We start from the raw sequence: 223,397 nt of genomic DNA, 5'->3' as shown, positions 1-223,397 counted from the left end.
CCTCCATCATGTCGCGGCGGTCGAAGCAGCTCTCGTCGGCGAGCACGGGCGTCTCCAGTGCCGCGGTGAGCTGCGCCATCACGTCGAGAAATTTGCGCGGCACCGGCTGCTCGATGAAGGTCGGCGCGAACTCCTCGACATCGCGCAGGGTCTTGATGGCGCCGAACGGCGCCAACGCCTGATTGTAGTCGACGCGCAGATCGACCTTGTCGCCGAACTCCTTCCGGATCGCTTCGAGATGCGCGAGATCCTCGCGATGCGGCTTCACGCCGGTCTTGACCTTGTAGATGACATTGCCGTCCGGAACCATCTTGCGCATGCGCTCGAGGTCGGCGACGAAATCCGGATCAGCGATCGAGAAGGAGAGGGGAATGGTGTCACGCACGCGGCCGCCGAGGAGATCGGCAACGGAGAGTCCCGACGACTTGCCGACGATGTCGAGCAGCGCCATCTCGATGCCGACTTTTGCTTCGGCATGTCCGACCAGTGCGCGGTCGAGCTCCGCCATCAGCGCGCGGATCCGGCGCACCGGCTTGCCGAGCACGATGGGGCGTAGATAGATATCGAGCGCGGAGAACGCAGCTTCCGGCGTTCCCGTGAACACCTCCCACGGCGCCGCCTCGCCCCAGCCAACCACGCCGTCGCTCGACGTCAGCTCGATCAAGACGCGCTTCACCGTGCCCTTGACGTTGCCGACGCCCTGCAGGCGCGCCATCTTGATCGGGCTCTCGATCAGGAACAGCCTGAGACGTTCGATGCTCGCTTCGGTCATGTCAGGCCTCCATTGACGTGCCAGACCTGGCCGGTGACGTAGGATGCTTTCGGGGATGCCAGGAAGGCGATGATCTCGGCGACCTCCTCCGGCCGCCCGCGCCGGCGCATCGGGATCAGCGCCTCGGTCGCCGCGATCTGCTCGGGCGACAGCCTGCTCTCGCTCGGCTTGTCCTTCATGATGAGGCCCGGCGCCACCGCATTGACGGTGATGCCGTCGCTAGCGAGCTCGACCGCGGTCAGCCGCACCAGCGCTTCCAGCGCGGAGCGGCTCGCGGCGGTCGCGGCAAAGGGCGCGAATTCGGGGCGGATCGCGTGCGCAACGAAGGAAGACACGGCGACGATCCGCGCATCGCGCCCAGCACGGAGTTGCGGAATCGCAAGCTTCACGAAACGCGTGAAGGCGAGAGCGGATTCGTCCATCGCCTGCATGAATTGATCGGCCGGCGTGCCGATCGCGCTGCCGCGGCGGGCGTGGCCTCCAATCAGGATCAATCCGTCGAGCCGGCCGAAATCGAGATGTGCAGTCGCGCATGCCCGCGTCAGGGCGACTTCATTGGCGAGATCACCGAGGCATGTTGCAACGGCCGCACCGCAGGCTTGCGCCTCCGCCGCGGTAGCCTTGAGTCCGTCCTCGTTCGATCGCGTGTGCAGCACGAGCCCGATGCCGGGCGCTGCGAGCAGCTTTGCGGTGGCGCGGCCGATGCCGCTGGCAGCGCCGGTGACGAGATAGACGCGTTCAATATCGGACATCACGATGCTGCATTTGCCGGCGACAAGGCGCCGGTGCGGTGGAAATGGCCGAGGAAGGCGCGTGTCGCGGCCTCCTGCGGATGGTCGATCACCTGCCGCGCCGGGCCTTCCTCGATCACGATTCCGTCGCGCATGAAGATCAGGCGGTCAGCGACCTCGCGGGCAAACGCGATCTCGTGGGTCACGATGACCATCGTCATGCCCTCGGACGCCAGTCGCTGCATCACGCTCAAGACCTCGCCGACCAATTCAGGGTCGAGCGCCGAGGTGGCCTCGTCGAACAGCATCACGTCAGGCTCCATCGCGAGCGCGCGCGCGATCGCAACGCGCTGCTTCTGGCCGCCGGAGAGTGTCGCCGGATATTGGTCGGCCTTCTCGGCGAGGCCCACCTTTGCAAGCTGTGCACGCGCGAGCGTCTCCGCGTCCGCCCTGGCCATGCGTCGCACAGTGACCGGTCCCTCCATCACGTTCTGCAGCGTCGTCATGTGCGGGAACAGGTTGAAGTGCTGGAACACCATGCCGGTGGTCGCGCGGAACTTTGCGAGTGTCTTCACATCGGGGAGTTTTGTGCCATCACCGAATGAAAATCGGGTGTCGCCGACGCGGACGCTGCCGCCGTCGGGCACGACCAGGAGATTGATGCAGCGGAGCAGTGTCGACTTGCCGGAGCCCGACGGCCCGATCAGCGCGACGACACCGCCCTTGGCGACATCGAGATTGATGTTCTTGAGAACCTCGTTGCTGCCGAAGCTCTTGCGCAAGGACCGGATCTCGATTTTCGGCGTCTCGCTCATTCGCTCACCGCCAGTCGCTTCTCGCCGCGCCGGACGATGATGGTCAGCGGAATCAGGATCGCCGCATAGGCGACCGCAACCGCAGTGTAGGTTTCCAGCGGCCGGTAGCTGTCATGCGCCGCAACCTGGCTCTGATAGACGAGGTCGGGCACCGCCAGCACCGACACCAGCGAAGTGTTCTTGAACTGGATGATCGACTGGTTCATCAGCGCGGGGATCATGCGCTTGATCGCCTGCGGCAGCACGATGCGCCGCATGGTCTGGCTCGGCGTCATGCCGAGCGCGGCGCCTGCCTCCGACTGGCCGCGGTCGATCGAGACGATGCCGCCGCGAATGATCTCGGAATAGAACGAGCCGCCATACAGCGACAGCGCCAGCGCCGAGGCCGTGATCGGCGTCATCTCGACGCCGGCGAGGATCGGCAGCGCGTAATAGAACCATATCAGCTGTACCAGGATCGGCGTGCAGCGGAACGCCTCGATGAAGGCGAGCGCGGCAAGGCGCAGCACCCGAAGGCGCGACAGGCTGCCGAATGCGCCGAGCAGGCCGAATAGCAGCCCGCAAACGACGATGACCACGGTAAAGCCGACGGTGACGCCGAGCCCGTTGAGAAAGAGCCAGCGATAGCTCCAGAGGATGCCGAAGTCCCACTGATACATGCGTGCTTTCTTGCTTCACCTCTCCCGCTTGCGGGAGAGGTCGTGCCGCATCGAAGATGCGGCACGGGTGAGGGTTCTTTCCTCTGGGGGAGTCTTGCCAGCTGAGCCACCCTCTCCCCAACCCTCTCCCGCAAGCGGCGTAGGCGGGAGAGGGGGCGCAGCGAGATTACCGATGCAGCGGCGCCCAATCATGCGCTACAGCGACACGCCCGGCGGAATGTCCGCCTCCGTCACACCCACCAGCTCCATGTTGGTGATGATCGCGTTGCGGATGAAGCCGAGGCCCTTGTTGAAGTCGATCCAGGTGTTGACGTAGTCGCGCCAGGTCTTGTCAGTCTCGCGGCGGAAGCCGGCATTCGACGTCGTCGCGAAGATCGGCGTCGGCAGCACGAGCTGGCCGAGCGAGGGGTTCTTCTTCAGCACGGTGAGCGACAGCATGGTGATCAGGCACTGCGCGTCGACGCGGCCGGTCTGCAGCGCGGCGGTGGCATCGTCCGCGGTTTTCAGCCGCGTGATCTGCGCCTTCGGCGTCAGGCGGCTGACGACCTGGTCGTGCGAGGAGCCCTGGTCGACCGCGATCCTGATGTCGGGCGAGTTCAATTCGGCCCAGCTCTTCGGCTTGAAGTCTTTCTTGCAGAGGATGGCGAAGGCGTTGTTGAACACCGGCACCGAGAAGTCGACCACGAGCGCGCGTTTCGGGGTCGGGTTGAGGCCGAAGAAGATGTCGATCTTGTTGGCCTGCAGGTCGAGCACCGAATTGCCCCAGGTGGTCTCGGTGATCTCGAGCTCGGCCTCCACATCGTCGGCGAGGGCCTTGGCGATGTCGATGTAAAAGCCCTTCCACTGGCCGGATGCGAGGTCCTTCATGTAATACGGCGCGCCGCCGCCGACCGCGCCGATCCGCATCTTCTTGGTCCGGCGGATGCGGGCGAAGGTCGATTCGTTCGGATCAGCGGTCTGGGCCACGGCCGGCGCAGCCAGCGCGGCGGCGGTCACCGCACCAAGCCCGACAATCGATGCAACATCACGACGTGTAACCATTGGGATCAATCGCTCTTCTGGTTGGATGGAGTTCCGGCAGCGTTCTTAGCAAGGTGGTCCCGGCGGCGAAAGCACAGCCTATCGGCTGGGCAGGCCGGGAATTGCCCGGAGGCTGGGCAAACTCACGCCGTTCGACCCGATACCCGCTTGCTTTCCGCTCCCTTTGGCCCCAAATAGGGACCGGGAGATTGGCGGTGGACGAGCCACTCGCCAACCGGGTCAGGTCCGGAAGGAAGCAGCCCTAACGAGGTCCGGATCGGGTCGCTCGTCAGTCTCCTACCTTTTTCCGAGCGAATTGCGCCGGCGGGTCCCCTGCCAGCGCGCTCCTTTCCGCAAAAGCCGGCCGAGAGAGATTTCATTGCGGATCGACCGATGACCGACGCTGGCGCCCCTCCCAATCCTGATAGCGCCGGCCCGGCTGGCAACGCGCCCTACCGGGTGCTGGCGCGCAAATACCGCCCTTCTTCATTCGACGACCTGATCGGCCAGGAGGCCGTGGTCCGCACCGTCTCCAATGCGTTCGAGACCGGCCGCATCCCGCAGGCCTGGATTCTCACCGGCGTCCGCGGCGTCGGCAAGACCACCACCGCGCGCATCCTCGCCCGCGCGCTCAACTACGAGATGTCGGATGGTTCGGTGCAGGGGCCGACCATCCACATGCCGACGTTGGGTGTGCATTGCCAGGCGATCATGGAAAGCCGGCACATGGACGTGCTGGAGATGGACGCCGCCTCGCACACCGGCGTCGACGACGTCCGCCAGATCAATGACAGCGTGCGCTATGCCCCCGCCAGCGCCCGCTACAAGGTCTACATCATCGACGAAGTCCACATGCTGTCGACGGCAGCGTTCAACGCCTTCCTGAAGACGCTGGAGGAGCCGCCGGAGCACGCCAAGTTCGTGTTCGCGACCACCGAGATCCGCAAGGTTCCGGTCACGGTGCTGTCGCGCTGCCAGCGCTTCGACCTGCGCCGCGTCGAGGCCGACGTGCTGATGAAGCACCTTGCCAACATTGCGGTCAGGGAGAGCGTCGAGATCGAGCCCGAGGCGCTCGGCATCATCGCGCGCGCCGCCGAAGGCTCGGTGCGCGATTCGCTATCGCTGCTGGATCAGGCGATCGCCCATGCGGCTGGCGCCGTGAAGGCCGATGCGGTCAGGCAGATGCTGGGCCTCGCCGACCGCACCCGTGTCATCGACCTGTTCGATTCGCTGGTGCGCGGCGACATCGCGGCCGCGTTCAGGGAGTTCCGTGACCAGTACGATGTCGGCGCCGACCCGATCGTCGTGCTCTCCGACCTCGCCGAATTCGTCAATTTCGTCACCCGTGTGAAGATCGTGCCGGCGACGGCCGACAATGTCGCCTATGGCGAGACCGAGCGGGTTCGCGCGCGGGACTTCGCATCCAAGGTTTCCATGCGCGTGCTGTCGCGGATGTGGCAGATGCTGCTCAAGGGCATCGCCGAGGTCCAGGCCGCAACGCGCCCCGCTGCGGCGGCGGAAATGGTTCTGGTGCGCATCGCCTATGTGGCCGACCTGCCGACGCCCGACGAAGCGATCAGGATGCTGGAGCAGAACGGCGGCGGCTCTCAGGTCGTGAGCGGCGGCGGTGCGGCGCGCAGCGCGCCTTCCGCGCCGGTTGCGTCCGCAGCCCCCGTGCGCATGCCGACATCCTCGCCGTCCTCGTTCGGCGGCGGCGCTGCCCGGCCGCAGATGGCGGCGCCGGCGCCGGATCCGCAAGGTGCAGCGCCGCAGCTGCGCATCACCAGCTTCACCCAGCTCGTCGCGCTGGCGGGCCAGAAGCGCGACCTCCTCACCAAGGGCGCGCTCGAGGGCGACATGCGCCTCGTCCGTTTCGAGGAGGGGCGGCTGGAAGTCGCGCTCGAGCCCAACGCCTCCAAGACCATGATCTCGGAGCTCGCGAAAAAATTCGAGCTTTGGACCGGCCGGCGCTGGACCGTGATCGTTTCCAACGAGCAGGGCCAGCCGACGCTGCGCTCGGTGAACCAGGCCGCGAAGCAGGAGCATGCCCGTACCGCGGAAGCCGATCCGCGTGTGCAGGAGGTGCTGTCGCGTTTCCCCGGCGCCAAGGTCGTCGAGGTCCGGAGGCTTGCCCCCGAGACGCCGGAATCCAATATTAACGCGGACTATGGCAGTGACGATCCGCTCGACGGTTCCGACGGCGACGATCTCTGAGCCAATCTTTCAAGGACAGGCACCGATGGCTGATTTTCTCGGCATGATGAAGCAGGCGGCGCAGCTGCAATCCAAGATGCAGGAGATGCAGGACCAGCTCGCCAACGTCGAGGTCGAGGGCATCTCCGGCGGTGGCCTCGTCGCCGTGCGCATGACCGCCAAGATGGACGTGAAGGGCATCAAGATCGATCCCTCGCTGATGAAGGCGGAGGAACGCGAGGTGCTGGAAGACCTGCTCGTCACCGCCTTTGGTGATGCGCGCCGCAAGGCGGAGGCCGCCATGCAGGAGAAGATGCAGGCCCTCACCGGCGGGCTCGGCCTGCCGCCGGGGCTGTTCGGCCAGTAAGATGGGCGCCGTTGCAGGTCCTGAGATCGAGCGGCTGGTCCAGCTGCTCGCACGGCTGCCGGGCCTTGGTCCGCGCTCGGCGCGGCGCGCGGCGCTGCACCTGATCAAGAAGCGCGAAGCGCTGATGATGCCGTTGTCCTCGGCCCTTCAGGTCGCGCTCGACAAGGTCGAGGTGTGCAAGACCTGCGGCAACATCGACACGCAAAACCCCTGCATCGTCTGCACCGATCCGAAGCGCGATCCCTCCATCATCGTCGTCGTCGCCGACGTCGCCGACCTCTGGGCCCTGGAGCGGGCCAATGCGACCCAGGGACGCTATCATGTACTCGGCGCGACATTGTCGCCGCTCGACGGCGTCGGCCCGCAGGATCTCAGCATCGACGCGCTGGTGGCGCGCGCGCATGACCCGCAGGTGCACGAGATCATCCTGGCGCTGAATGCGACGGTGGACGGCCAGACCACGGCGCATTACATCACCGACCTGCTTCAGGACGCCAATGTGAAGGTGACGCGGCTTGCCCATGGCGTGCCTGTCGGTGGCGAGCTTGATTATCTCGATGAAGGTACGCTATCGGCTGCGATGCGGCAGCGTACCCTGTTCTAAGGCGTTTTCGAGCGAAGTGGATACCGGTTCGCGTGAAGAAAACGCGTCAAAACGAGAATCTCCATCCAGACTTTACGGAACGGACGACATGACGAAACTTTTCGCCACACGCTTGGCTTTGGTCGCGATGATGACGATGCTGGTGAGCCCGGCCATCTCCGCGCAGCAGGGCGACGAGGCGCCGCCGCCGTCCAAGCCCGGCAAGCCGATCAACACCGGCGACGTGCTCTCCGGCGAGCTCAACGCGATGAAGGTGCGCGACGCCAAGAACGGCAAGCGCGTTGCGACCTACCAGATCACCTCCGAGCCGCGCCGCCTGCCGCCGCCGAACGGGCTCTGCAATCTCGAGACCGGCCCCGAAACCTTCCAGCTCGTCACCTCCAGCGACGCGCAGGCCGCGCAGTTGAAGTCGTTCGTCGGCAAGGAGATCTCGGTCAAGGTCGACGAGATCGCCTGCGCCAGCGATGCCGGCCAGATGAGCGAGGCCGTGATCACGAAGTGGAGCCTGATCAAGAAGCAGTAGGGGGCGGGCGACGCATACCGCTCTCTCCGCCGTCATTGTGAGGAGCCCTTGCGACGAAGCAAATCCAGACTGCTTCCGACCGCGGCAGTCTGGATTGCTTCGCTTCGCTCGCAAGACGGCGGGTAGAGCGTCAAACCCGCACCGGCCCCAGCGCCTCGAAATGCCCGCGCTTCTGCAGGTACGCCAGCAGGATCAGGCTCGGGATCGCCACCAGCACGCAGATCACGAAGAACAGCGCCCAGCCCGTGGTGTCGGCCACGAAGCCGGCGCCGGATGACAGATAGGTCCGTCCCACCGCCGCGAGCGCGGTGAGCAGCGCATATTGCGTCGCCGTGTGCAGCGGGTTCTGGCACAGCGCCGAAAGATAGGCGACGAAGATCACGGTGCCGATCGCGCTGGTGAAGTTCTCGGCGCAGATGGCGAGCGCCAGCGCCCATTGATTGGTGCCGACCACGGCGAGCCAGGAGAAGGACAAATTGGCGAGCGCCTGCACCACGCCGCCGATCCAGAGCGAGGTCGCCAGGGAGTAGCGGCGCGCGACGAAGCCGCCGGCAAAGCCGCCGATCAGCGTCGCAGCGAGCCCGACGCCCTTTACGATCGCCGCATAGTCGTTGCGCGAGAAGCCGAGGTCGATCACGAACGGCGCCGTCATCGTGCCCGAGAAGGCGTCGGTGAACTTGAACAGCACCACGAAGGCGAGCGCAGCGAGCGCATCCTTGCGCGAGAGGAATTCCGAGAAGGCGCCGATCGCCGCGTGCAGCACGCGCGCGAACGCAGTCTCGGCCTTGGTCGCGGCTTCGGCGCGCACCGATTGCTCGGGCTCGGTCGCGATCAGCGCCGTGATCGTCCCGATCAGCACCATTGCCGCCATCACCACATAGCCCCACATCCACGCCGAGGTGCGGGTGATGCCGGTGCCCTCGAAGCCGGAGACGATGAACAGCGCGCCCGCGGTCGACACCAGCATGCCGATGCGGTAGGCCGCGACGTATGATGCCATGCCGGCGGCCTGCTCGCTCTCGGGCAGGCTCTCGACGCGGAAGGCATCGACCACGATGTCCTGCGTCGACGATGTCGTCGCCACCAGCAGCGCGCCGAGCGCGACGTAGAACGGCGACCGTGCCGGATCGGTGATCGCCAGCAGCAGGATCGCGACGATCAGCAGCAACTGCGAGAATACAAGCCAGCCGCGCCGCCGCCCGAAGGCGCGGGTGAACAATGGCACATGCATCGCGTCGACCAGCGGCGCCCACAGGAATTTCAGCGTATAGGGCGTGCCGACCAGCGCGAACAGCCCGATGGTCTTGAGATCGACCCCGGCCTCCCGCATCCACACCAGCAGCGTCGAGCCTGACAATGCCAGCGGCAGCCCCGAGGAGAAGCCGAGGAACAGCACGATCAGCACCCGCGGCTGCAGGTAAACGGCAAGGCTGTCGCGCCAGGAGATGGCGGGTGCGGAAGTCGCGGCAGGGGAAGTCGCGTCGGGTGCGGTCATGGGGTGGTGTTAGCAGATTTTGGGGACGGGTGTCGTTCCTGTCGCCACAAAGGAGCTGTCGTCGCCCTCTCGGTGTCATCGTCCGCGAAGGCGGACGATCCAGTAATCACCAGCGTCTCGGTTCAATCACAGCCGCCGCGGCGTACTGGATGCCCCGCCTTCGCGGGGCATGACACCCTCATGGTGGTCCGGCTATCCCGGGATAAAGATCATCCCAATTGGGGTTCTCTTTCTCGATTAACCGAACCTTCCAGGCCCTGTTCCACTTCTTCAACCGCTTCTCCCGCTTGATCGCATTCTCGGGATCGTCGAACTGCTCGAAGTAGACAAGTCGAGCGACCTCGTACTTCTCCGTGAAGCTTTCGATGAGTTTTGACTTGTGCTCGGCCACTCGGCGGATGAGATCGTTCGTCACGCCGATGTACAGCGTTCCGCCGATCTTGCTGGCGAGAATGTAGACGTAGTAATGGCGTCCGCCCATGCGACCACCCCAACGGTGTCATCGTCCGCCTTGTGCGCAATTGCGCACGGGGGCGGACGATCCAGTATTCATCAGCGTCTCGGCACAATCACAGCCGCTGCGGCGTACTGGATGCCCCGCCTTCGCGGGGCATGACAGTGTGCCTAATCTCACTCCCCCGCCTGGAGCTTCCGCGGAAACAGTTCCGGCGCAGCCGTCGCGACCAGCCGCGGGCCCTCCGCCGCCGCATCGCTCTTGCTGAAATCGAGCTCCTCGATTCTCCCCGCGCGCTTTTCGATCTTGTCGGCGGAGATCAGCACCTGGCGGACGTCCTCGTTCACATCGGCAAAATGTTTTTGCAGCTTCAGCACGCGGTCGCGCAGGCGGCCCAGGTCGTCGCCGAGCTTGATTACCTCGGTGCGGATCTGGTCGGCGGCGTCGCGCATGCGCGCATCCTTCATGATCTGCTGCATCACCTGGATCGCGAGCATCAAGAGCGAGGGCGACACCAGCACGATTCGGGCGCGATAGGCCTTCTGGATCACGTCGTCGAAGCCGTCATGGATCTCGGCATAGACCGATTCCGACGGCACGAACATCAGCGCCATCTCCTGGGTCTCGCCGGTGACGAGATATTTTTCGGCGATATCGCTGACATGCTTCATCACGTCGGCGCGCAGGCGCTGCGTGGCAACGCGCCGCTCCTCGTCGGTGCGGGCATCGTGCAGCGCCGTCATCGCCTCCAGCGGGAACTTCGCATCGATGCAGAGCGGGCGCTGATCGGGCAGGAACACGACGCAGTCGGGGCGCTTGCCGGTCGAGAGCGTGAACTGGAACTCGTAGGAGCCTTTGGGAAGACCGTCCTGGACGATCGCCTCCATCCGGGCCTGGCCGAAGGCGCCTCGCGACTGCTTGTTGGCGAGCACGTCGCGCAGGGTGGTCACCTGGGTGGTGAGGTCGGTGAGGTTCTTATGCGCGCTGTCGATGATGCCGAGCCGCTCATGCAGCGCGCGCAGGCTCTCCATGGTGTTGCGGGTCGAATGTTCCATGGATTGGCCGACGCGGTGGGTGACCGAATCCAGCCGCTCGTTGACCGCGCGCGCCATCTCGGCCTGCCGGCCGGCCAGCGCCTGGGTCATGGCGTCGACCCGGCCCGAGGCTTCGCTCTGGGCGCGCAGCACCTCGCTGAGGCGCTCCTCGAGCTCGTCGGCCCGGATCGCGTGCGCCATCGCGAGTTCCGCGCCGCGCCGCCCCGAGCGCGCGATCACCACCGCAATCACAACCAGCAGGATGAGGACCAGGGCGCCGAAGCCGATCAGCGCATCGACGGTGCGCACCGGCCAGTCGCCGAGCATGACAATGATCTCGTTCATGCCAGCCCTTCTAGCCGATTCGCGGTCAGGCGCGAACGAAGAGGGAACATCGGCGGCTAACAACTCCCTACCTTTTTTGGTTAACGAAACCTGAAGCTTTGTGGTCCGCGGAGGGTTAACGGGGTTCCTGGCCGCATTGACCGCACCCGGCGCGCAGCTTAAATCGCCGCCATGGCCCTACGAGAAATCATCATCCTGCCCGACAAGCAGCTGCGCCTGGTCTCCAAGCCGATCGAGAAGGTCACGGCCGAGATCCGCAAGCTTGCCGACGACATGTTCGAGACCATGTACGACGCGCCCGGCATTGGCCTCGCCGCGATCCAGGTCGCGCAGCCCTTGCGTCTGATCACCATGGACCTCGCCAAGCGCGACGAGAGCGGCGAGACCAAGCACGAGCCGCGCGTCTTCATCAATCCCGAGATCCTCGCTTCCTCCGCGGAACTCTCCACTTACGAGGAGGGCTGCCTGTCGATCCCCGAATATTACGAGGAGGTCGAGCGCCCCGCGAAGGTGCGCGTGCGCTTCACCGATCTCGACGGCAAGGTGCATGAGGAGGACGCCGAAGGCCTCTACGCCACCTGCATCCAGCACGAGATCGACCATCTCAACGGCGTGCTGTTCGTCGATTATCTGTCGAAGCTGAAGCGCGACCGCGTCATGAAGAAGTTCGAGAAAGCCGCCAAACGCGCGGCGGAATAGGCCTCTCTCACGTCGTCATGGCCGGGCTTGACCCGGCCATCCACGCCTTGCTTGCTTTGTCGCCGAGACCGTGGATGCCCGGGACAAGCCCGGGCATGACGGAGAACCAGAGCTCTCACCGAACGCAGCCACATGCCCCTCCGCCTCATCTTCATGGGCACGCCCGATTTCTCCGTGCCGACGCTGCTCGAGCTCGTCGCGCATGGCCATGAGATCGCGGCGGTCTACACCCGCGCGCCGAAGCCGGGCGGGCGGCGCGGCCTGCAATTGCAGCCGACGCCGGTCGAGGAAGCTGCACGAAAGCTCGGCGTTCCCGTGCTGACGCCGAAAACGCTGAAGACGCCGGAGGCGCTGGAAGAGTTCCGCGCCTTCGATGCCGACGCGGCCGTCGTCGTCGCCTACGGCATGATCCTGCCGCAGGCGATCCTCGATGCGCCCAAGCTCGGTTGCTACAATCTGCATGCTTCGCTGCTGCCGCGCTGGCGCGGCGCCGCGCCCATCAACCGTGCGATCATGGCAGGTGATGCCGAGAGCGGCGTGATGGTGATGAAGATGGATGTCGGCCTCGACACCGGCGACGTCGCCATGGCCGAACGGATCGCAATCACCGACGACATGACCGCGCAGGACCTGCACGATCGCCTGTCCCGGTTGGGAGCCGACCTGATGGTGCGCGCGATGGCCGCGCTCGACCGCGGCGGCCTCCAGCTCAAGAAGCAGAGCGAGGACGGCGTCACCTATGCCGCCAAGATCGACAAGGCCGAGGCCCGGATCGATTGGACCAAGCCCGCGCGCGCGGTGCTTCGGCACATCCATGGCCTCTCGCCGTTCCCCGGCGCCTGGGCCGAGCTCGAGAATGCGCGCGTTAAAATCCTGCGTTGCGAATTGGCAAAGGGCTCCGGCGTCCCTGGCGAGGTGCTCGACGATCTCCTCACCGTCGCCTGCGGCGACGGCGCCATCCGCATCATCGAGCTGCAGCGCGAGGGCAAGGCGCGCATGCAGGCCGCGGAGTTCCTGCGCGGCGTGCCGGTCAAGCCGCCGATGCGGTTTTCTTGATGCCCCGCTACAAGCTCACCATCGAATATGACGGCGCGCCGTTCTTCGGCTGGCAGGTGCAGGAGACGCTGCCCTCGGTGCAGGGCGCGCTGCAGGCGGCCGTGAAGGCGATGACCGGCGCGGATTTGCGGGTGCATGGTGCCGGCCGCACCGATGCCGGCGTGCATGCCCGTGGCCAGGTCGCGCATGTCGACGTCGACAAGCAGTTTCCGCCGGGCCGTTTTCGCGACGGCCTCAATGCGCATCTGCGCCCGCATCCGATTGCGGTGCTCGAGGCCGAGATCGTGCCTGATACGTTCGAGGCGCGTTTTTCGGCCGTCAAGCGCCACTATCGCTACCGCATCATCAACACCCGCGCCAATCTCGCGCTCGACGTCGGCCACGCCTGGCGCGTGCCGCGCAAGCTCGATGCCGACGCGATGCATGCGGCGGCACAGCGCCTGCTCGGCAAGCACGATTTCACCACGTTCCGCGACACCGAGTGCCAGGCCAAATCGCCGGAGAAGACGCTCGACCAGCTCGACGTGATCCGCGACGGCCGCGAGATCACGGTCATCACCTCGGCGCGCTCGTTCCTGCACAGCCAGGTGCGCTCGATGGTGGGCTCGCTGGTCTGGGTCGGCGAGGGCCGCTGGACCGCCGACGATCTCTCCGCCGCACTCGCAGCCCGCAACCGCGCCGCCTGCGGCATCGTCGCCCCGCCCGAGGGGCTGTATCTGATGAAGGTGGATTATTAGGCGAGCGGCGCACAGGACACGCTCTTGCCAAACCCTCGGTGTCATGCCCCGGCTTGACCGGGGCATCCAGTACGCCGCGGCCTCTCGGCTCAATCGCTGCCGTCTCTGGAATACTGGATCGCCCGGTCAAGTGTTCAGCCCGGGGACATGACCGACGGGTGTTCGGGGACATAGCCGACACATTCTCCGCTCGCCAAGTCGATGATAGCGACTTGGTGGGCGGCAAAGAAGATCCCGTATTGCGCATCGTTTGCCGAGGGGCGGATGGCGAGGCGCTCGCCACGGAAGGCCTGTGGCACTTTCCAAAGACGTCCCTTGAAGCTGACATAGGCTTTGGTCGTGGAGACGCGGCGCACGATCTCATGGCTGTCGTATTCGACCTGTGGCAATCGATCGGGCATTGGTCGCTGGCTGGGCCGATATCGACTGGCCGGGACCTGTTGTCCGAGCGCCTCGTGTGGCCGTTCGAAGTTGTAGACTTCCCGCCAGGCGTCGAAGGCACGCTGCGTCTCTGCGAGATCGCGGAACTGTCGCAGTGCGAACACCTCAGCCGCGAGGGTGCGGTGGAATCGTTCATTCTTGCCGCGGCTTTGCGGGTGATATGGGCGGCTGTGGATGACGGCGACGCCAAGCTTGAGCAGCCACACCGAGAACCGTGTCCATCGCTCGCCGGAAGGATCACCCCAGGGCGAACCATTGTCGACGAAGAAAGCCTCCGGGAGCCCGTAGTGGCGAAAGGTCTTCTCCAAGCGGCTGCGCACGGTATCTGTGCGTTGATCGGCACAGGCCTGCAGGCACAGATCATAGCGGGAGTGGTCATCCACCACCGTCAGAGGATGGCACTGGGTATCATTGCCGAGCCGAACCCAGCCTTTGAAGTCCATCTGCCACAACAGATTGGGGGCCGGCATCTCGAAACGCTGGCTTGCCGTCGGGCCGCCGATCGGAGGCTTGATGCGGCCAGACCGACGCAAGATCTGATGAACTGTTGAGACTGCTGGCGAACGCAAGCCATTGCGCTCCAGGCAGTGAGCTATCTTGCGAGCTCCCCATGCCGGATGGGCATCGCGTACCGCGAGAATACGTGCCTCAAGCTCGCAATCGGTCTGTCCCGGGCTCGCATGCGGTCGGCGCGAGCGGTCGTCGACATTCTGATCCGCTTGCCATCGTGCAAGCCATTTGTAGCCCGTGTCGGGATGGATATTGAACCGCCGGCAGAGCTCCCGCCGGTCGCTCCCTCCTGCATCGCAAGCCGCACGAACTCCCGCCGCTGATCCATCACCGACACCTCTCGCCAGGGCATGGACTTGGCCTCCTTTACTGCCAAATCCCTGCACTATGATGTGTCGGCTATGTCCCCGAACACCCGTCGGTCATGTCCCCGGGCTGAACACAAGCCGGGCGATGACGGCGGAATGTTTGGCGATATCGTGCCTCAAGCAAAATACCTCGCCAAAATCCCGCGATACACCTTCGTCAGCTTCTCCAAATCGGCCACCGGCACGCGCTCGTCGACCTGATGCATGGTCTGCCCGACCAGGCCGAACTCGATCACCGGGCAATAGCTGGAGATGAAGCGCGCATCCGACGTGCCGCCCGAGGTCGACAGCTCGGGCTTGCGAGCGGTGACCTCCTCGATCGCGGACACCGCAAGATCGGTGAACGGCCCCGGCTTGGTCACGAACACATTGGAGTTCGAGGGCTCCCAGACGATGCGGGCCTTGATGCGGTTGCCGCAGGCTTTGGCGAGACGCGTCTCGACCAATTCGCGCAAGGACGCCTGGGTGTGGTTGTCGTTGTAGCGGATGTTGAATTTCGCGCGGGCCTCGCCCGGGATGACGTTGAAGGCCTTGTTGCCGACATCGACGGAGACGAATTCCAGATTGGAGGCCTGGAATTGCGCGCTGCCGTGGTCGAGCGGCTCGTCGGAGATCGCAACGATCAGCCGTGAGATATCCGGCACCGGATTGGAGGCGCGGTGCGGATAGGCGACATGGCCCTGCACGCCGTCGACGTAAAGCGTGCCCGATTGCGAGCCGCGCCGGCCGACCTTGATGGTGTCGCCGAGCGTCTCGACATTGGAGGGCTCGCCGAGCACGCAATGATCGAATTTTTCGCCGCGCTCGGCGACCCATTTGAGCAGCTTGATGGTGCCGTTGATGGAGACGTCTTCCTCATCGCCCGTGATCAGGAACGAGATCGAACCCTTGCCGTCGCTGCGCGGCTTGCCGCCATTGGCGGCGAGATGCTCCAGCGCTGCAGCGACCGAGCAGGCAATACCGCCCTTCATGTCGACCGCGCCGCGGCCGTGCAGGACGCCGTCCTTCACCTCGCCCGAGAACGCGCCGACGCTCCAGGCGCTCTCGTCGCCCGGCGGCACCACGTCGGTGTGGCCGGCAAAGGTGATGTGCGGTCCTTCCGTGCCGATCCGCGCATAGAGATTGTCGACGTCGGCGGTGCCTTCCTCGCTGAAGGTCACGCGGTGGCAGGTGAAGCCGGCGGCGCCGAGGGCTTTTTCGAGCACCCCCAGCGCACCGGCATCGGCCGGTGTCACCGAGGGGCAGCGGATGAGGTCACGGGCAATGGAGAGAGCATCGGTCATGCGCCCCGCTTAACATGCATGCCGCCGGGTGGGCTAGCGCTGGGCGGGACAATTTCGATCTCGCGGCTCTGGTCCCAGCCCTCCGATCAATCCCGCAGCAGCTCGTTGATGCTCGTCTTCGACCGCGTCCGCTCGTCGACGCGCTTGACGATCACGGCGCAGGCGGTGCTCGGGCCGATCTGGCCGTTCTTCATCGGCTTGCCGGGCAGCGCGCCGGGCACCACCACCGAATATTCGGGCACTTCGCCCATGAAGACCTCGCCGGTCTCGCGATCGACGATCTTGGTCGAGGCGCCCAGGAACACGCCCATCGCCAGCACCGCGCCCTTGCGCACGATCACGCCTTCGGCGACTTCGGAGCGCGCGCCGATGAAGCAGTCGTCCTCGATGATGACAGGTTCGGCCTGCAGCGGCTCGAGCACGCCGCCGATGCCGGCGCCGCCGGAGATGTGGACGCGCTTGCCGATCTGCGCGCAGGAGCCGACGGTGGCCCAGGTGTCGACCATCGTGCTCTCATCGACATAAGCGCCGAGATTGACGAAGGACGGCATCAAGACGACGTTCTTGGCGATGAACGCCGAGCGGCGCACCACTGCCCCCGGCACCGCGCGAAATCCGGCATCGCGAAAACGGTTCTCGCCCCAGCCCTCGAACTTCGAGGGCACCTTGTCCCACCAGGTCGCCTTGCCCGGGCCGCCGTGAATGACGCCCATGTCGTTGAGGCGGAAGGACAGCAGCACGGCCTTCTTCAGCCACTGATTGACCTTCCACTTGCCGTCAGCGCCGCGCTCGGCAACGCGCGCCTCGCCCTTGTCCAGGGTCTCCAGCGCCTGGTCCACGGCCTCGCGCACCTCGCCCTTGGTCGTGGTCGAGATGCCGTCACGCGCCTCGAAGGCGCTGTTGATGGTGGATTCGAGGGCTGCAAGGGACATCGGGAATTTCCTCTGGGGACGCGGGAATTTTGACGAGATTGGAGCGCTTTTTCGGGATTTGGAAGGGTGGAGTCAAGCATACTCTCCCGTCGTCCCGCACAAGCGCGCCATCAGGCGCGCGCAGTAACCACAGGGAGCGCTTTGGCGAAGACTCGGAAGTTGCGACCTCGCGCTACGACCAAATCCCGTAGTTATGGGGCCCGCGTCTGCGCTTACGCTCGCCCGGGACGGCGGCGGCTATTGTGGTGACAGCCTGCCCAAAAACCCCGCCAGATCATCCGTGACGTGATCGACATGGGCCGCGTCCCGACCCTCCAGCTCCCAGTCCTCGCGCACCACTTCTTTCGTCCCGTCCGGCACCACCAGCACCGTGGTCATGCCGAGCTGGTGCGGGACGGTGAGGTTGCGGGCGAGGTCTTCGAACATGGCGGCGCGGGTCGGATCGACCGCATGCTGGCTGAGGAATTTCTGGTAGGTCTGCGGCGCCGGTTTCGGTTCGAACTCGGCGGCGATGATGTCGAACACGCCGTCGAAATGGCTGGCGAAGCCAAGCCGCGCCAGCACCGCGTCGACATGGTCGACCGAGCCATTGGTGAGGATAAGCTTCCGGCCCGGCAGCTTTGCGATGGCTGCGCCGAGAGCCGGGTTCGGCTCGAGCGGCGAGTGGTCGATCTTGTGGACGTAAGCGAGATAGTCGTCGGCGCGGACGCCATGCAGCGTCATCATGCCGCGCATCGTGGTGCCGAAGCGAAGGTAATAATCCTTCTGGATCTTGCGCGCTTGCTCCGGGCCGACGTTCAGCCAGTTGCAGACGAACTCCCCGATCCGCGCATCGACCTGCTGCCACAGATTGACGTGATGCGGATAGAGCGTGTTGTCGAGATCGAACACCCAGGTGTCGACATGCGCGAAGCTGCGGGGAGTTTTCATGACAACCATCTCGATCACGGCACCGCGAACCGCAGCGTCTTGCCGCCGCTCGACATGTCGACGGTGCCAAAGCCCGTCGGCGTAAAACCGCGCGCGCCGCAATCGGTCTGCTCGCTGGTCTCGAACTTGGTCTCGCGCGTGCAGAGCTGCCTGTCGCCGCCCCAGTTCAGCGGCCGGTCCTTGAGCTTGACGACGCGGTTGTCGGCATCGACCGCTTCCGCGAAGCTGAAGATCTGCTTCGGCTGACCGGTCACGTCGGGGTGCAGGCAGGTCTTGGGATCGATGCGATACCAGCCGCGGCTCGTCACGGACTTGCCGTCATCGGTCGCGATCGCCGCCATCACCTTGTGCGGCGTGTCGTTGCACCAGGTCAGCCCGGTCGCGGAGGGCGTCTGCACCGCATCGACCATGGTCTTGAAGAAGGTTTGTGAGCCCACGATGTCCGACGACAGGCCGCGGCTCTTCAGGAAGGCGGCGAGCGCGGCTTGCGTCTTCGGCCCGTCGACTCCGTCGATCGGCGCTGCGTCGTAGCCGGCGATCACCAGCAGTCGCTGGATGCCGGCGAGGCGCGCCTGCTCGTCGTCATATTCGGAATCCTCGGCGAGGTAGGCAACGAGGTTGCCGTCCGCGCCTTGCGTCGGCGTCACTTGCGTGAACGGGACTTGCGTCTGCCCGCTGCGGCACTGTCGTGCCGCGGCGATGACGAAATTGTCCTGCGCCACGCAGAGCATGTCGCTGCCGCTTTGCGGGATCGGGGAGGCGCCGTAGACGCCGAGCGCGCGGGCGTTGAGCAGGATGCGGTCGGCGGTCAGCGTGCCCTGCACCACCACGCGGCAGGCGGCGGGATCGATCCTGAACCAGCCGCGCGTCGCGGTCGCCGCCTTGTCGTCGATGCCGATCGCGGCTTCGACGACATAGGACATGCGGTTGCAGATTTTGAGATCGGCCAAAGCCGGCGCGGAGGAGAAGAGGAACGACACGACCGCGGCCGGCACCGTCATCATGAAGCGGGTGAGGGACGAGCGGCGGTGGTGTTGTCTCTGCTCTCTCCGCTCGTCACGCCCGGGCTTGTCCCGGGCATCCACGTTGTTGGCGCGGGACGAAAGATCGTGGATGGCCGGGACGAGCCCGGCCATGACGGCTTTCCTTTTCCGCTCCCGCATCACTTGTGGATCAGCGTGCCCGTGCCCTGGTTGGTGAAGAGCTCGAGCAGCACCGCGTGCTGCATCTTGCCGTCGATGATGACGACGCCCTGAACGCCCTGTTCGAGCGCGTAGATGCAGGTCTCGACCTTCGGGATCATGCCGCCTGAAATGGTGCCGTCGGCGATCAGCTTTCGCGCGTCCTTGATCGACAGCTCCGGAATGAGCTTCTTGGACTTGTCGAGCACACCAGGCACGTCGGTGAGCAGCAACAGGCGCTTGGCCTTCAGCGCGCCCGCGACCGCGCCGGCAAAGGTGTCGGCGTTGATGTTCAGCGTCTGGCCGTCGTGCGACGTCGCGAGCGGCGCCAGCACCGGGATCAGCTCGTAACCGATCAGCTGGTTGAGCAGCGTGAGGTCGACCTTCTCGGGGTCCCCGACGAAGCCGAGATCGACCGCCTTCTCGATATGCGAGTCCGGATCCATGATGGTGCGCGTCGTCTTCGACGCCTTCACCATGTTGCCGTCCTTGCCGCAGAGGCCGACGGCCTTGCCGCCGGCCTCGTTGATGTAGCCGACGAGCTGCTTGTTGATCGAGCCCGCCAGCACCATCTCGACGATCTCGATGGTCGCGGCATCGGTGATGCGCAGACCCGCGGCGAATTCCGAGACGATGCCGAGGCGCTTGAGCATGGTCGCGATCTGCGGCCCGCCGCCATGCACCACGACAGGATTGATCGCGGTCTGCTCGAGCAGCACGATGTCGCGGGCAAAGTTCTTCGCAGTCTCCTCATCGCCCATGGCATGGCCGCCATATTTGATGACGATGGTTTCCTCGTCATACTGCTGCATGTGCGGCAGCGCTTCGGACAGGATGCGGGCCTGGTCGAGCGGGGAGATGTCGGTCATATCGCGGTCTCGCTGGCGGGTCGGTCGGTGCGCGTTCTATCCGATTGGCGGGGGCAGCGCAAAGCGATGTTCTTCCCCTCTCCCCTCGTGGGTCTCCTTGTGGGAGAGGGTGCCTTGCGAAGCGAGGCGGGTGAGGGGCCTCTCTCCGCGAGCACTCCTGTGGAGAGACACCCCTCATCCGGCGCTTCGCGCCACCTTCTCCCACAAGGGGAGAAGGAAGAAAGCATCACTTGCTAGGCACCAGCGCCGCCAATGTCACCGTCAGCCAGCTCAAGATCATCACCGTTCCCCCGGTCGGCGCCGCGTACGGAAACAGCGAGTGTCCGGCATATTGCCGCAAGGTGAGATCGCCCGCGAACAGCGCGGCACCGATCACGAAGCCGAACGCCGCCACGAGTCCAATTCCGCCGTGCAGAAGGCCGCGCGCGAGCAAGGCGACGGTCGCGAGTATGGCCGTTGCATGAAACAGCAGCATGGCACTTGCCGAGGCAAGCCGGCCGGCATCGGCGCCATGAGCGGAGGCGGCGGCCAGCGCAACGCCGGCGGCGCCCGTCAAACCGGCAAGCCCAAGCAACAGGCGGTGCGCGAGCATCACGGGGCCCGCTCTTCCAACAGCTTCGCCATCGCGGCGCGCAAGCTCTCCATGCCGGTCGAGCTGCGTGACGAGGTCGCGAGCACGGTCGGGAACGCGGCCGGGTGTTTGGCGAGCGCGGCCTCGGTCTCGGCGATGCGCGTTTGAAGCTCGGCGGCTTTCACCTGGTCGGCCTTGGTCAGCACGATCTGGTAGCTGACGGCGGAGCGATCGAGCGTCTTGAGGACTTCGAGATCGACGTCCTTGAGGCCGTGCCGTGCGTCGATCAGCACGTAGACGCGCGCCAGCGACGCGCGTCCCAGCAGGAATTTGTGGATCAGCTCGGTCCAGGACGCGACCTGGCTCTTGGGCGCCTTGGCGTAGCCGTAGCCGGGCATGTCGACGAGCCGGAGGTCGGTCTTGCCGGGGACCTCGAAGAAGATCAGCTCCTGGGTGCGGCCCGGCGTATGCGAGGTGCGCGCGAGGTTGTTGCGGCCGGTGAGCGCGTTGATCAGGCTGGACTTGCCGACATTGGAGCGGCCGGCAAAGGCGATCTCCAGCCCCGCCATCGGCGGCAGCGTTTCGATCGAGGGCGAGGCCCAGATGAACTGCCAGTCGCGGGCGAATAGTTTTCGCCCGGCTTCGATCAGTCGCTCATCGGTCTTGTCGTTCATCCGCTCGGTCTATCCTCTCGTCATGGCCGGGCAAAAGCGCGAAGCGCGTCTTCCCGTTCAGATGTCCCGGCCATCCACATCTGGCTGTCGAGCACCCTCCTAAACGTGGATGCCCGGGACAAGCCCGGGCACGACGACGTGGAGGCATTTGCGCCCGCAATGACGATTACGTCGCCTTCCTCGCGAACGTCGCCTTGAGATTGTCGAGCAGCTCCACCTTCACGCCGTTGCGGCGCATGATGTAGCTCTGCTGGATCACCGAGAGCAGGTTGTTCCAGGCCCAGTAGATCACGAGGCCTGCCGGGAAACCGGCCAGCATGAAGGTGAAGATCAGCGGCATCCAGTTGAAGATGATCTGCTGCGTCGGATCCGGCGGCGTCGGGTTCAGCTTCATCTGGAACCACATCGTGATGCCCATGATGATCGGCCAGATGCCGAGCGCGAGGTAATGGCCGAACACCGGAATCGTGGTCGGATCGAGCGGGATCAGTCCGAACAGGTTGAACAAATTGGTCGGATCCGGCGCGGAGAGGTCCTTGATCCAGCCGATGAACGGCGCGTGCCGCATCTCGATGGTGACGAACAGCACCTTGTACAGTGAGAAGAACACCGGGATCTGGATCACCACGGGAAGACAGCCGGCGACCGGGTTGATCTTCTCCTTGCGGTAGATTTCCATCATCTCCTGCTGCTGCTTCACCTTGTCATCAGGGTAGCGCTCCTTGAGCGCCTGAAGCTGCGGCTGGATCGACTTCATCTTCGCCATCGAGGCGTAGGACTTGTTCGCCAGCGGGAAGAACAGCAGCTTCACGATCACGGTGACGAGCAGGATCGAGATGCCGAAATTGCCGAAGAAGCGGTAGAAGAAGTCGAGGCCGAGGAACATCGGCTTGGTGATGAAGTAGAACCAGCCCCAGTCGATCAACAGATCGAAATGGTTCAGCCCCAGCGCCTTGTTGTAGCCGCCGAGACCCGCAAACGGGAACACGCCGACGACGCCGGCTTCCTTGGCGCCGGCGAACAGCCGCGCATTGGCGGTCCCGGTGCCGCCGATCGCGATGGTGACGGGATCGAGCAGATAGTCGGTCTGGTAGGTGTGGAGATTGCCCGATGGGTTCGACGAGAATCGCGCCTGCAGCTTGGCGTTGGTGTCGGGCAGCAGCGCCGAGGCCCAATACTTGTCGGTGATGCCGAGCCAGCCGTTGATGACGTTGTTGAAGTTCACCTGCTTGGCTTCGTCCACCTTCTTGTAGGCGTATTCCTGCAAGCCCTGGTCGCCGAGATAGCCGATCAGGCCTTCATGCAGGATGTAATAGCCCGAAACTTGCGGCGCGCCGTGGCGCGAGATCAGCGCGAACGGATAGAGTGTGACAGGCGCATTGCCGACATTGCTCACCTCGTCCTTGACCGTGAAGAGATAATGGTCGTCGACCGCAATGGTGCGGCGGAAGGTGAGGCCGTCGCCATTGTCCCATTTCAGCACCACCGGGCTCGTCGGCGTCAGGTTGCCGCTGCCCTCCTGCTGCCAGACGGTCTGGGCATCGGGCATCTTCGCCGTGACGCCCGTCGCCGCCACCCAGCCGAATTCGGCGTAATAAGGCTCGGCGGTGCCCGAGGGCGAATAGAGGACGATCGGCGGCGATTTCGGGTCGACGGTTTCGCGGAATTGCACCAGCGCGATGTCGTCGATGCGGCCGCCCTTCAGCGAGATGCTGCCGGCGATGCGCGGCGTGTCGATCTTCACGCGCGGGCTGGCGGCGATCGCGGCGTCGCGGCTGACGACCGGCTGCGCCTGCTGGTTCGCGGCCGGAGTGGACGGCTGTGCCGTGCTGCCGGGCTGCGGCGCGGCGCCGGGCGTTGCGGAGGCCGTCGGCTGCGGCGTGCTGCCCTTCTGGAGCTCGGACTGCGCCTGCTGCTGGGCGCGCTGCTTCTCCATCTGGGGCACATTGTAGAAATATTGCCAGGCGATCAGGACGAGGCCCGACAGAATGACGGCGAGAATGGTATTGCGATTGTCGGTCATCTCTAATGTCTCGTCATCAATCCGGTTTGCGGCTGGCGGGGGCGGTGGCGCCTGGCCTCTGGCCACGTGCTTTCGCGGGACCTTTGCTCGGGCCCTTGTCTGTCGCCTTGGCCGTATGCCGCGCGGGCTTCGAGAAGGCTATGCGCAGATCGTCGAGCATGGTGGCGAAGTCGCGCGAGAGCGCGTCCCTTCGGCCGACCAGGACATAATCATGATGGGGCTGCATCGACACCGGATCGAGCCGCTTCACCAATTCGCGAAGCCGGCGCCGGATGCGATTGCGCTCGGGGGCGTTGCCGTTCTTTTTGGTGACGGTGAAGCCGATCCGGATCGGACCGAGATCATCGCGGCGGCGGCTCTGCAGGACGAACGCGGGACTATTCACCCGCGCGCCATTGGCAACGGCGAGGAAATCCGCCCGCTGCCTCAGCCGATCCATGATGAAATCCCAAAAGGGGGTCCGGCTCAGGCGCTCAGACGCTTGCGGCCGCGGGCGCGGCGGGCGGCGAGAACCTTGCGGCCGCCGGCAGTGGCGAGGCGGGCGCGGAAGCCGTGACGGCGCTTGCGCACCAGTTTGCTGGGTTGATAAGTCCGCTTCACGGGTTTTTCTCCGCTGACCGGGCAATTTGCCTGTAGAATTGATGGTAGAGTCCGGAAGATGCGGCCCAAAACGGGCCTTTTTCGGCCCCAAGAGAGCCGCTCCCGGTGTCGCACCGGGTCATCGCGGACAATTCGCGCGGCTTATAAGGGAGCGCCTTCTTTTCGTCAACGCCGCACAAGCGCGCGATTCTCGTCAATATCGCTGTTTGCGCGGGGTTTTTAACTCTTGAGGTGGCGACTCGCGATATCAGCGCCTACATCCTACCTCGGTAGATTAGCGATCCGTAATTTGACCGCACTGCGGACGGGTCGCATCCTCGATCAGCCAAGGCCAACAGGGGCGAATTTCGTGGCATCCACAGATCGCCAGCCGATCCAGGATCTGGATCAGCCGGACCAGCCGGCGATGCGGCCCCGCGGCTCGCGCGGGCTCGGGCTATCTGGCAAGCTGCTGCTGCTCACCATTCCCCTGGTGATGATCGCCGCCGTGCTGCTCTACGTGCCCGCCATCGCCAATTTCTGGGTCAACCGGCTGAATGACCGCGTTGCGGCGGCCAACACGGCGGCGCTGGTGCTGGATGCGGCACCGCTTGGCATGGTGCCTGATTCGCTGTCGCGTCAGATCCTGAAAAGCATCAATGCCCGCGCCGTCGCCATCAAGATGGGCCAGCAGCGCCGGTTGCTCGCCAGCGACAACATTCCCTCCGCCATCGAGCATGACATCGACCTGCGCGACATGACCGCCTGGGAGGCGATCACCGGCTCGTTCCGGATGATGCTGGAGACCGGCAACCAGGCCATCCGCGTCGTCGGTCCCGGGGTCGGCAATGCCCAGTTCATCGAGATCGTCACCGACGAGCTGCCGCTGCGGCGGCAGATGTACCGCTTCTCCCGCAACGTCGTGGTGGTCGCGCTGATCATCGCGGTCTTGACCGCGGGCCTCGTCTATCTCGCGCTCCATTATCTCTTCGTGCGGCCGATGCGGCGGCTGACCGCGAGCCTGGTCGGCTTCCACGAGAACCCCGAGAGTTCGGCCGGGATCATCGTGCCGAGCCAGCGCAGCGATGAGATCGGGGTGGCCGAGCGCGAATTGTCGGACATGCAGCGCGATCTGATGTCGATGCTGAACCAGAAGAGCCGGCTCGCGGCGCTCGGCCTTGCCGTCTCCAAGATCAATCACGACCTGCGCAATCTGCTCGCCTCGGCCCAGCTGCTGTCGGACCAGCTCGCCAGCGTGCCGGATCCGCGGGTGCAGCGCTTTGCGCCCAAGCTCGTGCGCTCGCTCGAGCGCGCCATCGCCTTCTGCCAATCGACATTGTCTTATGGCCGCGCCCAGGAGGCCGCGCCCGACCGCCGCATGATCCTGATCGAGCCCGTGGTGATGGAGGTGCGCGAGACCGCAGGCCTCACCAACGACGCCTCAATCGCCTGGGTCGCTGCGATCGAGCGCGGGCTCGCGGTCGATGCCGATCCCGACCAGCTGTTCCGCGTATTGCTCAACCTCGTCCGCAACGCCGCCCAGGCGCTCGAAAGCCATGCCTCGGGTGAGGGCCGGGTGCAGCAGATCCGGATCACCGGAAAGCGCGAAGGCGCCGTCGCCATTATCGAGGTCTCCGACACCGGTCCCGGCGTTCCCCAGAAGACCCGGGAGCACCTGTTCGAGGCCTTCCAGACCTCCGGCCGCCCCGGCGGCAGCGGCCTTGGCCTTGCCATCGCCGCCGAGCTGGTCCGCGCCCATGGCGGCGACATCCACCTGGTCGAAGGCACCATCGGCGCCACCTTCCGCATCGTCATCCCCGACCGTCCCGTGGAACTGCTCTCCATCCGCAACGAGCGGCAGAGGGCCTAAAGCATGATACGGAAAAGTGCGAAGCGGTTTTCCGGAAAGATCATGCGTAAACAACAAGCTAAAGCGCGATGACGATTCATCCCAATCTCATCGCGCTTTAGGTCGGCCAGAGGCCTACAGCCTCGCGTCATTCCGGGGCGTGCGTAGCGAGAACCCGGAATCCGAGGTTTTGCGCGAGATTCCGGGTTCGATTGCGCGCATCTGCCCGGAATGACATTCAAACCGTTATCGCCCTGCAAAATCTCCCCATCCCGGACCTTGCCAACGCCGGCAAGAGCGGTTAGTCAGAGCGCTCTTTCGCACCCCCTCCGGCTCCGCCCGGGGGCTGCTTGCGGGTCATGCCCGCGCTGTTTGCGAAAACGCGCCCGTAGCTCAGCTGGATAGAGCATCAGACTACGAATCTGAGGGTCGGACGTTCGAATCGTTCCGGGCGCGCCATTCTTCGGCGGAAGGTCAGGACAAGGCAGCATCTGGTCGCCAGACCGGCTCGAGACCGGATGGCCGCGCCGTGTGAGGAGCTGGATGAGGATATCGCAGGCGTTCAAGTTCGAAGCGGCGCATCGGCTGCCAAACGTGCCCGAGACTCACCGGTGCAGCCGGCTGCATGGTCATTCCTATCGGGTCGAGGTCCAGTTGGACGGTCCGGTGGACCCGCACACCGGCTTCGTCGCGGACTTCTTCGATATCGAGAAAAGCTTCGCCGACATCATGGCCGCGCTGGACCACCACTGCCTGAACGAGGTCGATGGGCTCGCGAACCCGACCGCCGAGAATATCGCGGTCTGGATCTGGGATCGGTTGCAGCCGAGCCTACGGCAGCTGTGGGCGGTCCGCGTCTACGAGACGGCGGACTGCTGGGCCGAATATCAGGGGCGGTGACGGCGGCCCTGCCCGGGCCTCACTATGGTGTCGTGCCCATCTTCGCCGGTTAAGGCGCGGTTGCACTTCTTGCGCTGCTGCACCCTGGCGATCCGCGGCCCGTTGGCCTTCCCTGCGGAGCGACCACTCTATTCAGGGCTCTCGTCGGTGGCCGATGGGACGTGCCGTCGAAAATCCATTCTGTCATGGAAGCAAGACGGCGCCATCGGGTCGGACGAAGCCCCTCACTCGTGGACGGCGAGAACGGTCAGGCCTCTGGTGCGTTTGTCGGGCGTCTCGAATTCGATCCGCTGTCCGGCCGAGAGGCCAATCAGCGCCGCTCCGACGGGCGTCAGGATCGAGATCCGGTTGAGCTCGATATTCGCCTCGTGCGGATAGACGAGCACGATCTCCCGCCTCGCGCCGGTCTCGTCATCGCGATAGGTCACTTTCGACCCCATCCTGATCACGCCTTGCAAGTCGTTCTCTTCCGTGACCGTCGCACGTTCCAGCTCCCGCGCCAGGAATTGGGCGACACGGGGAAATAGATCCATCGTTGAATTCGCCAGCGCGCTGAGGCGTCGCGATTCGGCTTCTGCGATCTTGATCGGCGGCAACGCCGGCTGTTCTCGCCGAGTCCCGGCGTCGAAGTTGCGCATTGAACTCTCCTATGCTGCAGTTGGTCCAGGATCGTCATCGAACGGCTCGCCTCGCCGAGCCCCCCGGAAGAGAGGCACGACGTTCGGGCCTGATCGGGTCACATTCTGAACCCTGACGACGTTCAGGCAGCCGGCAACGACGTACGGCATTTGATCGCCTGCCTTCAGTCCGATCAAAGCCGCCCCCAGGGGTGTCAGGACTGAAATGCGGGCGGGATCCGACGAGCACTCCTCGGGCCACATCAATTGCACGGTGCCGGGCGGAGCGCCCCGGTTCGTGCAATAGGTGACCCACGATCCCACGGTCACCAGCGAGCGGAGATCGTCCGACTCGTCCGGCACGATCTCGGCCCGGTTGATCTCACCCATGAGGAAGATGCCGTCCAAGTCCCCTTTTTCGGCGGCACGGCGCGCAAGCTGTTCGAGCCGCGGATAGTCAGATGCGATGAGCGCGATTCTTGGAAGAGGCAGCACGGCACACTCCTTCGGCTTCAATACGACCTCTCGGGTGGAGGCCACGAAAGCTGGAAAAGAGCCCGGACGGCGCGAACACCGTCCGGCTAACCGCCTGCTTGGAGGCGGCCGGCGTGAAGACCAAAACGCGCGGTGCGCGCATCTATGTCGACGACATATGCCATGACATGCGCACTATAGTGATTCATTCCGCTGGAAACATTGCGGCGAAACCGCACAGCCGCAAGCGATTGCAGGTTCCAGTCGCGGCATGCGCCCACCGATGCCGATGTACTTCATCCGCTTCGCAGCACCTCCATGCACTTGGCCGCGAACGCGTTGAGGTACGCGCCAAGCTCGCTCGCCAGCGCGTCGGAGCGCTCGACGTTCTGCAGGCTCATGTTGAGTGCGTAGACCGGAAGCCCGTCCAGCACGATGGGCGTTGCGACGGCAAGAACGGCGGGCTGCCACGACACCGCACAATAGCCGTCGCGTTGGACGGAGCTGATCGATCTCCTGATGTCCGCAAGCAGCGCCTTGGTCGCGGCAGCGCTGCGCCGTCTGAACAGTTTCAGCAATCGCTCGCGCGCTCGGGCTCTGGAATGCCGGCGAGATAGGCGCGGCCGAGCGAGGTCAGCTCCATCGGGACCTGCTGGCCGGCGACGACGTTGCGCAGCGCCGCGCGCGGGCTGTAGCGGATCGACTCCAGATAAACCATCATGGTTCTATCAGCCGTCGCGAGCCCGACGTTCAGCCGGCGCTTGGCCGATTCCGCCCGCATCATCGGGCCGATCGCATTGAGCACGGGTGATCCCGTGCGCATGGCATGGCCGATGCTGATGACGGACGCCGCAAGGCGGTAGGTCCGCTGGCTGCGGACCTCGTCGAGCATTCCGGAATTGACCAGCGTTCGTGTCAACCGGCTGACCGTCGATCGCGGCAATCCGGTTCGCTCCGCAATCTCGCCGTTGCCCAGCGTGTCGACGCCGGGCCGGAAAGCCCTGATGATCTCGATGCCCCTTTCGAGCGACCGGTTGCCATCAACCCCGCCCGCATATCTGCGCATCTGTGCCACATCCATCCTCCCCGCCATTTCCACTCAGTGGAATTAAGGGGATGTCCAGGGGGGTGCAAGCCGCTATCGGTGATCGATCCGACGCCAGCCACGGAGCTTGCCATGTCCTATCAGCTCATGTCCTATCAGCTCATCGAATTTTCCGTCGAGGCCGGTGTTGCGACGATCGCCTTCAACCGGCCGGAACGGCGCAATGCCATGAGCGACGACATGCGCGCAGGCGCGGCGCCTGCGATCAGCGATCTCCTGGGCGGGCAGATCGACGTGATGTTCACAACCGTGGCCAGCGCGGCCTCGCTGGTGGTGCGGGGCAGCTCCGGGCGCTGGCCGTCACATCGGCTGAACGTTCAGCCGCGTTCCCGCAATTGCCGACCGTTGCTGAGGCGGGAGTGCCCGGCTACGCCGCCGAGTCCTGGTATGGACTGTACGCGCCGGCCAAGACACCCGCGCCGGTGATTGCGCGCCTGAACCAGGCGGTCGCGAAGGCCGTTCAGTCCGGCGCCTTCAAGCAGCTGGAGGCCAACGAAGGTCTCATCATGGTCGGCAGCGCTCCCGAACAGCTCGATCGCTATGTTGGGCAGGAGGAGGACCGCTGGCGCAAGCTGGTCAAGGACGCGAACATCGAGGTGCAATAGTCCAGGAGATTCCGTCGCCGGGAAGCGGATCGGAAAGGTTCCGAGGCCTTTGGGCGCAAGCCACCGCCCTTCGCCGACGAGCTGATCGTAAGCCTTGTGCAGGGGCGCCGCGTTCGCGCACTGCGGCGGACCGCCAGTTCAAGATGCGCTCGACACGACATCCCGAACGAGGGACCTCGCGACGTCCGGGTCCGCGTGGGCGATTGTGGCCATGACGAAAGCGACCGTCACGTCGACGATCAGCCGATATGACGAGGCTCAATCTATCCTTGCTGGATCGGGGATTCGGACGATCCCTCCGCCGCCAATTTTTCGACATCGAGCGGCTTGCTGACAATCTTCAACGAGCCGTCGGGATTGCGCGGCCACTCCTCCTCAGGTCGATCCCAGTAGAGCTCGACGCCATTGCCGTCCGGGTCGCGGAGATAGATCGCCTCCGAACCACCGTGGTCGCTGGCACCGGTGAGCTGGACGGCCGCTGCTCGGAGGCGGCGGAGTGCGTCGCCGAGCGCGGCTCGCGTCGGATAGACAAAGGCAACGTGGTGGAGGCCCGTCGATCCTTCAGGTGGCGGCGAACCGCCCCGGCTTTCCCAGGTGTTGATCGCGATGTGGTGATGATAGCCGCCGGCGGCGAGGAACGCTGCTTCGTTGCCAATCAGTCCGTGCAGGCCGAAGCCGAGCACCCCGCAATAGAACGCAAGTGATCGCTCGAGGTCCGCCACCTTCAGATGAACATGCCCGACGCGGACGCGCGGGTCGATCGGTTCGCTGTCGGCCACCGGCGTGATCAGTCCCGTCATCCTTCAGCTCCTTAAAGCATGATCCGGAAAAGTGTGCAGCGGTTTTCCGAAAAGATCATGCTCAAACAACAACCTGAAGCGCGATGGTGATTCATCCTGATCCCATCGCGGTTTAGGGCCTTCCCCGATCGAAGCAGATCGCAGAAGCCGTTTCGCCGCAAGTCAGGATAATCTGGAATTACTGTCCATAATTCTGCATAATGACCTGGCGATGCGCATCGATGAGATCAGTGTCTTCGTCCAGGTGCTGGAGGCAGGCAGCTTTGCCGGCGCGGCCCGGAGGCTCCGCATGCCCGCCAGCACGGTGAGCGCAAAGATGGCGGCGCTCGAACAGCGCCTCGGTGTTAGCCTGATCCGGCGTACGACCCGCAAGCTCCGCGTCACGCCGGCGGGCCAGGCTTATTTTGAACGGTGCCGCGCCGGGCTTCGTGAGATCGAGGCAGCCGAAGCTGCAATTACGTCGGAGGCGGGAAGCCTCAGTGGCCTCCTTCGGCTCACAGCGGCAGTCGACATCGCGCAAAGTCTGCTGCCGCCCATCATCAGCACGTTTCGCGAAACGTTCCCGATGGTGAAAATCGAGCTGATTGTAACGGACCGGATCGTCGACATGATCGCCGAAGGCGTCGATCTCGCCATCCGGATCGGCCCGCCGCGCGATTCCAGCCTGGTGACCAGGTCTTTTGTGACGGGCCCGTCGGGACTGTTTGCAAGCCAACACTATCTCGACCGACGCGGCGTCCCCAGTCATGTGGATGATCTCAAACACCACGACCTGATTGGATTCGGCAAGCCTTGGGCCCGTCCTCTGCCCATGCTGATGGGAAAGCGGAAGGTCAGCATCGATCTATCGGGCGACCTGACCTGCGATGACCTGTTGACGGTAAGAACCTTCGTCGCCATCGGGCTGGGGATCGGATTCCTGCCGGCCTTTTTCGCAGACCAACAACGGCTAGTGCGCGTGCTGCCAGCTCTTCGCTCGCCCCTGACCGGACTCTATTTCGCCTACCCTGCGCAGAAATACGTGGCAGCGCGGGTCAAAAGGTTCATCACCTTTGCAGTCACGAGTGTGAGCCGCCTGCGCCTGCATCAGTCTCGGCGGCGCGTTGATCGCTTCGATCGGAATGCCGGTGCTTGCCCAGAGCCTTCGCTGCGGGTGATCGGCCTTCACCGCAGGCCCTGTTCGTCGATCAGAATGCGGTGGATCTCGATGCGTTCGGGCAGCTCGATCAGGAATTCCGCGTCGCGTGCGAGATGATGGACCTTGGTCGGCTCGCCCTTGGTGAAAGCCGTCATGGCTGCGATGTCCGGCCAGTAGGAGATGGTCGTGAACCATGTCTCCTCACCGCGGTCCTCGCGCAATTGCTGCACACCGAGCGCGGTCTTCAGCAGCGGCGGAATGCCCTCCGCTTGCAGATAGGCCTGGTAGGCGTCGGCGGCGTCGCGGCGGGTGCGGCCGCGCCAGATGCGGGCGATGGTCGGTTTGGTCGGCATGATCGACTCCCTTGCGGGCGAACGCCGTGCTGCGCGCTCCCGTTCCAGCGTCTCCATGTCGCGGCCGCCGCCAGCCGCTCGGCATGTGGTGCCCGGTTGCCGCGGCGTATACCGGCGTCTTCACGCTCGGTGGCCGGTTCTTGGCGGCGCCGCCGCGAATATGCCGTGGTGTCGGAGAATTGCGTCACGCCCGTTCCCGCCTCGATCGATCGCACCAGCGCGCCGCTGCTCGGCTGCGCGGTGACGACCGCGCTCGGTGTCGTCAACAACGATGCGCAGATCGCCATTGGCGAAGCCGTCGTCGTTTTCGGGGCCGGCGGCGTCGGATTGAACATCGTGCAATTTGCCGCGATGGCCGGCGCCGGCATGGCCGAGCCGCGTGCCATGATGGCTTCGCGCGGCCGTAACCGGCGGTTAACCATGGATATTTACGGTGTGACAAGCCTCTGAGCTTTGACAGTCAAGTTGATTTCGAGTCCAACCCCATGGCGTTCGGTAGCCGCGCATCTCCGCGAAGCATCGCCCCGACGGAGCAAGCGGCTTCGTGGGAAGCACCGCGGGCTGCGAAGGCGAAGCCTGACGGCACCGGGCCGGCACTGATCAAGGGATCGCTGACGGTCTCCGGCACGCTCGCCTTTCTGCGCGAGAACGGCCGGCGCATCCTGACGCTGGCCCTCGCGCTGTTCGCCCTCGGCGTCGTCGTTCTGATGGTCCTTCCGGTCCGCTACGCCGCGACGGCTCTGGTCGTGCTCGATCCGCGCGAGCTGCGCGTGACCTCGGATCAGGACGTGCTGCCCGGCATCGGCCAGGATGCCGCGGCGCTTCAGAGCCAGATCGAGATCGCCAAATCCGACGGATTTCTCCGCCCCTTGATCGAGCAGCTCAAGATCGCGGACGACGAGGACGTCGCGGGCGGCTATACCGACATGACGCGCCTGCTCGAGAAATTCCGCAACCGCCTCGAGATCACCCGGCGCGGGCTCACCTACGTCATTGCGATTTCCTTCACCTCGAACCGCCCGGACCGGGCCGCCTATTACGCCAATGCCATCGCCGAGGCGTTCGTTGCCAGCCAGGGCCGCGTCCGCACCGAGGCGACGGACGAGGCCGCCGACTGGCTGAAGGACCGGCTGAAGACGCTGAGCGAGCGCCTGCGCGCGTCGGAAGACGCCGTCGCTGCCTTCCGTCTCGAGCACAACATCGTCAATGCCGGCAAGGAATCCACCACGCAGCAATTGCGGGTGACCGACCTCACGCAGCAGGTCTCCGCCGCCCGCGCGCGCGCCGAGGAGGCCAGGGCGCGCTACGAGCAGGCGCAGCGCGACGTCAAGGCCAATGTCGAAGGGCCGGTGAAGCAGGACCTCCTGAGCATGCTGCGCGCGCAGCGCTCGGCCCTGAACGATCAGATCGCGCAGAAGAAGGCGGTGTATGGCGACCGCCATCCCGATCTCGCGATCTCCTACAGCCAGCTGGCGGACATCAACCGGCAGATCGAGATCGAGCGGAAGAAGAACATCGACACGGCCAGATCCGAATACGAGGCGCAGCTGGAGCAGCAGAACGCGCTGGAAAAGCAGCTCAAGGCGGTCGAGACCAAGATGCTGGTCGACGGCCAGGCGCTGGTGAAGCTGCAGGAGCTGCAGCGCGACGCCGATGCCAACAGGAACATCTACGAGCAGTTCCTGTCGCGGTTCAAGACCACCAATGAGCAGCGTCAGTTGCAGGCGTCCCAGACCAAGATCGCTTCGATCGCCATTCCGCCGCTGCGTTCGACGCGTCCGCCGCTCGCCTTGCTGCTCGCGGCACTGGCGATCGGCTCGCTGTTGACCTCCACCGCCGCCGTCGCAGTGACGACGAGCGTGTCGGCCGAAAAGCCCGAATCCGTTCAGGCGCCTGGATCTGTGGAAGCGGAGGAGGCGCTCGTCCGGGAAGTCCAGCGTCCGGCCGCCGCGCACCGGGCCGAGGCGCTGCCAAGCCTTCCTGTCTGGGCCCGCATTCCCGAGCTGGCGCCAGGGGCCGGGACCAACACTGTCTGGCAAAGACCGATCACCACGGCCGCCGAACTCGATCTCAGCCTCCATCTGCGGCCGCTGCTCGAACGCATCGACCGTGTGCCGGTGCGCGGCTGCAAGGTCGCGCTGGTGTTGTCGGTCGGCAAGAGCGCAGGCGGCAACACGGTTGCGTGCTCCCTCAATCGCGCCGCCGTGAATCGGGGCATGATGAGCGTGCTGATCCGGCTCCAGCCGGAATTCGCAGGCCACCAGCCGCCGGTGACCGAATGGCACGACGGCTCGACCACGGCGGGGTTGCAGTCGATCGACGAGCTCCTGAGCGCCGGCCGCAAACCCGATGCGAGGCCCGAGGACGATATTCGTTCGGAGTTCGACCTGATCATCGTCCACGCCAGCAATCTCGCCTTGCAGCCCGACGCCATCGCCCTGGCCGCGCACGCGGACCTGATCGTCCTGGTGGCGCGCGCCGGCGAGCTCGGCTCGTCCGCGATGCGCAGGGTGACCGCAGCGCTGTCGAAATATGCGGCCGTGCCGACCGGCCTCGTCGTCAATCATGTGCCCGCCGGTGCGGTGGCGCCTCACCCCGAGGGGGGCGCATTGGGTCTTGCGGTTTGACGACAGCATCGCGCCGCCGTCTGCTGATCGCGGCCATGCTGCTGTCGATCTCATTCGGCCCGCCGGTCTTCGCCGACAATTGCGTGTCCTTGCCGTCGACGGTCGCGCCGGAGAGGCTTGCTGCGCTGTCGCGTGGCTTCAATGCCGACGGCTGGATCAACGGTGCGCCGCCAAGCCGCGCGTTGCTGCAGCAGCTGCGCAGGGCGGGCATGAGTCATGTTCGCTTACCGGTGCCGGCGGAACGGGTGATGCCGCGCTTTGCCGCGAAGGCCGAGCGCGAGGCGAGCTTGCGCGTGCTCGACAGCGCGTTGAAGCAGCTCGCCTCGCTCGGCTACTCCACGTCCGTCGATCTTCATCCCGGCGAGCGCTTCAACCGTCTGCACAAGGATGATCCGGCTGCGGCGATGGGCGAGATGCAGGAGGCCTGGCGCGCTCTTGCAGAGGTCATTCGATTCCATCCTGCCGATCGCGTCTTCGCCGAGCTGCTCAACGAGCCCGATGTCGAAGCCGAGAGGTGGCAAAGGGAGGTCGAGGCGCTGGCCGCCTTCGTCCGCCGGCTGCTCCCCGCCACCACCCTGATCGTCGGTCCGGTCAACTGGCAGCGCGCGGATTCGCTGGCGGGGTTTCGTCCGCTGGCAGACCCCGACGTCGTCTACGCCATCCACTTCTACGATCCGATGGTGTTCACCCACCAGGGCCATTGGGATGAGCGGGATCCGCTGCACGACATCCGCGACCTGCCGTACCCGATCAGTGCCGCAGATCCCGCCGTGCGGGCGCTTCGCCGGGACTTGCAGGACAGAAGCGCGACCAAGGCGCTCGGCATACTCGACACCGCGATTGTGGCCGCCAAGGACAAGCCGGGCGCCGATCGCTGGCTCGCGCCCGCCTTCGCCTGGCAGCAGCAATTCTCACGGCCGATCATCGTCAACGAATTCGGCGTGCTGAAAGCCGCTGCGCCCAGGGAGAGCCGGTTGCGCTGGCTGGCGGAGGTCACGGCCTATGCCCGCGAGCATTGCTGGGGCTGGGCGCATTGGGAGCTGGCGCAGGGTTTTGGTCTGGTCGACGCCGCTACCGGCAAGGCCGATCCCGACGTGATGCGGGCGCTGCTCGGCGCGTCCCGAGCTCCCGCCGCGCGCCGCGATCGTTAACGAAACTTTACGCATCGCCCGGCTACCGTGCTCCTGCGCGATGATGAGGGACGATTGATGAGCGCCGGGTACTCACCGCAAGGTCGGAGTATGCAGGCCGGACCATCGCCGCCGGCCTGGCGCGAGCTGGTCCCGACCTTCTGCATCGCCACGGCAACGATCGGCTTTGCGCCGGTTCTGCACCTCGCCAATCCGGCGCTGGCCATCACCGTCGAGGTCCTCATCGGCATCGCCATCGTCGTTGCGGTCCCGACCTATGCGCCGGCCGTCGCGATCTTCGTCCTGTTCTTCCAGAATCTGTTCGTCTCGATCCTGTCGCCGCTGGTCCCGCTCCCGTCCGATCTCGACTTCATCAAGGGATACAATTTCCTCGTCTGCTCCGTCATGTGGCTGGCGACGTTCGCTCTGTACGTGCTGGGCCGGAGGAAGCAGTCGAGCGACGTGAACAGGATCATGCGCTGGGGTGTCGCCACGCTCGCCGTGGTGTCGCTGTATTTCGCGATCGGCTTCGGCCAGAACGGACAGGCCGCCGCGGTCTATCTGCGCAACATCGTGCTTCCTTTATTTCTGTTTCAGGTCTCGCTGCTGACGGCGGCGACCTATGAAGTGCGCATCACGCCGTTCCTGGTGACGCTCGCGGTCATCCTCATTCTGTGCGGCTACGTCGAGCTCGCGTTCCGGGACGTCTGGCTGGCCATCACCAACGGTCATGCCTTCTGGGGCTTTGACGAGCTCAAGGCGACCCATTCGGGCGTCTGGGAGGCCCAGATGCGCGCCACCGGAAACGTGCCCGTCGACCTGAAGGACCGTTTCAGCTTCGACTTCCTGAACACGCCTCTGCTCGAAGGATTCGGCCTGTCGAAGATGCTGCGTATCCACGGCCCGAACATGCATCCGATCAGCTTCGCCTACGGGATCGGCTTTCTCGCCCTGTTCCTGTTCTCGGTGGGACGTCCATTCCTCGCCCTCGCGGCCTTGCTGCTCCTGGTCTTTTGCAGCGTGAAGGGAGCGCTCATCGTGGTGATCTTCGTGGCCGCGGCCTGGATGTCGACCCGCCTGCTCGGCGCCGTGGTGACGCTGTTGCTCGGCATCCTGGGCCTCATCGCGTTCGCGATTCTCGCGATTCGCGTCGGCCTGCAGATCGGCGACTATCACATCATCGGTCTCATGGGCGGCTTGAACGGATTTGTGGAGAGACCGCTCGGCCGGGGTCTCGGCGTCGGCGGCAATTTGTCGGAGAGCTATTTTTCGATCGATTGGGGCGCCGCGCAGGCGGCCGGGACGATTGACGGCGCGGTCGAAAGCGCGATCGGCGTCCTCCTGTACCAGATGGGCATCGCGGCCTTCGTGCCACTGGCCTTCTATTCCGCGATGGCCCTCAAGGCCTGGCGCCTCTACGCATCGTCAGGCTATCTCACACAGGGCCTCGCCGGCTTCGGCGTCATGGTCGTGCTGCTCAATGGATTGTTTCAGGAAGAGGCCTTGTTCGCGCCTCTCGCGCTGGGCCTGATGCTCTCGCTCGCTGGCCTCGTCATCGGCAGCCATGTGAGGATGCAGACGGTCGCCGGCGAGGAAGCCGGGCTCGAGCAGATCACGCGCTACCAGCCCGTGACATAGCTCGGCGCTCCCAAAGCATGATCCGGAAAAGTGTGCAGCGGTTTTCCGAACAGATCATGCTCAAACAATAACCTGAAGCGCGATGGTGATTCATCCTGATTCCATCGCGCTTTAGTGAAGCCCGACATTGGCCGAGCCGTCCCGATCATCGCATTGTCATGCTCCGGTCATCCTAGCTGCATCGTCCGTTGCTCTTTTCGCCGCGCGCCAGGGCCTCTTCCATTTCGTTGACATCGAAACGGGGCCCTGGATGATCGTTTGACGCGTTTTCTTGATGCGAGCCGGACGCCACGTCGCTCGAAAACGCTCTGGGGAGAGCTGACATGCAACTGATCAAGACGATTTCGGCTGACCGCCGCTCGATGCTCAAGGGCCTCGCGGCAGCAGCGGTGGCGCCGCTTGCGGCACCGGCTTTTGCCGCCGAGGGCCTTCCGGCGCAGCCGACCGGTCCGGCGGCCGCTGTCGCCACCGACAAGGCCTATTGGGCGGCCGTGAAGGGGCTCTATTCCGTCACGCCCGATGTCGTCAATTTGGAGAACGGCTATTGGGGCATCATGGCCGAGCCGGTGAGGCGCGAGTTCATCCGCCAGTCCGACATGGTCAACTATCAGAACACCTATTATGCGCGGCTGCGTGCGGGTACGGATTTCGAGGCCGTGCGCGCCAAGGTGGCGGAAGCGGTCGATGCCGCGCCCGATGAGATCGCGCTCACCCGCGGCGCGACCGAAGCGCTGCAGCTCCTCATCGGCGGCTACAACAGGCTGAAGCGCGGCGATTCCGTGCTCTACGCCGACCTCGACTATGATTCGATGCAATATGCCATGAACGCGCTGAAGGCGCGCCGCGGCGTCGACGTGGTCAAGTTCGACGTGCCGGAGCCCGCGACGCGCCAGGCGGTGCTCGACGCCTATGCCCGCGCCATCGAGGCGAACCCGAAGACGAGACTTCTGCTGCTGACCCATGTCAGCCATCGCACCGGCTTCGTCATGCCGGTCGCCGAGATCGCACGCATGGCGAAGGCCAAGGGCATCGACGCCATCGTCGACGCCGCCCATTCCTGGGGCCAGATCGACTTCCGGGTGAGTGAGCTCGAGGCCGATTTCGTCGGCTTCAATCTGCACAAATGGATCGGCGCGCCGCTCGGCGTCGGCTTCCTCTACATCAGGAAGGATCGCCTCGCGGCCATCGATCGCGACATGGGCGACGAGGATTTTCCGCAAGAGGACATCCGCTCGCGGGTGCATACCGGCACGGTCAATTTCGCCACGGTGCTGACGGTGCCCACGGCCGTGGCGCTGCATCAGCAGATCGGCGCGGCGGCGAAGCAAGCCCGCCTGCGCCATTTGCGCGACCATTGGGTGAGCCGCGTCCGCGGATTCAAGGACATCGAGATCCTGACGCCGGATGAAGCCGGCTCATATGGCGCGATCACGTCCTTCCGTCTTGCCGGCAAGACTGGCAAGGCCGACAACGAGGCCATCGTTGCGAAGCTCCGGGACAGCCACAAGATCATGACGGTGCGCCGGGCGGGCGTCGCCAGGGGCCAGTGCATCCGTGTGACGCCGGCTCTCTTCACCGACGAGACCGATCTCGACCGCCTCGTCGAGGCGCTGGCCGTCATCACGGGGACGAAGACGGGGTGAGAGCGGGGAAGGGCATCCTTCCCGTTATTTCACCGCCACCCCAGCGCCGGGGCCACATGCGTCAGGATCGCCTCGATCGCATGCGCGCAATAATCGACCCCGAGCTGGTTCGGAATCGTCAGCAGCAGCGTATCTGCTTCCGCGATCGCCTCGTCCTGCCGCAACTGCTCGATCAGCACATCCGGCTCCGCCGCATAGCTTCGGCCGAAGATCGCGCGCGTGCGCGGGTCGATGAAGCCGATCTGGTCTTCGCTTCCGCGCTCGCCGCCGAAATAGCCGCGGTCGCGATCGTCGATCAGCGCGAAGATGCTGCGGCTGACGGACACGCGCGGCTCGCGGGCGTGGCCCGCCTCCTTCCACGCGGCACGATAGGCGCGGATCTGCGCGGCCTGCTGCACGTGAAAAGCTTCGCCGGTTTCGTCGTTCTTCAGCGTCGAGCTCTGCAGGTTCATGCCGAGCTTGGCCGCCCATACGGCGGTCGCGTTCGAGCCGGCGCCCCACCAGATCCGTTCGCGCAAGCCCTGCGCATGCGGCTCCAGGCGCAGCAGCCCCGGCGGATTGGGGAACATCGGCTGCGGATTGGGCTCGGCAAAACCTTCGCCACGCAGGAGGTCGAGGAAGACCTCCGCGTGGCGCCGGCCCATGTCGGCATCGCTCTGGCCCTCTGCCGGGCGATAACCAAAGTAGCGCCAGCCGTCGATCACCTGCTCGGGCGAGCCGCGGCTGATGCCGAGCTGCAGCCGGCCACCGGCGATGAGGTCGGCGCTTCCCGCGTCCTCCACCATGTAGAGCGGGTTCTCATAGCGCATGTCGATCACGGCCGTGCCGATCTCGATCCTGCTGGTCTTGGCGCCGACGGCCGCGAGCAGCGGAAAGGGCGAGGCGAGCTGGCGCGCGAAGTGATGCACGCGGAAATAGGCGCCGTCCGCCCCTAACTGTTCCGCGGCGACGGCCAGCTCGATCGATTGCAGCAGCGTATCGCTGGCCGAGCGCGTCTGGGATTGCGGCGAGGGCGTCCAGTGCCCGAAGGAGAGGAATCCGATCTTTTTCATCGCGCCAAGGTAAGCATGATCACGGGAGTTTGCGATACCTCGCCCGGAGGAAAGTTGGGCAGACTGGAAAGGCGTGGACTCGCGAGGGCGGCTTCTTGGGGGGAAGCGGACCTAAGCAGACAGCGCCATCATTTCGCACCTTTCTGAGACGTGCGTGACGAACGGAACGTCCGCTTCGCGCCGACGGCGGACGCTCCCCGCTCTGACACGCGAACGAACTCGCCGATCCCGTTGCGCTGCTCCGGCAGGTGTGATCGAAGGACCACGCGTCCGTGGCGTGGATGGATTTGAGGTCGTGGGCTCCGGCCTGCGCAGCGCTCGCTCATGAAAAGCGACGTGGATCACCCCTGTTCCGAAGGCAGACTAAACAGAAACGCGGCCCCCCGCGGTTCATTCGCACGCGTCCAAAGTCGTCCTCCGTGCGCCTCGATGATCGATTGGCAGATCGACAAGCCCATGCCGGTGCCATCCGGCTTGGTGGTGTAGAAGGGCTCGAACAGGCGGTCAACCAATGCCCCGTCAAGTCCGGGACCGTTATCCCGCACGGCGACGACGACGCGACCCGAGGCATCTTCAGCCGTGCTGATCCGCAGCTCCCGTCCGCCAACGTCGAGGCAGTTCATTGCCTCGATCGCGTTGAGGATCAAATTCAGAACGACCTGCTGCAGCTGGACGCGATAGCCTTTCACGAGCGGCAAGCCCGGAGCGAGGTCGGTCTGGATCGAGACATCATGCTTGAGCAGCTCGCTCCGGGCTATGGTGATCACGTCCAGGATTGCACCATTGATATCGACGCTCTCCTTCGGTGCCGGAGTTTTCTTGATCAGGGAACGGATCCAGCCGATGATCTCGCCGCCTCGGTTGGCTTCCGCGACGATGGATGCGAGCGCCTGCCGTGCCTTTTCGAAATCCGGAGGTTGCGTTTCCAGCCAGCTGAGTGCGGCTTCTGCGTTGCAGAGCGTCGCGGTGATTGGTTGGCTTAATTCGTGTGTCACCGAAGCCGTGACCTGGCCCATTGCCGCCGCGCGGTTGGCGCGGGTTAGTTCAGCCTGCATCTCGCGTAACGTCTCGGCGGTTCGCTTGCGTTCGGTTATGTCGCGGCTCAGACAAATGATCTGTGACCGGCCGCCTTCGCAGAATTCCCGCATACGGATTTCGACGGGAAACACAGTGCCGTCCTTTCGGCAATAGCGACTCTCGAGCGTAGCGATGCCGCCGGCCTTGAGGCGGTCGCGGTTGATCCGCCAGGCCGCTTGATCCATCTGCAGATCGAAGAAGGAGGCAGTTGCCCCGACCAGTTCGCCCCGGCCGTAGCCGAGGCTTTCGCAGGCATTTCGATTCACGTCGAGAACGCGACCGTCTTCGCTGTGGAGCATGAACATGTCGGTCGCGTGGTCCACGAAGGTACGGAAACGGGCCTCGCTCTCGATCAGCGCCTGTTCGGCGCGCTTGCGCTCCGTGATGTGGCGCCCGACACCGCGGTAGCCCATGAAGTGCCCGGTGTCGTCGAAGATGGGCAGCCCGGAGACGGACACATAACGCTTGCCGCCGTCGGGCGTCGGCCGCGCGAGCTCGAAATCGCGAAACGGAAGGTGGGCATCGAGTATCTCCCGGTGCTTGCGCCAGCCCTCTGCGTCAGGTTCCAGATAAGGGACCTCCCATCGTGTCCTGCCGATTTCGGAGACGGGCGGCTCGGCAAGTGTCTCAGCGAACTCCTGGCGGATGAAGCGATGCTGCGCGTCAGTTTCCCAGTACACATCGAAGGAGAATTGCACCAGCGTGCGAAAGCGCTCCTCGCTCTCGCGCAGCGCCTCCTCGGGGCGCTTGCGCTCATTCGAATCGAGCGCGACCGACGGCACTTGAATCGGATGTTGCATGATCACCTCTTGCTCACGAGCGATGGATCAGTCGAGGCACTTCTTCTACCGGAGTGCGGGCCCGTCTCTTGCCCGGAGTGGCAAACAGCGCTGGCGATCGCTACCGATGCACGGCGGGCCGAACCTGGCCTCGCAGCGCCCAATGATCGGCCAGGAATATGCCTCGTGACGATTATACTGACGTATACGGGCCGTCCCTGGCCGCCGCGACGGCCCACCCCGCGCGCTGAACTCCGGTTCCATCAAATGCCAAATGAGCAGCCGCTCTCCTCAATTCACCAGTTCCACTGCGAGGAACGATCGCAGCAGCCCCGCTTTATTCGTCTGCATCTTCAGAGTTTGATCGGCGGTTCGCGCTACCCCGCTGCCGGTCAAGGACGAGTCAATGCGCATCCTTCTCGTTGGCGGTACAGGACTTGTTGGATCGGCAATCTACGCGCGGCTGTCCTCCGAAGGGCATGAATGCACATTGGTGTCGCGCCATCCGGCGGCTGCGCCCGCCACGCGCCATATCACTCTGGACGTCGCTCGGACCACCGATCCGTCGAGATGGAAGAGACTTCTTGCAGGCATCGATGCCGTCATCAACGCGGCGGGAGCCTTGCAGGGACAGGACATTCAAGGCGTTCACGTCGCCGGCAGCGCGGCGCTTTATGCGGCATGTGAAGGCGCGGGCGTGCGCCGCATCATCCTTTTCTCGGCAATCGGCAGCAATCGCGGTGCCCTGACCGATTTTTCCCGCAGCAAGCAGGAAGGCGAAGCCGCCTTGATGGCAAGGGATCTCGATTGGGTCATACTGCGGCCTTCCGTCGTCGTGGGCCGGCCCGCCTATGGTGGCAGCGCGCTGTTGCGAGGTCTGGCGTCGCTCCCGATCCTGCCCGTCATGCCCGACACCGCAGCTGTTCAACCCGTGCATCTCGACGACGTGGTTGAGACGGTGGTGTTCTTCCTGCGACCGGGCGCTCCCTCCCGCCTCGCACTTGATCTGGCGGGTCCAGCGCGGATGGCCTTCAGTGACGCGGTGGCGCTGTTTCGCGGCTGGCTGCGCTGGAGGCCCGCTTACCGCCTGCACCTGCCGGCTTGGGCGGCCTCGGCCGCCTATCGCGCGGGTGACGTCGCGCAGATGCTGGGTTGGGCAACACCCATCAACTCGACCGCGCAGGCAGAAATGCGACGCGGCGCGACCGGCGATCCCGAGCCCTGGCGTCAGCTTACCGGCATCAGACCGCGCGATCTCGAAGTCGCGCTCGCACGCGAACCCGCCTCGGTGCAGGAACGCTGGTTTGCCCGGCTATATGCGCTCAAGCCGGCAATATTCGGCGTTTTCAGCCTGTTCTGGATCGTCACCGGTATCATTTCGCTCGGCCCGGGCTGGGAAATCGGAATCTCGTTGCTGCGGGAAGGCGGGCTCCCAGAAAAGGGCGCGGCCCTCACCGTCCTCGCAGGCGCGCTCGCCGACATCGTCATTGGCCTTGCTATTCTTTGGCGGCCTCTGTGCCGCTATGGGCTGTGGGCAGCACTGATCATCTCGCTGACCTACGTCGTGATCGGCTCGGCGCTGGTGCCGCGGCTGTGGGCCGAGCCGCTTGGGCCAATGCTGAAGATCTGGCCGGTGCTGATGCTCAATCTGGTCGCCATGGCGATCCGGGAAGATCGCTGATGCTCTATCTCCTTGTTAAGATGGTGCACATCATCGGTGCTGCAGTCTTGCTCGGCACGGGTGCCGGCATCGCCTTCTTCATGCTGGTGGCACATCTGCGCGGAGACCCGCGCGAGATCGCCGGGGTTGCGCGGACCGTCGTGCTGGCCGACTTTCTGTTTACGGCGAGTGCCGTGATCCTGCAGCCCATCACTGGCACATGGCTCGCATGGTCGAGCGGGTATTCGCTTCGGGATGGCTGGATCGCGGCGTCCATCGCGTTGTATCTGGTGACCGGCGCCTTCTGGCTGCCGGTGGTGTGGATGCAGATGCAAATGCGCGATCTTGCCGTCGGTGCGGTCGCGACCAGCACCAAGCTGCCAGCCGGTTATCATCAGCTCTTCCGTTGGTGGTTCGTCTTCGGATTCCCGGCGTTCGCAGCCGTTCTGGTGATCTTCTGGCTGATGATCGCCCGCCCAGCTATTCCGTACTGGGATTAAATCGACTGCCATTCTAGGATTGAAGGCGTTCCACCAGCCGGAGGAACGAAGATGAGGTCCGGCGGCCCGGGCAATGAGTCATGTCCGAGATGGGGCACAAGCGCCGTTCGGAGGTTGGCCGGTCATTTCCGGTCTAACTCCCTGAGCCGACAACGCGGAATGCCGCGCGAACTTTGCATTCGGGCCAACAGGCGACACTGCGGACTTGCTGCTTTTCAATCGTCGGGTCAGGCTTCAGAATAGGCAGGGTAAATCCGGTCAAGCAGTGAGGACACCAATGCAACCGGCTACGCAATACGCCAAAAGCGGTGACGTTCACATCGCCTACCAGTTGTTTGGCAGCGGCCCGGTAAATCTGATTATGGTTCCGGGGTTCGTGTCGAACGTCGAGAATTATTGGGACGAGCCCGATCTCGCTCGCTTTTTGACCCGTTTGGGTAGCTACGCCCGAGTGGTAACTTTCGACAAGCGCGGGACCGGCATGTCGGATCGCGGCGGAGAGCTCCCCGGCTTGGACCAGCGTATGGATGATCTTCGAGCCGTCATGGACGCCGCCGGCATGGAGCAAGCGGCACTCTTTGGGATATCTGAAGGCGCGCCGCTGTCCGTCCTGTTTGCCGCAACCTATCCCGACCGGTGCCGCGCGCTGATACTTTACGGCAGCTTTTCACGATTTTCCTACTGGTTTCCGACCAAAGAGGCACTCGAAGCGTTCTTCGGCTACGTTGAGCAGGCATGGGGTACGGGCGGAAGCGTGCAGAAATTCGCGCCTTCGCGCGCAAACGACGCCGCTTTTCAACGCTGGTGGGGCCGCAACGAGCGTCTTGGTGCCAGCCCCGCCGCCGTGAAGGCTCTCATGAGCATGAACAGTCAAATTGAAATCAGCGGCATTCTTCCGGCCGTTCGAGTACCAACCCTCGTGATTCACCGGACTGGAGACAAAACTGTTAGTGTAGAAGGTGGGCGCGATGTGGCGGCGCACATTCCTGGAGCCCGTCTTTTTGAGCTGCCCGGAAGCGACCACATCTTCTACGTGGGAGAAAACGCAGACGAAATTTTCGATGCGATCGAAGAATTCTTAACTGGCTCAAGATCTCCGGTCTCGGTTGACCGCGTCCTCGCCACGGTTCTCTTCACCGATATTGTAGGCTCAACCGAGAAAGCCGCTGCACTTGGCGATCAACGCTGGCGCGACCTTCTCGACGGCCATCATGCGACGATCCGGCGCAACCTCGCGCGCTTTCGAGGCCATGAAGTGAAAACGACTGGAGACGGTTTTCTCGCCACCTTTGACGGCCCAGCCGGCGGTGTTCGCTGCGCTTGCGCTATTGTCGAGGAAATGAGACCGCTTGGGATCGAGGTCCGTGCTGGGCTTCATACAGGCGAGTGCGAAATGATCGGTAGTGATGTTGGCGGTATTGCTGTTCACATAGGCGCGCGGGTCGCCGCGCTTGCCGCCGGCAGCGAGGTTTTGGTTTCGAGCACAGTCAAAGATCTGGTGGCCGGCTCTGGTTTGCGCTTCAACGATCGGGGCACCCGCTCACTTAAGGGTATCCCCGGTGAGTGGCGCATCTATGCAGTGGAGCGATAGAGACGCCTATCGGCGTTACATGGTCTGCAATGGGTTCAAAAGCACCGCTTCGAGTTGGTAGTCCGTGAGGTCTCGGCACACGCCAGAGTCAGCCGTGCTGCTGATGCTTCCGCGGTGCCATCGCGTCATGGATCAGAACCTTAGCGGCAATGACGACGTTGGCGTGCAAAATTACACTCGGGATCCAGCCGCGTTGGTCCGGGCTGAAAATGTGAACGTAATCCCCGACAGGACAACCCGAGTTCTTCTTTGGGTCGAACAGGAAAGTGACAGCCAATCGGACCCTTTCCGCGGCATCCCCGAGACGTATCAGAGTCGAGATCCTGGTGCTAGACTTCCTGCTCCTACCGATTAGGAGGACGAACATGCCCGATAGCGTCTACAAGGTCATAGAACTGGTCGGTACCAGCACCGACTCATGGGAGAAGGCGGCCGCTAATGCGGTCGACCAAGCTGCCAGATCTCTCCGGGATCTTCGCATTGCAGAGGTCGTCAAGCTCGATATGCAACTGGATGACAAGGGAAAAGTCGAGGCCTATCGCGCCAAGCTCAACGTATCGTTCAAGTTCGAGGGCTCCTGAGCCTCAGTACCTCGCCCCTTCTCGGGCGAGGATGGCTCGTTGGAAAAGGCGCATTGCGATCCGCCCAACCGGACGCTGTGGCCCATCCCGGAAGTTGGCACTAGTCCGACTAAGACCGAAATAGTTTGATGCGAAGGGGCGTATGGCGCGTGGTGACTCCATGTACATGGTCATTCGCAAGTACAGCAAGGTTCGTTCGGTAGCGGACGCCGCTCGTCGCGCTAAGAGCGGCGTTGGTGAGATCCTAAGGCAGTCGCACGGATTCAGATCTTATCATGTGCTGGATGCGGGCGATGGTGTCGGTATCGCCGTGATGATATTTGACGACCGCGAAAGCGCCAACGCAGCGAACGCAAAAATACTGGCATTTGTTCAAGCCAGTCTACCTGACCTCGACCTTGGAGTTCCTGAAATCGCTGCCGGCGAGGTTTTGGTAAACATAGAGCCTAATGGGTCCTGAGGCATCAAGTGGCCGAATACGCTGCCTGCTGCATGGCCTGCCGCCCGCTCATGACGCAGTCAACCTGACCCGCATCGCGTTGGCGACGATCGCGCCTGGCACCGGCGTTTGCCGGCAAAGACTTTGCGACTGCGCATATTTTTCAAGGAGCACACGGACATGAAGCAACACACCTCCGAAGCATTTTCCACCGCAGCGGTCGGCCGGACACTACTCATGCCGACGCGCATCGTGATGCCACCCAGGGACCCCGACGAAGACGAGGAGGAAACGGTCACGACACCAAAGTTGCGGAGGAGATGCTCACGGGCTTTGAGCACAATCCAAAGACACTGCGTGAGCATCGAGAGATAATCGTCAGAACGATTGAGCAGATCGACAACGGGCTGGCTTGATCACTGGACCTTACAAGGTCCGACCGAATCGGCTCCTTCTGCTTTACCCATGCGGAGCCAACACCGACGGCCCATTGATGAGGTTGCCTTGAAGTCCCTCGTCGGCCTCCTCGATGGCCCTAACGATGAGCTCTCGGTGTTCGCGCAATACGTGTAGATTGGCCTCGAATACCCGCAACGTTTCCTCCGCGAGCTTCGTGTCTTGACCGTCGCGTCGTAGGTTCTCGGTCAAGGCCACTTGCTCTACGATCACGCGTTCAGCTTTCGCTACGTGTTTGTTGGCAATTGATAGCTGTTGCCGCTCAAAAGATTGCCGCTCCTGCGCCTTCCTTTTTCTATCGACAGCTGCTTGCATCCGAAAGCCATCAGGCTGCTGAGGTGATGGTTTTTTGATCTCGTGCTGCGGGGTCTTTGGAATGTTGGGTCGAGGATTTTCCGAAAGCACTTTGCGGCCCAGCGCAATAGCCGCGCGTCCCGACGCCAAGTGACGAGCGTCGTGCTCTTTGTCGAGAGACGAGAGACGGAAAAAGCGGAAACCTGGCAACACCATCCCGGCGTTCCCTGTGACAGGCGGAAGCGCGACCAGGTCCCGTTGCCAGGACGCAGAACCGCCGGCGACAAGGGCAGCTGGGGGTGGGGGCCAATAACGGAAATTACTGGACCGGCGGGAGATCGCCCCGGTTTGACCAGATCAAATCGAAATCATATTGGCTTCAACAACCTCCTAGAACGCACATAGTCCATTTCGGCGCGGGCTCTCAAAATGGCTTCCTGCGTTTTCCTTATGGTCTCTCCCGCTTCCAAAATTGCCTTATCGGCTCTTTGCAAGAGGTCTAAGAAACGTGCGTCTGAGCTCGTCCGAACGGATGCGGTCGCGTTGGTCTTTCGCATCAGAACGGCTGCGGTCGCGTCGGTTACATGATGGACGAGCGCGACTATCGATCCCTTTTCATCCACCACAGGCCAGTTTTTCGGAAGCCAATAGCGCACCTGCCAAGGCCGTCCGTCTGGTCGGATATCATACCGTTGCAGAGGCATCACGTGCCCGCGCCCTTCGTGGAGCACCTTCTCAAATGATGCCGCCAGATTACTTACCCCATCCGCGAGTGCGACATGCGGGTTGTCGGGAAATGCATCGAACATGTGCAGGCCAGCCAGCGCGTCCCGCGTACGCAATACCTCTCGAAGATAGCTCTCATTGGCATCCACTATCTTCAAGTCCGGCGTGAGCAACAGTACCGGGACAGGGGAATGCTCGAACAGCCGATGCCACGCGTCTTGTGCTTCAGCCATCAAAGCTTCCGGGGACCGGAAGTTCGGTTGCATAGTTCTCATATCTTTGGCTCGTGATTTCCGGGCAAAATGCCGTGCTCGGAAAGTAAGCCGTCGCAAACCCTTTGTGAATGGGTGGAACCATTGCGCCGCGCGGCGTTCCCTAAAGCATGATCCGGAAAAGTGCGAAGCGGTTTTCCGGAAGATCATGCGCAAAACAACAGCCTGAAGCGCGATGACGATTCATCCAAATCTCATCGCGCTTTAGAAGTGGCGGCGGCCTTGCGCCGGGCTACGCTGGGCTTTTGCGATGCAAAAAGCTATCTCACAGGGCGCGAGCCAATGTTGAGTACCCGCGAGCGGCCAGCAATTGCTCCCCGTTCGGCGAGCGCGCGAGGATTGCGTGTGTCCTTATCGCTCAGGCATGGAAGATGAAGCGTGTGCCCGTGTAGGAGCGCAGGAGCTTGTTCGGCATCTCGGCCTTTGCCATTTCGTAGAACGGCTCACCAGTGCAATGCAGTGGAATGACGTAGTCGATATCGAGACCCTTCAGCGCTGCGATCGTCTCGCGCACATAGTCCTCCTTGTAGGGTGCGAGGTGGAAACCGCCGATCACCGCATGAACCTTGCTAATACCCGAAGCCGCTTGGGCTTGTTTGATTGCGTTGATGACCCCCCGATGGCTGCAGGAGGTCAATACGATCAACCCGCGCCCCTTCAAATTGAACGCGGTGGCGATCTCGTGCCGGAACTGGTCCGGGATGACAGCCTTCGTCCGTTCGTCCTCCGGAAGCTTGTCAGCATAGCATCCAATGCCGTGGTCCACGCCGATCTTCATGGCGCTGGGTGAGAGCAGCTTCTCGAAGCTCGCCTGACCGATAGGGCCGGTGGAGAAGCCGTGGTCGGCAACCGATGCGGGCCCTTCTACATACGTCACCGCAACATTGGCGTCTTCGAGTGCTTTTCGATCCAGAGCTCCGAAGTCGCCGCGCACCGGCGGAGCCGTCCATTCCCGCGAGCAGAATGCCTCCTCGCCGCCGATGTAAATCGGCAGCTTGGCTTTGAACTTGCCGTTGTTCTGCTTCAGGAAGCCGGCGAGGCCGCCGAAATGATCGTAGTGACCGTGGCTCAAGACGAGGGCGTCGAGCGCAGCCGGATCGATGCCGACGAGATGGGCATTATTCACCAGCGCATCAGGGGTGAAGCCGAAATCGACCAGGATATTTCGTGTTTCGGCGCCACGCCGCGACTCGACATGCATCGACAGGCCGAACTCGCTGATCAGCGTCTTGCCGGGCGGCTTGCCCTCGCCGATGCCCCAGCCGAAGTGCTCGATGTCGACATCGGCGATCTTCCGGCTCGGTGCCACAGCGAATTGGTAGCTGTCGACGACGACGCGCACTGCCACGCGCTCGATCTCCGGAACCTTGCCGGTGATCGTTTCTGCGCGCACCGGCTTCCCGCTGCCGATCAGCGTGGCCACAATGGTGCTGAACAGGGCCGCGCCGCCGCCGCACACGACGTCGCGTCGATGAATTGCGTTGCACGAGCAAATTAACATGGTCAAATCCTCACCTTGCATCGCCTTCGCTGCCGCAAGGCGTCATGCGCAACCGCGCTCCGGGGCGGAGGCGTTGGGGTGCCGAACACGCCAGCGCCTGGCAGCCCGCACATGAGGATTGGACGCATCCTATCCCGCGCGGGATAGTGTGGCGAGTCGCATTGGTCTGCTCCGGGTCAATCGCGTCGACTTAGCTACATCCTCGGCGCGTCCGGTATGGCCTTAACTGCTGACGTGCCGGACGCGATCTCGATCTCTTCGCCTTAGCGCCACAGGCGACCTCAGCTTGCTCAGCGTGTGCGGCCCGGAGTCACCGCACCGGTACTCTGCGCCTTCGACGAAGCATCAATCATTCCGCCGCGAGTGCTCGGCTCTCATTCGGTCTCGCAAGGCGATCTCACCTGCAGCCGCCAAGTCTGCAATGGATTGCGAGCCTCCTATCACGCTGAAGGCGGCTGACTTCCGCGTAGCCTTGGAAACTCTTGATACGGAGCTGCGCGGGGCTCGCGCTATCCTGGTTCTTCCGATGCTGCCATCCTGCTCCTGTTTTGCCCGACGGTGCAACAGTTTCGTAAAATCAGCAGAATGCGCAGCGGCCTTTCGAAAAGATCATGCTTGATCGACGAGCGAAGGCGCGGTGGCGATCCATCCCATTTCATCGCGCTGTAAGCCGTTGATTTTGCTGCCCCCGGCTACTGTGCATGGGGTTGTTTTCGAGCTTTTTGTTTGGAGGTGCGAAAGCGCCACGCCGAACCGGACCTGATCCGGCCCTCGCCCGCTACTTCATCACCCTCAGCCCCTTGGTCGTGAACCGCTGCGTCTTGCCGCCCGGACGCACCGGCCGCCGCGTGCCGGCGGCCTTGCCGGTGCCGGGCGGCTGGTGGGCGGGGACGAGCTGGTGGGGCTGCGAGCCGATCAGGTCGGCGCGGCCCATCTCTTTCAGCGCCTCGCGCAGCACCGGCCAATTGTCGGGGTCGTGGTAGCGCAGGAAGGCCTTGTGCAGGCGGCGCTGGCGCAGACCCTTGATCGCCTCGACCTTGTCGCTGCCGCCGTGGCGCACGCCGCGCAAGGGGTTGACGCCGGTGTGGTACATCGCCGTGGCGGTCGCCATCGGCGAGGGCAGGAAGGTCTGCACCTGGTCGGCGCGATAGCGGTTCTTCTTGAGCCAGAGCGCGAGGTTCATCATGTCCTCGTCGGTCGTGCCCGGATGCGCCGCGATGAAGTAGGGGATCAGATAATATTTCTTGCCGGCGCGTTCGGCCGCTTCATCGAACATCCGCTTGAACTTGTTGTAAGCGCCGATGCCCGGCTTCATCATCTTGTCGAGCGGGCCGCGCTCGGTATGCTCGGGCGCGATCTTCAGATAGCCGCCGACGTGATGGGTGACGAGCTCCTTGATGTATTCGGGGCTCTCGACCGCAAGGTCGTAGCGCACGCCGGAAGCGACCATCACCTTCTTGATGCCCTTGGTCTCGCGCACCTTGCGATAGAGCCGGATCAGATCGTCATGCGAGGTGTTGAGGTTCGGGCAGATCTCGGGGAAGACGCAGGACGGCCGCCGGCACGCCGCCTCGACCTTCGGGTCCTTGCACGCCATCCGGTACATGTTGGCGGTGGGGCCGCCGATGTCGGAGATGACGCCGGTGAAGCCCGGCGTCTTGTCGCGGATGCGTTCGATCTCGCGCAGGATCGAGCCTTCCGAGCGGTTCTGGATGATGCGGCCCTCATGCTCGGTGATCGAGCAGAAGGTGCAGCCGCCGAAGCAGCCGCGCATGATCGTCACCGAGAATTTGATCATCTCCCAGGCGGGGATTCTGGCATCGCCGTAGGACGGGTGCGGGGCGCGCGCGTAAGGCAGGTCGTAGACCGCGTCCATCTCCTCGGTGGTGAGCGGGATCGGCGGCGGGTTGAGCCAGAGATCGCGGTCGCCATGACGCTGCACCAGCGGCCGTGCGTTGCCGGGATTGCTCTCCCGGTGCAGCACGCGCGAGGCGCGCGCATAGGCCTCGCGGTCCTGCTCGACCTGCTCCAGCGCGGGCAGCCGGATCACGGTCAAGCCCTTCTGGCGCGTTGCGCCTTCGTCGGCGGAATCGAGATCGTCGGCGTGCAGCTCGGCGTAGTCCGCAGGGACTTTGCGGAACAGCGCGACGCCCCTGATGTCGTCCAGCTCGCGCGCCGTTTCGCCGGCGGCGAGGCGATGCGCCACCTCGACGACGGCGCGCTCGGCATTGCCGTAGAGCAAGAGGTCCGCCTTGGCGTCGGCCAGCACCGAGCGGCGCACCTTGTCGGACCAGTAATCGTAATGCGCGATCCGGCGCAGCGAGGCTTCGATGCCGCCGAGCACGATCGGGGTGTCCTTGAACGCCTCGCGGCAGCGCTGGGCGTAGACGATCGTGCAGCGGTCCGGCCGCTTGCCGCCTTCGCCGCCCGCCGTATAGGCATCGTCGCTGCGGATGCGCCGGTCCGCGGTGTAGCGGTTCACCATGGAGTCCATGTTGCCGCCGGTGACGCCGAAGAACACTTTTGGCTTGCCGAGCGCCCTAAACGGCTCGGCCGAGTGCCAGTCCGGCTGCGCGATGATGCCGACGCGAAAGCCCTGCGCCTCCAGCAGGCGGCCGATGATCGCCATGCCGAAGCTCGGATGGTCGACATAGGCATCCCCCGTCACCAGCACGATGTCGCAGGCATCCCAGCCGAGCGCATCCATCTCGGCGCGGCTCATCGGGAGGAACGGCGCCGGCTTGCGCGGCTGCGCCCGGGCCATCAGCGGTTTTTCGGCGGTGATCATCTGGGTGTCCATGGCGCCTACGCATAGGGCTCCGAGGCCACGAATTCAACCGATCGATGTGTCGCCGGGTGCGACGGTCAGCCGAGGGGTTCCGGCCGCGACGCTACGGACCGATGCCGGTCCGAGGAACCAACCGCGCCTGCGAACATTCTGCTTGAGGGTTCGAAACGAGCCCGGGTCGCGTGCGCCCTCAATCTCGGCGTTCGTGACATCGCCTCTGGCGATGGGGGAATTGTGAGCACGGTCATAGAGAACTTGCTGACGCGGAAACAGAAGCTCGTTGAGGAACTCGAGAAGGCGCAAGCCGTCGAGGACCGCGACAGGATCGAGCATCAACTCGAACAGATCAACACCGCGCTGGATTTCCTGGACAGGCCGGGACCGAAGGAGGGGACGTAGTGGCGCCTAACCGACCTTCAGCGCCTCTACCTTCAGCGCCTCTACTTTCAATGCCTTGGCATAGACCACGCCCGAATTGGTGATATGCGTCGTCATCAGGTCTTCGAAGGCGGCGAATTCGCCGCGTGCGAACAAATCGAGCAGCTTGCGATGCTCGTCGAAGGACGTGCGGGTGCGCACGTCGATCGGTGAGGTCAAATTGGTGCGGAGCGCGGCGACGCGGCCAGAGACGAGCTGATAGGATTCGGCGAGATAGCGGTTGCCGCAATGGGCGAACAGCGCCTCGTGGAAGGCGGCATCGGCGCGGCCATAGGCGATGTTGTCTTTCGCCGTGACCGCGGGCTCCATCGCCGCGATCGCTGCGCTCATCGCCGCAATCGTACCGTCGCGGTCGTGGCGGAAGGCGAGCTCGGCCGCCTTGGGCTCCAGCGCGATGCGGAAGGTGCAGAGCGCATTGATGTCCTCGGCGCTCGGCGTGAACACGAAGCTGCCGACCTGCGGCCGGATCACGACGAGGCCTTGCGCCTGCAACTGTCCCATCGCCTCGCGCACCGGCGTGCGGCTGACGCCGAAGGAACTTGCCACCATCTCCTCGGAGATGGCGGCGCCGAGCGCGAACTCGCCATCGATGATGGCCTGGCGCAGCCGCTGCATCACGCGCAGCGCCAGCGATTTCGGCGTATCGAGCTTGAGCGATCGCATGGTGCCCTCAGATCACCTTGCCGGGATTGAGCAGGTGATCGGGATCGAGCGCAGCCTTCAGGGTGCGCATCAGCGCGATCTCGGCCTCGCTCCTGGCATGGCCCAGCCACTGCTTCTTCAGCGTGCCGATGCCGTGCTCGGCGGAGACGCTGCCACCCATCTCGCGCACCAGACCGTAGATGATCGCGTCCATCTCCTCCTTCGGCTGCTGCGCGACGGAGAGGCCGGTGACCCAGGAGACGAGATGCAGATTGCCGTCGCCGATATGGCCGTAATAGACGCTCTCGCAGCCATTGATGCCGTCCGCGAGCGCGGCCTTGCAGCGCGTGACGAACTCGTCCATGCGCTTGACCGCAAGGCCGATGTCGTAGGAGATGTGCGGGCCCAGCACCTGGCCGAATTCGGCGCAGATGTCGCGCACGCGCCAGAAGGCTTGCGTCTGCGCCAGCGATTGCGCGACAGCGGCGTCGGCGAGCAGCCCGCGCTCCATCAGTTCTTCGAGCCAGCTTTGGAAGCGCGGCGCATCGATGCTCTCGTCGGTGCCCTGCGCTTCCACCAGCACGTAAAGGCCGTGACCTGCTGCGACCGGCGGCTTCACGCCGGCGCGCATCGTGATCACGTCCCAATAGTCCGGCCACATCACCTCGAAGGCCGACAGCAGCGGGCCGAGCCCCGAGCGCGCGGCATCCAGCAGCGCGATCACCGCGGCATAATCCTTCAGCGCGCAGAGCGCGGCCATGGTCGAACGCGGCTTCGGAAACAGCTTGAGCACCACACGGGTGATGATGCCGAGCGTGCCTTCCGAGCCGATGAAGAGATGCTTCAAATCGTAGCCGGCGTTGTTCTTCATCAGCTTGTTGAGATTGGTGATGATGGTGCCGTCAGGCAGCACCACTTCCAGGCCAAGCACCAGCTCGCGCGTCATGCCGTAGCGGATCACGCGGTTGCCGCCGGCATTGGTCGAGAGATTGCCACCGATCGCACACGAGCCGCGCGAGCCGAGATCGAGCGGAAAGAACAAGCCGGCCTCGTCCGCAGCCTTCTGGATCGTCTCCAGCGGCGTGCCTGCCTTTACGGTCATCGTCGCGGAGGCGCGATCGATCTCCTCGATGCCGGTCATGCGCTCCAGCGAGATCGCGACCCAGCCCGCTTCGGGCGAGGCGCCGCGGCATAGGCCGGTCAGTCCGCCCTGCGGCACGAAGGGGAGCCGCGCCTGCCGGCAGATCGCGATGGCATCGGCAACGCCCTGCGCATCGAGCGGCCGGATCACCGCAAGCGGGGTTTGCGGCAGGCTCGCGCTCCAGTCGTTGCAATTGCGCGCCGGCACCTCGCTGCCGGTCAGTACCGCGGCCGCGCCGAGCCTGTCGCGCAACGCGCCGAACACTTGGTCAGGGCCTTCAATGGGGGTCACCATGTTCATGCGAGACCTCCTCTGGATTCGGCTGCGCCTCATGCGCGCCGTGACGGTGGAAAGGGTTTGCACCCGCCTTGTATGTAAGGTACAAGATCAAAAGTAAAGTAAAAACAGGGCTTCGGAAGCGCGGAAGATCATTGGGGATCAGCGGCTTAGTTCGGGGCGGCAGCAAAGGGCGGTGTGATGACGGAGGCAATTCGCGGGTTCTGGGTGGCGTCGGCGACGCCGCTGGCGGCCGATGGCAGTGTGGATCACGCCCGGCTCGCCGGCCATGCCAAGCACCTCTTCAGCAAGGGCGTCGAAGGCGTCGTCCTGTTCGGCACCACCGGCGAAGGCACCTCATTCAACGCCGGCGAACGCGTCGCAACCATCGAGGCCATGCTCAAGGCCGGCGTCGCGCCGGAGCGCATCGGAATCGGCGGCGGCTTCCCCGCCATCACCGACAGCATCGCACTCACGCGCGCCGTGCTCGGCCTCGGCCTGCGTCACGTGCTGCTGCTGCCGCCCTATTTCGACCGCAACGTCACGCCTGAAGGCATTGAGGATGCCTTTGCCGCGATCATCGATGGTGTCGCCGACGAGCGGCTGCGCGCCTCGCTCTATCACATCCCGCAGGTCTCGGGCGTCGCGATCCCGACGACAGTTGCCGCCGGCCTGCGCCGGCGCTACGGCAAGATTGTCGCCGGCCTGAAAGACTCCAGCGGCGACTTCAAACAGTTCCAGGCGTTCCGCAATGCCGCGCCCGAGCTCGCCATCACTGTCGGCAACGAAGCCGACATCGCCCGCGCGATCGCCGCGGGCGGCGCCGGCACCATTTGCGGCATGGCCAATGTCGTGCCGGAGCTGGTCAAGGGCATGCTCGATGGCAGGGATGTCGAGGCGCGCATGCAGGCGGCGATCGACGTCGTGGTGAAGACGCCGTCTCTGGTCGCGACGTTGAAGGCGATCCTCGCCGTGCAGACCGGCGATAGGGGCTGGTTGCGCGTGCGCCCGCCGCTCCGCGCGTTGTCGGACGGCACTGCGTTCAAGCGGAAGCTCGACGCGTTGATCGCGCCTGCGCTCGCGTGAGCCTGCGCAAGATCGCGCCGCGCGGCCGCGAACGCGCGTGCCGCGCGCTGCTCTCGGCGTGACGGCGATTGGAGATTGCCATTCAGCGCCGCCTATTCTTAGAACGATTCGACACTAGAGCGATTCAAGTCCGCTCACGGTTCTCTTCACGCATGGCGGCTGTTAGACGCGCGAGCTTCAATGCAGTGTCTGACCTGGAAGTGAATCGAACGTGCGTGCTCATCTGGGTGGTCGCGACAGCGGCCATCGAATTCGTGCCGGCAAGAGCCGTGCAGGTCTTCTCATCGGAGCAGCGGTGCTGCTCGCCGAATGCCCCTCCACCCCGACGACCGCGCAGGCGCAATCAGCTCTGCCGCCGGTGACCGTGGACGCGCCGGCGCAGCGGCCGAAGTCAGCGCGCGCATCGGATCACTCTTCACGCCGCACGCAAGCCGCGCGCCAGCCCAATCATAATCCCGCCCCCGCAGCGCCGACGCCCTCGGAGCGTGCCGCCGCGGAGGCCGCCGCACAGCAGGCCGCAAAGCTCGGCTACCGCGCGATGCCGAGCGCGACCACGCTGCGCAGCGGCGCCTCGCCGCTCGACACCTCGCAGGCCGTCAACGTCGTGCCCGAGCAGGTGCTGAGGGACCAGCTGCCGCGCAACATCGACGATGCGCTCATCAACGTCTCGGGCATCACCCAGACCAACACGCTCGCCGGCACGCAGGACGCCGTGATCCGCCGCGGCTTCGGCGACAATCGCGACGGCTCGATCATGCGCAACGGCATGCCGCTGGTGCAGGGCCGCAGTCTCAATCCCGCAGTCGAGAGCGTCGAAGTGCTGAAGGGGCCGGCCTCGCTGCTCTACGGCATCATGGATCCCGGCGGCATCGTCAACACCATCAGCAAGCGCCCCGAACTCTATCAGCACGGCTCCGTCACACTGCTCGGCTCAGCCTACAATTCGTCCAAAACCGGCGCCGACGGCCTGCTCGACGTCACCGGCCCGATCGGCGATCAGGGTCTTGCCTATCGCTTCATCGGCTATGGCGTCAGCGAGGATTACTGGCGCAATTTCGGGCGCCATCGCGAGATGCTGATTGCACCGTCGCTCGCGTGGCACGGCCAGAATACCACGGTGCAGCTCAACTACGAGCATCGCGAGTTCATCACTCCGTTCGACCGCGGCACGGCCTTCGTCAACGGCGCGCCGCTGGCGATCCCGGCGACGCGCCGGCTGGACGAGCCCTACAACAACATGTGGGGGACGTCCGACTTGATTCAGGCCTCCATCGAGCATCGCCTCAATCAGGACTGGAAGCTTTTTGCCGGCTACAGCTACAACACCGAGACCTTCAGCGCCAACCAGCTACGCGTCACCGGCGTCAACGCGAAGACCGGCGTCGAGACGCGCAGCAATGACGGCACGCAGGGTTCGCTCAGCAATTCGAGCTACGGCACATCCTACATCTCCGGCGGCTTCTGGCTCGGCGACATGCGCAACGAGGTGCTGTTCGGCGGCGACGGCCAGTATCGCACGATCTACCGCGATAATCTGATCCGGCAGGCGGCCCCGTCGTTCAATGTCTACAACCCGGTCGACGGTCCGATCGGGCCGGGCACGACGGTTTCGAATAGCGACAGCGCCCAGACCGACAAGCTCGGCCAGTGGTCGTTGTTCTTCCAGGACACGTTGCATTTGACCGAGCGTTTCGCGCTGGTCGGCGGCGTGCGCTACATGGATTATGATCAGCTCGCCGGGCGCGGAAAGCCGTTCAAGACCAACACCAACGTTTCGGCGGATGCGGTGCTCCCGCTCGGCGGCGCGATCTTCAAGCTCACCGACCAGATCTCGCTTTACGCGAGCTACACCCAGTCGCTGAAGCCGAACTCGACCATTGCTCCATTGAGCAATGGCGGTGGCGTCGTGCTCGGATCGAACATCGCGCCCGAAGAGGGCACGCAGTACGAGACCGGACTCAAGTTCGATCTCAACAAGCGCCTCTCGGGTACGGTCGCGGTCTACGACATCGAGAAGCAGAACGTGCTGGTCAGCCAGCTCAACACCGTAACCGGTCTCAACGTGTACACCGCGGCCGGCAAGGTCCGTTCGCGCGGCCTCGAGATCGACGTCACCGGCCGGCTCTCCGACGATTGGAGCATGATCGGAAGCTATGGTTACACCGATGCGCGTGTGACCGAGGATCCGACCTATGCGGGCAAGCAGTTGCAGAACGTTGCGATGAACACGGCTTCGCTCTATCTGGTCTACGATCTTGGCACGGTGTTTCCTGGCCAGCTCAGGCTCGGCGGCGGCGCGCGCTATGTCGGCGACCGGCCTGGCGATGCGTCGAACACGTTCGTGCTGCCGTCCTATGTCGTCGCGGATATCTTCGCGACTTATGAGACGAAGCACCAGGCACTGCCGGTCATCTATCAGCTCAACGTCAAGAACCTGTTCGACACCGTCTACTATGCCTCCGCTCAGAACAATCTGGGCGTCGCCATCGGCGATGCAAGACGCGTATCGCTGTCGGCAACGGTGAAGTTCTAGCGATGATGCGGCTGCGTGGGCACACGATCAAGGCGGTCCTGCTCCAGGTCCATTCCATCGCGGGGCTCGTGCTCGCGCTGCTGCTCGCCCTGATCGCGCTGACCGGCGCGATCATGAGTTTCGAGGACGAGATCGTCGATCATCTGAACGCCGACATCATGTGCGTCATACCCCGCGAGATGCCGCCGCTGACGCCTGATGACCTGATCGCGCGACTGAAGGCAGCGCAAGACGTCGGCAAGGTCTCGGCCGTCACGCTGTCGAGCGATCCGGCGGCGGCCGTCCATGTCCGCTTCGCGCGCGACGAGCACGGCGGCCGGCCGGCCTCGCTCTATGTCGATCCCTACGACGCGCGTGTGCTGGGCCTGCCACGTGGCGAGGCGTTCTTCGCGACCGTGCGCAGGCTGCACCGCTGGCTGCTGATCCCCGGTGACGCCAGGGGCTGGGGGCGCCCGATCACCGGCACCGTCGCGCTCGGTCTGGTCGTCATGCTGATTTCGGGTCTCGTGCTGCGCTGGCCGCGTCGCGCCGGCAGCGTCAAGACGTGGCTGAAGCCGAATCTCGGGCTCAGCGGCCGCGGCTTGCACCGCTCGCTTCATGCGGTGATCGGCACCTGGGTCCTTCCGGTCTATCTGGCGATGACGCTCACCGGGCTGTGGTTCTCCTTCGAATGGTACAAGGATGGGCTCATCTGGCTGTTGTCGCGTCCGCAGGTTGCTGCTGCGAAGATGCCGCCCAAGATGCCACCAAAACCGCCCCGTGGGGCCGACCGTTCCGAGCCGGCTCAGCCGATCGGATTCGATCGGGCATGGACGACGTTCCAGCGCGAGGAGGGGGACCGCTTCTCCAGGGCCTTGCTGACGCTGCCGGCCGGCCCAGGCACCGTGATTCGGATCCGGTCGTGGGGGAAGGACCGCACGCTCGAGGCCACGCGTGACGAATTTCGCATCGATGCGGCTGCCGGGCAGCTGGTCTCCGCCGAGCGCTACGACGACAAGAGGTTCGGCGAGAAGATCATCGCGGCGATCTACGACATCCATCGCGGCGCGATCCTGGGGTGGCCGGGCAAGCTCGTTTTCATGATTGCGGCAGTCTTGATGCCGCTGTTCTCGGTCACGGGCATCCTGCTCTATCTGTCGCGCCGCAAGCTGCGGCGCCCGGCACAGCGCCCGCTTGGGCGCCTCGTTCCCGGCGAATGAGCCGGCAAGGCTAGCCAACGCGCTCTCAATCGTTCAAAAGCCCATGGCCTGTCCTTCCCAGGGTCCACGCCATGAAGCTTCCGACCGTCACTCCCGCCGATATCCGCCGCGTACTGCTCCTGCGCGAAGAAATCGCGCTGCTCGATCTCAGATGCGAGGCGGCCTTCGCGACCGGCCATCCGCTGTTCGCCGCCAACATGGCGGCGGACCGGATCGCGGTCGAGGCGCAGGTGCGGCTGCCGCGCAAGGATGTGCCGATCGTGCTCTATGATGACGGGGAGGGGCTGGTCGCGACCGGAGTCGAGCGCCTGGCGGCGCTCGGCTACACCAATATCAGCACACTCGACGGCGGGCTGACGGCCTGGCGCGCTGCGGGCTTTGAGCTGTTCGAGGACGTCAATTCCTACTCGAAAGCGTTCGGCGAACTGGTGGAGTCGCGCCGCCACACGCCCTCGCTGAGCGCCGACGAGGTCGCAAAGCTCATCGCCGACAAGGCCAACATCGCCATCCTCGACGTCCGCCGTTTCGACGAATATGCGACCATGAACATCCCGGGCTCGGTCAGCGTGCCCGGCGCGGAGCTGGTGCTCCGGGCAGGACGAGCCGCACCCGATCCCGAGACGACGATCATCGTCAACTGTGCGGGCCGCACCCGCTCGATCATCGGCACCCAGTCGCTGATCAATGCCGGCGTGCCCAACAGGGTCCGCGCGCTGCGCAACGGCACCATCGGCTGGACGCTGGCGCGCCATGCGCTCGATCACGGCGCCGACAGGCGAGGCGCAATCGGCCCGTTCGAGGGTGGCCCGGCCAATGCCCGCGATGTCGCTTACCGCGCCGGTGTCCGCCACATCGGAGCTAACGAGATGTCGGCGCTTGCCGCGCAGACCCATCGTACGCTGTATCGCTTCGACGTACGCGATGCCGAGGAATATGCAGCCGGCCATCTCCCCGGCTTCCGCCATTATCCCGGCGGCCAGCTCGTCCAGGAAACCGACATGGCCGCGCCCGTGCGCGGTGCGCGCATCCTCCTGACCGACGACAGATGCGTCCGCGCCGACATGACCGCGTCCTGGCTGGCGCAGATGGGCTGGGAAGTCTATGTGCTCGAAGGCGGCTATGACGGTGCGCTCGAGGTCGGCCCGCCGCAACTCTTGCCAAAGCCGGATCCGGCACACCGCTACCGCCGCCCCTACGAAGGCACTGATGTTGCCGAAGCCGCGATGCAGGCCTATCTCGACTGGGAATACGGCCTCGTCGAGCAGCTCCGCCGCGACGGCACGCACGGGTTCTACGTGATTTGACCGAGTCGGTGGGATGCCAAGCCCACCCATCGCCTCGCCATCTTCTCCCCGTGTCCAAGCCCTATTGTGCTGCGCACCGCCCGCGGTCTATGAGCTGCGGCAAAGCTGCTATTTACGGAGATTCCATGTCAGCCCCAGGCCAAAGCCCTGAGCGAAGCGCCAAGGCGCTGCTGCTCGAAGGCGTCAATGACAGCGCCGTGGACCTGTTCCGGAGCGCGGGCTTCAGCAATGTCGAGCGGCTGACCAAGGCGCTGGACGGCGAGGACCTGCGGCGCACGCTCAAGGGCGTGTCGCTGCTCGGCATCCGCTCGCGCACCCAGATCACCGATGAGGTGCTCGCCGCCGCCGACCAGCTTCTCGCGGTCGGCTGCTTCAGCGTCGGCACCAACCAGGTCGATCTCTCAGCGGCGCGCAAGCGCGGTATTCCGGTGTTCAACGCGCCGTTCTCCAACACGCGCAGCGTCGCCGAGCTCGTGATCGGCGAGATCGTGATGCTGCTGCGGCGGATCTTTCCGCGCTCGGTGTCAGCCCATGCGGGGGGCTGGGACAAGTCGGCGACCGGCAGCCGCGAGGTGCGCGGCCGCACGCTCGGCATTGTCGGCTACGGCAATATCGGCTCGCAGCTTTCGACCCTGGCCGAAGCCATGGGCATGCGTGTGATCTATTTCGACCGCACCGACAAGCTTCGTCACGGCAACACCGAGCCGGTCGAGAGGCTGGAGGAGTTGCTGGCGCAGAGCGACATCGTCAGCCTGCACGTGCCGGAGACGCCGGAGACTGCAGGCATGATAGGCGAGAAGGAGCTGCGGGCGATGAAACCGGGCTCGTTCCTGATCAACAACAGCCGCGGCACTGTGGTCGATCTCGACGCGCTCGCGCGTGCCTTGCGCGACGGCCATCTTGCCGGTGCGGCAATCGATGTGTTTCCGGTCGAGCCCTCGTCGAACGCCGAACGCTTCAAGAGCCCGGTGCAGGGTCTGGAGAACGTCATCCTCACGCCGCATATCGGCGGCTCGACCGAAGAGGCGCAGGAGCGGATCGGCGGCGAGGTGGCGCGCAAGCTGGTCGACTATTTCATCACCGGCTGGACCATGGGCGCGGTGAACTTCCCCGAAGTGCAGTTGCATCTCCGTCCCTCCGGCGCGCGCTTCAGCCATGTCCATCGCAACGTGCCGGGCATGCTGCGGCGGCTGAACGAGGTTTTCCTCCAGCGCGACATCAATATCGCCGCGCAGTATCTGGAGACCGCCGGCGACCTCGGCTATGTCGTGCTCGACGCCGATCTCGGTGGTCAGGACTCCGGCGAGCTCCTCCAGCAGATCCGCGCCCTCGACGGCACCGTCGGCGCGCGGCTGGTGTTCGAGCACTAGAGGCTTGTTGACGGCCCTCGGGAGGTCGCATTCAATGTGGTCTCCTGACAGATCGAACAACAGCTGGGTGGAAACGATGACTCTGACGAGGGCGAAGCTGTGCGCATGGCTCGTGGGGACGGCAGCTGCGCTGAGCGCGAACGCCGCGCTCGCCGCGACATTGCCTGAGGACGCGGAGACCGTCTGCAAGGGGCTCAATGGCGGCACTGACGCCGTGAAGATCGATTCCGCAGCGTTGCAGGCACCCTCGCAGCTCGCCGTCGCCGAACGTGGGCCGACCCCGTCCGGGCGCATCACGCCCGTCAATCCAGCCTTTTGCAAGGTGCTTGGCCATATCGACCCCGTTGATCCCACGGCGCCGCCGGTCAAATTCCAGGTCAACCTTCCCGTCGAATGGAACGGCCGCTCGCTGCAATATGGCGGCGGCGGCTTCAACGGTGTGCTGATCACGGGCCTCGCGCTGCCGCCGGCCTATCCCTTCGACAAGCCATCGCCGCTCGCGCGCGGCTTCGTCACCTACGGCACGGACTCCGGCCACGAATCCAAGCCGGGCGAGCCGCCGCAGCTGTTCGCGCTGAACGACGAGGCTTTCGAGAATTTCGCCCATCGCGCCTACAAGAAGGTGCGCGATGCTGCCGTCGCGCTGATGCAGCGCGCTTACGGCAAGAAGCCGGAGAAGATGTACTTCATGGGCTCGTCCGAAGGCGGCCGCGAAGGCCTCACCATGGCGCAACGCTACCCCGACGATTTCGACGGCATCTTCGCCCGCGTGCCCGTGATCAACTGGGTCGGCCTGCAGCATGCCGGCACGCGCTCCGGCCTCGTCAGCATGGGCGAGGGCTGGATCAATCCGGCGCAGGTGAAGCTGGTCGCCGATGCAGTGCGCGCGGCCTGCGACAAGGCCGACGGCTCCGACGACGCGCTGGTGCAGGACCCCGTCGCCTGCAAGGCGGCGTTCAAGGCCGAGACGCTGCGCTGCGCGGCGGGCAAGAGCGGCGATCAGTGTCTCACCGATGCGCAGATCAAGGCGATCAACACGCTGCACGCGACCTACAAATTCCCGTTCTCGCTCGCCAATGGTCTCGACGACTATCCGGGCTGGGGCGTGTCGGGCGAGGATACGCCGGCGATCGGGCCGACCGGCGGCTGGGTCGCGTGGTGGCTCGGCACCGCGCCGCCGGCGCAGCCGCCTGCGCCGAACAACGGCATCGCCTGGATCTACGGCGCCGGCGGCATTCAATATGTCTTCGCGCGCGATCCGAAGCTCGACCTCACCACCTACAAGGTGGAGGACCACAAGGCGCGGCTGCTCGAGGTCTCCAGCCTGATGGACTCGACCGATCCCGATCTCAGCCGCTTTCGCGCGCGGGGCGGCCGGCTGATCATGCTCGAACACATGGCCGACTATGCGCAGAGCCCCTATGCCGGCATCCGCTATTTCGAAAGCGTCGAGCGCAAGATGGGCAGGGCAGAGACGGCGGAATTCGCGCGGCTCTACACCGCGCCCGGCGTCGATCATGTCGGCTCCGGCGCGCCGGCCAATGTCGACATGCTGAGCGTGCTGGTCGACTGGGTCGAGAACGGCAAGGCGCCCGGCGACCTCGAAGTCAGCGAGCAGAAGGTCGAGGCGCCGTCCTTTGCGGTGACCCGCTCGTTGCCGCTGTGCCGCTGGCCGGCCTGGCCGCATTACAAAGCGGGACCGGTGACGGAGGCGTCGAGTTTTGCCTGCGCGCCGTGAGTTTTCACCTCTCCTCGCAAGCGGGGAGAGGTGAAAAGCCTAATGCGCGCCACCACCGGCACCCGCCGCCCTTACCCGCCGCGTCAGAAGCACCGCGATCGCGGCGAGCACCAGCACCACGCCGATCACCGCAAAGGTGTCGGAATAGCCCATCACCAGCGCCTGGCGTTTCACCGTCTTGCCGAGCGCGATGATGGCCTGCTCGCGTGCGGCATAGGGATCGGGGACGCCGTGGGCCATGAAATAGTCCGTCATCTGCACAATGCGGTTGCGGACCTCCTCGCGGCCGAGCGTGACGGAATGGCCGATGATGTTGGAGTGGAATTGCTCGCGCTTGGTGACGATGGTGGCGAGCACCGCGGTGCCGATGGCGCCGCCGAGGTTGCGCATCATGTTGGAGATGCCGGAGGCGGCCGCCGCATCCTGCGGCGCGACGCTGCCGAGGCTGAGCGCCGAGAGCGGCGCCAGCGTCAGCGCCTGGCCGACCGCCCGCACGATATTGGGCACCAGGAACTGATCGCCGGAATAATCGAGCGACATCTGGATGTTCATGAAGGAACTCGCGGCGAATAGCAGCAGGCCGACGGTGGCGACATAGCGGCCGTCGAACCGCTGCATCAGCTTCGGCACCAGCGGAATCAGCAGGAGCTGCGGCAGGCCGGTCCAGGCCAGCACGTTGCCGATCTGCTCGGCATTGTAGCCCTGCACCTGACCGAGATAAGCGGGCAGGAGATAGACCGAGCCGAACAACGCGAAGCCGAGGAAGACAGCCGCGATCGTGCCGATGCCGAAATTCCACTGCGTCAACAGGCGCAGGCGCAGCAGCGGCTTCTCCACCACGAGCTCGTTGACGATGAACAGCGACAGGCTGACCGCGGCAATGACCGCGAGACGCACGATGAAGGGTGAGCCGAACCAGTCGTCCTTGTTGCCTTCCTCCAGCACGGCCTGCAGCGAAGCGAGGCCGATCGCCATGGTGGCGATGCCGAACCAGTCGCCTTCGCGCAGCAGAGTGAGGTTGAGCGGTCGGCGCTCCAGCGTGAAGAACAGCGTGGTCACCATCACCGCGGTCGGCAGCACGTTGACGAAGAAGATGGTCTGCCAGCCGTAATTCTCGGTGAGAAAGCCGCCGATGGTCGGGCCGATCGCGGGTGCGAACGTCACGGCGAGCGAGAACATGGCAAGACCGATCGGCTGCTGGCCCTTCGGCAGCTTGGTGAACACCAGCGTGAAAGCCATCGGAATCAGCACGCCGCCGAAGAAGCCCTGAAGACCTCGCATCGCGATCATCGACGGCAGATCGTGGGTGAAGGCGCAGGCGACCGAGAAGGCGGCGAACAGGCTCGCGAAACCCAGGATGATGTTGCGGAACGAGAACACCCGCGACAGATAGTCGGTCAGCGGAATGACGATGATCTCGCCGATCAGGTAGGACGTCGAGATCCAGGATCCGTTGTCGGCGCCGGTGCCGATGCCGCCTTCGATGTTGAGCAGCGAGGCGTTGGTGATCTGGATGTTCAGGATCGCCATGAAGGCGCCGATCATCGCCGCGAACACGGCGATCCAGATCGTGGCGCTGGCCCGATTGGGGTCGGCAGCGACGCGCTCAGGCGTCGCGGCCGGAATTGCTTGTGCTGGCATCGATATTGAGAGGCTGTTTGACATGGCACGACCCTCCGGAAACAGGTTTTGCTTTGGGCGTCGCTGCCGCCTGAGCGGTCGGCGCCGAGCGCGTTGCGATCGTCGGGATCACGGACATGCCGGGCCGCAGCTCGATCGCAGGCGCGGTCTCGGCGTCCAGCGCGATCTTCACGGGAATGCGCTGCACGATCTTGGTGAAGTTGCCGGTGGCGTTGTCGGGCGGCAGCAGCGCGAACTCCTGGCCGCTGGCCGGCGCGATGGAATCGACGTGCCCATGCACGACCTGGCCCGGGAACGTGTCGACCTCGATCCAGACGCTCTGTCCGGCGTGGACGTGGGTGAGCTGCGTCTCCTTGAAATTGGCGACCACATAGGCGCCCGTGGCCGGCACGATCGACATCAACTGCGTGCCCGCCTGCACATACTGGCCGATGCGTAAGGTGCGATTGCCGACGACGCCGTCGATCGGCGAGACGATCGTGGTGTAGCCGAGATTGAGCTCGGCCTGTTGCTGGACTGCGGCTGCGCGCGCGGCGGCGGCCCTGGCTTGCACGATCTCGGCCTTGAGCAGATCGACCTGCTTCTGTGCGGAGATGAGGTTGGCGTTGTCGCGCGCGATCGCGGCGTCCGCGCCGGCATCGCGCGCCTGCGCCTGCTGCGCATTCTGCACGCTGCCGTAACCGGTCCTGGCGAGATCGGTGTAGCGCTTGTTCTCCTGCTGCGCGAAAATCTTCGCGGCGGTGTCGACATCGATGGTCGCCTTTGCGGCCGCGATCACCGCTTCCTGAACCTCGAGCTGGGCCTGCTTGCTGGTCACCGTCGCGTTCGCGGCGGCGACGTCGGCCTTGGCCTGATCAAGCGCGACGCGGAAGTCGCGGTCGTCGATCCGGGCCAGCATCTGGCCGGCCTTCACATGCTCGTTATCGGCGACCAGGACGCGGTCGAGATAGCCGCTGACCTTCGGCGCGATGGTGGTGTTGTCGGCCTTCACATAGGCGTCATCGGTGGAGACGAGGAAGCGGCCGACGGTCCAGTAGTCGTAGCCGTACCAGCTCGCGCCGGCGAGCGCGATGGCGGCCACGCCGGCCAGCAACAGCTTGCGAAGGTTCAGCTTTCGGCGCGGAGCGGGGGCCGGCGCGGCGGGCAGGATGCCTTCGGGCGGGCTGGTTGGCACCACGATGGTTTCACTCTTGGACGGGTTGGTGTGCACGGTCATGGCCGGGTCCCTGAATTAGGAAACTTGACGATTTCCAAAATAGGACTAGCTTGGGGAGAGTCAATGGAATGACAGGCATCATCTAAAAACATGGCTCAGGCAAACCCGTCATCAGAAGGCCGTCCGCGCGGGCGACCGCCGGTGCGCAGCGACGACGAGACGAAGCGGATCGTGATCGAGGCGGCACGGCACGCTTTCGCCGTCGATGGCTACGCAGCAACCAGCACCGAAGAGCTGGCGCGTGGCGCCGGCATCTCCACCAAGACTCTCTATCGGCTGTTTCCGAGCAAGGCGGCGCTGTTCGAGGCGATGTGCGCAGATCGGCTCGACCGGTTGCTCTCCGATGTCAATCTTCACGCCAACAATCAGGCCGACATCGAAACGAGCCTAGCTGCCGTGCTTGTCGCCTGTGCCGATCTCGCGCTCGATCCGGAGGTCGTGGCGCTGCAGCGTATGGTGCTGCAGCAGTCGGCCACGTTTCCCGACCTTGCCGCGAATTTCTACAGGGACGGCATCTCCCGTACGGCGGCGGCACTCGCGGGCTGGCTCCGCGATCAAGTTAAGAAGAAGCGCATCACGCTCGAAAACGTCGATGAAGCCGCCGGGATGATGATCGGCATGATGGTGTCGGCGCCGCAGCGTGCTGCGATCTATGCGAACCTGACATTGCCCTCGCGCAAGGAGATCGAGAAGCGGGCGAAGGTATGCGCCGCAATTCTGCTCGACGGCTGTCGCGGGCCGTTGGGCAACTAAGCGACGGCAGGTTTTGACAATCCGCCGGAGCTCGACTATATGTTTCGCATGCGAAATAAATCGCCAGAGGCGAGGCATCACCGGCTGATCTACCTGCTCAACGTCGCACAGCGGCGTTTGCAGCGCTGGATGGCGGCGCAACCGCAAAATGAGGTGACGCCGGCGCAGGCCGGGCTGCTGTTCATTCTCGGCAAGCAGGACGGCATTCTCATGGGCGAGGCGGGCGCGGCGCTCGACATGGGGCCGGCCGGGATTTCCGGGCTGGTTGATCGCAGTGCTGCGGCAAGGCTGGTCGAGCGCAGGGCCGATCGCGAGGACGGACGCGCCTTTCGCGTGTGGCTGACGCCGAAGGGACGGACCGTGCTGGCGCAGGCGAAAGCTGCCGCGGCGGAAGTCAACGCGGCGCTGACGGACGGATTCACGGCTGCGGAGATCGACATCGTCGCGCGCTGGCTGACCAGCATTCAGGACAAGTTTCCAAGATCTTCAGAAGCAAGACATTCAGACGAATAGAAGGAGCAGAGCCATGACCGAGCATGTCCGGATCGAGAATAGCGACCGAATTCTCACCCTCACGCTGGCGCGTCCCGACAAGAAGAACGCGCTGACCGATGCGATGTACGGCAAGCTGGCGGATGCAATCGAATCCGCCGAGTTCGATCCGTCCGCTCGCGTGATCCTGATCCGCGGCGAGGGCGACATGTTCACTGCCGGCAACGACGTCGGCGAGTTCGCCGCAGTTGCCGCCGGCAAGTCCGAAGGCAGCCGCAACGTCGTGCGCTTCATCCAGTCGCTGGCCCGCTGCACGCGGCCGCTGGTTGCGGCCGTGCAGGGCCGTGCCGTTGGCGTCGGCACCACGATGCTGCTGCATTGCGATCTCGTCGTGCTTGCCGAGGACGCGCAATTGTCGACGCCGTTCGTCAGCCTCGCGCTGGTGCCGGAGGCTGCGTCCAGCCTGTTGATGCCGGCACGCATCGGCTACGCCCGCGCCTACGAGATGTTCGCGCTCGGTGAGGCCGTTCCTGCCAAGTCGGCGCTGGAATGGGGCCTCGCCAACCGCGTGGTGCCGCTCGACAAGCTCGATGCCGAGGCGCTCGCGCTCGCCCAGCGTCTCGCCCGCCAACCGGCCGGTGCCCTCATCGCGACCAAGCGGTTGATGCGCAACGGCGAGGCACTGGTCGCGCAGATGCAGGCCGAGGGCGAGCAGTTCGCGCAGCGCCTGCGTACCGCCGAGGCGCGCGAGGCGTTTACGGCGTTTGCCGAGCGCCGGCCGCCGGACTTCACGAAGGTGGCGTGAGCCGGCTGCCTAAAAAGGCGGCAACTCCGGGAGGCATATCACTTGAGATAAACCTTAACGAAAATTTGGCATGTTGCCGTGCAAGATGACTGCTCGCGACAAGCAGGTCTTCGGTCCATGTCAATTCTTAAGAAATCGGTAAGCACGCTTCTCCTGGTCTTGATGGCTCTGCTGGCGGCTAGCGCGCTCACCAGCACGGCGATCCAGATGGCCGGAGCATTCGGCCGCTACAGCGACAGTCTCGAGACGGCCCGGCTTGCCGCCGCCGACAAGGCGATCTTCCATGGCGTGGTCGCGCTGCGCAACAATCGCGGCGACGCCCAGAGTGCGTTGCTCGGCGAGGACGATCCACGCGCCAAGCTCGATGCCGCCGATAAGGCCGAACACGCCGGCTATGACGCGATTGTCGCTGCGCTCGCGACGGTCGAATTCGCCCGGCGCGACGAGCTCGCCAGCACGCTGAAGCAGCGCTGGAGCGAGGCTGCACCGAAATTCCAGCTTTTCTACGACGAGGCGAAGCAGCCGCGCGCCGAGCGCAAGCTGGAGCGTACCAGCATCTGGTACGATTCCATCACCAAGGTGATCGATACCGCCAACCTGGTCTCCACCGCGGTGTCGAACCGCGCCTGGATCAACGATCCGTTCATCGCCCGCATGATTCAGGTCCGCCGGCTCGCCTGGTAGGTGCGCGACCGCTACGGCATCCCGTGCTCGACGCTGCGGCCGAACGTCAACACCAGCAAGCCGCTCGACGAAAACCAGAAGCAGACGGTGGCCGGCTGGAACGGAACCGTTGCCGTCGGCTGGACCGGCATGGACGAACTGCTGGCCGCGCCCGACGTGGCCGCAGATCTGGTCGAGGCGGCGAAGGAGGCGCGGGCAAAGACCGACGGCGCGCTCAAGAAGATGGGAGAGATCACCAGGAATTTCGACGGCAGCGGCAAGCCCGCGATGCCCGCTGCGGAGTGGAATGCGCTGTGCCAGTCACCCTTCGCATCCATCGTCGCGATCGCCAGCAAAGCGCTCGACCTGTCGATCGCGCACGCCGAGGCCGTGCAGGCGAAGGCCCTGACCAATCTCATCGTGCAGTCTTTCGCGTTCCTGCTCGCGCTGGCCGTGATCCTGGCCGCCGTGTTCGTGGTGCGCAATCGCCTCATGCGGCCGGTGCGCGCAATCCTCAACGCGATCGCGCGCATCAGCGCCCGCGACTATGCGACACCGGTTCCGCAATCCCGGCATCCCGACGAGTTCGGCACCATGGCTGCTGCGCTCGAAAGCCTGCGTGAGAGCGCGGCGACCGCGGAACGGCTGGGCCAGGAACGCGAATCGCAGCAGGCGCTTCAGCTCGCCCGCTCCGGCACCGTCGATGCGGCCTGCCGCAGCTTCGACGATACCGTGCAGGCGGTCATCCAGAGCGTCGTGGCCTCGACGCGGGAGCTCGACGCGACCGCGACCGGCGTACGCTCGCTGGTCCTGGAATCGAGCAGCCAGACCGCCGCGGTCTCGTCCGCGGCCGAGCAAGCCACCAACAACCTCGAGACCATCGCGGCCGCGACCGAGGAGCTTTCCGCATCCGTCGGGGAGATCTCCGCACAGGTACAGTCGAGCGCACGCGAGGCCCGCGAGGCCGTGGCACAGGCCGAGCAAACCAACGCCATCGTCGAGATCCTCGATCAGACCGCGAGCCGCATCGGCGAGGTCGTGAAGATGATCAACGCCATCGCGGCCCAGACCAACCTTCTGGCGCTGAACGCCACCATTGAAGCTGCGCGCGCAGGCGAGGCCGGCCGCGGCTTCGCCGTGGTCGCCGGCGAGGTCAAGAGCCTCGCCTCCCAGACGGCCACAGCGACCGAAGAGATCTCGCGCCAGGTCGAGGAGATCCAGGGGGCCACCGGCCAGGCCGTCACCGCGATCCGCTCGATCGGCGGCGCCATCAGTGGCATCGACGAGAAGATGACGGCAATCGCCGCCGCCGTCGAGCAGCAGCGCGCGGCCACCACCGAGATCTCGCGAAATTTCCAGCAGGCAGCCCAGGGCACCCGCGAGGTCACCGACACCATCGGCAGCGTCGCGAGGCTCAACCAGGAGACCGGCAACGCCGGCACGGTGCTGTCGGACTCCGTCAAGAAGATGTCGGCCGATGCCGATCGTCTCCGCGTCGCGGTCGAAGGCTTCTTGGGAGCCGTGAAGACGGCATAATCTCGTCGTCTCTTCATCAGGTGTCGCGCGGGGCATTGCCGCCGGTCCGCGCGACGGGTAGATGTGTCAGCCACGCCGCGCGAGCGCGGCGACGGACGTAAGACACATCAGGGATGGAGAGTTCGATGCCGGTCACCCCCCACAAGGCCCAGCGCCCGTATCGCGGCGTGTTCCCGGTCGCGCCCACCATCTTCGACGAGCGCGGCGAGCTCGACCTCGAGGGCCAGCGCCGCTGCATCGACTTCATGATCGATGCCGGCTCACACGGTCTCTGCATCCTCGCCAATTTCTCCGAGCAGTTCGTGCTCACCGATGCCGAGCGCGAGACCGTGATGCATACGGTGCTGGAACATGCCGCTGGCCGGGTCCCCGTGATCGTCACCACGACGCATTTCAGCTCGGCCGTGTGCGCCGCGCGCAGCAAGCAGGCCGAAGCGGCGGGGGCCGCCATGGTGATGGTGATGCCGCCCTATCATGGCGCGACCTTCCGCGTGCCGGAGAAGGGCATCGTCGAGTTCTTCAAGGTGCTCTCGGGCGCGATCGACATTCCCATCATGATTCAGGATGCGCCGGTGGCGGGCACGCCGCTCTCGGTCGAGCTGCTGGCGCGGCTGTCGCGCGAATTCTCCAACATCCGCTATTTCAAGATCGAGGTGCCGGGCGCGGCTTCGAAGCTCCGCAGCCTGATCGAGGCCGGCGGCAAGGATATCGAAGGTCCCTGGGACGGCGAGGAGGCGATCACGCTGCTGGCCGATCTCGACGCCGGCGCCACCGGCGCCATGACCGGCGGCGGCTATCCCGACGGCATCCGCCAGATCATCGATCCCTATTTCGCCGGCGATCGCGAGAAGGCGAAGGCCGCCTATGAACGCTGGCTGCCGCTGATCAACTACGAAAACCGCCAATGCGGACTGATCGCCTGCAAGGTCATGATGCAGGCCGGCGGCGTGATCAAATCCGAGATGGTACGGCATCCCTTGCAGCCGCTGCATCCGGCGACGCGCGCCGGCCTGCTGGAACTCGCCAAGGAACGCGACGCGCTGGCGCTGCGGTGGGGGAAGTAGCGGCGCCAGACATTCATTGTCGTCCCGGACAAGCGCGCAAGAAGCGCGCGCAGATCGGGGATCCATATCCACAGGGAGTGGTTTGGCGAAGACTTTGGGTTACCAGCTCGCGCCAAACTTCTCGCTGCGGATACGGGTCCTGGCCCCCGTGCGCAATTGCGCACCAGGCCGGGACGACACCGGATGTGAGCTACGAGCTCCGGCCGTATTCCGCCGGGCTGAAGGCGTCGAATTAGCGCGGCTCCAGGCCGTTTCCCGCAGCTCCGCGATGGCATATTGTACGCCCGCCAACCAGGCCCCGCGGAGCAATCTCGAAACGTCGCCCAACACCTCTTCATTATGCCGTTATCCCGAGCCAAGTTGGCGCGAACCGACAGAACAGGGAGGCAGTGCCATGACGATGAGGCCGGATCCCACCTTTCACGCATCGCCCAAGCTTGCGATGGAAGCACCTGCGGAGAACTTTGCCTACACGTTGCTGCTCAGTCCGGATTTCTCGAAGCCGGATGCTCTCGCGGTCATCGACGTCAAGCCGGGATCGCCGACCTACAGCCAGATCGTCCACACCGTGACGATGCCCAACAAGGGCGATGAGTTTCATCATTTCGGCTGGAATGCTTGCTCCTCGGCCTTGTCGCCGCTGGCGGGACATGCCTTCATCGAGCGGCGCTATCTCATCATCCCAGGGCTCCGCTCGTCGCGAATCTACATCATCGATACCAAGCCCGATCCGACCAAAGCCAGGATCCACAAAATCATCGAGCCGGAGGAAGTCTTCAAGAAGACCGGCTACTCGCGGCCGCACACGATCCATTGCGGGCCGGACGGCATTTACGTGAGCACGCTGGGCGGCGGCGGCAAGGACGGCACCAACGGTCCTCCCGGCGTTTTCATCATGGATTGCGAGACCTTCGAGGTGCTGGGTCGATGGGAGATCGACCGCGGTCCGCAGACACTGCATTATGATTTCTGGTGGAACCTGCCGCGCGACTACATGGTGACGAGCGAATGGGCATTGCCGCCGCAGTTCGAGAACGGGATCGTCCCGGAAGATCTGCTGTCGAACAAATATGGCCATCGTCTCCACTTCTGGGATCTTCGCGCCCGTCGCAACGTCCAGACCATCGACCTCGGCGCCAATCATCAGATGGCGCTGGAGGTGCGACCGGCGCACGATCCGGTTCGCGAGTACGGCTTCGTTGGCGTCGTGGTCGACACCACCAACCTTGAAGCATCGATCTGGACCTGGTGGCGCGAAGGCGGGACATTCCATGCCGAGAAGACGGCGACGATCCCACCCGAGCCCGCGCCCAAGGAGAAGCTCCCGCCGCTGCTGCAGGGATTTGGCGCCGTGCCGCCGCTGGTGACCGACATCGACCTGTCGATGGACGACCGGTTTCTCTACGTCTCGTGCTGGGGCACGGGTGAAATGCGCCAGTATGACGTCAGTGATCCGCGCCAGCCGAAGCTTGCGGGCTCCGTCCACATCGGCGGCATCGCGCGCCGCGCGCCCCATCCAAACGGTAAGCCATTTGCGGCGGGTCCGCAGATGGTCGAGATCAGCCGCGACGGCAAGCGCGTCTACTGGACCAATTCGCTCTATTCCACCTGGGACGACCAGTTCTATCCCGATGGGGTTCCGGGCGTGGAGGTCATGGCCAATGTCGGTCGCAACGGCGGCCTCGAGCTCGACAAGAACTATTTCGTGAGCTTCCCCGACGGATATCGTGCGCACCAGATCAGGCTCGAGGGCGGCGATTGTTCGACGGACTCCTTTTGCTATCCGTCGGTCTAGATTGGGGGCACGCGAGCCCGGCACTCGGCTGGCTGTGGCTCGCTCTTGTTGCGAGCGGTCTCTACCACGGGATCAATCCTGGCATGGGATGGCCGCTCGCCGTTTCGGCGGGGCTCATGGACAAGAGCCCGCGCGCGCTCCTCCGCGCCTTGTGGGCCCTGTCGGCCGGGCATCTCGTGGCCACGCTTCTCGTGCTGCTGCCATTCGCGTTCCTGCTCGTGCTGGCGGAGTGGCAGCGTCCGATCCAGCTGGTCGCGAGCCTTCTCGTCATCGGCTTCGGCGTCTATCGGTTGATCGTTCGGCGCCATCCCCGCGCGCTGGCACGAATCCCGCCGACACAATTGGCGCTCTGGTCGTTTGCCGTCGCCATTGCTCACGGCGCCGCGTTGATGCTGGTGCCGATCTATCTCGGGCTTTGCCAGGCCTTCGAGCTCGATGCCGGCCATGAGGCGGCGGGCGAGTTGATGAAGGCGAGTGTCGGGATGGCGGTGCTGGTGTCCCTGGTGCACGTTGCCGCCATGATCAGCGCCGGCGGATCTCTGGCGTGGCTGGTCTACCGCTATTTGGGATTGAAGTTCGTTTCGCGAAGCTGGTTCAACCTGGATGCAGTCTGGGCGACCAGCCTCGTTCTGGTCGGCGCGGTGGCGCTCGCCTTCAATCTTGCGAGCTGGCGCTGAGGTCTACCGTGCCAGAGCCCATTCGCCGATGATGCGGAATCTTTCCTTTGCGTCATCCTGCTTGAACAGCGCGATGCGATCGATCTCAAGCGCATCGAGCTTCAACGCCGCAAACCGCCCCCGCAGCATCTGCAGAATCGGCCCGCGCCGCTCCGCATCGAGCCGTCCCGTCAGCGTCATGTGGAAGCGGAATTCTTCCATGACGTAAGGATAGCCCCAGCGGTCGAGATAGTCGCGCTGTCGCTCGCCGAGCTTTTCGGGCTTGCGCCGTGCGCGATCTTCCGGCGTCAGCGGCGCACGGAAAGCGTCGAAATCGCGGACGCTGTCGGCCGCCAGCTCCTGGAGCGTATCGACCGGCTCGGCCGGAATGACGGCGATGAAGCCGCTGATGGCATCGACGACGGGACGGATCACCGGAAGCGGCCGTGCCCTGCCGGCGAAGGCCGCACACGCGGCCATCAGCTCGGCTTCGGTCTTGTTTAACGCCAGAGTCATGGGCGCCTTCAGCGTGGCATGAAAGCCGTATTTGCGGGGATCTGCGCTGATGTCACGCCAGTCCGGCGCAATTTGCAGCGCCTCGCGCGGGAACGGCAGCTCGTCGCCGGTATAGGCATCGTAGCCGAGCAGCTCGGCGCCGAAGCGGGAGAGGGCGCTGTCGGCGCCTGCGGCAAAATAGACCGCGTAGCGGGGAAATCCTGTCATTCGTCTCAGCATAGCGGTTTTACGCGGCGACGACAGCCTCGCGCGGCGCCGCCACGGCGGTGAGCAGCCGTGTCGCATCGGTGAGATGCACGAGCTTGCCGCCCGAGATCACCGCGATCAGCCGCGGCCGCAGCTTGACGCTGTCGTCGACGAGGAGAATGTCGGCGCGGCGTCCCTCCGCGAGGGTGCCGCGATCGGTGAGGCCGGTCGCGCGGGCAGGACTGGCGGAGACCAAATCCCAGGCCTGTGCCAGCGGCACCACACCATCTGCCGCGAGCCGGAATGCGGCGAGCAGCTGTGCGGGATAATAATAGTCTGACGCCAGCACCGAGCAGAGCCCCTTGGCGATCATGTCGGATGCCCTGGTCCAGCCGGTGTGGCTGCCGCCGCGCACGACGTTCGGCGCACCATAGACGATGGCATCGCCGTGGCTGGCTGCCGCCCGCGCCGTCTCCTCGTTGATCGGAAACTCCGCGATTCTCGCGCCGAGCTCGCGAAACGCATGCCGCATCGCCGGCGTTGCGTCATCGTGCGAGAGCATCCGCACCTCCGCCGCGCGGGCAGAAGCGGCCAGGCGCGACACCGAAGCCGGCACCTCGTCGGCGCGCGAGATCACGCGCTCGACCAGCAGGTCGAATTCTTCGCTCGAAAGGCCGGTGCGCTCCACCATCCGGTTGCGCTTGCGCGGTTTGGCCATGTCGGCGACGGTGCCGTCCATGTGGTCGTTGAAGGCGAGCAGGTCGACCCGGCCTTCGGCGAGCCATTGGGCGATCTCGGCCTCCGCGTCGAGATTGTAGGTCTCGTGGCGCAGATGGAAGCGGATGTCGGCGGCGAATTGCGGACGCTGCCGCTCGATTGCCTCCATCAGGCCACGTGCATTGTCGGCACTACGCAGGCCCGGCTCCCACGAGCAGGTCGCGGCGTGAAACACGGTGGTGATGCCGTTGCTGATCGCCTGGCGGTCGCTGTCGGCGAGCGCGACGTCGATCGGAAAATCGACGCCGGCGCGCGGCATCATCTGTCGCTCGAAGGCATCGCCGTGCAGGTCGACGATGCCGGGCAGCAACAGCAGGTTACGTGCATCAATCGCCAGCCCGGCCCGGCCGCGAGAAGCGCCCATCTCCGCAATGTCTGTCCCGGACACGAGAAGTGAGGTTTCGATGAGCTCGGCGCCGATCAGGGCCCGGCCGCCTTCAAGGAATATGTCTGTCACGCGACTGCGCTTCGTTTGCTGGCAGGAGAATTGGTGAGAGAGCCCGCCCGTGCTTCGTATGTCGAAAGAAAATCTTCAATCCCGAGCTTGCGGAAATCGGGCAGCGCCTCGCGCAATTTGTCGTGATCCCAGTCCCACCAGGCGAGCTTCCCGAGGCGCCCCGCGATCTCCTCCGAGAACCGCCGCCGTACGATCCGGGCCGGATTGCCGGCGACGATGGTGTAGGCCGGCACGTCCTTGGTGACGATGGCGCCGGCTGCGATCACCGCGCCGGTGCCGATGCTGCGGCCCGGCAGCACGATCGCGCCGTGGCCGATCCAGACGTCGTGGCCGACATGGACATGATGCTGGCGCCGCCAGTCGAAGAACTCGGCATCGTCGCTCTCGCCTTCGAAATAGGCGCTCGAACGATAGGTGAAATGCGCCTGCGTCGCGCGATGCATCGGATGGTTGCCGGGGTTGATGCGCGTCATCGCCGCGATCGAGCAGAATTTTCCGATGGTGCTGTAGGTGATCTGCGCATCGTTCACGACATAGGAGTAATCGCCCATCGCGACGTCATGCAGGATGGTGCGCGCGCCGACCTCGGTATAGGCGCCGAGCCTCGTCTCATGCAGCTTGGCCGAGGGATCGACGGTCGGCTGAACCGAAAGAGCTTTGGCGACCATGTTGCATCCGAACTGCGAGGGCGGGCGTTTCTCTTCGGGCGGCTGGATGACGGTGTCATGACAACGAGATGACAGGGGATGACGTGCGTAGGATCGCCGCACCGCAGCGCGTGTGTCACACAAGTGTTAAGCACGGGCGTTAGCGGTTGGCTCCAGCTACTCTGGAGCCCTGTATGCTGGTGGTTGAAGGTCTGACGTGTCGCTTCGGCGCGAAAGCCGCGGTGGACGACGCTTCGTTTCAAATTTCCCCCGGCGGCTTCGTCGGTGTGATCGGGCGATCCGGCGCCGGTAAGTCGACATTGCTGCGGACCATCAACCGCCTGGTGACGCCGACCGGGGGCCGCATCCTGTTCGACGGCGTCGACGTCACCTTGCTGCGCGGCAAGGAGCTGCGGCAGTGGCGCGCGCGCTCGGCGATGATCTTCCAGCAGTTCAACCTGGTCGGCCGGCTCGATGTTCTGACCAACGTCCTGATGGGGCGGCTTGCGACGATGCCCGCCTGGCGCTCGTTGTCGCAGGCCTGGCCCGAGCAGGACAAGGCGCTGGCGATGTCCGCGCTCGAGCAGTTCGACATTGCCTCGCTCGCCGCCCAGCGCGCCGACCAGCTCTCCGGCGGTCAGCAGCAGCGCGTCGCGATCGCCCGCGCGCTGGTGCAGCAGCCCGACATCATCCTCGCCGACGAGCCGATCGCCTCGCTCGATCCGCGCAACACCAAGATCGTCATGGATGCACTGCTGCGCATCAACAAGCATTTCGGCATCACCGTGCTCTGCAACCTGCATTCGCTCGATCTCGCCCGCACCTATTGCGACCGCCTGATCGGCATGGCCGCGGGCCGCGTGGTGTTCGATGGTGCGCCGTCCGCGCTGACCGATCACGTGGCGCGCGAGCTCTACGATCTCGAAGCCGCCGACGTCATGGGCGGCATGCCTGTACCGGCGCCCGAGGGCGTTCCGGCGCTCGGGACGGCCGCGGCGGCCTGAGCCTCGCCTGTTTAGTTCAAGTCTTTGCGTCAACCGACCTCAACCGATGAAGAGGATACCATGATCACTCGCAGACTGATCCTTGCCGGCGCCGCCGCGCTCGCGTTCACGGCGTCCGCCTCGGCGAACGACTGGAAGGCCAAATATCCCGAACTGACCTTTGCGGTCGTGCCGGCCGAGAACGCCTCCGGCGTCACCGAGCGCTGGACCCCGTTCGTGGAATACCTCTCGAAGCAGCTGGGCGTGAAGGTCACGCTGCGCATCGCCAACGACTATGCCGCTGTGATCGAAGGCCAGCGCGCCGGCAACATCCACATCGCGAGCTACGGCTCGGCCTCGTTCGCCCGCGCCCGCCTGACCGGCGTCAAGACCGACGCGTTCGCCAACGACATCAATGCCGACGGTTCGACCGGCTATTACTCGGTGTTCTTCGTCAAGGCGAGCAGCTCCTACAAGAAGGTCGATGATCTCAAGGGCAAGAACCTGGGCCTGGTCGACCCGAACTCGACCTCGGGCAACAACGTGCCGCGCTTCGAGCTCGACAAGATGAGCATCCACGATGCCGAGGGCTATTTCGGCAAGGTCGTCTTCACCGGCAGCCACGAGAATGCGATGCTCGCGCTGGCGCAAGGCACGGTCGACGTCGCCGCCAACCAGTGGACCAGCGACGACGATTCCACGCTGGCGCAGATGCTGACCAAGGGCATGCTGAAGAACGCCGACGGCTCGGCGATGAAGAAGGACGATTTCCGCATCATCCACAAGTCGGCGCCGATCATCAACGGTCCCTATGCCTACAATTCCGACCTGCCCGACGACGCCAAGGCCGCCATCGCCAAGGCTTTCTTCGACGCGCCGGCCAAGGACAAGGCCGCGTTCGATCGCCTGTCGGACGGCCAGAAGAAGGGCTTTCATCCCGCCACCACCAAGGACTGGGATGGCACGATCGAGCTGATCAAGTTCGTCGATGCGCTCCGCAAGAAGAAGGCGTCCTGAGTCATCGGGACGATGCACCCGAGCCGGGTCCTAGGACCCGGCTCTTTCTTTGACGGGACCTGTTTCGATCGATGACGACAGCGGTTTCGATCCTCCCCGAGCAGCAGCTTGCCGCGCTCAATGCCGCCTATCGCCAGGCGGTCTCGCGCAGGCGGCTCCGTCTCCTGTTGGGAGCCGCGGTCTTCGCCGCAGCGCTGGTGCTCGCCGCGATCGGCGCCGAAGTGAATTTGCATACCCTGTTCACCTATTTCGGCAATTTCGTCAGCTATTTCGACCGCATCCTCACGCTCGACAGCGGCCAGCGGGTCTGGACCGATGTCGGCGAGTGGTTCTGGGGCTGGCGCAAATGGCTGAAGATGCTGGGTGAGACCCTGCTGATCTCCTATGTCGGCACGCTGATCGGCGCGACATTGGCCTTCGCCCTCAACTTCTTCGCGGCCGAGAACACTTCGCCCGCGCCCTGGCTTCGCTTCGTCGTGCGGCGCCTGCTCGAATTCGCCCGCACCGTCCCCGGCATCGTCTTCGCGCTGGTCTTCGTCATCGCCTTCGGGCTCGGACCGATGGCCGGCGTGCTGGCGATTGCTATCCACTCCACCGGCGCACTGGGAAAACTGTTCTCGGAGATCGTCGAGAATGCCGACATGAAGCCGGTGGAGGGCATTCGCTCGACAGGTGCGAGCTGGCTCTCCTGCATGCGTTTTGCGGTCGTACCGCAGGTGACGGCGGGCTATGCCAGCTATGCGCTGCTGCGCTTCGAGATCAACGTCCGCGAGGCCTCGGTGATGGGCTTCGTCGGCGCCGGCGGCATCGGCCAGGAGCTCGTCGTCGTCATCCGCAAGTTCTATTACTCCGACGTCAGCGCCATCCTGCTCACCATCGTCGTCACCGTCTTCATCATCGACATCACGACCGGCTGGCTGCGCGGCCGCCTGTTCGGCGAGGAGGCGCGGACGTGACGAGGCCGCAGCAGGTCGATACCGCGCAAATTCGCGCGCGCTACCCTGACGTGTTCGACCGGCCCGCCTCGGCGCGGCTCGCCACGCCGGCGATGATCGTGGCGGCGTTGGCGATCCTCGCTTACGGCCTCGTCGATCTCGATTTCTCGCCGTCGCGCTTCTTCGCCGGCCTCAGCCAGCTCGGCTGGATCAGCCTGATGATGATCCCGCCGGATCCCGGCTCTTCGCTGCCGGTCTATCTGAAGGCGCTGGGCGAGACGCTGTCGATCGCGCTGCTCGGCACCACGCTCGCCGCGGTCTTCGCGCTTCCAATCAGCCTGCTCGCGGCGCGCAACGTCGTGCCGTCGAACATCCTGCGCTTTCCCGTCCGGCGCTTGCTCGATTCGATCCGCGGCATCGACACGCTGATCTGGGCGCTGGTGTGGATCAACGTGGTCGGGCTCGGCCCGTTCGCCGGCGTGCTCGCGATCGCCGTGTCGGATTTCGGTGCGTTCGGAAAGCTGTTCTCGGAGGCGATCGAGGGCGCCGACCAGAAGCAGGTCGAAGGCATCCGCGCCTCCGGCGGCAGCGCGCTGCACGAGATCCGCTTCGGCCTGTTGCCGCAGGTCCTGCCCGTCATCGCCGGCCAGGTGCTCTACTTCATCGAATCCAACACCCGCTCGGCCACCATCATCGGCATCGTCGGCGCCGGCGGCATCGGCCTCCAGCTCGCCGAGCAGATTCGCGTGCTGGAGTGGCAGAAAGTGTCGTTCCTGATCCTGATGATCCTGGTCGCCGTCGCCGCAATCGATTTCATCTCGGGCAAGCTGCGGTTTGCCATCATCGGCCGGCGGGCGGTGGCGTAGGCGGCTCTCTTCCTTCCTTGTGGGAGAAGGTGGCGCGAAGCGCCGGATGGGGGGTACGTGTCCTCGGTGCCGTAGGGTGGTCAACGCGTAGCGTGCCCACCGCTTCTGATGATCGAGAAAGATCGTGGGCACTCCCACAAGGGGAGAGGGGAAGAGGCCTACGACTCCACCAGAAACTCGACCCGCTCCGCGGCAAAGCGCGAATGCTTCGTCACCAGCGGCTTGCCCGTGAGATCGTGGTCGGTGGCATCGACCACCAGGATCGGCCGTCCCAGCGCAAGATCGAGTCTTGCGGCGTCGGTCGCGTCGACGATGCCGGCGGTGATCCGGGTCGCGCCGCGGCGATAATCGCGGATGCCGTAATGCGCGAGCAATTTCGTCATCGAGCGCGTCGCCGCGAACACGGCGCCCGCGTCCGGAAACAGCTCGGCCGAGAGCCAGGTCGTGGACACGCAGATCGGCGTACGGTCGGCGAGGCGGATCGCCTCGATCCGCACCAGGGGCCCGCCGGTCTTCAATCCCAGCTCCCGCGCGAGCTCGCGCGTCGCGACGTCATCGGTCGCCTCGATCAGCCGGCCATGCGGCTCGCGTCCGCCCGCGCCGACGATCTCTGAGAAGCGCGTGCGCGAGCGCAGGGGATAGGCGAGCTTCTGTGCCTCGACATAGGTTCCGCTGCCGCGCTCGGCGCGCACCAGGCCGCGCTCGGCAAGCGCGGCCAGCGCGCGGCGCACGGTGTGGCGGTTGACGCGATAGGTTTCCGCGATCTCCATTTCGCCCGGCAATTTGTCGCCGGCCGCAAAGCGGCCGTCGGCGATGCCGCGCTCGATGCCGTCGGCAACGAGGCGCCACAGCGCGACTCCCGAGGAGGCTGTGTCCTGCATGCTCATGTCGCGGGAAACCTACTCCAGAAATCACATCATTGTCACGAAACAGTCATGGCGCGTCCGTATGAAGTTGTCTATTATCATAGACAACTTCGATCCGGCAAGTTTTCTAGAAGGTTCGGTGGACCAGGTGACGCAGCACAACAACCAGCAAGCCCAGCGCAAGGCCGCCATGGCCGTGCTGGCGCACGCGGAGGCGGGCGAGATCGCCGCTCGCCTCCGCAACTTCACCCTCCCGGCCCATCAGGATCTGCGCGCGCCCGAAAACGGGCTGGTCATGCTGCGCGGCCGGATCGGCGGCGACGGGGCGCCGTTCAATCTCGGTGAAGCCACGGTGTCGCGCGCGGCGGTGCGGCTTGCGAGCGGCGAGGTCGGCTTCGGCTACACGCTCGGCCGCGACGGTGAGAAGGCGCGGCTGATCGCGCTGTGCGATGCGCTGGTGCAGTCCCGCGATTTCGGCGGGCTCGTCGAGCGTGGCGTTATCGCGCCGTTGCGCGAGCAGCTTATGGTCAGGCGCAGGCAGGCGGCGGAAGAGACCGCCGCGACGAAGGTTGATTTCTACACCATGGTGCGCGGTGAGGGGTGAGATCATGACCACGATTGCGGAGCTGCCGCCGGGTTTCGCCGACAAGGTGTTGTCGGCGCAATCGACCTTTCGCTCGGTCATGGATGCCATGGCGCGGCCGGGCTCCGTCCAGCAAATCGTGCCGATGGTCGGCACGCCAGGGCCGATGATGCGCGGCACCGCCGCGATCGCGCTGACGCTGTTCGACCACGATACGCCGCTCTGGCTCGACGCGCGAATGGCGGAGAGCTCGGATGTGACGAAGTGGCTGAAGTTCCACACCGGTGCGCCGGTCGTGCAGGACGCCTCGATCGCGAGTTTTGCGCTGATCGGTGATGGCGATGCGCTGCCTTCGCTCGAGCGATTCGCGCTCGGCACCAGCGAGTATCCGGACCGTTCGACCACGGTGATCATTCAGGTCGATAGCCTGAACTCGGGGCGCAGCTTCGAGCTGCGCGGCCCCGGCATCGGTGGGGTCGCGACGCTGCAGGCGTCGATCAAGCCTCTCGATCTGTTCGAGCGGCTGCGTATGAACGAAGCACTGTTTCCGCGCGGCATCGATGTGGTGCTGGTCGCCGATGATGCCGTGGTCGCGATCCCCCGCACCACGCGCGTCGTGAGCAGGGGAATCTGAAGCATGTATGTCGCAGTCAAAGGCGGCGAACGCGCCATCGAGAACGCCCATCGCCTGCTCGCACATAAGCGGCGCGGCGATCAAAGCGTTGCGGAAATCTCCCTCGACCAGATCTCGGAGCAGCTTGGCCTCGCCGTCGATCGCGTCATGAGCGAAGGCTCGCTCTATGACCGCGAGCTCGCGGCGCTGGCGATCAAGCAGGCGCGCGGCGATCTGATCGAGGCGATCTTCCTGGTTCGCGCCTTCCGCGCCACCTTGCCGCGCTTCGGCACCAGCGAGCCGGTCGACACCGGCGCCATGCAGGTGCAGCGGCGGGTGTCCGCGACCTTCAAGGACATTCCGGGTGGCCAGATCCTCGGGCCCACCTTCGACTACACGCACCGCCTGCTCGATCCCTCGCTCGCGCAAGGCGTCGTGCCGCAGGTTCCGTCGACGGCCGAAGCATCCACAGCGCCGACGCCGCGCGTGACGGATATTCTGGGCCGCGACGGGCTGATCGAATCCTCGCCCGAAGCCGAGGACGGCGCCAGCGTCGGCGATCTCACCCGCGAGCCGCTGAATTTTCCGGCCGACCGCGACCTGCGCCTGCAGAACCTCGCGCGTGGCGACGAAGGCTTTCTCCTCGCGATGGGCTATTCCACCCAGCGCGGCTACGGCCGCAACCATCCTTTTGTCGGCGAGATCCGCTTCGGCGAGGTCGAGGTCGAATTTCTCGCGGAAGAGGTCGGCTTCGCCGTGCCGCTCGGCGCGATCGAACTCACCGAGTGCCAGATGGTCAACCAGTTCAAGGGGTCTGCGACGGAGGCTCCGTGCTTCACCCGCGGCTACGGCCTCGCCTTCGGCCAGAGCGAGCGCAAGACCATGTCGATGGCGCTGGTCGATCGTGCGTTGCGCGCCCGCGAGCTCGGCGAGGAGGTGCGTGCGCCGGCGCAGGACGAAGAGTTCGTGATGTCGCATTCGGACAACGTCCAGGCCACCGGCTTCGTCGAGCATCTGAAGCTGCCGCACTATGTCGACTTCCAGTCCGAGCTCGGCCTCCTGCGCAAGCTGCGCCAGGAGTTTGCCGAGGCCAATACGCCGGATGCCATGAAGGAGGCCGCGGAATGAACGCGCCCGCCTACAACTTCGCCTATCTCGACGAGCAGACCAAGCGGATGATCCGCCGCGCGATCTTGAAGGCGATCGCGATTCCCGGCTATCAGGTGCCGTTCGCCAGCCGCGAAATGCCGATGCCCTATGGCTGGGGCACCGGCGGCGTGCAGGTGACCGCAGCGCTCCTTGGACCGCAGGACGTCTTGAAAGTGATCGACCAGGGCTCCGACGACACCACCAACGCGATCTCGATCCGCAAGTTCTTCGCCAAGACCGCCGGTGTTGCCACGACGACGGCGACGGACGAAGCGACGGTGATCCAGACCCGCCACCGCATCCCGGAGAAGGCGCTGAACGAAAACCAGGTTCTGGTCTATCAGGTGCCGATCCCGGAACCCCTGCGTTTCCTCGAACCGCGCGAGACCGAGACGCGGCGCATGCATGCGCTCGCCGAATACGGCCTGATGCATGTGAAGCTCTACGAGGACATCGCCCGCTTCGGCCACATCGCGACCGCCTACGCTTATCCGGTCAAGGTCAACGCGCGCTACGTGATGGACCCGTCGCCGACGCCGAAATTCGACAATCCCAAGATGGACAATTGCCCGGCGCTGCAATTGTTCGGCGCCGGCCGCGAGAAGCGCATCTACGCGATCCCGCCTTATACGCAAGTGGTCTCGCTCGATTTCGAGGACCACCCGTTCGAGCCCTACCGCTTCAACGCGCCCTGCGCACTGTGCGGTGCGGAGAATTCCTACCTAGACGAGATCGTCACCGACGACCAGGGCGGGCGGATGTTCGTCTGCTCGGACACCGATTATTGCGAGGGCCGCCAGGCCGCCGGCCATCGCGGCAGCCTCAGCGCCGCGCCGTACAAGGAGAAGGCGCAGGAGGCCTCGAATGGCTGATCAGAATCTGGTCGAGAACGACGAGCCGCTGCTGGTCGCGGAGTCCCTCAGCAAGTCGTTTGGCCGCATTGCCGCCTGCCGCGATGTGTCGTTCTCGCTCTATCCCGGCGAGGTGCTGGCGATCGTCGGTGAATCCGGCTCGGGCAAGTCGACGCTGCTGCAAATGCTGTCGGGCCAGCTCGCGCCGGGTTCCGGCCATGTCTCGTATCGGATGCGCGACGGTGTCACCCGCGATCTCTCGACGCTGGGCGAGGCCGAGCGTCGCTTCCTGTTCCGCACCGATTGGGGCTTTGTGCATCAGGATCCAGCACAGGGCCTGCGCATGGCGGTCTCGGCCGGCGCCAATGTCGGCGAGCGGCTGATGGCGGTGGGCTGGAATCACTACGGCCGCATCCGCGACACCGCGTCGGACTGGCTCACCCGCGTCGAGATCGACACAGCACGCATCGACGATGCACCGCGCACCTATTCCGGCGGCATGCGCCAGCGCCTCCAGATCGCGCGCAACCTCGTCACCGAGCCGCGCCTGGTGTTCATGGACGAGCCGACCGGCGGCCTCGACGTGTCCGTGCAGGCGCGCCTGCTCGACCTCCTGCGCAGCCTCGTTGCCGAGCTGCATCTCGCCGTCATCATCGTCACCCATGATCTCGCGGTCGCACGCCTGCTGTCGCACCGCGTGATGGTGATGAAGGGCGGCCGCGTCATCGAGACCGGTCTCACCGACCAGGTGCTCGACGACCCGCGCGAGCCCTATACCCAGCTCCTCGTCTCCTCGATTCTGCCGCCATGAGTTTTCCAATGACCGTCATGATCGACGTTACCGATGCGCAAAAGACGTTCACGATGCACCTGCAGGGCGGCATCGAACTGCCTGTCGTGCGCGGCGTGACCTTCCACGTCAATCCGGGCGAATGCGTCGTTCTGTCAGGCCCGTCAGGCGCCGGAAAATCGTCGATCCTGAAAATGATCTTCGGCAATTACCGCTGCGATAGCGGCCGCATCGGCATCCGCCATCGCGGCGCGCTGATTGATCTCGCCACCGCCGAGCCGCGGCAGATTCTCAACATCCGCCGTTCCACCATCGGCTATGTCAGCCAGTTCCTGCGCGCGGTGCCGCGCGTTGCCACCATCGACGTCGTCGCGGAGCCACTGATCGTCAACGGCATGAGCCGGGCCGAAGCGCAGCAGCGCGCTGGCAGCCTGCTGCATCGTCTGAACATTCCCGAGCGCCTCTGGCAGCTTCCGCCGGCAACCTTCTCCGGCGGCGAGCAGCAGCGCGTCAACATCGCGCGCGGCTTCATTTCGGACCTGCCGATCCTGCTGCTCGACGAGCCGACCGCCTCGCTCGATGCCGCCAACCGCGCTGTCGTGGTTGAGCTGGTTGCCGAGAAGAAGCGCAGGGGCGTCGCCATGGTCGCCATTGTCCATGACGACGAAATCCGTCATCTGATTGCCGACCGTATCGTCGACGTCACCAGCTTTGCCGCCGCGGCCTGAAGGAAGAGGGAAATGAACGCCAAGCCGAAGGACACATTGATCGCCAACGCCAGGATCGTGCTGGCCGACCGGGTGATCGAGCAGGGCTGGCTGGCTCTTGCCGACGGACGCATTGCCGAGATCGGCGATGGGACTGCGCCCGCCGGCGCCGAGGATGCCGGCGGTGACCTGATCATGCCCGGCCTGATCGAGCTCCACACCGACCATCTCGAAGCCCATTACGTGCCGCGGCCGAAGGTGTTCTGGAATCCGGTCGCCGCGGTCATCTCCTATGACGGCCAGCTCGCGACGTCAGGCATCACCACCGTGTTCGATTCGCTCCGCGTCTGGCGCGAGGACGGCGCCGAGGAGGTCGATGGCCGCGCCGGCGTGCTTGCCGCCGCGATCACCACCGCGCGCGAGGCCAGCCTGCTGCGCGCCGACCACTTCCTGCATCTGCGCTGCGAAATCCCGATGCCGAGCGTGGTCGAGGAGGCCAGGGAGCTGATCGACCGTCCCGACGTCAAGCTGATGTCGCTGATGGACCACACGCCGGGCCAGCGCCAGTTCCGCGACGAGGTCAAGCTGCGTGACTATTATCGCGGCAAGGGCGGCGGCAAGACCGATGCCGAGCTCGACGAGCTGTTCGCAAAGCGCTTCGAATATCAGAAGAAATATGCAGCGGCCAACATGCGCGAGATCGTGGCGCTGGCGCATCAGTACAACATTCCGCTGGCGAGCCACGACGACACCACCGAGGAGAACGTCGCCGACGCCGTGCGGGATCGTGTTTCGGTTGCCGAATTCCCGACCACGCTGGAGGCGGCGCGCGGCCTGCATCAGGCCGGCATCGACATTCTGATGGGGGCGCCGAACGTCGTGCGCGGCGGCTCGCATTCCGGCAACATCGCCGCAGTCGATCTCGCCCGCGAAGGCCTGCTCGACATCCTGTCGTCGGACTACATTCCGTCCAGCCTTCTCATGGCCGCGCTGCAACTGCCCGAGCATGTGCCCGCGATCAGCCTGCCGGCCGCGGTTCGCACCGTGACAAAGGCGCCCGCCGAGGCGGTCGGCCTCACCGACCGCGGCGAGGTCGCGACCGGCAAGCGTGCCGATTTGATCCGCGTGCATGTCGCAGGGCACATTCCCGTTGTCCGCAGCGTCTGGCGCGAGGGAAGCCGGGTCGTATGAGCAAGATGGTCACCACGGCGCAGGGGGAGGCGGGTAAGATCGGCCCCGGCCGGCTCGTGCTCGTGGTCGGCCCCAGCGGCGCCGGCAAGGATACGCTGCTGCGCCTCGCGCAGGCGGCCTGCATCGACGATCCCGAAATCGTCTTCCCGCGCCGCGTCGTGACCCGTGCATCGTCGTCCGATGAAGACAATATCGCGATGAGCCCGGACGAGTTCCGCCGCGCGCGCGAGCAAGGCGACTTCGCCGTGCACTGGGAGGCGCATGGGCACGCCTACGCGCTGCCGCTCGAAATCAACGATGACATCCGCGCGGGCCGCGCGGTCGTCGTCAATGTCTCACGCACCGTGATCGCCGCGCTGCGCGAGGCCTATGCTAATGTCGTTGTGGTTGCGATCACGGCGCCGCCCGATGTGCTGGCGCAGCGGCTCGCGGCGCGCGCCCGGCAAAGCGACGGCGACATCACCGAGCGGCTGTCGCGCAGCGTCGATGGTTCGTCGGCGCAGGCCGATGTCACCATCCTCAATGCCGGCAGTGCGGACTATCACGGCCGCCAGCTCGTGCGCGTGATCAGGAATGAAGGCTGGCAAGATTAGTTGCTGGCAACAACAAGGAGAGAGTGGAATGACGGTGATCGAAACGGTCGAACAGCTGGAGGCCATCTACGGCGCCACCAATGACGCCTCGACCGTGAAAGTCGCCGACCACGTCACGCCGCTCTACCGCATCTTCATCGAGAAGGCACCGTTCGCCGCGCTCGCCACCATCGGGCCGGAGGGCATCGACTGCTCGCCGCGCGGCGACTTGCCCGGCTTCGTCCGCATTCACGATCCCAAGACGCTGATGCTGCCGGACCGCCGCGGCAACAACCGGGTCGATTCCCTGCGCAACATCGTGCGCGATCCCAGGGTGTCGCTGATGTTCCTGATCCCCGGCTCCGGCAATGCCGTCCGCGCCAATGGTCGCGCGCATCTGTCGATCGATCCGGACGTGCTGGCCTCGTTCAAGGTTGATGGCAAGGCGCCGCGCAGTGTCATGGTGATGAACGTGGAGGAAATCTACTTCCAGTGCGCCCGCGCCATCGTCCGCTCCGATCTCTGGAATCCCGACAAGCGCGTCGATCCCAAGACGCTGCCGACGCCGGGTCAGATTCTCGCCGAGATGAGTGACAACAAGGTCGGCGGCGCGGAGTACGACCGCATCTGGCCGGAGCGCGCTGCCGCGACGATGTGGTGAGCGTCCGCTCTCTCGTCTCCCTCGCCCCGTTCTTACGGGAGAGGGCGGGATGAGGGGCCTCTCTCCGCACGTGAGATCGCCGTGGGACCTGTATCCCTCACCCGGATTGCATCTTCGATGCAATCCGATCTCTCCCCGCAAGCACCCCGCAAGCGGGGAGAGGTGAAGCAAGCCCGTCGCTCCGCTTCAGTTAAACGCCATCCCGCCGCTCAGCGCGACGGTCTGCCCGGTCATGTAGGCATTGTCGACCAGCAGCATCACGGCTTTCGCAACTTCCTCCGACGTGCCGAAGCGGCCGAGCGGGATGCGGCTGACGAGGCCGGGTTGGCCGCTCATCATGTCGGTCTCGATCAGTGAGGGCGCCACCGCATTGACGGTGATGCCTTCCTTCACCAGTCGCGCCGCATAGCCTCGCGTCAGCCCCTCCATGCCGGCCTTGGACGCATTGTAATGCGGGCCGATCGCGCCGGCGCCGCGCGCCGCACCCGAGGAGATGTTGACGATACGGCCCCATTTCCGCGCGCGCATCGTCGGCAGCACCGCCTGCGTACACAGAAAGGCGGATTTCAGATTGACCAGGATGGTGCGGTCGAAATCGTCTTCGGTGAGATCGTCGACGCTGCGTGTGATGGCGATGCCGGCGTTGTTGACGAGGATGTCGATTGGACCAAGCCCGGCCGTGACGCGCTCGATCATGCGGGTCACGGCTTCGCGCTGCGAGACGTCGGCGGCGACGACGATGGCGCGGCCGCCCCGCTTGCCGATCTCGCTCGCCAGTTGCTCGGCCTGGCCGATTCTTTCGCGGCAGTTGATCGCCACCGCCGCGCCTGCTTCGGCCAGCGCACGGCAGACGGCCGCGCCAATTCCGCGCGAGCCTCCGGTCACGAGCGCCGTGCGCCCCTTCAGAGCATCCGCCATGCCTGGAACCTCCCAATCATCCGCTTGCCTTGCATCGATCGTATCATGCTTGCAGCTCACGCGCGTTGAACTCATCGCGAGATGAATCCGTCTGCCGGTGCTTGCGGCGGGAGAAACGCCCCAGCGCATGTGTCGCAAATATGGATAGCCATTTCATTGACCAATCGCGCCAACCGCTTGATATTCAGAGCGTCAAGACTGCTCCTCGAGCCCAAGACCATGACAACCGATCGCCAGCGCAATCAGAACGACATGCAAGCATGCATGACGCGGTGCTGCTTCTCGGTGGCAACGGGCGCCTGTTGTTGTTGCTGATCGTCTCCTGGCAACACCGCACACCGAAAGACGCAAAAGAGGAACGCCGAAATTCCGGCGAGCGAGCAGTCATGTCCCAAGCCCAATCCAACGCCTACATCATCGAAATCCACGACCGCGCTGCCGGTATCATCACGAGAGATGAGCGCGGCTTCCGCTTCTTCTCCTCCGAGCGCCTGTTCGACAGCCTCGAGGGCCGCCAGTTCCGCTCGGCGCGAGAGGCCGAGCGGGCCGCCCGTGCCGTGTTGTCCGAGCGTAGCCGTCGCGCGAGCTCGCAACCTTCGCCAACTGATCTCACCGAAAGGGCCGCATTATGATCACCCGACGAAACATCCTAGCAACGACGCTCCTGCTCGCGACCGCCTTGGCCGCGCGCGCCGAGGACAAGCCGGCGGAAATCCGCATCGGCACGCAGAAGGGCGGCTTCTTCCCGGCGGTGCGCCAGCGCCAGACGCTCGAAAACGCCTTCAAGCCGCTCGGCATCGAGATCAAGTGGGTCGATTTCCAGTTCGGTCCGCCGCTGCTGGAGGCCATCAATGTCGGCAGCGTCGATTTCGGCTATGTCGGCGACTCCCCGCCGATCTTCGCGCAGGCCGGCGGCGCCAAGATACGCTACGTCGCCGCGGTGAAATCGGACGGCAACACCCAGGCGATTATCGTGCCGAAGGATTCGCCGATTCACTCGCTCGCTGATCTCAGGGGCAAGCGTATCGCCTTCGGTAAGGGATCGAGCGCGCATAATCTCCTCGTTGCGGCGCTCGAAAAGGCCGGCCTGTCCTGGTCCGACATCACGCCGGCGCCGCTCGCGCCGGCCGATGCGACGGCCGCCTTCGTCAAGGGCTCGGTCGATGCCTGGTCGATCTGGGATCCGTATCTGGCGCTTGCCGAATTGAAGGAGAACGCGCGCGTCATCGCCTTCGACAAGGACGTGCACAGGCCGAATGCGTTCTACATCGCCAACACCGATTTCGTGGAGAAGTATCCGGCGCTGGTCGCGAAGCTCAACACGACCTTCGCGTCCGAAGGCGTCTAGGCCAACGAGCACCACGAGGACGTCGCCAAAGCGCAGGCGGACGCGACCGGCGTCGACATCGAGGCCGTCAGGCGTTTCGTGGATCGCTCCAACTTCCGCGTCGTGCCGCTGGATGCCGAAATTGTCGCAAGCCAGCAGGCCGTCGCTGATCGTTTCGCAAAGCTCGGCCTGATCCCGAAGCCGGTCACCATCTCCGACATCGTCTGGAAATGGACGCCGGGCTCCTGAACCGGCGCGCCTGATCAACTCCGGCGGCGCGCCCTGGTGCGTGCCGCCTTCTTGGCGGCGGCGGAGCGGACCTTCGATCCCTTGGTGTGGCTCGCTTTCCGCGCGGCAGCCGAGCGGGACGCTGCGGTTCGCCGGCTTGCAGCCTGCTTGGCCTGCTTCGACAGCGCGCCGCGCGATGCGGTCGACCGCGGCTCCTTCTTCAACACGCCTTCGACGGCACGTGACACGCGCGGGCGGCGTTTCGCGGTGCGCTTGCCCTGGCCGACCTCATAGGCATATTTGGCGCTGCGGCGTGTCGCCTTCTTGGTGCGCCCTTTGCGCGGCGGCGGCAGATCGACGCCGGCGCGACGCGCTTCGGACAGGCCGATCGCGATCGCCTGCTTGGTCGAGCGCGCTCCGTGCTTGCCCTTGCGAATTTTGTCGATCTCGTCCTTGACGAATTCGCCGGCCTGCGTGCTGGCCGACTTGCCGGCACGCTTGTCCCGCCTGGCTTTGCGAATGACTTCTTGTCTTGGCATGGTCGAGTTCCCCTTCGTGATTGGCAGGGATATCTGACGCAACGCGCAAGGGAGAAGATCGATCCGTTTTAGTTCCTCAGCGCAGCCAGCAACTCATCCGGCCGCTCGGCCATGATCATGTGGCCGGCGCCCTTCACCATGACGGTCTTTGCGTGCGGGATCGCGGCGGCGAGCGCCTTGCCGGCCTTGGCCGGTGTCATGATGTCCCGCTCGCCAAGAATGAGCGTCGTCGGCACCTTCACGGTTGCGGCAGCGGTCAGCGCATTGGCGTAGGCATTGCAGGCCGACAGATCCTTGAACAGGACACCCGGCTCGCAAGCCCTCAACACCGCCTGCGCACCGCCATGCATCCACAGGCCCGGCGCGAGGCTGCCGCCGAGCTCGGCCTTGAAGCCGAGGCCCCAGATCGAGACCATGTCGTTGGCATCCTGCGAGTTGGCTTCGGCGGCCTTCAAGAGATCCGGGCCGACCGTCATGGTCGCGGCGGTGCCGATCAGGCTGAGCGCGGAGACCTTGTCGGGATGCCGCGCGGCGGTCTCCAGCGAGATCAGCGAGCCCATGGAATGGCCGATCAGATGCGCCTTCGCGGCTCCCGCCGCTTCGAGCAGCGCCGCCGTCCAGTCGGCCATCTCCGCGATGCTGCCGAGCGAAGGTCCGGCCGAGCGGCCGTGGCCCGGGAGGTCCGGCGCGAGAACGGAGAAACCATGATGGGCGAACCAGCGCGTATGCAGCGCCCAGGTCGAATGATCGAAGCCGGCGCCATGGATGAAGACGACCGCTGGCAGGGACTTGTCGAAATCGCGGCCGCCGGTTGCGACGAATACCTCGGTGCCGTTGACGGAAAGCTTCATGGTGTCAGGCCTTTTGCGAGATGCGCAGCGCTTGGTTGAGGTCGTCGATGATGTCGCTTGCGGTCTCGATGCCGACCGAGAGGCGCACCAGCTCCTCGCCGATGCCGGCGGCCTTGAGCTGCTCGGCGTCCATCTGCTGATGCGTGGTCGAGGCGGGATGGATCACCAGCGTCTTGGCGTCGCCGACATTGGCGAGATGGCTGATCATGCGCAGCGATTCGATGAACTTGCGGCCTGCCGGCCGCCCGCCCTTGATGCCGAAGGACACGATCGAGCCGGCGCCGCGCGGCAGCAGCGTCTTGGCGAGCTGGTAGTCGGGGTGGTCCTCCAGTGACGGATGCAGCACCCAGTCGACGGCCTTGTTGGCCTTCAGTGCTTCCAGCACGAGATAAGTGTTCTGCATGTGGCGGTCCATCCGCAGCGGAAGCGTCTCGACGCCCTGCAGCAGCTGGAATGCGTTGGTCGGCGACAGGCAGGCGCCGAAATCGCGCAGGCCTTCCGTGCGGGCGCGCATGATGAAGGCGGCCGTGCCGAACTGCTCGTCGAAGACGATGCCGTGATAGCCGCCATAGGGCTCGGTCAGCACGCCGAACTTGCCCGATGCGCGCCAGTCGAACCGGCCGCCATCGACGATGGCGCCGCCGATCGCGATGCCGTGGCCGCCGATCCATTTGGTCGCCGAATGCATGACGATGTCGGCCCCTAACTCGATCGGCCGGCTGAGATAGGGCGTAGCGAAGGTGTTGTCGGTCAGCAGCGGGATCTTTGCCTCATGCGCGATCGCCGCTACCTTGGGCATGTCGAGCACCTCGAGGCCGGGATTGCCGATGGTCTCGCCGATCACGAGTTTCGTGTTCGGCCTGATCGCCGCGCGGAACGCGTCGAGATCGCGTGGTTTCACAAACGTCGTGGTGATGCCGAAGCGCGGCAGCGTGTGCGCGAGCAGGTTGATGGTGCCGCCATAGAGCGAGCTCGACGCCACGATGTGGTCGCCGGCACTCAGCAGCGTCGCGATGGCCAGGTGCATCGCCGCCTGACCGCTCGCGGTGCAGATCGCGCCGACGCCGCCTTCAAGCGCCGCGAGCCGCTCCTCCAGCACCCCGGTGGTGGGGTTCGAGATGCGGGTATAGATGTGGCCGGCGCGCTCCAGGTTGAACAGCGCCGCGGCGTGATCGGAATCCTGGAACACGTAGGACGTGGTCTGGTAGATCGGCACCGCACGGGCGCCGGTCACGGGATCCGGATGCTGGCCCGCATGCAGGCTCAGGGTCTCGAAGGCAGGCGGCTTTGGCGCGGGCATGCGTGGCCTCGTTGGTCGGTCAGCGATGGCGGGCGTTGTGCCATAAAACGACGCACGAAGTCAGCCATTGACAGCGCCGCATCGCCGGTGCGCTCCCTCGCCCGTTCTTACGGGGAGAGTGTTGGGGTGAGGGGCTCTTTCCGCGAAGACGGTGGCAGTTAGACTCGCGGAGACTCCCCCTCACCCGGAATTTGCTCCCGCAAGTTCCGGCCTCTCCCTGCAAGCGGGGAGAGGCGAACAGGTCCCGTCCGCGCTTCAGCCTCCGATCGCCTGCTCGATGATCCGCGCCTCCCGCAGCAATATCTCCGCGACCTCCTGCTCGCGGCGCGGGCCGAGCCTCGTCCGAACGGCGGAGACGGTCATCGCCGCGGCGGGCTGTCCGTCGGGAGTCTTGATCCATGTCGAGATCGATTTCGTCCCCTGCACCAGGCCGATCTCTCTCATGCCGTAGCCCAGCCGCCTGGCAGCGGTGACCTCGCCGAGCACCGTCGCGACGTCGGTCCGGTAGGGCTCGAACCGCTTCTCGTTCGCCGCGACGATCTTTCGCGCCTCCTGCGCCGGCATCGCGGCGAGGATGGCGACGCCGGCGCTGGAAACGCCGAGAGGCCGGCGCGCGCCGACCTCGATCGACAGCACCTGGATCGGATAAACGCCGATCCGGCGATCGACGCAGAGCGTGTCGTTCCCGGTGCGCACCGTCAGGAACAGCGTGTCGCCGATCTCGGCAGATGCGCGCTGCAGCGACGGATTTGCGGCGACCAAGAGCCGCGACGGCCGCGGTCGTGCCAGTGCCAGCTCCGGCACCTGGTTGCCGATCGCGTAGCGGCCGCTCCTGCCATGTCGCTCGACGATGCCTTCCTCGATCAGCACGTGGACGATGCGATGCACGGTCGGGCGGGTGAGGCCCGTCGCCCGGATCACCTCGGCCAGTGGCACACCTTCTTCGCGACCTGCGGCAAGGATGCGCAGCACCGCGAGCGCGCGCCGGATCGCCTGCGCGCCCTGTCGCGGTTCCACGGCGCTGCGGACGGATTTAGGTGATCGTCCTTTGTCCATATTATGGACAAGAACGCCACAATTCACTCGACAGGGCAAGCGCGCATTTGGAGATTGCGCTCCGATCGGAATGCCTTGTGAGCTGCTTGCACGACATCAAGGATTCGACGTGAGTTGGAAGCGCCGCCGGGAGGTCAACATGAGATCAATCTGGATTGCCATAGCTGCCGCCACCGCGATGCTGGCTGCGCCGGCGTCGGGCCAGCAATGGCCGGCGCGCAACGTCAAGCTGATCGTGCCTTATCCCGCCGGCGGCAATGTCGATAGCGCCGCACGCATCATCGCCGACAAGCTCCAGGAAAAGCTCGGCCAGCCCTTCGTCATCGAGAACAAGGCCGGTGCCGGCGGCATGATCGCGGGCGAAGCCTTCGCGAAATCGGCGCCCGATGGCTACACCCTCTTCGTCGGGGCCAACGGCCCGGTGCTGTTCGCGACCGAGATCAACAAGCGCGACGCCTATGACTGGAAGAAGGATTTTCTCCCGATCTCGACGATCTCGATGACGCCGCTGGTGCTCGAGGTGCATCCGTCGGTGCAGGCCAACACTTTCAAGGAATTCATCGACCTCGCCAAGCGCGAGCCGGGCAAGCTGACCATGGCCTCGCCGGGCCCCGGCACCACCAATCATCTGCTCAGCGAGCTGATGCAGTCCAGCCTCGATCTGCAATGGGTCACGGCGCACTACCGCGGCAACGCGCCCGCCATCAATGACCTCCTCGGCGGTCAGGTGCAATTCGCGTTCGACCAGCTCACGGTCAGCTTGCAGCACATCAAGGCCGGCCTGTTCCGCGCGCTAGCCGTCACCGGTCCGCATCGCCTGAAGTCGCTGCCTGATGTGCCGACCTTCGCCGAGCTCGGCTACAAGGACTTCGACGGCCAGACGTTTACCGGCCTGTTCGCGCCCGCAGGCACGCCGGCGCCGATCGTCGACAAGCTGCACGAAACGCTCGTCGCGATCCTCAAAGACCCTGCGGTGATCGACAAATTCGAAAAACTCGGCGGCGAAGCCACCGCGATGACGCCGACCGAGTTCAAGGCTTATCTCGAGCGCGAGGACGCCAAGTGGATTCCGGTGGTGCGCAAGGCCAATATCAGGGCGGATTGACCGATGCGGATCGACCCCACCGAGCTCGGCGCCGAGCGCATCTACCGGCTGATGACCGGCATCGTGGTGCCGCGCCCGATCGCGTGGGTCACGAGCCTGTCGCGCAGCGGCGTGCTCAATCTCGCGCCCTTCAGCGCCTTCACCTTTGTCTCGCAGAAGCCGCCGATGCTCGCCATCAGCGTCGGCCGCAAGGGCGCCGACTACAAGGACACCGCACACAACATCCTCGATACCGAGGAGTATGTGATTCATATCGCCGACACCCCGCTGATGTCGGCGGTGCACGACAGCTCCGTCGAGCATCCGCCTGAGATCAGCGAGGTCGAGCATCTCGGGCTCGAAACACTGCCTTGCGATCTCATCAAGGTACCGCGGCTTGCCGCCGCGCCGGTCGCGATGGAGTGTCGCTTCCGGCAATGCCTCGAATTCGGCGAGGCCAAGAGCCGGCTCATCGTCGGCGAGGTCGTGATGTTCCATTTGCGCGACGGTCTCGTGAACGACGGCAAGGTCGAGACCAAGGCGCTCGACCCGATCGCACGTATCGGCGGCCCGCGTTACGCCCGCCTCGGTGAGATCGTCACGCTCAACACCGTCTTCCAGACTCCCAAATCGAAGGACTGAGCGCGGGCCAGTCGTCGGCCAAGCTGCCTCAAGATCATTGGAGGAAATACAATGCGTCTCCTGAGCTATCTCCTGGACGGAGAGCTGCGCTACGGCGCGGCCGTGGAAGGCGGCGTGGTCGATCTGACCAACCGCATCGGTCGCGACTTCTCGGACGTGAAAGCGCTGATCGCAGCCGATGCGCTCGCGGATGCGCAGGAGGCGGTGGCCGGACAGAAGCCGGACTATGCGCTGGACGAGCTCGTCCTGTTGCCGCCGGTGCTGGCGCCGGAGAAGCTCTGGTGCATCGGCGTCAACTACGCCGAGCGCAATGCAGAATATAAAGACAATTCGGACCTGCCCAAATATCCCAGCTTGTTCGTGCGCAGCATGTCCTCGATGACCGGCTCCGAGCAGCCGATCGAGAAGCCGGGAGTCTCGGACCAGCTCGACTACGAAGGCGAGCTCGTCATCGTGATCGGGCAGGGCGGCCGTCACATCCCGCGCGAAAAGGCGTGGTCGCACATCTTCGGCATGACCTTGTGCAACGAGGGCACGGTCCGCGACTGGCTGCGCCACGGCAAGTTCAACGTCACGCAGGGCAAGAACTTTGACCGCTCCGGCAGCATCGGCCCGTGGATCGTCACGGCGGACGAGCTCGATCCGCGCGGGCCTCACGACATCGTCACGCGCGTCAACGGCGAGGTGCGGCAGCAGGACACCACCGAACGGCTGATGTTCCCGTTCGATTTCCTGATCTCCTATCTCTCCACCTTCGCCACGCTCAAGCCCGGCGACATGATCGTGACGGGCACGCCGACCGGCGCGGGCGCGCGCTTCGACCCGCCGCGCTGGCTCAAGATCGGCGACGTCGTCGAGGTCGAGTCCAGCCGCATCGGCGTGCTGCGCAACACCGTCGTCGCGGAGCAATAGAGCATGCTGGATAGCGCCACGATCGAACGCCTTGCCGCGCGGCTGGACGAGGCCGAGCGCAGCAAGACGCTGATCCCGATGTTCTCGAAGGACTATCCGGACTTCGGCATCGAGGACGCCTACGCCATCCAGCGCGCCTGGACAAAACTTCAGCTCGGCCGCGGCCGCGTCATCAAAGGGCACAAGATCGGCCTGACCTCGAAAGCCATGCAGAACGCGGTCGGCATCGCCGAGCCCGACTACGGCGTGCTGTTCGCCGACATGTTCTACGCCGACGCCACGCCCGTTCCGTTCGATCGTTTCCACGCGCCGCGCATCGAGGTCGAGCTCGCCTTCGTGCTGAAGGCGCCGCTGCGTGGTCCCGACTGCACCATCTTCGACGTGCTCAATGCCACCGACTACGTCACACCCGCGCTGGAAATTCTGGAGACGCGCATGCATCGCGTCGATCCCGAGACCGGCAAGACGCGAAAAGTCATGGACACGATCTCGGACAATGCCGCGAACGCCGCGCTGGTTCTCGGCGGCCGACCGATCCGCCCGATGGATGCGGATCTGCGCTGGATCGGCGCACTGCTGTTCCGCAACGGCGAGATCGAGGAGACCGGCCTTGCCGCCGGCGTGCTCAACCACCCCGCCAACGGCATCGCCTGGCTCGCCAACCGTCTCGCGCCGCATGACGAGCATCTCGCCGCCGGCGAGGTGGTGCTGGCGGGATCGTTCACGCGTCCGGTCGACATCCGCCGCGGCGACACGTTTCATGCCGATTACGGCGCCTTCGGCTCGGTGTCGTGCCAGTTCGTCTGAATCAACAACCAGGGAGCGCACCATGAATGGTCAAACGCGGCGCAAGAGCATCCACATTGGCGGCTTCAAGCACGTCAATCCGATTCCGAACGCCTGCCGCATCGGCAATCTCGTGATGTCGGGCGTCATCTTGGGGCGCGATCCCGCGACCAATGCGATGCCGGAAAGCCTCGAGGCGCAATGCGCCAACATGTTCGCGCATATGAAGGCGACGGTGGAGGCGGCCGGTGGCTCGACCTCCGACATCATCAAGATGACGGTGTGGCTGAAGGATCGCTCGCAGCGCGGCCCGGTCAATGTCGAATGGCTCAAGATGTTTCCGGACGAGCATTCGCGGCCCGCGCGCCACGCGCTGCCTATGGACAACATGGACGGCGGTGCGCTGGTGCAGTGCGACTTCACCGCCGTGCTCGATTGAGGAGTTTTGCGCATGCCGACCTATCTGCCGTTCGATCCCAATCCGCGCCGCCCGCTGAAGGCGCCGCCGCCGAAGACCATCGACAGCCAATTCCATGTGTTAGGTCCGATCGAAAAATACCCGGAGCGTCCCGGCGCCGCGTATCGGATGCCGACCGCGACCTGGGAAGCGGCGCTGCGCATGCACAAGGCGCTCGGCATCGAGCGCGGCATCATCGTGCAGACCACGACCTACGGCGCCGACCATGCCGTCGTGCTCGACGGCCTCGCGGCGATGGGTCCGAACTATCGAGGCTGCGCCAATGCGCTGGTGTTTGCGGAGGCGAGTGATTCCTATCTGGCCAAGCTCCACGCTTCAGGCGTGCGCGGCGCGCGCTTCAGCTTCCGCCAGGAGCTCGGCGCGGTGCTGTCTGATGCCGATTTCGCCCGCGCCATCGCGCGCATCCGCGAGCTCGGCTGGTACGTCAAGATCCAGCCGGAGAAGGACGGCATCATGTCCAGCGTCGACAAGTACGAGAACCTCGACGTGCCCGTGCTGATCGACCACATGGCGCGTCCCGATCCGGAAGCCGGCAAGAACGATCCGAATCTGCGCAAGATGCTGGAGCTGCTCCAGAAGGGCAATTTCTGGGTCATGCTGTCGCTCGGCGAGAAGACCTCGAAGACTGGGGCTCCCTACGACGACGTGATCCCGATCGCGCGCGCCTATATCGAGGCTGCGCCCGACCGCTGCGTCTGGGCCAGCGACTGGCCGCATCCGGTGTCGGTGAAGCAGCCGCCGAACGACGCCGACCTGTTGGAGCTGATGTACCGCTACGCAGCGGACCAGGCGGAGCTGGAGAAGATTCTGGTGCACAATCCGGCGAAGTTGTTCGGGTTTGCGGATTGAAGGGGGCTGGCTTCAAGGTGACTTGAGAGGGCTGGGCGCTGAAGCCTCGACAGCGTCATGGCCGGGCTTGTCCCGGCCATCCACGTGTTGGCTCGGGCACAAGGACATGGATGCCCGGGACAAGCCCGGGCATGACGATCTTTCGAGAAGGCTCGACGTGCTTCGCTCACCCCGCCGGCTGCGCCGCCAGCCGATCCCGCACCTCGGCTGCGATCTCGAACGAGCGCAGCCGCGCGGCGTGGTCGTAGATCTGCCCCGTCGTCATCAATTCGTCCGCGCCGGTCTCGGCGATCAGCGTCTTCAACCTCTCTTCCACCACATCGGGCGAGCCGACCGCCGAGCACGACAGTGCTTGCGCAACACCGGCCTTCTCGGCCGGCGACCACAGCGCGTCCATGTCGTCGACGGGCGGCGGCAGCGGCCCGGGCGTGCCGCGGCGCAGATTGATGAACTGCTGCTGCAACGATGAGAACATCCGCTGCGCCTCCGCCTCGGTGTCTGCCGCGAACACGTTGACGCCGATCATCGCATAGGGCTTGTCGAGCTGCGCCGATGGCTCGAACCGCGCGCGATATTCGCGCAGCGCCGGCATCATCATCTGCGGCGCGAAATGCGAGGCAAACGCAAAGGGCAGGCCGAGCATCGCCGCAAGCTGCGCGCCAAACGTGCTCGATCCCAGGATCCAGAGCGGCACCTTCGTCCCCATGCCGGGCACGGCGCGGATCGTCTGGCCGGGCTGCACGTCGCCGAGCAGCGCCTGCAACTCGAGCACGTCATGAGGAAAATTCTCGGACGTGGTGGCGAGATCGCGCCGCAGCGCTCTTGCCGTGAACTGGTCGGTGCCCGGCGCGCGGCCGAGGCCCAGATCAATCCGCCCCGGATAGAGCGATTCCAGCGTGCCGAACTGCTCGGCGATGACCAGCGGCGAATGGTTCGGCAGCATGATCCCGCCGGAGCCGACGCGGATCGTCTTGGTCCCGCCCGCGACATGCCCGATCACCACTGAGGTCGCCGCGCTCGCGATCCCCGTCATGTTGTGATGCTCGGCCAGCCAGAAGCGTCTGTAGCCCCATTTCTCGGCGTGCTGCGCGAGATCGAGCGAATTGCGAAACGCCTGGGCGGCATCGCCACCCCGGCGGATCGGTGCGAGGTCGAGGATGGAGAAGGGGATCATGTGGAGAACCGGTGAGGGGCGCGCGATGTGCGCCGGGGTTCACATATAGGAGCCGCGCATGGGAATGTTAGCGTAGCTTGTCGCAGATGATGATGAGGCGTAGCTTTGCGGGATGGCTGTCAGCGCTCCCGATCTGAAAGCGTTCCTGCTCGCCACGCCCTTCTTCGGCGGTCTCTCCGACGCAAGCCTCGACTTCCTGATGTCGATGCTCGTCGAGCGCCGCTTCGATGCCGGCGCGACTGTCGTTGTCGAAGGCGAGCCGGGACGTTCGATGTTCATCGTCCGATCCGGCCGGCTGGCCGTGAGCAAACGGGCGAATTCGGGAATCGTCATTCCGATCTCTGTTCTGGAGCCAGGCGATTTCTTCGGCGAGATGACGCTGATCGAGATGCAGAACCGCTCCGCTACGGTGGTCGCGGAGGCGACGACGGTGCTGTACGAACTCACGGCCCAGAAGCTTTACGCTTGCTACAAGGCCGACATCCATGCCTATGTGATCGTCCTGCAGAACATCAATCGCGAGCTTTGCCGGCGGCTGCGCCGGGCGGACGATCGTTTCGCGGCACTGTCGGTGGATGACGGCGATGATGGTGCGTAGGGACAGGGCAGTTGCGAAAGCATCATGTTTCGCCACTGAGCAAAGCCTCGATGGGGCTCAGCGATCACGACTTGTCGTGCGCGTATTTCTCCAGGACCAGCCGATTGTACTCGTCTCTCACGGCTCTCCGCGAGACATGCCCCTTCCGGTCTTTGGCGATTTTCAGAAGGTCAGGGTCGGTCGGTGCCCGTGATTTCCGCCTAAATCTCGCAAAGAGGGGGCTCGCAGGCTTCGACATCCTTCCAAACAGCCGGTCAAACCATCCCATGGTGTCCTCCCGGACAGGCCGCGAGCCAGAAGACTATCACCATGAAATTAGGTGTTCAACGCACAGTGTGACCGCACCTTTTCGAAGAGGCGGAACCGAAAGCCGATCGATCGCAACGCTTCTGACCCGTCGGGCAAAATACCCACCTCGCAACCAAACCCGTCAACCCCTTTCATAAAAATATTCCGATTTACAGAAATTCGGATTTGCTGCACTATTCCGCCATCCCGGTCCTCGAAGAGGGGCGATCGTACGTCGTAACGAACGTGGATCGGGGTGCGGTGGACGCGGCAGCGGGTGCGCCTCTGGCTATGCGTCTGGTCGCAGTCAAGAAGCCCGCCGGTGCAGTCGCGGCTTCGCGCCGTAAAGCCCGGCGCGACGCACAAGACGAAAACCGCGTCATCTCCAAAGAAACTCTGGAAGCCGCGGATTGGGTCATTCTGGTCACGTCGCTCGCGCGGGACGAGTTCTCCACCAAGGATGTACTCGCGCTCTATCGACTGCGATGGCGCATCGAACTTGGCTTCAAGCGACTGAAGAGTCTGATTGGTCTCAAGACGCCACCTGGAACCGATCCGCGCTCCGCCAAGCCCTACTTGCTGGCACACCTCTTGATCATCCTGCTGCTCGAGCCGCTTGCCCGCGACTTCGAGGACTCTCCCCGCTGGACGCAGGCCGCCTGACGGCACCTGGCGCTTGGCGTGTTTTGCAACAACTCGTTGCATCCTTGCTACAAGCGATCATTCCACAACCAACCATCCGTTGCTTTCGCCGCAGAAAGCGAGCGCTTGGGCGGCACCTGCGCGAGCCTCCTCGAATACGTCCGTATCAATCGATGCTCGCGCTACCTTAACGCCTATGCGGCCTTCCCTGCGCCCTTGTGTCCCCGAAATCTGCCAGAATGTGGCAACGGGCGGTTGGATCAGAACCGCCCGTTGCCGGAACTGAGCCCGTTGCGCCCAAAGGCGACAGAGCCTGCTAAAGAGCAAGGGACAGCTCCGGTGTCTTCCTGAACCCGAACAGTTGCAAGGGCTGCGAGCCCGTACCAGGCAAGGAAGGGAGTGGATGATGACACAAGACGATCTGGTTGTCGTCGGCATCGATGTCGCTAAAGACAAGATTGATGCGTGCATTCGGACCGTAACGGAGCGGAAGACTTGCCCAACAACCGCGGCGGGGCGACGGAGCTTGATTGCATGGCTTCGCAAGCATCAGGTCGGCAAGGCAGTGATGGAGGCAAGCGGCGGCTACGAGCGGGTATGGGCCAAGGCGTTGCGCCAAGCAGGGCTGGAAGTACGGATCGTCGATCCCAAACGGGTTCGCCACTTTGCGGAATCGGCGGGACGCCTTGCGAAAAATGACAAGATCGACGCGGAGATGATCTCCTGGTTCGCCGAGACATTCGGCGAGGCTCCCAGCCAAGTCGACAATCCCGCTCACGAGGAGATGAAGGCACTGGTGAAGGGACGCCAAGGCCTGCTTGACGTCAGGGCTCGCCTGGAAATGCAGAAGGAGCATGAGGCGCCGGCCCTTGTTCAGAAGGCTCGCGCGCGTCTTCTTAAGAAGCTGGCTGACGAAATCGCCGCGCTCGAGACCGCGATCGCGGCGACGATCAAGACAACGCCGGACTTTGCCAAACGCGCCGAGATCATCCAGAGCGTACCAGGCTTTGCTGAGGGGACCGCAATGGCGCTGCTTGGAGGACTACCGGAGCTGGGGCAGGTGAGCGACGAAGTTGCCGCCGCGTTGATGGGCGTTGCTCCTTATGACGATGATAGCGGCAAACGTCGAGGTGAACGCTGCATCAAGGGTGGCCGCCGCTGGGTGCGAAATGCCCTCTACATGCCCTGTGTCGGTGCCGCAACGCTGAACAATCCGGTGTTCAAGGCCTTCTACGAACGGCTGATTGCCAAGGGCAAGCCGCCAAAGGTCGCGATCGTCGCCTGCATGCGCAAGCTGATCATCATCCTCAACACCATGATCGCGCGCGGCGAGACGTGGGATCCGAAGAAATACAGGGTGGCCTGACGAGCGCGCCTATCTCGCGCTCGGACCTCGGCCGAGCGCATGCAAAGCCAACAGACCGGTGAGCGGACGGGGTCAAGGCCGTCAGCCGCCGCAGGCGGGGGCGCGCCAGCGCCAGCCTTGAGGCCGGCCGATCGCCGGGCTACTTCGCCACAGTTGCTCTCCACAGAAGAGGGACAAGGAAACGAGCAAAACTCGGGCGTTTCGGGCCGCGAGAATGCTGCGGCGTGTGTGGAGCACTGGTGCTGGCGAAACGACCGAGCTTTCTGGCCTTGCCGGTTGCTTGTCTATCAGCGGCGGGCGGCGATCGCCGTCAGCTCCAGCCTGACGCCTGGACCGAGATCCGCAACGCCAATGGCGGCACGCGCCGGCAGATGGTCCGCGGCGAAATAGCGCTTCCACACCTGGTTGAACGCCGCCTTGTCGGCGAGATCAGTCAAAAAGATCGTCACCTGCAGAACGCAGGAGAGATCGGAGCCGGCCCCCTCGAGCAGGGTCTTCAACTGGCGCAGCACATCGTCGGCCTGTCCTGCCATGTCGAGCCCCGCATCCTCGGGAACGATGCCGCCGAGATAGAGCACGCCATTATGCTCGACGATCTCGTGGAGCAGTCCTTCGTAGGGCAGGGAACGTTTGATCACGATCGCGTCTTCGGTCTGTTGCGGGCACGCTGGCCAGGCGGAGGGCTCGCTTGGGAGAGCTGGTGCTGCCAGACAGGATTGAACTGTCGACCTCTCCATTACCAATGGAGTGCTCTACCACTGAGCTACGGCAGCATGTGCTGGGATCAGATCGGCCGCCACGGGGGCCTACCAAGCGGGCCGATATCTGCCACAAGCCCCCCTCCTGTGCAAGCTTGCAAGCCCCGTCAAAACGAGAAAATCGGGTCGATATCGGGGTCAAAATGCCCGTTTTCGCTCGAAACGCGCGACTTTCCGCCAATTCGGGGACAATGCCCCCGCCAACTGGCCAGTTGGAGCAAGGCCCGGATTTGATCCATTTCGCGTTTCGCACGATCGGATCGCGTCGGCCTCTTGAGCTGCCATACTTCGGTGGCATCCTGCCGCTGATCCCGTGAATGGACCTTTGATGACCGACCAGAACGACAAGAGCGCGAGCCAGGCGAGAGCGTCTCGCGACGACCGCCTGAAATCCGCGCTGCGCGAGAACCTGAAGCGGCGGAAGGCGCAGGCGCGCGAACGCGCCGCAATCACCGACCCCTCGCAGAACGACGATCGTTCCCTAGATGAGGGGGCCGCCGGCAACAAGGCCGGCCGCTAGAATTTTGGAGTGCATGCAGTGGCGATGGGGCACGACCAACCGCAACGAACCGACCGTGACGCGCAGATGTTGCGGTTCACGCGCCCCGAGCAGACCTTTCCGGCGCTGACACCCGCCGAGATCGCGCGGATCAGGCACTTCGGCGAAATCCGCACCTACGCGGATGGCGAGTTGCTGTTCGAGACCGGCAAGCCCGGGCGCGGCATGTTCGTCGTCCTGAAGGGCCATGTCGCCATCACCCAGCGCGACGGGCTCGGTCACGTCACCCCGGTGATCGACCAGGGGCCGGGGCAATTCCTGGCCGAGCTCAGCCAGCTCTCCGGCCGGCCGGCGCTGGTCGACGGCCGGGCCGAGGGCGACGTCGAGACGCTGCTGCTGCCGCCGGACCGGCTGCGCGCGCTGCTGGTCGCCGAGGCCGAGCTCGGCGAGCGTATCATGCGGGCGCTGATCCTGCGCCGGGTCAATCTGATCCAGGGCGGCGTCGGCGGCCCGGTGCTGATCGGACCGTCGAACTCCGCCGGCGTGGTGCGCCTGCAGGGCTTTCTCACCCGCAACGGCCAGCCGCATCATCTGCTCGATCCCGATCGCGATCGCGACGCCGCCGAATTGATCGCGCGCTATTCGCCCAAGGCCGAAGACTGGCCGCTGGTCGTCACCGCTGACGGTGCGGTGCTGCGCAATCCCAATGAGACCGAGCTTGCACGTGCCATCGGCATGATCGGCGGCGCGAAAGGCGACCGCATCTACGACGTTGCGGTCGTGGGCTGCGGACCCGCCGGGCTCGCCACCGCCGTGTATGCGGCGTCCGAAGGACTGTCCGTCGCCGTGCTCGACACCCGCGCCTTCGGCGGCCAGGCCGGTGCCAGCGCGCGCATCGAGAACTACCTGGGCTTTCCGACCGGCATTTCCGGCCAGGCGCTGACCGCGCGCGCCTTCACCCAGGCGCAAAAGTTCGGCGCCGACATCATGATTCCGGTCACGGTGAAGTCGCTCGACTGCACGCGCAAGGATGGCGTATTTTCGGTGGCGCTCGAAGGCGCCGATCCCTTGCGTTCGCGCGCGGTGGTGGTCGCGAGCGGCGCGCGCTATCGCCGGCCCGACATCGCGAATCTCGATAAGTTCGAAGGGCGCGGCGTCTGGTACTGGGCCTCGCCGGTCGAGGCGCGGCTCTGCGCCGGCGAGGAGGTGGCGCTCGTCGGTGCCGGCAATTCGGCCGGACAGGCCGCGGTGTTCCTGTCGGGCCACGCGAAAAAAGTGCTGATGATCATCCGCGGCGGAGGCCTCGGGGCCAGCATGTCGCGCTATCTCATCGAGCGCATCGAAGCGACGCCGAACATCGAATTGATGTTCAACACCGAGATCACGGCGCTCGAAGGCGACGAGGCCTCGCTGCTGCGGCGCATCCGCTGGAAGAGCCGGCTGTCCGACGCCGAGGATTCCGCCGACATCCGCAATCTCTTCCTGTTCGTCGGCGCTGATCCGGCCACCTCGTGGCTTGACGGCTGCGGCGTCACGCTCGATCGCGGCGGCTTCGTCGTGACAGGCGCGCAGTCCGAGCAGAACCAGGGCAAGCTGGTGGCGCCGCTGGAAACCTCCGTGCCCGGCGTCTACGCCGTCGGCGACGTCCGCTCCGGCTCGGTCAAGCGCGTGGGCGGCGCCATCGGCGAAGGGGCGCAGGTCGTAGCCTCCCTGCACGGCTATCTCGGCGACGCCGCAAAACCGGCGCTTTAGTCAAGCAGAAGGCAAGCGCATGGCAAGCCGAATCCGGCTTGCCATCGAGCCGCGCGATGCGTGACTATCCCTCATCCTGAGGAGCGCGCTTGCGCGCGTCTCGAGGGAAGGCCCGGATGCATCTGGGCCTGCATGGTTCGAGACGCCTGCTTCGCACGCTCGTCACCATGAGGAATTACGACAACAAGTTTCAACGGGAGAACTAAATGGCTGAAATCGTCGTGCTGTACAAAACACCAAAGGATACTGACGCCTTCGACAAGTATTATGCCGAAACGCACATCCCGCTCGCGAAGAAACTTCCCGGCCTGAAGAAATACGCCGTCAGCAAGGGGCCGGTTGCATCTCCCGCAGGTCCTTCCGGAATCCATCTCGTCGCCATCCTCACCTTCGACAGCGTGGCCGACATCCAGGCGGCATTCGCCAGTCCGGAAGGCAAGGCGACCGGCGCCGACGTGCCGAAATTCGCCAGCGGCGGTGCCGACATGCTGATCTTCGACACCAAGGACGTGTGAGGGATCGATTCAACCTTCGTCGAAAGCCTGAATGCCCGTAGATCCCGGATGGAGCGCAGCGTAATCCGGGGCAGCTATTGCATGTGGCACGTTTCCCGGAGTTCGCTTCGCTCCATCGGGCTACAAACTAACAACTGCCGTCGTGCGCGACGGCGCTGCAAGAAATTCAGCCATGCGTTTGTCGATTCGCACGATGACGCGTGGCTGCACCTCTGTATGTGGCGACAACGCAGGTGGCAATTCCATGAGGGCCGTAATACTACTCTCATCATCTCAATGCGGAGAGTAGGAGAGATGTCATGGTCCTTGGGTTGAGCCTGCCTGCCGTCACGCTGGTCCATGTCATCATCAGCCTGATCGCGATCGCCGCCGGCCTGGTCGTGATGTTCGGTCTGCTCGGCTCGAAGCCGATGCGAGGCCTCACCGCGATCTTCCTGCTGTTCACCATCCTCACCAGCGCCACCGGATTCCTATTCCCGTCCAGGGAGCTGCTGCCCTCGCACATCATCGGCATCATCTCGCTGGTGCTGCTCGCGATCGCCTGCGTCGCGCTCTACGGCATGAGGCTCGCCGGCGTCTGGCGTCCGGTCTACATCGTGACCGCGATGATCTCGCTGTATTTCAACGTCTTCGTGCTGGTGATCCAGTCGTTCCTGAAGGTGCCGGCGCTTGCCGCGCTCGCGCCCGCCGTACCGCCGGCGCCGCCATCGGGGCCGGTATTCGCCGTCGTGCAGGGTATCGTGCTGGTGTTTTTCGTGGTGCTGACGATCGGCGCCTGGCGCCGCTTCAGGCCGATGGCGTTTGCCTGATCACACGATTCTCGACGTTCCCAGTTGATGCGGGCATCGCATTCGGAACGTCGCATAACCACCTGCAGATCGTCGGCGCGTGCCTGTTCGCGCGCACCAATTTCACCGAAAGAGAGTAATCCATGCCCACCATCACCACCAAAGACGGCGTCGAGATCTTCTACAAGGACTGGGGCGCGGGCCAGCCGATCGTGTTCAGCCATGGCTGGCCGCTCTCTTCGGACGACTGGGACGCGCAGATGCTGTACTTCGTCACGCGCGGCTATCGCGTCATCGCCCATGATCGCCGCGGCCACGGCCGCTCGGCGCAGGTCGCCGACGGCCACGACATGGATCATTATGCCGACGATCTCGCCGCGCTGACCGCGCATCTCGACCTCAAGAATGCCATTCATGTCGGGCATTCCACCGGCGGCGGCGAAGTCGTGCACTACATCGCCCGTCATGGGGAAAGCCGGGTGGCGAAAGCGGCGATCCTCTCGGCGGTACCGCCGCTGATGGTGCAGACGGCGGCCAATCCCGGCGGGCTCCCGAAGAGCGTGTTCGACGATCTCCAGAAGCAGCTCGCCGCCAGTCGCACGCAATTCTATCGCGACCTCCCCGCCGGCCCGTTCTACGGCTACAACCGCCCCGGCGCAAAACCGTCGGAAGCGGTGATCCAGAACTGGTGGCGCCAGGGCATGATGGGCGGTGCGAAAGCGCACTACGACGGCATCGTTGCGTTCTCGCAAACCGATTTCACCGAGGACCTGAAGAAGATCAACGTGCCTGTGCTGGTAATGCACGGCGACGACGATCAGATCGTGCCCTATGCCGACTCGGCGCCGCTCTCGGCCAAGCTGCTCAAGAAGGGCATTCTGAAAACGTATAAGGGATTCCCTCACGGCATGCCGACAACGCACGCCGAAACGATCAACGCGGATCTCCTTGCGTTTTTCAAGGACTGAGGCTCTTGCCCTGGAGGGCAGGGTCGATCGCGCGAAGCGCGAGCGGGGTGAAGCGATCTCTCCGATCGGGCCCTGCTCAATGCGGAGAGACCCGTCACCCCACCCCGTCTCATATTCCGCAGCGCTCCAGGTGAGACGACAAGATCCCCTCGTCAACAATGAAGGCTTGCTGGCGCGGCTGTTGCCGCAGCCTCGCCGCCGGCTGGGCCCGGTGAACCTTGCCGGCTATCCCGGCGGACCAACCTCATTGCGAACGGCCCTGGCGTCAATAAATCCATTGGGTCGGCCGATTGTCGCAGCCGTTGACAGCCGACGGCGAAAGGTCGGTGCTACGCCGGATTTCCCCCGCGGCTCGTGACCTCGACCGAGCAGATTCGGCCGCGCCATGATCCGCGTTGCCCGGAGGGTATCCGCGCAGGATGCTGGAGATGACGGATATCAATAGCCTCTGACCTGCTAGTTTGTACGGAAATTTCGCGGCCCGCGCGCGTTGAGTCCCGTCCGCTCCAAAGGAGAAGTGTCGGCGATGTCGCCCCAGCTGAAACTGATTGCGCTCGACGCCGACGATCTCGCGGTGATCTCCACCCATGTCCAGGACGCCCGAGTCCAGACGTCCGACATCATCTGGCGGCAGAGCGAGAAGCGGCTTGTGGTCGGCATGAGCCGGCTGGACTGGGAGCAGACATTGGAGGGCGAGGCCGAGCCGCGCCGGCTGGTCGCCGCGCTCCGTTTCGACCGTGTGCTCGCCTGCAAGTCGCGCAACATCGACCTCGCTGTGCCGGAAAAGGTGCTGGACCTGATCGGCATTGAATTTCATCCCCAGGATGGGCGGCACGAGGAGCCTGGCGGCAGTGCCCTGCTTTTGTTCGCCCAGGGCGGCGCCATCCGCCTGGACGTCGAGTGCCTGGAATGCGAGCTGACCGACCTCGGGGCGGACGAGTTGGGAGTGGGAATTGAGGGGGAGGGGTGACGTGGCCGGTATACCAGCCAAACGGGCTCAGCCCTCGCCGGAACGGCATCTCCCGAGGGTTGACGCAGCTTCCCCGCCGCGCCATTGAGCAGGGGACCTGCGCCGATCCGCCCCTCAAGACCAGCCAGAAGCCAAGCGAAACATGCCCGTTCGCCTCGACCGCAGCAGCGCCGATTTTGACCAGCGATTCGCCGCCTTCCTCGCCGCCAAGCGCGAGGCTTCGGCCGACGTCGAGGCCGCCGCGCGCGCGATTGTCGATGATGTGGCCAGGCGCGGCGACGCCGCCCTGCTCGAGGCCACGGCAAAATTCGACCGCTTGAGGCTCGATGCATCCTCCTTGCGCGTCTCCGCCGCTGAGATCGAGGCCGCCGTGAAGGCCTGCGACGCCGCGACGCTGGACGCGCTGAAACTCGCGCGGGACCGCATCGAGACCTATCACCGCCGTCAGCTCCCGAAGGACGAGCGCTTCACCGACCCGCTCGGCGTCGAGCTCGGCTGGCGCTACACCGCGATCGAATCGGCCGGCCTCTACGTGCCCGGCGGCACCGCGGCCTATCCGTCCTCGGTGCTGATGAACGCCGTGCCGGCGAAGGTCGCCGGCGTTGCACGTCTCGTGATGGTGGTGCCCTCGCCGGACGGCAAGCTCAATCCGCTGGTGCTGGCGGCCGCGCATCTCGGTGGCGTCACCGAGATCTACCGTGTCGGCGGTGCACAGGCCGTCGCCGCGCTCGCGCACGGCACCGCGACGATCGCACCGGTCGCAAAGATCGTCGGGCCCGGCAACGCCTATGTCGCCGCCGCAAAGCGGCTGGTGTTCGGCAAAGTCGGCATCGACATGATCGCCGGCCCTTCGGAGGTGCTCGTCATCGCCGATGACACCGGCAACGCCGACTGGATCGCCGCCGACTTGCTGGCGCAGGCCGAGCACGACGCGAGCGCGCAATCGATCCTGATCACGGATTCGGCGCGCCTTGCCGCCGATGTCGAAAAGGCGGTCGAGGCGCAGCTGAAGACGCTGCCGCGCGCCGCGATCGCAAGCAGTTCCTGGGCCGATTTCGGCGCCGTCATCATGGTGAAGAACCTCGAGGATGCGATCCCGCTCGCGGATGCCATCGCTGCCGAACATCTCGAGATCATGACGGCGGATCCGGACGCGCTCGCCTCAGAGATCCGCAACGCCGGCGCGGTGTTCCTCGGGCCGCATACGCCTGAAGCGATGGGCGACTATGTCGGCGGCTCGAACCACGTGCTGCCGACGGCGCGATCGGCGAGATTTTCCTCGGGGCTCTCGGTGCACGACTTCATGAAGCGCACCTCGATTCTGAAATGCGGACCCGATCAATTGCGTGCGCTGGGTCCAGCCGCGATGACGCTCGGCAAGGCGGAGGGGCTGGATGCCCATTCGCGCTCGATTGGATTGCGCCTCAATCTGTCATGACAAAGCCGCCCGAACAGGACGACTCGACCAATCGCATCGTCGCCGTCACGCTCGACGAGGACTCGATCGGCCGTTCCGGGCCGGACATCGAGCATGAGCGGGCGATCGCGATCTATGATCTGATCGAGCAGAACCTGTTCGCGCCCGATGGCGCCGAAGGGAAGGGTCCGTTCACGCTGCATATCGGCATCACCGGCAACCGGCTGATGTTCGATATCCGCCGCGAGGACGGCACGCCCGTGGTCGCGCATCTGCTGTCGCTGACGCCGTTCCGGCGCATCGTGAAGGACTATTTCATGATCTGCGACAGCTACTACCAGGCGATCCGCACCGCGACCCCGGACAAGATCGAGGCCATCGACATGGGCCGCCGCGGCATCCATGACGAGGGATCGCGCACGCTGCAGGAGCGGCTGAAGGGCAAGGTGCGGGTCGATTTCGAGACTTCGCGCCGGCTATTCACGCTCATCACCGTCCTGCATTGGAAGGGGTGAGCGCGCATGATCCCGAAAAGTGGGAACCGGTTTTCGGATCGGATCATGCGCCAAAACGAAAGAGCGTAAGCGATGGCGGGTCCGCCACGCGCACGCGATCCGCAATCGGTGCTGTTCGCCTGTGCGATGAACAGCGTGCGCTCGCCGATGGCCGAGAGCCTGCTGCAGCACATGTTTCCGCAAGGCCTCTACGTGAAGTCGGCTGGCGCCAGGAAGGGCGAGCTCGATCCATTCGCAGTGGCCGTGATGGCCGAGCTTGGCCAGGACATTTCGGCTCACAAGCCGCAGACCTTCGAGGAGCTGGAGGATTGGGAAGGGCTGAATTTCGACCTCATCATCACACTCTCGCCCGAGGCGCATCACAAGGCGCTGGATCTGACGCGGACACTCGCGGCCGAGGTCGAGTACTGGCCGACGCAGGATCCCACCACCATCGAAGGCAGCCGCGACCAGAAGCTCGCGGCCTATCGCGAGCTCTGCGACCAGCTCCTGATGCGCATCCGGCGGCGCTTTGCCAAGGCGGGCGCGGCGAGCGGGTAGCAAGCGGCGTCCGTAACACCCGCGTCACAGAGCGTAGGCACATGCGTGCTGGGCCAGCCTCGAATCACCAAACCACTGGTTCCCGGGTTGTGAAACCGGCCCCCTTCCGATAGGTTCCGCGCGCAATTCACCCCGCTTCATCCCCCCAAATCACCTGATGCTAGGCCGCCCCAAATTCGTACTTGCCTCCGGTTCGCCGCGTCGGCTGTCGCTGCTCAACCAGGCGGGCATCGAGCCGGACGCGCTCCGGCCAGCCGATGTCGACGAGACGCCGAGGCGGGGTGAGCTGCCGCGCGCCTGCGCCAATCGGCTCGCGAGGGCAAAGGCCGATGCAGCACTCAAATCGGTGCAGCTCGACGACGAGCTGCGTGGCGCCTTCATCCTCGCCGCCGACACCGTGGTGGCGGTCGGCCGCCGCATCCTGCCCAAGGCCAATCTGGTCGACGAGGCCGCGCAATGCCTGCGCTTGCTGTCGGGCCGCAACCATCGCGTCTACACCGCGATCTGCCTCGTCACGCCGCGCGAAGCCTTCCGGCAGCGCCTGGTCGAGACCCGCGTGCGCTTCAAGCGACTCTCGGAGGATGACATCCAGGCCTATATCGGCTCCGGCGAATGGCGCGGCAAAGCCGGCGGCTATGCCGTGCAAGGCATCGCCGGCTCCTTCGTGGTCAAGATGGTGGGGTCCTACACCAACGTCGTCGGCCTGCCGCTCTACGAGACCGCGACGCTGCTCGGTGGCGAAGGTTTTCCGATCCGTTTCGGCTGGCTCAACGCCACCGCAGTGTGAGTCGGCGGCCAAGCCGGCGCAGCCCGCTTCGGCCCCTGCGGAATGCGGGGGTTGCCGTCGAAGGAACCCGTTTGCCGGCCGGCGCTTAAACCCCTTCACCTCAGGTAAACTGCCGACGTCATGGACGACGAAGTCAAAAAACCCGCAAGCCCGCTCAAGACCTGCCCGATCTGCGGCAAGCCGCAGTCGCAGGCCACCCGCCCGTTCTGCTCCTCGCGCTGCCGCGACGTCGATCTGAACCGCTGGCTGAAGGGTTCCTATGTCATCCCTGGCCGCGACGACGATCCGGATGACGTCGAATAAATAAACGATATCAATTCTTTGCGTGAATGTCCGGTCCGCCGCCGGCCAATCGCGGCAAGCCCGTCCTTCCTTGTGCACAGCCGGGCCGTGCCCGGGGAAGCCTCTTGGCGAAGCCGGGTGGACAGGCCGCCCCGAGCCCACTATAAACCGCCCGCTCGATGGGCTTTGGCCCCTCTCTTGGAGCACGCCCAGGTAGCTCAGTTGGTAGAGCATGCGACTGAAAATCGCAGTGTCGGTGGTTCGATTCCGCCCCTGGGCACCATCCCGCCTCAGCGTTCGGGTTTGACGAGGGCCGCTTCCGCTCCGATTGCATCGGAACGGGGCTCCAGATTCTTGTTTTGACGCGTTTTACGCGAAGCCGGTGTCCACTTCGTTGGGAAACGCTCCAGCCGGTTACTGCCGCTTGCCCCGAGCGGAAATGGCCGCAGAGTGCGGCGAACCGAGCTATAGTGCAGTCAATGCACGCTCGAGAGAACTCCGCGGCCGCGGGGGGCTGCGACCGATCCGATGAAGGTCCGGATCGAGCCGATGTTGCCTCAATGGTGCGCCGATACGCCCTTGACGCACTGGGTCAACAAATCTGCCGTGGCGGATTGCCCGACATCACCCAGGCTGATCATGCCGACCATCCGCTTGCTCTTGTTGATCACAGGCAACCTGCGGATCTTCAGTGTCTGCATGTGATGCACGGCTTTCGCCAGATCGTCGTCCTCCCGGCAGCAATGGATGCCTTCAGTCATCACGTCCCGTGCTGTCATGCGCGCGGCGTTGAAGTCCCTGCGCGCAAGCCCTTTGCAGACGATGTCGCGGTCGGTCACCATCCCGATCAAATGGTCGTCTTCGCCGATCGGAATGCAGCCGATGTCGTGGCCTTGCATCAACTTCGCGATCTCGGTGATCGGGGTGTCGGGGCTGACCCAATCGACGCCCTTGTGCATTGCCTCTTTGACTTTCATGGAGGACCTCCGTTGCGAACGCAGCCCCCGCGACTTGACTATACAACGAACCGGGCGCGACCGCACGCGTCGCCGCGACGGGCGTGCCGGGAATCATCCCCACTGTCATGCCGCGTCAGTCGTGCATACTGAAGCGTCCATGCGGTGCGTTGGCCGTCAGGCGCGCGAACTGCGCATGGGTGAGCTGAAGCAGCGTCTCGTGATCGCCGGCCTCGATATAGACCTGAGGCTGGTCGCGGATGCTGTCGTCGACGACGAGATCGAGCCCGTAGCACCGGCCGACCGCCGGAACGGCTCCGTGCGCGCAGTCCGCGAACAGCCGGTTGATCTCGGTCTCGTTGGCCATCACAAGATCTTCGCCGAGCCTCTCCTTCAAGTCCGGCAGGTTGAGATGGTGCGATGCTGGCAAGACCGCGAGCATATAGCCCCCGTCATGCCGCAGCACGACGGCCTTGGCGAGGTGATCGCCCGAGATGTGGCAAGCCTGCGCCGTGCGCGCGGATGACATGGTGAAGGCGTGAGGGATCTCGGCATACTCGATGTTCTCGGCAGCCAGATATCGGTGCAATGTGTGGGCAATGGTCATGGCGTAGCCTTTCGGATGGGTGTGCGAGCCATCCACCGTGAGGCTGCCCCCGCCGCACGATGGGCGGCCGCGTGATTGCCGGGCTTCAGCATAGGCCTTGCCCCCGAATGCCGCAATCAGAGCGTTTTCCCGGCAAAATGGCCCGTTTCCTGGATGAATTGTATTTATGTCTCAAATGGATAGGAGTTCGCAGCTTTGGTTTGAAGGGAGTGGCGCTGTGCGTATCGGGCGGGCGAGCGCCGAAGGGGCGCCACGTCCCTGACGTCGAACATCTCCGGCTGCGCCTGAGCCACTAACGCCGTTCGCTATACGCGCCCGGCTGCCGCTGATATGATGCCGGGACGGTAAACGGCAGCTCGCCACCATACTTTTCTGCGATGCCGGCTTTCTGATCGGACTCGATCCCGCTCGCGCCCTTTTTGCGTTGCCTCGACAAGAACGCTGAACAAATTCGTCAAGGGCTGCTGTGTCCCCGCTCACATTGGGAGATGTGCCATGGCTGCATCGGACTGGCGTCTCGAAGGCGAATGGATGAAGAATTGCAATTGCGCGTTTGGCTGCCCTTGCGATTTCAACGCTCTACCGACCCACGGCTATTGCAAAGGCATGGTCGGCATGCGGATCACGAGGGGGCATTTTGAGGGCGTCAAGCTCGACGGCATTTGTTTTGCCGTCGTGGTGGATTTCCCCGGCGCACTGCATCAAGGCAACGGCACGATGCAGCCCATCGTCGACCAGCGTGCCACGCCGGAGCAGCGACAGGCTCTGTTCAACATTCTGTCGGGCAAGCATTCGGCCGAGGGCACGCTGTTCCACATCTTCAGCCTGATCGTGACGACCATTCGCGACCCGGTTTTCGCGCCGTTCGAATTTTCCTTCGACAAGAATGGCCGTATCGCAAAACTCGTCGCCGGCGATGTGCTCGAGACCGAGGTGGAGCCGATCAAGAATCCCGTGACCGGCGCTCCCCATCGCGTTCAGGTGGTCATGCCCGAGGGCTTCGAGCACCGGGCTGCCGAGGTCGCGTCCGCCAATATCCGCTCGACCGGCGCGATCTCGTTCGAGACCCGGGGTACGCACAGCTCGCTCGCCAATGTCGTGCAGACGCCCGAGGGCGTTGCGGCGTGATGCGGCGCTGACACCGAGACGACATCCCGGTGTCAGCTCCTCATCGCCATCCTGGACAACTCGATGCAGGGGCGCCCGATGTTGGAACAGCTGCTCCACCGCGACCGGCTGATCGTCGCGATCGGGACCGCCGCAGTCGTGGCGCTCGCCTGGGCCTACCTCGCTGCAGGCGCCGGCATGGACACCGAGATGATGGCCGACATGCCGGACATGGCGCCGATGCCATGGACGCCGGACTATGCAGTGCTGCTGTTCGTGATGTGGTGGGTGATGATGGTCGCGATGATGGCGCCGAGCGCGGCGCCCACCGTGCTCTTGTATGCGAGCGTCAAGCGCAAGCAGGAGACTGCATCCCGCGCCGCAATCGATGCCTGGATCTTTCTCGCGGGCTATCTCGCGACATGGGCGGGATTCAGCGTCTTCGCGGTGCTGACGCAATGGGCGCTCGAGCGCTTCGGGTTGCTGTCGATGGCGATGGCAAGCACCAGCGCCATCCTCGGCGGCCTCATTGTGGTTGCCGCTGGGCTCTACCAGTTCACGCCGCTCAAGCATGCCTGCTTGCGCTACTGCGACAGCCCACTGCTATTTCTCAGCCGACACTGGCAACCTGGAACGCGCGGGGCATTCCGCATGGGACTTCGCCATGGCAGCTACTGCGTCGGCTGCTGCTGGTCATTGATGGTCCTGTTGTTCGTCGGTGGCGTGATGAATCCTGTCTGGATCATCGCCATCGCGCTCTATGTCGCCGGTGAGAAGCTGCTGCCGTTTGGCCGAAGACTGAGCCATGCGGCAGGCGGGGCCCTCATCCTGTCCGGTGCGATCATGCTTGCACGCGCGATGTGAGAAGCCCCCGCGCGGGTGTTGGTAGGACACCATCACTGTCAATACCTGGACACCGCCATGCCGCTCAAAGCCGCCATGCTCCCGTGGTCATACGGACCTCGCAAGCCAAAAGCTAAGCTTTGTTCCAACCGAAACTTAAGGCTGTCCTGACTAGATTCGGGCCATGGACAGGCCCGCGTCCCGCTTTCGGCCGTGGCCGTCTCTGTGCAATCGAGGCGGAGAGAGGCGATGCTGTTTTCGGCGATCAGCGCTGTTCGGCCGCTGTGGCTGGCGCGAGCGGGCATGATCATGCGCCCGAGATCACTCCGCAGGGCGGCGCTGACGGTTCTGCGCAATGCGCCACTGCAGATCGCATTGTTCTTCCTGCCCCTGGTCTGGATCGGCTACTTCGCGATCACGTCATCGGAGCGGGCGGACGCGGTCGAGCAGGCGCGGTCGCACGGCGATAGCGTCGCCGAATTGTTCGAGGAAAACACCGAACGCATCTTCGAACAGGTCGATCAGTCGTTGCTGGTGGTGCGCGCACTTTACGCCCAGGACCCGCTGACCTTCAGCCTGAAGTTCTGGTCCGACAAGACCCGCATTGCGAGTGGCGACGTGGTTCAGTTCTCGCTGATCGGACCGGACGGCTACTTGCTCGATACCACGGCGGGCTATTCCGGCCCGCCGCTCTATCTCGGCGATCGCGAGCACTTCATCGAGGCCATGGCGCAAGCCGATGATAGCCTCTACGTGGCGAAGCCGGTGGTGGGGCGGGTGTCGCGCCAGTGGACCATCCAGCTCGCGAGAAAGGTGTTCGACCTTGCGCGGAATCCGGCCGGCGTAGTCGTCGGCTCGATCAGCGTGGACCTCATCGGCAAGTTCTACGAAACGGCGAAGCTGGGTGCCGGAGGAACGCTGGTGCTCAGGAATGCGAACCATGTCGTGCTCGCCGCGCGCGGCGTGGACCAGGGCTCCGTGCTGGGACAACGCGCGCCGAACCGCGTCGAGGGTGAGCTGGGAGACGGCTTCTATGCACAATATTGGAACGAGAACCGGCCGAACCGCAGTGACCGGCTGATCACCGCGCGCAGGTCGCTCGCGTTTCCGCTCATCCTCACGGTCGGCATTTCGGAGCAGGAGATCTATTCCCGCGCCGCCTTCAGACAGAAGGTCTATCTCGGCGGCACGCTGCTGCTCACGTTCATCATCGTGGCCGCCGCGGCATTCCATTGGCGGCGGCAACAGGCGCTGGATCGTGCCCACCGTGAGCTGCGCGATTTTGCCGGCAAGTTCGAGGATGCGCTCCGAAACCTTCCGCAGGGCTTGAGCATGTTCGACGGCCGTGACCGCCTGATCGCGTTCAACCGGCAATGGCTCGAACTCTATGGGCTGGTGCCTGAGGAGATCCGGATCGGCATGGATTTCCGGGATGTATTCGCGAAACAGACCGCCGTGCTCGACGTCGGGGCTTATCTCGTCGATCTGAAGAATCGGCTCGCTCAATCGGAGCACACGTCCAACACCGTCCAGTTTCCGGATGGACGGGTCGTCTACATCTCCTACGGCCGTCGCGAGAGCGGTGGCTGGGTCGCCACCCACGAGGACATCACCGAGCGCAAGGCGTCCGAGGACCGGATCGAGAAGCTCGCGCACTATGACAGCCTGACCGGCCTTGCCAATCGCAATCTGTTCAAGGAGCGTATTGACGAGGCGCTGGCCGGCTCGCGCCCGCTGGAGCCTACGTTTGCAGTACTCCTGCTGGATCTCGACAAGTTCAAGTCCGTCAATGATGCGCTCGGCCATCAATGCGGCGACGCGCTCCTGAAGCAGGTCGCCGTCCGGATCAAGGCGCAGATCCGTGACATCGACATGGCGGCCCGGATCGGCGGCGACGAGTTTGCCGTGATCGTGGCGCCGGGCCGGGCCGCGATGCGCGGCGGCGCTGCAAGTCTGGCGGCGCGGCTGGTCCAGACCATTGCCGAGCCCTATCATATCGATGGCCATCCGGTCGTGATCGGCTGTAGCATTGGCCTTGCACTCGTGCCCGAGCACGGCACGCGGGTCGACGAGATCCTTCGCAACGCCGATCTTGCGCTCTACAGGTCGAAGAATGCCGGCCGAAGCTGTTTCCACGTCTATTCAGCGGAGCTAAAGGCCGAAGCGGAGCAGCGCAACGTGCTCGAGATCGAGCTGCGCGAAGCGATCTGGCGTGAGGAGATCGAGGTGTTTTATCAGCCCGTGATCGAGCTCGGCACCGGTCGGGTAAAATCGGTCGAGGCCCTGGCGCGCTGGCATCACCGCAGCAGGGGCTACATTCCTCCGGCAGAGTTCATCGCCGTTGCGGAGGCGGGGGGACTGATCGTCGAGCTCGGCAATCAGGTGCTCGCCAGAGCCTGTCGCGATGCGACCAGCATGCCGGCCGACGTCAAGGTCGCCGTCAACCTCTCTGCCCTGCAATTTGCCGGCACCAATCTCGTCGACGCCGTGACGTTTGCGTTGGTGGAGAGTGGCCTTCCGCAAACCCGGCTCGAGCTCGAGATCACCGAGAGCGTATTTCTCGCCGACACAGAGGAGAACCTCAAGACGCTTCAGCGCCTCAAGGCGCTCGGCGTCTCCATTGCCCTCGATGATTTCGGTGTCGGTTACTCGTCATTGTCCTACCTGATGGCGTTTCCGTTCGACAAGGTCAAGATCGACAAGTCATTCATCGACCGGATCGATCGAAGCGAGACCGTCGCCGTGCTGAAGTCCATCGTGCAGCTCGCGAAGACGTTGAAGCTGTCGATCGTCGCCGAGGGGGTCGAGTCCTCTGAACAGGTCAGACGGCTCCAATCACTCGGCATCCCGCTCGGCCAGGGATTTCACTTCAGCAAGCCCGTGCCGCTCGCCGGCCTCTCCTGGCAAGACCGCACGGGGCGCCGCAAAGGTCGGGCGGCGTGAGCCGAATGCCTTCGGCGTTTGTCGTCATGGCGCCACTGCAGCCCTTGCATCCAAGAGCAGAAGCTGAGCAGGTGATCTTCCTTCGTATAAATTGCCTCGCATCATGAATGGCTTAGACGATAAGGCTTGGTCGGCCCACTGACACGTTCGGCCTCCGACGAGAGCCGAAGCAGCGCCGCGCGGAGCTAATTCCCAAGCCAGATCGCGGCCCGACATTTCCTGGCACTGTGCTTGCTCAAGCAGGGCCCAAGCCAGGCCTCGGCGAAGAGGCCGTTTCAGGTTGAGGCAAGCGATGCAGGAAGTGTCCCGTTCTGGTGCTGCTGATGAACTCCGGCTCGACGCGTTGATCGCGGATTTGTGGTGGCGCGTTCGGCTGATCAACACCGATATTCTCGAGGAAGAAGCTCGCGCCGGGGTGTTCGACGTGCACCAGCCGACTTACCCGCTTCTTGCGCTCAACCTTCGCGCCCGACGCGATAATCTGGTCGCGACGATCGGCATGCTCGAGCAGCGTGCGAGATCAACGTCGGAGGCGGCTTGAGAGTGGCTTGCGGCTTACACCGGCAACGTCAGCAACGGCGGCAGCCTGCAGGCTGTCGCTTCGAGGACGGGGCCGAATGCAACGAGCATCATCGCATGGCTCGAATGCCTGTCGGCGGCATGAGTTGAATTCACGCCGCGCCTGCCTGTGATATTGCTGGCCCCGACAACCCCGCGAGGCCTCTATGCTCCCCATTCCCGCCGATATCTTCACCGAGCCCGAGGACGTCTCGCCCGACGGACTTGCCAATCTCGGCCCGCTCCGCCGTCTTGCCGGCACCTGGCAGGCCGACAAGGGCATCGACATCAATCCGAAGGCGGAAGGGCCCGAGCGGCGGACGTTCATCGAGCGCATCCGAATGGATCCGATCGATCCGCAGGCCAACGGGCCGCAGCTGTTGTACGGGCTACGCTATCACATCCACATCAACACACCCGAGGAAGACATCACGTTCCACGACCAGGTCGGCTACTGGCTGTGGGAGCCGGCGACCGGTCTGGTCATGCAGACGCTGGCGATCCCGCGCGGACAGGTGCTGCTGGCCTCGGGCAAGGCCGGGCCCGATGACAGGACAATCTCGGTCACGGCCAAGCGCGGCGACACCGCTTACGGGATCTGCTCGACCGATTTTCTGGAACAGGCCTTCCGCACCGATGCTTACCGCTGCGACATCACCTTCAACGACGATGGCAGCTGGACCTATCTGATCCAGACCGAGTTGTTCGTGCGCGGCGCGCCGTTCAATCATCGCGACACCAACACGCTCCAGCTCGTCGCGCCGCCAAAGCTCAATCCGCTGGCGTTGATCGTGAACGCGCGCGCCAAGGAGAATGCAGGCGGCGATGGATCGGCGGCCTGAGCGCTACTCGGAGGATTGCATGAAGCCGTATGTCATCTGTCTGATGCACTCGAGCCTCGACGGCCGCACACATCCCAGCCGCTGGCGTCCGAAGGGCGCAGGCACGGATTGGTTCGAAAAAATCCACGACGAGCTCGGCGGCGATGCCTGGGTGATCGGCCGCGTCACCGGGTCGGAGTTCGCCAAGGGCAAGCCTTATCCCGTGACGAACGCGAAATTTCCACGCGAGAACTGGTTTGCGCAGCGCGATGCGAAAATCTATGGGGTCGTGCTCGATGCCCAGGGCAAGATCGGCTGGGGGCGTGCGGACATCGGCGGCGATCCGATCGTCGTCGTGCTGACCGAGAACGTTCCGGATTCGCATCTCGCTGGCCTCCGCGGCGAGGGCGTGTCCTACATCTTTGCCGGTAAATCCGAGATCGACCTGGCCCTGACGCTGGACATTCTCAGCCATGAACTCGGCGTGAAGCGTCTGCTGGTCGAGGGCGGCGGCGTCGCCAACGGCGCGTTCCTGCGCGCCGGCCTCATCGACGAATTCAATCTGATCCTCAGCCCCGCGATCGACGGCGCGAAAGGCGCCCCCTTCGTGTTCGATTCGACCGAGGCGGACAGCGAGCGGCGCGCGCCGATCACGGCGATGACGCTGGAGAGCACGCGCGAGCTCGGCGGCGGCGTCCTGCTGCTGCGATATCTGATCGAGAACGATCCTCAAGCCGCGAGCCGGTAAGGCGCGGCCATGTCCGATACGTCCGAGCACATCGTGATCGTCGGCGCGGGCGCGGCCGGCCTGATGGCGGCGCGCGAGCTGGCGCGTGCCGGCCGCAAGGTGACGATCCTGGAAGCGCGCCAGCGCTGTGGCGGTCGCATTCATCCGCTACCGGTCTCCGAGTTCGGCTATCCCGCCGATGGCGGCGCCGAGTTCGTTCATGGCGAGGCGCCGGTCACGCGCGCACTCCTGCGCGAGGCCGCGCTGTCGCTTCAGGAGATCGAAGGCGAACAGTGGAGCTTTGACGGGACGAAGCTTTCGCGCGAGGATCGCCTCGATCCTCACGAAGCGGAGCTTCAGGCCGTGCTAAGGGACTTGAAGGACGACCTCACGGTCGCCGACTTCCTGCGCCGGCATTTTTCCGGGGACGAGTACGCGTCGATGCGCCATTCGATCGAACGGATGGTCGAGGGCTATGACGCGGCCGATCCTGAGCGCGCGTCGACGCTAGCGCTGCGCGCGGAATGGATGGATGGCGGACACGCTCCGCAGGCGCGCATCGATGGTGGATACGGCGCGATGATCGACGTGCTGGCCGCCGACTGCCGCAGGCACGGCGTGACTATCCGTCTCGGTTGCGTCGTATCGGCCATTGCGGAGGAGGGCGGCGCGGTAGCCGTTCGATGCGCCGGCGGCGATGTGCATGCCTGCGATCGCGTGATCCTCACCGTGCCGCTGCCGCTGCTGCGCGAGATCGCGCTGCCGGCGGGGGCGCGCGCGAAGCTTGCTGCTGCCGACGACATCGGCTTTGGCAATGTCATCAAGATCGTACTGCGCTTCGCACGGCCATGGTGGCGCGAGCGCAAGGAAGACCTTGCGGACATGACCTTCCTGCTGTCGGACCAGGCGATCCCGGTGTGGTGGACGCAATATCCGAGCCAGCATGCCGTGCTTACGGGCTGGTTCGGCGGTCCGCGCACGATGGAGCTGGAAAGCCTCGATCCGCAAGGCCTGATCGAGGCCGGGCTTGGCTCGCTCGCCGCCGTCTTCAGCCTGCCGCGCGATGACATCGCGCGCCAGCTGGTGGCCGGAGCTGCGGCCAACTGGGCGCATGATCGCTTCGCGCGCGGCGCCTATTCGTGGGCGACGCCGCGGACGCGCGAGGCACAAGCGATCCTCTCGCGTGCAGGCGGGCGGGTGCTGTTTTCCGGCGAAGCACTCTATCGCGGCCGCGACATGGGCACGGTCGAGGCGGCGCTCGCGAGTGGCCTGGAGACGGCGGGGATGATCTTGCAGGGATAGCAAAAGAGGCCCGCATCTCTGCGGGCCGCTTGCGTCTTACCAGCGTCCGCCGCCGAAGCTGAACGTCACGCCGGGACCGCCGCCGTAGTACCCATAGGGGCCGCCGCCGTAATAGCCGTGGCGCGGGTAATAGCCGTAGCTTCTGTAATAGGGCCGGTAATAGCCGTGATGAGGACGCCAATGATGGTGGTGACCATGCCAGCGATGGTGCCTGCGCTGCGCGCTGATGTCGGTGGACTGGCTTTCCTGCGCGGCCTGCCTGGCGCTCGTGCCACCGGCTGCGTTCGCCGCCGATCCGCCAGTAAGCGCCGCAGCGCCGACGGCCATCGCGACAATGAGATATTTCATGTCATCACTCCAGTTGAATGTCGTGTGACAATAGATGAGCATCCAGCGTGTTCCCGCCAGTGCGGGCGTCGAAACGACGCAGATATGAGTTCCGATCAACACGCGCTAACGTCAGTGGATGTTCGAATGCCGCGCGTTCTATCTTCGCATGACGATGCGTCGCCTGCGGACTTGTGCCCCGAACGCAGCGCAGCGTCTCTTAGATGATGCGATGCTGAGCCGGGCCCATGTTCCTGGTGTGTCGGCTGCGTGGGTCCCGGCTCTGCGCAGCAGCGCAAGGAACGCTGCAGCGCGTCCGCGACACGGGAGTGAGCACGCAGATTTTCGCGCACGCTCTCACGGATGCGGATCGGGAAAGCCGTGGCGCTCGGAGAGCGCGGCGAGGATTGCGTCCTTGTCGGCGATGAAGGCGCGGCCCTGGTGGCTGCCGGTCTGGTGCGGCGACGTCGCCCCAGTCGCGAGCACGAGCAGCGGCAGCGATTGGTTCTCCTCGCCGACCAGCGCAATCACGGCTTGCCGAGGCCGTGGCCAGGGGATTCGTTCGACATCGAGCTTTTCGGCGAGCTGTGGAAACGAGGCCAGCACGCCCTCGATCAGCGCGCAGTGCCAGCAATAGAAGCTTTGGCCGGGAAAAGCCGGATCCTCGAAACCGGGCTGCAGCAGAAACAGGCGGTCGCGCGTCATGGGTCGTTCCGAAGCTTGGCCGCGATGTCACCGGGGAATCACTGACGTCGTGAAAGGACGCCATGGCGAGGCCAATCAGTCAATCGGCTCAACTCAAGTGATCTACAGGCAGCCTGCCCTTGATCAAGCGCAACTTTGACCGCGCGCCGCGCGATGCAATGTCGCCGCGACATTCGAACGGGACGTCGAGGCGGGTCATGAAGGCGTATTTCATCGGCGGTGGCATTGGATCGCTCGCGGACGCGGCGTTCCTCGTTCGCGATGCGCAGCTGCCGGGGCACGACATCGCGATCTAGGAGGCGCAGCCGCTGGTCGGCGGCAGCTTCGAATGGCACGCAGCTCGCGAACGGCGCCTACTCGCTCCGCGGCGGCGCATGCTCACCACCGACCATTACGAATGCACCTGGGATCTGCTCTCGAGCATTCCCTCGCTCGAACATCCCGGCCTCAGCGTGCGCGAGGAGACGGTCGCGTTCAACGTGGAGAACCCTGCGCACTCCAGGGCACGTCTGGTCGCTCGCCGTGATCTGAGCTACTTGAACGGGTCCTGGATCGACGGTGCCGACTGGCGAATGCGGCGCACGCTGACCGGCGTGCCGTCGGAGACGAATAGGAGCTCGTAGGTCCGGCCATCGCTGTCGGTCGCCGAGCAGGTGACGTCGTGCACCTTCCTGGCGGCGAAATTGCCGGTCTGGCGGCAGATGCCGGTGGAGGTCTGCTCGGCCGGCACCGGCAGGCCGTCGACCCTCGGGCGGTCCTTGGAGTTGAGCAGCATGCGGTCGATCGGCAGCTCGTAAGAATTGTCGTCGGCGCGCTTGCCGTTCTCGCCCGAGAACGACACGACGTGGCTGTCGTCGCTGGGATCGTCGACCGCGACCGCGAAATTGACCCGGCCCTTGTCGCCGTGGGCATAGGCCACTGTCTTGCACGGGAAGGTGCGGCCTGCGACCCTCAACGTCTTGCAGTGGCCGGACATCAGCGCCAGCAGATCGATGAAGGCGTTCTGCTGCAACTGCGGATTGTCGAGCGGAATGGGTTTGGAAGTCTCGGCAAAACAAGGACTTGCCAGAGCCACGGTCAAAGCGGCGAGGACCGGTCGGCAGAGGCGCATCGTCGGGCTCGTGTGCCAGAGGGCCGTGGCGGCGGAAAGGTTCCGCACCATAACGATCGTATCGCAAATTGGTTGCGATCTCGTTTGTTCTGCAAGTCCCGTCTGGAATACCACCGTGTCACCCCGACAGCGATTCGTCCAAATCGCCCAATCCGTCCCAAGAGGCACCTGCCATCAGAGCGGTGTTTTTTTCGTGGCGGAGCTAGCCTATCGCCGCCTGCCAGCGCTTATCGCGCAGGGACGGCCGGCGGTGCAGACGGGCGTCCAGCACGGCACGGGCGCGGGGCAGCTCACCGCTGCGCATGAGCGCGACGATAAAGGTATCCTCGATCAGCTCGCGTTGGGCATGGCTGCCGCCGATGCGCACGACCTCGCCGAGGAGCGGCGCGAGCATCTGCACGCAAGTCCCGTAATCCTCATCGACGAAAGCCGCGAGCGCCCGGAAGATCGCCGGCACCACGGGGCCGGCCGGCAGCTTACCGTCAGCGAGCCGCTGCTCGATCACCGCAAGGCGCGCGGCCAGCGCCTCGCGGTTCTGCGTGGCGGCCGCGAACAGCGCCATGTGGACGTCGGCAAAGGACAGGCTCGACTTCGGAAACAGCTTTTGCGCCGCGGCGTCGGCCTCGCGCCACAGCGCCTGCGGCACGGTATGACCGTAAGCCGACAGGCGCCAGAGCAGGGAGGCGCTGTCGGTGATGACGTTGAGTGGCGGCGCCCGCGTCGCGGCGGGCTGAAGCACGTCGGCATAGATCGCAAGCGCCCGTGCGGCGTCGCCATGTTCGAGCGCGCCGAGCGCCTGATGCCAGCGGATATGGCCGTGCAGGATTCCGGCGCGGTCGTAAGTCGGAATCCAGTCGTCGACGAGACGATCGGCCGCGTCGATCGATCCATCCTCGAACATCGCGTGCAGGACCGCATGTGCAGCGTGGGCGTTGGCCCGGCGCAGATTGAAGCCGCGCTCGGTGACGGCGCGGCCGCGCGCGACGTCGCCATTCTCCGTCATCGCCCAACCGGACATGGTGAGGAACCACCAGTCCTCGCCGTAATGCTGCGCGACGCGCTCGCAGAGCTCGTGCCGGGCCCGATCGTGGTCGGCCATGCCGGAGAAGGCGAACAGGCCGAACGCGCCGAGCGGCAGCGACAGCACCACGGCGTCGCGGGGCCATGCGTCGACGTGCTTCAGCGTCGATGCGATCGCCTCCGGCAGCCGGCCCTCGATCGCGAGCGCCAGCGTCTCGACATGCGAGCGCTCGCGCTCGGTGCCGCGCTTGGCGACGAGCTCGCGCGCGAGCGCCGCCTTCTGCCGCGCGAGATCGCCCTGCTGGTAGAAAGCATGCACGCGGCCGCGGGCGATATGGGCCAGCGCGAAGTCCGGGTCCGCCGTGATCGCGCACTCCAGCGTCTCCGCCGTGCCGGTCCACCCCGAAAGCATGAGATCGACGCCCTCGCGATAGGCGCTTGCTGCCTCATGCGAGGTGGTGGAGAGCGGAAAGCCGTAGCGGTCTTCAAGCGCCATCGTGGTCTCCCGTTCTCACGCCGTCCGTGCGCGGCGGCCCTCGATCGGATAGGCCGGGTCGTTATAGCCGGGCGTCGACGGATGGCCTGGCGTCACCAGCCGGTCGATCAGCGCCTCATCCTCCGCGGTGAAACGATAATCGAGTGCGCTGATGTAGCCGTCCCATTGCTCCTCGGTGCGGGGACCTGCGATCACCGACGAGACGAAGGCGGAGTTGAGCACCCAGGCGACTGCGAACTGGCCGGCGGTGATGCCCTTCGTCTCCGCGTGCGTCTTGATCTCCTGCGCGAGGTGAAGCGATTCCGGCCGCCATTCCGTTTGCATCATGCGGGTGTCGTTGCGGCCCGCGCGCGTCTCCTTGTCGGGAGCTGCATCGGGCCTATACTTGCCGGTGAGCACGCCGCGCGCCAAGGGACTATAGGGCACGATACCGAGGCCGTAATAGGAACAGGCCGGGAAGTGCTCGAGCTCGGGCATGCGGTTCATGGCGTTATAGTAAGGCTGGCTCACCGCAGGCCGGTCGATGCCGAGCCGATCGCAGATGTTGCAGATCTCGGCAACGCGCCAGGCACGGTAGTTCGAGACGCCGAAATAGCGCACCTTGCCGGCGCGGATCAGGTCGCCCATCGCGCGGACCGTCTCCTCCAGCGGCGTCGCATGATCTTCCTTGTGCAGATAGTAGATGTCGATGTGATCGGTGCCGAGCCGCTTCAAGCTCTCGTCAGCCGCCTGCAGCACCCAGCGCCGCGACAGCCCGCCGCGATTGGGATCATCGCCCAATTCGTTGTTCATGGGATTGGCGAGCTTCGTCGCGAGTATCCAGGCATGGCGTTTGCTCGCGATGGCATGGCCGACGACTTCCTCGGATGCACCTTTCGAATAAGCGTCGGCGGTGTCGATGAAATTGATCCCGGCGGCGTGCGCCTTGTCGATGATGCGTTGTGACGTGGCTTCATCGGTCGGTCCGCCGAACATCATGGTGCCGAGACAAATCGGCGAAACTTTCAGGCCGCTGCGGCCGAGCTGGCGGTATTGCATGGGCGGGGGTCCTTGATATTGGTGGAGGGCAGCATAGCCAGCTACAGTCGCCATTGCGAGCGCAGCGAGGCAATCCAGAAATGTGTCCGCGGAGGGATTCTGGATTGCCTCGCTGCGCTCGCAATGACGAGGTTGGGGACGACGACGAGTGTGTGGTTGCGGCAGTGGCAACCTGACCGAACAGCTACCCCGGCCCCTTCAAGATCTTGAACACGCCATTCGCCATCACGATGCAGCGGTTATCCACCGTCACTTCGGTGCTCATGAAGATCAGGCTGCGGGTCGAGCGGACCACGCGCGGGCGAGAGATCAGGATGTCGCCGATCTGGCCGGCTTCCACGAAGTGTGTGTCGAGCTGCACCGTCGCCATGTACTCCTTGCCGGAGACATAGCGGGCGGTCATGCCGCAGGTGCGGTCGGCGAAGGTCATCATCACGCCACCCTGGACCATGCCGCGGCGGTTGTGGTGCTTGTCTTCGGTGGCGAGTGCGAACTCGTAATGACCGTCGACCCTGCGCTCCCACAACGGGCCGATCAGGTGCAGGAAGCCCGTGGTCTCCAGGATGCTCCAGCCGTCGGATTTCAGCCTTGCGGCGGCCTTGTTGGTCATCTCGTCGTCCGTTCCTTGGCCTTGCGAGCTCATTTCATCGGGGGCGGACGTGGTGTAGTCAAGCATCATGAGATCGTTCGACGATGCCACACGACGGAATATCGCGGATGCCTGCGCAGCCTTCACGCGCCTGCGGGGGGATGATGCGCCGGCGACGCTGAAGCGCGCCGCAGTGGCGGTTGCGCTGACCGCGGGCGAGAGCGACGACACTGCGCTGCTGCTCACGCTGCGGGCAGCGCATCTGCGCGCCCATCGCGGTCAATGGGCGCTGCCTGGCGGCCGCTGCGATCCCGGCGAGACCCCGGTCGGAGCGGCGTTGCGCGAACTCGACGAGGAGCTTGGCCTTCGGCTCACGGATGCGGACGTGCTCGGTACGCTGGACGATTACCCGACGCGTTCCGGCTATCTGATCACGCCGGTCGTGGTCTGGGCGGCCGATAGCGCCTCGATCAGACCGAACCCAGACGAGGTCGCGTCCGTTCATCGCATCGCGCTCGCCACGATCGAACGCGAGGACGCTTTCGATTTCGTCGCGATTCCCGAGAGCAGCCGCCGCGTGATCCGCTTCCATCACCAGATGAGCCTGATCCATGCCCCGACGGCAGCGCTGATCTACCAGTTCCGCGAGGTGCTGGCGGGCCGGCACACCCGCGTCATCGACCTGGAACAGCCGATATTTGCCTGGAAGTGACGATGGTAAACGGCGCGTTAACGTGACGGTTACCGGATGCCTGCTAAGAGGGCAGCATGCATCACATATCGATTCGACGCGTCCTGACGCTGGTTCCATTCGCGTTCGTGCTGCTCGCACCGGCCGCGCGCGGCGGCGAGGCCGACACGTTGCCGCCGGCCGTTCGCAATGCCAACGCCCAGCTGCTGTCGCAGTTTTTCGCGCAAGGTGGGGCCTCGCCGGCGGTGCTCGAATATCGCCGCAAGCTCGCCGAATATCAGGCCGCGCGCGCCGCCTTCGATGCCGAGGCCGGCGCCTATTGGAGCCAGATCTCGGAGAAGCGGAAGACCCGCAATGCCAAGCGGCGCAGCGGACAGCAGATCACGCTCGACGATTACGTGCTGGAGCATCCGCCGATCTATACCGGGCCGAAGCGTCCGGTGAACCCGGAGCCGGAGGAGGCGCCTGAACGCCCGCCCCGTAAGCCCATTCCGGTGGTCGCCGATTTGCTGCGCGCGGCGCAGGAGCTCTACCAGTTCACGCCGCAACGCCCGTCCAGCGAGCTCGAGTTCAAGCGCGCCTATGCGCGCTACGCGCTCGCCTCGGGGCTGACGCGCGAGCAGGCGGTGCGGGTCTATTCGTTCGAGACCGGCGGCACCGGCGGTTACGACGTGCAGGCGGGCATCGAGCATGGCGGCAAGCGCGCGATCTCGACGGCAATAGGCTACAACCAGCTGTTGACCACCAACAGCGTCGAGCTGCTTGCTGAGCAGGGGCATGAATTCATTCGTGCGCTCTCGGAGAAGGTGGCGCGAACGTCAGGACCTGCGCGCCAGGCGCTCGAGCACAAGCTCGCCGTGCTCAAGAAGATGGTGGCGCATGCGAAGTCGGTGCCCGACACCTGGTCGGAGCACGAGAAGATCGGCAACACTGCGCAGGGCTGGGCCATGCATGCGATGGTGCTCGACATCGACATCGGACCGATGCTGCAGACCCACAAGCTGCTGACCTCGGTGCTGTTCGCCCGCGCCAAGGGCTACAGCCGTCCGCTCACCGCGGCCGAGCTAGAGATGATGAACCTCACCGGCGACGGCACCGGCCTCGACATGGTGACGATGCCGCAGGCGATGCGCGAGCAGGTGCCGACCTCGAACTTCTTCCAGCGCGGCGGCTATGAGCGCAACCCCGTCGCGATCCGCCACAACACGGTGGCGAAGCTGCTCGCGGTGACGGATGAGCGGATGGACTCGAACAGTAGCAAAGCCGGCGCAAGGGAGCTGGCGGGCGCGTTTTAGCTCTCCGTCCTACCCCATCTCGCCGTCATGCTCCGGCTTGACCGGGTCATCCAGTACGCCGCGGCCTCTCGCTTCAAGCACAACGGCCTCTGGAATACCGGATCACCCGCTTTCGCGGGTGATGACGCCGAGAGTGTGGCGGCTGTGTCGCCCCGCCGCCTCAACCCCTACTGATCCGGCCCGAACTTGAACTTGCCGTCACCCTCCAGATACGGTCCGGTGCGCATGTAGAGCTGGCCGTTGTGGCCGATGAAGAACAGCGTGCCCTTGGGCACTTTCTTGGCGCCCTTCAGCAGCTCGCCGGCGTTGCTGGTGCCCATCTTGTAGGAATAAGTCTTGCCGTCCTTGTCGTAGGCGTAGCCTATATCGGGCTTGAGCTCCCAAGGCGTCGCTCCCGTTTGCGCCAATGCGGGCCCTGCGAATGCGCCGAGCGCGGCTACGGTTGCAAATGTCTTGATTGAAAATGCCGTCATCCCATCCTCCACGGTCGGGACATTCCAGGCTTGAACAAACCACGAACGATGTGTCCGGGTCAATTTGCGAAAGCGCCACAGCGCATCACGTCTTGCCCAGCAGCTTGTGATTTTCCCTTCGTCCCCTCGCGACTATGTTCCGCTTTCCGTCTAGAACGCAACTCGACAAAATTGTTGGTGGGGATGATTCGGATGCGCCATGTGATCAAGCTTTGCTGGGCTGCTTTAGTGTCCCTGACGGCGCTGGCGCCGGCAGCCCGGGCCGATGATTACCAGCTCAGCCACAACCAGCGAATTTCGTGCAGCCGCGGCCTTGCGCCGGGCAAGCTGAACACGGCGACCTGCAAGTCCTACACCTATCTCTTCAACACCAAGACCTCGGAATATTTCCGCTGCCAGGTCTCCCTGGCGCTGACCCGCGACAACAAGGAGGTCATCAACGTCCAGGCCGACGGCGGCTGCACCAAGAAGCCGCGCATCTTCGAGACCGACGGCCACTACGACTTCGATGCCACCGAGACCGAGCCGCCGAACACCAACTCGTTCTTCGGCCCCGGCGGCTATTCGGTCTGGGCCGTCGACGTCACCGCACAGAAGGTGCGCGGCTGCATCATCATCTCCTCCGGTCTCGGCTCCGACATCTCCAAGTGCCTGGATATGACGTTCCAGTAGCACTTACCAGCTGGGCGAGGCGCGCTCCACCGCCCGACTGCGCCACCTCGCCGCACCCGCTGGTTCCCGAAAATCGAACCAAAGCGGCCACTTGCCGCAGTCCTGTTTTGTCTTTTGGATGGGTTGACCCGCACCCCTCATCCGGCCAATTTCGCCGCCGGTTTGGGGGTACAACAACCATGAAACGAACGATTTTCGGCGTGGCCGCGGCTCTTGCTCTGGCGGCATCGGCACCTTGCGCGCAGGCGCAATCCTTCATCAACGTGCTGACCGGCGGCACTTCGGGCGTCTACTATCCGCTGGGCGTCGCGATCGGAAAGATCTACGGCGACAAGATTCCGAACGTGAAGACGCAGGTGCAGGCCACCAAGGCGTCGGTCGAGAACCTGATCCTGCTGCAGCAGGGCCGCGGCGAGCTGGCGTTCACGCGGCGACTCGCTGAAAGCGGCCTGGGACGGTGAGGAAGAGGCGGGCTTCAAGACCAAGCTCGACAAGCTACGCGTGATCGGCGCGATCTATCCGAACTACATCCAGATCGTCGCGACTGCCGACAGCGGCATCAAGACGCTCGCCGACCTCAAGGGTAAGAGCCTGTCGGTCGGCGCGCCGAAGTCGGGCACCGAGCTGAACTCGCGCGCGATCCTCGCTGCCGCCGGCATGAGCTACAAGGATCTCGGCAAGGTCGAATATCTGCCGTTCGCCGAATCCGTCGATCTCATGAAGAACCGGCAGCTCAACGCCACACTGCAATCGGCCGGGCTCGGCGTCGCCTCGCTGAAGGACCTGTCGACCTCGAGCCCGATCACGGTGGTCTCGGTGCCGAAGGAGACCGTCGACAAGATCGGCCCGCCCTTCGTCTCGGCGATCATTCCGGCCAACACCTATACCGGCCAGGACAAGGACGTGCCGACCGCGGCCGTAATCAATTATCTCGTTACGAGCTCCGCCGTATCTGACGATCTCGCCTATCAGATGACCAAGCTGGTTTACGAGTCGCTGCCGGAGCTCGCCAACGCGCACGCCGCCGGCAAGGAGATCAAGCTCGAGACCGCCGCCACCGGTAGCCCGGTTCCGCTGCACCCCGGCGCGATCCGCTATTACAAGGAAAAGGGGCTGATCAAGTAACTCTCGTCAGTCATTCCGGGGCGATGCGCAGCATCGAACCCCGAATCTCGAGATTTCCGGGTTCGCCTTGATGAGCCGCCCGGGAATGACGGAGAGGAAAATCGCGAATGCCCGGGACTGTCCCGGGCATGACGTTTTTGGAGCCCGCGCCAATGCTATCAGGCGCAGGCTGAGGACGATTTGAAATGCTGGAAAAGGCAGAGGCCAACGAGGCCCCCATCAAGGTCGAGTTCGACAATTTCGAGCATGGCTTCCCCGAAGGCTTTGGCCCGGGCTGGTGGGGCCAGCTCGCCTACTGGATCGGCATCGCATTCGCGAGCTTCCAGCTCTATGTCGCCGCCTTCAACTATCTGCCGAGCCAGGTGGTGCGCGGCGTCCATGTCGGCTTCCTGATCCTGCTCACCTTCGGCCTGATCGCCAACTTCACCGCGAAGAGTCATTTTGGCCGCGCGCTCGGCTGGGTAATCGGGGGCGCCGGCTTCCTCTGCGGGCTCTATCAGTGGATCTTCTACGCCGACCTGATCGCCCGCGACGGCGATCCGACCCGGCTCGATCTCGTGGTCGGCACGCTGCTTGCCGTGCTGATCTTCGAGGGTACGCGGCGGCTGATGGGCGCGGCGCTGCCGCTGATGTGCGGCGCCTGTCTGCTGTATTGGTTCTTCGGCCAGTATCTGCCGTCGCCGCTCAACCATCGCGGCTATGATTTCGACCAGATCGTCACGCATCTGTCGTTCGGCACCGAAGGTTTTTACGGCGTGCCGATCTACGTTTCGGCGACCTACATCTTCCTGTTCATCCTGTTCGGCTCGTTCCTGGAGCGCGCCGGCATGATCCAGCTGTTCACCGACGTCTCGCTCGGCCTGTTCGGCCGCACCCGCGGCGGACCCGCCAAGGTCGCGGTGTTTGCCTCGGGCATGATGGGCACCATCTCCGGCTCGGGCGTCGCCAATGTCGTCACCGTCGGCCAGTTCACCATCCCCCTGATGATCAAGTTCGGCTACCGCCGCGCCTTCGCGGCCGGCGTCGAGGCGACGGCCTCGATGGGCGGCCAGATCATGCCGCCAGTGATGGGCGCGGTCGCCTTCATCATGGCCGAGACGCTCGGCGTGCAATATTCGGAGATCGTGAAAGCAGCCGCTATCCCTGCGATCCTCTATTTCGCCTCTGCGTTCTGGATGGTGCATCTCGAAGCCGGCAAGCACGGCCTCGTCGGCATGAAGCGCTCGGAGATCCCGAGCGCCTGGAAGGCGCTGGTGACGCGCTGGTATCTCGTGCTGCCGCTCGCAGCGCTGGTCTACATGCTGTTCGAAGGCTTTACGCCGCTCTATGCCGGCAGCATGGGCCTCGCGCTGACCGTGACGTTGATCCTCGGCACCGCCATCACGACGGGCGCCTCGTCGATGGTGATCCGATATATTTTCTGGATCGGCCTTGCGCTGGTCGTTGCCGCGCTGTCGCGTGACGGCCTCCAGATCGTGCCGGTGGCGAGCGTCGTCGTTGGCCTAATCGTGATCACCGCCTTCATCCGTGGCGGCTTCAAGGCCTTGCGTGAGTGCCGCGATGCGCTGGCCGAAAGCGCCAAGTCGGCCATCACCGTCGGCATGGCCTGCGCCATCGTCGGCGTCATCATCGGCATGATGTCGCAGACCGGCGTCGGCACCATCTTCGGCAGCTGGGTGATCGGGCTCGGCGAGAAGAGCCTGTTCCTGGCGCTGGTCATGACCATGCTGCTGTCGATCCTGCTCGGCACCGGCATCCCGACCATCCCGACTTACATCATCACCGCCGCGCTCGCGGCGCCCGCGCTGGCGAAGCTCGGCGTGCCCTTGATCGCGAGCCACATGTTCGCGTTCTATTACGGCATCATGGCCGACCTCTCGCCGCCGGTCGCGCTCGCCGCGCTGGCAGCGGCGCCGATCGCGAAGGAGAATCCGGACAAGATCGGCTGGGAGGCGATGCGCATCGCGCTCGCCGGCTACGTCATCCCTTTCATCTTCGTCTATTCGCCGGCCCTGATGCTCCAGGCCGGCGATCCCATGGCGGCAAAGCTCGGCTTTTACGGGGCGGTGGCGCTCGCGACCGTCAAGGCGCTGGTGGCAATCGGGCTGTTCGGCATGGTCGCGATCGGCTTCCTGTTCACGCGGCTGACGCCGATCGAGCGCCTGGTCGCGCTCGGCGCCGCGTTCTGCCTGCTCGGCGAATTCCCGTTCAGCGACACCGCGGGCTTCGTGCTCTCTGCGGCGCTCGTGCTGTGGCAATGGCGGCAGCGTCCGCCGGCAGCGGTCGAGGCGGTGTGAGCCTCTGCTTCGCAACGGCGGTCGGTGTGAAGGCGCTGGTGCTGTCCGCGTTCACGCTCGTATGGACGCATTCGATCGCGAAGGTCGACTGGCAGGAAGACTGGCGCGTCACGCCCGCCGGCCTCGAGCTGGTGCAGGCGCGCGTCAAGGGCACCGGCCCCGGCATGGAGCCGCCGCCTGAGGCGAGGCTGGTCGACGGCTGGTTTCAATGGCGGCCGCAGCGACCGCCGATGCCGGAGGTCGTGCTGGGCAATTCGGGCGCGGCGGGAGAGTGGCGGCTGTGCCATGACGGGAAGTGCCGGACACTGTCGGAGATTGTCGGGCATCCGATCGGTGCTAACGTCACGACGATGAGAGTTTGCAAGGATCCGTAGAACCGCAGCCCGGATGAGCGCAACGATATCCGGGCTACAAGAACAACACGGGAGACACAGGATGGATCGGCTCAAGGGCAAGGTTGCGATGGTGGTGGGCGCCGGCTCGATCGGGCCCGGTTGGGGCAACGGCAAGGCGACCGCGGTGACCTTCGCGCGCGAGGGCGCGCAGGTGTTTTGCGTCGATCGCAATGGTGCAGCGGCCGAGGAGACCGCGAAGATCATCACCGGGGAAGGCGGCAAGGCGATGGCGTTCACGGCCGACGTCTCGCGCGCCAGTGAGATCGAGGCGATGGTGGCGGCGTGCCTGAAGGCCTATGGCCGCATCGACGTGCTCGACAACAATGTCGGCATCGCCGAGATGGGCAGCGTGGTCGAGGTGAGCGAGGAGAGCTGGGACCGCGTCTTCAGCGTCAATCTCAAGAGCGCCTATCTGGCCATGAAGCACGTCATCCCCGTGATGGTGAAGCAGGGCGGCGGCTCGATCATCAACATCTCCTCGATCGCCTCGATCCGCCACATGGGCATCTCCTACGTCACGTACGGCACCTCGAAGGCGGCGATGAACCAGATGACGCGCACCACGGCGATCGAGTTCGCGCGCCATCATGTCCGCGTCAACGCGATCCTGCCCGGCCTGATGAAAACGCCGATGGTCGAGCACTCCGCAGGCCTCGCCAATAGTTACGCCAAGGGCGACGTCGAAGCGATGTGGCGCGCACGCGATGCGCAAGTGCCGATGGGCCACATGGGCGATGCCTTCGACGTCGCCAACGCCGCGCTGTTCCTGGCCTCGGACGAGTCGAAATATGTGACGGGCATCGAGCTCGTGGTCGATGGCGGGATCACGTGCAAGGCGGGGGCGTAACCCAACTAGCTCCGTCATCCTGAGGTGCGAGGCGCGATGCAGAGCATCGCGCGGGGAGCCTCGAAGGATGAGCGGCCCCGTTGCAGCCGGGCCGTCGCTCTTCGAGGGCCGCTGAAGAAGCGGCCAGCTCAGGGGTGACGGGATCACATTGGTGTTGCCGCTACAGAGTTACTGCGCCAGCGCCAGAATCCCGCCGGCAAATGCGTGCCACGCTGCCGTCTCGCTGACCGGCCAGTTCAGCACCTTCACCGCCAAAAGCGCGAGCGTGCCGTAGATGTAGACCGGATGCACGCGGCCCTCGGTGCGCCAGTCGCGCACCATGGCGACGACGAGCAGAAGGGCGGCGACCACAGCCGGCGCAATCGTCACGGGTACCGGCGGCGGGCCGGGCGGTCCGGGAGGTGCGAGGAAGGTCAGGAACCAGCGCGCAATCGCAGCGTCGAGGATCGAGACCGCGGCGAGCAGCATCAGGCGCTTGTGGATCTCGGGCCTGCGCGTATTCATGATCCCAAGCACGAACACCACCGCGAAGAGCGCGATGCCGCTGAGCGGCACGATCGAGAAGGCGATGCCTGCATCGGCCTGGCCAACGGCAGCGGCGTTCTTCATCGAAGTCACGGATGCGAAGAAGCCAAAAATGACCATCGCGGTCGCGATCGAGACGCCGGCAATGCCGAGCGAGCGGTGGTTGACCACGCGGCCGGAAGCCGCGAGCCAGGTCTGGAGCACGAAATAAAGCGTCCAGGTGAAGAACAAGAGCCCGTGAAAGTGGATCACCGGGCTTGCAGAGAATGTCCGGTGAGCCAGCGGCACCCAATAGGTCGGCGCGAAGCCGAGGAAAGCCGTCGCCGCGCAGGCGAGTGCCATGTGGAGATAAAAATATCGTGCAGGCGACGCATCACGCGCGCGTACACGACGGTCGTCGATCAGGGTTGTCATCAGGGGTGAGTCCGGGGAAGCGGGATTTGGTTCAATGCCTCCCCGTCCACCCTCCAGTGTCGTCCCGGACAAGCGTAAGCGCCGCCGATCCGGAACCATAGCCACAAGAGGGGGTTGTATCGCTCGCTGGCAACTCCGGGTCTCCGCCAAACAGAATTTCGTGGCTATGGGTCCCGAATCGGCCCGCGCTTTGGGCACGCTTGTCCGGGACGACAGCGGAGGTTTAACCCCCCGCGCTCAATTCTGCGCGATCGAGCTCCTCCTCGAGCCGATGAAACGCATCGTCGCCGATCACCTCGGTGGCGCGTAGATCGAAGATCGCCTTGCGCGCCGCTTCGATGGCGCGGCGGCGCAAGGGATCGGCGGGCAATTCGCCGTTGGCAATGCCTCCGTTCGGATCGGTCTCGGTCTGCATCAGGATGGCGCGATATTCGAGCCGCAGGATCTCCGCCTCCTCCGACGGATCGCTCTCGATGGCATCGAGCGCGGCGCGATAGGCGACGGCGCGCCCGCGGGCGACCTCGATGCCGACGGGATCATCGTCCTTGAGGTCGAAGGCGAGGATCAGCGGCCGCAGCGTCAGGCCCTGGATCACCAGCGAACCAAGCACCACCGCAAAGGCAATGAAGACGATGAAGTCGCGATAGGGAAAATTCTCAGGGAGGGCAAAGGCAGTGGCGAGCGTGACGAGGCCGCGCATGCCGCACCAGGAGATGATGAGGCCGCCCTTGGGCGAGGCGACGGCCCCGGGGTCCTTCGGATGATAGATCCCCTGCGCCACCAGCACACGCAAGGTCATGCGGTAGAACGTCACCCAGCCGAGGCGCACCAGCATGACCGTGAGCAGGATCCAGGCGGCGGCCACGCAATATTCCCAACGCACGTCCGCGTCGAGCCGCGTCCAGATCGGCCGCATCTGCATGCCGATCAACATGAAGGCGAGCACGTTGAGCACGAATACCATCGTCTCCCAGACCGCATAGGAGGGCACCCGCAGCCGCGCCGGGATGCGCGCGGGCGCCGTGCGTGCGACGGTGATGGCATAGACCACGATGGTGAGGATGCCGGAGAGGCCGAGATGCTCGGCGGTGATCCAGACCAGGAAGGTGGTGGCGAACTGCACGATGATGGCGCTCGGCGCCTCCGTCACCCGTTCCATGAACAGCGGAATGATTCGGCCCGCGAGCAGGCCGGCGATGACGCTGCCGACCAGCGCCAGCGCCATGGTCGGAGCGACCTGGCTCCACGTCAGGTGCTGAGTGGCAACTGCGCCGACCGCGATGCGATAGATCAGGAGCGCGGTCGCGTCGTTGAGCAGGCTCTCGCCTTCCAGCACCTTGACCATGCGGTGGGGCAGCTTCACCTGGCTCAGGATCGCGACCGCCGCCGCGGCGTCCGGCGGCGCGACGATGGCGCCGAGCGCGACCGCGGCGGCCCAGGGCATGTCAGGCATCAGCCGGTGCGCGGCATAGGCCACGCCGGCCGTGGTCAGGCCGACCGCGGCGACGACCAGGGTCGAGACCGGAACCCAGTTGTTGCGCAGATCGCGCAGCGAGGTGTCGAAGGCGGCATCGAGCAGGACCGGTGCGACAAAAAGCGCCAAGGCGAGGTCCGGCTCCAGCACCCAGGACGGGCTCGATGGCACGAAGGCGACCAGCGCGCCGCCGATGGCGAGGAAGGTCGGATAGGGGACCTTGATCCGCCGCGCCAGCGCCGATAAGCCAACGGCGCCGAGCAGAAGCGCGATGATCCATTCGAATGTCGACACGACAGTCCCCGAGATCGATTTGAGCGGCGCCACAAGCTAACACCAGATCCGGCCGTATGATGGAAAATGCGGCCCCAACGCAAGAGTGAAGCAAGACCTTCCGACTGCAACAGCATGCGTTTTCAAAAGCTCATCCCATGGTCAGTTGTCGCGGTGCTCTCGGCGCTTCCGACCGGCGCGGCTCATGCTGCGACGGGCGGCGAGCCGGCCATTACGCAGGTCGATATCGCGCCATGCCTCGCGGCCAGCGCGGCCGACGACGTCGACAAGGCGACTTCCGCCTGCGCGGCCGTGATCGACAACGAGAAGACGACGAAGGCGGACCTGGTCAAGGCGCTGATCGCGCGAGGTGCGCTGCTGGCAAGGCACGACCAGATCGATCGCGCGATCGCCGACGACACCCGCGCCCTTTTGCTCGATCCCACGCTCGCGGACATCTTCAACGCCCGCGGCGAGCTCTGGCTGAAGAAGGGCGACAAGCCGAAGGCGGTGCAGGATTTCGGTGCCGCGCTCAAGATCGATCCGAACCACGAGAAGGCCAGGGCCAATCACAAGGCGATGGCGCGCGAGCTCGAGCGGATCGGCGCGCAGATGGCGGTGGCCGGCAAGCCCAGCTTCAACTGCGCCCGCGCGACCCTCGCCGTTGAGAAGACGATCTGCGGCAATCGCGAGCTCGCCGATCTCGACCGCGAAATCTATGGGTCCCATCTGCGCGCCCTCCGCGAGGCCCGGAGCCCGACGGAGGCACGCAAGATCCAGCGCGAGCAGGACGCCTTCGTCGCCCGCCGCAACGCCGAATTCGGGCGGCCGGGGTACGATCTGAAAAAGGCGATGCAGGAGCGCTTGCAACAGATCAACGGCGTGGACGGATATTGATGCCGCTCTCTGCCCTTCCGGACCGCGGCGGGAGGGAGAGCGCGCCGTTTGAACCCGTTGCTGGATGGCGGCGACAACGGGGAAAGTCCCTGTCACGGAGTCCAAAGCCATGTGCGGCATGCCCCGTTCCGCGCAAATGTCCTCGTTTGCCAAAACCTCGCTTCGCGCCTTCTTCCTTGGCGCGGCTATGGGCCTGACCCTCATCGGTCCGGCTGCCGCCGGCACAGATTGCGTGCCGGGGAGCAAGGCTGCTCCCGCGGAGCTGATCTCTGCGTGCAGCGTCATCATCGACCAGACGGCCAATCCGGTGTCCGAACGCGCCATGGCGCTCGTCGCTCGTGCCGAAGCCAATGCGCGAACTTCCGGAGGCCAGTCGCAGGCGCTACGCGATCTGGACCGCGCCATCGCGCTCGATGGCAAGAACGCAAAGGCCTGGCGCGTGCGCGGCAACCTCCTGCGCGAAGCCGGCGGCGACCTCAACCGGGCCGCGGCAGATCTGACCAAGGCGATCGAGCTCGATCCACAGGATGCGGAAGCTTACGAGCTGCGCGGCGTGGTCTACACCAACCAGCATCGCTTCGACCGCGCCATTTCAGATTACGACCAGGCCATCAAGCTGAGGTCGGATTTCGCCCAGGCCTGGTCCGACCGCGGCGCGACCTTCTATCTGCGCGGCGACTATGACAAGGCCGTCGCCGACCTCAGCGAGGCGCTGCGGCTCGATCCGAACCGGGCGCGCAGTTACACCAACCGGGGCGCTGCCTATAAGAAGCTCGGCGAGCTCGACAAGGCGATCGCAGACGACACCGAGGCGATCCGGCTCGATCCGAAGGTGCCGGAGTATTTCGACAACCGCGGTCTCACCTATGCCGCGATGAAGGAGTATGACAAGGCGATCGCCGATTACGCTCAGGCGATCCGTCTCGAGCAGCGGGTGAACTTCCTGACCAACCGCGGTGACTCCTACCAGCTCAAGGGCGAACTCGGTGCTGCACTGTCGGACTACAACGACGCGCTGAAGCTCGATCCGAATTTTGCCAAGACCTACAACAACCGCGCCGTGCTCTACAAGAAGATGGGCGAGCGCAAGAAGGCGCTGGCCGATTACGAGGCGGCGTTGCGGCTCGATCCCGCCAATGAGAACGCGCAGAGCGGCCGTCGCGCGATGATCGCCGAGATCGCAAAATTTGGCGGCGAGCCGCCCCGTGTGCTGAACGCCGCCGCCAGCGACCCGTCGTTCGACTGCGCCTCCGCCAAGCGCGAGGTCGAGAAGGTGATCTGCGCCGATCCGCAGCTCGGCGTGCTCGACCGCCAGATCGCCGAGGCTTACGAGCGTGTGCTGAAATCCGCGAGCAAGCGCTCGGCGGATGGCCTGCGCAAGTCCCAGCGCGATTTCCTCGCCACGCGCGATGCGAGCTTCCGTCGCCGCGGCTATGACCTGAAGAAGGTCATGCAGGAGCGCTTGCAGCGGCTGAATGCGATGGAGGGATAGGCGGGGTCTTTCCTCTCGTAAGATCATCGCATAGCCTATGAAGAAGCGTGGCGGATGGCTCGCCCGCAGCCCATGCTTCGAGACGCCCGCCGATGGCGAGCCCTCAGGATGAGGGCGGAGTGCGCGGCAGCAATTTCAGCCGGCACTAACGTTGCTTAGCCTCATCCTGAGGAGACCGCTGGAAGCGGTCGTCTCGAAGGACGAGGCGCTTGTTCAGGCCGCCACCAAGAAGGCATCTGCGACAACCTCCCGTAAGAACTGGGAGAGGGAGACACGTCCTTTTCAGCTTGAACCGCGGCCCGTTCCCGGGAAAATAGCCATCAAACAAGGCCAGCAATTGATCCTGGTCATGGCGGGACGCCAGTCCTGCCACAAGGGTCAGGGCCAGGCCATAAAGGGAACGGGAGCGCGAAATGAACGTCCAGGGGAAGAGCCGTTATCATGAGGTCCATGCGCGCTCGCTGGCCGATCCCGAAGGCTTTTGGGGCGAGGCGGCCAAGGAGATCGACTGGATCGAGCCGCCGAAGAAGATCTTCGATTCCTCGCAAGGACCCTATGGCCGCTGGTTTGCCGGCGGTATCGTCAACACCTGCTACAACGCGCTCGACCGCCACGTCGAACGCGGCCGCGCCGATCAAGTCGCGCTGATCCACGATTCGCCCTTGACCAATTCGGTCACCAAACTCACTTATGCCGAACTGCTGAAGGAGGTCCAGGCGCTCGCCGCCATCATGCAGGAATTCGGTGTCGGCAAGGGCGATCGCGTCATTCTCTACATGCCGATGGTGCCGGAGGCGGTGGTCGCGATGCTCGCCTGCGCGCGGCTCGGCGCGGTGCACTCCGTGGTGTTCGGCGGCTTTGCCGCGAAAGAACTCGCCACACGGATCGACGATGCGCAGCCGAAGCTCATCCTTTCCGCGAGCTGCGGCATCGAACCCGGCCGCATCGTGCAGTACAAGCCGCTGCTCGACGAGGCGATCAGGCTTGCCGGCAGCAAGCCGAAAGCCTGCATCGTGCTGCAGCGTCCGCAGCTCACCTGTGAGATGACGCCAAGCCGCGACTACGACTGGGCAAGCCTGCGCCGCAAGGCGATGAACGACGGCAAGAAGGCACCTTGCGTGCCTGTTGCTGCCACCGATCCGCTCTACATCCTCTATACCTCCGGCACGACCGGCGTGCCAAAGGGCGTCGTGCGCGACAATGGCGGTCATCTCGTCGCGGTGGAATGGTCGATGTTCAACCTCTATGGCGTCAAGCCGGGTGAGGTCTGGTGGTGCGGCTCCGACATCGGCTGGGTGGTCGGCCACAGCTACATCGTGTACGGGCCGCTGCTGCATGGCGCGACCTCGATCATGTATGAGGGCAAGCCGGTCGGCACGCCCGATGCCGGCGCATTCTGGCGCGTGATCTCCGAGCACAAGGCGGTGGCCTTCTTCACCGCGCCGACCGCGTTCCGCGCGATCCGGAAAGAGGATCCCGAAGGAACGTTCATCCGGCGGTACGATCTCTCCAAATTCCGCACGCTGTTCCTCGCCGGCGAGCGTGCCGATCCGCCGACGGTGGAATGGGCGGAGCAGCAGCTCAACGTGCCGGTGATTGACCATTGGTGGCAGACCGAGACCGGCTGGTGCATCGCCGGCAATCCGGTCGGACTCGGCATGCTGCCGGTGAAGCACGGCTCGCCGACGGTGCCGATGCCGGGCTACCAGGTCGATGTCGTCGATGAAGCGGCAAAGCCAGTGGGGCCCAACACCATGGGCTCGATTGTCATCAAGCTGCCGATGCCGCCGGGCTGCCTGCCGACGCTGTGGAATCAGGACGAGCGCTTCAAGGAGGCATACCTCGGCGAATTCCCCGGCTACTACAAGACCTCTGATGCCGGCTACAAGGACGAGGACGGCTATGTCTTCGTCATGGGCCGCACCGACGACATCATCAACGTCGCCGGCCATCGGCTCTCCACCGGCGGCATGGAGGAGATCTTGGCCTCGCATCCCGACGTCGCCGAATGCGCCGTGCTCGGCGTCAAGGACGCGATCAAGGGCGAGGTGCCCTGCGGCTTCCTGGTGCTCAAGGCGGGCGTGAAGCGCCCGCCTGCCGAGATCGAGAAGGAGATCGTCGCGCTGGTGCGCCACAAGCTCGGCCCGGTCGCCGCCTTCAAGCTCGCCATCACCGTCGGCCGCCTGCCCAAGACGCGCTCCGGAAAGATCCTGCGTGGCACCATCAAGAAGATCGCCGATGGCGAATCCTGGACCATGCCGGCGACGATCGAAGATCCCAAGGCACTCGACGAGATCGGGGAGGCGTTGAAGGGACGGGTGTGAGGAAGTCCGCGGTCATCATACGCGTGAGGCGCGAGGCCGTCCCTCCAACCTCAGCTGTCATCACCCGCGAAAGCGGGTGATCCAGTACTCCGCGGCTGTTGTGTGAGCCAATGACCGCTGCGGCGTACTGGATTCCCGGGGAATGACAGCGCGTGAGGAACGGCGGCCAAGGACTTACATTCTCCGCATTCCGCGCTAAACAGGGCCGGCCAACAGGGGACCTCGTATGCCACTTGCCACCGTGCCGCGCCTGCTTGCAGCTATGCTGCTCGCCATCGCTCTCTCCGCCTGCTCGGCACGCTACCAGACGCCGGTGGCGATGGGCGGCGACGACGACGACGCGGTCTGTCAGGGCCGGGGCTATGCCCAGGGCTCGCCGGAATACGTGGCCTGCCGCAAGGACCGCGACGTCCAGCGCAATGCCGCCATCGCCCGCGCCGACCGCCGCCAGCGCGATCTCGGCGAATACATGCTGAACCATCCCGAGCGGCCGTGAGCCGCCCCAGCCTACGGAGGCCGTCATGAACGAAGACCAGTTCAACACCAGCCTGCGTAAATTCCTGAAGCAAGTCGGTGTCACCTCGCAGCGCGAGATCGAGAAGGCCGTGCGCGACGCGATCGCGGCGGGCCGGATCAAGGGCCACGAGAAACTCAACGCGAAGATGGTGCTGACGATCGACAACGTCGGACTCGTCCACGAGATCAACGACACAATCGAGCTGGGGTGATCCGCCGTTCGGCGAGCCGCACATACGACTCCCGCGCCGACAATCGGCGCGATCTAGATCGCAAGCCCAAATAAAAACGCGGCGGGTCGGCCCGCCGCGTTCAAACCGGATTCGAAAGCGAACCGACAGAGGAGAGTTACTCCTCTTCCTCCTGCTTCTTTCCGCCGAGCGTCTTCAGCTTGGCGAACACGGCGTCGACGTTGAGATCGTCGCTGGATTTCTCCGCGGGCTCGTACTCGTCCTTGCGGGTGGTCTCGGAGGCCGGCAGCAGGGTCGCACCGCCATAGCTTGCGTCGATCGGCTTTTCCTTGGCGGCGCGCTGTACCTCGAAATCGAGCTCGATCTGCGAGCAGAGGCCGAGGGTGACGGGGTCGATCGGGGTCAGGGACGAGGTGTTCCAGTGGGTACGATCGCGTACGCTGGCGATCGTGCTCTTGGTGGTGCCGACCAGGCGCATGATCTGGGCGTCCTTGAGCTCCGGATGGTTGCGCAGCAGCCAGAGGATCGCGCTTGGACGCTCGTGGCGGCGCGAGACCGGGGTGTAACGCGGTCCCTTGCGCTTGGGCTGGGGCGGCAGCACCACCTTGCTCTCCTGGAGGCGGAGCCGGTAATCCGGGTTGTTCTCGCCCTTCTCGATCTCCTCGCGGGTCAGCTGGCCGTTGGAGAGGGGATCCATGCCCTTGATGCCCTGGGCGGCGTCACCGTCGGCGATGGCGCGCACCTCGAGGGGGTGCATTTTGGTGAAATCGGCGACCTGGTCGAAGGTGAGCGCGGTGTTGTCGAGCAGCCAGACGGCGGTCGCCTTGGGCATCAGAGGTGCGTTGCTCATGGCAAATCTCCTTTGTGCTTCGCCCACCCCTCTGGAGGCGAAACCGGTGGTCATCAGCGATGACAGGGAATTCGCGCTATATAAGCCCGGAGGGGGTAGCCATGCAATGGTTCTGCTATAGATAGTGCCTTGACACCGCCTGAAAGGGGGCCCAATTCCCTTTGAACTGCTGTAAGGTTCAAGCCGACAGCTTTAAGCCCTATTCCATCCATCGACCGCCCCCCGCCAGAAGGCGAAACGGGTGATTCGGTCCCGAGATCGCTCAATGTCAGCCAAACCAGACCTCAAGATCGTGCTTTGTTCTCCCCGTGGTTTCTGTGCCGGGGTGGTCCGGGCGATCGACACCGTGGAACGGGCGCTCGATAAGTACGGCGCCCCCGTCTATGTTCGCCATGAGATTGTGCACAACAAGTACGTCGTCGATGGATTGAAAAAGAAGGGCGCCATCTTCGTCGAGGAGCTCGCGGAGATCCCGGAAAATACCACCGCTCCGGTGGTGTTCTCGGCCCACGGCGTGCCGAAGTCGGTTCCGGCCGACGCCCAGTCCCGCAATCTGTTCTCGCTGGATGCGACCTGCCCGTTGGTGACCAAGGTGCACCGCGAGGCTGCGATCCACTTCAAGCGCGGCCGGGAGATCTTCCTGATCGGCCATTCCCACCATCCCGAGGTGGTCGGCACGCTCGGCCAGCTTCCGCCTGGCGCCGTGACCCTGATCGAGACCGCCGAGGACGCCAAGACCATCACGCCGCAGGACCCCGACAATCTCGCCTTCGTGACCCAGACCACGCTGTCGATCGACGATACCGCGGAGATCGTGGCGCTGCTCAAGGAGCGCTTCCCGAACATCAACGGGCCGCACAAGGAAGACATCTGCTACGCCACCACCAACCGCCAGCTCGCGGTCAAGAAGGTGGCGCCGGTGGTGGACGCGCTCATCGTTGTCGGTGCCCCCAATTCGTCGAACTCGCAGCGTCTCCGCGAGGTCGCCGAGCGCGAGGGCTGCAAGATCGCGGTGCTGGCGCAGCGTGCCACCGACATCGATTGGGGCAAGTTCGGCAACATCGCCAGCCTCGGCATCACCGCGGGCGCCTCCGCGCCGGAAGTGATCGTCGAGGAGATCATGGACGCCTTCGCCGAGCGCTACACGCTGCATGTGGAGACGGTCTCGGCCGCGGAAGAGAACGAGTTCTTCCCGCTGCCGCGTCAGGTGCGCCCTGAAGCTGCCGCCGAGTAGACTTTTATGGCGGTCTATACCGACGTCGCCGCCGACGAGCTTGCGGATTTCCTGAAGCAATACGATCTCGGCGAATTGCTCTCCTACAAGGGCATCGCAGAGGGCGTCGAAAACTCCAATTTCCTGCTGCACACCAGCCAGGGGTCGTTCATCCTCACGCTCTACGAGAAGCGCGTGGCGAAGAACGATTTGCCGTTCTTCCTTGCGCTGATGACGCATCTCGCCGAGCACGGCGTCAACTGCCCGCTGCCGGTGAAGGGACGCGACGGCGAGGCGCTGCGCGAGCTGTCGGGCCGCCCCGCCGCGATCATCACCTTTCTCGAGGGCGTCTGGCCGCGCAAGCCGAACGCGACCCATTGCGCCGGCGTCGGCGAGGGGCTGGCCCGGATGCATCTTGCCGGCGCCAATTTCGCGGTCCGGCGTGCCAATGCGCTGTCGGTCTCGGGCTGGCGGCCGCTGTTCGACGCGGCATCGAGCCGGGCCGACGAGGTGCAGCCGGGCCTGCGCGCATTCCTCGCCGCCGAGCTCGATCATCTCTCCAGCGGCATCTGGCCGACCAACCTGCCCGAGGGCGTGATCCACGCCGACCTCTTCAACGACAACGTTTTCTTTCTCGGCGACAAGCTCTCGGGGATCATCGACTTCACCTTCGCCTGCAACGACATGCTGGCCTATGACGTCGCCATCTGCCTCAACGCCTGGTGCTTCGAGCCGGATCACTCCTTCAACGTCACCAAGGCGCGCGCCTTCCTCAACGCCTATGGCCGCGTGCGAAAGCTCACAGAGGCGGAAGAGGCGGCGCTGCCGCTGCTGGCGCGCGGTGCTGCGATCCGCTTCCTGCTGACGCGGCTGGTCGACTGGCTCAACGTGCCGCCGGGCGCGCTGGTCAAGCCGAAGGATCCATTGGAATATGTTCGCAAGCTGCGCTTCCACCAAAGCGTGACGAGCGCGCGCGACTATGGGCTGACGCCGTCGGGGCTGGTGGCGTGAGCGAGCTTCCCAATGTCACGATCTATACCGATGGTGCCTGCTCGGGAAATCCAGGGCCGGGCGGCTGGGGCGCGATCCTGAAGTTCGGCGACAAGGAAAAGGAGCTGAACGGCGGCCAGCCACACACCACCAACAACCAGATGGAGCTGATGGCGGCGATCTCCGCGCTCGAGGCGCTGAAGAAGCCGTGCAAGGTCGATCTCTACACCGACAGCCAGTATGTCCGGCAGGGCATCACCGGCTGGATCTTCGGCTGGAAGCGCAACGGCTGGCGCACCGCCGACAAGAAGCCGGTGAAGAATGTCGAGCTATGGCAGCGTCTCGATGCCGCCCTGAAGCAGCACGAGGTCCGCTGGCACTGGGTCAGGGGCCACGCCGGTCACCCCGAGAACGAACGCGCCGATCAGCTGGCGCGCGACGGCGTCGCGATGGCGCGCTTGCAGCAGAGAGTGAGGGAGTAGCGCACCGTCGTTGCCTCATTCTCAACTGTCATCGCCCGCGAGGCGGGCGATCCAGTATCCCAGAGGCAGTTGTGATTGTCTCACGGTACTGGATGCCCCGGTCAAGCCTGGCTTGACCGGGGCATGACAGTGTCATTTGCGGCTAAGAACTGCGCGTATGGCTCAGAGCTGCCCGAGCAGCGTATCCCCGCCGGAGACCTCGACCTTGCCGGGCATCGCTTCGAGGTTCAGCTTCTTCACCACGCCATCCTCGACCAGCATCGAATAGCGCTTGGAGCGAATGCCCAGACCGTTGGCGGAGGCATCCAGCTCCATGCCGATCGCCTTGGTGAAGTCGGCATTGCCATCGGCCAGGAAGACGGCCTCATCGCGCTGGTCGGTGTCGCGCTTCCAGGCGTTCATCACGAAGGCATCGTTGACCGAGACGATGGCGATGGTGTCGACCCCTTTGTCCTTCATGGCATAGGCGTTGAGGAAGATGCTCGGCAGATGCATCTTGTGGCAGGTGCCGGTGTAGGCGCCGGGCACCGCGAACAGCGCCACCTTCTTGCCTTTAAAGATATCGTCGGTGCTCTTCACCTGCGGGCCTTCCGCCGTCATCACGCGGAATTTCGCCTCGGGCAGCTTGTCGCCAATCTGGATCGCCATCGTCAGTCTCCCTGAAAATCGGTCCCGCTTTTTAGACCGGGCGGCGGACCTGCACAATATTGCCGGCGGCGGAAGCGGCGAAGGCGGCGGCAGTTCACCATGATGTCATCAGCCGGAAAATCCACCATGATCGAGGAAGGCCTGCTCTTCCTCCGTCGTGTCGCGACCGAGGAGGCGGTTGCGGTGGGGAAAGCGGCCGAACCGCCGGATGATGTCGGCGTGCTCGCGAGCGTATTTCAGGTTCTCGGCATTGTCGGTGTTTTGAAACAGCGCGACGCAGTGCAGCTGGTCAGCCAGGTGCTCGGAATGCATGAAGGGCAAATAGAGGAATTCGAGCAGCATGGGATCGAGCCTGCGGTCGACGCCTCGACCGATGGCGCGGCGGGCGACGTCGCGTGCCTGCGCGTCACTGGCAAAGGTTTGTGGCGTGCCGCAGAACATGTTGCGGGGAAACTGGTCGAGCACGATGACGAGCGCCAGCGCGCCCTCGTCCGTTGTCTCCCATGCTCCGAGTTCACCGGCGACCGCCTTCTGCCACAGGGCGAGAAAGCGGCGCCTGATCTCGGCATCGAAAGCATCGTCGCGCTTATACCAGCGCTCGCGCCCGCCCTCGCGCCAGAAGGCGAGAATGCTTGATGGCTCGATGTCGCCAACCTCAGTCATCGGCCAGAGGCGTCGCCTTACGCCGCTTCCGCCTTCTTCTCGTCGCGAAGCTGTCGGCGCAGGATCTTGCCGACATTGGTCTTCGGCAGGTCGTTGCGGAATTCGATGTGCTTGGGCACCTTGTAGCCGGTGAGCTGCTCGTGACAGAACTTGATCACGGCTTCCGCGGTGAGGTTCGGGTCCTTCTTCACCACGAAGGCCTTCACGGCTTCGCCCGACTTGGAATCGGGGATGCCGATCACGGCGCATTCCAGTACGCCCGGATGGCTCGCGATCACTTCCTCGATCTCGTTGGGATAGACGTTGAAGCCGGAGACCAGGATCATGTCCTTCTTGCGGTCGACGATCTTGGTGTAGCCCTTCTCGTCCATCACGCCGATATCGCCGGTGCGGAAATATCCGTCGGCGGTCATCACCTTGGCGGTTTCTTCCGGCCTGTTCCAGTAGCCGGACATGACCTGCGGGCCCTTGGCGCAGATCTCGCCGGGTTGGCCGAGCGGGACTTCGTTGCCATCGTCGTCGCGGATCGAGATCCAGGTCGAAGGCACGGGAATGCCGATCGTACCCGTGAACTCCGTTGCCGTCGCCGGATTGCAGGTCAGCGTCGGCGAGGTCTCCGACAGGCCGTAACCTTCGGCAATGAAGCAGCCGGTGATCGCCTTCCACTGATCGGCGACGGTGCGCTGCACCGCCATGCCGCCGCCGTTGGAGATCTTCAGCTTGGAGAAGTCGAGCTTCTTGAAATCGGGATGGTGCATCAACCCGTTGTAGAGCGTGTTCACGGCCGGGAAGCTGTTGACCTGGTATTTCGCCAATTCCTTGATGAAGCCGGGAATGTCGCGCGGGTTCGGGATCAGGAGATTGCAGCCGCCGGCGCGCACCGCCAGCAGGTAGCAGGCCGTCAGCGCGAAGATGTGATAGAGTGGCAGCGCGCAGACGATCATGAGCTGGTCGACATGCGGCGGCGCGGCGAGCGCCGGCTGGAGCCAGGCGTCGTTCTGCAGGACGTTGGCGACGATGTTGCGATGGAGCAGCGTGGCGCCCTTGGAGACGCCGGTGGTGCCGCCGGTATATTGCAGGAAGGCGACGTCGCCGGGCGACAGCTTGGGCTTGTTGAAGGTCATGCCGCGTCCGGCCGACAGCGCGTCGTTGAAGGCCACCGCCCCCGGTAGCGACCAGGCTGGTACCATCTTCTTGACCCGGCGGACGACGAGATTGACGATCACGCCCTTGAAGCCCAGCAAGTCGCCCATGCTGGCGACGATGACGTGCTTGACCTGCGTCTTGGCGATCACTTGCTCGACCGTGTGAGCGAAGTTCTCCAGCACGATGATCGCTTCGGCGCCGGAATCCTCGAGCTGATGCTCGAGCTCGCGCGGGGTATAGAGCGGATTGACGTTCACCACGGCGAAACCGGCGCGCAGCACGGCGGCGGTCGCGACCGGATATTGCAGCACGTTCGGCATCATGATGGCAACACGGGCGCCGCGTTGCAGTCCGCGGCCCTGCAGGTAGGCGGCGAGCGCGATCGACATCTGGTCGAGGTCGCGATAGCTGATCGACTTATCCATGCAGATGAACGCCTTGCGGTCGGCGAACTTGGTGAAGCTCTCCTCCAGCAGGTCGACCAGCGATGTGTATTGCGTCGGCTCGATATCGGCGGGCACGCCGGGCGGATATTGCTTGAGCCAGATGCGCTCCATGGAAGACTCCCCTCATTGATCAGGGCCCGTTGTGTCTCGGGCTTGCCGCATTGCCGCCAGTATCCAGCTTGCCGGAACGGGTGGCAAGCCGTCGTGGCTTAGGGCAAAGGTCGGGTCGCAGCTACTGGAATCGTCGCAAACCGCGCTGCCGCAGGTGCGAAGCGCGGGCTACCGTGCAAATGCCCGGAGGACGTTAACTGTTGTTCGCCGGCTTGGCGGCAGCCGCGGGCTTCGTTGTAGCCTTGGGCTTGGCAGGCTTCGCCGCCTGATCGCCGCTTGCCGCAGGCTTCTCGGCAGGTTTGGCCGCATCGGGCTTGGCCGCAGCATGCTTGGCTCCGGCCGGCTTGGTGGGGGCCGGCTTGGCCGCGGTCCTACCGTCGCTCTTGCCGTCGGCCTGCTTGGCGTTCGGTTTCGCCGCCGCCGTCTTGGTGTCCTTGGGCTTGTCCGTCGGCTTGTCGGCCGCGTCGGGCTTCTTGGCGACGCGCGACTTCTTGCCACGTGGCTTGGACGCGGTCTGCTGGTCGGCGTCGGCCGCGACCGCCGCGATCAGCGCGGTGCCGGTGCGGGTCGGGCCGGTATAGACCAGCACGGGTTCGACCGCCGCGGGGGCCGAGGCCATCAGCTCGGAAGCCTTCATCAGCGGCGGCTGCAGGCCCGCCGTGAAGAAGGTGACCTGGGCCTCGCCGCCGGTGGCGGAGGCCGATCCGGTCGTCCCGCCACCGGCCGCAATCAGCGCATCGTCCTCGTCGGTGGCCGGCCGCTTGCGATGGCCGCCGCACATCTCGTCGCGCAGATTCGGCGGAGTGGCGTCGACCGGCACGAGATTTTCGACGGTGCCGAGCGAAGGGCGCAGCCAGGTGAGGTTGTCTTGAGCGAAGCCGCGCTCGAGCAGCTGCGCGGCCTTCACCGCGCGCGCCGTGCCGGAATTGGCACCCAGCACCACCGCAATTAGCCTGCGGCCGTTGCGCGTGGCCGAGGCGACGAGGTTGTAGCCGGAGGCACAGATGAAGCCGGTCTTGAAACCGTCGGCGCCGGGATAGCGGCCGATCAGCTTGTTGAAATTGCCGGTGACGCGCTTGCCGAAGCGGATCGCCGGGATGTGCACGAAATATTCGTATTCCGGCAGGTCGCGCAGGAACGAGCGCGCCAAAATGCCGAGGTCACGCGCCGACGTGATCTGGCCGTCGGCGGGCAGGCCGTTCGGATTGACGTAACTCGTCTGCGTCATGCCGAGCTTCTTTGCGGTGTCGTTCATCATCGCGGAGAAGCCGTCGATCGAGCCGCCGACGCCTTCGGCGAGCACCACGGCCATGTCGTTCGCCGACTTGACCATCATCATCTTCAGCGCGTTGTCGACGGTGACCTGCGTTCCCGGGCGAAATCCCATCTTCGAGGGCGATTGCGAGGCCGCGGTCGGCGAGACCGTGAGCAGCGTGTCGAGCGTCAGCCTGCCGTCCTTGACCGCCTTCAGGGTGACATAGGCGGTCATGATCTTGGTGACGGAGGCCGGGTACCACGGGACGGTCGCGTTGTCGGCCTGTAGGACCTTGCCGCTGTCGGCCTCGATCAGCAGCAGCGCTTCTGCGCTCGCCGCGCGCGGCGCGAGCACTGCGGCACATGCGAGCGTCGCAGCGAACAGTTTGAACAGAAATTTGCGAAGCAGCGGGCGAAGGGCGTGCACTATCCGATTCCGGTCCTTGGAGATCCGCCTGATACGGACGGCTCTCGTGATCTGATTGTCGATTCTGAAATCCGGCGCCGCCGCTTGCGGCGTGGCAAACCTATACCGGCTGGTGCGTCGATAATAGGGGGATGGGCACGGTATTCCGCAATGAAATGGGCCGAATTTCGACGATGCTGTGGGGACTTGCTGGAGCATGATCCGGAAAAAGCGTGCAGCGGTTTTCCGAAAAGATCATGCTCAAACAATAACCTAAAGCGCGATGACGATTGATCCTGATCGCATCGCGCTAGGGGGATTTGGCGGCCGTCGCGGCAGCCTCGGCCGCCGTCACGCTGGCCCGTGCGTTCTCCTGGACCATGAACTGGGCCCTGGCGAGCTCGGCGAAATGGCCGCCTTTCGCCACGAGTTCATCGAAAGTTCCGCTTTCGATCACCTGGCCGTTCTCGAACACCAGGATCCGCGTGGCGTTGCGGATGGTGGAGAGGCGATGGGCGATCACGAAAGTGGTGCGGCCCTTCATCACTTCGTCGAGAGCGGCATTCACCTTGGCCTCGGTGACGGCGTCGAGCGCGCTGGTCGCTTCGTCCAGGATCAGGATCGGCGGATCTTTCAGCAGCGCGCGGGCGATGGACAGGCGCTGGCGCTCGCCACCGGACAGCATGCGGCCGCGCTCGCCGGCATTGATCTCGAAGCCACCGCTGCGCTCGATGAATTCGAGCGCCTGCGCGCGCTCGGCAGCTTCGCGCATCTCGGCCTCGGTCGCGTCGGGCTTGCCGACCTGCAAGTTCTCCGCAATCGAGCGGTTGAACAGCAGCGCTTCCTGGAACACCACGCCGATATTCCGCCGCAGCGAGGTCAGCGTGACGCCGCGCACGTCCATGCCGTCGATCTTGATGACCCCGGATTGTGGATCGAAAGCGCGATGCAAGAGCGCAATCGCCGTCGACTTGCCGGCACCGGTCGGGCCGACCAGTGCGATGGTCTGACCGGGCAGTGCGGTGAAGGAGAGGTCCTCGACCGCAGGGCGCTTGCCGTCATAGGAGAAGGTGACGTCGTGGAACTCGACGAGGCCGGACAACCTGCCGGCATCGATCGCGTCGGGCCTGTCGTGGACCGCGGGCACGGCGTCGAGCACATTGAAGAACTCGCGCAGGCGCGGGGCTTCCATGAACACGTTGTTGATGAAGCTCACGACCTGCTCGAGCTTTTGGAGCAAAAGTGTCGCAAAGCTCACGAACATCACGATCTCGCCGACCGAGGTGAGCCCCTGGTCGTGCAGCGCGATGCCGAGGGTGAAGATAGCGAGCACGGTGATGGTGGTGGAGGCGCGCGTGATGACGGTGACGAGCGCCCACCAGGACAGCACCGGCATCTGCGCGGCCAGCAACTCGTCGGCGACGGAGCGCAGCCCTTTGACCTCGGATTCGACGCGGACGAAGCTCTGCACCAGCGCGACGTTGCCGAGCGCGTCGGAGGCGCGCGCGGAGAGCTCGCTGTAATGCTCCTCGACCTCCATCTGCATGCCGAAGGTCTTGCGCACCACGAAGGTCGTCAGTGCGGTGAAGACGATGCAGAGCACGAACAGCAGGATCGCGAGCCGCCAGTTCAGGTACAGCGACAGTGGCAGCAGCACCACGACCGAAAGGATCGCGGCAAAGTGCTCGCGGAAGAAGCCGAGCCATAGCCGCCACAGCGCATCCGTGCCGTTGAGCATCACCTTCATCAGCCGGCCCGAATGGATACCGGAGTGGAAGGTCAACGGCAGTTGCAGAATGTGCTCGAAATAGTCGGTCAGCACCGCCTGGCGCTGGCGGTGCGAGAGCCGGTCGGCCTGCAAGGCCACGAGCGCGCTGCACGCGATGGTGAAGAGCCCGAATGCGACCCAGGCGGCCAGGAATGGCCAGGCCGAGTTCGATCCGGCCACCGTCTTGCCCGAGAGCACGTCGACGACACGGCCGAACAGCACAGGCTCGGCGAATTGCGAGCCTGCGAGCAGGAGATTGGCGACCGCGAGCAGCCAGCCCAGCCGCGCCTCCTTGCCGAGCAGCTCGAGAACGCGGGTGTAGAGACGGAGCACGGACATGCGGACGACGAACTCGAGCGGATAACGGAGCCCGTATTCTAACCCGGGATCGCGCGTGAGATATAGCGGAAGCCGTCAGTTTTTCTCAATTGATCAGCCGCTCCGCCACCGCCGGCAGGAACTGGTCGTCGAAGACGTCGCGCGCCATCGGCCGCTTGCGGAATTTGAAGTCCTGCGCGATCTGGTCGATCGAGCGCTCCAGGCGCGCGGGCTCGACGCCGCCGAGGCCGTTGCGCTTGACCTCATCGGTCAGGATGTTGTCGGCGAGGACGGTGCGCAGGCGCTCCAGCTCGAGGTTGCGGTCACCGTCTTCGATGCGGCTCGCCGCCTCCTCCGCCGCACGCCCCGGCTCCCTGACGGTGGCATTGATGCCCGCGATCAACGCGCGAACGAAGCCCTTCACGGCGTCCGGCTTTGCTGTGGCGAAGGCCGGATTGACCACCACGGCAAAGCCATAGGCTTCGCAGCCATAATCCGCATAGCGCAGCACGACGAGATCGGCTCCGGGCACGCCGCGGTCGCGCAGATTCACCGCCGAGAGAAAGCTGAAGCCGGCGACCGCATCAACTTGGCCCGCGGACAGGATCGGCTCGCGTACCGCCGCGCCGATCTTGTGGAATTTGACGCGTGATGCCTTGATGCCGTTCTGCTGCGCCAGGGCCGGCCATAGCCGCATCGACAGATCGTTGTCGGCAACGCCGACGGTCTTGCCGTCGAGATCGGGCAGGAGGTGGATGCCGCGGCTCCTGCGCGCGACGATCGCATAGGGAGCGCGGTTGAACAGCACGAACACCGCCTTGACCGGCGCCACGTCGTCCTTGTCACGGAAGCGGATCAGCTCGTTGATGTCGACGAGCGCAAGCTCGCTGTCTCCCTTGGCGACGCGTGCGAGCGCCTCCGGCGATCCGCTCGCACTGTTGAAGGACACGTTGAGACGCTCGGCGCCGAAGCCGCCGTCCTTCGCCGCAAGGAAGAACGGCGCCATGCTCGCATCGATGGGACGGTCGAAGGTGAAGTGGATCGCTGTGGAGGGGACGCCGCTCTCGGCCCCCGTGGCCTCGCACGCAATCAATGCTGCGAACGAGATTGCAAGGGCCAGCAGGCCGTGAAGGGCGATCGTCTTGAATCCTGACATCGATTGCGCCGGTCCCGCATTGTTATGGTTTCGTGACGCTTGCAGCGCCGGCCCGCGGCAAGCGTGCGCGCGCCAACATGAACGGCGGATGAGCGGCGGTTGCGTCACGATTACGCAACCCCGTTCAGCTCGTGTTGGGGTTGGGGAACCCAACTTAGGTACTGCGGGTTTGAGAGGCATGAGCCTGTCCGCAGGCGTCGATTCCAGGTCCCAAAGGAGGGCCCAAGACATGTTCGAGCGATTCTCCAAGTTTGCGGGCCGAAAGGCCGTTCTTGCCACGGCCGCGGTGCTGGCGCTGACCACAATCGCCCCGACTGCGTCATATGCGGGCGGCCGCCACTGGCATGGTGGCGGTGGCGCGGCTGCTGCCGCGGCTTTCGCCGCCATCGGCACCGGTCTTGCCATCGCCGCAAGCCGTGACGCCTACGCCTATGACTACGGTCCGGGCTATGGCTATTACGGCGGTCCCGTCTATTACAGCGCCCCTGCCTATGGGCCGTATTATGGTCCAGGCCCGAACTTCCCGTATCAGCGCTATGGCGGTACGGCCCCGTCCGAGTTCTGCGGCCAGGGCTACTATCAGAACTGCTACTAGCCCGAAGGGTGACCATGACAGGCCGTCGCGCTTGCCGCGCCGGCCTGTTTTCTGCTTTTATTGCCGCGCGTTAACACGCCCGCCATTTGTTTAGAGTAGTTTTGAGTACCATGAGTGATTCGCTTGAGCGGCTATATCTGGCTGTGCTCGCGGCCAAGGATCTCGATCCGGCAACATCGCGGACGGCCCGGCTGTTTCAGCGTGGGCCCTCCAAAATGGCGAAGAAGCTGGCCGAAGAGGCCATTGAAGTCGTCATCGATGCGGTCAATGGCGATAGTGAGGCCGTGATCCGTGAAAGCGCCGACCTGCTCTACAACCTCACCGTGCTGTGGGCTTCGGCCGGAGTACGTCCGGAGGACGTCTGGCGGGAAATGACGCGGCGAGAAGACTTGCTCGGTATTGCCGAGAAGCTGCCGAAGTCGCCGATGAAGCTGCCCAAAGTCGCGTCACCGCGCATGGCCTCTCGGCGGCCAATTGTCGCGCTCGAAGGCCGCGCCGGGCGCAAGCGCCACTAGAAACGTCAAAAATCGCCTCAATCTCGGCATGGACAAATCCGTCTCATGGTGCTTCATCGCGGCGCCATGCTGAAACGTATCTACGACTGGTGCATCGACGCCGCCCACAAGCCCTACGCGCTCTGGATCATGGGCGCCGTGGCTTTTGCAGAAAGCTCCTTCTTTCCGGTCCCGCCGGACGTGATGCTGATCCCGATGTCGCTGGCGCGCCCAAAGCGCGCCTGGGTCTATGCAATGGTCTGTACCATCACATCGGTGGTCGGCGGCATCGTCGGCTACGCCATCGGCGCGCTGCTGTTCGACTCGGTCGGCCAATGGCTGATCCAGGTCTACGGCCTCGGCGACAAGGTCGACGCCTTCCGCGCCTCCTATGCGGAATGGGGTGCGATCATCATCCTGCTCAAGGGGCTGACGCCGATCCCCTACAAGCTCGTCACGATCACCTCGGGCTTTGCCGGTTACAACATCGTCCTGTTCGTCCTGTGCTCGATCGTCGCGCGCGGCGGACGCTTCTTCGTCGTGGCGATCCTGCTCAACCGCTATGGCGACTGGATCCGGGTCCGGATCGAGAAGCATCTCGGCCTGTGGGTTGCGATCGGCGCCGCGGTGCTGGTGCTCGGCTTCGTGGTGGCCATCAAGCTGATCTAGCGCCAGCGGCTTTGCCGCCGCGCCGGCTTCGGTTACGGTTGCCGTCATGATGGTTCGATCCGGCAATCCGGCCATGCGGTTCGGGACGCTGACGTCAGCAGCGATGCTGCTTCTGCTCGGTGGCGGCGGGACAGGGTGGACACAATCCGCCCCGCCGGCGCTCGGCCTCCAGGAGCAGGGATCGACACCCGCTCCATCGGCGCCGCCGGCGCACGAGGAAAATCCCGGGCTGATCAATGAAATGGGCAAGCTGTTCGACAAGCTGCCCTCGATCCTGCCGCCGATCAAACGCCCCAGCCAAACCATGGACGACCTGTCGCGGCTGGCCAAGCCCTCGACCATGGTGTCGGGGCGCGTGGTCTGCCCGGTCTCGTCCAACGGCGCGCCCGACTGCAAGCAGGCCGCCGACCAGCTCTGCCAGGGCAAGGGTTACAAGGAAGGCAAGAGCCTCAACGCCGACTCCGCAGAGAAATGCTCGGCCAAGGTTCTCATCCCGGGCAGGCAACGTAAGCCGGATGATTGCCGCACCGATACTTTCGTGACCAGTGCGCTGTGCCAGAATTGACGTGATGGCCCAGCGCACAAGCAACAAGGAGCGCCCATGAGCCGGACGGAGCACGACTTCCTCGGACAGCGTGAGATCGCCGACGACATCTATTACGGCGTCCAGACCATCCGGGGTAAGGAGAACTTCCACATCACCGGTATTCCGATGAGCCAGGAGCCCTACTTCGTGAAGGCGCTTGGCTACGTCAAGAAGGCTGCCGCCATGGCCAATCGTGATCTCGGCGCGATCGACGCCAAGGTCGCGGATGCCATCATCGTCGGCTGCGACCGCGTCATCGCCGGCGACATGATGGATCAGTTCGTCACCGACTTCATCCAGGGCGGTGCCGGCACCTCGACCAACATGAACGCCAACGAGGTGATCGCCAACCTCGCGCTGGAATCGCTGGGCTTCACCAAGGGCGACTACCAGCACGTCAGCCCCAACGATCACGTCAATTACGGCCAGTCGACCAACGACACCTATCCGACCGCCTTCCGGCTGGCGCTGATCCTGCGGCTCGAGAGCTACATGACGGCGCTGCGCCAGCTCCAGGAGGCCTTCTTCGCCAAGGGGCGCGAGTTCGACCGCGTGCTGAAGATGGGTCGCACCCATCTGCAGGACGCGGTACCGATGTCGCTGGGAGCCGAGTTCCGCGGTTGGGGCACCACGATCGGCGAGGAGGTCGATCGCATCTCGGAGGCACGCGCGCTGCTGCGCGAGATCAATCTCGGTGCCACCGCGATCGGCACTTCGGTCACGGCCGCGGTCGGCTATCCCAAGCTCGCCGTTCGCCACCTCGGCGCGCTCACCGGCGTCGACTTCGTGCTCGCCGGCGATCTCGTCGAAGCGACCTCCGACACCGGCGCCTATGTGCAGCTCTCAGGCGTCCTGAAGCGCACGGCGAGCAAGCTGACAAAGATCTGCAACGACATCCGCCTGCTCGCGTCGGGCCCGCGCGCTGGCCTCAACGAGATCAACCTGCCGCAGCTGCAGCCGGGCTCCTCGATCATGCCCGGCAAGGTCAATCCGGTGATCCCGGAGGTGGTCAACCAGACCAGCTTCCTGGTCATCGGCCTCGACACCACGGTGACGCTGGCGGCCTCGGCGGGCCAGCTCCAGCTCAACGTGATGGAGCCGGTGATCTCGTTCGCGCTGTTCTTCTCGATCCGCACCATGGAGCGCGCGGTCAACAGCCTGCGTGAGAATTGCGTCGTCGGCATCACCGCCAACGAGGAGCACACCCGCAATATGGTGCTGAACTCGCTCGGCATCGTCACCGTGCTGAAGCCGCTGCTCGGCTACAAGCAATGCGCCGAGATCGCCCGCGAGGGCTACAAGAGCGGCAAGTCGCTGCACCAGATCGTCGTGGTCGAGCGCAAGCTGCTGACGCAGGAGAAATGGGACGAGATGTTCTCGTTCGAGCGGCTGATCAACCCGGATTTGATTGGGTAGGGGCTGTCATCCGCAGCTCTCGCCTCGCACAATTGCGAGGAGCTCTTGCGACGAAGCAAATCCAGCGTCCCTCCGCGGAGACAGTCTGGATTTGCTTCGCTGCGCTCGCAATGACGGAGGAGGCGGATGGGTAAGAATTCCGCTGCTTGGAATTGCGGTAACTGCATCCGCTGCGGCGCCAAAACGCAATACTTGACAGTGGAAAGATTGCCTTGTTGGTATGGCTCCCAACTCCAGTTTGACCGCCAGAAGAGGATCGTTCCGCAATGTCCATGCCTGCCTTGTTCAAAGGGCGCCTGTCGATCCCCGTGATCGGCTCGCCGCTCTTCATCGTCTCGGTGCCCGATCTCGTGATCGCGCAGTGCAAGGCGGGTGTGGTCGGCTCGTTTCCAGCGCTGAATGCGCGGCCGCCGGAATTGCTCGACGAATGGCTGGCGCGGATCACCGAAGAGCTTGCGGCCTATGACCGCGCGCATCCCGACAAGCCGTCGGCGCCGTTCGCCGTCAACCAGATCGTGCACAAGTCGAACAACCGGCTCGATCACGACATGCAGCTCTGCGCCAAGTACAAGGTGCCGATGATCATCTCTTCGCTCGGCGCGCGCGAAGAGCTGAACCAGGCCGTGCACGGCTGGGGCGGCATCGTCTTCCACGACGTGATCAACCAGAAATTCGCGCACAAGGCGATCGAGAAGGGCGCCGACGGCCTGATCCTGGTCGCAGCCGGTGCCGGCGGCCATGCCGGCACCATCTCGCCGCTGGCTTTCGTCGCAGAAACGCGAAAATGGTTCGATGGCCCGATTGCGCTGTCCGGGGCGATCGGCAATGGCAAGGCGATTCGCGCCGCACGCATCCTCGGCGCCGACTTCGCCTATATCGGCTCGGCCTTCATCGCGACCAAGGAGGCCAATGCCGTCGAGAAGTACAAGGAAATGATCGCGGGCTCGAGCGCCGACGACATCGTCTACTCCAACCTCTTCACCGGCGTGCACGGCAACTATCTGAAGCCCTCCATCCTCGCCGCCGGCATGGATCCGGAGAATCTTCCGACGTCCGATCCCTCCAAGATGAATTTCGGCACCGACGCCTCCGGCGAGCGCGCCAAGCCGAAGGCCTGGAAGGAAATCTGGGGCTCGGGCCAGGGCATCGGCAGCATCGACAAGGTCGTGCCGGCCGCCGAGTTGATCGCGCGCTTCAAGAAGGAATACGACGAAGCGATCGATCCGCCGTTGTGATTGCCGTGTCCCGGACGTGGTGCGGCGCGAAGTGCCGCGCCGCCGAGCCGGGACCCATCGCGCAACGACTGGACCCCGGCTCAGCAGCGCACCGCTTACGCGCTGCGCGGCGTCCGGGGAACGCGCCGTGAGAGTGAGTACCAAATGTCTCCCATCTACCGCGTCGAAGGCAACAGCGTCGTCACCAGTCCGGATGCCGCCGGTCCCTGGGACCGGCGCATGCAGCACGGCTCGGCACCGGCCTCGCTGGTGACGTGGGCGGCCGAACGGATCCCGACGCCAGTCGCGATGGACATCGCGCGCGTCACCATCGATCTGATGCGCCCGGTGCCGGTCGCGCCGCTCACGATTGCGACTGAGGTCCTGCGCGAGGGCCGCAAGATCCAGCTCTGCGAAATCAAGCTGCTCGCCGACGGCGTGCAGGTGGTCGGCGCCACCGTGCTCAAGATCAGGCGACAGGCCCAGGCGCTGCCGGACGAGGTCAAGGAGCTGCCGATCACGCTGCCGTCTCCAGAGGACTCGCTGGTCGAGGACGGTCACGCCGCCACCAGCCCGTTCGTGCGATCGGTGTCGATGCGTGCCGCGCGCGGCCGCTTCGGCCAGGCCGGTGCCGGCGCGATCTGGTTTCGCGTCGACCACCCCCTGATCGCCGGTGAAGCGGTCTCGCAGGCGATGCGCGCGGTGGTCGCCGCCGACTTCTCCAACGGCACCGCCTCCTCGCTCGACTTCCGCGCCTGGACCTACATCAACGCCGATCTCACCGTGAGCTTTGCGCGCCAGCCGATCGGCGAGTGGATTTTGCTCGATGGCGATTCCTGGATCGGCCCTGACGGCGCGGGTCTTGCGATGTCGCGGCTGGCGGACAGGCAGGGCTATTTCGGCCGCGCCGTGCAGAGCCTGGTGATCGAGAAACGGTAAGGAGCGCGACGCCAGCGTATCACTTTCGCTGTCATGCACCGGCTTGGCCGGGGCATGAAGTACGCCGCGGCCTACCTGTTGAATCACAGGCGTCTCGGCGTACTGGATCGCCCGGTCAAGCGCATAGGCGTTAAGTTTGTTCTTGAGTGTTGGAATCACACGTGATTCCAAGGCGGGATGGCAGACGAATCGCTTCTGAACGAGGACTGGACGAGAGTGGTTACGCAGCTCGGCGGGGCTGCGCAGCTTGAAATAAGTGCGCGCCAGACGAAGGCTTTCGTGCGGCGGCGCCAAATTCCAGATGCGGTGGCGTTACTTCGGCTGATGCTGGCCTATTGTCTGGGTGAAAGAGGGTTGAGATCGACAGCCGCGTGGGCCGCTTCTGTTGGCCTTGCCGACCTCAGCAGCGTGGCGTTGTTCTATCGCCTGCGTCAATGTGGCGATTGGTTTGCAGTGCTGGTGGAGGGCTTGCTCGCTGCGGCAGCCCCGAAAGCGAGCCGAGGCCGCCTGATCCGCATTATCGATGCGACGACAGTGCCTCAGGCAGGACCGGCTGCGCGCAGGAACAGTGAGCTTTGGCGCGTTCATAGTGCATTCGATCTGCCATATGAGCGCTTTGGTCACTTCGAGCTGACAGATCAGCAAGAAGGCGAAACGTTTGACCGGATACCGGTGGTCAAGAACGAGATCCGCATTGCTGACCGCGCTTATCTACAACCTGACCGCATCGCCGCTGTGCGCGACGCCGGGGCAGACGTTTTGATCCGAGCGGGCTGGAAGAACGCACGTTGGCTTGATGCCAAAGGCCTTGCGTTCGATCTGATGGCCCAATTGCGTGCGGCGAAGGCGCACGGACTGATCGATCGGAGGATTTGGATCAAACGCAAGGACGGTGCGCCTCTGGCTATGCGTCTGGTCGCAGTCAAGAAGCCCGCCGGTGCAGTCGCGGCTTCGCGCCGTAAAGCCCGGCGCGACGCACAAGACGAAAACCGCGTCATCTCCAAAGAAACTCTGGAAGCCGCGGATTGGGTCATTCTGGTCACGTCGCTCGCGCGGGACGAGTTCTCCACCAAGGATGTACTCGCGCTCTATCGACTGCGATGGCGCATCGAACTTGGCTTCAAGCGACTGAAGAGTCTGATTGGTCTCAAGACGCCACCTGGAACCGATCCGCGCTCCGCCAAGCCCTACTTGCTGGCACACCTCTTGATCATCCTGCTGCTCGAGCCGCTTGCCCGCGACTTCGAGGACTCTCCCCGCTGGACGCAGGCCGTCTGACGGCACCTGGCGCTTGGCGTGTTTTGCAACAACTCGTTGCATCCTTGCTACAAGCGATCATTCCACAACCAACCATCCGTTGCTTTCGCCGCAGAAAGCGAGCGCTTGGGCGGCACCTGCGCGAGCCTCCTCGAAAACGTCCGTATCAATCGATGCTCGCGCTACCTTAACGCCTATGCGGTCAAGCGGGCGATGACATCTATTGTGTGGTCGCTGTGTCGAATATGCGGAGGCTTGCGGCCGCGTGGACCAATTGAACGGCAGGCTTCCGCCGCCGCGGAAGGGATGCTTGCCATCCTGCCAGTTCACAGACCGTAGAAGATCTTGATCTCCCACAGCACCACGATGATAGCCGTGATCAACGTAACCGCGGCGACTGCACTTTCCAGGGAAGCGACTCTCATGTCTTACTCCGCTTCCCAGCCCCATCAGCGGTCTAGGTGATTCCCTGATTCGCCGGCAATCGGGTGGGCATCGCCGACGCGCACTCCGTTGCCCGCTGTGGTGCCGGGGCCACAACGACACCGTAAGATCCCGGGGTTTTTACCCCACCATCCGGTCCCGCCCGCTCCAGAAGCCCGCGCGCAGCACCTTCTTGTCGACCTTGCCGACGCCGGTCATCGGCAGTTGCTTGACGAACTGGATCTGTTTCGGCGCATGCGCCGAGCCCTTTCGCGTCTTCACGAGATTAATCAGCTCGTCCGGATCGGGCCTTGCGCCGTCACGCGGTACGATGATGGCGGTAACGGCTTCGCCCCATTTCTCGTCGGGAATGCCGACAACCGCGACCATCGCGACGTCGGCGTGCTGCGACAGCACGTCCTCGACCTCGCGCGGGAAGATGTTGAAGCCACCGGAGACGATCATGTCCTTCTTGCGGTCGAGGATGCAAATGTAGCCGCGTTCGTCCCTCCGCGCGATGTCGCCGGTGTGGACCCAGCCGTTCTTCAGCGTCTCGGCGGTGATGTCCGGCCGCTTCCAGTATTTCGCCATCGCATGCGGGGCGCGCACGCAGATCTCGCCGGCCTCGCCGGTCTTCGCTTCCCGGTCGTTGTCGTCGAGGATCTTGACCTCGCACGCCGCGATCGGGAAGCCGCAGGACAGGAACAGCTCCGGGTTCTTGGGGTCATGATCAGATTTGCGCAGCACCGAGATCGGATAGCATTCGGTCTGGCCGTAGAGCTGCGAGAACACCGGGCCGATGCGTTCGATGCCTTCGACTAGCCGGGTCGGCGACATCGCGGAGGCGCCATAGAGCACGAGCTCGAGCGAGGACAAATCGGTCTTGCCGAGCGCGGGCTGATCGAGCAGCACATAGATCATGGTCGGCACGAGCAGCGTGAAATTGATGCGCTCGCGTGCGATCGTGGCCAGCACGGCTTCGGGATCGAAGCTTTTCAGCATGTGCACTCTGCCGCCGCGCATCAGGGTCGGCAGCACCTTTGTGCCGGCGACATGGCTGATCGGGGCGACCGTCAGATAGCGCGCACCCTCCGGGATTTCGAAGTCGGCGAGGATCGCGGCAGCGGCTCCGGCATTTTCGCGGTGGTAGCGCAGCGCGCCCTTGGATTTGCCGGTCGTGCCACCGGTGTAGTTCAGCGTGGAGAGGTCGTCAGAGCCGGCGAGGCATCGCGCGCTAAAATGGCCTCCGGTCTCGATCGCCTGCAACAGGTCGGTGCCATAGTCGGCCGGTCCCATGGTGAAGACCGCCTTCAGCCGGGTCGCCCTCGTAGCGAGCTCGCCGCCGCGGTCACGGAAGGCGACCGCATCGACCACCAGCATCTCGGCCTCGGAATCCTCGAGCTGGAACAGCTGGTCCTCCAGCGATCCCAGTGGATGCAGCCAGGTGATGCAGAGCCGCGCCAGTTGCGCGGCGACGCCGGCGCACCAGGTATCGGCGCGGTTCGCGGTGAGGAAGGCGACGCGCGCGCCGGGCTCTAGGGTCCGGACTCAATTGATCCACCAAGTAACGGCGGCGACCAAGAGGATGGCCGAGAGGAAGTTGTCGGCTCGCTTGTCGTAGCGGGTCGCAATCCGCCTGAAGTCCTTGAGGCGGCAAAACATGCGTTCGATGAGATTGCGTCCTTTGTAGGCCTTCACGTCGTACCGGTGCGGATGCTTGCGAGTTGGGTTGGGCGGAATTACTGCCTTTGTTCCGCGCTCGGCCAACCACTCACGCAGGCTATTGGCGTCATAGGCCCTGTCAGCAAGCAATCGTCGAGCAGGAGAGACGGCAGGCAGCAGATCGCGCGCCGCCGTGAGGTCATGGCAGTTGCCAGGCGTGATCACGAAGGCGATCGGACGTCCATAATCCTCGGTCAGCGCGTGGATTTTGGTGGTGCGTCCGCCTCGCGAGCGGCCGACCGCCTGCTGGAAGTCCCCCCTTTTGCGCCCGCCGCCGAGCGGTGGGCTTTGATGTGGGTCGCGTCGATGGACATTGTCCCGACCCGGCCGGTTGAGCCAGTCAAGGCGTAGAAAATATTGCCCCACACGCCTTGGCGGCTCCAGCGATTGAAGCGGTTATAGATGGTCGTGTAGGGGCCGTAATCTGCCGGGCAGTCTCGCCAGCGTGCGCCCGATCGCAGCATGTGGAGGATCCCGCTGATCACGCGTCGGTCATCCACGCGATGGGCGCCGCGCCGCCCACGTGGCAACAGCGGTTCAATCCGCTTCCACTCCGCCTCACTCAGCCAATATAGCTTTTGCCCCATCAAGCCCCCCTTCGACTCGGAGGTCTTGAATCACAACTCCGCCTCAGCGGGAATCCCTATTGAGTACAGACCCTAATGCAAGCCGCATGAAAACGCCCTGGATGCGTCCGATCAGGTCGATGGTGCCCTGATAGCTCAGCGATCCCTCAGGCCAGGCGAAAGCGGTGCGATCGGGATAGCGCGACAGCGCCCGTAGCGTCTGTGCGCAAGCCGGGGATGATGCGTGGAGCGGATCAGACATGTGTTTCCTCGTTGCTTTGTCATCGGCTTCTGGCGTGCCAATGTTGCTGACGACGCTAGCACAGAGACCGCGGGAGGAAACGACAAAGCCCGCGAGAGGGAGGCATGCATGCCATCGGACCGACTGCAACGCTTCGGTGATCGTCTCGCGCTGCCGCTGATCGCGGCGCCGATGTTTCTGGTGTCAGGCGTCGAGCTCATGGCTGCAGCCTGCCGCAATGGCGTGATCGGCAGCTTTCCCACCGCGAATTGCCGTGGCGCGGAACAACTCGATGAATGGCTCACCGAGATCGAGACGCGGCTGCGGCGGCACGAGGACGAAACCGGCCATAAGGCAGCGCCGCTCTGTCCGAACCTGATCGTCCACCGCTCCAACGCGCGGCTTGAGCAGGACCTCGCCGTGCTGCTCCGGCACGGGCCGGAGATCGTCATTACGTCGGTCGGCTCGCCAGCACCGGTGCTGAAGCCGCTGCATGACGCCGGCACACTGGTGCTGGCGGATGTCGCCTCGATCCGCCACGCCAAGCGCGCGGTGGAAGCAGGCGCGGACGGGCTGGTGCTGCTCACGGCTGGTGCGGGCGGGCAGACGGGCTGGCTCAACCCGTTCGCCTTCGTCCGCGCGGTACGCGCATTCTACGACGGCATCGTCGTGCTCGCGGGCGGCATCAGCGACGGCCGCGCGCTGCACGCCGCCGACGTGCTCGGCTGCGATCTCGCCTACATGGGCACGAAGTTCATTGCAACGCGGGAGAGCATGGCGGATGACCGGTACAAGCGGATGCTGGTCGAAAGCAACGCGGACGACATCCTGCTCACCACCGCGTTCACGGGACTGCAGACCAGCATGTTGAGGCCGTCGATCGTCGCCGCCGGGCTTGATCCAGACGATCTGCCGGCACGCGGCGCGATCGACATCGCTGAGGATATCGACGTCGCCGCGCGCGAGAACCGGCCAAAGCGCTGGCGCGACGTCTGGAGCGCCGGCCACTCGGCTTCGGGGGTGACCGACGTGCTCGCGGTCGATGATCTCGTCGCGCGAACAGTCGCCGAATATCGTCAGGCGTGTGCGCGGTAGGCTGTTCGCCTCTCTCCCGCCTACGGGAGCGGCCGATGCGCGCCGATCGATGCGAAGCATCGTCCGAGCGCGGCGGGTGAGGGGGAGCCTCCGCGAGTCCAACTGCCACCTTGGTTTCGGAGAGAGCCCTCCATCACGGTTGATCCCGCACGCTTCCGCTCCGTTCATTTAACGGCAGATTAACCATCGCCCGCCAAGAATCCCCGTCACGGCCGCCAATCAGGAGCGAGAGGGACAGGCGATGGACTTCGATTATCTCAACGGCAAGAGAGCTGCGACGCTGGACGAGATCCGCGTTCGCGTCGCCCATGCGCTGGCCCGCCACCCGCTGTGCCGCAATGTGCGCTTCGACATCGTCAGCGTTCCCCGCACCCGCCGTGGCGGCAATTGGACGGTGACGCTGCAATCGGTCGAGCCGCGCGCGGTCTGGGAGGCCTCGGAGATCGTGGCCGACATCCAGGACGCCTATGATCTCGCGGCAGCTGCCTGATCTGCTTGGGATCCCCGGGCGATGTCGTCGTAGTCCGCGCGATTGCCGCCGCGATGGCACGGTTAAGCCTTAATTATCGCCCAGTTTCCGGGCAGTGATCACTTGAACTTGAAGCCAGACTTGAACTTGAAGCCAGACTTGGACTTCCAGACTTGGACTTGCAGACTTGGACTTGAAGTCGGACGCGGAGGGACGTTTGTCCAAAGCCATCACCATCGTCGCGCTGACCTGTTTCCTCGTCCTCGGCGCCGCCACCACCGCAATTCTCGGCCGCGACAGCGTGCCCAGCATCAGCGCCGAGATGATCGCCCAGACGCCCCCGCCCAAGCCGCTCGCAACGAACCGCGCCGCCAAGGCCGACCGTCTGCTCCCGACGCTCGCTCTGGCCTCGGCTGCAATCGAGCCGGTCCAGGTCGCCGCCGACAAGCCTGCCCAGGCTCCCATGCTGACCGAGCCGCTGCGCCAGGCCTTCGCCGCGGCCACGCCTTCTGATTTCCCGATGCCGAAAGCAAGCGCGCACGAGGCGCCCGCCGCGACCGAGGTTCCAGCCGTCGAAGTTCCGGCCAAGCCGAAGGTCGTCGCCAAGCCGCAGCCGCAGAAGTCCTATTCGCTGCTGTCCGACGTGCAGATCGCCGGCATCAGGGATCGCCTGAAACTGTCGTCGTCGCAGGAATATTACTGGCCCTCGGTCGAGACCGCGCTGCGCAACGTCGCCCGCAAGATCCAGGCGAACAAGCTGTCGAATCCAAACGCGCCGCCCAGCGCGCAGATCGATCCGAACTGCGAGGAGGTGCAGCAGTTGAAGTCGGCCGCGATGCCGCTGCTGTTCCAGCTCCGCGACGACCAGAAGGAAGAAGTGCGCAAGCTCGCTCGCCTCATCGGGCTCGAGAAGGTCGCGCAGCAGATCTGACATGCGCGGTTCCTCTTTGAGGAGCCGCGGCCATCAGGAACATCTGGCAATCCCCACGCGTTGCCCGCTCCAAAACAGGAGTGGATGAATGCGCGCCGCGACAGCCTATTTTGTCGGTGCCGGAACCATCATCGCGGCCATCGCCATCGGTCTCGGCGGCGGTATCGTTGCCGGCAACATCATGAATCCAGTCGCGCCCAAGCAGGGCCCGAACACCGGCAAGATGACGCAGCGCACGGAGGCTTCCACGCCAGCGAGCGCGAATGCCCCGTCCGAGCGCGTCAATTATCTCACCGGCTCCCAAGCCTTTGGCGCGATGATCGCAGTACCCGCGCAGGCCGAAGCAAAACCTGAAGCCGCAAAGCCTGATACGCAAACCACGTCGGCGAATGCTGGACCACCGCCGCCGCAGTCCTCGCAAGGCGCTGCAGTCGAGCCGTCCAAGCCGGCCCCGGCATCGTCACCACAGGCAGCAAAACCTGCCGAGCAGCAGGCCGCCACCGAGCCGTCATCCCCGTCGAACAACGCCTATGCCAAGGCCAGGGATTCCGACATGAAGCGCGCCGCGTCCGAACGGCGCCGAGCCGAGCGTCGCGAGCGCTGGGCCGAGCGCCGGCACTATGAATTCCGCGAGCCGCGCGGCATGCGCGACCGCACCGATTGGGACGACGTTGCGCGCAACATCCGCGAAGATTCCGATGCGCGCGATTCCGCGAGCCGGCCGCGCGGCGGCTTCCCGCAGATCAGGCTGTTCGGGCCTGACGACGATTAGCGCCTAGTCAGTGATCGCCGCAGCTGCGCATTCGGCAATCAGGATCGTCGGCGTCTGGATGTTGCCCGAGATCATGATCGGGGACCACCGAGGCATCGGCGACGTGCAGCCCGTCGATGCCGCGCACCTGCAATCGTTTGGGATCGACCACGGCCAGCTCGTCCGCGCCCATCCGGCAGGTCGAGGCGGCATGATAGAGCGTCGTGCAATGGCCGCGGACATAGTCGGCGATCTCGGTGTCGCTGGTCGCTTCCGCGCTCGGCGTAACCTCGCTTTCGATCATCTCCTTGAGCGGTGATTGCGCTGCGATGCGACGGTTGATGCGCACGCCTTCGATCATGGTCACGATGTCGCTGCCACTCGGGTCCGACGCGAAATAACCGGGATCGATCGCGGGATCTTCGATCGGGTCGCCCGAGCGCAGCGTGATCCGGCCGCGGCTCCTCGGCCGCTGCAAGGTCGCATGCAGGGTGATGCCCGGCTTGGACGACAGGAAGCGCACATAGTCGCGGTGCGGGCTGATCGCGCCATAGAGCTGGAGATCGGGCTCGACATCGGGGCGGCTGTCATCGCGCCGGAGCCGCCGACCATCTTGCCGTGCGGCCAGTAGATGCGCCGTCCGCGGCAGCCTGCTCGCGGCCCGGTGTGAAAGCCCCAATCGACTGATGTGTTGAACATCGTCGGCCAGTCCGACGGAATGTCGGAGGTTGGGCGGGGCAGCGTGACCGGCCTCCAGCACCAGCACCTTGCGGCTTGGATCGGCCGACAAGCGGTTGGCCAGCACGCAGCCGGCCGAGCCGGCGCCCACGATGATCGTGTCGTACGTTGAAGGGCACTCCGCGAAGACATTCATGCCGCGGGCGCTTGCAAGATTCGTGCTTTGCCGATTGGCGCAGCTTAATTCCACTCCCCATGGACAACGGGGAGGTCCGCCGCCATCATCGCGCCACGGCTATTTCAGTCCGGCGCGCCGCAAGCCCTGGAGGTAATGCGCACGATCCTCCTCCCGCAGCATCGGCAGCTCGCGCGTGATCCAGGCAAGCGAGACCTCGGGCTGGGCGCGGCGCAGGCCCTCCAGGGCGGAAGCCGCGAGCACCGGATTGCCCAGCATGCCGGCGGCGGCCGTCAGCACGCGGTGTGCGCCGACGAAATCTCCGCGCTGGCGCATCGATTCCCGTGCCATCCGCACGGCCCCCTCATAGTCGCGGCCGACGAACCGGGCATAGGCCGCAACCCCGCAATAGATCGCCGCGAGCGGGTCGCGCGGGCTCAGCCGCAGTGCGCGGCGGGCGGCGGCATCGCCGTCCTGCCATCGTCCGGCATAGCACAGCGTCACGCCGTGGAAGGCATGCGCCATGGCAAAATTCGGATTGAGCCTCAAAGCCAATTCGAATTCAGCCAGCGCGTCGTCGAAGCGGCGGCGGAACAGATAGGTGTACGCGAGGCCGTGATGGGCCCAGGCATCCTCGCGGTCGGCCTCCACCGCCGCGAGCGCCGCACGTTCAGCGACCGGCGCGGTCGCGGCCATGTCGGCCCAGCCCATATGCGCGCCGAACATATGGCTGGTCGCGAGCAGGCCGAGCGCCTTGCCGTAGGCGGGATCGACCGCGACGGCTTCCTCCAGCAGCTTTTGCGCGACGGCATTGTCCTCGCGGGTGATGCGCCAGTAATGCGACAATGCGCGCATCACGAGGTCCCATGCATCCAGGCTGCCCGGCGGCTTCTGCTGGGCTCGGAAGCTTTCGGCGGCATAGAGCTGCGGCTCGATCGCGGCGACGATCGCCTCGGTGATCTCGTCCTGCACCGCGAAGATGTCGGCGAGCTCGCGGTCGTAGCGTTCGGCCCAGAGATGGCTGCCGGTCGAAACGTCGTTGAGCTGGGCCGAGATGCGCACCCGCTCGCCGCTCCGCCGCACGCTGCCTTCGACGACGTAGCGCACCCCGAGTTCCCGCGCGACCTCGTGGATGTGCACGGCGCGGCCCTTGTAGACGAAGGAGGAGTTGCGCGCGACGACGAAGAACCATCGCAGCTTCGACAGCGCGGTGATGATGTCCTCGCTGATGCCGTCGGAGAAATAATCCTGCTCGGCCTCACCGCTCATATTGGTGAAGGGCAGCACGGCGATCGCGGGCCGCTCGGGTAGCGCGAAAGCTGCCTGAGGTTGGGCGATGCGGACCGGTTCCGGCGGAACCGCGCCGTGTTGTGTCTGGACATCACCGACGAAGCGAAAACCCTTGCGGGTGATGGTGCGGATCAGCGCCTGGCTCGCGCCATCGTCGCCGATCGCCTTGCGCGCCGCGTTGATCCGGCTGGTCAGGGTCGATTCGGACACACTGCGCCCGTGCCAGATCTTGTCGATCAGCTCGTCCTTGCTGACCACCCGGTCGCGGTTCTGCATGAGGTGGACGACGAGATCGAAAACCTGCGGCTCCACGGCAACGGGAACCTGCTCGCGGCTCAGCTCGCGCCGGTCGGTATCGAGAAGGTGGTCCCGGAACAGAAACTGCACGTCGAGAACTCAGGCCTCATTTCGAAATCGGGCAAGCAAAACGACAAAATGAAATTTGGGTCGAAAATCGTGTGTCTGGCGAAGGTGGCGCTTGGTTCATCGCGATTGCGTGATGGCTGCCATGCCGTTTCCGGAGGGGAATACGACCGCAGCTTGAATGTTGCGGTCTGGGGCCGATCGCCGAGGCGATCATATTCGTCCATCCAACACCGTCATCCCGAGGCTCTTCGTGCGCTGCTGACATCGTGCGCGACGCGCCGTTGTAAAGCCGGAGCGCGGCAGATGTGGCGAAAGGTGAATGTCCATTGCCGAAAAACGTGGCCTGCGTAAGCTGCCTTCACACCAAACACCAACCACGAAGAAACGCTCATGCCTGCTTTCCCCGCCTCCACCACCGTGCTCGACTCCTTGCTGTTTCGCGACGCCTTCGGCACGCCCGAGATGCGCGAGGTGTTCTCCGACGTCGCGACGGTTGCGCGCTACGCCGAGGTCGAGGTGGCGCTGGCGAAGGCGGAGGCGAAGTGCGGTGTGATCCCGCAGGACGCCGCCGCAGCGATCGCGGCGCGGACCGAGGTTGGCGCGCTCGATTTCGATCTGCTGCGACAGGAGACCGACATCGTCGGCTATCCGATCCTCCCTTTGGTGCATCAGATGGTGAAGCAATGCGGCGAGGCCGGCCGCTACGTGCATTGGGGCGCGACCACGCAGGACATCATGGACACCGCCGTGGTGCTGCAACTGCAGGCCGCGCTCGAGATCGTCGAACGCGACATCGCCGAGCTGCGCAAGATCCTGGCTGATCTGTCGAAGCGCCATCGCGACACGGCGATGGCGGGTCGAACTCACCTGCAGCAGGCGCTGCCGGTCACCTTCGGCTACAAGACCGCGATCTGGCTCGCGATGTTCGACCGCCACGCCGAGCGGCTGGCGCAGCTGAAGCCGCGCGTGCTGGTCGGCCAGTTCGCCGGCGCTGCCGGCACGCTGGCCTCGCTTGGCGACAAGGGGTTCGAGGTGCAGGAGGCGCTCTGCACCGAACTGAAGCTCGGCGTTCCCGCCTCGACATGGCACGTCGCGCGCGACGGCTTTGCCGAGGCGGTGAACTTCCTCGCCCTCGTCACCGGCTCGCTCGGCAAGATCGCGCTCGACATCATGATCATGGCCTCGACCGAGTTCGCCGAGGTCTACGAGCCCTTCGTCAAGGGGCGCGGCGCCTCCTCGACCATGCCGCAGAAGCGCAACCCGATTTCATCGGAACTGATGCTTGCGGCATCCAAGGCGGTGCGCCAGCACGCCGGCCTGATGCTGGACGCGATGGTGCAGGATTTCGAGCGAGCTACCGGTCCCTGGCACGCCGAATGGATGGCGATCCCCGAAAGCTTCGTACTGACCGCCGGCGCGCTGCACCAAGCCAAGTTTGCGCTCGCAGGCCTCATTGTGGACGAGGCGAAGATGAACGACAATCTCGCGATCAGCCGCGGCCTGATTGTGGCCGAAGCGGTCATGATGGGGCTCGCGCCGCAGATCGGCCGGCAGGAGGCGCATGACGTCGTCTATGACGCCTGCCGTCGGGCCACCGAGAAGGGAATGAGCCTTGCCGATGCGCTGTCCGCCGATTCACGGATATCGAGCCGCATCGACCGCGCCACAATCGAGGCGCTCACCTCACCGAAAAATTACCTCGGGCTCGCGCCCGCGATGGTCGACCGGGTGCTGAAATCGGCAACGCGTTGAAAACCAAAATGCGTGAAACCGCGTATCTTTCACGCCTTGCAAGACGCTCGCACACTTGTGTCTTGCGATGCTAGACTTAGATTGAGTGAGAGACTTTCGGCAGAGGGCCCGGCATGACTGATCAACGCAATACTTCCACTCCCATCGATCCCGCGAAGCTCGACCGGCTGGCCGAGGTGGCGGTGAAAGTGGGCCTGGGCTTGCGGCCGGGACAGGACCTGCTGCTGACCGCGCCCGCGATCGCGCTGCCGCTGGTGCGGCGGATCGCCGTGCATGCCTACAAGGCCGGCGCCGGCCTCGTGACGCCGATCCTGTCGGACGAGGAGATGACGCTGGCGCGCTACCGCCACGGTCACGACAACAGCTTCGATCGTGCCGCCGGCTGGCTCTACGAGGGCATGGCCAAGGCGTTTTCGGACAACACCGCACGGCTCGCCATCGTCGGCGACAATCCCATGTTGCTGTCCGGCGAGGATCCTTCCAAAGTGGCGCGTGCGAGCAAAGCCAATTCGATGGCCTATCAGCCCGCGCTGGAGAAGATCGTCAATTTCGACACCAACTGGAACATCATCGCCTATCCGAGCCCGTCCTGGGCGAAGCTGGTGTTCCCTGATGATCCCGAGGACATCGCGGTCGGCAAGCTCGCTGATGCGATTTTCGCCGCGTCCCGTGTCGATCGCGAGGATGCGATCGGCAATTGGGCGAGCCACAATGCGGTGCTGCGCGAACGCACCAATTGGCTCAACGGCCAGCGCTTCCGCGCCTTGCAATATTCGGGTCCCGGCACCGACCTCACCATCGGGCTTGCCGACGGTCACGAATGGGAAGGCGGCGCGTCACTCTCCAAGAACGGCATCAGCTGCAACGCCAATATTCCCACCGAAGAGGTCTTCACCACCCCGCATTGCCGCCGCGTCTATGGTCATGTCGTGAGCTCGAAGCCGCTGTCCTATCAGGGCACGCTGATCGACAACATCGCGGTGCGCTTCGAGGACGGCAAGATCGTCGACGCCAAGGCCTCGCGCGGCGCTGAAGTGCTGAACAAGGTGCTCGACACCGACGAGGGCGCGCGGCGCCTCGGCGAAGTGGCGCTGGTGCCGCATTCCTCGCCGATCTCGCAGAGCGGACTGTTGTTCTACAACACGCTGTTCGACGAGAACGCCGCCTCGCATATCGCGCTCGGCCAGTGCTATTCGAAATGCTTCGTCAACGGCGCCCAGCTCACGCCGCAGCAGATCGCGGCGCAAGGCGGCAACCAGAGCCTGATCCATATCGACTGGATGATCGGTTCGGCCGAGACCGACATCGACGGCATTTTGGCCGACGGCAGCAAGGTGCCCGTGTTCCGCAAGGGCGAATGGGCGAAGTAGCGCTGCTGCTCGTCATGCCCGGGCTTGTCCCGGGCATCCACGTTCTTCTTTTTCCGTAGCAGGGCGTGGATGGCCGGGACAAGCCCGGGCATGACGATCCTTGAAGGTTCAAGCTCGCAAGCGTCAACCCTCACGCGGCCGCGTTGCGCAGCATCGGGTTGTTGTCGATGCTGAAGCGGTTGAACAGTGTCGTGAACGGGCTGCCATCGGTGGCGCGCACGATGGCATCGGAAGCCGCCACGGCCTCGTAAAGCGCGCCGACGGGATCATCCTTCTCCGGCAGCTCGAGCGCGTCGCGGATTTCTTCGCGAGCCTCATTGACCTCATGCTCGTGGTCGAGTGTCGCCTCAAGCGCATCCGCGCGCGGCGCATTTCGGCGAGGTCGCCGCCTGCGGCTCCTCGTCCGGCGCGAAGGAGATGTCGAGGCTGCGGAGCCGGGCGACCACCTCGCCGTTGGCGGTCAGAACCTCGGGCGTGAGGGGCATCGGTGCGGCTCCTTCCGATACTTCGCGCACTTTGTCGCACCCCGGAAAAGATCGGTTCATGTGTAGGGATTTGCAGGGAAATCGCGACGTTAACCGTTTCGCACTTGCAACTAGGGGCTGATTGTCGAGCTCTGCGTAAGAAAGAATTAAAAACCGGCTACTAGCGTCCCAGCTTCTTTCGAAGCAATCCGGGCCGAGACCCGCCCATTCATATTTATATCTCCTGGGGACGCAGATGTCGCGCGCATTGATTGAAATCGGTAGTTGCAACGTGGACCTCGAGCTGCGGCCGATCGAGCCGTCCTGGATCATCGAGGGCAATCCGGTATCCCGCTCGCGCGTCCTGTCGACCAGCGCGGACGGCACTGCCCAGACGATCATCTGGCACTGCACCGAGGGCCGCTTCAACTGGTACTATGACATCGATGAGACGATCATGATCATGGAAGGATCGATCGTGCTCGAAAGTGATGGCATGCCGCCGAAGCGCTACGGCCCCGGCGACGTCATTTTCTTCCGCGACGGGGCGCATGTCAAATGGCATGTCGAAGGCCACGTCAAGAAGATCGCCTTCTGCCGCAAGACCAACCCGGTGATGATCGGCTTCCTGATCCGCGCCGTCAACAAGCTGAAGAAGATGTTCGCGTTGACCGGCGAACGCCGTCCCGCCTCGCTGATGGGTGCCGGCTAAAGCGGACAACAAGGTTTTTCAAGGACGCTTCCCAGCGGCCACGACGAAGAGGGGTCGGGACCAGCATTCCGGCCCCTCTTCTCGTTTCATGGGTCCGCTGGTGTCATAGCCTTGCGCCGTCGTGCTTTGACCTCCACCATCAGCCGAAAATCCTGTGCCGCTGCGGACTTGGCTTCGCCGAGCCAACGGAAGGAATCGTCCGTGATCTCGGTAAAGCTCCAGCGCGTCAGCTCGCCGGATTCGGTCGTGCCCTCCTGCACGATGTCGTTGCCACGCGGACGGCCGATCTGCTGCCGGAACACGCGGCGGCCCGGATCGAACCAGGAAATCCGCCACGCATCGATGGCCGGATCGTAGACGCGCAGCGTCGTGCCGTACCAATTGCCGGCGATCGGAAAGGCTGGGCTGCCCGCAGGCCGGGGAATGATCCAGACGTCCTGAATCGCACGGCCTTCCAGCACCCAGCCGAAGTGGATTTCGCCAATTGCCGTGTGCCTGGCGCCATCAGGCGCATGTACCGTGATCTCGCTGTTCCAGTCGCCAACGAAGCGGCCGTAAAGCCGAAGCGCCGCCTCGTGTTCGGGATGCGGCCCGCTCGCGTGCAGAAGTCTCGCAAAGTCGCTCATGTTGCTCTCCTGTTGCGGAGATTTCAGCACGAACGAGCCGCGGGCGACTTGGAGAAAATTGCCGTCGTCAGGTCTTGCGGCTGCGTTCAGCGCGCGAGATGACGATAACGGTGACAACGACGAGACCCACCAGGATCATGCGAGAGAACGGCTCTCCGAGCACAGGGGTGCCGAGTAGCATCGCGATCACCGGGTTGACGAAGGTATAGGTCGACACCAAGGAGGTCGATACGCTCTCGAGCAGCCAATTGTAGGCGACGAATCCGATCACGCTGCCGGAAATGATCAACCAAAGCGCTGCCGCAAAAGAGCCGATGACGAGGAACCGCTTGTTCATGATTGCTCCGACTGACGTGGCTCTCGGAGCAACCGAATCGTCGACGGCTGATGCGTTCCGGTTCTGGCGCTCAGACCCCGTCGAGGATGATCACGGTCGGGCTCGTCGGCAGCGTATCCCGCGACATCCGGAACGAGCGCTCGATGCGCCGGTCGATTTCGAACTCCTGGCCGATCCGGCGCATGAAGTCGTCTAGCGGGGTGGCGAAGCGGTGCATCGGCAGCACCACCGAGGCGCGCAGCCGCTTGGTGATCTCGGAGATGCCGTCCAGTGACATGGTGTAAGTGCCGTCGATCGGCACCATCACGATGTCTAGCCGTCCGATCTGGGCAAAATGGCTGTCGTCCAGCTTGTGGTGAAGGTGGCCGAGATGGCCGATGCAGAGGCCGGCCGCCTCGAAGATGAAGATGGAATTGCCGTCGCGGATCATGTCGCTGCCGGCATCGTCGCCGTAATAGCGGCGGATGTCGGTCGTGACGTTGCGGATGAAGGTGTCGCTGATACGCTCCGACACGATCGCCGGCTTGCCGTCGTCGCTCCAGCCATGCAGCACGTGGGGAATGCGCTTGTCCGGGTACAAAGAGTAGTGCGTGCTGTGCGCCCGGTTCATGGTGACGACATCGGGCAGCCGCCCGACCTGGTATGCGCCGCTATAGTCGGTCGCGATGCGCAAGCCGGCGGGCGTGTCGATGAAATAGGTGGAGTGGCCGGCATAGGTGATCTCGACCTCGGCCGCAGCTGTCGCCTGCCTGAAGACGACCGGCATGACCCGCGGCGCCGCATTGGCCATCGCCAGGCATTCGCTGCGCTGTGGCTGCTGGGCGAAGGCAGGGGTCAGCAGCCAGCCGAGGAACGCCAAAGCCGCCAGCCATAGTCGTGACATCACTGATCCGTCCGCCATTCAGTCGACGATCCGGTCACTGTATCTTCGAATTGTTCCGGCGTCATGCCGCCGAGGGCATGATTCGGAAAAGTGACGCAGCTCAGAAGAGCTGGGCGGTGACATAGTGGGTCGCACCGCTGGTGTTCTGGACGCTCAGCGCATAGGTCGAGACATCCGCGGCGATGCCGGTCCAACCGAGCTGCAGCGTACCGGACCCGAATCCGATATAGCCGCTGGTGCCTATGGTTCCGAACGCCGGCGACGGCGTGATTGTCGGTGCACCACCCTCCCGTACTGCCGGTCGAGCTTGCCGACAGGTTGATGTTCTGCAGGTCCTGATAGGGAAAGCCGCTCTTGACCACGGGTCGTCCGCTCGTCCGCTCGTCCATGAGCAGGCCGAGATTGTTCGAGAACGTGTAACTTGTCGGAAGATTGCCGGACCACGTGTTGGCGAGCGCCATCGGCATGGGTACGGTCGTGCCGGAGAGGTCGTTGCCGACGAAGCTGATGTTGCCGCTGGTGCCGCTTTCGCGCGCCCAGACCGCCGGCGAGTCATTGCCGCAGGTCGCGTTCTGCACGTTGTTCAGGGCGAGTAGCAGTCGATCTGGAAACCTGCCAGCATGACGTTCGAGGCGCCATCGACGTTCAACACGCGGACCGTCGAGCTGCTCAGCGCGACGAGGATCATCTTGTTACTGACGCCGTCGGAGTTGCCATACCCAAAGGCGGAATAGCCGATCAGGCAGGCGCCGCTGGGAATAACGAGATTGTTGATCTTGTAGGTGCCCGGCGGGATGACCGCCACCGCGGGACCTGCGAGAGCGGCGGCGAAAGCTGCGGTACTGTCGACCGTGTTGGTTGGATCGGCGCCGAACTCGGGATCGGTGACCAGGTTGATCTTCAGATTTCCCGTTCTGGCCTGCAGGGTGGCGATCAGGTTCGCCATATAGGTTTGAAGGATGGCGATGGTCTGTGGGGCACCTGTCAAGAGATCGAGTCCTGATGCTGGAGGGAGGGTGTCTGAAAAAGAGACGATGCTGTCCGAAACTTGTCGGCTGTGTCCGCTCGTGGGACTTCAACTCTAGATTTTTCAAGTCATCGACGGTCAATCAGTCGAAGCGGGCGCTGCGTGGTTCCGCGACCACGTGCCACATTAAGCATGTATTCAACCCTTGCTTGTGACAGTCGCGTTTTCTGCCTACCCGTTTCCGATGGCCTCGGCTGAAAACGTCACCCGATATCATGCGCTCGACAGTTGGCGCGGCATTTGCGCCTGCATGGTTGCGCTGTTTCACTTCGACGTGATCAGCCATCTGTCCTTCCTGCCACTCACCAGACACGCCTATTTGTTCGTCGACTTCTTCTTCGTATTGAGCGGCTTTGTCATCGCCTCGAATTATCGCTCGCGCCTTGCCGAGGGCTTTGGCACCGGCCGCTTTCTCGTGCTGCGGCTGGGGCGCATCTATCCCCTGCATCTCGTGACGTTGCTGCTGTTCATTCCCATTGATGCTGCGAAGGACGGCATCCGTCCCAACCTTCTCCAGGCCATCGTCACAAACGTCCTTCTGCTGCAGGGCCTCGGCATCAATCCGCAAAACTGGCTGAACTTCGCGAGTTGGAGCATCAGCACCGAGTTCGCCGCCTATGCGATCTTCGCCGTCGTCGTAAGCCGGATCGGGCCGGCGATCTTGCCCTGGCTGCTCCCGATCATGGTCGGACCGGCCGTGCTCGCCACCATCAGCCCCGATGGGATGAATGCGACCTACGACTATGGTCTCGTGCGTTGCCTCTATGGCTTTGCGCTCGGCGTTGTCTGTTTCGATTTGCGAGAGCGCTTCCCGGTGTTGCGCGCACGCCTGGGGCCATCAGGCGAAACATGGCTCGAGGCGGCGAGCGTCATGCTCGTCGTGTTCTATGTTTCGGTCGCCGGAAGCAACGTCATACTGCAGGTGGCGTCGCCCATGGTGTTCACGCTGGTCGTTCTGGTGTTCGCGCGTGAGGCCGGTGCGGTCAGCCGTCGGCTGACGGCGCCATCCATGCTCATGATCGGCACACTGACTTATTCGATCTACATGCTGCATCCGCTCGTCAGAGCCGTTGTGCGGGCGATCCTCATGGTCGTCGAACGTCTCGGGCATATGGAGCTGTTTGTTTCCTATGCGCTGAGCTCGGGCCATGAACCGACGAAGGTGGTCTCCCTGAATGGATCGCTCTGGCTGGGGGATCTCCTGCAAATTGCAATGCTGCTGTCGACCGTGCTGCTGTCGGTTGCAACCTATCGCTTCGTGGAAGAGCCCGGACGGAACTGGGTCAGGCGCCTGACGGATCGGCGCAAGGCTGCCGCAGTGCGCAGCGCGCAGCCGGCCTTCGAGACCTGACGTGGCAGGATCGCGCGCTAGGGTATTCGCGCCAATCCGCCGCTTGCCTCGATCAGTTTCACGGCCCTCTTGTCGAAAGAGACGAAGGTATCGGCTCCAAGCCAGTTGCCCTCGTGGGCGATGACACCATCGGCGAAATCACCCCCGGCATCAAGGAACGCCAATCCGGCCTCGGCTGCGGGCCGGTCAACAACCGTATTGGAGGCATTGATTAAGTGCCGGATCGAAGCCGCGATATTGGCAGCCGAAGTCTTGTAGCCTCGAGAGAGAACCCAGGTCAGCTCGCATAATGCGGGGATCGAAATGGCTATGAGGTCTGCCTTCTTGAGAAGGGCTTCGGCCACCTTGCTCTGTTCGGCGTGATCTTCGACCAGAACCCGCACCAGGACATTGGTATCGGGTGTTATCTTCATCGCTTACCGGCCCAAGCGTCAGCAATGACCTCGTTCATTTCCTCGATCGACAGTGATCGATTGTTCGTTTTCCCTTTCAGGAAGCCGAAGGCATCCGAAATCTTTCCGGTTGGTCGAGCGGCTTTCACCTCAACTCGTCCCCCAGGAAGTTTTTCTATCGAGATCTTGTCGCCCGGATGTACACCGAGGTGTTCCAGGAGATCCTTCCGGAGCGTAACCTGCCCCTTTGCCGTGACAGTGAGCGTACTCATCGGAGCCTCAATCCTTGCTCCCCGATAAGTAAGGCGATTTAGCCTTACTTTCAAGTGAGTAGGCCCCCACTCCCGCTCTTACTCCCGCCTGGGGCTGAACTTCCAGGTAAGGGCGACGAGGCTCGCGGTGATCAGGCCGCTGATGAGGCCGGCCAGCGGCAGGGCGAGCAGCAGCGCGGCGGTCGCGGCCCAACCGATCGAGGAGAAGGCTTCGGCGAAGGTTGCAAGCCGCGAAGACGTCTGGCGGCGGCGGAATTGGCTGCGCCTTGCCTGCACCCGGAACCAGAGCTGGATCGCGGCCGCCGAGGCCGCGCTGACGATGATCGCGCCGGCACTCACCGCGGCCTGGAGCGGCGAGGCGAAGGCCAGCGCTCCGACCAGTGGGCAGAAGATGACTGCGATTGCGATCAGCACCACCTCGATCTTGGCGCGGATGACGCTGGACGGCGTCAACGGTGCTGTTGCGACCAGGTCGGGGGCGTCCTCGCCGGAGATCGTCAGCCAGGCGAGCCCGCCGGCGAGCTGTCCCGCCGCCATCACGATCACGGGCGTGATCAGCGTCAGAGCCGCGGAGCTTTCGGCAAAATTGCGCCAGAGCAGCAGCGCCGGCGGCACCAGATAGAGCAGCTGCATCAATGTCTGCGAGATCAACCAGGGATCGCGCCACAGCAGCATGAATTCCTTGCGCCGCAGCGCCTGCTGGCGCGATCCGCCGCGGAACGGGCGCTCCGTGGCGCGGACGCGGCCGGACGTGCCGTACGCCGCCGCATCGATCGCGGTGTCGGCGAATCGATGCGAGAATATCGCCATGACGCTTCCGAGCAGCACCAGAGCGAGCGCGAGAAGCAGCAGCAGCGCCTCGCTGTCGCCCATGGTTGCCCGGGCCGGCCACCACCAGATGCTGCCGATATCAGGCGCGTAGGCGGCAAGGCTCCCCGAGGTCAGGATGGTGAAGCGCGACAACGTGCCGTAGGAGATGATCGCGGCGATCTGAAGCGCGATCACGAAACCGGCGCCGATGATCGCGGCGAGGATCTGGGCAATCAGGCGCGTTCGCGCCGGGCCGATCAGCCGGAATAGGAGAATGGTGACGGCGATGGCGATCGCCGCGGCCGACAGGCCCATCGCAACGACGACGCCGAAGGCGGCGAGCCAGCGCACGCCGCCGCCGATCACGAGAACGTCGATGAAGGGCGTCCCGAACAGCAGCGCGAGCACGGTGACGGTCAGTGCGATCGCGGCGATGCGGACCGAGAACAGATTGGCCAAGGTCGCCGGCGAGGACATGATCAGGTCGAGATCGGCGCGGGCGTAGAACACCCGCGTCACCGATTCGATCGCCTGCGACAGCATCAAGGTCCAGGCGAGAAAGATCGTCGCCGAAATCACGATCAGCGAGGATTTGTCGAGCGGCAGCTGCAGGTCGGCGAAACGGCCGATCACTGCCCAGGCCGGCAGGTGCAGCAGCGCGGCGAAGCAGACGAGGCCGATCACGGCAGCGCGCGTACGTTTGCGCCGGCCGCCCGTCATCATGGCGACCCATTCGCGCCAGGCGAGCCGCAGCTCGTGGCGGGCAAACCAGGACAGCGCGGTTGCCGAGCTCATGCCGCAGCCTGAAGCGTCACCAGCGCGATGAAGAGATCCTCCAGGCTGGTGTCGGCATGGCCATTCCGCTGGCGCAGCTCGCTGAGCGTGCCCTCGGCGACCAGGCGCCCGGACGCGATCACACCGATGCGGTCGGCCATGCGCTCGGCGACCTCGAGAATATGCGTGGTCATGATCACGGTGCAGCCGGCACGCACGCGCGCGCTGAGCAGGCCCTTCACGTGGCGGGCGGAGACGGCATCGAGCCCCGTCAGCGGCTCGTCGAGGATGATGAGGCGGGGATCGTGCACCAGTGCTCCCGCGAGAGCGACCTTCTGGCGCATGCCCTTGGAAAAGCCCTCGCAGCGCTCGTGCCGGTGCGCCTCGAGCCCGAGCGAGCTGAGCAGCTCTTCCGCGACCGGTTCCGAGGCCGACGGGGCGATGCCCCAGAGCCCCGCGACGAATTCGAGATATTCGAGCGGGGTCAGCTTGTCGTAGATCATGGGCTCGTCGGAGACCCAGGCCATCACCTGCTTGGCGGCGGTGGGATTCTCCAGCGCATCGGTGCCGAAGATCGAGACCGCGCCGGCATCGGGCCGCAGCAGGCCCGCAACCATGCGCAAGCTGGTGGTCTTGCCGGCGCCGTTGGGGCCGACCAGGGCGTAGAATTCGCCGGCGTGAATGGTGAGATCGAGGCTGTCGACCGCCAGGCGGTCAAAACGCTTCGTTAACCCTCGAACTTCCAGCGCCGAGTTGCCCGGCTTCATGACGGCCATACCATCCGGTTTTGCATCGCCCGCGACCTTGACTTGAAGATGTTTCGGCACCGTGAATTTACGGCCGACAAATTCCGCCATCCGGGTTGGACTAAAGGCAAGTCACCGTTTGTTGACAGCGCGCGGGCGTTCAGGCTGAATTGATGCCGGACAAATGGCGCTAAGCAGCGAAACGACTGCGTAGCGACTGGACACAAGATGCGGCAAGGTGGTCACGAAGAACCGCTGGTTGCATCGGGAGGATGCGCGGCGATGCTGGATTTCGTTCAGCAGCTGGTCAGCGGTGTTGCGCTCGGCTGCGTTTACGGCCTGATCGCACTCGGTTTCGTGCTCGTCTACAAGGCCACCGAGGTCGTCAACTTCGCCCAGGGCGATCTGATGATGCTGGGCGGCTTCTTCGCCTTCACCTTCATCGGGATGATGGGCCTGAACTACTGGATCGGCTTTGCCGGTGCAGTGGCCGCGATGGCGCTGTTCGGCATGCTGGCCGAGCGCGTGGTGGTGCGGCCGATCCTCGGCTACCCGCAATTCTCGATCATCATGGCCACGATCGGCCTCGGCTATTTCCTGCGCTCGGTCGCCGGCATGATCTGGGGCACCGACGATTTGAAGATCGAGACGCCGTTCAGCCAGGGCGTGCTCCGCATGGGTTCGCTGGTGCTCGCCTACGACAAGCTCTCGGTGATCGCGGCGACGATGATCCTGTGCGCGCTGCTGTGGCTGTTCTTCAACAAGACCATGCTCGGCACCGCGATGCGCGCCAGCTCCGAGAACATGCTGGCGGCCTACTATATGGGCATCCCGGTCAAGCGCGTGGTGTCGGTCGTCTGGGCGATCAGCGCGGCGGTCGCGACCTGCGCCGGCGTGCTGCTGGCGCCGATCACCTTCATTCACTCCAATGTCGGCCTCGTGCTTGGCCTGAAGGCGTTTCCCGCCGCGGTGCTCGGCGGCTTCGGCTCGATCCCGGGCGCCGTGGTCGGCGGCGTCCTGATCGGCGTGATCGAGAGCATGGCCGGCTTCTACCTGCCCGAGGGCTGGAAGGACGTCGCGCCCTACGTGGTGTTGCTGACCGTGCTGCTCCTGAAGCCCGAAGGCCTGTTCGGCCTCCACGTCCGCAAGAAGGTCTGAACATCATGCGCTTCCTGTTCAAGACCGATTACGAGGACGATATCAAGCTGTTCCCGCATTCGGGTTACATCATCTCCTACGGCCTCCTGCTCGCGCTGCTGCTGATCGCGCCCTATGTGCTCTCCAGCTATTTGATGAGCCAGCTCGTCTTCGTCTGCATCTATGCAACCGTCGGCGTGGCGCTGCTGATCCTGACCGGCTTCACCGGCCAGGCCTCGCTCGGCCACGCCGCGTTCCTCGCGATCGGCGCCTACACCGCGGCCTATTTGCAGAAGTACAACGTGCCGTTCCCGGTCTACTTCCTCGCCGCCGGAGCCTCGACCGGCATCATCGGCGCGATGGTCGGTTTTCCCGCCCTGCGCCTGACCGGCATCTACCTCGTCATCGCCACCATCTCCTTTGCCCTGATCGTCGAGGAGATCCTGGCGCGATGGGAGAGCGTCACCAACGGCAATGAAGGCATGCGGGTCAAGACGCTGTCGCTGCTCGGCGTCACCGTGCCGCGCGACAGCCCGACATTTTATTACCTCTGTCTAGCCGTGCTGGTGCTGACCATCGTCGGCACGCTCAATCTCCTACGTTCGCCGACGGGCCGCGCCTTCGTCGCAATCCGCGACTCCGAGACGGCGGCGCGCAGCATGGGCGTCAATGTCGCGCTCTACAAGGTCAAGTCGTTCGCGATCTCGGCGACGATCACCGGCTTTGCCGGCGTGCTGTTCGCGCACAAGCTCTCCTTCATCTCGCCGGAGATGTTCACGCTGCAGCTCTCGATCGAGTTCATCATCGTGATCCTGATCGGCGGCACCTTCAGCCTGCACGGTGCGGTGCTGGGTGCGATCTTCATCGTGATGATCGATCCGTTCCTGACCTATCTCAAGGACGACATGCCCGGCATCATCGCCGGCATCGCCGCAACCTTCGGCGCGAGCCCGGCGACTGCGGGAAATATCCAGTCGAACGCCGCGGCTTTCGCTTCGCTCAATGGTTTGAAGGGAGCGATCTACGGCATCATCATCGTGCTGTTCGTACTGTTCGAGCCGCTCGGGCTCTACGGCCGCTGGCTGAAGATCAAGCTCTTCTTCCAGCTGTTTCCGCTCTACAAGCGCGCCACCTTCAAGCGGCAGAAGATCTACGTGAAGTCGGAGCGCAACCGATGAGCTATTTTCGCGCCGAGAACCTGTCGCTGCATTTCGGCGGCCTCAAGGCGGTCGATGCGGTCTCGTTCGCGGTGGAGAAGGGCGAGATCCTCTCGATCATCGGGCCGAACGGCGCCGGCAAGAGCTCGATCTTCAACCTGATTTCGCGGATCTACCGGCCGACCTCGGGCCGCATCTTCTTCGAGGACCAGGACATCACCGAGCAGCCGCCCTACGACATCGCCAAGCTCGGCATCGCCCGCACCTTCCAGAATATCGAGCTGTTCGAGAACGCGACCGTGCTGTCGAATTTGCTGGTCGGGCGTCACCGCCATTCCACCACGCAGCTCTGGCAGGAGCTGCTGCTCCTGCCGAGCGTACGTGCCAACGAGAAGGTGCATCGCCGCAGGGTCGAGCAGGTGATCGAATTCCTCGATCTGGAACCCTATCGCGACAAGCTGATCTCGGGCCTGCCTTACGGCGTGCGCAAGGTGATCGAGCTGGCGCGTGCCCTGTGCTCCGAGCCGAAGCTGATCCTGCTCGACGAGCCGTCCTCCGGCCTCAACGTCGAGGAGACCGACGACATGTCGTTCTGGATCCGCGACATGAAGAGCGAGCTCGGCGTCACCGTGTTGATGGTCGAGCATGACATGTCGCTGGTGAACCGCGTCTCCGATCGCGTCATCGCGCTGAACTATGGAAGGGTGCTCGCCATGGGCTCGCCCGCCGAGGTGCAAGAACACCCCGACGTCGTCGCGGCGTATCTGGGAGCCTGACGCATGGAAGCCGCGGTGAGCCCGGACATCATCCTGAAGCTCTCCAACATCGAGAGCTATTACGGGCCGATCATGGCGATCCGCGGCATCTCGCTGGAGGTGCCGCGCGGCCGCATCGTCACGCTGCTGGGCGCCAACGGCGCCGGCAAGACCACGGTGCTGAAGACGATCTCGGGCATCCTCGATCCGCAGAAGGGGACGATCGAGTTCATGGGCAAGCCGATCCAGCGCATGGAGGCTGACCGGATCGTGCGGCTCGGCCTCAGCCATGTGCCGGAAGGACGCGAGGTGTTTCCGTTCCTCTCCGTGCGCGAGAACCTGATGATGGGCGCCTATCCGCGCAAGGACCGCGATGGCGTTGTGGAGGATCTGGAGCGCGTCTACGGCTATTTCCCGCGACTGAAGGAGCGCATCGACCAGCCGGCCGGTCAGCTCTCCGGCGGCGAGCAGCAGATGCTGGCGATCGGACGCGCGCTGATGAACCGGCCGACGCTGCTGCTGCTTGACGAGCCCTCGCTCGGCCTGTCGCCGCTGCTGGTAAGGGAGATCTTCACCATCATCCGCCGGGTCAACGAGGAGCAGGGCATGTCGATCCTTTTGGTCGAGCAGAACGCCAAAGTCGCGCTGGAGACGGCGCATTACGGCTATGTCCTGGAGATCGGCCGCATCGTGATGAACGACACCTGCGACCGCTTGATGCATTCCCAGGACATCCAGGAATTCTACCTTGGCGCCAAGGAAGCGGGCGCACGCGGCGAGCGGCGCTGGAAAAAGAAGAAGACATGGCGGTGAGGAAGAGCTGGCAGTAAGATGAGCTCGTCATCCGCAACATAGACCGCCGGCAAGGCAGGCAGCGGAGGCAGGCGACAGGGAGGAGAGGCGCATGGTCCGACCGGCGGTGCTGACGGTCGCTGATACGATCGCAAAGAGCTTTCTGCGCGCCGCCGAGACGCGGGGCGATCGGCCTGCGATCCGCGAGAAGAAGTTCGGCATCTGGCAGCCGACCAGCTGGCGCGAATGGCTCGCGATATCGAAGGAGATCGCCTACGCGCTTCGCGCCATCGGCTTCCTGCCCGGCGACGTCGCCTCCATCATCGCCAATGCCGTGCCCGAATGGGTCTACGCCGATATGGGGATATTGTGCGCCGGCGGTGTCTCCTCAGGAATCTATCCGACCGATTCCCCATCCCAGGTCGAGTATCTCGTCAACGATTCCCGCACCAAGGTGATCTTCGCCGAGGACGAGGAGCAGCTCGACAAGATCCTCACCTGCCGCGCGCGGTGTCCGTCCCTGCAGAAGATCATCGTGTTCGACATGGAGGGGCTCAGCGGCTTCTCCGACGACATGGTGATGTCGCTCGACGAGTTTCGCGCGCTCGGCCGCAACCACATGCTCGGCCGCGAAGCGCTGTGGCAGGAGATGATCGACAGCCGCAGCGCCGGCGATCTCGCGATCCTCGTCTATACGTCCGGCACGACCGGTCCGCCCAAGGGCGCGATGCACGCCAACCGCAGCGTCACCCACCAGATGCGGCACGCCAACGACTTCATCCCGGCGCGAGAGGACGAGGACCGGCTGGTCTTCCTGCCGCTCTGCCACGTCGCCGAGCGCGTCGGTGGCTATTACATCTCGGTCGCGCTCGGCTCGGTGATGAATTTCGCCGAGAGCCCGGAAACCGTGCCGGACAATCTGCGCGAGGTGCAGCCGACCGCCTTCCTCGCGGTGCCGCGGATCTGGGAAAAATTCTACTCCGCCATCACCATCGCGCTGAAGGATGCGACGCCGCTGCAGCAATGGGTCTATCGCCGCGCCATCGGCATCGGCTATCGCATGGTCGACTACAGGCTCGAGGGCCGAGCGCCGCCGCTATCGCTACGCATCGCCAACCGCATCGCTTACCTGGTCGCCTTCCGCAACATTCGCCGCATGATCGGGCTCGACCGCTGTCGCATTGCGTTCACCGGCGCAGCGCCGATCGCGCCCGAGCTGATCCGCTGGTATCTCGCGCTCGGCATCGACATGCACGAGGTCTACGGCCAGACCGAGAATTGCGGGGTCGCCACCATGATGCCCGCGGACAGGATCAAGCTCGGCTCGGTCGGCACCGCCGTGCCCTGGGGCGAGGTCGCGCTGTCGCCCGACGGCGAGATCCTGATCAAGGGCGACTTCCTGTTCATGGGCTATTTGAACCAGCCGGAGAAGACCGCGGAAACCATCGATTCGCGCGGCTGGCTGCACACCGGCGACGTCGGCACCATCGACAATGAGGGCTTCGTCCGCGTCACAGACCGGATGAAGGACATCATCATCACCTCCGGTGGCAAGAACATCACGCCGTCCGAGATCGAGAACCAGCTCAAATTCTCACCCTATATCTCGGACGCGGTCGTGGTCGGCGACAAGCGGCCCTATCTCACCTGCCTCGTGATGATCGACCAGGAGAACGTCGAAAAGTTCGCCCAGGATCACGACATTCCCTTCACCAACTATGCGAGCCTGTGCCGCGCGAGGGAGATTCACGACCTGATCGGGCGCGAGATCGAGCAGGTCAACGGCAACTTCGCCCGTGTCGAGACGATCAAGAAGTTTTATCTGATCGAGCGCCAGCTCACCCCGGAGGACGAGGAGCTGACGCCGACCATGAAGCTGAAGCGCGGCTTCGTGAACAAGCGCTACGCCGCCGAGATCGAAGCGATGTATCGCGAGCGTGAGGTGGCGTGACGCGTCTGCCTAGTCGAGAAGCGAAGGGGCTGTGGCCCTCGCCCTTCGTCCAACACGGGCCTTTAGGAGAGGAGACGTCGATGTCGAAATCGTTCAGCGCATTCGGCCTTGCTGTGAGTGCCGTGGTGCTCACCTGTCTGCCGGCCGGAGCGCAAACCAAGGTCACCAACGAGGGCATCTCGGCGACCGAGATCGTCATCGGCACTCACCAGGATTTGTCGGGTCCGATCAAGGGGTGGGGCGTGCCGGTCGCAAACGGCATGAAGATGGCGACCGAGGAGATCAACGCATCCGGCGGAATCAACGGCCGCAAGATTCGACTGGTCGTCGAGGACAGCGGCTATGATCCGAAAAAGGCCGTGCTGGCTTCGCAGAAACTGATCGAGCGCGACAAGATCTTCGCGATGGTGGGGCCGATGGGGTCGCCGACAGTGCTCGCCGCGCAGGACATCCTCTTCGACGCCGGCGTCCTGCAGCTCTTCCCGCTGACGGCGGCCGAGTTCACCTTCAAATTCGATCCGGCCAAGCCGCAGGAGCGATTGAAGTTCAACAATCTGCTGCCCTACGTCGAGAGCACGCGGGCCGCGCTGAAATACATGATGGAGTGGAAGAATTTCAGGAAGCCCTGCATCATGCATCAGGATGATGAGTACGGTAAGAACGTGCTCGACGGCTTCAACCAGCAGCTCACGGCCATGAAGGTGCAGCCGGCCTCGATCACGAGCTACAAGCGCGGCGCCTCCGATTTCAGCGCCCAGGTCGCCAAGATGAAATCCGATGGCTGCGACCTCGTCGTGCTCGGCACCGTGCTGCGCGAGACCATCGGGGCGATGACCGAAGCCAAGAAGCTCGGCTGGGACGTCACTTTCCTCGGCGCCACCCCCACCAACGTGATGGAGGTTCCGGCGCTGGGCAAGGACGCCGTCGAGGGTCTCTATGCCGCCAGCGGCTTCGAGATTCCCTATGAGGACACGGCCAAGGGCAAAGTGAAGGATTGGCTCGTCAACTACAAGAAGATGTTCGGCACGGACGCCAACACGCAGGCCATCATCGGCTACAATGCGATGATGACGTTTGCGTTCTACGCGAGCAAGGCCGGCAAGGATCTCACTGGTCAGAAGATGCTGGACGCGCTCGAGTCGGGCGAGAAATTCCTCGACATCTTCAACTCGCCGCCGACCAAGTTCTCCAAGACCGACCATCTTGCCAACACCATCACCCAGGTGCAGCAGGTCAAGGGCGGCCGCTGGGTGCTGGTGAAGGACAATCTGATGTTTTGATGCTTCTTCGCCTCTCCCCGCCTGCGGCAGGCCTATCGCATATGACTCGTTGCGGCGGCCTGCGCGCACGCCTCGTCCTTCGAGACGGCGCTTACGCGCCTCCTCAGGATGAGGCCAATCGGCGTCAGTGCCGTTGAAACTGGCGCCGCGCACTCCGTCCTCATCCTGAGCAGCCCGCCTTAAGCGGGCGTCTCGAAGGATGGCCGCAGAGAAAAGCGCTCAAATGCGATAGCCCTGGCTACGACCCCCCGCCTGCCGTCCCCGAATTCACCGGGGCCAGCTCGTCCTCACGGCAGCGCCAGCCGTCGGCGGCTTTCACGAAGGCGAAAGTTCGCTGGATCCGCAGGCGGCGCGTGACGTTGAAGGCTTCTGCGGAGCGCTCCTTGTTGCCGGCTCCCGGCTGCGGACGACCCGTCCTCGCGTCCCAGCAGGTCCCGGTGCAGGTGGAGGCGACCTTGCTGCACATGGTGAAGGGCGCCAGCACGGCCATCTCGATCTCGCCCGTGACCTGCGCCTCCTGCTCGGTCACCTGGCTGTCGAGCGCATAGACGCGGTTGATGCGCAGGAAGTTGCCGCAGGAATTGGCCGCATGGATTCGCGCGGCGCAGAAATCGACGGCGTCGGTGTCGGGCGAACGGGCCGCGACCTGCCGGCCGAACACCTTTTTGGGATCGCCCTTCGCCGCGCGGATTTCGTCGCTCTTGCGCTTCAAATGGTCGGCGAGGCAGTCTTCCGCGGATTCCAGCTCTTGCAGCGGCACGTTCTCCTTGCCGACCAGATTGCATTTGCGGTCGCGCTCTCGTGTCCACCTTCCATATTCGGCGAAGGCAAAGCGCGCGGCGGTCGGGTCCAGCTTGCCGATCAGACCGAGCACCTGGCCGTTGAGCTCGGTTTCGGCAAGCGCCAGCGACGGCTCGGCGCAGATCAGCGCGCCCGCCGCGGTATTGGCCGCGAGGCAGTCGAAATCAGGGTCGCGCACGATAGCGGCGCGCTCTTCGGTGACCTTGAGCAGGCACCCCTTCACCCGGTCGAATTCGTCGGCGCGGATCGCGGTCTGGCCGACGATGCCGCAGCTGAGGTTGCGCTGGCGGATCCAGATCGCATTCTCCTCGATTGCGGGAAGGCGATCGGGCAGGCGGGCGAGCCGCGCCTCGATCGCGATGCTCAGCTTCTCGGCGGCGGCGGCAAGCTCGGCGTCAGCGCAGAATAATTGGTTGCCGGGATCGCGAATCTGCTGGCAGTTATTCTTGGCAAACAGCGGCAGCCTCTCGGCGACCGAGCGGTCGGATTGCGCGGACGCGGGCGCCGCCGAGAACGCCAGCAGCGCAAGCACAGACAGCACGATGAATCGCATTCCAGTCGCCCCCGCATGGAAGGCGCCATGCTAGCGTCTGGGATCGCGCGGCGAAATGGGTTTGTGTTGGGAGTGCAGCCGAGGTGATCAGCGCGCCTCGCCGGCCGCCATCGAGACCTGCACCGGTTCGTCGACATACTTCATCACCGCCGACCGGTAGAGCACGAACAGCGGCTGATAGCTCCGCGTCGCGTCGTCCCGGACCATCGTCATGCGGCGATTGTCGAGCATCAGCCACTGGCCGTCGAGCTTCGCTGCGGCAATCGCGTGCTCCTCGCCGGCCCTGACGTCGCGCACCACGACGATGCGGAGGTCTTCAGCGGCAACGCCCGCCAGTCGCAGCGCGGCCAGCTTGGCGATGGCATAATCCTCGCAATCGCCGGCGCCACGCGCGAAGGTCGCAAGCGGCGAGCTCCAGACGTCGTCGGTGCCGTCATTGGCGGCGTGGATGGCGAGGTTGATGGCGCGGTTGGTCTCGCCGAGGCGCGCGCGGCCGTCGCGGGCGCGGGCCTGGTCAACGATGGCGAGCAGTTTCAAGGCCGCCGGGGACGCGCAATTGTCGCGGTCGCCGTCGCAGAGTGCGAGCTGCACCATGTCGTCGTCGAACTTGTCCCTCAGTGCGGACCATTTCTGCTGCAGGCTGCCGGACGAGATGGCGAATGCGAATACGCCGAACGGTTCGGCGGATTTGCGCACGAGGACGCCGGCGCCCGGCGACAGCAGCGTACCGGCGCGAAGCTCGGCGGCCGATCCGAGCAGGACCAAGCCGCACAAGACAAGGATTGCGCGCCAGGCGCGCGAGCGAGCAGCGGTCTCCATCTGACATCCCCTTCCCGGGCTTCGCGAGATATCCTCGATCTCGACGTGCCGGGCTTTGTTGCTTTCGCGGAGATAGTGTGAGGCGGGCCGTTTTGTTCTGCTTAACGCGCCCAGCACGGGCCCTAAAACCGGGTGACAGGCTGAAACGGACATGCCCGAATTGCGTAAAATTTTACGATTCGAGGGCAAGGAGGGCCTCATTGCCGCGAAATCGAGCCAGTTGCAGGCAGAAGTTGCGGGGCTGCCGATTCCGCCTCTTATGGCTAAGAGCCCGCTATTTCACGGGTTCTGTTAGTTAGCTCACAGATTTGGCCCCGTATTTGCCGCAGGATGTTGCAGGGCACCACGAAGGAAAGATGACGCAAGTATCTGTTCAACCAACTGTACGATAGATGACTTGGGGTGACGGGAAATGCGTGCATCTAAGCTTGTTTCGACTTCAGAATGCTTGAAATATTACTTTGCCTTTTCTGGGAAAGCGCCGCCCTGGGGCGGCTGTTATGGCCAAGTGACGCGAAATCACACAAGCAGTAGACGGTTTCGCTAAGGACTTGGTAATGCTAAGCAAGCTTAAGCAGTCGATACTTACTTAGATTTTAACCTCTTTACGGTGCCCGGTTGAATTACGCTGGCAAATTTGACGCCGCGACCTCCTTGAACGGCGAGGGTTCCAGCGCGTCCGCCTATGTCCATGCCGATCCCTCTGTTGCCAAGCCCTTCATCGCAAAGGCGCATGGTCATGTGCCTGATGGCGCGTTCATTGTTCCCGACCCCAACCTGATCTTCAACGGCGAGTTCAAGCGCGCCGGCCTCGATCTCGTGCTGTCCCATGAAGGGCATGAGTTCGTGGTTCACGACTATTTCAGGGGCGACAAGCGCGCCGCGATCGCCTCGCCCGACGGCGCCCACCTCACCGGCGACATCGTCAACGCCCTCACCGGCCACTTCCAGATCGCCCAGGCTGCGCCCGGCGCCGCCGCGGCTCAGGTCATCGGTCATGTCACGAAGCTCGTGGGCAGCGCGACCGCGATCCGCAACGGCGTCTCGGTCATCCTGAACAACGGTGACAATGTCGAGAAGGGCGACGTGGTCTCGACCGGCGCCGACTCGACGCTCGGCATCACCTTCATCGACGGCACCGTGTTCGGCCTGTCCTCCAATGCGCGGATGGTGCTGAACGAGATGGTCTATGACCCCAACGGGTCGAGCAACTCCTCGCTACTCAGCCTGGTTGCGGGCACCATCACCTTCGTCGCCGGCGAGACCGCCAAGCACGGCGACATGAAGGTCGACACGCCGGTCGCGACCATGGGCATCCGCGGCACCGCGGTGCTGACCCAGATCAACTTCGTCGTTCCCGCCGGCGGCGGCGATCCGCAGCCGCAGGCGAGCTTCCAGGTGCTGGTCGAGCCGAATGGCACGACGGGCTCCTACATCCTGTTCGACAAGATCACACTGCTGCCGATCGCGACGGTCAACCAGGCCGGCCAGATGATCCAGATCAGCGGCGGCAACGTCTCGATCTCTAATGCGCTGATGTCGCCGGAGGTGCAGAAGCTGATCACGGACGTGTTCACGCTGAAGTTCACCGACAACAACACCAACACCAAGCTGACCACGAACTTCACCGACACGATCACACCGTTCGGCCAGGACCTGGTGTTCAAGTCGGGATCCGGCCCAGTCGTCATCGCGACGTTCGTCAACCTCAATCCGCAGGGACATGACAATCCTGGCACGTCCACGCCGCCCGTCGTCCGCATTCCCGGCCAGCCGATTGCGCAAAGCTTCGATCTCGGCGGCAATGTGAAGACGGCGTTCGCGCTGACCGAACGCGCGGACACCACCGGCGACACGCATGCCGACACGGTTTCCGGTCTGATCAGATTCGTCGATCAAAATCTCGGCGATCGGCCGTCGGTGAGCATGAGCCTCGCCGAGGCGCCGAACTATGTCTACAAGAACGCCGGCCAGCAGGACGTCACCAGCTCGCTCACCGCGCTGCAGAAGCAGGATATCGCGGCGACGCAAATCCACATCAGTGTCGTTGCCGACCCAGCCAACAACAACAACGGCTCGGCGGTCTGGACCTACACGATCCCGGACAAGGTCTTCGACTTCCTGGCCGCCGGCGAAACCCTGACGCTGACCTACATGGTCCGCGTCGATACCAATTTCGTAGTCAGCCCCGAGTCCGCGTTCATCCCGATCACCATCACGATCACGGGGACCAACGACAAGCCGACCGTCGCGACGTCGGGCGGAACCGTCATTGAGAAGGTCGGGACCGGCAACGAGGCCCTCGACACCATCACGGGCACGGTCACCTTCGCCGACGTCGATCTGACGGACCGGCCGATCGTCAGCGCGGCGCTCTCGTCGAGTCAGCCGTTCAAATATCTCGATGCGCAAGGCCACGACGTCACCGCGACGCTGACGCCGCAGCAACTCGCCGCGATCGCAGCCGTCGAGGTGCCGCTGACGGTGGTGCAGGGCGCGGGGAACGCCAACAATGGCTCGGCGACCTGGACCTACAGCGTCCCCGACCACTTGTTCGATTTCCTCGCCGAAGGCGAGACGCTGACCCTCAACTATGTGGTGCAGGTCGATGACGGACATGGCGGCGTGGTCAGCACGCCGATCACGGTGTCCATCAACGGTGCGGACGTCAACGTCGAGGGCACCAACGACGTGCCCACGATCGTCGAGGACTCCACCACCTCGACCGGTGCGGTGACCGAGGATGCGGCGGCCACGCTCACCGCGAACGGCACCATCACCTTCAGCGATCCTGATCTCACGGACACGCACACCGCGAGCTTCGTCCTGAAGTCGACGAATTCGACCGTGCATCTGCCCGGATTCAACGACGGCACCTCGCATATCGGCACGTTCGCGCTTGAACCGGTGAGCGAGAGCCCAGGCGTCAGCTCCCGCGGGTCGGTCGGCTGGACCTTCACGATCGACGACAACGATCCGGTGCTGCAGTCGCTGGCCAAGGGCCAGACCATCACGCAGATTTATACCGTTACGATCGACGACCATCACGGCGGGACGGTGACCAAGGACGTCACGGTCACGATTACCGGCACCAACGACGCCCCGACCATCACGAGCGATGCAAGCGCGGCCACGGGGACCGTCACCGAGGACGCCGGCGCGACGCTGTCGACCGGCGGGACGCTGGCGATCCAGGATCTCGACCTGGTCGACACGCACACCGCGCAGGCCGTGTTCAAGTCGGCGACGTCGAGCGCGCATTTGCCGGGTTTCGACGGCAACACGCAGCTCGGGACCTTCACGATCGATCCGTCGGTGACCGAATCCAACAGCGACACCAGCAACGGTGCTACGCTGGGCTGGCACTTCACGCTCGGCAACGGCAATCCGGTGCTGCAGTCGCTGGCTGAGGGGCAGACCATCACGCAGGTCTATACCGTCACCTTCACCGACAACAACGGTGCGCAGGTATCCCAGGACGTCACGGTCACGATCGTCGGTACCAATGACGCGCCCACGATCACCAGCGATGCAGCAGCGGCCTCGGGGAGCGTCACCGAGGATACCTGCGCCACTCTGTCGATCGACGGCACGCTGGCAATCCAGGATCTCGATTTGATCGACACCCACACGGCGCAGGCCGTGTTCAAGTCGTCGACGTCAAGTGCGCATCTGCCGGGCTTCGACGATGACACGCCGCTCGGCACTTTCACGATTGATCCGTCGGTGCACGAATTCAACACCGACACCGACAATGGTGCGACCCTGGGCTGGCACTTCAGTCTCGACAACAGCAATACGGTGCTGCAATCGCTGGCCGAGGGCCAGACCATCACCCAGGTCTACACCGTCACCTTCATCGACGATCACGGCGCGCAGGTCTCGCAGGACGTCACCGTCACGATCAACGGTGCCAACGACGCGCCGACGATCACGAGTGATGCCGACGCGGCGAGGGGCGCGGTCACCGAGGACGAGGGCGCGTCGCTGACGACCGGCGGCACGCTGGCGATCCAGGACCTCGACCTGATCGACACCCACACGGCGGAGTGGTCGTTCAAGTCGTCGTCCGTCAGCACGGATCTGCCGGGCTTCGGGACCGGTTCGCATATCGGCACGTTCTCGATCGATTCGTCGGTGACCGAAGCCAGCAACGGCGCGACGCTGGGCTGGCATTTCACTTTGGACAATGACGATCCCGTGCTGCAGTCGCTGGCGGAAGGGCAGACCATCACTCAGGTCTACACCGTCACCTTCGACGACCACCATGGCGGCAAGGTTAGCCAGGACGTGACCGTCACGATCACCGGCACCAATGATGCGCCGGCGGTTTCCTATGTGACGTCGGACTACATGAATTTCGACGGCCAGACGATCGCCGTCGGCGAGGTGCCGACTGCGGCCACCGATGACGTGACGCTGGACGGCTGGGTCAACTGGAACGGCGCAGCAGATGCCGGTCACGGCCAGATCCTGTTCTACAACGGCAACACCTCGACCACCGGTTTCGGTCTCCTCGGCACCGTCAACACTGATGGCACGATGGAGCTGCAGATTCTAGCGGGCGGCCGCCAGATCGCCGATACCGGCGTGGCACTCACGGCGTCGCAGTGGCACAACATTGCGCTGACCCGCGAGAATGACACCTTCAAACTCTATCTCGATGGGCACCTCGAATATTCGCACTCATGGACGGTCAACCCGATCGACGGCAGTCCGTCGAATCCGTCTGCGTCCTACATGATGATTGGTGCCGCGAGCGACTCGGGCGCAGCGGGCTTCGGGGCGGAAGGCTTCTACGGCGCGATCGCCGATGTCAGCGTTTGGACCACCGCGCTCACGCAGGCGCAGATCCAGTCGATCGATTTCACCGCGCTCACGGGCAGTGAGACGGACCTTGCAGCGTATTATCAGCTCAGCGACGGCAGTGGGACCACGGCTTCCAATGCCGTCAACCCTGCCAAGAGCCTCGCAATCGAGGGTGATGCGGACTGGACGAGCGGCACCTCCGGCCCGGGTGGGACCATCGCCGATCTCATGGAAACCAATGCCGGCCAGCTTGCGCACGGTGTGCTGGCGGTCTCCGACGTCGACGCGATCGATCACGTCACGGTATCGGTCAGCCAGCTGCAGGTCTCTCTCGACGGCATAGCGCAAACCGGCAATGTCGGCGGGCTGTCCCATGAGGCGCTGTTGAACTATCTCGCCGTTCCGTCCGGCGATATCCTGAACGGCACCGCCACTCACGCGCAGTTCAGCTGGTCCTTCAACTCGCAGGGACAGGCCTTCGACTTCCTCGCCGCCGGCCAGACGCTGTCGCTGCAATACACGATCGTTCCGTCGGATGCCCATGGTGCTGGCGCGGGCGCAGTCGTCACCGTCAATATCACCGGCACCAACGATGCGCCGAAGCTTGCCGATCTCCACATCGGCCCGCTCACGGACACGGCTGCGACCGACACCTTCCCTAGCCTCACCGGCCACCTCGCCGGGACCGACGCCGACAGCGGTGAGACGGCGACGCTGACCTATGCGGTCCTCAATGCGGATTGTCATGGGACGGCGACGGGACTGTACGGCTCGCTGACGGTCAACCCGGACGGCAGCTACAGCTACGTTCCGAACGCCGCCGCCATCAACGCGCTGCCGGAAGGCTCCTACTCGGATGTTTTCACGGTGCAGACCACGGACGTGCATGGCGCGACCGGCACTGCAACGCTCACGGTAGACCTGACTGGAGCCAACGACGACAGCGGCCCCGTCATCGATACCACGCACTTCTACGTCTGGCACGACAACGAGGGCGGCACTGATCTCATTACCCATCTAGCGGTCCTCGACACCGATCCCGACGCCGCGACGCATGACTTCAAGATCACGGCGGTCACCGCCCATGATCCGGACAGCAATGTCGATCCGGGCGCAGCGTGGGGATCCCTCGATGACATCAACTCGGTCCTCACGGATGGCGTCACTTATTATCCGGGCGAGACGCCGCCGAATACCGATCAGATCACGCTTACGGTTACGGACAAGACCACCGGCCTGTTCGATACCGTCCACTTCATCTTCAACGAGGCGGGCGACACCGGCCAAGGCGTCACTCTGGAAGGCACCGACGGCAAGGATGTCATTTTCGCGACCGAGACGGGGGACACGCTGACTGGAGGCGCCGGCAAGGACCAGTTCGTGTTCTCGCCGGGCTCAATCGGCTATGGCCCTCAGCCGATCACCGATTTCACGCACACCATTACCGATTTCACGACTGGCGTGGACAAGATCGACCTGCGCCAGTTCTCGGACGTGAGCTCCATCAACGATCTCACCATCGTCCAGCAGTCCGGCGATGCGATGGTGACGTGGCAACAGCAGATCACTCGGCGCGAGGGGGCGCCTGTCATCGAGCACGAGTCCCTGCTGCTGCATAACGTCATTGCCGCGAACCTCAAGGCCGGCGATTTTATCTTCAATGCCTGATTGCCGGCGCGCCGCGCGTCTGCACACGCGATCCGCGCTGCCGTTCGCCGCAAAAGCGTGATATCCAGGCCCTATGAAGCGTCTCAATATCCTGCGGCGGTGGTTTGCCCAGAAGTTCGGCTTTGCGCGGCTGATGTGCCTTGCGCTGCTGGTTCTGTTTGCCGGCGCCCGCCTCTGGGATCCGCCGCCGATCCAGGAATTGCGGCTGCGCGTCTTCGACATGTTCCAGTTGATCGATCCGCGCCACAAGACGGCGCGGCCGGTCACCGTCGTCGACATCGACGACAAGAGCCTCGCCAAGCTTGGCCAGTGGCCATGGCCGCGCACGCGCATCGCCGACATGATCCAGAACCTCACCAACAACGGCGCGGTGGCGATCGGTTTCGACGTGGTGTTCTCGGAAGCCGACCGGCTCAATCCGGATTTGGTCGCGGGTCAGATGCGCTATCTCGATGACGCCACCCGCGGCAAGCTGCGCGAGCTGCCGTCCAACGACCAGATCCTGTCCGACGCGATCAAGCACTCGCGCGTGGTGCTGGGCGAGACGGGGCAGCAGAAGGTCACGTCGGAAATCGACAAGACGCTGCCCTTCACCGGCGTTGCCACGGTCGGAGAAGAGAACGCCGAGCGTTTCCTGTTCGAGTTCCCCGGTCTGCTCCGCAACGTCCCTGTCATCGAGAAGGTCGCGGCGGGGCGCGGCCTGTTCAGTATTCCAATCGAGCGCGACGGCTTGATCCGGCGCGTGCCGATGATCATGCGCGCGCAGGGCAACATCATGCCCTCGCTCAGCCTCGAAATCCTGCGGGTCGTCACGGGAACACCAACCCTGCTGGTGCGCACCGACAAGACCGGCATCCGCGCGATCCACATCAAAGGCGTCGAGATTCCGACCGACGAGAACGGTCAGCTCTGGGTGCACTATGCCCGGCAAGATCCATCGATCTACGTCTCGGCGGCCGATGTCCTCGACAACATGGTGCCGCCGAGCAAGCTTGCCGGCAAGCTGGTGCTGGTCGGCACCTCCGCGGTCGGTCTGAACGACATCAAGACCACGCCGGTGTCGCGGGCCATGCCGGGCGTCGAGATTCATGCCCAGGTGCTCGAAAGCGTGCTGACCGGCGCAGCGATCTCTCGCCCGAATTACGCGCTTGGCGTCGAATTGCTCACCGCGATGATCATCGGCATTCTGGTCATCATCTTCACCCCGAATCTCGGCCCCGTCCGTCTGGTGCTTGCCGGCGCGATGTTCGCGGCGATCCTCATCGGGGTGTCCTGGTTCTTCTACGCGCGGTACCGCTATCTCATCGACTTCACCTATCCGCTGCTCTCGACCACCGCGATCTATCTGACGCTGATCTTTGCCAGCTTCGTCCGCGAGCAGCGCCAGCGCGTGCAGATCCGCGGCATGTTCGCGCAATACATGTCGCCGGTGCTGGTCGAGCAGCTGGCGCAGTCGCCAGACAAGCTCGTGCTCGGCGGCGAGGAGCGCGAGATGACGATCATGTTCTCCGACGTGCGCGGCTTCACCACGATCTCGGAGAGCTACAAGCATGATCCGCAAGGGCTGATCGCGCTGATGAACCGCTTCCTGACGCCGTTGACCGACGTCATCATCGAGCGGAAGGGTTACATCGACAAATACATGGGTGACGCCATCATGGCGTTCTGGAACGCGCCGCTCGACGATGCCGAGCACGAGGTCAACGCCTGCGAGGCGGCGATCCAGATGCTCGAGAAGATCGATGCCGTCAACAGGGAGCGCGAGCAGGAAGCGGCCGACGGCGGCCATGTCTACATCCCGCTCAACGTCGGAATCGGTCTCAACACCGGCATCGGCGTGGTCGGCAACATGGGCTCCGACCTGAAGAAGAATTATTCGGTGCTCGGCGACAGCGTGAACCTGGCCTCGCGCTTGGAAGGCCAGTCGAAGGAGTACGGCTTTCCCATCATTGTCGGCTCCAGGACCGCACTCGCCGCCAAGGAGAAGTTCGCGATCCTCGAGCTCGACTTCATCATGGTCAAGGGCAAGACCGAGCCGGAAGTGATCTACGCCATCGCGGGCCGCGAGGACGTGATGCATTCGGGCGCGTTCCAGCGCCTGCGCAACATCACCATCGAGATGCTCGGCTGCTACCGCAGCCGCGACTGGCAGGGCGCACTGGATGCGATCGAACGGGGCCGCAAGAGCGAGGACGCCGACACGCTGGAGAAGCTGTTCAGGCTTTACGAGGCGAGGATCAGGGATTTCCAGGTCAATCCGCCGGCGGAGGGCTGGACCGGGGCATATGCGCTGCTGACGAAGTAGGGATGTGGGGTGGGCTTCGCAGTCGCCCACACTCCGTCATTGCTGTGCATGTTCAATAATTCGCTGATTGGATCGCTCCAGCGGAGGAACGATCCGATGCGAGACAACAGCTATGACCGAACGGTTGAACGCAACTATCTGCAGAAGTGGCGTTTTCTGATTTCGGAGTATGAGGCGGTGAAGGCTGGCCGATCGCCGCTGTTCAAGCGGGTCGGCGACTTCTACCGGCACCACGGGACCTGCTCGCAGACGTTCCGCAAGTATTACAATCGCTATCTGCAGAGCGGCGAGGACGCGGATCTGCTGCCGCGGCGGCGCGGCCCGAAGTGGCGGGAACGGCGCGAGCCGGAAGGGATCGAGGCGGAGATCGTCGCCCATCGCAAGCGGGGGATGAACCGTTATGAGATTCATGCCGTCTTGCGCGAAACGCGCGACACGGTACCTTCGCCGATCACGATCTACCGGGTGCTGAAGCGCCACCGCCTGAACCGCCGCACGCCGGCGATGCGCGAGGAGAAACGCCGTATTATCAAGGACAAGCTCGGGGAGCTGGGCCACGTCGATCTGCATCAATTGCCGCGCGATATGTTCCTCGCGCCACCCCCGGTCACGGCCTACATCATCAGCCTGATCGACAGCTGCTCGCGTCTGGCCTGGGCCGAGGTCCTGACATCCAAGAAGGCGCTGCCGGTCATGTTCAAGACCCTGAAGATGATCAACACCCTCAACGTCACCTATGGGCTCGTCTTCCAGGAAATCCTGTCCGACAACGGCGCCGAGTTCGCCGCCCGCACCAAGCCGGCCGAGCATCCATTCGAGGCCATGCTGCTCGAGCTCGGCATCAAGCACCGCTACACCAGGCCCTATCGGCCGCAGACCAACGGCAAGGTCGAACGCTTCTGGCGTACCCTCGATGACGACGTCATCGAGGGTACGACCTTCGACAACCTGGACCACTTCGCCAATGAACTGTTCGAGTACCTCGTCTACTACAACAACCACAGACCCCATCAGGCCTTGGCAGGACAAACTCCCAAGGCTTTCGCCGCTTCCAAGACCACCGCAATCCAATCAGCGAATTATTGAACATCGACAATTGCGAGCGAAGCGAAGCAATCCAGACTGCCGCTGCGGAAAGATCCTGGATTGCTTCGCTACGCTCGCAATGACGAGTCTGCTGAGGCGATTGTGCGCAATAACCCCGGGCGGTCGCCCCAACGAAGGCCGCGACGACCACGTTCATTGAGGCGCGTGCTCGGGCGCCCCTCACTCCACCCCGATCGTCGTCAGATCCTGGAACCAGTGCTGCGCCTGCACGAAGTGCTTGATCTTCGGCGACAGTGCATGCGGGTTGGTGTCGTGGACGACCCAGACCAGCGTGGCATCATCCACGATCAGCGCATGCGCTCGCGCCAGCAATTCATCTTGCTTCGCGCTATCGAAGGTCTGCTTGGCCTCGTCGATCAGCGCGTCGACTTTCGGGTTCTTGTAGCCGCCCCAGTTGACGCCGACAGGCGCGATCTGCCCCGAATGGAAGAAGCGGACGATGGCGTAGAGCGGGTCCGAGGTGACATAGGCGATGTTGTTGGCGGTGATGCCGGCGTTCATCTCGTCGGCCGCGCCCTTGCGCCAATGCGTATAGAGCGTCTCGAGCTCGACGACCTTGAAGTCGATCTCGATGCCGATCTCCTTGAAGCTCTGCTGCAGGAATTCGTTCATCGGCAGCGACAGCATCTGCCCGGTGCCTCCTTGCGCGATGATGAAGGTGGTCTTCAGCGGTTTTGCCTTGGAGTAGCCGGCCTCCTCGACGAGCGTCTTCGCTGCAGCCAGGTCATATTTCAGTTCGAAGCTGGGTTTACCGAACCATGGACTCGACGGATCGACCTGCCCCTTGGCGGGCTTGGCGAGACCGTTCATCAGGCCGACAACCGCCTCCCGGTCGATCGCGAGGTTCAGCGCCTTGCGCAAGCGGATGTCGGTCCAGGGCGAACCCGGCAGCACGCTGAGGTGATAATTCCACACATGCGGCGTGACGTTGTCGACGAGCTTCATGCCGGCCGCCTTCAGCTGCGGCACCGCATCCGGCGCCGGCGTCTCGATCAGGTCCACTTGTCCGGCGAGCAGCGCATTGGTGCGCGTCAGCGCTTCCGGCATCGGCACCAGCACGATCTTGTCGGCCTTGGGAATCCGCTTCTTGTTCCAGTAGTCCGGATTCTTGCTGAGCTCGGCGAGCTCGCGCGGCACCAGCTTCGTCAGCTTGAACGGGCCGGTGCCGGAGGGCTGGCTTGCGAACTTGTCCCAGTCCTTACCGAGCTTTTCGTACTGCGCCGGGCTCGACACCAGGAACCAAAGCATCTGATAGGGGAAGAAGGAATCGACCGTCTTGGTGGTGATCTCCACCGTGAAGTCGTCGATCTTGGCGTAACTGGCGACGGAGGGCAGGCGGGTCTTCACCTGCGCGCTCTGCCGCTTGTCGAATTGCGGCGCTTTATCGTTGAGCACCTTGTCCAGATTCCAGATCACCGCGTCGGCGTTGAACTCGCTGCCGTCGTGAAACTTCACGCCCTTGCGGAGGGTAAAGCGCCATTTGGTCTTGTCGGCATCGTCGACCTTCCATTCGGTGGCGAGGCCCGGCACCAGCTTGCCGGGTCGATCGGCGACATCCATTTCCCAGGCCACCAGCGGATCGTAGATCGTGTAGGCGGTGAACTGATAGGCGCCGGCGCCGCGATCGGGCTGGCCCGTCGTCAGCGGAATGTCCGCCATCGAGATGCCATAGCGCACCACCGTTTCGGCGCCCGCTGAGATCGCGGACAACGCCAGCGCAAGCACGGCGAGACAGGTCGACAGACGAATACGCATGGCCCAAAGCTCCCAGGAGACGTCGAAGCCAAACGTGCAATCTTGATGCCAGAATAGGCAGCGCGCCGTTTCCGCCGGTGCGTCATCACAAGGACTTGTCGCCGCATGGGCAATTTGCAGAATAAGTTTCTCCCTGGCATAGCCATTGCATACGATTGCATCAAAATTAATCATCGAAAGCCGGAAGAGGACTGAGGCGATGCTAATCAAGAACAACAAGACCCGCGCGGCGCTGATTGCGCTCTTGGCGCTCGGCAGCGCGGCCGCATGGCCACGCGCGGTAGCTGCGGAAACTGTGCTGCGCATCGGCATGACCGCTGCCGATATTCCGCGCACCCTGGGCCAGCCCGATCAGGGTTTTGAAGGCAACCGCTTCACCGGCCTCACCATGTATGACGCGCTGACCGGCTGGGATCTGTCCTCCGCCGACAAGGCGAGCGTGGTCATCCCCGGCCTTGCCACCGAGTGGAAGGTCGACGATGCCGACAAGACAAAATGGATCTTCAAGCTGCGCCCCGGCGTCAGCTTCCATGACGGCTCGCCGTTCAACGCGGATGCGGTGGTGTGGAACGTCGAGAAAGTGCTGAAGCAAGACGCGCCGCAATTCGACGCCAGCCAGGTCGGCGTCACGGCCTCGCGCATGCCGACGTTGGCCTCCGCGAAGAAGATCGACGACATGACGGTCGAGCTCACCACCAAGGAGCCCGACAGCTTCCTGCCGATCAACCTCACCAATTTGTTCATGGCGAGCCCGGCGAAGTGGCAGGCCTTCTACGACAAGGCGGAAGGTGCCGATGCCAAGGCGAAGTCGCAGGCCGCGTGGACCGCGTTCGCCAAGGACGCCTCGGGCACCGGCCCGTGGAAGATGGCAAGCTTCACCCCGCGCGAACGGCTCGAGCTCGTCAAGAATGCGAACTATTGGGACAAGGCGCGCGTGCCCAAGATCGACAAGATGGTGCTCTTGCCGATGCCGGAAGCGAATGCGCGCACCGCCGCGCTGCTCTCCGGGCAGGTCGATTGGGTCGAGGCGCCGGCACCGGACGCGCTGCCCGAACTCAAGCAGCGCGGCTTCAAGCTCTACGCCAACGAGCAGCCGCATGTCTGGCCCTGGCAGTTCTCGCGCGTCGAGGGCTCGCCCTGGAACGACATCCGCGTGCGCAAGGCGGCGAACCTCTGCGTCGATCGCGAAGGCCTCAGGGACGGCCTGCTCGCCGGCCTGATGGTGCCGGCAACCGGCACCTTCGAGCCCGGCCATCCCTGGCGCGGCAATCCCATCTTCCAGATCAAGTATGACAAGGCGGCTGCGCAAAAGCTGATGCAGGAGGCCGGCTATGGTCCCAACAAGAAGCTGACCGTGAAGACGCAGACGTCTGCGTCCGGCTCGGGCCAGATGCAGCCCTTGCCGATGAACGAGTACCTCCAGCAGGCGCTGGCCGAATGCTATTTCGATGTGCAGCTCGACGTCATCGAATGGAATACGCTGTTCACCAATTGGCGCCGCGGCGCCAAGGATCCCAGCGCCAACGGCTCACACGCGACCAACGTGACCTATGCAGCGATGGACCCGTTCTTCGCGCTGGTGCGCTTCCTGCAATCGGGCATGGCGCCGCCGGTCTCGAACAATTGGGGCTTCATCAACAACCCCAAATTCGACGAGCTGGTGAAGAAGGCGCGTCAGACCTTTGATCCCGCCGCACGTGACGCCGCGCTCGCCGAGTTGCACGCGGCCTCCGTCGACGATGCGGCCTTCCTCTACGTCGCCCACGACGTCGGCCCGCGCGCGATGAGCCCGAAAGTGACAGGCGTCGTGCAGCCGAAGAGCTGGTTCATCGACTTCTCGCTGGTGTCGATGCAGTAGTGAGGCGCTAGCAAGGTACTCCGTGCACCCTCTCCCCTTGTGGGAGAGGGTGGCTTCGCGACAGCGAAGCCGGGTGAGGGGTCTCTTTCCGCGGACACCCCTTTCGCGTTCGTAACGACTGTATCCGCGGATAGAACCCCTCATCCGGCGCCGCAGCCGAAGCTTCGCTTCGGCGTCGACTTAAGAAACGGCCGCCGGAGGCGGCCTATGCCACCTTCTCCCGCAAGGGGAGAAGGAAGAAAGAAGACCAGTGCTCGCCTATACCGCCAGACGCATTGTCTATGTCGTCCCCATCGTCATCAGCGTGGCGCTGGTTTGCTTCCTGCTCGTGCACATCACGCCGGGCGATCCGCTGGTCGCCGTGCTGCCGGCCGACGCGTCGCAGGAGCTCGCCGCGCAGCTGCGCGCCGCCTACGGCTTCGACCGCCCGCTGCCGGTGCAGTTCGGGCTGTGGCTGCTCCGTGCCCTTCATGGCGACCTCGGCAATTCCATCGCGACCGGGCGCCCGGTTCTGGCCGAGGTCATGCGCGCGGTCGGCAACACCGTCACGCTCGCGATCGCCGCCGCCGTCATCGGCTTCACCATGGGCATTTTGCTGGGCCTGATCGCCGGCTATTTCCGCGAGACCTGGATCGACAAGGTCGCGACCTCCTTTGCCATCGCCGGCGTCTCGGTGCCGCATTACTGGCTCGGCATGCTGCTCGTCATCATCTTCTCGGTCCAGCTGAACTGGCTGCCCGCGGTCGGCGCCGGCCCCAGCGGCTCCAATTCCTGGGCCTGGGACTGGGCGCACCTGAAATATCTGGTGTTGCCGGCGATCACGACCTCGGTGATCCCAATGGGCATCGTCACCCGCACCGTGCGTGCGCTGACCGGCGACATCCTCTCGCAGGATTTCGTCGAAGCCTTGCGGGCCAAGGGCCTGCGCGAAACCGGCGTGTTCCGCCACGTCATCAAGAACGCCGCGCCCACCGCGCTCGCGGTGATGGGGCTTCAACTCGGCTACATGCTCGGCGGCTCGATCCTGATCGAGACCGTATTCTCCTGGCCAGGCTCGGGCTTCCTGCTCAACTCCGCGATCTTCCAGCGCGACCTGCCGCTGCTGCAGGGCACGATCCTGATCCTGGCGCTGTTCTTCGTCTTCCTCAACCTGCTGGTCGACATCGCCCAAGCCGCGATCGACCCGCGCATCAAGCGGGGCTAGCGGGATGAGCGAGCTTCCCTTGTCAGCCACCGCCGACGCCGCGCTGCAGGCCGCGCCTGCCACCAAGGCGCGCGGCTATTGGGCGACGGTCGGACGGCGCATCATGCGCGATAGGGTCAGCATGGCCTGCGCGCTGGTGCTGCTGCTGATCTTCCTCTCCGCGATCCTTGCACCGTGGCTCGGTCTCGAAGACCCCTACAAAGGCTCGATGATCCGCCGCTTGCGCCACATCGGCACGACAGGCTATCCGCTCGGCACCGACGAACTCGGCCGAGACATGCTGGCGCGGCTGATCTATGGCGGGCGGTTGTCGCTGGTGATCGGCATCCTGCCGGTGATTCTGGCCTTCTGCATCGGCACCTCGCTCGGTATCGTCGCCGGCTATGTCGGCGGCAAGCTCAACACCGCGATCATGCGCACGGTGGACGTGTTCTACGCCTTCCCGTCCGTGCTGCTGGCGATCGCGATCTCCGGTGCGCTCGGGGCCGGCATTCTCAACTCCATCGTGGCGCTGACCATCGTGTTCGTGCCGCAAATCACGCGCGTCGCCGAAAGCGTCACCACAGGCGTGCGCAACATGGACTTCGTCGAGGCCGCGCGCGCCTCGGGCGCCGGCGCCTTCACCATCATGCGCGTGCACATCCTCGGCAACGTGCTGGGCGCGATCTTCGTCTATGCGACGAGCCTGATCTCGGTCTCGATGATTTTGGCCGCCGGTCTCTCCTTCCTCGGCCTCGGCACGAAACCGCCGGAGCCGGAATGGGGCCTGATGCTGAACACGCTGCGTACCGCGATCTATGTCAATCCATGGGTCGCAGCCCTGCCGGGTGCGATGATCTTCGCGGTCTCGATCTGCTTCAATCTGCTCTCGGATGGCCTGCGCAGCGCCATGGACATCAGGAATTAGCGAATGATGAGAGTGACGCACACAGTTGCGGTGCTGGAGGTGCTACACCTCTCCCGAAGGGAGGGGTCGGATTGCATCTCAAGATGCAATCCGGGTGAGGGGTTACGCTCGATCGAGTTTGTCGCGCCCCCTCACTTGGCGCTGCGCGCCGACCTCTCCCCGATGTGGAGAGGTGAAGGACAACGGCCATGAGCGAAACCAACACCTCCGTCGCCATGCTGGAGCAGGTCGAGGACGTTGGCGGCGTCGCGCAGCCGCTGCTCCAGGTCAACGGCCTGACCAAGCATTTCCCCGTGCGCGGCGGGCTGTTCGCTGCCAAGCGCACCGTGCGTGCGGTCGACAATGTCTCGTTCTCCGTCGCCAAGGGCGAAACGGTCGGCATCGTCGGCGAGTCCGGCTGCGGCAAGTCCACCACCGCGCGCCTCTTGATGCATCTGATGCCGTGCGATCACGGCGACATCATCTATGACGGGATGACCGTCGGGCAGTCGTTGAGCTTACGCGAGCTGCGCCGCGGTATGCAGATGGTGTTCCAGGATTCCTACGCTTCGCTCAATCCGCGCCTGACAATCGAGGAATCCATCGCCTTCGGCCCCAAGGTCCACGGCATGGCGGACGGCACGGCCCGGGCGCTGGCGCGCGAGCTGCTCGGCAAGGTCGGCTTGCGCCCCGAAAACTTCGCCAACCGCTATCCGCACGAAATCTCCGGCGGTCAGCGCCAGCGCGTCAACATCGCCCGCGCACTGGCGCTGTCGCCGCGGCTGGTGATCCTGGACGAAGCCGTCTCGGCGCTCGACAAATCCGTCGAAGCGCAGGTGCTCAATTTGCTGGCCGACCTCAAGCGCGAGTTCGGCCTGACCTACGTCTTCATCAGCCACGACCTCAACGTCGTCCGTTACATCTCTGACCGCGTGTTGGTGATGTATCTCGGCGAAGTCGTCGAGCTCGGCCCGGTCGACCAGGTCTGGGATCAGCCGGCGCATCCCTACACGCGCGCCCTTCTCGCGGCGATGCCGTCATCGGACCCCGATAGGCGCACCGAGACGCCGCCGATCACGGGCGATCCGCCCAATCCGATCGATCCGCCCTCGGGCTGCCGCTTCCACACCCGTTGTCCGTTTGCGGAGCCGCTCTGCGCAAATGCGACACCAAAGCTCACGGCGCTGGATAATATGGGCCATGAGGCCGCGTGCTACATGGCTATACCGGGTTCAGGCCATAGCCGCGCGCCCAGGGAGAAGACCGAATGACGAGACCGACACCGGAAGAGATCAAGCCGATCGCGCAAATTGCCGGCGTGCCCGTGGACGACGAGATCGCAACCCGCATCTCCAATGCCATCGGACCTGCCTTCGAAGGCTTCGCCGCCATCGCCGGCACGCTGCCATTCGATCTCGAGCCCGCCGGCCATGTGCTCGCGCAGACGCGGAAGGTGTCGAAATGAGCACCGAGCCTGCCTTCATGCCGCTTACCGAGGTCGCGCGTGCGATCGCGATGAAGCAGCTGTCCTCCCATGAGGTGACGCGTGCGCTGCTGCACCGCATCGCGCAATGGCAGCCGCATCTCAACGCCTTCATGTCGATCGAAGCGGAAGCGGCGCTGAAGGCGGCGGATGCCGCCGATGCCGAGCTGGCCAAGGGCAATGTCCGTGGTCCGCTGCACGGCGTGCCGCTCGCGCACAAGGATATGTATTATGACGCGGGCCACGTCTCGACCTGCGGCTCCCTGATCCGCCGCGATTTCGTGCCGACCGTCACGTCCACCGCCCTGCAGCGGCTGAAGGACGCCGGCCAGGTCCGCCTCGGCACGCTGCACCTCGCCGAATTCGCCTATGGTCCGACCGGGCACAACGCCCATTACGGCCCGGTGCGCAATCCCTGGAACGTCGCGCATATTACCGGCGGCTCGTCTTCGGGCTCCGGCTCGGCGGTCGCCGCGCGGCTGACCTATGCCGCGCTCGGCTCCGACACCGGCGGCTCGATCCGCATGCCCGCGCATTTCTGCGGCGTCACCGGTCTGAAGACGACCGTGGGCCGCGTCAGCCGCGCCGGTGCAATGCCGCTGTCGCAATCACTCGACACCGTCGGCCCGCTCGCCCGCACCGCCGAGGACTGCGCGCTGTTGCTGGCGCTGATGGCTGGCCCCGATCCCGCCGATCCGACCTGCAGCCACGAGCCGCTGTCGGACTATGTCGCGGCGACGAACGGCTCGCTGAAGGGTCTCAAGATCGGCGTCCCTGCGTCTTTCTACGTCGACGATCTCGACAGCGAGGTCGCGCGCGTGCTCGACGAGACCATCGCGGTGCTCAAGCGCGAAGGTGCCGACATCGTCAAGGTCGAGCTGCCGGACCAGCGGCAATTGTCGTCGGCCAGCCAGCTCGTGCTCGCCGCCGAAGCTGCCGCCTTCCACAAGCGCTGGATGATCGAGCGTCCGCAGGATTACGGCGCGCAGGTCCTGATGCGGCTCCAGAACGGTCTCGCCGTTCCCGCCATCACCTATCTCGAGGCCATGCGCTGGCGCGGGCCTGCGCTCGCCGCCCACAACGCCGCAACCGCCGGCGTCGATGCGGTGATCGCCCCGGCCTCCCCGGTGCCGGCGCCGACGATCGAGGAGAGCGACGTCGGCGGCGGCTCGAACGCGCCGGCGCTGTTGCAGCGGCTGACGCTGTTCACCCGCCCGGTGAATTTCCTCGGCCTGCCGTCGCTCACCGTGCCCTCCGGCTTCACCAGAAGCGGCTTGCCGGTCGGCATGCAGCTGATCGGCCGCTCCTTCGATGAAGCAACCCTGCTCACCATCGGCGCCGCGTTCCAGCGCGCCACCGACTATCACGACCGGATACCGAAACTGCCGTCATGACAAAACTCGTCGAGATCTCAGGCCTCAACATCCGCTTCACCGGCGAGCGCACGGTCTATGCCGTGAACGACCTCAGCCTGTCGCTCGGCAATAGCGAGGTGCTGGGCCTGCTCGGCGAATCCGGTTCGGGCAAGAGTGTGACGCTACGTGCGCTGATGCGGCTATTGCCGAAGAAGCGCACGCAGATCTCCGGCACTGTCAATGTGATGGGACAGGACGTGCTCGCGATGAACGACGAGCAGCTATCGTCCTTCCGCGGCCAGACCGTCTCGATGATCTTCCAGGAGCCCGCGCTCGCGCTCGATCCGGTCTACACCATCGGCGCGCAGATCGCCGAAAGCGTGGTGCGCCATGAAGGCAAGAGTTTTGCAGAGGGCAGGGCACGTGCGCTGGAGATGCTCGAGGTCGTGCGCATTCCCTCCGCCAAGCGGCGGCTCGATGCCTATCCGCATGAAATGTCCGGCGGCATGCGCCAGCGCGCGATGATTGCCTTGGCGCTCGCCTGCCGGCCAAAAATCCTGCTGGCCGACGAGCCGACCACCGCGCTCGATGCCACCGTGCAGATCCAGATCCTTCTGCTGCTGCGCGAGCTGCAGCGCGAGTTCGGCATGTCCGTCATCTTCGTTACCCACGACATCGGTGTTGCGATCGAGATCTGCGATCGCGTCGCGGTGATGTATGCCGGCCAGATCGTGGAGCAGGGGACGCTTCGCGACATCGTGCGTTCGCCCGTGCATCCCTATGCCAAGGGCCTGCTCGCCTCCACCATCCACGGCGCCAAGCGCGGCGCCCGCCTGGAGACCATCCCCGGCACGCCACCCTCGCTCGCCGAGAAGCCGCACAATTGCTCCTTCGCTCCCCGCTGCGCCGTGGCCCAGCCGCGCTGCCTGGAGCAATTGCCTGCGAGTGTCGAGGTGGGGGCAGGACGAGCGGCAAGGTGTGTGCTGGCAGGGCCGGTGGTTGCAGCGTAGCCACCGCACAACCGGCGAGCCGCGAACAGCATTCACACCCCATTCATCGCGGTTCCCGTTCCATGGCTCCGTTCACGGAGAGGGACCTTACTTATGTACATTTCGAACGAAGGCCTGCTCGTCATCCTGTTCGTTGGCCTGGTCGCCGGCTGGCTTGCCGGCAAGGTGGTGCGGGGCGCCGGGTTCGGCATCATCGGCGACATCGTGGTCGGCGTCGCCGGCGCGCTGGTGGCGAGCTTGCTGTTTCCGAAGCTCGGCATTCGGCTCGGCACCGGCCTGGTCTCCGAGATCGTTTATTCCGCGATCGGCGCGGTCATCCTGCTGCTGGTGGTGCGGCTGGTGCGTGGCGGCGGCCGGCTCTAAAGCATGATCCGGAAAAGTGCGAAGCGGTTTTCCGGAAAGATCATGCGTAAACAACAAGCTAAAGCGCGATGACGATTCATCCAAATCTCATCGCGCTTTAGCCAGCCGCTCGGTTCGATCGGTCGGAACTTGTCGCCTCGCCAGAGTTGGGGAGGACGGCGGCCTCTGCACCAAAAAGCCGCAAAGCCTGTGAAATACCGGACTTGCGTGTGGGGCCGTCAGGGGTAGATGTGGTCCGTCAGGGTTCTGGATGAACTCGGCTGCGTTGGACGCAGAGCGAACGTGATGTTAATCCGGGGCGTGTACCCTGAATGCCCGTGAAATCAGGGGCTGTGGCCCCCACCTGAAAGAGATCAGACTGATGGCAGCCATCCCTGGCGTCCGCCGTTCGGAGCTCGGTGATGCCTTGCGCGCTTGTCGTACGGCATTCATCGGCGTCGGCCTGATGAGCTGCATGATCAACCTGCTCTACCTGACCGGGTCGATCTTCATGCTGGAGGTCTACGACCGGGTGCTGCCGAGCCGCAGCATTCCGACCCTGGTCGGCCTCATCATCCTCGCCAGCTTCCTCTATATGGCGCAGGGCGTGCTCGACATGATTCGCAACCGCATCCTGGGGCGGATCGGTACCTCGCTCGACGAGGCCCTCAACAAGCGCGTGTTCGACACCATCGTGCGCCTGCCGCTCCTGGTCGGCAGCCGCAACGAAGGCCTGCAGCCGCTGCGCGATCTCGACAATGTCCGCTCCTTCCTCGGCGGCATGGGCCCGAGCGCGTTCTTCGACCTGCCCTGGCTGCCGCTCTATCTCGCCATCTGCTTCGCCTTCCACGTCCTGATCGGCGTCACCGCTTTGGTCGGCGCCATCATCCTCGTCGGGCTGACACTGGTCACCGAGTTCATGTCCCGCCAGCCGGCGAAAGAGGCGATGGGTCTCGCCGCCCAGCGCAACGATCTCGCCCAGTCCAGCCGCCGCAACGCCGAAGTGATGGTTGCGATGGGCATGGCCGGCCGGATGAATCAGCGCTGGAGCGAGGCCAACGAAAAATATCTTACGGGCAATCAGCGTGCGAGCGACGTCGCCGGCGGTCTCGGCGCGGTCGCAAAAGTGTTGCGCATGATGCTGCAATCGGCCGTGCTCGCGGTCGGCGCCTATCTCGTCATCCACCAGGAGGCGACCGCCGGCATCATCATCGCCGGCTCGATCCTCTCCGCCCGCGCGCTGGCGCCGGTCGATCTTGCGATTGCGCACTGGAAATCCTTCGTCGCCGCGCGTCAGAGCTGGCAGCGCCTCACGCGTCTGCTGGAGCAGATGCCGGCGCAGACGATGCCCACCCAGCTGCAAGCGCCGACCAGCCGGCTCTCGGTCGAAGGCATCGCCATGGTGCCGCCGGGCGACCAGCGTCTCGTGGTGCAGGACATCACCTTCGCGCTCGCCGCGGGCAACGGCCTCGGCGTGATCGGCCCGAGCGGCTCCGGCAAGTCGTCATTGATCCGCGCGCTGGTCGGGGTCTGGCAGCCGGTGCGCGGCAAGGTGCGGCTCGACGGCGCGGCGCTCGATCAGTGGTCAAGCGACGTGCTCGGCCGCCATATCGGCTATCTGCCGCAGGACGTCGAATTGTTCGGCGGCACCATCGCGCAGAACATCAGCCGGTTCGATCCGGCGGCGACCTCTGAAGGCATCATCGCGGCTGCGAAAGAAGCCGGCGTGCATGAGATGATCATCAAGATGCGCGAGGGCTACAACACGCAAGTCGGCGAGCAGGGCGCCGCGCTATCGGCAGGCCAGGCGCAGCGCGTGGCGCTGGCGCGCGCGCTCTACGGCAACCCCTTCCTGATCGTGCTCGACGAGCCCAACTCCAATCTCGACACCGAGGGCGATGAGGCGCTGACCCGCGCCATCCGCTCAGCGCGCGAGCGCGGCGCGATCGTCGTCGTGGTGGCGCACCGTCCCATCGGCGTCGAGGCGGTCGACCAGATCCTGGTGCTGCGTGACGGCCGCATGCAGGCCTTCGGACCGAAGGAACAGGTCCTCGCCCAGGTGCTGCAGCCGCGCGTGACGCCGCCGGCACCGATCAAGATCGTCAGCGAAGGCGGAGTGGCCAAACCATGAGCACAAAGTCATGAGCACGATGGCCATCGGCGGCTCGAAGCCTGCCGCGAAGAAGACCGTGCGCGAGTCGATCAAGTTCCACCTGATGCTCGGTCTTGGGATCGTGCTGGTCCTCGTCGTAGGCCTCGGCGGCTGGGCCTCGACGGTGCTGATCTCGGGCGCGCTGATCGCGCCGGGTCAGATCGTGGTCGAATCCAACGTCAAGAAGGTGCAGCATCCGACCGGCGGTGTGGTCGGCGAGGTGCGCGCCCGCGACGGCGACCTGGTCAAGGCCGGCGACATCGTGGTGCGGCTCGACGACACCGTCACCAAGGCCAATCTTGCCATCGTCACCAAGAATCTCGACGCCGCGCAGGCGCGTGCGGCCCGATTGCAGGCCGAGCAGCGCGGTCTCGACAAGATCGAATTCCCGCAAAGCCTCCTTGAGCGCGCCGACGATCCCGACGTCAAGGCGCTGCTCGCCGCCGAAACCAAGCTGTTCGACGTCCGCGTCAACGGCCGCACCGGGCAGAAAGCCCAGCTGCGCGAGCGCATCACGCAGCTCAACGAGGAAATCGCCGGTCTCAGCGCCCAGGAGAAGGCCAAGGATCAGGAGATCGCGCTGGTGCAGAACGAGCTCACCGGCGTGCGCGAGCTCTACGACAAGCGTCTGGTGCAGATTTCGCGCCTAACCCAGCTCGAGCGCGATTCGGCCCGGCTCAATGGCGAGCGCGCGCAGTACATCGCCTCACGCGCCCAGGCCAAGGGCAAGATTACCGAGACCGAGCTCCAGATCATCCAGATCGACAAGGACGTGGTCAGCGAGGTCTCCAAGGACCTGCGCGAGACCAACGACAAGATCGGCGAGCTGATCGAGCGCAAGGTCGCTGCCGAAGACCAGCTCCGCCGCGTCGATATCCGCGCCCCGCAGGATGGCATGGTGCTGCAATCGACCGTGCACACGGTCGGCGGCGTCGTCACCGCGGGCGATACCCTGATGCTGATCGTGCCGCAGGCCGATGATCTTCAGGTCGAGGCCAAGGTCAATCCGGTCGACATCGACAAGCTCCAGATCGGTCAGAAGACACTGCTGCGCCTCTCCGCGTTCAACCAGCGCACCACGCCCGAGCTCAACGGCGTCGTCAGCCGCGTCTCGCCCGACGTCACCACCGACCAGCGCACCGGTCAAGGCTACTACACCATCCGCGTCTCGATGCCGCCCGAGGAGGTCGCCCGGCTCGGTGACGTCAAGCTGATTCCCGGCATGCCCGTGGAAGCCTTCGTCCAGACCGGCGACCGCACCATGTTGTCCTATCTGATGAAGCCGCTGCACGATCAGCTGATGCGCGCCTTCCGCGAGAAGTGACGCGCGACAGCGCGTCATCTTCCCTCGACATTGCGAGCGCAGCGAAGCAATCCAGCCTGTCTCCGCGGACAGATTTCTGGATTTGCTTCGATGCGCTCGCAATGATGACTTGGCTGTCAGTTTGCTATACTGCGATTGCAAACAGCAAACCCGGCGGTCGAACAATGCAATCCCCACCCTCCATCGCCACCGAATCCTTCTCCGATGCGTCCGCGGCCGTCGCGCGGCTCGAAGAGATCTACGAGCGCAATACTAGGTTCCTACGCGATCGTTTCGAAGCTTACGTCAATGGCGAGGCGATCACGTCGCGGGTCCGGGCCTATTATCCCTTCGTCCGTCTCACCACGGCGACGCATGCGCGGCTGGATTCGCGTCTCGCTTATGGCTTCGTCCATGGTCCCGGCGTGCACGAGACCAGCGTCACGCGGCCGGATCTGTTCCGCGCCTACCTCACCGAGCAGATCGGATTGCTGCTCCAGAACCACGCGGTGCCGGTCGAGATCGGCGAGTCCGCCGAGCCGATCCCGATCCACTTCGCCTATCGCCGCGACATCAACATCGAGGCCGCCATCACCACCGGCGAGAACTCCGCCGTCACGCGCTCGCTGCGCGATGCGTTCGATGTGCCCGATCTCGCGACGATGGACGATTCGATCGCCGACGGCACTTTCGAGCTCCAGCCGGGCGCGCCCGAGCCGCTGTCCCTATTCCGCGCCGCCCGGGTCGATTACTCGCTGCGCCGGCTCTATCACTACACCGGCACGGACCCTGAGTATTTCCAGAACTTCGTGATCTTCACCAACTACCAGTTCTATGTCGAGGCCTTCGTACAACTCTGCCAGCAGCGGCTTCAGTCCGGCGAGGCTGGTCTCGATGGCTTCGTCGCGCCCGGCAATGTGATCACATGCAGTGGCGGCGTCACCAGTGGGACGGCGCCGGAGCGCGCGCCGCAGATGCCGGCTTTCCATCTGATCGCGCCCGGCTATCGCGGCATTACCTTGATCAATATCGGCACCGGTCCATCCAATGCGCGCAACGTCACTGACCACGTCGCGGTGCTGAGGCCGCACGCCTGGTTGATGCTCGGCCATTGCGCGGGCCTGCGCAACACGCAGCGCCTCGGCGACTACGTGCTCGCGCACGGCTATGTGCGCGAGGATCACGTGCTCGATCGCGAGTTGCCGCTTTGGGTGCCGATCCCAGCGCTGGCCGAAATGCAGGTCGCGCTCGAGGAGGCGGTCGAGGATGTCACGGGGCTCGAAGGCTTCGAGCTCAAGCGCCTGATGCGCACCGGCACGGTGGCGAGCGTCGACAACCGCAACTGGGAGATATCCGGGCCCGACGTGATCCGCCGCCTGTCGCAATCGCGCGCGGTCGCGCTCGACATGGAATCGGCTGCCATCGCCGCCAACGGTTACCGCTTCCGTGTTCCCTACGGCACGCTGCTGTGCGTCTCCGACAAGCCGCTGCACGGCGAGATCAAGCTCGCCGGCATGGCCAGCGAGTTCTACCGCCGCCGTGTCGGTCAGCATCTCGAGATCGGCCTGAAGGCGCTGGAGCGACTGAAGCAGCAGGAATCCGAGCGACTGCATTCGCGCAAGCTTCGCAGTTTTGCCGAAGTCGCGTTCCAGTAGGAGCGAAGCTGCACTTTGCTGCTGACAATTGCAGCGATTTTCCGCATTGTCCGGTGGTGGGGCTCGACCGGGAAGACTTGATGCCGCTGACGCGCGACAAGATCATCGGCCATGACCTTGAACGGCTGGCCTTTCGCTTCACCATGCTCAATGACGGCGATGTGGTGCAGTGCCAGATCAGCGACGCCGCGATGGACGAGCTCGCGGGCATGCAGGGCACCGAAAGCAGTGCGCGGCAGGCGCAATTCCTGTCGCTGCGCGAGACCATCGAGCGGCTCGCGTCGGATCTCTACGACGAGGCGCCGCGGGTGAGGGGGCACGTGGTGCGGATCTTCACGCGGCATTTGGGGCGGTAGCTGCTGCTATCGCTCCATGGTCGGCTGTCATCGCTCCTCACTCTCGGTGTCATGCCCCGGCTTGCCGCCTTAGCTAAAGCTTCGGCGGCCGAGCACTCTTGTGGCCCCGACGTAGCCTTGGCGGAGCCGGGACCGGGGCATCCAGTACGCCGCGGCCCACCAATTCAATCACAACCGCCTCGGAGTACTGGACCGCCCGGGCTGAACAACAAGCCGGGCGATGACCGTAGTGTTGGTGGCGAGGCTATCCCGGCTCATTTCATCCGCACAGCAACTCACCCCTCGAGCTTCCGCAGCAACAGCTTCAGCGCGGTCGCCGCAAACACCTGCATGTTCGCGAACCGGTCATTGCTATCAGTTTCCAGCGTCATCACCTCTGACGCAGGGCCCGCAACCGCCATGCAGCTATGGCCGGCGGCATCGCCGTAGCGGTTGCCGGTGGGCCCGGCGGCGCCTGTCTCAGACAGGCCCCAGTCGCAGCCAAAGCGGCTCCGCATCTGTTCGGCGAGGAGTTTGGCGTAGGGCTCCGATGAGGAGCGAAAGCCCTTCATTCCTTCGTCCGAAATATCCATCAGCACGCGCCTGGCATCGCGCGTGTAGACCACGGCGCCGCCGAGGTAATAGGCGGAGGCGCCGGGCACCGCGAGCAGGCTGGCCGAGATCAGGCCGCCGGCTGACGATTCCGCAACCGCAATGGTCTGTTTGCGCGCCATCAGTTGGGCCGCGACCTGTTGCGCGATGCCGACGAGTTCTTTCATCTCTGGTACCCCATTCCTTCGCAACCGAGCTCAGCCTTCCTAGCATATGACAGGATGATTGGCCGAGTTGCGGGCGACGGGCAGGCCTGCTTGAATGGCGGGTGCAAGAAGCGACATGCAAGGAAACGTGAGAAGGGAGACGTGATGGCGTCCCTGATTGCCGGCGGCATCGATTGCGACGTGCATCCGGCCGTGCCGCATCTGACCAGCCTGCTGCCATACCTGAACGATTATTGGCGCGATCAGGTGACGACGCGCGGCATGGTCGACCTCGTCTCGCAATCCTATCCGCAGAACTCGCCGATCACGGCGCGGCCGGACTGGCGGCCGGAGACCGGCAAACCCGGCGAGAGTCTGGAGACCATGCAGCGCCATGTGCTCGATCCCTTCCAGCTCAGCTACGCCATCTGCAATCCACTGTACGGCGTGCAGATGGTGTTCTCCGAGGACATGCAGGCCGCCTTCTGCCGCGCGCTGAACGATTGGCTGGCGAAGGAATGGCTCGATCGCGACGCGCGGCTGCGCGGCTCCATCGTGATTCCCACGCAAAGCGTCGAGAAGGCGGTCGCCGAGATCGAGCGCTGCGCCCAGGACAAACGCTTCGTGCAAGTGCTCATGCTGGTGATGGGCGACACGCCGCTGGGCAAGCGAGCGCTGTGGCCGATCTATGAGGCTGCGGAACGACTGGAACTTGCCGTCGGCATCCACGCCGGTTCCGCCTATCACAATCCGCCGACCGCCGTGGGCTGGGGCTCCTATCACATCGAGGATTATGTCGGGCAGGCCCAGGCGTTTCAGACCCAGCTCACCAGCCTGATCGTCGAGGGCGTGTTCGCCAAATATGCGCGGCTGAAAATGGTGATGCTGGAGTCCGGCGTCTCCTGGATCGCGCCCTATCTCTGGCGCCTGCACAAGTTCTGGCGCGGGGTGCGGATGGAGACACCGTGGGTCGATCGTGCGCCGCTGGAGATTGTGCGCAGCAACATCCGCTTCTCGTTACAGCCATTTGATGCGCCGCCGGAACCTGAGACATTAATTCGCCTGTTTGAGCATATGCAGTCCGACGAATTGGTCCTATTCTCCACGGACTATCCGCACTGGCAGTTCGACGGCCAGGACGCGCTGCCCGAAGGTCTGTCCCCCGATCTCGTGCGCAAGATCATGATCGACAATCCCCATGCAACCTACCCCCGCCTGACGTGAGCCCGCTGCCAAAGGAGGCAAGGCGATGAATATCCAGTTCCGCGAGAGCCAAGAAGCCGCTTCCCCACTGACCGTAAGAACCGCGATCGCGGACTGCGACATCCATCCGGCACGCGCCACCCGCACCGAGCTCTATCCCTATCTCGCCAAACGCTGGCAGCATCACCTCGAAGTCTACGGCGTCCACGCCTATCAGGGCATGATGGAAGGCCCGCCCTATCCCAAGGCCCAGCCCAACGCCTCGCGCCGCGATGCCTATCCGCCGGAAGGCGGTCCGCAGGGCTCCTCGCTGTCCTTCATGCAGAAGCAATTGCTCGATCCCAACAATGTGCAGCTTGGGGTGCTCAATCCGCTCAACACCGGACAGGGCATCCGCAATCACGAGCTCTCGGCAGCGTTGTGCTCGGCGATCAACGACTGGCAGATCGATAAATGGACCAGCAAGGACAAGCGGCTGAAGGCATCCATCGTCGTCGGTAATGAGGATGGGCTGTCGGCCGCCGCCGAAATCCGCGAGCGCGCCGGCGACAAGAACTTCGTGCAGGTGCTGCTGCTCAGCCGCAACGTCGAGCCGCTCGGCCAGCGCCGTTACTGGCCGATCTATCAGGCCGCGGAAGAGGCGGGCCTTCCCGTCGGCGTGCACGCCTTCGGCTTCGGCGGCAATCCCATCACGCCGTCGGGCTGGCCGTCGTATTATATCGAGGAGATGGTCGGCCACTCGCAATGCCAGCAATCGGCGCTGGCGAGTATCGTGCTCGAAGGCGTGTTCGAGCGCTTCCCGAAACTGAAGATGGTGATGATCGAGGCCGGCTTCGGCTGGGCGCCGTCGCTTTGCTGGCGCCTCGATAAGGCTTGGCAGCGCCTGCGCAGCGAGGTGCCGCATGTGAAGCGGCCGCCGTCGGAATATATCCGCGAGCAGGTGTGGTGGACGACGCAGCCGATGGAGGATCCGGAGCGGCGCGAGGATCTGTTCGACCTCATCAAATGGATCGGCTGGGACAAGTTGCTGTTCGCAACCGACTATCCGCATTGGGACTACGACGAGCCGTCGCGCGTCTTGCCGGCCGGCGTCAGCGAGGCCAATCGAGAGGCGTTCTATCTCGGCAATGCGAAGAAGCTCTACGGCATTTCCTGATGGCAAGACACGTCATTGCGCCGGTGGACGAGCTTCCGCCCGGCACGCGAAAATTCCTGGAGATCGACGGACGGCCGATCGCGGTCTTCAACATCAAGGGCGAATATTTCGGCCTGATGAACCGCTGCCCGCATCAGGGCGCGGCGCTGTGCGAGGGGCCGCTGATCGGGCTGGCGCAGTCAAAGAATCCCGGCGAGATCGAGTACACGAAACTCGGCGAGATCATTCGCTGCCCCTGGCACGGCTGGGAGTTCGACATCCGCACCGGACAATCCTACTGCGACCCTCGCCGGTTCCGCGTGAAGGCCTATCCGGCCAATGTCGAGCCGGGCGCGAGCGTGGTGAAGGGACCGTATGTTGCCGAGACTGTTACGGTCAGCATCGAGAGCGATTATGTGGTGGTGGAGCTGTGAGCTGCCGCACGGCAGGTGCGCTCCCTCGCCTTCTCTTAGTCTTAGGGGGATAAATCGCGTCCTTCAGGCTTTGTTCTGCGCAGCCGCGAGCACCCATTGCCGGAACGCGGCAAGCTTCGGCGCCTCGCGGCGGCCCTCCGGCGCGACCAGGTAGAACCCGGCATCGGCCGGCAGCGCGATCTTGAAGGGGACCACCAGCCGGCCCTTGGCGATGTCGTCCTGGACGTAAGAGGTCCGCCCCATCGCGACGCCGATGCCGTCGATCGCGGCCTGGATGGTCATGAAGATCATGTCGAAGGTGATGCCAGGCTGCCTCGCGATGTCGGCCGGCAGGCCCGCCGCGGTCAGCCACAGCCGCCAGTCGTCGCTGTTGGCATTGGATGTGTGCAGCAGCGGATGGTTGCGCAGATCCTCGGGCCGGCGCAGCGGTTTGTCGCCGCGCAGCAGTGACGGGCTGCACACCGGAAACAGCTCGTCCGCCATCAGCCATTCGGCGCGCACGCCCGGCCACTGGCCGCGGCCATAGCGGATCGCGGCATCGACATTGTCGCGCTGGAAATCGACGAGGCTGGTCGAGGTGGTGATGCGCACGTCGATGCCGGGATGCTGCTCCTGGAAATCGGTCAGCCGCGGCAGCAGCCATTTTGCCGCGAGCGAGGCCAGCGTCGAGACCGTCAGCACCTTGTCGTCGTCCTTGCGCAGCAGCCGGTCGGTCGCAAGGCGGAGATCGTTGAAGGCGGCGCGCACGCCCGGCAAATAGTCGCGCGCCTCCGGTGTCAGCGCCAGCGCGCGGTTCTGCCGGATGAACAGGCGGATGCCGAGCTCCTCCTCCAGCCTGCGAATCTGATGGCTAATCGCGGTCTGGGTCACGTTCAACTCGCTGGCGGCCAGCGTGAAGCTGAGATGGCGCGCAGCGGCCTCGAACGCCCGCAATCCGTTCAGGGATGGCAATCTGGCAGTCATTTGGCAGCAGGATGCATGACGTTATTTCATGCGAAAAGGTACAAATTGTCGTTTGTCGCAGCGCAGAAGGAGGCAGATATTAGCAATCAACTTAGCTCCAGGAGCTGAAAATGTCTACGTTGACCGACAATTCGATGACAAATCATCATGCACTCGGGCTGCTCTACCAGATCGGCGAGACCCTTCACGTCTGGCACGAGCGCTACCGAACCCGGCGCGAACTGACCCACTGGACCGCCCGCGACCTCCATGACGTCGGGCTGTCCTGGTCCGACATCGCCTACGAGGCCGACAAACCCTTCTGGCGGGCCTGATTGGCCGCCAGGCCGGCGCCGCCTGTCTGTGGGGCGCCGGCGGTCCCTTTTCCGCATGGCGTGTGTCATGAGCACCCTTCGCCTCGAAGACCTCAAGCAATATTCCGACGTGATGCGCACCCGACACGGTGAGCGGCTCGATCTCCGCTTCGTCGAGCCGCGCGACACTGACGAGCTGCAGCACTATTTCCGTTCGCTCTCGACCCACTCCCGCTACAA

210 protein-coding genes, 3 tRNA genes, 1 other RNA gene and 9 pseudogenes (2 of these 223 cut by a window edge) are annotated in these 223,397 nt (G+C 64.4%); 138 read left to right on the top strand and 85 right to left on the bottom strand.

Going from position 1 to position 223,397, the window contains the following annotated elements; all coding sequences use genetic code 11:
• The 5 genes from BRAD3257_RS37550 to BRAD3257_RS37530 all read right to left on the bottom strand — a co-directional run.
• Positions 1–772 carry the 5' portion of a muconate cycloisomerase family protein gene (locus tag BRAD3257_RS37550; RefSeq protein ID WP_122406021.1) on the bottom strand. The gene continues 356 nt to the left of window position 1, outside the view, so the window shows 772 of its 1,128 coding nt (coding positions 1–772); its start codon is at positions 770–772; the stop codon falls past the left edge of the window.
• Positions 769–1,524 (bottom strand): SDR family NAD(P)-dependent oxidoreductase, encoded by a 756-nt coding sequence (locus BRAD3257_RS37545; protein ID WP_122406020.1) that lies wholly within the window; start codon positions 1,522–1,524, stop codon positions 769–771. Before BRAD3257_RS37545 ends, BRAD3257_RS37550 begins: the two co-directional genes overlap by 4 nt.
• Complete coding sequence (locus BRAD3257_RS37540; RefSeq protein WP_122406019.1) at positions 1,524–2,318, bottom strand: amino acid ABC transporter ATP-binding protein; 795 nt, start codon at positions 2,316–2,318, stop codon at positions 1,524–1,526. Before BRAD3257_RS37540 ends, BRAD3257_RS37545 begins: the two co-directional genes overlap by 1 nt.
• Positions 2,315–2,977: an amino acid ABC transporter permease gene (locus BRAD3257_RS37535; protein WP_122406018.1), complete on the bottom strand. Its 663-nt coding sequence runs from the start codon at positions 2,975–2,977 to the stop codon at positions 2,315–2,317. The genes BRAD3257_RS37540 and BRAD3257_RS37535 overlap by 4 nt, the downstream gene beginning before the upstream one ends.
• 195 nt (positions 2,978–3,172) lie before the next feature.
• Positions 3,173–4,018: a transporter substrate-binding domain-containing protein gene (locus tag BRAD3257_RS37530; RefSeq protein ID WP_122406017.1), complete on the bottom strand. Its 846-nt coding sequence runs from the start codon at positions 4,016–4,018 to the stop codon at positions 3,173–3,175.
• Positions 4,019–4,201: 183 nt separating this feature from the next.
• Here BRAD3257_RS37530 and ffs point away from each other — a divergent pair.
• The 5 genes from ffs to BRAD3257_RS37505 all read left to right on the top strand — a co-directional run bounded on the left by ffs (position 4,202) and on the right by BRAD3257_RS37505 (position 7,684).
• Positions 4,202–4,298, top strand: an RNA gene (ffs, locus tag BRAD3257_RS37525) — signal recognition particle sRNA small type.
• A 92-nt stretch (positions 4,299–4,390) separates the two neighbouring features.
• The gene (locus tag BRAD3257_RS37520) at positions 4,391–6,211 is read left to right on the top strand and encodes a DNA polymerase III subunit gamma/tau (protein WP_122406016.1); all 1,821 of its coding nucleotides are present in this window, start codon (positions 4,391–4,393) and stop codon (positions 6,209–6,211) included.
• A 25-nt stretch (positions 6,212–6,236) separates the two neighbouring features.
• Complete coding sequence (locus tag BRAD3257_RS37515) at positions 6,237–6,557, top strand: YbaB/EbfC family nucleoid-associated protein (RefSeq protein WP_122406015.1); 321 nt, start codon at positions 6,237–6,239, stop codon at positions 6,555–6,557.
• 1 nt (position 6,558) lies between these two features.
• A complete protein-coding gene (gene recR / locus BRAD3257_RS37510; protein WP_122406014.1) occupies positions 6,559–7,161 on the top strand; it encodes a recombination mediator RecR in 603 nt (200 codons plus the stop codon).
• Positions 7,162–7,249: 88 nt separating this feature from the next.
• A complete protein-coding gene (locus BRAD3257_RS37505) occupies positions 7,250–7,684 on the top strand; it encodes a hypothetical protein (protein WP_122406013.1) in 435 nt (144 codons plus the stop codon).
• A gap of 130 nt (positions 7,685–7,814) precedes the next feature.
• Here the strand turns inward: BRAD3257_RS37505 and BRAD3257_RS37500 are convergent, their stop codons facing one another.
• The 3 genes from BRAD3257_RS37500 to BRAD3257_RS37490 all read right to left on the bottom strand — a co-directional run bounded on the left by BRAD3257_RS37500 (position 7,815) and on the right by BRAD3257_RS37490 (position 11,012).
• The gene (locus BRAD3257_RS37500; protein WP_122406012.1) at positions 7,815–9,179 is read right to left on the bottom strand and encodes an AmpG family muropeptide MFS transporter; all 1,365 of its coding nucleotides are present in this window, start codon (positions 9,177–9,179) and stop codon (positions 7,815–7,817) included.
• 178 nt (positions 9,180–9,357) lie between these two features.
• Positions 9,358–9,660: a GIY-YIG nuclease family protein gene (locus BRAD3257_RS37495; RefSeq protein ID WP_122406011.1), complete on the bottom strand. Its 303-nt coding sequence runs from the start codon at positions 9,658–9,660 to the stop codon at positions 9,358–9,360.
• A gap of 149 nt (positions 9,661–9,809) precedes the next feature.
• Positions 9,810–11,012 (bottom strand): DNA recombination protein RmuC, encoded by a 1,203-nt coding sequence (locus BRAD3257_RS37490; RefSeq protein ID WP_122406010.1) that lies wholly within the window; start codon positions 11,010–11,012, stop codon positions 9,810–9,812.
• Between the two features lie 171 nt (positions 11,013–11,183).
• Between BRAD3257_RS37490 and def the strand changes: the two genes are divergently transcribed.
• From def to truA, 3 genes are all read left to right on the top strand, one after another.
• On the top strand, positions 11,184–11,711 hold the full coding sequence (def, locus tag BRAD3257_RS37485) for a peptide deformylase (RefSeq protein WP_122406009.1): 528 nt from the start codon (positions 11,184–11,186) through the stop codon (positions 11,709–11,711).
• 132 nt (positions 11,712–11,843) lie between these two features.
• Positions 11,844–12,767 (top strand): methionyl-tRNA formyltransferase, encoded by a 924-nt coding sequence (fmt, locus tag BRAD3257_RS37480; RefSeq protein WP_122406008.1) that lies wholly within the window; start codon positions 11,844–11,846, stop codon positions 12,765–12,767.
• Positions 12,767–13,504, top strand: coding sequence for a tRNA pseudouridine(38-40) synthase TruA (gene truA, locus BRAD3257_RS37475; protein WP_122406007.1), 738 nt, complete (start codon positions 12,767–12,769; stop codon positions 13,502–13,504). The genes fmt and truA overlap by 1 nt, the downstream gene beginning before the upstream one ends.
• A 134-nt stretch (positions 13,505–13,638) precedes the next feature.
• Here the strand turns inward: truA and BRAD3257_RS37470 are convergent.
• The 12 genes and pseudogenes from BRAD3257_RS37470 to rpmH form a co-directional block, all read right to left on the bottom strand.
• Positions 13,639–14,807, bottom strand: a pseudogene (locus BRAD3257_RS37470) (IS481 family transposase).
• A 132-nt stretch (positions 14,808–14,939) separates the two neighbouring features.
• On the bottom strand, positions 14,940–16,106 hold the full coding sequence (gene dapE, locus BRAD3257_RS37465; RefSeq protein WP_122406006.1) for a succinyl-diaminopimelate desuccinylase: 1,167 nt from the start codon (positions 16,104–16,106) through the stop codon (positions 14,940–14,942).
• Positions 16,103–16,192: pseudogene (locus BRAD3257_RS41640) on the bottom strand (DUF805 domain-containing protein); the annotation flags it as partial. The pseudogene BRAD3257_RS41640 and the gene dapE, both read right to left, overlap by 4 nt.
• Entirely contained in the window at positions 16,193–17,038 is an 846-nt protein-coding gene (gene dapD / locus BRAD3257_RS37455) for a 2,3,4,5-tetrahydropyridine-2,6-dicarboxylate N-succinyltransferase (RefSeq protein WP_122406005.1), read from the bottom strand.
• Between the two features lie 237 nt (positions 17,039–17,275).
• Entirely contained in the window at positions 17,276–17,968 is a 693-nt protein-coding gene (locus BRAD3257_RS37450; RefSeq protein WP_122406976.1) for a pyrimidine 5'-nucleotidase, read from the bottom strand.
• Between the two features lie 14 nt (positions 17,969–17,982).
• Positions 17,983–18,969, bottom strand: coding sequence for a DUF1036 domain-containing protein (locus tag BRAD3257_RS37445; protein ID WP_122406975.1), 987 nt, complete (start codon positions 18,967–18,969; stop codon positions 17,983–17,985).
• A gap of 161 nt (positions 18,970–19,130) precedes the next feature.
• Complete coding sequence (gene argB / locus BRAD3257_RS37435; protein WP_122406003.1) at positions 19,131–20,018, bottom strand: acetylglutamate kinase; 888 nt, start codon at positions 20,016–20,018, stop codon at positions 19,131–19,133.
• A 226-nt stretch (positions 20,019–20,244) separates the two neighbouring features.
• Complete coding sequence (locus tag BRAD3257_RS37430) at positions 20,245–20,610, bottom strand: DUF423 domain-containing protein (RefSeq protein WP_162500660.1); 366 nt, start codon at positions 20,608–20,610, stop codon at positions 20,245–20,247.
• A complete protein-coding gene (gene yihA / locus BRAD3257_RS37425) occupies positions 20,610–21,263 on the bottom strand; it encodes a ribosome biogenesis GTP-binding protein YihA/YsxC (protein WP_122406001.1) in 654 nt (217 codons plus the stop codon). Before yihA ends, BRAD3257_RS37430 begins: the two co-directional genes overlap by 1 nt.
• A 166-nt stretch (positions 21,264–21,429) precedes the next feature.
• Complete coding sequence (gene yidC, locus BRAD3257_RS37420; RefSeq protein ID WP_122406000.1) at positions 21,430–23,286, bottom strand: membrane protein insertase YidC; 1,857 nt, start codon at positions 23,284–23,286, stop codon at positions 21,430–21,432.
• Positions 23,287–23,302: 16 nt separating this feature from the next.
• Positions 23,303–23,725: a ribonuclease P protein component gene (gene rnpA / locus BRAD3257_RS37415; RefSeq protein ID WP_122405999.1), complete on the bottom strand. Its 423-nt coding sequence runs from the start codon at positions 23,723–23,725 to the stop codon at positions 23,303–23,305.
• Between the two features lie 26 nt (positions 23,726–23,751).
• Positions 23,752–23,886 carry a 50S ribosomal protein L34 gene (gene rpmH, locus BRAD3257_RS37410; protein WP_008542748.1) on the bottom strand — a complete coding sequence of 45 codons (135 nt, stop codon included), beginning with the start codon at positions 23,884–23,886 and terminating at the stop codon, positions 23,752–23,754.
• Between the two features lie 349 nt (positions 23,887–24,235).
• On the opposite strand from rpmH, the gene BRAD3257_RS37405 reads away from it, so the two are divergent.
• The 3 genes from BRAD3257_RS37405 to queD all read left to right on the top strand — a co-directional run bounded on the left by BRAD3257_RS37405 (position 24,236) and on the right by queD (position 26,614).
• Complete coding sequence (locus BRAD3257_RS37405; protein ID WP_122405998.1) at positions 24,236–25,735, top strand: sensor histidine kinase; 1,500 nt, start codon at positions 24,236–24,238, stop codon at positions 25,733–25,735.
• A 361-nt stretch (positions 25,736–26,096) separates the two neighbouring features.
• Positions 26,097–26,173: transfer RNA gene (locus BRAD3257_RS37400), tRNA-Arg, on the top strand.
• An 84-nt stretch (positions 26,174–26,257) separates the two neighbouring features.
• Positions 26,258–26,614 (top strand): 6-carboxytetrahydropterin synthase QueD, encoded by a 357-nt coding sequence (gene queD, locus BRAD3257_RS37395; protein WP_122405997.1) that lies wholly within the window; start codon positions 26,258–26,260, stop codon positions 26,612–26,614.
• A gap of 224 nt (positions 26,615–26,838) precedes the next feature.
• On the opposite strand, the gene rnk is transcribed toward queD, so the two are convergent.
• From rnk to BRAD3257_RS42455, 3 genes and pseudogenes are all read right to left on the bottom strand, one after another.
• Complete coding sequence (gene rnk, locus BRAD3257_RS37390; protein ID WP_122405996.1) at positions 26,839–27,252, bottom strand: nucleoside diphosphate kinase regulator; 414 nt, start codon at positions 27,250–27,252, stop codon at positions 26,839–26,841.
• A gap of 9 nt (positions 27,253–27,261) precedes the next feature.
• On the bottom strand, positions 27,262–27,747 hold the full coding sequence (locus BRAD3257_RS37385; RefSeq protein WP_122405995.1) for a GreA/GreB family elongation factor: 486 nt from the start codon (positions 27,745–27,747) through the stop codon (positions 27,262–27,264).
• A 254-nt stretch (positions 27,748–28,001) separates the two neighbouring features.
• A pseudogene (locus BRAD3257_RS42455) lies at positions 28,002–28,780 on the bottom strand (IclR family transcriptional regulator).
• 41 nt (positions 28,781–28,821) lie between these two features.
• On the opposite strand from BRAD3257_RS42455, the gene BRAD3257_RS37370 reads away from it, so the two are divergent.
• Positions 28,822–29,415: a tripartite tricarboxylate transporter substrate-binding protein gene (locus tag BRAD3257_RS37370; RefSeq protein WP_244607836.1), complete on the top strand. Its 594-nt coding sequence runs from the start codon at positions 28,822–28,824 to the stop codon at positions 29,413–29,415.
• A gap of 263 nt (positions 29,416–29,678) precedes the next feature.
• Here BRAD3257_RS37370 and BRAD3257_RS37360 read toward each other — a convergent pair whose 3' ends face one another.
• Positions 29,679–30,215: a VOC family protein gene (locus BRAD3257_RS37360; RefSeq protein WP_122405994.1), complete on the bottom strand. Its 537-nt coding sequence runs from the start codon at positions 30,213–30,215 to the stop codon at positions 29,679–29,681.
• 211 nt (positions 30,216–30,426) lie between these two features.
• Here BRAD3257_RS37360 and BRAD3257_RS37355 point away from each other — a divergent pair, with 211 nt between their 5' ends.
• On the top strand, positions 30,427–31,470 hold the full coding sequence (locus BRAD3257_RS37355) for a LysR family transcriptional regulator (protein WP_122405993.1): 1,044 nt from the start codon (positions 30,427–30,429) through the stop codon (positions 31,468–31,470).
• On the opposite strand, the gene BRAD3257_RS37350 is transcribed toward BRAD3257_RS37355, so the two are convergent.
• A complete protein-coding gene (locus BRAD3257_RS37350) occupies positions 31,380–31,706 on the bottom strand; it encodes a hypothetical protein (RefSeq protein WP_122406974.1) in 327 nt (108 codons plus the stop codon). The genes BRAD3257_RS37355 and BRAD3257_RS37350 overlap by 91 nt on opposite strands.
• 129 nt (positions 31,707–31,835) lie before the next feature.
• Here BRAD3257_RS37350 and BRAD3257_RS41620 point away from each other — a divergent pair, with 129 nt between their 5' ends.
• The 5 genes from BRAD3257_RS41620 (at position 31,836) to BRAD3257_RS37325 (ending at position 38,744) form a co-directional block, all read left to right on the top strand.
• A complete protein-coding gene (locus tag BRAD3257_RS41620; RefSeq protein ID WP_244607835.1) occupies positions 31,836–32,156 on the top strand; it encodes a hypothetical protein in 321 nt (106 codons plus the stop codon).
• A gap of 35 nt (positions 32,157–32,191) precedes the next feature.
• Positions 32,192–34,333, top strand: coding sequence for a GumC family protein (locus BRAD3257_RS37340; RefSeq protein WP_122405992.1), 2,142 nt, complete (start codon positions 32,192–32,194; stop codon positions 34,331–34,333).
• Positions 34,330–35,484 (top strand): glycoside hydrolase family 5 protein, encoded by a 1,155-nt coding sequence (locus BRAD3257_RS37335; protein ID WP_244607834.1) that lies wholly within the window; start codon positions 34,330–34,332, stop codon positions 35,482–35,484. Before BRAD3257_RS37340 ends, BRAD3257_RS37335 begins: the two co-directional genes overlap by 4 nt.
• Positions 35,485–35,574: 90 nt before the next feature.
• Positions 35,575–37,101, top strand: coding sequence for a hypothetical protein (locus BRAD3257_RS37330; RefSeq protein ID WP_244607833.1), 1,527 nt, complete (start codon positions 35,575–35,577; stop codon positions 37,099–37,101).
• A 323-nt stretch (positions 37,102–37,424) separates the two neighbouring features.
• Positions 37,425–38,744, top strand: a complete 1,320-nt coding sequence (locus BRAD3257_RS37325) for an aminotransferase class V-fold PLP-dependent enzyme (RefSeq protein ID WP_122405990.1) — start codon at positions 37,425–37,427, stop codon at positions 38,742–38,744.
• A 29-nt stretch (positions 38,745–38,773) separates the two neighbouring features.
• Here the strand turns inward: BRAD3257_RS37325 and BRAD3257_RS37320 are convergent, their stop codons facing one another.
• Both BRAD3257_RS37320 and BRAD3257_RS37315 read right to left on the bottom strand, forming a co-directional pair.
• Positions 38,774–39,796, bottom strand: a complete 1,023-nt coding sequence (locus BRAD3257_RS37320) for an LLM class flavin-dependent oxidoreductase (RefSeq protein ID WP_122405989.1) — start codon at positions 39,794–39,796, stop codon at positions 38,774–38,776.
• A gap of 341 nt (positions 39,797–40,137) precedes the next feature.
• Positions 40,138–41,673 carry a PAS domain-containing sensor histidine kinase gene (locus BRAD3257_RS37315; protein WP_122406972.1) on the bottom strand — a complete coding sequence of 512 codons (1,536 nt, stop codon included), beginning with the start codon at positions 41,671–41,673 and terminating at the stop codon, positions 40,138–40,140.
• 385 nt (positions 41,674–42,058) lie between these two features.
• Here BRAD3257_RS37315 and BRAD3257_RS37310 point away from each other — a divergent pair, with 385 nt between their 5' ends.
• From BRAD3257_RS37310 to BRAD3257_RS37285, 5 genes are all read left to right on the top strand, one after another.
• Positions 42,059–43,333 carry an SDR family oxidoreductase gene (locus BRAD3257_RS37310; protein ID WP_122405988.1) on the top strand — a complete coding sequence of 425 codons (1,275 nt, stop codon included), beginning with the start codon at positions 42,059–42,061 and terminating at the stop codon, positions 43,331–43,333.
• Complete coding sequence (locus tag BRAD3257_RS37305; protein WP_122405987.1) at positions 43,333–43,812, top strand: DUF2269 family protein; 480 nt, start codon at positions 43,333–43,335, stop codon at positions 43,810–43,812. Before BRAD3257_RS37310 ends, BRAD3257_RS37305 begins: the two co-directional genes overlap by 1 nt.
• A 277-nt stretch (positions 43,813–44,089) precedes the next feature.
• A complete protein-coding gene (locus BRAD3257_RS37300; RefSeq protein ID WP_122405986.1) occupies positions 44,090–45,403 on the top strand; it encodes an adenylate/guanylate cyclase domain-containing protein in 1,314 nt (437 codons plus the stop codon).
• 365 nt (positions 45,404–45,768) lie between these two features.
• On the top strand, positions 45,769–45,984 hold the full coding sequence (locus BRAD3257_RS37290; RefSeq protein WP_122405984.1) for a dodecin family protein: 216 nt from the start codon (positions 45,769–45,771) through the stop codon (positions 45,982–45,984).
• A gap of 160 nt (positions 45,985–46,144) precedes the next feature.
• A complete protein-coding gene (locus BRAD3257_RS37285; RefSeq protein WP_122406971.1) occupies positions 46,145–46,444 on the top strand; it encodes a hypothetical protein in 300 nt (99 codons plus the stop codon).
• Between the two features lie 438 nt (positions 46,445–46,882).
• Here BRAD3257_RS37285 and BRAD3257_RS39555 read toward each other — a convergent pair whose 3' ends face one another.
• The 4 genes from BRAD3257_RS39555 to BRAD3257_RS37260 form a co-directional block, all read right to left on the bottom strand.
• Entirely contained in the window at positions 46,883–47,389 is a 507-nt protein-coding gene (locus BRAD3257_RS39555; RefSeq protein ID WP_145987100.1) for a hypothetical protein, read from the bottom strand.
• Positions 47,390–47,541: 152 nt separating this feature from the next.
• Positions 47,542–48,132 carry a PAS domain-containing protein gene (locus BRAD3257_RS37270; RefSeq protein WP_160118924.1) on the bottom strand — a complete coding sequence of 197 codons (591 nt, stop codon included), beginning with the start codon at positions 48,130–48,132 and terminating at the stop codon, positions 47,542–47,544.
• A gap of 397 nt (positions 48,133–48,529) precedes the next feature.
• Positions 48,530–49,672, bottom strand: a complete 1,143-nt coding sequence (locus tag BRAD3257_RS37265; protein WP_122406970.1) for an MBL fold metallo-hydrolase — start codon at positions 49,670–49,672, stop codon at positions 48,530–48,532.
• Positions 49,673–50,450: 778 nt separating this feature from the next.
• A complete protein-coding gene (locus BRAD3257_RS37260) occupies positions 50,451–52,472 on the bottom strand; it encodes a YgiQ family radical SAM protein (protein ID WP_122405980.1) in 2,022 nt (673 codons plus the stop codon).
• A gap of 222 nt (positions 52,473–52,694) precedes the next feature.
• Here BRAD3257_RS37260 and BRAD3257_RS40495 point away from each other — a divergent pair, with 222 nt between their 5' ends.
• Positions 52,695–52,859: a hypothetical protein gene (locus BRAD3257_RS40495; protein WP_174221615.1), complete on the top strand. Its 165-nt coding sequence runs from the start codon at positions 52,695–52,697 to the stop codon at positions 52,857–52,859.
• A 6-nt stretch (positions 52,860–52,865) separates the two neighbouring features.
• Here the strand turns inward: BRAD3257_RS40495 and BRAD3257_RS37255 are convergent, their stop codons facing one another.
• Together BRAD3257_RS37255 and BRAD3257_RS37250 are read right to left on the bottom strand one after the other, a co-directional pair.
• The gene (locus BRAD3257_RS37255) at positions 52,866–53,561 is read right to left on the bottom strand and encodes a GntR family transcriptional regulator (RefSeq protein ID WP_122405979.1); all 696 of its coding nucleotides are present in this window, start codon (positions 53,559–53,561) and stop codon (positions 52,866–52,868) included.
• A gap of 7 nt (positions 53,562–53,568) precedes the next feature.
• On the bottom strand, positions 53,569–54,981 hold the full coding sequence (locus BRAD3257_RS37250) for an FAD-binding oxidoreductase (protein ID WP_122405978.1): 1,413 nt from the start codon (positions 54,979–54,981) through the stop codon (positions 53,569–53,571).
• A gap of 177 nt (positions 54,982–55,158) precedes the next feature.
• On the opposite strand from BRAD3257_RS37250, the gene BRAD3257_RS37245 reads away from it, so the two are divergent.
• The 6 genes from BRAD3257_RS37245 (at position 55,159) to BRAD3257_RS37220 (ending at position 64,187) form a co-directional block, all read left to right on the top strand.
• Positions 55,159–56,043: a dihydrodipicolinate synthase family protein gene (locus BRAD3257_RS37245; protein WP_162500490.1), complete on the top strand. Its 885-nt coding sequence runs from the start codon at positions 55,159–55,161 to the stop codon at positions 56,041–56,043.
• A gap of 211 nt (positions 56,044–56,254) precedes the next feature.
• On the top strand, positions 56,255–58,576 hold the full coding sequence (locus tag BRAD3257_RS37240; RefSeq protein WP_122405976.1) for a TonB-dependent siderophore receptor: 2,322 nt from the start codon (positions 56,255–56,257) through the stop codon (positions 58,574–58,576).
• A 5-nt stretch (positions 58,577–58,581) separates the two neighbouring features.
• The gene (locus tag BRAD3257_RS37235; protein ID WP_122406969.1) at positions 58,582–59,775 is read left to right on the top strand and encodes a PepSY-associated TM helix domain-containing protein; all 1,194 of its coding nucleotides are present in this window, start codon (positions 58,582–58,584) and stop codon (positions 59,773–59,775) included.
• A 71-nt stretch (positions 59,776–59,846) separates the two neighbouring features.
• Positions 59,847–61,079: a rhodanese-like domain-containing protein gene (locus BRAD3257_RS37230; protein WP_122405975.1), complete on the top strand. Its 1,233-nt coding sequence runs from the start codon at positions 59,847–59,849 to the stop codon at positions 61,077–61,079.
• Between the two features lie 125 nt (positions 61,080–61,204).
• A complete protein-coding gene (gene serA, locus BRAD3257_RS37225; RefSeq protein ID WP_122405974.1) occupies positions 61,205–62,449 on the top strand; it encodes a phosphoglycerate dehydrogenase in 1,245 nt (414 codons plus the stop codon).
• Between the two features lie 76 nt (positions 62,450–62,525).
• Positions 62,526–64,187: a tannase/feruloyl esterase family alpha/beta hydrolase gene (locus BRAD3257_RS37220; RefSeq protein ID WP_162500489.1), complete on the top strand. Its 1,662-nt coding sequence runs from the start codon at positions 62,526–62,528 to the stop codon at positions 64,185–64,187.
• Between the two features lie 39 nt (positions 64,188–64,226).
• On the opposite strand, the gene BRAD3257_RS37215 is transcribed toward BRAD3257_RS37220, so the two are convergent.
• Together BRAD3257_RS37215 and BRAD3257_RS37210 are read right to left on the bottom strand one after the other, a co-directional pair.
• Positions 64,227–65,828, bottom strand: a complete 1,602-nt coding sequence (locus BRAD3257_RS37215) for a DHA2 family efflux MFS transporter permease subunit (protein ID WP_430648841.1) — start codon at positions 65,826–65,828, stop codon at positions 64,227–64,229.
• Positions 65,794–67,044: an HlyD family secretion protein gene (locus tag BRAD3257_RS37210; protein WP_122405972.1), complete on the bottom strand. Its 1,251-nt coding sequence runs from the start codon at positions 67,042–67,044 to the stop codon at positions 65,794–65,796. Before BRAD3257_RS37210 ends, BRAD3257_RS37215 begins: the two co-directional genes overlap by 35 nt.
• Positions 67,045–67,185: 141 nt before the next feature.
• On the opposite strand from BRAD3257_RS37210, the gene BRAD3257_RS37205 reads away from it, so the two are divergent.
• The 7 genes and pseudogenes from BRAD3257_RS37205 to BRAD3257_RS37175 all read left to right on the top strand — a co-directional run bounded on the left by BRAD3257_RS37205 (position 67,186) and on the right by BRAD3257_RS37175 (position 74,829).
• The gene (locus tag BRAD3257_RS37205) at positions 67,186–67,797 is read left to right on the top strand and encodes a TetR/AcrR family transcriptional regulator (protein WP_312016188.1); all 612 of its coding nucleotides are present in this window, start codon (positions 67,186–67,188) and stop codon (positions 67,795–67,797) included.
• A gap of 48 nt (positions 67,798–67,845) precedes the next feature.
• Positions 67,846–68,310: a MarR family winged helix-turn-helix transcriptional regulator gene (locus tag BRAD3257_RS37200; protein WP_122406967.1), complete on the top strand. Its 465-nt coding sequence runs from the start codon at positions 67,846–67,848 to the stop codon at positions 68,308–68,310.
• A gap of 13 nt (positions 68,311–68,323) precedes the next feature.
• Positions 68,324–69,094: an enoyl-CoA hydratase gene (locus BRAD3257_RS37195; protein ID WP_122405970.1), complete on the top strand. Its 771-nt coding sequence runs from the start codon at positions 68,324–68,326 to the stop codon at positions 69,092–69,094.
• Between the two features lie 117 nt (positions 69,095–69,211).
• Positions 69,212–71,293, top strand: a pseudogene (locus tag BRAD3257_RS37190) (methyl-accepting chemotaxis protein).
• Between the two features lie 125 nt (positions 71,294–71,418).
• On the top strand, positions 71,419–72,357 hold the full coding sequence (locus tag BRAD3257_RS37185; RefSeq protein ID WP_122406966.1) for a dihydrodipicolinate synthase family protein: 939 nt from the start codon (positions 71,419–71,421) through the stop codon (positions 72,355–72,357).
• Positions 72,358–72,751: 394 nt separating this feature from the next.
• Complete coding sequence (locus tag BRAD3257_RS37180; RefSeq protein WP_122405969.1) at positions 72,752–74,152, top strand: selenium-binding protein SBP56-related protein; 1,401 nt, start codon at positions 72,752–72,754, stop codon at positions 74,150–74,152.
• A gap of 83 nt (positions 74,153–74,235) precedes the next feature.
• Positions 74,236–74,829, top strand: coding sequence for a hypothetical protein (locus BRAD3257_RS37175; protein ID WP_122405968.1), 594 nt, complete (start codon positions 74,236–74,238; stop codon positions 74,827–74,829).
• A 3-nt stretch (positions 74,830–74,832) separates the two neighbouring features.
• Here the strand turns inward: BRAD3257_RS37175 and BRAD3257_RS37170 are convergent, their stop codons facing one another.
• The 3 genes from BRAD3257_RS37170 to BRAD3257_RS37160 are packed head-to-tail and all read right to left on the bottom strand — an operon-like array spanning position 74,833 to position 77,412.
• Entirely contained in the window at positions 74,833–75,531 is a 699-nt protein-coding gene (locus BRAD3257_RS37170; RefSeq protein ID WP_122405967.1) for a DUF1045 domain-containing protein, read from the bottom strand.
• A gap of 19 nt (positions 75,532–75,550) precedes the next feature.
• Positions 75,551–76,744 (bottom strand): alpha-D-ribose 1-methylphosphonate 5-triphosphate diphosphatase, encoded by a 1,194-nt coding sequence (locus BRAD3257_RS37165; RefSeq protein ID WP_244607832.1) that lies wholly within the window; start codon positions 76,742–76,744, stop codon positions 75,551–75,553.
• The gene (locus BRAD3257_RS37160; RefSeq protein WP_162500488.1) at positions 76,741–77,412 is read right to left on the bottom strand and encodes an LbetaH domain-containing protein; all 672 of its coding nucleotides are present in this window, start codon (positions 77,410–77,412) and stop codon (positions 76,741–76,743) included. Before BRAD3257_RS37160 ends, BRAD3257_RS37165 begins: the two co-directional genes overlap by 4 nt.
• Before the next feature lie 173 nt (positions 77,413–77,585).
• Here BRAD3257_RS37160 and phnC point away from each other — a divergent pair, with 173 nt between their 5' ends.
• The 4 genes from phnC (at position 77,586) to phnE (BRAD3257_RS37140) (ending at position 81,192) form a co-directional block, all read left to right on the top strand.
• On the top strand, positions 77,586–78,395 hold the full coding sequence (phnC, locus tag BRAD3257_RS37155) for a phosphonate ABC transporter ATP-binding protein (RefSeq protein WP_122405964.1): 810 nt from the start codon (positions 77,586–77,588) through the stop codon (positions 78,393–78,395).
• A 60-nt stretch (positions 78,396–78,455) separates the two neighbouring features.
• Positions 78,456–79,391, top strand: a complete 936-nt coding sequence (gene phnD, locus BRAD3257_RS37150; protein WP_122405963.1) for a phosphonate ABC transporter substrate-binding protein — start codon at positions 78,456–78,458, stop codon at positions 79,389–79,391.
• A 71-nt stretch (positions 79,392–79,462) separates the two neighbouring features.
• Positions 79,463–80,347, top strand: coding sequence for a phosphonate ABC transporter, permease protein PhnE (phnE, locus tag BRAD3257_RS37145; RefSeq protein ID WP_122405962.1), 885 nt, complete (start codon positions 79,463–79,465; stop codon positions 80,345–80,347).
• The gene (phnE, locus tag BRAD3257_RS37140) at positions 80,344–81,192 is read left to right on the top strand and encodes a phosphonate ABC transporter, permease protein PhnE (protein ID WP_122405961.1); all 849 of its coding nucleotides are present in this window, start codon (positions 80,344–80,346) and stop codon (positions 81,190–81,192) included. Before phnE (BRAD3257_RS37145) ends, phnE (BRAD3257_RS37140) begins: the two co-directional genes overlap by 4 nt.
• A 158-nt stretch (positions 81,193–81,350) precedes the next feature.
• Here the strand turns inward: phnE (BRAD3257_RS37140) and phnF are convergent, their stop codons facing one another.
• Positions 81,351–82,079, bottom strand: a complete 729-nt coding sequence (phnF, locus tag BRAD3257_RS37135; protein WP_122405960.1) for a phosphonate metabolism transcriptional regulator PhnF — start codon at positions 82,077–82,079, stop codon at positions 81,351–81,353.
• A gap of 169 nt (positions 82,080–82,248) precedes the next feature.
• On the opposite strand from phnF, the gene phnG reads away from it, so the two are divergent.
• From phnG to BRAD3257_RS37090, 9 genes are read left to right on the top strand one after another with little or no spacing between them, the layout of a single operon-like run.
• A complete protein-coding gene (gene phnG / locus BRAD3257_RS37130; RefSeq protein WP_430644739.1) occupies positions 82,249–82,662 on the top strand; it encodes a phosphonate C-P lyase system protein PhnG in 414 nt (137 codons plus the stop codon).
• 4 nt (positions 82,663–82,666) lie between these two features.
• Positions 82,667–83,275 carry a phosphonate C-P lyase system protein PhnH gene (phnH, locus tag BRAD3257_RS37125; RefSeq protein ID WP_162500487.1) on the top strand — a complete coding sequence of 203 codons (609 nt, stop codon included), beginning with the start codon at positions 82,667–82,669 and terminating at the stop codon, positions 83,273–83,275.
• A gap of 3 nt (positions 83,276–83,278) precedes the next feature.
• On the top strand, positions 83,279–84,382 hold the full coding sequence (locus BRAD3257_RS37120; RefSeq protein ID WP_122405957.1) for a carbon-phosphorus lyase complex subunit: 1,104 nt from the start codon (positions 83,279–83,281) through the stop codon (positions 84,380–84,382).
• Positions 84,379–85,275: an alpha-D-ribose 1-methylphosphonate 5-phosphate C-P-lyase PhnJ gene (locus tag BRAD3257_RS37115; protein WP_122405956.1), complete on the top strand. Its 897-nt coding sequence runs from the start codon at positions 84,379–84,381 to the stop codon at positions 85,273–85,275. Before BRAD3257_RS37120 ends, BRAD3257_RS37115 begins: the two co-directional genes overlap by 4 nt.
• Entirely contained in the window at positions 85,268–86,065 is a 798-nt protein-coding gene (gene phnK, locus BRAD3257_RS37110; RefSeq protein ID WP_122405955.1) for a phosphonate C-P lyase system protein PhnK, read from the top strand. Before BRAD3257_RS37115 ends, phnK begins: the two co-directional genes overlap by 8 nt.
• A gap of 8 nt (positions 86,066–86,073) precedes the next feature.
• Positions 86,074–86,772, top strand: a complete 699-nt coding sequence (gene phnL / locus BRAD3257_RS37105; protein ID WP_162500486.1) for a phosphonate C-P lyase system protein PhnL — start codon at positions 86,074–86,076, stop codon at positions 86,770–86,772.
• A 12-nt stretch (positions 86,773–86,784) separates the two neighbouring features.
• Positions 86,785–87,942 carry an alpha-D-ribose 1-methylphosphonate 5-triphosphate diphosphatase gene (locus tag BRAD3257_RS37100; protein ID WP_122405953.1) on the top strand — a complete coding sequence of 386 codons (1,158 nt, stop codon included), beginning with the start codon at positions 86,785–86,787 and terminating at the stop codon, positions 87,940–87,942.
• Complete coding sequence (gene phnN, locus BRAD3257_RS37095; RefSeq protein ID WP_122405952.1) at positions 87,939–88,535, top strand: phosphonate metabolism protein/1,5-bisphosphokinase (PRPP-forming) PhnN; 597 nt, start codon at positions 87,939–87,941, stop codon at positions 88,533–88,535. Before BRAD3257_RS37100 ends, phnN begins: the two co-directional genes overlap by 4 nt.
• Positions 88,536–88,563: 28 nt before the next feature.
• A complete protein-coding gene (locus BRAD3257_RS37090; protein ID WP_122405951.1) occupies positions 88,564–89,175 on the top strand; it encodes a pyridoxamine 5'-phosphate oxidase family protein in 612 nt (203 codons plus the stop codon).
• A gap of 186 nt (positions 89,176–89,361) precedes the next feature.
• On the opposite strand, the gene BRAD3257_RS37085 is transcribed toward BRAD3257_RS37090, so the two are convergent.
• Entirely contained in the window at positions 89,362–90,093 is a 732-nt protein-coding gene (locus BRAD3257_RS37085) for an SDR family NAD(P)-dependent oxidoreductase (RefSeq protein ID WP_122406965.1), read from the bottom strand.
• A 386-nt stretch (positions 90,094–90,479) separates the two neighbouring features.
• Between BRAD3257_RS37085 and BRAD3257_RS37080 the strand changes: the two genes are divergently transcribed.
• Both BRAD3257_RS37080 and BRAD3257_RS37075 read left to right on the top strand, forming a co-directional pair.
• Positions 90,480–90,725, top strand: a complete 246-nt coding sequence (locus BRAD3257_RS37080) for a hypothetical protein (RefSeq protein WP_122406964.1) — start codon at positions 90,480–90,482, stop codon at positions 90,723–90,725.
• Positions 90,722–91,669, top strand: a pseudogene (locus BRAD3257_RS37075) (aliphatic sulfonate ABC transporter substrate-binding protein). The gene BRAD3257_RS37080 and the pseudogene BRAD3257_RS37075 overlap by 4 nt, the downstream one beginning before the upstream one ends.
• A gap of 14 nt (positions 91,670–91,683) precedes the next feature.
• Here BRAD3257_RS37075 and BRAD3257_RS37070 read toward each other — a convergent pair.
• The 4 genes from BRAD3257_RS37070 to BRAD3257_RS37055 form a co-directional block, all read right to left on the bottom strand.
• Positions 91,684–92,187, bottom strand: a complete 504-nt coding sequence (locus tag BRAD3257_RS37070) for a DUF6496 domain-containing protein (RefSeq protein ID WP_122405950.1) — start codon at positions 92,185–92,187, stop codon at positions 91,684–91,686.
• A 68-nt stretch (positions 92,188–92,255) separates the two neighbouring features.
• Positions 92,256–93,038 carry an alpha/beta fold hydrolase gene (locus BRAD3257_RS37065; RefSeq protein WP_122405949.1) on the bottom strand — a complete coding sequence of 261 codons (783 nt, stop codon included), beginning with the start codon at positions 93,036–93,038 and terminating at the stop codon, positions 92,256–92,258.
• 4 nt (positions 93,039–93,042) lie between these two features.
• A complete protein-coding gene (locus BRAD3257_RS37060; protein WP_122405948.1) occupies positions 93,043–94,338 on the bottom strand; it encodes an O-acetylhomoserine aminocarboxypropyltransferase in 1,296 nt (431 codons plus the stop codon).
• A 255-nt stretch (positions 94,339–94,593) separates the two neighbouring features.
• Entirely contained in the window at positions 94,594–95,394 is an 801-nt protein-coding gene (locus BRAD3257_RS37055) for an IclR family transcriptional regulator (RefSeq protein ID WP_162500485.1), read from the bottom strand.
• 139 nt (positions 95,395–95,533) lie between these two features.
• Here BRAD3257_RS37055 and BRAD3257_RS37050 point away from each other — a divergent pair, with 139 nt between their 5' ends.
• The 6 genes from BRAD3257_RS37050 to BRAD3257_RS37025 are packed head-to-tail and all read left to right on the top strand — an operon-like array spanning position 95,534 to position 100,145.
• Positions 95,534–96,499, top strand: coding sequence for a Bug family tripartite tricarboxylate transporter substrate binding protein (locus BRAD3257_RS37050; RefSeq protein ID WP_122405946.1), 966 nt, complete (start codon positions 95,534–95,536; stop codon positions 96,497–96,499).
• Positions 96,500–96,502: 3 nt separating this feature from the next.
• Positions 96,503–97,120: a flavin reductase family protein gene (locus tag BRAD3257_RS37045; RefSeq protein WP_122405945.1), complete on the top strand. Its 618-nt coding sequence runs from the start codon at positions 96,503–96,505 to the stop codon at positions 97,118–97,120.
• 51 nt (positions 97,121–97,171) lie between these two features.
• Complete coding sequence (locus BRAD3257_RS37040) at positions 97,172–98,032, top strand: fumarylacetoacetate hydrolase family protein (protein ID WP_122405944.1); 861 nt, start codon at positions 97,172–97,174, stop codon at positions 98,030–98,032.
• A 3-nt stretch (positions 98,033–98,035) separates the two neighbouring features.
• Positions 98,036–98,839 carry a 2-oxo-hept-4-ene-1,7-dioate hydratase gene (gene hpaH / locus BRAD3257_RS37035; protein ID WP_122405943.1) on the top strand — a complete coding sequence of 268 codons (804 nt, stop codon included), beginning with the start codon at positions 98,036–98,038 and terminating at the stop codon, positions 98,837–98,839.
• Positions 98,840–98,861: 22 nt separating this feature from the next.
• Positions 98,862–99,257 (top strand): RidA family protein, encoded by a 396-nt coding sequence (locus tag BRAD3257_RS37030; RefSeq protein WP_122405942.1) that lies wholly within the window; start codon positions 98,862–98,864, stop codon positions 99,255–99,257.
• A gap of 12 nt (positions 99,258–99,269) precedes the next feature.
• Positions 99,270–100,145 carry an amidohydrolase family protein gene (locus BRAD3257_RS37025; RefSeq protein ID WP_122405941.1) on the top strand — a complete coding sequence of 292 codons (876 nt, stop codon included), beginning with the start codon at positions 99,270–99,272 and terminating at the stop codon, positions 100,143–100,145.
• 166 nt (positions 100,146–100,311) lie between these two features.
• On the opposite strand, the gene BRAD3257_RS37020 is transcribed toward BRAD3257_RS37025, so the two are convergent.
• Positions 100,312–101,319 (bottom strand): LLM class flavin-dependent oxidoreductase, encoded by a 1,008-nt coding sequence (locus BRAD3257_RS37020; protein WP_122405940.1) that lies wholly within the window; start codon positions 101,317–101,319, stop codon positions 100,312–100,314.
• A 112-nt stretch (positions 101,320–101,431) separates the two neighbouring features.
• On the opposite strand from BRAD3257_RS37020, the gene BRAD3257_RS37015 reads away from it, so the two are divergent.
• The 3 genes from BRAD3257_RS37015 to BRAD3257_RS37005 all read left to right on the top strand — a co-directional run bounded on the left by BRAD3257_RS37015 (position 101,432) and on the right by BRAD3257_RS37005 (position 104,213).
• On the top strand, positions 101,432–101,917 hold the full coding sequence (locus BRAD3257_RS37015; protein ID WP_122405939.1) for a Crp/Fnr family transcriptional regulator: 486 nt from the start codon (positions 101,432–101,434) through the stop codon (positions 101,915–101,917).
• Positions 101,918–102,496: 579 nt separating this feature from the next.
• Positions 102,497–102,868 carry a transposase gene (locus BRAD3257_RS37010; RefSeq protein ID WP_145987098.1) on the top strand — a complete coding sequence of 124 codons (372 nt, stop codon included), beginning with the start codon at positions 102,497–102,499 and terminating at the stop codon, positions 102,866–102,868.
• 382 nt (positions 102,869–103,250) lie between these two features.
• The gene (locus BRAD3257_RS37005) at positions 103,251–104,213 is read left to right on the top strand and encodes an IS110 family RNA-guided transposase (RefSeq protein ID WP_244607735.1); all 963 of its coding nucleotides are present in this window, start codon (positions 103,251–103,253) and stop codon (positions 104,211–104,213) included.
• A gap of 287 nt (positions 104,214–104,500) precedes the next feature.
• Here BRAD3257_RS37005 and BRAD3257_RS37000 read toward each other — a convergent pair whose 3' ends face one another.
• The gene (locus BRAD3257_RS37000) at positions 104,501–104,851 is read right to left on the bottom strand and encodes a RidA family protein (protein ID WP_122405937.1); all 351 of its coding nucleotides are present in this window, start codon (positions 104,849–104,851) and stop codon (positions 104,501–104,503) included.
• A gap of 60 nt (positions 104,852–104,911) precedes the next feature.
• Positions 104,912–104,986: transfer RNA gene (locus BRAD3257_RS36995), tRNA-Thr, on the bottom strand.
• Between the two features lie 313 nt (positions 104,987–105,299).
• On the opposite strand from BRAD3257_RS36995, the gene BRAD3257_RS36990 reads away from it, so the two are divergent.
• The 12 genes from BRAD3257_RS36990 (at position 105,300) to BRAD3257_RS36935 (ending at position 114,287) form a co-directional block, all read left to right on the top strand.
• Entirely contained in the window at positions 105,300–105,491 is a 192-nt protein-coding gene (locus tag BRAD3257_RS36990) for a hypothetical protein (RefSeq protein WP_122405936.1), read from the top strand.
• A gap of 24 nt (positions 105,492–105,515) precedes the next feature.
• The gene (locus BRAD3257_RS36985; protein WP_122405935.1) at positions 105,516–107,222 is read left to right on the top strand and encodes an FAD-dependent oxidoreductase; all 1,707 of its coding nucleotides are present in this window, start codon (positions 105,516–105,518) and stop codon (positions 107,220–107,222) included.
• Between the two features lie 206 nt (positions 107,223–107,428).
• On the top strand, positions 107,429–107,737 hold the full coding sequence (locus tag BRAD3257_RS36980) for an EthD family reductase (protein WP_122405934.1): 309 nt from the start codon (positions 107,429–107,431) through the stop codon (positions 107,735–107,737).
• A 299-nt stretch (positions 107,738–108,036) separates the two neighbouring features.
• Positions 108,037–108,546 carry a hypothetical protein gene (locus BRAD3257_RS36975; protein WP_122405933.1) on the top strand — a complete coding sequence of 170 codons (510 nt, stop codon included), beginning with the start codon at positions 108,037–108,039 and terminating at the stop codon, positions 108,544–108,546.
• 122 nt (positions 108,547–108,668) lie between these two features.
• The gene (locus BRAD3257_RS36970; protein ID WP_122405932.1) at positions 108,669–109,493 is read left to right on the top strand and encodes an alpha/beta fold hydrolase; all 825 of its coding nucleotides are present in this window, start codon (positions 108,669–108,671) and stop codon (positions 109,491–109,493) included.
• A 526-nt stretch (positions 109,494–110,019) separates the two neighbouring features.
• Entirely contained in the window at positions 110,020–110,463 is a 444-nt protein-coding gene (locus tag BRAD3257_RS36965) for a DUF2948 family protein (protein ID WP_162500484.1), read from the top strand.
• 142 nt (positions 110,464–110,605) lie between these two features.
• The gene (hisD, locus tag BRAD3257_RS36960; protein WP_122405931.1) at positions 110,606–111,901 is read left to right on the top strand and encodes a histidinol dehydrogenase; all 1,296 of its coding nucleotides are present in this window, start codon (positions 110,606–110,608) and stop codon (positions 111,899–111,901) included.
• Positions 111,898–112,395, top strand: coding sequence for a UPF0262 family protein (locus BRAD3257_RS36955; protein ID WP_122405930.1), 498 nt, complete (start codon positions 111,898–111,900; stop codon positions 112,393–112,395). The genes hisD and BRAD3257_RS36955 overlap by 4 nt, the downstream gene beginning before the upstream one ends.
• 72 nt (positions 112,396–112,467) lie before the next feature.
• The gene (locus BRAD3257_RS36950) at positions 112,468–112,935 is read left to right on the top strand and encodes an arsenate reductase ArsC (protein ID WP_122405929.1); all 468 of its coding nucleotides are present in this window, start codon (positions 112,468–112,470) and stop codon (positions 112,933–112,935) included.
• 157 nt (positions 112,936–113,092) lie between these two features.
• On the top strand, positions 113,093–113,722 hold the full coding sequence (locus BRAD3257_RS36945) for a Maf-like protein (RefSeq protein ID WP_122405928.1): 630 nt from the start codon (positions 113,093–113,095) through the stop codon (positions 113,720–113,722).
• A gap of 120 nt (positions 113,723–113,842) precedes the next feature.
• Positions 113,843–114,025, top strand: a complete 183-nt coding sequence (gene yacG / locus BRAD3257_RS36940; RefSeq protein ID WP_122405927.1) for a DNA gyrase inhibitor YacG — start codon at positions 113,843–113,845, stop codon at positions 114,023–114,025.
• A gap of 186 nt (positions 114,026–114,211) precedes the next feature.
• Positions 114,212–114,287, top strand: a tRNA-Phe gene (locus BRAD3257_RS36935).
• Positions 114,288–114,561: 274 nt separating this feature from the next.
• On the opposite strand, the gene BRAD3257_RS36930 is transcribed toward BRAD3257_RS36935, so the two are convergent.
• Both BRAD3257_RS36930 and BRAD3257_RS36925 read right to left on the bottom strand, forming a co-directional pair.
• On the bottom strand, positions 114,562–114,981 hold the full coding sequence (locus tag BRAD3257_RS36930) for a CBS domain-containing protein (RefSeq protein WP_122405926.1): 420 nt from the start codon (positions 114,979–114,981) through the stop codon (positions 114,562–114,564).
• Between the two features lie 115 nt (positions 114,982–115,096).
• A complete protein-coding gene (locus tag BRAD3257_RS36925) occupies positions 115,097–115,567 on the bottom strand; it encodes an aminoacyl-tRNA deacylase (protein ID WP_174221614.1) in 471 nt (156 codons plus the stop codon).
• A 495-nt stretch (positions 115,568–116,062) separates the two neighbouring features.
• Here BRAD3257_RS36925 and BRAD3257_RS36920 point away from each other — a divergent pair, with 495 nt between their 5' ends.
• The 7 genes from BRAD3257_RS36920 to BRAD3257_RS36890 all read left to right on the top strand — a co-directional run bounded on the left by BRAD3257_RS36920 (position 116,063) and on the right by BRAD3257_RS36890 (position 123,868).
• Positions 116,063–116,695, top strand: a complete 633-nt coding sequence (locus tag BRAD3257_RS36920; protein ID WP_122405925.1) for a DUF1326 domain-containing protein — start codon at positions 116,063–116,065, stop codon at positions 116,693–116,695.
• Between the two features lie 78 nt (positions 116,696–116,773).
• Complete coding sequence (locus tag BRAD3257_RS36915; RefSeq protein WP_244607831.1) at positions 116,774–117,538, top strand: DUF2182 domain-containing protein; 765 nt, start codon at positions 116,774–116,776, stop codon at positions 117,536–117,538.
• Positions 117,539–117,766: 228 nt separating this feature from the next.
• Positions 117,767–120,460: a bifunctional diguanylate cyclase/phosphodiesterase gene (locus tag BRAD3257_RS36910; protein WP_122405923.1), complete on the top strand. Its 2,694-nt coding sequence runs from the start codon at positions 117,767–117,769 to the stop codon at positions 120,458–120,460.
• A 292-nt stretch (positions 120,461–120,752) separates the two neighbouring features.
• Positions 120,753–121,001: a hypothetical protein gene (locus BRAD3257_RS36905; protein WP_122405922.1), complete on the top strand. Its 249-nt coding sequence runs from the start codon at positions 120,753–120,755 to the stop codon at positions 120,999–121,001.
• A gap of 184 nt (positions 121,002–121,185) precedes the next feature.
• On the top strand, positions 121,186–121,860 hold the full coding sequence (locus BRAD3257_RS36900; protein ID WP_122405921.1) for an FABP family protein: 675 nt from the start codon (positions 121,186–121,188) through the stop codon (positions 121,858–121,860).
• Positions 121,861–121,879: 19 nt separating this feature from the next.
• Positions 121,880–122,587 (top strand): RibD family protein, encoded by a 708-nt coding sequence (locus BRAD3257_RS36895; protein ID WP_122406961.1) that lies wholly within the window; start codon positions 121,880–121,882, stop codon positions 122,585–122,587.
• A 9-nt stretch (positions 122,588–122,596) separates the two neighbouring features.
• Positions 122,597–123,868: a flavin monoamine oxidase family protein gene (locus BRAD3257_RS36890; RefSeq protein ID WP_122405920.1), complete on the top strand. Its 1,272-nt coding sequence runs from the start codon at positions 122,597–122,599 to the stop codon at positions 123,866–123,868.
• Positions 123,869–123,904: 36 nt separating this feature from the next.
• Here BRAD3257_RS36890 and BRAD3257_RS36885 read toward each other — a convergent pair whose 3' ends face one another.
• Positions 123,905–124,216, bottom strand: a complete 312-nt coding sequence (locus tag BRAD3257_RS36885) for a hypothetical protein (RefSeq protein ID WP_162500483.1) — start codon at positions 124,214–124,216, stop codon at positions 123,905–123,907.
• Between the two features lie 336 nt (positions 124,217–124,552).
• Entirely contained in the window at positions 124,553–124,900 is a 348-nt protein-coding gene (locus BRAD3257_RS36880) for a DUF3088 domain-containing protein (RefSeq protein WP_122405919.1), read from the bottom strand.
• 158 nt (positions 124,901–125,058) lie between these two features.
• Between BRAD3257_RS36880 and BRAD3257_RS36875 the strand changes: the two are divergent.
• Positions 125,059–125,523: pseudogene (locus tag BRAD3257_RS36875) on the top strand (oleate hydratase).
• Here BRAD3257_RS36875 and BRAD3257_RS36870 read toward each other — a convergent pair.
• From BRAD3257_RS36870 to BRAD3257_RS36855, 4 genes are all read right to left on the bottom strand, one after another.
• The gene (locus BRAD3257_RS36870; RefSeq protein WP_122406959.1) at positions 125,433–126,011 is read right to left on the bottom strand and encodes a hypothetical protein; all 579 of its coding nucleotides are present in this window, start codon (positions 126,009–126,011) and stop codon (positions 125,433–125,435) included. The pseudogene BRAD3257_RS36875 and the gene BRAD3257_RS36870 overlap by 91 nt on opposite strands.
• A gap of 202 nt (positions 126,012–126,213) precedes the next feature.
• Complete coding sequence (locus BRAD3257_RS36865; protein ID WP_122405918.1) at positions 126,214–127,527, bottom strand: tetratricopeptide repeat protein; 1,314 nt, start codon at positions 127,525–127,527, stop codon at positions 126,214–126,216.
• 15 nt (positions 127,528–127,542) lie between these two features.
• The gene (locus tag BRAD3257_RS36860; protein WP_122405917.1) at positions 127,543–128,565 is read right to left on the bottom strand and encodes an aldo/keto reductase; all 1,023 of its coding nucleotides are present in this window, start codon (positions 128,563–128,565) and stop codon (positions 127,543–127,545) included.
• A gap of 184 nt (positions 128,566–128,749) precedes the next feature.
• Positions 128,750–129,175 (bottom strand): PaaI family thioesterase, encoded by a 426-nt coding sequence (locus BRAD3257_RS36855; protein ID WP_122406958.1) that lies wholly within the window; start codon positions 129,173–129,175, stop codon positions 128,750–128,752.
• A 64-nt stretch (positions 129,176–129,239) separates the two neighbouring features.
• On the opposite strand from BRAD3257_RS36855, the gene BRAD3257_RS36850 reads away from it, so the two are divergent.
• Positions 129,240–129,866 (top strand): NUDIX hydrolase, encoded by a 627-nt coding sequence (locus BRAD3257_RS36850; protein ID WP_122405916.1) that lies wholly within the window; start codon positions 129,240–129,242, stop codon positions 129,864–129,866.
• A gap of 56 nt (positions 129,867–129,922) precedes the next feature.
• Complete coding sequence (locus BRAD3257_RS36845) at positions 129,923–131,140, top strand: hypothetical protein (protein ID WP_122405915.1); 1,218 nt, start codon at positions 129,923–129,925, stop codon at positions 131,138–131,140.
• Between the two features lie 167 nt (positions 131,141–131,307).
• On the opposite strand, the gene BRAD3257_RS36840 is transcribed toward BRAD3257_RS36845, so the two are convergent.
• Positions 131,308–131,613, bottom strand: coding sequence for a hypothetical protein (locus BRAD3257_RS36840; RefSeq protein ID WP_122405914.1), 306 nt, complete (start codon positions 131,611–131,613; stop codon positions 131,308–131,310).
• Positions 131,614–131,805: 192 nt separating this feature from the next.
• On the opposite strand from BRAD3257_RS36840, the gene BRAD3257_RS36835 reads away from it, so the two are divergent.
• The 5 genes and pseudogenes from BRAD3257_RS36835 (at position 131,806) to BRAD3257_RS36815 (ending at position 136,949) form a co-directional block, all read left to right on the top strand.
• Positions 131,806–132,285 (top strand): hypothetical protein, encoded by a 480-nt coding sequence (locus BRAD3257_RS36835; RefSeq protein WP_162500481.1) that lies wholly within the window; start codon positions 131,806–131,808, stop codon positions 132,283–132,285.
• Between the two features lie 179 nt (positions 132,286–132,464).
• Positions 132,465–133,410, top strand: a pseudogene (locus BRAD3257_RS36830) (TAXI family TRAP transporter solute-binding subunit).
• 185 nt (positions 133,411–133,595) lie between these two features.
• Positions 133,596–135,707 carry a TRAP transporter permease gene (locus BRAD3257_RS36825; protein WP_162500480.1) on the top strand — a complete coding sequence of 704 codons (2,112 nt, stop codon included), beginning with the start codon at positions 133,596–133,598 and terminating at the stop codon, positions 135,705–135,707.
• Positions 135,668–136,081: a DUF1850 domain-containing protein gene (locus BRAD3257_RS36820; protein ID WP_122405912.1), complete on the top strand. Its 414-nt coding sequence runs from the start codon at positions 135,668–135,670 to the stop codon at positions 136,079–136,081. The genes BRAD3257_RS36825 and BRAD3257_RS36820 overlap by 40 nt, the downstream gene beginning before the upstream one ends.
• 61 nt (positions 136,082–136,142) lie before the next feature.
• On the top strand, positions 136,143–136,949 hold the full coding sequence (locus BRAD3257_RS36815; protein ID WP_122405911.1) for an SDR family NAD(P)-dependent oxidoreductase: 807 nt from the start codon (positions 136,143–136,145) through the stop codon (positions 136,947–136,949).
• A gap of 168 nt (positions 136,950–137,117) precedes the next feature.
• Here BRAD3257_RS36815 and BRAD3257_RS36810 read toward each other — a convergent pair whose 3' ends face one another.
• Together BRAD3257_RS36810 and BRAD3257_RS36805 are read right to left on the bottom strand one after the other, a co-directional pair.
• Positions 137,118–137,888 carry a hypothetical protein gene (locus tag BRAD3257_RS36810; protein WP_122405910.1) on the bottom strand — a complete coding sequence of 257 codons (771 nt, stop codon included), beginning with the start codon at positions 137,886–137,888 and terminating at the stop codon, positions 137,118–137,120.
• 223 nt (positions 137,889–138,111) lie between these two features.
• Positions 138,112–139,689, bottom strand: a complete 1,578-nt coding sequence (locus BRAD3257_RS36805; RefSeq protein ID WP_122405909.1) for a cation:proton antiporter — start codon at positions 139,687–139,689, stop codon at positions 138,112–138,114.
• A gap of 81 nt (positions 139,690–139,770) precedes the next feature.
• Between BRAD3257_RS36805 and BRAD3257_RS36800 the strand changes: the two genes are divergently transcribed.
• The 5 genes from BRAD3257_RS36800 (at position 139,771) to BRAD3257_RS36780 (ending at position 145,076) form a co-directional block, all read left to right on the top strand.
• Positions 139,771–140,532 (top strand): tetratricopeptide repeat protein, encoded by a 762-nt coding sequence (locus tag BRAD3257_RS36800; protein WP_162500478.1) that lies wholly within the window; start codon positions 139,771–139,773, stop codon positions 140,530–140,532.
• Between the two features lie 109 nt (positions 140,533–140,641).
• Positions 140,642–142,024 carry a tetratricopeptide repeat protein gene (locus tag BRAD3257_RS36795; protein ID WP_122405907.1) on the top strand — a complete coding sequence of 461 codons (1,383 nt, stop codon included), beginning with the start codon at positions 140,642–140,644 and terminating at the stop codon, positions 142,022–142,024.
• A 413-nt stretch (positions 142,025–142,437) separates the two neighbouring features.
• Positions 142,438–144,348, top strand: a complete 1,911-nt coding sequence (locus tag BRAD3257_RS36790) for a propionyl-CoA synthetase (protein ID WP_122405906.1) — start codon at positions 142,438–142,440, stop codon at positions 144,346–144,348.
• A gap of 226 nt (positions 144,349–144,574) precedes the next feature.
• Positions 144,575–144,844, top strand: coding sequence for a hypothetical protein (locus BRAD3257_RS36785; RefSeq protein WP_122405905.1), 270 nt, complete (start codon positions 144,575–144,577; stop codon positions 144,842–144,844).
• A 25-nt stretch (positions 144,845–144,869) separates the two neighbouring features.
• Positions 144,870–145,076, top strand: a complete 207-nt coding sequence (locus BRAD3257_RS36780; protein ID WP_027575415.1) for a DUF6494 family protein — start codon at positions 144,870–144,872, stop codon at positions 145,074–145,076.
• Between the two features lie 136 nt (positions 145,077–145,212).
• On the opposite strand, the gene BRAD3257_RS36775 is transcribed toward BRAD3257_RS36780, so the two are convergent.
• Entirely contained in the window at positions 145,213–145,905 is a 693-nt protein-coding gene (locus tag BRAD3257_RS36775; RefSeq protein WP_162500477.1) for a DUF1013 domain-containing protein, read from the bottom strand.
• Positions 145,906–146,170: 265 nt separating this feature from the next.
• Here BRAD3257_RS36775 and ispH point away from each other — a divergent pair, with 265 nt between their 5' ends.
• The 3 genes from ispH to rnhA are packed head-to-tail and all read left to right on the top strand — an operon-like array spanning position 146,171 to position 148,590.
• Complete coding sequence (ispH, locus tag BRAD3257_RS36770) at positions 146,171–147,139, top strand: 4-hydroxy-3-methylbut-2-enyl diphosphate reductase (protein WP_122405903.1); 969 nt, start codon at positions 146,171–146,173, stop codon at positions 147,137–147,139.
• 6 nt (positions 147,140–147,145) lie between these two features.
• Entirely contained in the window at positions 147,146–148,129 is a 984-nt protein-coding gene (locus BRAD3257_RS36765; protein WP_122405902.1) for a homoserine kinase, read from the top strand.
• Positions 148,126–148,590, top strand: a complete 465-nt coding sequence (rnhA, locus tag BRAD3257_RS36760) for a ribonuclease HI (RefSeq protein ID WP_122405901.1) — start codon at positions 148,126–148,128, stop codon at positions 148,588–148,590. The genes BRAD3257_RS36765 and rnhA overlap by 4 nt, the downstream gene beginning before the upstream one ends.
• Before the next feature lie 162 nt (positions 148,591–148,752).
• Here rnhA and BRAD3257_RS36755 read toward each other — a convergent pair whose 3' ends face one another.
• The 6 genes from BRAD3257_RS36755 to BRAD3257_RS36730 form a co-directional block, all read right to left on the bottom strand.
• A complete protein-coding gene (locus tag BRAD3257_RS36755; protein ID WP_122405900.1) occupies positions 148,753–149,238 on the bottom strand; it encodes a peroxiredoxin in 486 nt (161 codons plus the stop codon).
• A 108-nt stretch (positions 149,239–149,346) separates the two neighbouring features.
• A complete protein-coding gene (locus BRAD3257_RS36750) occupies positions 149,347–149,901 on the bottom strand; it encodes a DUF924 family protein (RefSeq protein ID WP_122405899.1) in 555 nt (184 codons plus the stop codon).
• Positions 149,902–149,918: 17 nt separating this feature from the next.
• Positions 149,919–151,604: a long-chain fatty acid--CoA ligase gene (locus BRAD3257_RS36745; protein ID WP_122405898.1), complete on the bottom strand. Its 1,686-nt coding sequence runs from the start codon at positions 151,602–151,604 to the stop codon at positions 149,919–149,921.
• Between the two features lie 193 nt (positions 151,605–151,797).
• Positions 151,798–153,285: a D-alanyl-D-alanine carboxypeptidase family protein gene (locus BRAD3257_RS36740; RefSeq protein WP_122405897.1), complete on the bottom strand. Its 1,488-nt coding sequence runs from the start codon at positions 153,283–153,285 to the stop codon at positions 151,798–151,800.
• 289 nt (positions 153,286–153,574) lie between these two features.
• Positions 153,575–155,371, bottom strand: a complete 1,797-nt coding sequence (locus BRAD3257_RS36735; RefSeq protein ID WP_122405896.1) for a glucan ABC transporter ATP-binding protein/ permease — start codon at positions 155,369–155,371, stop codon at positions 153,575–153,577.
• An 85-nt stretch (positions 155,372–155,456) separates the two neighbouring features.
• Positions 155,457–156,506, bottom strand: coding sequence for an ABC transporter substrate-binding protein (locus tag BRAD3257_RS36730; protein ID WP_162500476.1), 1,050 nt, complete (start codon positions 156,504–156,506; stop codon positions 155,457–155,459).
• Positions 156,507–156,735: 229 nt separating this feature from the next.
• Here BRAD3257_RS36730 and BRAD3257_RS36725 point away from each other — a divergent pair, with 229 nt between their 5' ends.
• The 8 genes from BRAD3257_RS36725 (at position 156,736) to BRAD3257_RS36690 (ending at position 163,697) form a co-directional block, all read left to right on the top strand.
• The gene (locus BRAD3257_RS36725) at positions 156,736–157,101 is read left to right on the top strand and encodes a hypothetical protein (RefSeq protein WP_122405894.1); all 366 of its coding nucleotides are present in this window, start codon (positions 156,736–156,738) and stop codon (positions 157,099–157,101) included.
• Positions 157,102–157,211: 110 nt separating this feature from the next.
• Positions 157,212–157,616 carry a phosphoribosyl-ATP diphosphatase gene (gene hisE, locus BRAD3257_RS36720; RefSeq protein WP_122405893.1) on the top strand — a complete coding sequence of 135 codons (405 nt, stop codon included), beginning with the start codon at positions 157,212–157,214 and terminating at the stop codon, positions 157,614–157,616.
• Positions 157,617–157,661: 45 nt separating this feature from the next.
• Positions 157,662–158,264: a YqaA family protein gene (locus BRAD3257_RS36715; protein WP_162500475.1), complete on the top strand. Its 603-nt coding sequence runs from the start codon at positions 157,662–157,664 to the stop codon at positions 158,262–158,264.
• Between the two features lie 46 nt (positions 158,265–158,310).
• Complete coding sequence (locus BRAD3257_RS36710) at positions 158,311–158,829, top strand: hypothetical protein (RefSeq protein ID WP_122405892.1); 519 nt, start codon at positions 158,311–158,313, stop codon at positions 158,827–158,829.
• Positions 158,830–158,865: 36 nt separating this feature from the next.
• Positions 158,866–160,266, top strand: coding sequence for an aspartate ammonia-lyase (locus BRAD3257_RS36705; protein WP_122405891.1), 1,401 nt, complete (start codon positions 158,866–158,868; stop codon positions 160,264–160,266).
• 266 nt (positions 160,267–160,532) lie between these two features.
• Positions 160,533–161,501: an NAD(P)H-dependent flavin oxidoreductase gene (locus tag BRAD3257_RS36700; protein ID WP_122405890.1), complete on the top strand. Its 969-nt coding sequence runs from the start codon at positions 160,533–160,535 to the stop codon at positions 161,499–161,501.
• A 144-nt stretch (positions 161,502–161,645) separates the two neighbouring features.
• Positions 161,646–162,419 (top strand): thioesterase family protein, encoded by a 774-nt coding sequence (locus BRAD3257_RS36695; protein WP_122405889.1) that lies wholly within the window; start codon positions 161,646–161,648, stop codon positions 162,417–162,419.
• Between the two features lie 177 nt (positions 162,420–162,596).
• Positions 162,597–163,697, top strand: a complete 1,101-nt coding sequence (locus tag BRAD3257_RS36690; RefSeq protein ID WP_122405888.1) for an IS4 family transposase — start codon at positions 162,597–162,599, stop codon at positions 163,695–163,697.
• Positions 163,698–164,240: 543 nt separating this feature from the next.
• On the opposite strand, the pseudogene BRAD3257_RS36685 reads toward BRAD3257_RS36690, so the two are convergent.
• From BRAD3257_RS36685 to BRAD3257_RS36675, 3 genes and pseudogenes are all read right to left on the bottom strand, one after another.
• Positions 164,241–165,638 (bottom strand): annotated as a pseudogene (locus BRAD3257_RS36685) (AMP-binding protein); the annotation flags it as partial.
• A gap of 9 nt (positions 165,639–165,647) precedes the next feature.
• Positions 165,648–166,408, bottom strand: a protein-coding gene (locus tag BRAD3257_RS36680) for an IS5 family transposase (protein WP_407120425.1) whose coding sequence is annotated in 2 segments (ribosomal slippage) — positions 165,648–166,072 and positions 166,072–166,408 — 762 coding nt in all. Because the reading frame shifts where the segments join, the coding sequence is not laid out codon by codon here.
• Between the two features lie 73 nt (positions 166,409–166,481).
• Positions 166,482–166,649, bottom strand: a pseudogene (locus tag BRAD3257_RS36675) (AMP-binding protein); the annotation flags it as partial.
• 108 nt (positions 166,650–166,757) lie between these two features.
• On the opposite strand from BRAD3257_RS36675, the gene BRAD3257_RS36670 reads away from it, so the two are divergent.
• The 4 genes from BRAD3257_RS36670 (at position 166,758) to BRAD3257_RS36655 (ending at position 169,895) form a co-directional block, all read left to right on the top strand.
• Positions 166,758–167,723, top strand: coding sequence for an NAD(P)H-dependent flavin oxidoreductase (locus BRAD3257_RS36670; protein ID WP_162500474.1), 966 nt, complete (start codon positions 166,758–166,760; stop codon positions 167,721–167,723).
• A gap of 241 nt (positions 167,724–167,964) precedes the next feature.
• Positions 167,965–168,213 (top strand): hypothetical protein, encoded by a 249-nt coding sequence (locus tag BRAD3257_RS36665; protein ID WP_122405886.1) that lies wholly within the window; start codon positions 167,965–167,967, stop codon positions 168,211–168,213.
• A gap of 196 nt (positions 168,214–168,409) precedes the next feature.
• Positions 168,410–169,123 (top strand): hypothetical protein, encoded by a 714-nt coding sequence (locus BRAD3257_RS36660; protein ID WP_162500473.1) that lies wholly within the window; start codon positions 168,410–168,412, stop codon positions 169,121–169,123.
• Between the two features lie 88 nt (positions 169,124–169,211).
• Positions 169,212–169,895 (top strand): hypothetical protein, encoded by a 684-nt coding sequence (locus BRAD3257_RS36655; RefSeq protein ID WP_122405885.1) that lies wholly within the window; start codon positions 169,212–169,214, stop codon positions 169,893–169,895.
• 7 nt (positions 169,896–169,902) lie between these two features.
• On the opposite strand, the gene BRAD3257_RS40170 is transcribed toward BRAD3257_RS36655, so the two are convergent.
• Both BRAD3257_RS40170 and BRAD3257_RS36640 read right to left on the bottom strand, forming a co-directional pair.
• On the bottom strand, positions 169,903–170,748 hold the full coding sequence (locus tag BRAD3257_RS40170) for a GMC oxidoreductase (RefSeq protein ID WP_244607829.1): 846 nt from the start codon (positions 170,746–170,748) through the stop codon (positions 169,903–169,905).
• 99 nt (positions 170,749–170,847) lie between these two features.
• Complete coding sequence (locus BRAD3257_RS36640; RefSeq protein ID WP_122405884.1) at positions 170,848–172,404, bottom strand: winged helix-turn-helix domain-containing protein; 1,557 nt, start codon at positions 172,402–172,404, stop codon at positions 170,848–170,850.
• A 369-nt stretch (positions 172,405–172,773) separates the two neighbouring features.
• Here BRAD3257_RS36640 and pcaB point away from each other — a divergent pair, with 369 nt between their 5' ends.
• Positions 172,774–174,135, top strand: coding sequence for a 3-carboxy-cis,cis-muconate cycloisomerase (gene pcaB / locus BRAD3257_RS36635; protein ID WP_122405883.1), 1,362 nt, complete (start codon positions 172,774–172,776; stop codon positions 174,133–174,135).
• A 113-nt stretch (positions 174,136–174,248) separates the two neighbouring features.
• Positions 174,249–175,505, top strand: a complete 1,257-nt coding sequence (locus tag BRAD3257_RS36630; protein ID WP_122405882.1) for an aminopeptidase — start codon at positions 174,249–174,251, stop codon at positions 175,503–175,505.
• 347 nt (positions 175,506–175,852) lie between these two features.
• Here the strand turns inward: BRAD3257_RS36630 and BRAD3257_RS41615 are convergent, their stop codons facing one another.
• Positions 175,853–175,990, bottom strand: coding sequence for a hypothetical protein (locus BRAD3257_RS41615; RefSeq protein ID WP_244607828.1), 138 nt, complete (start codon positions 175,988–175,990; stop codon positions 175,853–175,855).
• Between the two features lie 235 nt (positions 175,991–176,225).
• On the opposite strand from BRAD3257_RS41615, the gene BRAD3257_RS36620 reads away from it, so the two are divergent.
• On the top strand, positions 176,226–176,681 hold the full coding sequence (locus BRAD3257_RS36620; protein WP_162500472.1) for a cupin domain-containing protein: 456 nt from the start codon (positions 176,226–176,228) through the stop codon (positions 176,679–176,681).
• An 86-nt stretch (positions 176,682–176,767) separates the two neighbouring features.
• Here BRAD3257_RS36620 and BRAD3257_RS36615 read toward each other — a convergent pair whose 3' ends face one another.
• From BRAD3257_RS36615 to BRAD3257_RS36595, 5 genes are all read right to left on the bottom strand, one after another.
• Positions 176,768–177,307 carry a hypothetical protein gene (locus tag BRAD3257_RS36615; RefSeq protein WP_162500471.1) on the bottom strand — a complete coding sequence of 180 codons (540 nt, stop codon included), beginning with the start codon at positions 177,305–177,307 and terminating at the stop codon, positions 176,768–176,770.
• Positions 177,308–177,374: 67 nt separating this feature from the next.
• Positions 177,375–177,644, bottom strand: coding sequence for an EamA family transporter (locus tag BRAD3257_RS36610; RefSeq protein WP_244607827.1), 270 nt, complete (start codon positions 177,642–177,644; stop codon positions 177,375–177,377).
• Between the two features lie 70 nt (positions 177,645–177,714).
• The gene (locus tag BRAD3257_RS36605; protein ID WP_122405879.1) at positions 177,715–178,527 is read right to left on the bottom strand and encodes an MBL fold metallo-hydrolase; all 813 of its coding nucleotides are present in this window, start codon (positions 178,525–178,527) and stop codon (positions 177,715–177,717) included.
• The gene (locus BRAD3257_RS36600; RefSeq protein ID WP_122405878.1) at positions 178,527–179,105 is read right to left on the bottom strand and encodes a hypothetical protein; all 579 of its coding nucleotides are present in this window, start codon (positions 179,103–179,105) and stop codon (positions 178,527–178,529) included. Before BRAD3257_RS36600 ends, BRAD3257_RS36605 begins: the two co-directional genes overlap by 1 nt.
• Before the next feature lie 5 nt (positions 179,106–179,110).
• Positions 179,111–179,515, bottom strand: a complete 405-nt coding sequence (locus BRAD3257_RS36595) for a glycosyl hydrolase family 28-related protein (protein WP_129142764.1) — start codon at positions 179,513–179,515, stop codon at positions 179,111–179,113.
• Positions 179,516–179,738: 223 nt separating this feature from the next.
• On the opposite strand from BRAD3257_RS36595, the gene BRAD3257_RS36590 reads away from it, so the two are divergent.
• Positions 179,739–180,905, top strand: a complete 1,167-nt coding sequence (locus BRAD3257_RS36590) for an acyltransferase family protein (RefSeq protein ID WP_122405876.1) — start codon at positions 179,739–179,741, stop codon at positions 180,903–180,905.
• Positions 180,906–180,922: 17 nt separating this feature from the next.
• On the opposite strand, the gene BRAD3257_RS36585 is transcribed toward BRAD3257_RS36590, so the two are convergent.
• The 4 genes from BRAD3257_RS36585 to BRAD3257_RS36570 all read right to left on the bottom strand — a co-directional run bounded on the left by BRAD3257_RS36585 (position 180,923) and on the right by BRAD3257_RS36570 (position 183,920).
• The gene (locus BRAD3257_RS36585) at positions 180,923–181,318 is read right to left on the bottom strand and encodes a type II toxin-antitoxin system VapC family toxin (RefSeq protein ID WP_122405875.1); all 396 of its coding nucleotides are present in this window, start codon (positions 181,316–181,318) and stop codon (positions 180,923–180,925) included.
• Positions 181,315–181,569 carry an AbrB/MazE/SpoVT family DNA-binding domain-containing protein gene (locus BRAD3257_RS36580; protein WP_122405874.1) on the bottom strand — a complete coding sequence of 85 codons (255 nt, stop codon included), beginning with the start codon at positions 181,567–181,569 and terminating at the stop codon, positions 181,315–181,317. The genes BRAD3257_RS36585 and BRAD3257_RS36580 overlap by 4 nt, the downstream gene beginning before the upstream one ends.
• Before the next feature lie 78 nt (positions 181,570–181,647).
• Positions 181,648–183,174, bottom strand: coding sequence for a permease (locus BRAD3257_RS36575; protein ID WP_122405873.1), 1,527 nt, complete (start codon positions 183,172–183,174; stop codon positions 181,648–181,650).
• On the bottom strand, positions 183,171–183,920 hold the full coding sequence (locus BRAD3257_RS36570; protein ID WP_162500655.1) for an ABC transporter ATP-binding protein: 750 nt from the start codon (positions 183,918–183,920) through the stop codon (positions 183,171–183,173). The genes BRAD3257_RS36575 and BRAD3257_RS36570 overlap by 4 nt, the downstream gene beginning before the upstream one ends.
• Positions 183,921–184,181: 261 nt before the next feature.
• Between BRAD3257_RS36570 and BRAD3257_RS36565 the strand changes: the two genes are divergently transcribed.
• The 6 genes from BRAD3257_RS36565 (at position 184,182) to BRAD3257_RS36540 (ending at position 190,971) form a co-directional block, all read left to right on the top strand.
• Positions 184,182–185,057 (top strand): branched-chain amino acid ABC transporter permease, encoded by an 876-nt coding sequence (locus BRAD3257_RS36565; RefSeq protein ID WP_122405871.1) that lies wholly within the window; start codon positions 184,182–184,184, stop codon positions 185,055–185,057.
• 5 nt (positions 185,058–185,062) lie between these two features.
• On the top strand, positions 185,063–186,214 hold the full coding sequence (locus BRAD3257_RS36560) for a branched-chain amino acid ABC transporter permease (protein WP_122405870.1): 1,152 nt from the start codon (positions 185,063–185,065) through the stop codon (positions 186,212–186,214).
• Positions 186,211–186,969: an ABC transporter ATP-binding protein gene (locus BRAD3257_RS36555; protein ID WP_122405869.1), complete on the top strand. Its 759-nt coding sequence runs from the start codon at positions 186,211–186,213 to the stop codon at positions 186,967–186,969. The genes BRAD3257_RS36560 and BRAD3257_RS36555 overlap by 4 nt, the downstream gene beginning before the upstream one ends.
• A gap of 3 nt (positions 186,970–186,972) precedes the next feature.
• On the top strand, positions 186,973–187,761 hold the full coding sequence (locus BRAD3257_RS36550; protein ID WP_122405868.1) for an ABC transporter ATP-binding protein: 789 nt from the start codon (positions 186,973–186,975) through the stop codon (positions 187,759–187,761).
• Positions 187,762–187,852: 91 nt separating this feature from the next.
• Positions 187,853–189,691 (top strand): AMP-dependent synthetase/ligase, encoded by a 1,839-nt coding sequence (locus tag BRAD3257_RS36545; RefSeq protein ID WP_122405867.1) that lies wholly within the window; start codon positions 187,853–187,855, stop codon positions 189,689–189,691.
• An 80-nt stretch (positions 189,692–189,771) separates the two neighbouring features.
• Positions 189,772–190,971 (top strand): ABC transporter substrate-binding protein, encoded by a 1,200-nt coding sequence (locus BRAD3257_RS36540; RefSeq protein ID WP_122405866.1) that lies wholly within the window; start codon positions 189,772–189,774, stop codon positions 190,969–190,971.
• A 238-nt stretch (positions 190,972–191,209) separates the two neighbouring features.
• On the opposite strand, the gene BRAD3257_RS36535 is transcribed toward BRAD3257_RS36540, so the two are convergent.
• Both BRAD3257_RS36535 and BRAD3257_RS36530 read right to left on the bottom strand, forming a co-directional pair.
• Positions 191,210–192,325 carry a lysozyme inhibitor LprI family protein gene (locus BRAD3257_RS36535; protein WP_122405865.1) on the bottom strand — a complete coding sequence of 372 codons (1,116 nt, stop codon included), beginning with the start codon at positions 192,323–192,325 and terminating at the stop codon, positions 191,210–191,212.
• 87 nt (positions 192,326–192,412) lie between these two features.
• On the bottom strand, positions 192,413–193,144 hold the full coding sequence (locus BRAD3257_RS36530; RefSeq protein ID WP_122405864.1) for a transglutaminase-like cysteine peptidase: 732 nt from the start codon (positions 193,142–193,144) through the stop codon (positions 192,413–192,415).
• A 618-nt stretch (positions 193,145–193,762) separates the two neighbouring features.
• Here BRAD3257_RS36530 and BRAD3257_RS36525 point away from each other — a divergent pair.
• From BRAD3257_RS36525 to BRAD3257_RS36515, 3 genes are all read left to right on the top strand, one after another.
• The gene (locus tag BRAD3257_RS36525) at positions 193,763–199,621 is read left to right on the top strand and encodes a VCBS domain-containing protein (RefSeq protein ID WP_430648809.1); all 5,859 of its coding nucleotides are present in this window, start codon (positions 193,763–193,765) and stop codon (positions 199,619–199,621) included.
• A 73-nt stretch (positions 199,622–199,694) separates the two neighbouring features.
• Positions 199,695–201,926 carry a CHASE2 domain-containing protein gene (locus BRAD3257_RS36520; RefSeq protein WP_122405863.1) on the top strand — a complete coding sequence of 744 codons (2,232 nt, stop codon included), beginning with the start codon at positions 199,695–199,697 and terminating at the stop codon, positions 201,924–201,926.
• 96 nt (positions 201,927–202,022) lie between these two features.
• Positions 202,023–203,012, top strand: coding sequence for an integrase core domain-containing protein (locus BRAD3257_RS36515; RefSeq protein WP_160118749.1), 990 nt, complete (start codon positions 202,023–202,025; stop codon positions 203,010–203,012).
• Positions 203,013–203,192: 180 nt separating this feature from the next.
• Here BRAD3257_RS36515 and BRAD3257_RS36510 read toward each other — a convergent pair whose 3' ends face one another.
• The gene (locus tag BRAD3257_RS36510; protein ID WP_122405861.1) at positions 203,193–204,788 is read right to left on the bottom strand and encodes an ABC transporter substrate-binding protein; all 1,596 of its coding nucleotides are present in this window, start codon (positions 204,786–204,788) and stop codon (positions 203,193–203,195) included.
• Positions 204,789–204,987: 199 nt separating this feature from the next.
• Between BRAD3257_RS36510 and BRAD3257_RS36505 the strand changes: the two genes are divergently transcribed.
• The 12 genes from BRAD3257_RS36505 to BRAD3257_RS36450 all read left to right on the top strand — a co-directional run bounded on the left by BRAD3257_RS36505 (position 204,988) and on the right by BRAD3257_RS36450 (position 218,392).
• Entirely contained in the window at positions 204,988–206,646 is a 1,659-nt protein-coding gene (locus BRAD3257_RS36505; protein ID WP_122405860.1) for an ABC transporter substrate-binding protein, read from the top strand.
• Positions 206,647–206,896: 250 nt separating this feature from the next.
• Positions 206,897–207,850, top strand: a complete 954-nt coding sequence (locus BRAD3257_RS36500) for an ABC transporter permease (protein WP_122405859.1) — start codon at positions 206,897–206,899, stop codon at positions 207,848–207,850.
• A gap of 4 nt (positions 207,851–207,854) precedes the next feature.
• On the top strand, positions 207,855–208,757 hold the full coding sequence (locus BRAD3257_RS36495) for an ABC transporter permease (protein ID WP_122405858.1): 903 nt from the start codon (positions 207,855–207,857) through the stop codon (positions 208,755–208,757).
• Between the two features lie 188 nt (positions 208,758–208,945).
• Entirely contained in the window at positions 208,946–210,007 is a 1,062-nt protein-coding gene (locus BRAD3257_RS36490) for an ABC transporter ATP-binding protein (protein WP_162500470.1), read from the top strand.
• Positions 210,004–210,201: a hypothetical protein gene (locus BRAD3257_RS36485; protein WP_122405857.1), complete on the top strand. Its 198-nt coding sequence runs from the start codon at positions 210,004–210,006 to the stop codon at positions 210,199–210,201. The genes BRAD3257_RS36490 and BRAD3257_RS36485 overlap by 4 nt, the downstream gene beginning before the upstream one ends.
• Positions 210,198–211,613, top strand: coding sequence for an amidase (locus tag BRAD3257_RS36480; protein WP_122405856.1), 1,416 nt, complete (start codon positions 210,198–210,200; stop codon positions 211,611–211,613). The genes BRAD3257_RS36485 and BRAD3257_RS36480 overlap by 4 nt, the downstream gene beginning before the upstream one ends.
• Positions 211,610–212,584 (top strand): ABC transporter ATP-binding protein, encoded by a 975-nt coding sequence (locus BRAD3257_RS36475; RefSeq protein WP_122405855.1) that lies wholly within the window; start codon positions 211,610–211,612, stop codon positions 212,582–212,584. Before BRAD3257_RS36480 ends, BRAD3257_RS36475 begins: the two co-directional genes overlap by 4 nt.
• A gap of 93 nt (positions 212,585–212,677) precedes the next feature.
• Positions 212,678–212,947 (top strand): GlsB/YeaQ/YmgE family stress response membrane protein, encoded by a 270-nt coding sequence (locus tag BRAD3257_RS36470; protein WP_122405854.1) that lies wholly within the window; start codon positions 212,678–212,680, stop codon positions 212,945–212,947.
• A gap of 361 nt (positions 212,948–213,308) precedes the next feature.
• Positions 213,309–215,057, top strand: a complete 1,749-nt coding sequence (locus BRAD3257_RS36465; protein ID WP_122405853.1) for a type I secretion system permease/ATPase — start codon at positions 213,309–213,311, stop codon at positions 215,055–215,057.
• 10 nt (positions 215,058–215,067) lie between these two features.
• Entirely contained in the window at positions 215,068–216,402 is a 1,335-nt protein-coding gene (locus BRAD3257_RS36460; protein WP_122405852.1) for an HlyD family type I secretion periplasmic adaptor subunit, read from the top strand.
• Positions 216,403–216,566: 164 nt separating this feature from the next.
• Complete coding sequence (locus tag BRAD3257_RS36455; RefSeq protein WP_162500469.1) at positions 216,567–218,036, top strand: AMP nucleosidase; 1,470 nt, start codon at positions 216,567–216,569, stop codon at positions 218,034–218,036.
• Positions 218,037–218,116: 80 nt separating this feature from the next.
• The gene (locus tag BRAD3257_RS36450) at positions 218,117–218,392 is read left to right on the top strand and encodes a DUF1488 family protein (RefSeq protein ID WP_162500468.1); all 276 of its coding nucleotides are present in this window, start codon (positions 218,117–218,119) and stop codon (positions 218,390–218,392) included.
• A gap of 275 nt (positions 218,393–218,667) precedes the next feature.
• Here the strand turns inward: BRAD3257_RS36450 and BRAD3257_RS36445 are convergent, their stop codons facing one another.
• On the bottom strand, positions 218,668–219,150 hold the full coding sequence (locus tag BRAD3257_RS36445) for a CinA family protein (protein WP_122405851.1): 483 nt from the start codon (positions 219,148–219,150) through the stop codon (positions 218,668–218,670).
• Between the two features lie 144 nt (positions 219,151–219,294).
• Between BRAD3257_RS36445 and BRAD3257_RS36440 the strand changes: the two genes are divergently transcribed.
• The 3 genes from BRAD3257_RS36440 to BRAD3257_RS36430 are packed head-to-tail and all read left to right on the top strand — an operon-like array spanning position 219,295 to position 221,901.
• The gene (locus tag BRAD3257_RS36440; RefSeq protein WP_122405850.1) at positions 219,295–220,353 is read left to right on the top strand and encodes an amidohydrolase family protein; all 1,059 of its coding nucleotides are present in this window, start codon (positions 219,295–219,297) and stop codon (positions 220,351–220,353) included.
• Positions 220,354–220,378: 25 nt separating this feature from the next.
• Positions 220,379–221,488 (top strand): amidohydrolase family protein, encoded by a 1,110-nt coding sequence (locus tag BRAD3257_RS36435; protein WP_122405849.1) that lies wholly within the window; start codon positions 220,379–220,381, stop codon positions 221,486–221,488.
• The gene (locus BRAD3257_RS36430) at positions 221,488–221,901 is read left to right on the top strand and encodes a Rieske (2Fe-2S) protein (RefSeq protein WP_122405848.1); all 414 of its coding nucleotides are present in this window, start codon (positions 221,488–221,490) and stop codon (positions 221,899–221,901) included. The genes BRAD3257_RS36435 and BRAD3257_RS36430 overlap by 1 nt, the downstream gene beginning before the upstream one ends.
• A 63-nt stretch (positions 221,902–221,964) precedes the next feature.
• On the opposite strand, the gene BRAD3257_RS36425 is transcribed toward BRAD3257_RS36430, so the two are convergent.
• A complete protein-coding gene (locus tag BRAD3257_RS36425; protein ID WP_122405847.1) occupies positions 221,965–222,864 on the bottom strand; it encodes a transcriptional regulator GcvA in 900 nt (299 codons plus the stop codon).
• Positions 222,865–222,974: 110 nt separating this feature from the next.
• On the opposite strand from BRAD3257_RS36425, the gene BRAD3257_RS36420 reads away from it, so the two are divergent.
• Entirely contained in the window at positions 222,975–223,178 is a 204-nt protein-coding gene (locus BRAD3257_RS36420; protein WP_122405846.1) for a DUF1127 domain-containing protein, read from the top strand.
• 67 nt (positions 223,179–223,245) lie between these two features.
• On the top strand, positions 223,246–223,397 hold the start of the coding sequence (locus BRAD3257_RS36415; protein WP_122405845.1) for a GNAT family N-acetyltransferase. The gene runs 472 nt beyond the window's last position; 152 of the gene's 624 nt are visible here — the first part of the coding sequence; it begins with the start codon at positions 223,246–223,248; the stop codon falls past the right edge of the window.

The organism is Bradyrhizobium vignae, from assembly GCF_900324035.1.
GTDB lineage: Bacteria > Pseudomonadota > Alphaproteobacteria > Rhizobiales > Xanthobacteraceae > Bradyrhizobium > Bradyrhizobium vignae.
This window is presented reverse-complemented; position numbering and strand designations above follow the sequence as displayed.

Excerpts from the sequence above, each read along its gene's own strand:
- BRAD3257_RS37545 (WP_122406020.1), bottom strand. The coding sequence starts at position 1,524 with ATGTCCGATATTGAACGCGTCTATCTCGTCACCGGCGCTGCCAGCGGC.
- BRAD3257_RS37540 (WP_122406019.1), bottom strand. The coding sequence starts at position 2,318 with ATGAGCGAGACGCCGAAAATCGAGATCCGGTCCTTGCGCAAGAGCTTC.
- BRAD3257_RS37535 (WP_122406018.1), bottom strand. The coding sequence starts at position 2,977 with ATGTATCAGTGGGACTTCGGCATCCTCTGGAGCTATCGCTGGCTCTTT.
- BRAD3257_RS37530 (WP_122406017.1), bottom strand. The coding sequence starts at position 4,018 with ATGGTTACACGTCGTGATGTTGCATCGATTGTCGGGCTTGGTGCGGTG.
- BRAD3257_RS37520 (WP_122406016.1), top strand. The coding sequence starts at position 4,391 with ATGACCGACGCTGGCGCCCCTCCCAATCCTGATAGCGCCGGCCCGGCT.
- BRAD3257_RS37515 (WP_122406015.1), top strand. The coding sequence starts at position 6,237 with ATGGCTGATTTTCTCGGCATGATGAAGCAGGCGGCGCAGCTGCAATCC.
- recR (WP_122406014.1), top strand. The coding sequence starts at position 6,559 with ATGGGCGCCGTTGCAGGTCCTGAGATCGAGCGGCTGGTCCAGCTGCTC.
- BRAD3257_RS37505 (WP_122406013.1), top strand. The coding sequence starts at position 7,250 with ATGACGAAACTTTTCGCCACACGCTTGGCTTTGGTCGCGATGATGACG.
- BRAD3257_RS37500 (WP_122406012.1), bottom strand. The coding sequence starts at position 9,179 with ATGACCGCACCCGACGCGACTTCCCCTGCCGCGACTTCCGCACCCGCC.
- BRAD3257_RS37495 (WP_122406011.1), bottom strand. The coding sequence starts at position 9,660 with ATGGGCGGACGCCATTACTACGTCTACATTCTCGCCAGCAAGATCGGC.
- BRAD3257_RS37490 (WP_122406010.1), bottom strand. The coding sequence starts at position 11,012 with ATGAACGAGATCATTGTCATGCTCGGCGACTGGCCGGTGCGCACCGTC.
- def (WP_122406009.1), top strand. The coding sequence starts at position 11,184 with ATGGCCCTACGAGAAATCATCATCCTGCCCGACAAGCAGCTGCGCCTG.
- fmt (WP_122406008.1), top strand. The coding sequence starts at position 11,844 with ATGCCCCTCCGCCTCATCTTCATGGGCACGCCCGATTTCTCCGTGCCG.
- truA (WP_122406007.1), top strand. The coding sequence starts at position 12,767 with ATGCCCCGCTACAAGCTCACCATCGAATATGACGGCGCGCCGTTCTTC.
- dapE (WP_122406006.1), bottom strand. The coding sequence starts at position 16,106 with ATGACCGATGCTCTCTCCATTGCCCGTGACCTCATCCGCTGCCCCTCG.
- dapD (WP_122406005.1), bottom strand. The coding sequence starts at position 17,038 with ATGTCCCTTGCAGCCCTCGAATCCACCATCAACAGCGCCTTCGAGGCG.
- BRAD3257_RS37450 (WP_122406976.1), bottom strand. The coding sequence starts at position 17,968 with ATGAAAACTCCCCGCAGCTTCGCGCATGTCGACACCTGGGTGTTCGAT.
- BRAD3257_RS37445 (WP_122406975.1), bottom strand. The coding sequence starts at position 18,969 with ATGACGGTGCCGGCCGCGGTCGTGTCGTTCCTCTTCTCCTCCGCGCCG.
- argB (WP_122406003.1), bottom strand. The coding sequence starts at position 20,018 with ATGACCGACATCTCCCCGCTCGACCAGGCCCGCATCCTGTCCGAAGCG.
- BRAD3257_RS37430 (WP_162500660.1), bottom strand. The coding sequence starts at position 20,610 with ATGCTCGCGCACCGCCTGTTGCTTGGGCTTGCCGGTTTGACGGGCGCC.
- yihA (WP_122406001.1), bottom strand. The coding sequence starts at position 21,263 with ATGAACGACAAGACCGATGAGCGACTGATCGAAGCCGGGCGAAAACTA.
- yidC (WP_122406000.1), bottom strand. The coding sequence starts at position 23,286 with ATGACCGACAATCGCAATACCATTCTCGCCGTCATTCTGTCGGGCCTC.
- rnpA (WP_122405999.1), bottom strand. The coding sequence starts at position 23,725 with ATGGATCGGCTGAGGCAGCGGGCGGATTTCCTCGCCGTTGCCAATGGC.
- queD (WP_122405997.1), top strand. The coding sequence starts at position 26,258 with ATGAGGATATCGCAGGCGTTCAAGTTCGAAGCGGCGCATCGGCTGCCA.
- rnk (WP_122405996.1), bottom strand. The coding sequence starts at position 27,252 with ATGCGCAACTTCGACGCCGGGACTCGGCGAGAACAGCCGGCGTTGCCG.
- BRAD3257_RS37370 (WP_244607836.1), top strand. The coding sequence starts at position 28,822 with ATGTCCAGGGGGGTGCAAGCCGCTATCGGTGATCGATCCGACGCCAGC.
- BRAD3257_RS37360 (WP_122405994.1), bottom strand. The coding sequence starts at position 30,215 with ATGACGGGACTGATCACGCCGGTGGCCGACAGCGAACCGATCGACCCG.
- BRAD3257_RS37355 (WP_122405993.1), top strand. The coding sequence starts at position 30,427 with ATGCGCATCGATGAGATCAGTGTCTTCGTCCAGGTGCTGGAGGCAGGC.
- BRAD3257_RS37350 (WP_122406974.1), bottom strand. The coding sequence starts at position 31,706 with ATGCCGACCAAACCGACCATCGCCCGCATCTGGCGCGGCCGCACCCGC.
- BRAD3257_RS37340 (WP_122405992.1), top strand. The coding sequence starts at position 32,192 with ATGGCGTTCGGTAGCCGCGCATCTCCGCGAAGCATCGCCCCGACGGAG.
- BRAD3257_RS37330 (WP_244607833.1), top strand. The coding sequence starts at position 35,575 with ATGCAGGCCGGACCATCGCCGCCGGCCTGGCGCGAGCTGGTCCCGACC.
- BRAD3257_RS37325 (WP_122405990.1), top strand. The coding sequence starts at position 37,425 with ATGCAACTGATCAAGACGATTTCGGCTGACCGCCGCTCGATGCTCAAG.
- BRAD3257_RS37320 (WP_122405989.1), bottom strand. The coding sequence starts at position 39,796 with ATGAAAAAGATCGGATTCCTCTCCTTCGGGCACTGGACGCCCTCGCCG.
- BRAD3257_RS37315 (WP_122406972.1), bottom strand. The coding sequence starts at position 41,673 with ATGCAACATCCGATTCAAGTGCCGTCGGTCGCGCTCGATTCGAATGAG.
- BRAD3257_RS37310 (WP_122405988.1), top strand. The coding sequence starts at position 42,059 with ATGCGCATCCTTCTCGTTGGCGGTACAGGACTTGTTGGATCGGCAATC.
- BRAD3257_RS37305 (WP_122405987.1), top strand. The coding sequence starts at position 43,333 with ATGCTCTATCTCCTTGTTAAGATGGTGCACATCATCGGTGCTGCAGTC.
- BRAD3257_RS37300 (WP_122405986.1), top strand. The coding sequence starts at position 44,090 with ATGCAACCGGCTACGCAATACGCCAAAAGCGGTGACGTTCACATCGCC.
- BRAD3257_RS37290 (WP_122405984.1), top strand. The coding sequence starts at position 45,769 with ATGCCCGATAGCGTCTACAAGGTCATAGAACTGGTCGGTACCAGCACC.
- BRAD3257_RS37285 (WP_122406971.1), top strand. The coding sequence starts at position 46,145 with ATGTACATGGTCATTCGCAAGTACAGCAAGGTTCGTTCGGTAGCGGAC.
- BRAD3257_RS39555 (WP_145987100.1), bottom strand. The coding sequence starts at position 47,389 with ATGGTGTTGCCAGGTTTCCGCTTTTTCCGTCTCTCGTCTCTCGACAAA.
- BRAD3257_RS37270 (WP_160118924.1), bottom strand. The coding sequence starts at position 48,132 with ATGGCTGAAGCACAAGACGCGTGGCATCGGCTGTTCGAGCATTCCCCT.
- BRAD3257_RS37265 (WP_122406970.1), bottom strand. The coding sequence starts at position 49,672 with ATGTTAATTTGCTCGTGCAACGCAATTCATCGACGCGACGTCGTGTGC.
- BRAD3257_RS37260 (WP_122405980.1), bottom strand. The coding sequence starts at position 52,472 with ATGGACACCCAGATGATCACCGCCGAAAAACCGCTGATGGCCCGGGCG.
- BRAD3257_RS37255 (WP_122405979.1), bottom strand. The coding sequence starts at position 53,561 with ATGCGATCGCTCAAGCTCGATACGCCGAAATCGCTGGCGCTGCGCGTG.
- BRAD3257_RS37250 (WP_122405978.1), bottom strand. The coding sequence starts at position 54,981 with ATGAACATGGTGACCCCCATTGAAGGCCCTGACCAAGTGTTCGGCGCG.
- BRAD3257_RS37245 (WP_162500490.1), top strand. The coding sequence starts at position 55,159 with ATGACGGAGGCAATTCGCGGGTTCTGGGTGGCGTCGGCGACGCCGCTG.
- BRAD3257_RS37235 (WP_122406969.1), top strand. The coding sequence starts at position 58,582 with ATGCGGCTGCGTGGGCACACGATCAAGGCGGTCCTGCTCCAGGTCCAT.
- BRAD3257_RS37230 (WP_122405975.1), top strand. The coding sequence starts at position 59,847 with ATGAAGCTTCCGACCGTCACTCCCGCCGATATCCGCCGCGTACTGCTC.
- serA (WP_122405974.1), top strand. The coding sequence starts at position 61,205 with ATGTCAGCCCCAGGCCAAAGCCCTGAGCGAAGCGCCAAGGCGCTGCTG.
- BRAD3257_RS37220 (WP_162500489.1), top strand. The coding sequence starts at position 62,526 with ATGACTCTGACGAGGGCGAAGCTGTGCGCATGGCTCGTGGGGACGGCA.
- BRAD3257_RS37215 (WP_430648841.1), bottom strand. The coding sequence starts at position 65,828 with ATGCCAGCACAAGCAATTCCGGCCGCGACGCCTGAGCGCGTCGCTGCC.
- BRAD3257_RS37210 (WP_122405972.1), bottom strand. The coding sequence starts at position 67,044 with ATGACCGTGCACACCAACCCGTCCAAGAGTGAAACCATCGTGGTGCCA.
- BRAD3257_RS37200 (WP_122406967.1), top strand. The coding sequence starts at position 67,846 with ATGCGAAATAAATCGCCAGAGGCGAGGCATCACCGGCTGATCTACCTG.
- BRAD3257_RS37195 (WP_122405970.1), top strand. The coding sequence starts at position 68,324 with ATGACCGAGCATGTCCGGATCGAGAATAGCGACCGAATTCTCACCCTC.
- BRAD3257_RS37185 (WP_122406966.1), top strand. The coding sequence starts at position 71,419 with ATGCCGGTCACCCCCCACAAGGCCCAGCGCCCGTATCGCGGCGTGTTC.
- BRAD3257_RS37180 (WP_122405969.1), top strand. The coding sequence starts at position 72,752 with ATGACGATGAGGCCGGATCCCACCTTTCACGCATCGCCCAAGCTTGCG.
- BRAD3257_RS37175 (WP_122405968.1), top strand. The coding sequence starts at position 74,236 with ATGGGATGGCCGCTCGCCGTTTCGGCGGGGCTCATGGACAAGAGCCCG.
- BRAD3257_RS37170 (WP_122405967.1), bottom strand. The coding sequence starts at position 75,531 with ATGACAGGATTTCCCCGCTACGCGGTCTATTTTGCCGCAGGCGCCGAC.
- BRAD3257_RS37160 (WP_162500488.1), bottom strand. The coding sequence starts at position 77,412 with ATGGTCGCCAAAGCTCTTTCGGTTCAGCCGACCGTCGATCCCTCGGCC.
- phnC (WP_122405964.1), top strand. The coding sequence starts at position 77,586 with ATGCTGGTGGTTGAAGGTCTGACGTGTCGCTTCGGCGCGAAAGCCGCG.
- phnD (WP_122405963.1), top strand. The coding sequence starts at position 78,456 with ATGATCACTCGCAGACTGATCCTTGCCGGCGCCGCCGCGCTCGCGTTC.
- phnE (WP_122405962.1), top strand. The coding sequence starts at position 79,463 with ATGACGACAGCGGTTTCGATCCTCCCCGAGCAGCAGCTTGCCGCGCTC.
- phnF (WP_122405960.1), bottom strand. The coding sequence starts at position 82,079 with ATGAGCATGCAGGACACAGCCTCCTCGGGAGTCGCGCTGTGGCGCCTC.
- phnG (WP_430644739.1), top strand. The coding sequence starts at position 82,249 with ATGGCCGTGCTGGCGCACGCGGAGGCGGGCGAGATCGCCGCTCGCCTC.
- phnH (WP_162500487.1), top strand. The coding sequence starts at position 82,667 with ATGACCACGATTGCGGAGCTGCCGCCGGGTTTCGCCGACAAGGTGTTG.
- BRAD3257_RS37120 (WP_122405957.1), top strand. The coding sequence starts at position 83,279 with ATGTATGTCGCAGTCAAAGGCGGCGAACGCGCCATCGAGAACGCCCAT.
- BRAD3257_RS37115 (WP_122405956.1), top strand. The coding sequence starts at position 84,379 with ATGAACGCGCCCGCCTACAACTTCGCCTATCTCGACGAGCAGACCAAG.
- phnK (WP_122405955.1), top strand. The coding sequence starts at position 85,268 with ATGGCTGATCAGAATCTGGTCGAGAACGACGAGCCGCTGCTGGTCGCG.
- phnL (WP_162500486.1), top strand. The coding sequence starts at position 86,074 with ATGACCGTCATGATCGACGTTACCGATGCGCAAAAGACGTTCACGATG.
- BRAD3257_RS37100 (WP_122405953.1), top strand. The coding sequence starts at position 86,785 with ATGAACGCCAAGCCGAAGGACACATTGATCGCCAACGCCAGGATCGTG.
- phnN (WP_122405952.1), top strand. The coding sequence starts at position 87,939 with ATGAGCAAGATGGTCACCACGGCGCAGGGGGAGGCGGGTAAGATCGGC.
- BRAD3257_RS37090 (WP_122405951.1), top strand. The coding sequence starts at position 88,564 with ATGACGGTGATCGAAACGGTCGAACAGCTGGAGGCCATCTACGGCGCC.
- BRAD3257_RS37085 (WP_122406965.1), bottom strand. The coding sequence starts at position 90,093 with ATGGCGGATGCTCTGAAGGGGCGCACGGCGCTCGTGACCGGAGGCTCG.
- BRAD3257_RS37080 (WP_122406964.1), top strand. The coding sequence starts at position 90,480 with ATGTCCCAAGCCCAATCCAACGCCTACATCATCGAAATCCACGACCGC.
- BRAD3257_RS37070 (WP_122405950.1), bottom strand. The coding sequence starts at position 92,187 with ATGCCAAGACAAGAAGTCATTCGCAAAGCCAGGCGGGACAAGCGTGCC.
- BRAD3257_RS37065 (WP_122405949.1), bottom strand. The coding sequence starts at position 93,038 with ATGAAGCTTTCCGTCAACGGCACCGAGGTATTCGTCGCAACCGGCGGC.
- BRAD3257_RS37060 (WP_122405948.1), bottom strand. The coding sequence starts at position 94,338 with ATGCCCGCGCCAAAGCCGCCTGCCTTCGAGACCCTGAGCCTGCATGCG.
- BRAD3257_RS37055 (WP_162500485.1), bottom strand. The coding sequence starts at position 95,394 with ATGGACAAAGGACGATCACCTAAATCCGTCCGCAGCGCCGTGGAACCG.
- BRAD3257_RS37050 (WP_122405946.1), top strand. The coding sequence starts at position 95,534 with ATGAGATCAATCTGGATTGCCATAGCTGCCGCCACCGCGATGCTGGCT.
- BRAD3257_RS37045 (WP_122405945.1), top strand. The coding sequence starts at position 96,503 with ATGCGGATCGACCCCACCGAGCTCGGCGCCGAGCGCATCTACCGGCTG.
- BRAD3257_RS37040 (WP_122405944.1), top strand. The coding sequence starts at position 97,172 with ATGCGTCTCCTGAGCTATCTCCTGGACGGAGAGCTGCGCTACGGCGCG.
- hpaH (WP_122405943.1), top strand. The coding sequence starts at position 98,036 with ATGCTGGATAGCGCCACGATCGAACGCCTTGCCGCGCGGCTGGACGAG.
- BRAD3257_RS37030 (WP_122405942.1), top strand. The coding sequence starts at position 98,862 with ATGAATGGTCAAACGCGGCGCAAGAGCATCCACATTGGCGGCTTCAAG.
- BRAD3257_RS37025 (WP_122405941.1), top strand. The coding sequence starts at position 99,270 with ATGCCGACCTATCTGCCGTTCGATCCCAATCCGCGCCGCCCGCTGAAG.
- BRAD3257_RS37020 (WP_122405940.1), bottom strand. The coding sequence starts at position 101,319 with ATGATCCCCTTCTCCATCCTCGACCTCGCACCGATCCGCCGGGGTGGC.
- BRAD3257_RS37015 (WP_122405939.1), top strand. The coding sequence starts at position 101,432 with ATGGCTGTCAGCGCTCCCGATCTGAAAGCGTTCCTGCTCGCCACGCCC.
- BRAD3257_RS37010 (WP_145987098.1), top strand. The coding sequence starts at position 102,497 with ATGCGTCTGGTCGCAGTCAAGAAGCCCGCCGGTGCAGTCGCGGCTTCG.
- BRAD3257_RS37005 (WP_244607735.1), top strand. The coding sequence starts at position 103,251 with ATGATGACACAAGACGATCTGGTTGTCGTCGGCATCGATGTCGCTAAA.
- BRAD3257_RS36990 (WP_122405936.1), top strand. The coding sequence starts at position 105,300 with ATGACCGACCAGAACGACAAGAGCGCGAGCCAGGCGAGAGCGTCTCGC.
- BRAD3257_RS36985 (WP_122405935.1), top strand. The coding sequence starts at position 105,516 with ATGGGGCACGACCAACCGCAACGAACCGACCGTGACGCGCAGATGTTG.
- BRAD3257_RS36980 (WP_122405934.1), top strand. The coding sequence starts at position 107,429 with ATGGCTGAAATCGTCGTGCTGTACAAAACACCAAAGGATACTGACGCC.
- BRAD3257_RS36975 (WP_122405933.1), top strand. The coding sequence starts at position 108,037 with ATGGTCCTTGGGTTGAGCCTGCCTGCCGTCACGCTGGTCCATGTCATC.
- BRAD3257_RS36970 (WP_122405932.1), top strand. The coding sequence starts at position 108,669 with ATGCCCACCATCACCACCAAAGACGGCGTCGAGATCTTCTACAAGGAC.
- BRAD3257_RS36965 (WP_162500484.1), top strand. The coding sequence starts at position 110,020 with ATGTCGCCCCAGCTGAAACTGATTGCGCTCGACGCCGACGATCTCGCG.
- hisD (WP_122405931.1), top strand. The coding sequence starts at position 110,606 with ATGCCCGTTCGCCTCGACCGCAGCAGCGCCGATTTTGACCAGCGATTC.
- BRAD3257_RS36955 (WP_122405930.1), top strand. The coding sequence starts at position 111,898 with ATGACAAAGCCGCCCGAACAGGACGACTCGACCAATCGCATCGTCGCC.
- BRAD3257_RS36950 (WP_122405929.1), top strand. The coding sequence starts at position 112,468 with ATGGCGGGTCCGCCACGCGCACGCGATCCGCAATCGGTGCTGTTCGCC.
- BRAD3257_RS36945 (WP_122405928.1), top strand. The coding sequence starts at position 113,093 with ATGCTAGGCCGCCCCAAATTCGTACTTGCCTCCGGTTCGCCGCGTCGG.
- yacG (WP_122405927.1), top strand. The coding sequence starts at position 113,843 with ATGGACGACGAAGTCAAAAAACCCGCAAGCCCGCTCAAGACCTGCCCG.
- BRAD3257_RS36930 (WP_122405926.1), bottom strand. The coding sequence starts at position 114,981 with ATGAAAGTCAAAGAGGCAATGCACAAGGGCGTCGATTGGGTCAGCCCC.
- BRAD3257_RS36925 (WP_174221614.1), bottom strand. The coding sequence starts at position 115,567 with ATGACCATTGCCCACACATTGCACCGATATCTGGCTGCCGAGAACATC.
- BRAD3257_RS36920 (WP_122405925.1), top strand. The coding sequence starts at position 116,063 with ATGGCTGCATCGGACTGGCGTCTCGAAGGCGAATGGATGAAGAATTGC.
- BRAD3257_RS36915 (WP_244607831.1), top strand. The coding sequence starts at position 116,774 with ATGTTGGAACAGCTGCTCCACCGCGACCGGCTGATCGTCGCGATCGGG.
- BRAD3257_RS36910 (WP_122405923.1), top strand. The coding sequence starts at position 117,767 with ATGCTGTTTTCGGCGATCAGCGCTGTTCGGCCGCTGTGGCTGGCGCGA.
- BRAD3257_RS36905 (WP_122405922.1), top strand. The coding sequence starts at position 120,753 with ATGCAGGAAGTGTCCCGTTCTGGTGCTGCTGATGAACTCCGGCTCGAC.
- BRAD3257_RS36900 (WP_122405921.1), top strand. The coding sequence starts at position 121,186 with ATGCTCCCCATTCCCGCCGATATCTTCACCGAGCCCGAGGACGTCTCG.
- BRAD3257_RS36895 (WP_122406961.1), top strand. The coding sequence starts at position 121,880 with ATGAAGCCGTATGTCATCTGTCTGATGCACTCGAGCCTCGACGGCCGC.
- BRAD3257_RS36890 (WP_122405920.1), top strand. The coding sequence starts at position 122,597 with ATGTCCGATACGTCCGAGCACATCGTGATCGTCGGCGCGGGCGCGGCC.
- BRAD3257_RS36885 (WP_162500483.1), bottom strand. The coding sequence starts at position 124,216 with ATGAAATATCTCATTGTCGCGATGGCCGTCGGCGCTGCGGCGCTTACT.
- BRAD3257_RS36880 (WP_122405919.1), bottom strand. The coding sequence starts at position 124,900 with ATGACGCGCGACCGCCTGTTTCTGCTGCAGCCCGGTTTCGAGGATCCG.
- BRAD3257_RS36870 (WP_122406959.1), bottom strand. The coding sequence starts at position 126,011 with ATGCGCCTCTGCCGACCGGTCCTCGCCGCTTTGACCGTGGCTCTGGCA.
- BRAD3257_RS36865 (WP_122405918.1), bottom strand. The coding sequence starts at position 127,527 with ATGGCGCTTGAAGACCGCTACGGCTTTCCGCTCTCCACCACCTCGCAT.
- BRAD3257_RS36860 (WP_122405917.1), bottom strand. The coding sequence starts at position 128,565 with ATGCAATACCGCCAGCTCGGCCGCAGCGGCCTGAAAGTTTCGCCGATT.
- BRAD3257_RS36855 (WP_122406958.1), bottom strand. The coding sequence starts at position 129,175 with ATGACCAACAAGGCCGCCGCAAGGCTGAAATCCGACGGCTGGAGCATC.
- BRAD3257_RS36845 (WP_122405915.1), top strand. The coding sequence starts at position 129,923 with ATGCATCACATATCGATTCGACGCGTCCTGACGCTGGTTCCATTCGCG.
- BRAD3257_RS36840 (WP_122405914.1), bottom strand. The coding sequence starts at position 131,613 with ATGACGGCATTTTCAATCAAGACATTTGCAACCGTAGCCGCGCTCGGC.
- BRAD3257_RS36835 (WP_162500481.1), top strand. The coding sequence starts at position 131,806 with ATGCGCCATGTGATCAAGCTTTGCTGGGCTGCTTTAGTGTCCCTGACG.
- BRAD3257_RS36825 (WP_162500480.1), top strand. The coding sequence starts at position 133,596 with ATGCTGGAAAAGGCAGAGGCCAACGAGGCCCCCATCAAGGTCGAGTTC.
- BRAD3257_RS36820 (WP_122405912.1), top strand. The coding sequence starts at position 135,668 with ATGGCGGCAGCGTCCGCCGGCAGCGGTCGAGGCGGTGTGAGCCTCTGC.
- BRAD3257_RS36815 (WP_122405911.1), top strand. The coding sequence starts at position 136,143 with ATGGATCGGCTCAAGGGCAAGGTTGCGATGGTGGTGGGCGCCGGCTCG.
- BRAD3257_RS36810 (WP_122405910.1), bottom strand. The coding sequence starts at position 137,888 with ATGACAACCCTGATCGACGACCGTCGTGTACGCGCGCGTGATGCGTCG.
- BRAD3257_RS36800 (WP_162500478.1), top strand. The coding sequence starts at position 139,771 with ATGCGTTTTCAAAAGCTCATCCCATGGTCAGTTGTCGCGGTGCTCTCG.
- BRAD3257_RS36795 (WP_122405907.1), top strand. The coding sequence starts at position 140,642 with ATGTGCGGCATGCCCCGTTCCGCGCAAATGTCCTCGTTTGCCAAAACC.
- BRAD3257_RS36790 (WP_122405906.1), top strand. The coding sequence starts at position 142,438 with ATGAACGTCCAGGGGAAGAGCCGTTATCATGAGGTCCATGCGCGCTCG.
- BRAD3257_RS36785 (WP_122405905.1), top strand. The coding sequence starts at position 144,575 with ATGCCACTTGCCACCGTGCCGCGCCTGCTTGCAGCTATGCTGCTCGCC.
- BRAD3257_RS36780 (WP_027575415.1), top strand. The coding sequence starts at position 144,870 with ATGAACGAAGACCAGTTCAACACCAGCCTGCGTAAATTCCTGAAGCAA.
- BRAD3257_RS36775 (WP_162500477.1), bottom strand. The coding sequence starts at position 145,905 with ATGAGCAACGCACCTCTGATGCCCAAGGCGACCGCCGTCTGGCTGCTC.
- ispH (WP_122405903.1), top strand. The coding sequence starts at position 146,171 with ATGTCAGCCAAACCAGACCTCAAGATCGTGCTTTGTTCTCCCCGTGGT.
- BRAD3257_RS36765 (WP_122405902.1), top strand. The coding sequence starts at position 147,146 with ATGGCGGTCTATACCGACGTCGCCGCCGACGAGCTTGCGGATTTCCTG.
- BRAD3257_RS36755 (WP_122405900.1), bottom strand. The coding sequence starts at position 149,238 with ATGGCGATCCAGATTGGCGACAAGCTGCCCGAGGCGAAATTCCGCGTG.
- BRAD3257_RS36750 (WP_122405899.1), bottom strand. The coding sequence starts at position 149,901 with ATGACTGAGGTTGGCGACATCGAGCCATCAAGCATTCTCGCCTTCTGG.
- BRAD3257_RS36745 (WP_122405898.1), bottom strand. The coding sequence starts at position 151,604 with ATGGAGCGCATCTGGCTCAAGCAATATCCGCCCGGCGTGCCCGCCGAT.
- BRAD3257_RS36735 (WP_122405896.1), bottom strand. The coding sequence starts at position 155,371 with ATGTCCGTGCTCCGTCTCTACACCCGCGTTCTCGAGCTGCTCGGCAAG.
- BRAD3257_RS36730 (WP_162500476.1), bottom strand. The coding sequence starts at position 156,506 with ATGTCAGGATTCAAGACGATCGCCCTTCACGGCCTGCTGGCCCTTGCA.
- BRAD3257_RS36725 (WP_122405894.1), top strand. The coding sequence starts at position 156,736 with ATGTTCGAGCGATTCTCCAAGTTTGCGGGCCGAAAGGCCGTTCTTGCC.
- hisE (WP_122405893.1), top strand. The coding sequence starts at position 157,212 with ATGAGTGATTCGCTTGAGCGGCTATATCTGGCTGTGCTCGCGGCCAAG.
- BRAD3257_RS36715 (WP_162500475.1), top strand. The coding sequence starts at position 157,662 with ATGGTGCTTCATCGCGGCGCCATGCTGAAACGTATCTACGACTGGTGC.
- BRAD3257_RS36710 (WP_122405892.1), top strand. The coding sequence starts at position 158,311 with ATGATGGTTCGATCCGGCAATCCGGCCATGCGGTTCGGGACGCTGACG.
- BRAD3257_RS36705 (WP_122405891.1), top strand. The coding sequence starts at position 158,866 with ATGAGCCGGACGGAGCACGACTTCCTCGGACAGCGTGAGATCGCCGAC.
- BRAD3257_RS36700 (WP_122405890.1), top strand. The coding sequence starts at position 160,533 with ATGTCCATGCCTGCCTTGTTCAAAGGGCGCCTGTCGATCCCCGTGATC.
- BRAD3257_RS36695 (WP_122405889.1), top strand. The coding sequence starts at position 161,646 with ATGTCTCCCATCTACCGCGTCGAAGGCAACAGCGTCGTCACCAGTCCG.
- BRAD3257_RS36690 (WP_122405888.1), top strand. The coding sequence starts at position 162,597 with ATGGCAGACGAATCGCTTCTGAACGAGGACTGGACGAGAGTGGTTACG.
- BRAD3257_RS36670 (WP_162500474.1), top strand. The coding sequence starts at position 166,758 with ATGCCATCGGACCGACTGCAACGCTTCGGTGATCGTCTCGCGCTGCCG.
- BRAD3257_RS36665 (WP_122405886.1), top strand. The coding sequence starts at position 167,965 with ATGGACTTCGATTATCTCAACGGCAAGAGAGCTGCGACGCTGGACGAG.
- BRAD3257_RS36655 (WP_122405885.1), top strand. The coding sequence starts at position 169,212 with ATGCGCGCCGCGACAGCCTATTTTGTCGGTGCCGGAACCATCATCGCG.
- BRAD3257_RS40170 (WP_244607829.1), bottom strand. The coding sequence starts at position 170,748 with ATGAATGTCTTCGCGGAGTGCCCTTCAACGTACGACACGATCATCGTG.
- pcaB (WP_122405883.1), top strand. The coding sequence starts at position 172,774 with ATGCCTGCTTTCCCCGCCTCCACCACCGTGCTCGACTCCTTGCTGTTT.
- BRAD3257_RS36630 (WP_122405882.1), top strand. The coding sequence starts at position 174,249 with ATGACTGATCAACGCAATACTTCCACTCCCATCGATCCCGCGAAGCTC.
- BRAD3257_RS41615 (WP_244607828.1), bottom strand. The coding sequence starts at position 175,990 with ATGCCCCTCACGCCCGAGGTTCTGACCGCCAACGGCGAGGTGGTCGCC.
- BRAD3257_RS36620 (WP_162500472.1), top strand. The coding sequence starts at position 176,226 with ATGTCGCGCGCATTGATTGAAATCGGTAGTTGCAACGTGGACCTCGAG.
- BRAD3257_RS36615 (WP_162500471.1), bottom strand. The coding sequence starts at position 177,307 with ATGAGCGACTTTGCGAGACTTCTGCACGCGAGCGGGCCGCATCCCGAA.
- BRAD3257_RS36610 (WP_244607827.1), bottom strand. The coding sequence starts at position 177,644 with ATGAACAAGCGGTTCCTCGTCATCGGCTCTTTTGCGGCAGCGCTTTGG.
- BRAD3257_RS36605 (WP_122405879.1), bottom strand. The coding sequence starts at position 178,527 with ATGTCACGACTATGGCTGGCGGCTTTGGCGTTCCTCGGCTGGCTGCTG.
- BRAD3257_RS36590 (WP_122405876.1), top strand. The coding sequence starts at position 179,739 with ATGGCCTCGGCTGAAAACGTCACCCGATATCATGCGCTCGACAGTTGG.
- BRAD3257_RS36585 (WP_122405875.1), bottom strand. The coding sequence starts at position 181,318 with ATGAAGATAACACCCGATACCAATGTCCTGGTGCGGGTTCTGGTCGAA.
- BRAD3257_RS36580 (WP_122405874.1), bottom strand. The coding sequence starts at position 181,569 with ATGAGTACGCTCACTGTCACGGCAAAGGGGCAGGTTACGCTCCGGAAG.
- BRAD3257_RS36575 (WP_122405873.1), bottom strand. The coding sequence starts at position 183,174 with ATGAGCTCGGCAACCGCGCTGTCCTGGTTTGCCCGCCACGAGCTGCGG.
- BRAD3257_RS36570 (WP_162500655.1), bottom strand. The coding sequence starts at position 183,920 with ATGAAGCCGGGCAACTCGGCGCTGGAAGTTCGAGGGTTAACGAAGCGT.
- BRAD3257_RS36565 (WP_122405871.1), top strand. The coding sequence starts at position 184,182 with ATGCTGGATTTCGTTCAGCAGCTGGTCAGCGGTGTTGCGCTCGGCTGC.
- BRAD3257_RS36560 (WP_122405870.1), top strand. The coding sequence starts at position 185,063 with ATGCGCTTCCTGTTCAAGACCGATTACGAGGACGATATCAAGCTGTTC.
- BRAD3257_RS36555 (WP_122405869.1), top strand. The coding sequence starts at position 186,211 with ATGAGCTATTTTCGCGCCGAGAACCTGTCGCTGCATTTCGGCGGCCTC.
- BRAD3257_RS36550 (WP_122405868.1), top strand. The coding sequence starts at position 186,973 with ATGGAAGCCGCGGTGAGCCCGGACATCATCCTGAAGCTCTCCAACATC.
- BRAD3257_RS36545 (WP_122405867.1), top strand. The coding sequence starts at position 187,853 with ATGGTCCGACCGGCGGTGCTGACGGTCGCTGATACGATCGCAAAGAGC.
- BRAD3257_RS36540 (WP_122405866.1), top strand. The coding sequence starts at position 189,772 with ATGTCGAAATCGTTCAGCGCATTCGGCCTTGCTGTGAGTGCCGTGGTG.
- BRAD3257_RS36535 (WP_122405865.1), bottom strand. The coding sequence starts at position 192,325 with ATGCGATTCATCGTGCTGTCTGTGCTTGCGCTGCTGGCGTTCTCGGCG.
- BRAD3257_RS36530 (WP_122405864.1), bottom strand. The coding sequence starts at position 193,144 with ATGGAGACCGCTGCTCGCTCGCGCGCCTGGCGCGCAATCCTTGTCTTG.
- BRAD3257_RS36520 (WP_122405863.1), top strand. The coding sequence starts at position 199,695 with ATGAAGCGTCTCAATATCCTGCGGCGGTGGTTTGCCCAGAAGTTCGGC.
- BRAD3257_RS36515 (WP_160118749.1), top strand. The coding sequence starts at position 202,023 with ATGCGAGACAACAGCTATGACCGAACGGTTGAACGCAACTATCTGCAG.
- BRAD3257_RS36510 (WP_122405861.1), bottom strand. The coding sequence starts at position 204,788 with ATGCGTATTCGTCTGTCGACCTGTCTCGCCGTGCTTGCGCTGGCGTTG.
- BRAD3257_RS36505 (WP_122405860.1), top strand. The coding sequence starts at position 204,988 with ATGCTAATCAAGAACAACAAGACCCGCGCGGCGCTGATTGCGCTCTTG.
- BRAD3257_RS36495 (WP_122405858.1), top strand. The coding sequence starts at position 207,855 with ATGAGCGAGCTTCCCTTGTCAGCCACCGCCGACGCCGCGCTGCAGGCC.
- BRAD3257_RS36490 (WP_162500470.1), top strand. The coding sequence starts at position 208,946 with ATGAGCGAAACCAACACCTCCGTCGCCATGCTGGAGCAGGTCGAGGAC.
- BRAD3257_RS36485 (WP_122405857.1), top strand. The coding sequence starts at position 210,004 with ATGACGAGACCGACACCGGAAGAGATCAAGCCGATCGCGCAAATTGCC.
- BRAD3257_RS36480 (WP_122405856.1), top strand. The coding sequence starts at position 210,198 with ATGAGCACCGAGCCTGCCTTCATGCCGCTTACCGAGGTCGCGCGTGCG.
- BRAD3257_RS36475 (WP_122405855.1), top strand. The coding sequence starts at position 211,610 with ATGACAAAACTCGTCGAGATCTCAGGCCTCAACATCCGCTTCACCGGC.
- BRAD3257_RS36470 (WP_122405854.1), top strand. The coding sequence starts at position 212,678 with ATGTACATTTCGAACGAAGGCCTGCTCGTCATCCTGTTCGTTGGCCTG.
- BRAD3257_RS36465 (WP_122405853.1), top strand. The coding sequence starts at position 213,309 with ATGGCAGCCATCCCTGGCGTCCGCCGTTCGGAGCTCGGTGATGCCTTG.
- BRAD3257_RS36460 (WP_122405852.1), top strand. The coding sequence starts at position 215,068 with ATGAGCACGATGGCCATCGGCGGCTCGAAGCCTGCCGCGAAGAAGACC.
- BRAD3257_RS36455 (WP_162500469.1), top strand. The coding sequence starts at position 216,567 with ATGCAATCCCCACCCTCCATCGCCACCGAATCCTTCTCCGATGCGTCC.
- BRAD3257_RS36450 (WP_162500468.1), top strand. The coding sequence starts at position 218,117 with ATGCCGCTGACGCGCGACAAGATCATCGGCCATGACCTTGAACGGCTG.
- BRAD3257_RS36445 (WP_122405851.1), bottom strand. The coding sequence starts at position 219,150 with ATGAAAGAACTCGTCGGCATCGCGCAACAGGTCGCGGCCCAACTGATG.
- BRAD3257_RS36440 (WP_122405850.1), top strand. The coding sequence starts at position 219,295 with ATGGCGTCCCTGATTGCCGGCGGCATCGATTGCGACGTGCATCCGGCC.
- BRAD3257_RS36435 (WP_122405849.1), top strand. The coding sequence starts at position 220,379 with ATGAATATCCAGTTCCGCGAGAGCCAAGAAGCCGCTTCCCCACTGACC.
- BRAD3257_RS36430 (WP_122405848.1), top strand. The coding sequence starts at position 221,488 with ATGGCAAGACACGTCATTGCGCCGGTGGACGAGCTTCCGCCCGGCACG.
- BRAD3257_RS36425 (WP_122405847.1), bottom strand. The coding sequence starts at position 222,864 with ATGACTGCCAGATTGCCATCCCTGAACGGATTGCGGGCGTTCGAGGCC.
- BRAD3257_RS36420 (WP_122405846.1), top strand. The coding sequence starts at position 222,975 with ATGTCTACGTTGACCGACAATTCGATGACAAATCATCATGCACTCGGG.